202 protein-coding genes, 3 tRNA genes and 1 pseudogene (2 of these 206 only partly in view) are annotated in these 230,686 nt (G+C 62.7%); 113 read left to right on the top strand and 93 right to left on the bottom strand.

The window, feature by feature from the left end; translation table 11 throughout:
* The 4 genes from ACWTV3_RS07455 to ACWTV3_RS07440 form a co-directional block, all read right to left on the bottom strand.
* Positions 1-40: the beginning of a YcaO-like family protein gene (locus ACWTV3_RS07455; RefSeq protein ID WP_498477539.1), read on the bottom strand. The gene continues 1,952 nt to the left of window position 1, outside the view; 40 of the gene's 1,992 nt are visible here — the first part of the coding sequence; it begins with the start codon at positions 38-40; its stop codon lies beyond the left edge, outside the window.
* On the bottom strand, positions 40-2,310 hold the full coding sequence (locus ACWTV3_RS07450; protein ID WP_498477538.1) for a YcaO-like family protein: 2,271 nt from the start codon (positions 2,308-2,310) through the stop codon (positions 40-42). Before ACWTV3_RS07450 ends, ACWTV3_RS07455 begins: the two co-directional genes overlap by 1 nt.
* Before the next feature lie 300 nt (positions 2,311-2,610).
* A complete protein-coding gene (locus ACWTV3_RS07445) occupies positions 2,611-4,455 on the bottom strand; it encodes an ABC transporter ATP-binding protein (RefSeq protein ID WP_498477537.1) in 1,845 nt (614 codons plus the stop codon).
* Positions 4,452-6,257, bottom strand: a complete 1,806-nt coding sequence (locus ACWTV3_RS07440) for an ABC transporter ATP-binding protein/permease (RefSeq protein WP_498477536.1) — start codon at positions 6,255-6,257, stop codon at positions 4,452-4,454. The genes ACWTV3_RS07445 and ACWTV3_RS07440 overlap by 4 nt, the downstream gene beginning before the upstream one ends.
* A gap of 77 nt (positions 6,258-6,334) precedes the next feature.
* Here ACWTV3_RS07440 and ACWTV3_RS07435 point away from each other — a divergent pair, with 77 nt between their 5' ends.
* The 4 genes from ACWTV3_RS07435 (at position 6,335) to ACWTV3_RS07420 (ending at position 10,609) form a co-directional block, all read left to right on the top strand.
* Positions 6,335-7,489: a FecCD family ABC transporter permease gene (locus tag ACWTV3_RS07435; protein ID WP_498477535.1), complete on the top strand. Its 1,155-nt coding sequence runs from the start codon at positions 6,335-6,337 to the stop codon at positions 7,487-7,489.
* A 96-nt stretch (positions 7,490-7,585) separates the two neighbouring features.
* The gene (locus ACWTV3_RS07430) at positions 7,586-8,599 is read left to right on the top strand and encodes an ABC transporter substrate-binding protein (RefSeq protein WP_498477534.1); all 1,014 of its coding nucleotides are present in this window, start codon (positions 7,586-7,588) and stop codon (positions 8,597-8,599) included.
* A complete protein-coding gene (locus ACWTV3_RS07425; protein WP_498477533.1) occupies positions 8,596-9,351 on the top strand; it encodes an ABC transporter ATP-binding protein in 756 nt (251 codons plus the stop codon). Before ACWTV3_RS07430 ends, ACWTV3_RS07425 begins: the two co-directional genes overlap by 4 nt.
* A 10-nt stretch (positions 9,352-9,361) precedes the next feature.
* Entirely contained in the window at positions 9,362-10,609 is a 1,248-nt protein-coding gene (locus tag ACWTV3_RS07420) for an MFS transporter (protein WP_498477532.1), read from the top strand.
* Here ACWTV3_RS07420 and ACWTV3_RS07415 read toward each other — a convergent pair.
* The 4 genes from ACWTV3_RS07415 to ACWTV3_RS07400 form a co-directional block, all read right to left on the bottom strand.
* Positions 10,554-11,366, bottom strand: a complete 813-nt coding sequence (locus ACWTV3_RS07415) for an ABC transporter permease (RefSeq protein WP_498477531.1) — start codon at positions 11,364-11,366, stop codon at positions 10,554-10,556. The two genes, ACWTV3_RS07420 and ACWTV3_RS07415, sit on opposite strands and share 56 nt — an antisense overlap.
* 7 nt (positions 11,367-11,373) lie before the next feature.
* The gene (locus ACWTV3_RS07410; protein WP_498477529.1) at positions 11,374-12,201 is read right to left on the bottom strand and encodes an ABC transporter permease; all 828 of its coding nucleotides are present in this window, start codon (positions 12,199-12,201) and stop codon (positions 11,374-11,376) included.
* A gap of 103 nt (positions 12,202-12,304) precedes the next feature.
* Positions 12,305-13,483, bottom strand: a complete 1,179-nt coding sequence (locus ACWTV3_RS07405; RefSeq protein ID WP_498477528.1) for an extracellular solute-binding protein — start codon at positions 13,481-13,483, stop codon at positions 12,305-12,307.
* Positions 13,484-13,649: 166 nt separating this feature from the next.
* On the bottom strand, positions 13,650-14,708 hold the full coding sequence (locus tag ACWTV3_RS07400; protein WP_498477527.1) for an ABC transporter ATP-binding protein: 1,059 nt from the start codon (positions 14,706-14,708) through the stop codon (positions 13,650-13,652).
* Between the two features lie 132 nt (positions 14,709-14,840).
* Here ACWTV3_RS07400 and ACWTV3_RS07395 point away from each other — a divergent pair, with 132 nt between their 5' ends.
* Both ACWTV3_RS07395 and ACWTV3_RS07390 read left to right on the top strand, forming a co-directional pair.
* Positions 14,841-15,644: a FadR/GntR family transcriptional regulator gene (locus ACWTV3_RS07395; protein WP_498477526.1), complete on the top strand. Its 804-nt coding sequence runs from the start codon at positions 14,841-14,843 to the stop codon at positions 15,642-15,644.
* 97 nt (positions 15,645-15,741) lie between these two features.
* On the top strand, positions 15,742-16,446 hold the full coding sequence (locus tag ACWTV3_RS07390) for a cache domain-containing protein (RefSeq protein WP_498477525.1): 705 nt from the start codon (positions 15,742-15,744) through the stop codon (positions 16,444-16,446).
* Positions 16,447-16,600: 154 nt separating this feature from the next.
* On the opposite strand, the gene ACWTV3_RS07385 is transcribed toward ACWTV3_RS07390, so the two are convergent.
* Complete coding sequence (locus tag ACWTV3_RS07385; protein ID WP_498477524.1) at positions 16,601-17,182, bottom strand: NADPH-dependent FMN reductase; 582 nt, start codon at positions 17,180-17,182, stop codon at positions 16,601-16,603.
* 105 nt (positions 17,183-17,287) lie between these two features.
* Here ACWTV3_RS07385 and ACWTV3_RS07380 point away from each other — a divergent pair, with 105 nt between their 5' ends.
* The gene (locus ACWTV3_RS07380) at positions 17,288-17,779 is read left to right on the top strand and encodes a MarR family winged helix-turn-helix transcriptional regulator (protein WP_498477523.1); all 492 of its coding nucleotides are present in this window, start codon (positions 17,288-17,290) and stop codon (positions 17,777-17,779) included.
* A gap of 42 nt (positions 17,780-17,821) precedes the next feature.
* Here ACWTV3_RS07380 and ACWTV3_RS07375 read toward each other — a convergent pair whose 3' ends face one another.
* Complete coding sequence (locus ACWTV3_RS07375; protein WP_498477522.1) at positions 17,822-18,070, bottom strand: hypothetical protein; 249 nt, start codon at positions 18,068-18,070, stop codon at positions 17,822-17,824.
* A complete protein-coding gene (locus ACWTV3_RS07370) occupies positions 18,067-18,657 on the bottom strand; it encodes a GNAT family N-acetyltransferase (RefSeq protein WP_498477521.1) in 591 nt (196 codons plus the stop codon). Before ACWTV3_RS07370 ends, ACWTV3_RS07375 begins: the two co-directional genes overlap by 4 nt.
* 83 nt (positions 18,658-18,740) lie before the next feature.
* On the opposite strand from ACWTV3_RS07370, the gene ACWTV3_RS07365 reads away from it, so the two are divergent.
* Both ACWTV3_RS07365 and ACWTV3_RS07360 read left to right on the top strand, forming a co-directional pair.
* On the top strand, positions 18,741-19,553 hold the full coding sequence (locus tag ACWTV3_RS07365) for a shikimate 5-dehydrogenase (protein WP_498477520.1): 813 nt from the start codon (positions 18,741-18,743) through the stop codon (positions 19,551-19,553).
* A 10-nt stretch (positions 19,554-19,563) separates the two neighbouring features.
* Complete coding sequence (locus ACWTV3_RS07360; protein ID WP_498477519.1) at positions 19,564-19,836, top strand: hypothetical protein; 273 nt, start codon at positions 19,564-19,566, stop codon at positions 19,834-19,836.
* A gap of 75 nt (positions 19,837-19,911) precedes the next feature.
* On the opposite strand, the gene ACWTV3_RS07355 is transcribed toward ACWTV3_RS07360, so the two are convergent.
* The 6 genes from ACWTV3_RS07355 to ACWTV3_RS07330 form a co-directional block, all read right to left on the bottom strand.
* The gene (locus ACWTV3_RS07355; protein ID WP_498477518.1) at positions 19,912-20,841 is read right to left on the bottom strand and encodes a hypothetical protein; all 930 of its coding nucleotides are present in this window, start codon (positions 20,839-20,841) and stop codon (positions 19,912-19,914) included.
* Positions 20,838-21,191, bottom strand: coding sequence for a PadR family transcriptional regulator (locus tag ACWTV3_RS07350; RefSeq protein WP_498477517.1), 354 nt, complete (start codon positions 21,189-21,191; stop codon positions 20,838-20,840). Before ACWTV3_RS07350 ends, ACWTV3_RS07355 begins: the two co-directional genes overlap by 4 nt.
* 72 nt (positions 21,192-21,263) lie before the next feature.
* Positions 21,264-21,632, bottom strand: a complete 369-nt coding sequence (locus ACWTV3_RS07345; protein WP_498477516.1) for a CPBP family glutamic-type intramembrane protease — start codon at positions 21,630-21,632, stop codon at positions 21,264-21,266.
* Between the two features lie 52 nt (positions 21,633-21,684).
* The gene (locus ACWTV3_RS07340) at positions 21,685-22,302 is read right to left on the bottom strand and encodes a class I SAM-dependent methyltransferase (RefSeq protein WP_498477515.1); all 618 of its coding nucleotides are present in this window, start codon (positions 22,300-22,302) and stop codon (positions 21,685-21,687) included.
* 10 nt (positions 22,303-22,312) lie between these two features.
* Positions 22,313-22,759: a nuclear transport factor 2 family protein gene (locus tag ACWTV3_RS07335; protein WP_498477514.1), complete on the bottom strand. Its 447-nt coding sequence runs from the start codon at positions 22,757-22,759 to the stop codon at positions 22,313-22,315.
* A gap of 108 nt (positions 22,760-22,867) precedes the next feature.
* Positions 22,868-23,440 carry a GNAT family N-acetyltransferase gene (locus tag ACWTV3_RS07330; RefSeq protein ID WP_498477513.1) on the bottom strand — a complete coding sequence of 191 codons (573 nt, stop codon included), beginning with the start codon at positions 23,438-23,440 and terminating at the stop codon, positions 22,868-22,870.
* Positions 23,441-23,773: 333 nt separating this feature from the next.
* On the opposite strand from ACWTV3_RS07330, the gene ACWTV3_RS07325 reads away from it, so the two are divergent.
* From ACWTV3_RS07325 to ACWTV3_RS07315, 3 genes are all read left to right on the top strand, one after another.
* Positions 23,774-24,352: a PadR family transcriptional regulator gene (locus ACWTV3_RS07325; protein ID WP_498477952.1), complete on the top strand. Its 579-nt coding sequence runs from the start codon at positions 23,774-23,776 to the stop codon at positions 24,350-24,352.
* Between the two features lie 71 nt (positions 24,353-24,423).
* Positions 24,424-25,125 (top strand): ABC transporter ATP-binding protein, encoded by a 702-nt coding sequence (locus tag ACWTV3_RS07320; protein ID WP_498477951.1) that lies wholly within the window; start codon positions 24,424-24,426, stop codon positions 25,123-25,125.
* Positions 25,125-28,031, top strand: a complete 2,907-nt coding sequence (locus ACWTV3_RS07315) for an ABC transporter permease (RefSeq protein WP_498477950.1) — start codon at positions 25,125-25,127, stop codon at positions 28,029-28,031. The genes ACWTV3_RS07320 and ACWTV3_RS07315 overlap by 1 nt, the downstream gene beginning before the upstream one ends.
* A 54-nt stretch (positions 28,032-28,085) precedes the next feature.
* On the opposite strand, the gene ACWTV3_RS07310 is transcribed toward ACWTV3_RS07315, so the two are convergent.
* The 3 genes from ACWTV3_RS07310 to gabT all read right to left on the bottom strand — a co-directional run bounded on the left by ACWTV3_RS07310 (position 28,086) and on the right by gabT (position 32,434).
* On the bottom strand, positions 28,086-29,222 hold the full coding sequence (locus tag ACWTV3_RS07310; RefSeq protein WP_498477512.1) for a class I SAM-dependent methyltransferase: 1,137 nt from the start codon (positions 29,220-29,222) through the stop codon (positions 28,086-28,088).
* 265 nt (positions 29,223-29,487) lie between these two features.
* On the bottom strand, positions 29,488-30,954 hold the full coding sequence (locus tag ACWTV3_RS07305; protein ID WP_498477511.1) for an NAD-dependent succinate-semialdehyde dehydrogenase: 1,467 nt from the start codon (positions 30,952-30,954) through the stop codon (positions 29,488-29,490).
* 118 nt (positions 30,955-31,072) lie between these two features.
* Positions 31,073-32,434, bottom strand: coding sequence for a 4-aminobutyrate--2-oxoglutarate transaminase (gene gabT / locus ACWTV3_RS07300; RefSeq protein ID WP_498477510.1), 1,362 nt, complete (start codon positions 32,432-32,434; stop codon positions 31,073-31,075).
* Positions 32,435-32,596: 162 nt separating this feature from the next.
* On the opposite strand from gabT, the gene ACWTV3_RS07295 reads away from it, so the two are divergent.
* A complete protein-coding gene (locus ACWTV3_RS07295) occupies positions 32,597-34,192 on the top strand; it encodes a PucR family transcriptional regulator (RefSeq protein WP_498477509.1) in 1,596 nt (531 codons plus the stop codon).
* A 141-nt stretch (positions 34,193-34,333) separates the two neighbouring features.
* Positions 34,334-35,698, top strand: coding sequence for an NAD-dependent succinate-semialdehyde dehydrogenase (locus tag ACWTV3_RS07290; RefSeq protein WP_498477508.1), 1,365 nt, complete (start codon positions 34,334-34,336; stop codon positions 35,696-35,698).
* An 85-nt stretch (positions 35,699-35,783) separates the two neighbouring features.
* On the opposite strand, the gene ACWTV3_RS07285 is transcribed toward ACWTV3_RS07290, so the two are convergent.
* Positions 35,784-38,591 (bottom strand): tetratricopeptide repeat protein, encoded by a 2,808-nt coding sequence (locus tag ACWTV3_RS07285; protein WP_498477507.1) that lies wholly within the window; start codon positions 38,589-38,591, stop codon positions 35,784-35,786.
* Entirely contained in the window at positions 38,588-40,447 is a 1,860-nt protein-coding gene (locus ACWTV3_RS07280) for an HSP90 family protein (RefSeq protein WP_498477506.1), read from the bottom strand. Before ACWTV3_RS07280 ends, ACWTV3_RS07285 begins: the two co-directional genes overlap by 4 nt.
* Before the next feature lie 118 nt (positions 40,448-40,565).
* On the opposite strand from ACWTV3_RS07280, the gene ACWTV3_RS07275 reads away from it, so the two are divergent.
* Positions 40,566-42,731, top strand: a complete 2,166-nt coding sequence (locus ACWTV3_RS07275; RefSeq protein ID WP_498477505.1) for an ATP-dependent Clp protease ATP-binding subunit — start codon at positions 40,566-40,568, stop codon at positions 42,729-42,731.
* 3 nt (positions 42,732-42,734) lie between these two features.
* On the opposite strand, the gene ACWTV3_RS07270 is transcribed toward ACWTV3_RS07275, so the two are convergent.
* Positions 42,735-43,571, bottom strand: a complete 837-nt coding sequence (locus ACWTV3_RS07270) for an exodeoxyribonuclease III (protein WP_498477504.1) — start codon at positions 43,569-43,571, stop codon at positions 42,735-42,737.
* A gap of 71 nt (positions 43,572-43,642) precedes the next feature.
* Here ACWTV3_RS07270 and ACWTV3_RS07265 point away from each other — a divergent pair, with 71 nt between their 5' ends.
* The 3 genes from ACWTV3_RS07265 to ACWTV3_RS07255 are packed head-to-tail and all read left to right on the top strand — an operon-like array spanning position 43,643 to position 45,867.
* Positions 43,643-43,807: a hypothetical protein gene (locus tag ACWTV3_RS07265; protein ID WP_498477503.1), complete on the top strand. Its 165-nt coding sequence runs from the start codon at positions 43,643-43,645 to the stop codon at positions 43,805-43,807.
* Positions 43,808-43,837: 30 nt separating this feature from the next.
* A complete protein-coding gene (pyrE, locus tag ACWTV3_RS07260; protein WP_100387965.1) occupies positions 43,838-44,389 on the top strand; it encodes an orotate phosphoribosyltransferase in 552 nt (183 codons plus the stop codon).
* Positions 44,386-45,867 carry a septum formation family protein gene (locus ACWTV3_RS07255; protein ID WP_498477502.1) on the top strand — a complete coding sequence of 494 codons (1,482 nt, stop codon included), beginning with the start codon at positions 44,386-44,388 and terminating at the stop codon, positions 45,865-45,867. Before pyrE ends, ACWTV3_RS07255 begins: the two co-directional genes overlap by 4 nt.
* Here ACWTV3_RS07255 and ACWTV3_RS07250 read toward each other — a convergent pair.
* Positions 45,864-46,637, bottom strand: coding sequence for an HAD-IIA family hydrolase (locus ACWTV3_RS07250; protein WP_100387966.1), 774 nt, complete (start codon positions 46,635-46,637; stop codon positions 45,864-45,866). The genes ACWTV3_RS07255 and ACWTV3_RS07250 overlap by 4 nt on opposite strands.
* Entirely contained in the window at positions 46,634-47,494 is an 861-nt protein-coding gene (locus ACWTV3_RS07245) for a DNA-methyltransferase (RefSeq protein ID WP_498477501.1), read from the bottom strand. The genes ACWTV3_RS07250 and ACWTV3_RS07245 overlap by 4 nt, the downstream gene beginning before the upstream one ends.
* Before the next feature lie 303 nt (positions 47,495-47,797).
* Here ACWTV3_RS07245 and ACWTV3_RS07240 point away from each other — a divergent pair, with 303 nt between their 5' ends.
* The 7 genes from ACWTV3_RS07240 to ACWTV3_RS07210 all read left to right on the top strand — a co-directional run bounded on the left by ACWTV3_RS07240 (position 47,798) and on the right by ACWTV3_RS07210 (position 70,577).
* Complete coding sequence (locus ACWTV3_RS07240) at positions 47,798-65,956, top strand: CLIPPER-2 domain-containing protein (protein ID WP_498477500.1); 18,159 nt, start codon at positions 47,798-47,800, stop codon at positions 65,954-65,956.
* Positions 65,953-66,405 carry a hypothetical protein gene (locus tag ACWTV3_RS07235; protein ID WP_498477499.1) on the top strand — a complete coding sequence of 151 codons (453 nt, stop codon included), beginning with the start codon at positions 65,953-65,955 and terminating at the stop codon, positions 66,403-66,405. The genes ACWTV3_RS07240 and ACWTV3_RS07235 overlap by 4 nt, the downstream gene beginning before the upstream one ends.
* 93 nt (positions 66,406-66,498) lie before the next feature.
* Entirely contained in the window at positions 66,499-67,134 is a 636-nt protein-coding gene (locus ACWTV3_RS07230; protein ID WP_498477498.1) for a TrmH family RNA methyltransferase, read from the top strand.
* A 6-nt stretch (positions 67,135-67,140) separates the two neighbouring features.
* Positions 67,141-68,388 (top strand): NAD(P)/FAD-dependent oxidoreductase, encoded by a 1,248-nt coding sequence (locus ACWTV3_RS07225; protein ID WP_498477497.1) that lies wholly within the window; start codon positions 67,141-67,143, stop codon positions 68,386-68,388.
* A 172-nt stretch (positions 68,389-68,560) separates the two neighbouring features.
* On the top strand, positions 68,561-69,139 hold the full coding sequence (locus ACWTV3_RS07220) for a hypothetical protein (RefSeq protein WP_498477496.1): 579 nt from the start codon (positions 68,561-68,563) through the stop codon (positions 69,137-69,139).
* Positions 69,139-69,690 (top strand): signal peptidase I, encoded by a 552-nt coding sequence (locus ACWTV3_RS07215; RefSeq protein WP_498477495.1) that lies wholly within the window; start codon positions 69,139-69,141, stop codon positions 69,688-69,690. Before ACWTV3_RS07220 ends, ACWTV3_RS07215 begins: the two co-directional genes overlap by 1 nt.
* Complete coding sequence (locus ACWTV3_RS07210; protein ID WP_498477494.1) at positions 69,687-70,577, top strand: hypothetical protein; 891 nt, start codon at positions 69,687-69,689, stop codon at positions 70,575-70,577. The genes ACWTV3_RS07215 and ACWTV3_RS07210 overlap by 4 nt, the downstream gene beginning before the upstream one ends.
* 15 nt (positions 70,578-70,592) lie before the next feature.
* On the opposite strand, the gene ACWTV3_RS07205 is transcribed toward ACWTV3_RS07210, so the two are convergent.
* Positions 70,593-70,988, bottom strand: coding sequence for a protealysin inhibitor emfourin (locus ACWTV3_RS07205; protein WP_498477493.1), 396 nt, complete (start codon positions 70,986-70,988; stop codon positions 70,593-70,595).
* A 62-nt stretch (positions 70,989-71,050) separates the two neighbouring features.
* Positions 71,051-72,157: a M4 family metallopeptidase gene (locus ACWTV3_RS07200; protein WP_498477492.1), complete on the bottom strand. Its 1,107-nt coding sequence runs from the start codon at positions 72,155-72,157 to the stop codon at positions 71,051-71,053.
* 169 nt (positions 72,158-72,326) lie between these two features.
* Between ACWTV3_RS07200 and ACWTV3_RS07195 the strand changes: the two genes are divergently transcribed.
* The 3 genes from ACWTV3_RS07195 (at position 72,327) to ACWTV3_RS07185 (ending at position 75,443) form a co-directional block, all read left to right on the top strand.
* Entirely contained in the window at positions 72,327-73,613 is a 1,287-nt protein-coding gene (locus ACWTV3_RS07195) for an adenylosuccinate synthase (protein WP_498477491.1), read from the top strand.
* 211 nt (positions 73,614-73,824) lie between these two features.
* Positions 73,825-74,487, top strand: coding sequence for a GNAT family N-acetyltransferase (locus tag ACWTV3_RS07190; RefSeq protein ID WP_498477490.1), 663 nt, complete (start codon positions 73,825-73,827; stop codon positions 74,485-74,487).
* Positions 74,484-75,443, top strand: a complete 960-nt coding sequence (locus ACWTV3_RS07185; RefSeq protein ID WP_498477489.1) for a DMT family transporter — start codon at positions 74,484-74,486, stop codon at positions 75,441-75,443. Before ACWTV3_RS07190 ends, ACWTV3_RS07185 begins: the two co-directional genes overlap by 4 nt.
* On the opposite strand, the gene pgm is transcribed toward ACWTV3_RS07185, so the two are convergent.
* Positions 75,433-77,067 (bottom strand): phosphoglucomutase (alpha-D-glucose-1,6-bisphosphate-dependent), encoded by a 1,635-nt coding sequence (gene pgm, locus ACWTV3_RS07180; protein ID WP_498477488.1) that lies wholly within the window; start codon positions 77,065-77,067, stop codon positions 75,433-75,435. The genes ACWTV3_RS07185 and pgm overlap by 11 nt on opposite strands.
* 82 nt (positions 77,068-77,149) lie before the next feature.
* Between pgm and ACWTV3_RS07175 the strand changes: the two genes are divergently transcribed.
* A complete protein-coding gene (locus tag ACWTV3_RS07175) occupies positions 77,150-77,494 on the top strand; it encodes a chorismate mutase (protein WP_498477487.1) in 345 nt (114 codons plus the stop codon).
* A 12-nt stretch (positions 77,495-77,506) separates the two neighbouring features.
* On the opposite strand, the gene ACWTV3_RS07170 is transcribed toward ACWTV3_RS07175, so the two are convergent.
* The 13 genes from ACWTV3_RS07170 to ACWTV3_RS07110 all read right to left on the bottom strand — a co-directional run bounded on the left by ACWTV3_RS07170 (position 77,507) and on the right by ACWTV3_RS07110 (position 87,886).
* Positions 77,507-78,343: a peroxiredoxin family protein gene (locus ACWTV3_RS07170; protein ID WP_498477486.1), complete on the bottom strand. Its 837-nt coding sequence runs from the start codon at positions 78,341-78,343 to the stop codon at positions 77,507-77,509.
* 1 nt (position 78,344) lies between these two features.
* Positions 78,345-80,597, bottom strand: coding sequence for a phosphoribosylformylglycinamidine synthase subunit PurL (gene purL / locus ACWTV3_RS07165; protein WP_498477949.1), 2,253 nt, complete (start codon positions 80,595-80,597; stop codon positions 78,345-78,347).
* Between the two features lie 146 nt (positions 80,598-80,743).
* Positions 80,744-81,139, bottom strand: coding sequence for a hypothetical protein (locus ACWTV3_RS07160; RefSeq protein ID WP_498477485.1), 396 nt, complete (start codon positions 81,137-81,139; stop codon positions 80,744-80,746).
* Positions 81,140-81,202: 63 nt separating this feature from the next.
* Positions 81,203-82,093, bottom strand: a complete 891-nt coding sequence (locus tag ACWTV3_RS07155) for an NAD(+)/NADH kinase (protein WP_498477484.1) — start codon at positions 82,091-82,093, stop codon at positions 81,203-81,205.
* 2 nt (positions 82,094-82,095) lie between these two features.
* The gene (locus ACWTV3_RS07150) at positions 82,096-83,067 is read right to left on the bottom strand and encodes an SPFH domain-containing protein (protein ID WP_498477483.1); all 972 of its coding nucleotides are present in this window, start codon (positions 83,065-83,067) and stop codon (positions 82,096-82,098) included.
* Positions 83,068-83,181: 114 nt separating this feature from the next.
* Positions 83,182-83,583 (bottom strand): hypothetical protein, encoded by a 402-nt coding sequence (locus ACWTV3_RS07145; protein WP_498477482.1) that lies wholly within the window; start codon positions 83,581-83,583, stop codon positions 83,182-83,184.
* A gap of 16 nt (positions 83,584-83,599) precedes the next feature.
* A complete protein-coding gene (locus tag ACWTV3_RS07140; protein ID WP_498477481.1) occupies positions 83,600-83,773 on the bottom strand; it encodes a ClbS/DfsB family four-helix bundle protein in 174 nt (57 codons plus the stop codon).
* Between the two features lie 52 nt (positions 83,774-83,825).
* Positions 83,826-84,131 (bottom strand): transcriptional regulator, encoded by a 306-nt coding sequence (locus ACWTV3_RS07135; protein WP_498477480.1) that lies wholly within the window; start codon positions 84,129-84,131, stop codon positions 83,826-83,828.
* Entirely contained in the window at positions 84,121-84,588 is a 468-nt protein-coding gene (locus ACWTV3_RS07130; RefSeq protein ID WP_498477479.1) for a hypothetical protein, read from the bottom strand. Before ACWTV3_RS07130 ends, ACWTV3_RS07135 begins: the two co-directional genes overlap by 11 nt.
* Positions 84,589-84,632: 44 nt before the next feature.
* A complete protein-coding gene (locus ACWTV3_RS07125; RefSeq protein WP_498477478.1) occupies positions 84,633-84,872 on the bottom strand; it encodes a hypothetical protein in 240 nt (79 codons plus the stop codon).
* 66 nt (positions 84,873-84,938) lie between these two features.
* On the bottom strand, positions 84,939-85,520 hold the full coding sequence (locus ACWTV3_RS07120) for a hypothetical protein (protein WP_498477477.1): 582 nt from the start codon (positions 85,518-85,520) through the stop codon (positions 84,939-84,941).
* Between the two features lie 73 nt (positions 85,521-85,593).
* Positions 85,594-86,361, bottom strand: coding sequence for an IclR family transcriptional regulator (locus ACWTV3_RS07115; RefSeq protein WP_498477476.1), 768 nt, complete (start codon positions 86,359-86,361; stop codon positions 85,594-85,596).
* Complete coding sequence (locus ACWTV3_RS07110) at positions 86,354-87,886, bottom strand: APC family permease (RefSeq protein WP_498477475.1); 1,533 nt, start codon at positions 87,884-87,886, stop codon at positions 86,354-86,356. The genes ACWTV3_RS07115 and ACWTV3_RS07110 overlap by 8 nt, the downstream gene beginning before the upstream one ends.
* Positions 87,887-88,106: 220 nt before the next feature.
* Here ACWTV3_RS07110 and ACWTV3_RS07105 point away from each other — a divergent pair, with 220 nt between their 5' ends.
* The 3 genes from ACWTV3_RS07105 to ACWTV3_RS07095 all read left to right on the top strand — a co-directional run bounded on the left by ACWTV3_RS07105 (position 88,107) and on the right by ACWTV3_RS07095 (position 92,283).
* The gene (locus ACWTV3_RS07105) at positions 88,107-89,588 is read left to right on the top strand and encodes an APC family permease (RefSeq protein WP_498477474.1); all 1,482 of its coding nucleotides are present in this window, start codon (positions 88,107-88,109) and stop codon (positions 89,586-89,588) included.
* 105 nt (positions 89,589-89,693) lie between these two features.
* A complete protein-coding gene (locus tag ACWTV3_RS07100; RefSeq protein WP_498477473.1) occupies positions 89,694-91,691 on the top strand; it encodes a primary-amine oxidase in 1,998 nt (665 codons plus the stop codon).
* A 37-nt stretch (positions 91,692-91,728) separates the two neighbouring features.
* The gene (locus ACWTV3_RS07095; protein WP_498477472.1) at positions 91,729-92,283 is read left to right on the top strand and encodes a hypothetical protein; all 555 of its coding nucleotides are present in this window, start codon (positions 91,729-91,731) and stop codon (positions 92,281-92,283) included.
* A 156-nt stretch (positions 92,284-92,439) separates the two neighbouring features.
* On the opposite strand, the gene ACWTV3_RS07090 is transcribed toward ACWTV3_RS07095, so the two are convergent.
* Positions 92,440-92,760, bottom strand: a complete 321-nt coding sequence (locus ACWTV3_RS07090; RefSeq protein WP_498477471.1) for a type II toxin-antitoxin system RelE/ParE family toxin — start codon at positions 92,758-92,760, stop codon at positions 92,440-92,442.
* Positions 92,757-93,002, bottom strand: coding sequence for a type II toxin-antitoxin system ParD family antitoxin (locus ACWTV3_RS07085; protein WP_498477470.1), 246 nt, complete (start codon positions 93,000-93,002; stop codon positions 92,757-92,759). Before ACWTV3_RS07085 ends, ACWTV3_RS07090 begins: the two co-directional genes overlap by 4 nt.
* A 123-nt stretch (positions 93,003-93,125) precedes the next feature.
* Here ACWTV3_RS07085 and ACWTV3_RS07080 point away from each other — a divergent pair, with 123 nt between their 5' ends.
* Both ACWTV3_RS07080 and ACWTV3_RS07075 read left to right on the top strand, forming a co-directional pair.
* On the top strand, positions 93,126-93,575 hold the full coding sequence (locus ACWTV3_RS07080; protein ID WP_498477469.1) for a Fur family transcriptional regulator: 450 nt from the start codon (positions 93,126-93,128) through the stop codon (positions 93,573-93,575).
* A gap of 76 nt (positions 93,576-93,651) precedes the next feature.
* Positions 93,652-95,151, top strand: coding sequence for a catalase (locus tag ACWTV3_RS07075; RefSeq protein WP_498477468.1), 1,500 nt, complete (start codon positions 93,652-93,654; stop codon positions 95,149-95,151).
* A gap of 122 nt (positions 95,152-95,273) precedes the next feature.
* Here the strand turns inward: ACWTV3_RS07075 and ACWTV3_RS07070 are convergent, their stop codons facing one another.
* The 3 genes from ACWTV3_RS07070 to ACWTV3_RS07060 form a co-directional block, all read right to left on the bottom strand.
* Positions 95,274-96,014 carry a sulfite exporter TauE/SafE family protein gene (locus ACWTV3_RS07070; RefSeq protein ID WP_498477467.1) on the bottom strand — a complete coding sequence of 247 codons (741 nt, stop codon included), beginning with the start codon at positions 96,012-96,014 and terminating at the stop codon, positions 95,274-95,276.
* A gap of 93 nt (positions 96,015-96,107) precedes the next feature.
* A complete protein-coding gene (locus ACWTV3_RS07065; RefSeq protein ID WP_498477466.1) occupies positions 96,108-96,572 on the bottom strand; it encodes a GNAT family N-acetyltransferase in 465 nt (154 codons plus the stop codon).
* A gap of 64 nt (positions 96,573-96,636) precedes the next feature.
* Positions 96,637-97,491: a tail fiber protein gene (locus tag ACWTV3_RS07060; protein WP_498477465.1), complete on the bottom strand. Its 855-nt coding sequence runs from the start codon at positions 97,489-97,491 to the stop codon at positions 96,637-96,639.
* 230 nt (positions 97,492-97,721) lie between these two features.
* Between ACWTV3_RS07060 and ACWTV3_RS07055 the strand changes: the two genes are divergently transcribed.
* On the top strand, positions 97,722-99,950 hold the full coding sequence (locus ACWTV3_RS07055) for a beta-glucosidase family protein (protein WP_498477464.1): 2,229 nt from the start codon (positions 97,722-97,724) through the stop codon (positions 99,948-99,950).
* A gap of 22 nt (positions 99,951-99,972) precedes the next feature.
* Here ACWTV3_RS07055 and ACWTV3_RS07050 read toward each other — a convergent pair whose 3' ends face one another.
* Complete coding sequence (locus ACWTV3_RS07050; RefSeq protein ID WP_498477463.1) at positions 99,973-101,439, bottom strand: MGDG synthase family glycosyltransferase; 1,467 nt, start codon at positions 101,437-101,439, stop codon at positions 99,973-99,975.
* Between the two features lie 70 nt (positions 101,440-101,509).
* Positions 101,510-102,892, bottom strand: a complete 1,383-nt coding sequence (locus tag ACWTV3_RS07045) for a DUF2254 domain-containing protein (RefSeq protein WP_498477462.1) — start codon at positions 102,890-102,892, stop codon at positions 101,510-101,512.
* 96 nt (positions 102,893-102,988) lie between these two features.
* Between ACWTV3_RS07045 and ACWTV3_RS07040 the strand changes: the two genes are divergently transcribed.
* A complete protein-coding gene (locus tag ACWTV3_RS07040; RefSeq protein ID WP_498477461.1) occupies positions 102,989-104,194 on the top strand; it encodes a mechanosensitive ion channel family protein in 1,206 nt (401 codons plus the stop codon).
* A gap of 5 nt (positions 104,195-104,199) precedes the next feature.
* A complete protein-coding gene (locus ACWTV3_RS07035) occupies positions 104,200-105,042 on the top strand; it encodes a CPBP family glutamic-type intramembrane protease (RefSeq protein WP_498477460.1) in 843 nt (280 codons plus the stop codon).
* A 7-nt stretch (positions 105,043-105,049) separates the two neighbouring features.
* Here ACWTV3_RS07035 and ACWTV3_RS07030 read toward each other — a convergent pair whose 3' ends face one another.
* The 8 genes from ACWTV3_RS07030 to ACWTV3_RS06995 form a co-directional block, all read right to left on the bottom strand.
* Positions 105,050-105,514 (bottom strand): DUF3817 domain-containing protein, encoded by a 465-nt coding sequence (locus ACWTV3_RS07030; protein ID WP_498477459.1) that lies wholly within the window; start codon positions 105,512-105,514, stop codon positions 105,050-105,052.
* Positions 105,515-105,532: 18 nt separating this feature from the next.
* Positions 105,533-106,231, bottom strand: a complete 699-nt coding sequence (purQ, locus tag ACWTV3_RS07025; RefSeq protein ID WP_498477458.1) for a phosphoribosylformylglycinamidine synthase subunit PurQ — start codon at positions 106,229-106,231, stop codon at positions 105,533-105,535.
* On the bottom strand, positions 106,231-106,503 hold the full coding sequence (gene purS / locus ACWTV3_RS07020) for a phosphoribosylformylglycinamidine synthase subunit PurS (RefSeq protein ID WP_498477457.1): 273 nt from the start codon (positions 106,501-106,503) through the stop codon (positions 106,231-106,233). Before purS ends, purQ begins: the two co-directional genes overlap by 1 nt.
* A 129-nt stretch (positions 106,504-106,632) precedes the next feature.
* Positions 106,633-107,187 (bottom strand): VOC family protein, encoded by a 555-nt coding sequence (locus ACWTV3_RS07015; RefSeq protein ID WP_100387995.1) that lies wholly within the window; start codon positions 107,185-107,187, stop codon positions 106,633-106,635.
* Between the two features lie 26 nt (positions 107,188-107,213).
* On the bottom strand, positions 107,214-108,941 hold the full coding sequence (locus ACWTV3_RS07010) for a dihydroxyacetone kinase family protein (RefSeq protein WP_498477456.1): 1,728 nt from the start codon (positions 108,939-108,941) through the stop codon (positions 107,214-107,216).
* Positions 108,942-108,973: 32 nt separating this feature from the next.
* Entirely contained in the window at positions 108,974-109,762 is a 789-nt protein-coding gene (locus ACWTV3_RS07005; protein ID WP_498477455.1) for an HAD-IA family hydrolase, read from the bottom strand.
* 4 nt (positions 109,763-109,766) lie between these two features.
* Positions 109,767-110,627 (bottom strand): class II fructose-bisphosphate aldolase, encoded by an 861-nt coding sequence (locus ACWTV3_RS07000; RefSeq protein ID WP_498477454.1) that lies wholly within the window; start codon positions 110,625-110,627, stop codon positions 109,767-109,769.
* A gap of 118 nt (positions 110,628-110,745) precedes the next feature.
* On the bottom strand, positions 110,746-112,515 hold the full coding sequence (locus tag ACWTV3_RS06995) for a hybrid sensor histidine kinase/response regulator transcription factor (RefSeq protein ID WP_498477453.1): 1,770 nt from the start codon (positions 112,513-112,515) through the stop codon (positions 110,746-110,748).
* Positions 112,516-112,819: 304 nt separating this feature from the next.
* Here ACWTV3_RS06995 and ACWTV3_RS06990 point away from each other — a divergent pair, with 304 nt between their 5' ends.
* The 10 genes from ACWTV3_RS06990 to ACWTV3_RS06945 all read left to right on the top strand — a co-directional run bounded on the left by ACWTV3_RS06990 (position 112,820) and on the right by ACWTV3_RS06945 (position 125,068).
* Positions 112,820-115,024, top strand: coding sequence for an alpha-ketoacid dehydrogenase subunit alpha/beta (locus ACWTV3_RS06990; protein ID WP_498477451.1), 2,205 nt, complete (start codon positions 112,820-112,822; stop codon positions 115,022-115,024).
* Positions 115,024-116,385, top strand: a complete 1,362-nt coding sequence (locus ACWTV3_RS06985) for a dihydrolipoamide acetyltransferase family protein (RefSeq protein ID WP_498477450.1) — start codon at positions 115,024-115,026, stop codon at positions 116,383-116,385. Before ACWTV3_RS06990 ends, ACWTV3_RS06985 begins: the two co-directional genes overlap by 1 nt.
* A gap of 196 nt (positions 116,386-116,581) precedes the next feature.
* Positions 116,582-117,637, top strand: a complete 1,056-nt coding sequence (locus ACWTV3_RS06980) for a substrate-binding domain-containing protein (protein WP_498477449.1) — start codon at positions 116,582-116,584, stop codon at positions 117,635-117,637.
* 88 nt (positions 117,638-117,725) lie between these two features.
* Positions 117,726-119,312 (top strand): sugar ABC transporter ATP-binding protein, encoded by a 1,587-nt coding sequence (locus ACWTV3_RS06975; protein ID WP_498477448.1) that lies wholly within the window; start codon positions 117,726-117,728, stop codon positions 119,310-119,312.
* A 37-nt stretch (positions 119,313-119,349) separates the two neighbouring features.
* The gene (locus ACWTV3_RS06970; RefSeq protein ID WP_158592988.1) at positions 119,350-120,330 is read left to right on the top strand and encodes an ABC transporter permease; all 981 of its coding nucleotides are present in this window, start codon (positions 119,350-119,352) and stop codon (positions 120,328-120,330) included.
* Between the two features lie 12 nt (positions 120,331-120,342).
* On the top strand, positions 120,343-121,389 hold the full coding sequence (locus ACWTV3_RS06965; protein WP_498477447.1) for an ABC transporter permease: 1,047 nt from the start codon (positions 120,343-120,345) through the stop codon (positions 121,387-121,389).
* Between the two features lie 14 nt (positions 121,390-121,403).
* Complete coding sequence (locus ACWTV3_RS06960; RefSeq protein ID WP_498477446.1) at positions 121,404-121,883, top strand: ribose-5-phosphate isomerase; 480 nt, start codon at positions 121,404-121,406, stop codon at positions 121,881-121,883.
* Positions 121,876-122,652 carry a triose-phosphate isomerase family protein gene (locus ACWTV3_RS06955; RefSeq protein WP_498477445.1) on the top strand — a complete coding sequence of 259 codons (777 nt, stop codon included), beginning with the start codon at positions 121,876-121,878 and terminating at the stop codon, positions 122,650-122,652. Before ACWTV3_RS06960 ends, ACWTV3_RS06955 begins: the two co-directional genes overlap by 8 nt.
* 32 nt (positions 122,653-122,684) lie before the next feature.
* Entirely contained in the window at positions 122,685-123,938 is a 1,254-nt protein-coding gene (locus ACWTV3_RS06950; protein WP_498477444.1) for an MFS transporter, read from the top strand.
* Positions 123,939-124,057: 119 nt separating this feature from the next.
* Entirely contained in the window at positions 124,058-125,068 is a 1,011-nt protein-coding gene (locus tag ACWTV3_RS06945) for a serine hydrolase domain-containing protein (RefSeq protein WP_498477443.1), read from the top strand.
* Positions 125,069-125,124: 56 nt separating this feature from the next.
* Here ACWTV3_RS06945 and ACWTV3_RS06940 read toward each other — a convergent pair whose 3' ends face one another.
* The 5 genes from ACWTV3_RS06940 to ACWTV3_RS06920 form a co-directional block, all read right to left on the bottom strand.
* On the bottom strand, positions 125,125-125,985 hold the full coding sequence (locus ACWTV3_RS06940) for a VOC family protein (RefSeq protein WP_498477442.1): 861 nt from the start codon (positions 125,983-125,985) through the stop codon (positions 125,125-125,127).
* Positions 125,986-126,084: 99 nt separating this feature from the next.
* Positions 126,085-127,287 (bottom strand): pyridoxal phosphate-dependent aminotransferase, encoded by a 1,203-nt coding sequence (locus ACWTV3_RS06935; RefSeq protein ID WP_498477441.1) that lies wholly within the window; start codon positions 127,285-127,287, stop codon positions 126,085-126,087.
* A gap of 23 nt (positions 127,288-127,310) precedes the next feature.
* Entirely contained in the window at positions 127,311-127,880 is a 570-nt protein-coding gene (locus ACWTV3_RS06930) for an Lrp/AsnC family transcriptional regulator (RefSeq protein WP_498477440.1), read from the bottom strand.
* The gene (locus ACWTV3_RS06925; RefSeq protein WP_498477439.1) at positions 127,873-129,222 is read right to left on the bottom strand and encodes a M20/M25/M40 family metallo-hydrolase; all 1,350 of its coding nucleotides are present in this window, start codon (positions 129,220-129,222) and stop codon (positions 127,873-127,875) included. Before ACWTV3_RS06925 ends, ACWTV3_RS06930 begins: the two co-directional genes overlap by 8 nt.
* Before the next feature lie 2 nt (positions 129,223-129,224).
* The gene (locus tag ACWTV3_RS06920; RefSeq protein ID WP_498477438.1) at positions 129,225-130,385 is read right to left on the bottom strand and encodes a M24 family metallopeptidase; all 1,161 of its coding nucleotides are present in this window, start codon (positions 130,383-130,385) and stop codon (positions 129,225-129,227) included.
* Positions 130,386-130,638: 253 nt separating this feature from the next.
* Here ACWTV3_RS06920 and ACWTV3_RS06915 point away from each other — a divergent pair, with 253 nt between their 5' ends.
* The gene (locus ACWTV3_RS06915) at positions 130,639-132,252 is read left to right on the top strand and encodes a peptide ABC transporter substrate-binding protein (RefSeq protein WP_498477437.1); all 1,614 of its coding nucleotides are present in this window, start codon (positions 130,639-130,641) and stop codon (positions 132,250-132,252) included.
* Positions 132,253-132,327: 75 nt separating this feature from the next.
* Here ACWTV3_RS06915 and ACWTV3_RS06910 read toward each other — a convergent pair whose 3' ends face one another.
* A complete protein-coding gene (locus ACWTV3_RS06910; protein ID WP_498477436.1) occupies positions 132,328-133,404 on the bottom strand; it encodes an alkene reductase in 1,077 nt (358 codons plus the stop codon).
* Between the two features lie 78 nt (positions 133,405-133,482).
* Positions 133,483-133,971: a GNAT family N-acetyltransferase gene (locus ACWTV3_RS06905; RefSeq protein ID WP_498477435.1), complete on the bottom strand. Its 489-nt coding sequence runs from the start codon at positions 133,969-133,971 to the stop codon at positions 133,483-133,485.
* 263 nt (positions 133,972-134,234) lie between these two features.
* Between ACWTV3_RS06905 and ACWTV3_RS06900 the strand changes: the two genes are divergently transcribed.
* Both ACWTV3_RS06900 and ACWTV3_RS06895 read left to right on the top strand, forming a co-directional pair.
* Positions 134,235-135,206, top strand: a complete 972-nt coding sequence (locus ACWTV3_RS06900) for a GlxA family transcriptional regulator (RefSeq protein WP_498477434.1) — start codon at positions 134,235-134,237, stop codon at positions 135,204-135,206.
* Between the two features lie 196 nt (positions 135,207-135,402).
* The gene (locus tag ACWTV3_RS06895) at positions 135,403-137,064 is read left to right on the top strand and encodes a molybdopterin-dependent oxidoreductase (protein WP_498477433.1); all 1,662 of its coding nucleotides are present in this window, start codon (positions 135,403-135,405) and stop codon (positions 137,062-137,064) included.
* Positions 137,065-137,292: 228 nt separating this feature from the next.
* Here ACWTV3_RS06895 and ACWTV3_RS06890 read toward each other — a convergent pair whose 3' ends face one another.
* A complete protein-coding gene (locus ACWTV3_RS06890) occupies positions 137,293-137,598 on the bottom strand; it encodes a hypothetical protein (RefSeq protein WP_498477432.1) in 306 nt (101 codons plus the stop codon).
* Positions 137,599-137,729: 131 nt separating this feature from the next.
* On the opposite strand from ACWTV3_RS06890, the gene ACWTV3_RS06885 reads away from it, so the two are divergent.
* Both ACWTV3_RS06885 and ACWTV3_RS06880 read left to right on the top strand, forming a co-directional pair.
* Entirely contained in the window at positions 137,730-138,344 is a 615-nt protein-coding gene (locus ACWTV3_RS06885) for a DUF4166 domain-containing protein (protein ID WP_498477431.1), read from the top strand.
* Positions 138,345-138,410: 66 nt separating this feature from the next.
* Complete coding sequence (locus tag ACWTV3_RS06880) at positions 138,411-138,758, top strand: hypothetical protein (protein WP_498477430.1); 348 nt, start codon at positions 138,411-138,413, stop codon at positions 138,756-138,758.
* On the opposite strand, the gene ACWTV3_RS06875 is transcribed toward ACWTV3_RS06880, so the two are convergent.
* Together ACWTV3_RS06875 and ACWTV3_RS06870 are read right to left on the bottom strand one after the other, a co-directional pair.
* Positions 138,755-139,354 carry a response regulator transcription factor gene (locus tag ACWTV3_RS06875; RefSeq protein WP_498477948.1) on the bottom strand — a complete coding sequence of 200 codons (600 nt, stop codon included), beginning with the start codon at positions 139,352-139,354 and terminating at the stop codon, positions 138,755-138,757. The genes ACWTV3_RS06880 and ACWTV3_RS06875 overlap by 4 nt on opposite strands.
* 89 nt (positions 139,355-139,443) lie before the next feature.
* On the bottom strand, positions 139,444-140,676 hold the full coding sequence (locus ACWTV3_RS06870) for a sensor histidine kinase (protein ID WP_498477429.1): 1,233 nt from the start codon (positions 140,674-140,676) through the stop codon (positions 139,444-139,446).
* A 178-nt stretch (positions 140,677-140,854) separates the two neighbouring features.
* Here ACWTV3_RS06870 and ACWTV3_RS06865 point away from each other — a divergent pair, with 178 nt between their 5' ends.
* Positions 140,855-141,328 (top strand): hypothetical protein, encoded by a 474-nt coding sequence (locus tag ACWTV3_RS06865; protein WP_498477428.1) that lies wholly within the window; start codon positions 140,855-140,857, stop codon positions 141,326-141,328.
* Positions 141,329-141,399: 71 nt separating this feature from the next.
* Here ACWTV3_RS06865 and ACWTV3_RS06860 read toward each other — a convergent pair whose 3' ends face one another.
* Positions 141,400-141,783: a hypothetical protein gene (locus ACWTV3_RS06860; RefSeq protein ID WP_498477427.1), complete on the bottom strand. Its 384-nt coding sequence runs from the start codon at positions 141,781-141,783 to the stop codon at positions 141,400-141,402.
* Positions 141,784-141,890: 107 nt separating this feature from the next.
* Between ACWTV3_RS06860 and ACWTV3_RS06855 the strand changes: the two genes are divergently transcribed.
* Positions 141,891-142,376, top strand: coding sequence for a GNAT family N-acetyltransferase (locus tag ACWTV3_RS06855; protein ID WP_498477426.1), 486 nt, complete (start codon positions 141,891-141,893; stop codon positions 142,374-142,376).
* Here ACWTV3_RS06855 and ACWTV3_RS06850 read toward each other — a convergent pair.
* The gene (locus ACWTV3_RS06850; protein ID WP_498477425.1) at positions 142,366-142,665 is read right to left on the bottom strand and encodes a WYL domain-containing protein; all 300 of its coding nucleotides are present in this window, start codon (positions 142,663-142,665) and stop codon (positions 142,366-142,368) included. The two genes, ACWTV3_RS06855 and ACWTV3_RS06850, sit on opposite strands and share 11 nt — an antisense overlap.
* A gap of 101 nt (positions 142,666-142,766) precedes the next feature.
* Here ACWTV3_RS06850 and ACWTV3_RS06845 point away from each other — a divergent pair, with 101 nt between their 5' ends.
* Entirely contained in the window at positions 142,767-143,108 is a 342-nt protein-coding gene (locus ACWTV3_RS06845; protein ID WP_498477424.1) for a hypothetical protein, read from the top strand.
* A gap of 140 nt (positions 143,109-143,248) precedes the next feature.
* Here the strand turns inward: ACWTV3_RS06845 and ACWTV3_RS06840 are convergent, their stop codons facing one another.
* Positions 143,249-144,169, bottom strand: a complete 921-nt coding sequence (locus tag ACWTV3_RS06840; RefSeq protein WP_498477423.1) for a phosphoribosylaminoimidazolesuccinocarboxamide synthase — start codon at positions 144,167-144,169, stop codon at positions 143,249-143,251.
* A complete protein-coding gene (gene purD, locus ACWTV3_RS06835; RefSeq protein ID WP_498477422.1) occupies positions 144,166-145,416 on the bottom strand; it encodes a phosphoribosylamine--glycine ligase in 1,251 nt (416 codons plus the stop codon). The genes ACWTV3_RS06840 and purD overlap by 4 nt, the downstream gene beginning before the upstream one ends.
* 67 nt (positions 145,417-145,483) lie before the next feature.
* Between purD and ACWTV3_RS06830 the strand changes: the two genes are divergently transcribed.
* The 4 genes from ACWTV3_RS06830 to ACWTV3_RS06815 all read left to right on the top strand — a co-directional run bounded on the left by ACWTV3_RS06830 (position 145,484) and on the right by ACWTV3_RS06815 (position 148,114).
* A complete protein-coding gene (locus ACWTV3_RS06830; RefSeq protein WP_498477421.1) occupies positions 145,484-145,855 on the top strand; it encodes a sterol carrier family protein in 372 nt (123 codons plus the stop codon).
* On the top strand, positions 145,852-146,214 hold the full coding sequence (locus tag ACWTV3_RS06825) for a hypothetical protein (RefSeq protein WP_498477420.1): 363 nt from the start codon (positions 145,852-145,854) through the stop codon (positions 146,212-146,214). Before ACWTV3_RS06830 ends, ACWTV3_RS06825 begins: the two co-directional genes overlap by 4 nt.
* Before the next feature lie 719 nt (positions 146,215-146,933).
* A complete protein-coding gene (locus ACWTV3_RS06820) occupies positions 146,934-147,404 on the top strand; it encodes a hypothetical protein (protein WP_498477419.1) in 471 nt (156 codons plus the stop codon).
* 221 nt (positions 147,405-147,625) lie between these two features.
* Positions 147,626-148,114, top strand: a complete 489-nt coding sequence (locus ACWTV3_RS06815) for a hypothetical protein (protein ID WP_498477418.1) — start codon at positions 147,626-147,628, stop codon at positions 148,112-148,114.
* A 59-nt stretch (positions 148,115-148,173) separates the two neighbouring features.
* On the opposite strand, the gene purF is transcribed toward ACWTV3_RS06815, so the two are convergent.
* A complete protein-coding gene (gene purF, locus ACWTV3_RS06810) occupies positions 148,174-149,631 on the bottom strand; it encodes an amidophosphoribosyltransferase (RefSeq protein ID WP_498477417.1) in 1,458 nt (485 codons plus the stop codon).
* Between the two features lie 119 nt (positions 149,632-149,750).
* Here purF and purM point away from each other — a divergent pair, with 119 nt between their 5' ends.
* Positions 149,751-150,857 carry a phosphoribosylformylglycinamidine cyclo-ligase gene (purM, locus tag ACWTV3_RS06805; RefSeq protein WP_498477416.1) on the top strand — a complete coding sequence of 369 codons (1,107 nt, stop codon included), beginning with the start codon at positions 149,751-149,753 and terminating at the stop codon, positions 150,855-150,857.
* Between the two features lie 7 nt (positions 150,858-150,864).
* Here the strand turns inward: purM and ACWTV3_RS06800 are convergent, their stop codons facing one another.
* Positions 150,865-151,803 (bottom strand): LysR family transcriptional regulator, encoded by a 939-nt coding sequence (locus ACWTV3_RS06800; RefSeq protein ID WP_498477415.1) that lies wholly within the window; start codon positions 151,801-151,803, stop codon positions 150,865-150,867.
* Between the two features lie 84 nt (positions 151,804-151,887).
* Here ACWTV3_RS06800 and ACWTV3_RS06795 point away from each other — a divergent pair, with 84 nt between their 5' ends.
* Entirely contained in the window at positions 151,888-152,823 is a 936-nt protein-coding gene (locus ACWTV3_RS06795) for an EamA family transporter (RefSeq protein ID WP_498477414.1), read from the top strand.
* Positions 152,824-152,878: 55 nt separating this feature from the next.
* Positions 152,879-154,288: an aminotransferase class V-fold PLP-dependent enzyme gene (locus tag ACWTV3_RS06790; protein ID WP_498477412.1), complete on the top strand. Its 1,410-nt coding sequence runs from the start codon at positions 152,879-152,881 to the stop codon at positions 154,286-154,288.
* Between the two features lie 58 nt (positions 154,289-154,346).
* Here ACWTV3_RS06790 and ACWTV3_RS06785 read toward each other — a convergent pair whose 3' ends face one another.
* The 3 genes from ACWTV3_RS06785 to ACWTV3_RS06775 are packed head-to-tail and all read right to left on the bottom strand — an operon-like array spanning position 154,347 to position 159,022.
* A complete protein-coding gene (locus tag ACWTV3_RS06785) occupies positions 154,347-155,489 on the bottom strand; it encodes a mandelate racemase/muconate lactonizing enzyme family protein (RefSeq protein WP_498477411.1) in 1,143 nt (380 codons plus the stop codon).
* Positions 155,486-156,535 (bottom strand): Gfo/Idh/MocA family protein, encoded by a 1,050-nt coding sequence (locus tag ACWTV3_RS06780; protein WP_498477410.1) that lies wholly within the window; start codon positions 156,533-156,535, stop codon positions 155,486-155,488. Before ACWTV3_RS06780 ends, ACWTV3_RS06785 begins: the two co-directional genes overlap by 4 nt.
* 24 nt (positions 156,536-156,559) lie before the next feature.
* Positions 156,560-159,022: a glucosidase family protein gene (locus tag ACWTV3_RS06775; RefSeq protein ID WP_498477409.1), complete on the bottom strand. Its 2,463-nt coding sequence runs from the start codon at positions 159,020-159,022 to the stop codon at positions 156,560-156,562.
* A 205-nt stretch (positions 159,023-159,227) separates the two neighbouring features.
* Here ACWTV3_RS06775 and ACWTV3_RS06770 point away from each other — a divergent pair, with 205 nt between their 5' ends.
* The 7 genes from ACWTV3_RS06770 to ACWTV3_RS06740 all read left to right on the top strand — a co-directional run bounded on the left by ACWTV3_RS06770 (position 159,228) and on the right by ACWTV3_RS06740 (position 166,518).
* Complete coding sequence (locus ACWTV3_RS06770; protein ID WP_498477408.1) at positions 159,228-160,013, top strand: carbohydrate ABC transporter permease; 786 nt, start codon at positions 159,228-159,230, stop codon at positions 160,011-160,013.
* Between the two features lie 2 nt (positions 160,014-160,015).
* Positions 160,016-160,834: a carbohydrate ABC transporter permease gene (locus tag ACWTV3_RS06765; RefSeq protein ID WP_498477407.1), complete on the top strand. Its 819-nt coding sequence runs from the start codon at positions 160,016-160,018 to the stop codon at positions 160,832-160,834.
* A 105-nt stretch (positions 160,835-160,939) separates the two neighbouring features.
* Positions 160,940-162,229, top strand: coding sequence for an ABC transporter substrate-binding protein (locus tag ACWTV3_RS06760; protein ID WP_498477406.1), 1,290 nt, complete (start codon positions 160,940-160,942; stop codon positions 162,227-162,229).
* 72 nt (positions 162,230-162,301) lie between these two features.
* Positions 162,302-163,468 carry a mandelate racemase/muconate lactonizing enzyme family protein gene (locus tag ACWTV3_RS06755; RefSeq protein ID WP_498477405.1) on the top strand — a complete coding sequence of 389 codons (1,167 nt, stop codon included), beginning with the start codon at positions 162,302-162,304 and terminating at the stop codon, positions 163,466-163,468.
* Positions 163,469-163,479: 11 nt separating this feature from the next.
* Positions 163,480-164,541, top strand: coding sequence for a LacI family DNA-binding transcriptional regulator (locus ACWTV3_RS06750; protein ID WP_498477404.1), 1,062 nt, complete (start codon positions 163,480-163,482; stop codon positions 164,539-164,541).
* A 13-nt stretch (positions 164,542-164,554) separates the two neighbouring features.
* Positions 164,555-165,538 (top strand): thiamine pyrophosphate-dependent dehydrogenase E1 component subunit alpha, encoded by a 984-nt coding sequence (locus tag ACWTV3_RS06745; protein ID WP_498477403.1) that lies wholly within the window; start codon positions 164,555-164,557, stop codon positions 165,536-165,538.
* Positions 165,535-166,518, top strand: coding sequence for an alpha-ketoacid dehydrogenase subunit beta (locus tag ACWTV3_RS06740; RefSeq protein ID WP_498477402.1), 984 nt, complete (start codon positions 165,535-165,537; stop codon positions 166,516-166,518). The genes ACWTV3_RS06745 and ACWTV3_RS06740 overlap by 4 nt, the downstream gene beginning before the upstream one ends.
* A 90-nt stretch (positions 166,519-166,608) precedes the next feature.
* On the opposite strand, the gene ACWTV3_RS06735 is transcribed toward ACWTV3_RS06740, so the two are convergent.
* Positions 166,609-166,842 (bottom strand): DUF3073 domain-containing protein, encoded by a 234-nt coding sequence (locus ACWTV3_RS06735; RefSeq protein WP_498477401.1) that lies wholly within the window; start codon positions 166,840-166,842, stop codon positions 166,609-166,611.
* A 155-nt stretch (positions 166,843-166,997) separates the two neighbouring features.
* On the opposite strand from ACWTV3_RS06735, the gene ACWTV3_RS06730 reads away from it, so the two are divergent.
* A complete protein-coding gene (locus ACWTV3_RS06730) occupies positions 166,998-168,119 on the top strand; it encodes an NAD(P)-binding domain-containing protein (protein WP_498477399.1) in 1,122 nt (373 codons plus the stop codon).
* 24 nt (positions 168,120-168,143) lie between these two features.
* Here ACWTV3_RS06730 and ACWTV3_RS06725 read toward each other — a convergent pair whose 3' ends face one another.
* Positions 168,144-169,037, bottom strand: a complete 894-nt coding sequence (locus tag ACWTV3_RS06725; protein WP_498477398.1) for a LysR family transcriptional regulator — start codon at positions 169,035-169,037, stop codon at positions 168,144-168,146.
* A gap of 127 nt (positions 169,038-169,164) precedes the next feature.
* On the opposite strand from ACWTV3_RS06725, the gene ACWTV3_RS06720 reads away from it, so the two are divergent.
* The 3 genes from ACWTV3_RS06720 to ACWTV3_RS06710 are packed head-to-tail and all read left to right on the top strand — an operon-like array spanning position 169,165 to position 171,588.
* Entirely contained in the window at positions 169,165-170,076 is a 912-nt protein-coding gene (locus ACWTV3_RS06720) for a pseudouridine-5'-phosphate glycosidase (protein ID WP_498477397.1), read from the top strand.
* 13 nt (positions 170,077-170,089) lie between these two features.
* On the top strand, positions 170,090-170,974 hold the full coding sequence (locus tag ACWTV3_RS06715) for a carbohydrate kinase family protein (RefSeq protein ID WP_498477396.1): 885 nt from the start codon (positions 170,090-170,092) through the stop codon (positions 170,972-170,974).
* Positions 170,971-171,588: a phosphoribosylanthranilate isomerase gene (locus tag ACWTV3_RS06710; protein ID WP_498477395.1), complete on the top strand. Its 618-nt coding sequence runs from the start codon at positions 170,971-170,973 to the stop codon at positions 171,586-171,588. The genes ACWTV3_RS06715 and ACWTV3_RS06710 overlap by 4 nt, the downstream gene beginning before the upstream one ends.
* Here ACWTV3_RS06710 and ACWTV3_RS06705 read toward each other — a convergent pair.
* The gene (locus tag ACWTV3_RS06705) at positions 171,585-171,962 is read right to left on the bottom strand and encodes a fluoride efflux transporter FluC (RefSeq protein WP_498477394.1); all 378 of its coding nucleotides are present in this window, start codon (positions 171,960-171,962) and stop codon (positions 171,585-171,587) included. The genes ACWTV3_RS06710 and ACWTV3_RS06705 overlap by 4 nt on opposite strands.
* Complete coding sequence (locus ACWTV3_RS06700; protein WP_498477393.1) at positions 171,959-172,354, bottom strand: fluoride efflux transporter FluC; 396 nt, start codon at positions 172,352-172,354, stop codon at positions 171,959-171,961. Before ACWTV3_RS06700 ends, ACWTV3_RS06705 begins: the two co-directional genes overlap by 4 nt.
* Before the next feature lie 154 nt (positions 172,355-172,508).
* Here ACWTV3_RS06700 and ACWTV3_RS06695 point away from each other — a divergent pair, with 154 nt between their 5' ends.
* Together ACWTV3_RS06695 and ACWTV3_RS06690 are read left to right on the top strand one after the other, a co-directional pair.
* On the top strand, positions 172,509-173,150 hold the full coding sequence (locus ACWTV3_RS06695; RefSeq protein ID WP_498477392.1) for a hypothetical protein: 642 nt from the start codon (positions 172,509-172,511) through the stop codon (positions 173,148-173,150).
* 94 nt (positions 173,151-173,244) lie between these two features.
* Positions 173,245-174,030: a MerR family transcriptional regulator gene (locus tag ACWTV3_RS06690; RefSeq protein WP_498477391.1), complete on the top strand. Its 786-nt coding sequence runs from the start codon at positions 173,245-173,247 to the stop codon at positions 174,028-174,030.
* Here ACWTV3_RS06690 and yczE read toward each other — a convergent pair.
* Positions 174,027-174,656, bottom strand: coding sequence for a membrane protein YczE (gene yczE / locus ACWTV3_RS06685; protein WP_498477390.1), 630 nt, complete (start codon positions 174,654-174,656; stop codon positions 174,027-174,029). The genes ACWTV3_RS06690 and yczE overlap by 4 nt on opposite strands.
* A 61-nt stretch (positions 174,657-174,717) precedes the next feature.
* On the opposite strand from yczE, the gene yczR reads away from it, so the two are divergent.
* The 4 genes from yczR to ACWTV3_RS06665 all read left to right on the top strand — a co-directional run bounded on the left by yczR (position 174,718) and on the right by ACWTV3_RS06665 (position 183,373).
* A complete protein-coding gene (yczR, locus tag ACWTV3_RS06680) occupies positions 174,718-176,139 on the top strand; it encodes a MocR-like transcription factor YczR (RefSeq protein ID WP_498477389.1) in 1,422 nt (473 codons plus the stop codon).
* 178 nt (positions 176,140-176,317) lie between these two features.
* The gene (locus ACWTV3_RS06675; protein WP_498477388.1) at positions 176,318-179,473 is read left to right on the top strand and encodes an efflux RND transporter permease subunit; all 3,156 of its coding nucleotides are present in this window, start codon (positions 176,318-176,320) and stop codon (positions 179,471-179,473) included.
* Positions 179,474-179,701: 228 nt separating this feature from the next.
* Positions 179,702-180,718, top strand: coding sequence for a hypothetical protein (locus ACWTV3_RS06670; RefSeq protein WP_498477387.1), 1,017 nt, complete (start codon positions 179,702-179,704; stop codon positions 180,716-180,718).
* Positions 180,719-181,042: 324 nt separating this feature from the next.
* Complete coding sequence (locus ACWTV3_RS06665) at positions 181,043-183,373, top strand: DEAD/DEAH box helicase (RefSeq protein ID WP_498477386.1); 2,331 nt, start codon at positions 181,043-181,045, stop codon at positions 183,371-183,373.
* 80 nt (positions 183,374-183,453) lie between these two features.
* Here the strand turns inward: ACWTV3_RS06665 and ACWTV3_RS06660 are convergent, their stop codons facing one another.
* The gene (locus tag ACWTV3_RS06660) at positions 183,454-184,002 is read right to left on the bottom strand and encodes an NUDIX hydrolase (protein ID WP_498477385.1); all 549 of its coding nucleotides are present in this window, start codon (positions 184,000-184,002) and stop codon (positions 183,454-183,456) included.
* An 85-nt stretch (positions 184,003-184,087) separates the two neighbouring features.
* Between ACWTV3_RS06660 and ACWTV3_RS06655 the strand changes: the two genes are divergently transcribed.
* The 11 genes from ACWTV3_RS06655 (at position 184,088) to ACWTV3_RS06605 (ending at position 198,514) form a co-directional block, all read left to right on the top strand.
* Positions 184,088-184,312, top strand: a complete 225-nt coding sequence (locus ACWTV3_RS06655; RefSeq protein ID WP_498477384.1) for a hypothetical protein — start codon at positions 184,088-184,090, stop codon at positions 184,310-184,312.
* Positions 184,313-184,440: 128 nt separating this feature from the next.
* A complete protein-coding gene (gene kynA / locus ACWTV3_RS06650) occupies positions 184,441-185,298 on the top strand; it encodes a tryptophan 2,3-dioxygenase (protein ID WP_498477383.1) in 858 nt (285 codons plus the stop codon).
* Positions 185,295-186,503, top strand: a complete 1,209-nt coding sequence (locus ACWTV3_RS06645) for an amidohydrolase family protein (RefSeq protein ID WP_498477382.1) — start codon at positions 185,295-185,297, stop codon at positions 186,501-186,503. Before kynA ends, ACWTV3_RS06645 begins: the two co-directional genes overlap by 4 nt.
* Positions 186,500-187,735, top strand: coding sequence for a kynureninase (locus ACWTV3_RS06640; protein WP_498477381.1), 1,236 nt, complete (start codon positions 186,500-186,502; stop codon positions 187,733-187,735). The genes ACWTV3_RS06645 and ACWTV3_RS06640 overlap by 4 nt, the downstream gene beginning before the upstream one ends.
* A gap of 6 nt (positions 187,736-187,741) precedes the next feature.
* A complete protein-coding gene (locus ACWTV3_RS06635) occupies positions 187,742-188,596 on the top strand; it encodes a PaaX family transcriptional regulator (RefSeq protein ID WP_498477380.1) in 855 nt (284 codons plus the stop codon).
* A gap of 198 nt (positions 188,597-188,794) precedes the next feature.
* The gene (locus ACWTV3_RS06630; protein WP_498477379.1) at positions 188,795-192,985 is read left to right on the top strand and encodes an ExeM/NucH family extracellular endonuclease; all 4,191 of its coding nucleotides are present in this window, start codon (positions 188,795-188,797) and stop codon (positions 192,983-192,985) included.
* A gap of 179 nt (positions 192,986-193,164) precedes the next feature.
* The gene (cysK, locus tag ACWTV3_RS06625) at positions 193,165-194,103 is read left to right on the top strand and encodes a cysteine synthase A (RefSeq protein ID WP_100388057.1); all 939 of its coding nucleotides are present in this window, start codon (positions 193,165-193,167) and stop codon (positions 194,101-194,103) included.
* A 57-nt stretch (positions 194,104-194,160) separates the two neighbouring features.
* Entirely contained in the window at positions 194,161-194,730 is a 570-nt protein-coding gene (cysE, locus tag ACWTV3_RS06620; protein WP_498477378.1) for a serine O-acetyltransferase, read from the top strand.
* Positions 194,731-194,938: 208 nt separating this feature from the next.
* Positions 194,939-196,270: an ABC transporter substrate-binding protein gene (locus tag ACWTV3_RS06615; RefSeq protein WP_498477377.1), complete on the top strand. Its 1,332-nt coding sequence runs from the start codon at positions 194,939-194,941 to the stop codon at positions 196,268-196,270.
* Positions 196,271-196,418: 148 nt separating this feature from the next.
* Positions 196,419-197,552 (top strand): carbohydrate ABC transporter permease, encoded by a 1,134-nt coding sequence (locus tag ACWTV3_RS06610; protein WP_498477376.1) that lies wholly within the window; start codon positions 196,419-196,421, stop codon positions 197,550-197,552.
* The gene (locus ACWTV3_RS06605; protein WP_498477375.1) at positions 197,549-198,514 is read left to right on the top strand and encodes a carbohydrate ABC transporter permease; all 966 of its coding nucleotides are present in this window, start codon (positions 197,549-197,551) and stop codon (positions 198,512-198,514) included. The genes ACWTV3_RS06610 and ACWTV3_RS06605 overlap by 4 nt, the downstream gene beginning before the upstream one ends.
* An 18-nt stretch (positions 198,515-198,532) precedes the next feature.
* On the opposite strand, the gene ACWTV3_RS06600 is transcribed toward ACWTV3_RS06605, so the two are convergent.
* Positions 198,533-199,411, bottom strand: coding sequence for an EamA family transporter (locus tag ACWTV3_RS06600; RefSeq protein WP_498477374.1), 879 nt, complete (start codon positions 199,409-199,411; stop codon positions 198,533-198,535).
* Between the two features lie 62 nt (positions 199,412-199,473).
* Here ACWTV3_RS06600 and recQ point away from each other — a divergent pair, with 62 nt between their 5' ends.
* From recQ to ACWTV3_RS06555, 9 genes are all read left to right on the top strand, one after another.
* The gene (recQ, locus tag ACWTV3_RS06595; protein WP_498477373.1) at positions 199,474-201,525 is read left to right on the top strand and encodes a DNA helicase RecQ; all 2,052 of its coding nucleotides are present in this window, start codon (positions 199,474-199,476) and stop codon (positions 201,523-201,525) included.
* A gap of 295 nt (positions 201,526-201,820) precedes the next feature.
* Positions 201,821-202,714, top strand: a complete 894-nt coding sequence (locus ACWTV3_RS06590; protein WP_498477372.1) for an ABC transporter substrate-binding protein — start codon at positions 201,821-201,823, stop codon at positions 202,712-202,714.
* A 179-nt stretch (positions 202,715-202,893) separates the two neighbouring features.
* Positions 202,894-203,847 (top strand): siderophore-interacting protein, encoded by a 954-nt coding sequence (locus ACWTV3_RS06585; protein ID WP_498477371.1) that lies wholly within the window; start codon positions 202,894-202,896, stop codon positions 203,845-203,847.
* A gap of 21 nt (positions 203,848-203,868) precedes the next feature.
* Positions 203,869-204,906, top strand: a complete 1,038-nt coding sequence (locus ACWTV3_RS06580) for a FecCD family ABC transporter permease (RefSeq protein WP_498477370.1) — start codon at positions 203,869-203,871, stop codon at positions 204,904-204,906.
* Positions 204,903-205,895 carry a FecCD family ABC transporter permease gene (locus ACWTV3_RS06575; protein ID WP_498477369.1) on the top strand — a complete coding sequence of 331 codons (993 nt, stop codon included), beginning with the start codon at positions 204,903-204,905 and terminating at the stop codon, positions 205,893-205,895. Before ACWTV3_RS06580 ends, ACWTV3_RS06575 begins: the two co-directional genes overlap by 4 nt.
* Positions 205,892-206,722, top strand: a complete 831-nt coding sequence (locus tag ACWTV3_RS06570; protein WP_498477368.1) for an ABC transporter ATP-binding protein — start codon at positions 205,892-205,894, stop codon at positions 206,720-206,722. The genes ACWTV3_RS06575 and ACWTV3_RS06570 overlap by 4 nt, the downstream gene beginning before the upstream one ends.
* Before the next feature lie 87 nt (positions 206,723-206,809).
* Entirely contained in the window at positions 206,810-207,820 is a 1,011-nt protein-coding gene (locus ACWTV3_RS06565; protein ID WP_498477367.1) for an iron-siderophore ABC transporter substrate-binding protein, read from the top strand.
* Positions 207,821-208,023: 203 nt separating this feature from the next.
* Entirely contained in the window at positions 208,024-209,082 is a 1,059-nt protein-coding gene (locus ACWTV3_RS06560; protein WP_498477366.1) for an ABC transporter substrate-binding protein, read from the top strand.
* Between the two features lie 169 nt (positions 209,083-209,251).
* Positions 209,252-210,268 (top strand): ABC transporter substrate-binding protein, encoded by a 1,017-nt coding sequence (locus ACWTV3_RS06555; protein ID WP_498477365.1) that lies wholly within the window; start codon positions 209,252-209,254, stop codon positions 210,266-210,268.
* Between the two features lie 79 nt (positions 210,269-210,347).
* Here the strand turns inward: ACWTV3_RS06555 and trxA are convergent, their stop codons facing one another.
* A complete protein-coding gene (gene trxA / locus ACWTV3_RS06550; protein ID WP_100388069.1) occupies positions 210,348-210,749 on the bottom strand; it encodes a thioredoxin in 402 nt (133 codons plus the stop codon).
* Positions 210,750-210,947: 198 nt separating this feature from the next.
* On the opposite strand from trxA, the gene ACWTV3_RS06545 reads away from it, so the two are divergent.
* On the top strand, positions 210,948-213,062 hold the full coding sequence (locus ACWTV3_RS06545; protein ID WP_498477947.1) for an acyl-CoA dehydrogenase family protein: 2,115 nt from the start codon (positions 210,948-210,950) through the stop codon (positions 213,060-213,062).
* A gap of 129 nt (positions 213,063-213,191) precedes the next feature.
* Here ACWTV3_RS06545 and ACWTV3_RS06540 read toward each other — a convergent pair whose 3' ends face one another.
* The 4 genes from ACWTV3_RS06540 to ACWTV3_RS06525 all read right to left on the bottom strand — a co-directional run bounded on the left by ACWTV3_RS06540 (position 213,192) and on the right by ACWTV3_RS06525 (position 217,038).
* Entirely contained in the window at positions 213,192-214,817 is a 1,626-nt protein-coding gene (locus ACWTV3_RS06540) for a DHA2 family efflux MFS transporter permease subunit (RefSeq protein ID WP_498477364.1), read from the bottom strand.
* Positions 214,817-215,611 carry a TspO-related membrane protein gene (locus ACWTV3_RS06535; RefSeq protein ID WP_498477363.1) on the bottom strand — a complete coding sequence of 265 codons (795 nt, stop codon included), beginning with the start codon at positions 215,609-215,611 and terminating at the stop codon, positions 214,817-214,819. The genes ACWTV3_RS06540 and ACWTV3_RS06535 overlap by 1 nt, the downstream gene beginning before the upstream one ends.
* 172 nt (positions 215,612-215,783) lie before the next feature.
* Positions 215,784-215,915 carry a hypothetical protein gene (locus ACWTV3_RS06530; protein WP_498477362.1) on the bottom strand — a complete coding sequence of 44 codons (132 nt, stop codon included), beginning with the start codon at positions 215,913-215,915 and terminating at the stop codon, positions 215,784-215,786.
* Between the two features lie 109 nt (positions 215,916-216,024).
* Complete coding sequence (locus ACWTV3_RS06525) at positions 216,025-217,038, bottom strand: formylglycine-generating enzyme family protein (protein ID WP_498477361.1); 1,014 nt, start codon at positions 217,036-217,038, stop codon at positions 216,025-216,027.
* 143 nt (positions 217,039-217,181) lie between these two features.
* Between ACWTV3_RS06525 and ACWTV3_RS06520 the strand changes: the two are divergent.
* A pseudogene (locus tag ACWTV3_RS06520) lies at positions 217,182-217,491 on the top strand (neutral zinc metallopeptidase); the annotation flags it as partial.
* Positions 217,492-217,573: 82 nt separating this feature from the next.
* Here ACWTV3_RS06520 and ACWTV3_RS06515 read toward each other — a convergent pair.
* The 5 genes from ACWTV3_RS06515 to ACWTV3_RS06495 all read right to left on the bottom strand — a co-directional run bounded on the left by ACWTV3_RS06515 (position 217,574) and on the right by ACWTV3_RS06495 (position 219,183).
* On the bottom strand, positions 217,574-217,966 hold the full coding sequence (locus ACWTV3_RS06515; RefSeq protein ID WP_498477360.1) for a hypothetical protein: 393 nt from the start codon (positions 217,964-217,966) through the stop codon (positions 217,574-217,576).
* Positions 217,967-218,083: 117 nt separating this feature from the next.
* Positions 218,084-218,524 carry a hypothetical protein gene (locus tag ACWTV3_RS06510; protein ID WP_498477359.1) on the bottom strand — a complete coding sequence of 147 codons (441 nt, stop codon included), beginning with the start codon at positions 218,522-218,524 and terminating at the stop codon, positions 218,084-218,086.
* A gap of 333 nt (positions 218,525-218,857) precedes the next feature.
* Positions 218,858-218,930 (bottom strand) — tRNA-Phe (locus ACWTV3_RS06505).
* 79 nt (positions 218,931-219,009) lie between these two features.
* Positions 219,010-219,083 (bottom strand) — tRNA-Asp (locus tag ACWTV3_RS06500).
* A gap of 24 nt (positions 219,084-219,107) precedes the next feature.
* A tRNA-Glu gene (locus tag ACWTV3_RS06495) sits at positions 219,108-219,183 on the bottom strand.
* A 198-nt stretch (positions 219,184-219,381) separates the two neighbouring features.
* Between ACWTV3_RS06495 and ACWTV3_RS06490 the strand changes: the two genes are divergently transcribed.
* The 3 genes from ACWTV3_RS06490 to ACWTV3_RS06480 all read left to right on the top strand — a co-directional run bounded on the left by ACWTV3_RS06490 (position 219,382) and on the right by ACWTV3_RS06480 (position 222,380).
* Entirely contained in the window at positions 219,382-220,647 is a 1,266-nt protein-coding gene (locus tag ACWTV3_RS06490; protein WP_498477358.1) for a peptidoglycan DD-metalloendopeptidase family protein, read from the top strand.
* Positions 220,648-220,838: 191 nt separating this feature from the next.
* Positions 220,839-222,149 carry a peptidoglycan DD-metalloendopeptidase family protein gene (locus ACWTV3_RS06485; RefSeq protein ID WP_498477946.1) on the top strand — a complete coding sequence of 437 codons (1,311 nt, stop codon included), beginning with the start codon at positions 220,839-220,841 and terminating at the stop codon, positions 222,147-222,149.
* Between the two features lie 51 nt (positions 222,150-222,200).
* A complete protein-coding gene (locus ACWTV3_RS06480) occupies positions 222,201-222,380 on the top strand; it encodes a hypothetical protein (RefSeq protein ID WP_498477357.1) in 180 nt (59 codons plus the stop codon).
* An 83-nt stretch (positions 222,381-222,463) separates the two neighbouring features.
* Here the strand turns inward: ACWTV3_RS06480 and ACWTV3_RS06475 are convergent, their stop codons facing one another.
* Entirely contained in the window at positions 222,464-222,955 is a 492-nt protein-coding gene (locus ACWTV3_RS06475) for an inorganic diphosphatase (protein ID WP_498477356.1), read from the bottom strand.
* Between the two features lie 48 nt (positions 222,956-223,003).
* Here ACWTV3_RS06475 and tilS point away from each other — a divergent pair, with 48 nt between their 5' ends.
* From tilS to ACWTV3_RS06430, 9 genes are all read left to right on the top strand, one after another.
* A complete protein-coding gene (gene tilS / locus ACWTV3_RS06470) occupies positions 223,004-224,047 on the top strand; it encodes a tRNA lysidine(34) synthetase TilS (RefSeq protein WP_498477355.1) in 1,044 nt (347 codons plus the stop codon).
* Entirely contained in the window at positions 224,037-224,588 is a 552-nt protein-coding gene (gene hpt / locus ACWTV3_RS06465; protein WP_129072323.1) for a hypoxanthine phosphoribosyltransferase, read from the top strand. Before tilS ends, hpt begins: the two co-directional genes overlap by 11 nt.
* A gap of 10 nt (positions 224,589-224,598) precedes the next feature.
* On the top strand, positions 224,599-226,032 hold the full coding sequence (locus ACWTV3_RS06460) for a serine hydrolase domain-containing protein (RefSeq protein ID WP_498477354.1): 1,434 nt from the start codon (positions 224,599-224,601) through the stop codon (positions 226,030-226,032).
* 172 nt (positions 226,033-226,204) lie between these two features.
* Positions 226,205-228,208, top strand: a complete 2,004-nt coding sequence (gene ftsH, locus ACWTV3_RS06455; protein ID WP_498477353.1) for an ATP-dependent zinc metalloprotease FtsH — start codon at positions 226,205-226,207, stop codon at positions 228,206-228,208.
* Positions 228,209-228,215: 7 nt separating this feature from the next.
* The gene (gene folE, locus ACWTV3_RS06450; RefSeq protein ID WP_498477352.1) at positions 228,216-228,800 is read left to right on the top strand and encodes a GTP cyclohydrolase I FolE; all 585 of its coding nucleotides are present in this window, start codon (positions 228,216-228,218) and stop codon (positions 228,798-228,800) included.
* A 28-nt stretch (positions 228,801-228,828) separates the two neighbouring features.
* On the top strand, positions 228,829-229,620 hold the full coding sequence (gene folP, locus ACWTV3_RS06445; RefSeq protein ID WP_498477945.1) for a dihydropteroate synthase: 792 nt from the start codon (positions 228,829-228,831) through the stop codon (positions 229,618-229,620).
* A complete protein-coding gene (gene folB, locus ACWTV3_RS06440; protein ID WP_498477351.1) occupies positions 229,617-230,036 on the top strand; it encodes a dihydroneopterin aldolase in 420 nt (139 codons plus the stop codon). Before folP ends, folB begins: the two co-directional genes overlap by 4 nt.
* Positions 230,033-230,563 (top strand): 2-amino-4-hydroxy-6-hydroxymethyldihydropteridine diphosphokinase, encoded by a 531-nt coding sequence (folK, locus tag ACWTV3_RS06435; RefSeq protein WP_498477350.1) that lies wholly within the window; start codon positions 230,033-230,035, stop codon positions 230,561-230,563. The genes folB and folK overlap by 4 nt, the downstream gene beginning before the upstream one ends.
* Positions 230,557-230,686: the 5' end (the start) of a DUF3180 domain-containing protein gene (locus ACWTV3_RS06430; RefSeq protein ID WP_498477349.1), read on the top strand. 359 nt of this gene lie beyond the right edge of the window; only the first 130 of its 489 coding nucleotides appear in the window; its start codon is at positions 230,557-230,559; the stop codon falls past the right edge of the window. The genes folK and ACWTV3_RS06430 overlap by 7 nt, the downstream gene beginning before the upstream one ends.

Here is a 230,686-nt window from a genome sequence, read left to right as displayed (position 1 = left end):
TGTTCGCTAAGTCGGCCGTACCTTGCGTCGGTTCCGTCATTACGCGTGCGGCAGCGGGAAGTAGTTGAGGTCGGCCTCGGCGAGGGGAGTGTCGCGCCATCCGAGCTCCACCGCGAGATCTTGCACGCGACGCTTGCCCAAGAACGGGAAAGCGGCTGGCGCGTTACCCACGGTTCCGGGAACGATGACGCGCACCGCCGCCATGCCCGTGCTCGCGACATCCGCCGATGTAATATCTACGACGATCACTTCGTGACCCTGCGCTTCGATCGCGGCCTGGTAGCCAGCAACTGAACGATCGGGTAGCGCGGGGATGTCGCCGATGGGGCGGCGAGCGGGGCGATCGACGAGCGGCGCCACGTGTTCGACCGCGCGGGGGTCGAGCAGCACCTGCTGCTGCACCATGAGGTCGTCGCAGTCGCGCATGTCGTCGCGGTAGGAGTCGAGGTAGGCGCGGTCGGCACGCCACGGCTTGAAGGAACGGCTGTTGAGCTCGCCCCGGGCCATCGCATCCCAGTGAGCGCCATCGGTGCGGAGAAGATCGCGGCTTCCCTCCTGCAGGGTGCAGGCTTCGGTCCACGCCTTGAGCGCGGCGGCTTCGGCGGTGTTGCGGCAGGCGAAACCGACGTTCACGAGAGTGTCGACATCGTTGTGCAGGATGCCCGCCGCCACCGGTACGCCGAACTCGTTGTCGAGCATGACAATCGAGGGGCGCTGGCCGAAGGAAGCCGGAACGTCAGCCCAGAGAGCATCCATCTCCGGCGTGGGAACAATCGCATCGTGCTGGTGTTCGTTGAGCCACCACACCATCGTGACGTGACGCTCGATGATTTCTTCAAGAGCCGAAGCGACCGCGTATTCCATGTTCGGCCCGGCCGCGATGCCGGCGAACGGGCAGAAGTTAGTGACGGGAGCGGCGGAGTAGCCGGCCGTGAACCAGTTCACGTAGACCATGCTGGCGGGAACGAGGATGTCTTCGTTCGTCGTAAGCGAGCGACCCGGAACCCAGTGGATGGGCAAGTCAGCGGTCATGCGCACGAAGGGAAAGCCGGGGGTGTCGTATTGCTCGTCGGAGTACAACACGAGGGACTCGGGATCGAGCACCCGCACTGCTGACTTTGCCGAGAGTTCGCGGTAGCTGCCGAAGGTGACCGGGAGGGTGTCGAGAAGGTTTCCGCAGTAGCGCTCGACCGCTTCGCCCACGGCGCTCGCGGCAGCCTGCCCGGGGTCGTTGAAAGCCGAGCCCTGGCACGAGGTGTTGTTGGCCCAGCGTGAAACCCGGCGCATATTGCAGACATCGCTCTGCGCGGTGGCGAGGGAAGCCGGGATGCTGGGGTGGTGAGTCACGGCGCGAGTGCGCTGCACGAGCCCGGTGATCGGATCAACGAGGTCGCTCACCGAGTGGGGCAGAGAGTGCGAAATGACGCTCGCGGGGAGCGGGAGCACGGGGTGTTCGGTTGCGCCCGTGGCAGCGATTTCCCACACGACATCACCGCGCCGTTCCGTAGCGTCGGCCAAAGTGCTCGCGACTGTGTCGAACACAACTGGCAGGAGTTGAGGGGCTGCTCCGCTGTCGCCCCCAACGGCGGGCGTGCGCAACGCGCGGTGAGCTACGGGGTCAAAGGCGGCGGCGAGGCGGCGCGCGGCGAAGTCTTCATAGTTCGCTCCCGTGCCGGGGCTCACGAACGGGCCGAGCCACGCGGTCGAGCGCGTGAGTTCGAGAGCAGCCCACGGTGTGCGGGCATCCGAGCACAAGCGATCAAACGCAATGAGGGTTGCGTCATCCCCACCCCGCAGGCAGTGCACGAGCAGTTCGCCTGTACGGAACGCGCGGTGGATAACGCGCTGCCAGTCGTCTGCTGGAACAACACGCACTGCAGGCGCTGAGCCTGCTTCGGCAGCGCCGCGGAGGTTGTCCATCGCAGCGACGAGGGAGGACGCAACGGCGGGATCTCCCATGACAAGCAGGTCGCCGGGCTTCGCTGTTGCGCCGTCGCTGTCATCGAAAGGGACGAGTTCGAACGACAGCGCTGCGGCATCCGCACGTTCAGTGTCGGAGCGCTCGCCGTGGGCGCTCGCGAAGACATCTTCGGCCGTGAGCAGTTCGCGCAGGGCGGTCGCGTTCGCTTCCCAATCGGCGGGTAACTTCGGCGACACGGTGCCGCTGGAGAGCGCCTCCACGAGGGCGACGACGGTGTCGGCGGGGAGATCGAGAGCGAAGGAGTTGCCGCGCGGAGTCGTAAGGAGGGTGCGGTCGCTGGGGAGCGCACGAATCTCGAGGCGAGGCGTGGTGGTGACGGTGCTGGGCATGATGCCTTCCTGCGGGCGGGGAACGAAAACGGAAACGAGAACGAGAACGGAGACGAGAAGAGAGCGAGAACGAGAACGAGAACCGAGTGAACAGAGTCGGAACGGAAAGCTCTGGAGGAAAAGAGTGGGCGTTTCGGGTGCCCCGCCACCGAGCAGCGGGGCACCCTTTGTTAAACGCGGGGGCTTAGGCCCAGGCGAATGCGGTGGACACGTGTCCGTGGTTGTTCGCGTTCGGAGCGAGGATCTGGTCCTCGTTGCGCTCGGTGGCGATCGGCGTAATGGCGATGGTCTGCATAGTTGTCACCTCCTTTCTGCGGTGGCGGTGGAACTCGACAGAGCAGTCGAGTGGTCGGGGGAGGCTGCGCTCGGTTGGCCGAGCAGCGATCGGTAGTCCTCGCTCGTGGCCAGCAGGTCGTGGTGGCTACCGTCAGCGAGAATGCTGCCGTCGTTGAGAAGAACGACGCGTGGTGCCCGGGCGATCGTGGCGACGCGGTGAGCGATGATGATCGTCGTTTTGCCGGCGCGAAGGCGCGTGACAGTGGCACCGACTTCGGCTTCGCTCACGGCATCCAAATGCGCCGAAGTTTCATCGAGCACGAGCACGGCCGGGTCGCGCAAGAACGCCTGGGTCAGAGCGAGCCTTTGGCGTTGGCCGCCCGAGAGCGTTGCGCCCGCCTCGCCGATGATGTGGTCGAGGCCCTCAGGCCACGAGCGAATCGTGGAGCCGAGTGCCGCATCGTCGAGGGCAGTCCAGAGCTCGTGGTCGGTCGCATCCGGTTTCGCCAGCAGCAGGTTAGAGCGCACACTGCCGCGGAAGAGGTACGGATGCTGGCCCACAATGAGCACGTCGTCACGCACCCGTTCGCCCGGCAGCGATCGCAGCGGCACACCGTCGAGCAGGATGTCGCCCTGAGTGGGGTCCCAGAAACGCACGAGCAGTGAACCCAGGGTCGATTTTCCAGAACCGGATGCTCCGACAATCGCCACGGTTTCACCCGCGGCAACCTGCAGGTTGATTCCGCTGAGCACGGGTTCGGTGGGGGTGTAGCCGAAGTGCACGTTGGCGAAGGTGAGAGCGCCGGGAGCGCGGCCTGCCGCATCGCGGCTGCCAGCATCCACTTCGGCCGGATCGGCGATAACGCTCGGCGCGTGAATAACGTCGAGAACGCGTTCGGCGGCAGCAGACACATCGCCCAACTTCTGGGCGACCGCAAAGATCGCAACGGCGGGCGCGAAGGTCGCAGCCGTCAGTACGAGCACGACGGGGAACAGGCTCGCGGAGAGCTCGCCTGACGCGACGCGGTCAGCCTGCACGACCAGCGTGGTGATCGTCGTGACGGCGACGACGACATCCGCCAGCGCCGTTTCAATACCTGAACGGAGGGCAAAGGAACGTTTGCGGCGCTGCAGGCGACGGGTGGCGGTGCGCACTTCGTCGAGGTGGCGAGCGCTCAGACCGAGGGCCAGAATTTCGCGCAGGCTCTCGGCGCCCTCAAATGAGATGGCGGTGAGGCGGCCCAGTTCGGTACGAACGGCACGACCCTGACGGGCTTGAAGCGAGGCAAATAGCCAGGGAATCGAGACGAGCACGAGCGCGCCGCCGAGGGCGATGAACCCCGTGGGCCCGATGAGGACGACGAGCGTCGCTGTGACGATGAGCGGGCCGACTACGGCGTTCGCCGCGGAACCGAGCGTGTGCGCATAAAACCACTCGAGCGCTTCAACGTCGGCCATGGCCGAGCCAGCGACCTCGCCAGCACGGCGTCGCTTCATGCCTGCGGGAGTGATGCGCTCGATGGCATCGTGCACCTTGAGCCGCAACGTCTCGATCACGCGGTAGGCGAGCACGTGACTCAGCCACGACTCAATCCAGGTGAAGAGCCCGTTCGCGATGACCGCGATGACAAGACCGATCGCGAGCACGGCCACGATCCCAGAACCGAGGTCAACGTCCGTCGATTGCGTCGTCACGGCGGCGGCAAGGCCAACACTGAGTGCGCCGGTCGCGGCAGCGAACAGTTGAAATGCGGTCATGCTCAGCGTCGACCGCAGCAACAGCATCCGCTGGGTTTCTAACACTGAGAGCAGTTGGATGATCGGCCCGAGCAATCGCACGGGAGTCGAGTTCAGCAGCAGGCGTTTCATGCCAGCACCCCCGAGGTCTGAGCGGCGTGCAACCGCGTGAGCACACCGTCGCGGGCGAGCAGGTCGTTGTAGGTGCCCGACTCGGCGAGGCATCCGTTCTCAAAAACAAGCACGAGGTCGGCGTCACGGATGGGGGCAAGCCGGTGAGCAATAACAATCACGGTGCGAGCGGAACCGTCTGCCCGACGGGTCTCGCGCAGTCGCTGAAGGATCGCGTTCTCGCGGCGAACATCGAGCGCACTCGATGCTTCGTCGAGCAGCAGGATGGGGCTGTCACGCAACAGCGCTCGCGCGATAGCGAGGCGCTGGCGTTGGCCGCCCGAGAGTAGTCCGCCGTTGTCGCCGACAGGGGCATCGAGCCCGCCACGGCTGGGGTCGAGCAGCTCTTCGGCGCCCGCATCGAAGAGTGCGCGAGAGAGATCGCTGTCGCTCGCGTGCGGAGCGACAAGCTGCAGGTTGTGGCGGATGCTGCCGGTGAAGAGCACGGGATCTTGCGCAACGAGCGAGACCAGCGGCGAGCATCCTTCATGCCCGAGGGTCGCTGTGGAGCTTCCGTTGATCAGGAGTTCCCCCGCCGTGGGCTGGGCGAAACCGAGCACGGCTGAAGCGAAGGTGGATTTGCCCGATCCCGATTCTCCGACGATCGCCACAGTAGCGGCGGCGGGGATCGTAAGGCTCAGGTTGTGCAGGGCGTCGCTCTCAGCCCCGCGGTAGCGGAAGTTGAAGTTGCTGGCACGGAGGGCGACATCGCCGCGGTGATCGGCGACACCGTCGTTCTCGGCACCATGGTCGTTCTCCGGCGTCGGATGTTGCGAGCTATCAGTCTCGCGGGGCGCACCTGCGTTGGCGGCCATTTCGGCGTTCGCGAGGAGAGCCGAAATGCGGTTTCCTGCCGAAACGCCGGCATAGCCCGCATGCCAGTACATCGAGAGATCGCGGAACGGGCGGAAGACCTCGAACGAGAGCATCGTCACGAGAAAGAGTGCGGTAGGTGCTAGCTCGCCGCCACCGACGCGGGCGGCTCCGACGAGGAGGGCAACGGCAGGGCCGGCGACGAGAAAGAAGCTCGTGAGCCCGGATTCGACGAGCGACAGCTTGAGTTGGGAGAGCGTCGCCTTGAGCAGCGAGTCGCCCGCGGCGGAGAGTTGCTGCCGGCGAAGGTGCACCGCGCCCAGGGCCTTGAGCGTGGGCATCCCGCGGATCGAATCCACGACATCCGCATGAAGGGAAGAGTAGGCGGCCCAGTGTTGCTCCCCACGGCCAGCGAGGGCAACGTCCCAGAGGCGAGGGATGAACGGAACAGCGAGCGCGATCACGCCGATCACAATTCCCACGACGGGGTCGATGATGATGAGAGCGACCACGAGGGAGACCCCGGTGACAAAGGTCACGACGAGTTGAGGCAGGTAGCGACCGAAGTAGGGTTCCAGATTCTCGACGGCGTCGACGAGCAGCGACTGGCGCTCACCGCTGCGGGAGGTGCTGCTGGCGAGCGGCCCGGCGGCGATTTCAGCGTTAAGAATGCGGCTGCGCAATTGCACTTTGATGCGCCCGGCGACGGCGTGCACGGTCAGCTCGCGTGCCATGGAAAGCACGGGCCGCACGAGTAAAGCGCCCGCGAAAACAATGGTCGCGGTGGTGAGGCTCTGAAGCGCGGCGCCGGTGACGATCCCGGTGAAGAGCTCGGCGGTGGCGATGGCCTGGGCGATAGCGACGGCGCTCAGGGCGATGCCGGCAATCACAACGGCGCTCAGTAGTGCAGTGGCGTTTCCGGCGAGCCGGAGAAGGCGGAGGTGGATCACGGGGCCTCGGTCTAATTTGACTTAATAATGAGAATCGTTATCAATTAAGTATCACAGTCCCTAAACGAAACGAAACCGTGACAGCAATAGTGCGAACCCCGCGTGGAGCTCCCGCAGCTCCGGCTACCCCGGAATCGTCTGCCATTCCAGCATCGGCGGGGTCTTCGCGCCCTCCGAAAGAAAAGTCTGGGGGGACCCGCTCGCCGCAACGTTCGGGACGACGCGGCATTGTCTGGATCATCGCGCTGAGTGTCACACTTCTCGGCTCGGCCATCATCACGGTCGGCATCGGGCCCGTCGCCATTAGCCCCGACATCGTTACGCGTGTGATCGCCTTCCATGCCTTCGGCATCGGCGAACAAAACCCCGGCTCCGACGACAACATCGTCTGGCTCATTCGTGTTCCCCGCGTCATTTTGGGGATCTTGGTCGGCGCCGCGCTCGCAATGACCGGTGTCGCCGTGCAATCGCTCGTGCGTAACCCCCTCGCCGATCCTTACCTGTTGGGTATCTCTTCGGGAGCTTCCACAGGTGCGGCAGCCAGCATCCTTTTCGGGTTCGGCGCTGGCGCCGGTGCTCTCGCCCTGACCGGCAGCGCGTTCCTCGGAGCCGCGGCTGCCATCGTGCTCGTCTTCTCGATTGCCCGCCTTGGCGGTCGTCTCATCCCGGCTCGCCTTGTTTTCGCCGGCATCGCCGTGAGTTTCGCGCTCGCGGCGCTCACCAACTTTTTGGTGTTCGCGAGCAACTCCCGCGATGGCACTCGAGCGGTGCTGTTCTGGATGCTCGGCTCGCTCGGTCAGGCCCGCTGGCAGTCACTGCCTATTGCCCTGGCTGGGATCGCGATCGCCGCGTTCTTCTTGATGCTGTGGTCGCGAAAGCTTGACGCGATCGCCATCGGGGATGACACCGCGCGTGCCCTCGGCACCAACCCCACCCGCTTTCGGGCACTCGCCGCGCTCATCGTCAGCGTCGCGATTGCTGCCGCGGTGTCGGTCTCGGGGGCGATCGGTTTCGTGGGGCTCGTCGTTCCGCACCTCGCTCGACGGCTTGTCGGCTCGACGCATCGAGTCTCACTGCCCGTCGCTGGGTTGCTCGGCGGCATCCTGCTCATCTGGGCAGACGCTCTCGCTCGCACCGCTTTTGCCCCGAGCGAATTGCCGCTCGGCGTGCTCACCGCTCTCATCGGCACACCAGTGTTGATTGCTCTCGTTCGGCGGCTCAACGCCCGCTGATTCGCAGTTCGGCGCGTCCGCGCCTGACCTGCACCACCAACCGCACCACCAAACTGCACCACCCGAATAACCAATCCACACAGAAAGAAAACTCCTATGATCACGACCTCCACCCGGCGATCGGCAGCGCGACTGCCGATCATTTCGGCCGCTGTTGCCGCGCTCGTTCTCGGCGCTTCAGGCTGCGCTACCCAGGCTGAAGAAACCACTGACGACACCGCAACGACCGCGAGCTACCCGCTCACCATCGACAACTGTGGTGCTGACCTCGTCATCGATGGCGAGCCGGCGAGCATCCTCACCATCGGCACGTCGGCCCTCTCGCTGCTCGATGCTGCGGGCGCCGCTGACCGCATCGTCGCCCGCTCGGGCGAATTCGGCGCAGAGCTTCCCGAGGGATTGTCAATCGACCTCTCTGACGTCGAGATCGTCGATCCGTCTGACCCCAGCACCGAAAAGATCGTCGGCGCTAACGCCGATGTCATCGTAGGTTATGGCCTCTGGAACTCGACCGATGAAGATCTTGCGGCGTCGGGAATCAGCAACATTGTTATCGACGGCGAGTGCAGCCACGATGCTGGCCTCACCTCGGCAACCGACTTTGACGCGATCTTTGCCGACATCGAACGCCTCGGAGCGGTCTTCAACACGAGTGACATTGCGGCAGAGAACATCGCCGCGCTGCAGTCAGAACTCGACGAACTTGAAGCGGATGCCGGCGCAGCAGCAGACAAGTCTGCAGCCGTTATCTACTACTTCTCGCCCTCATCCACACTGTCGGCTCGGGGCGGTCTCGGTATTGCAAATGACATTCTTGCTCGCGCTGGAATGAGCAACGTGTACGCCGCCGAGGAATCTGTTTACCTTGAAACAGGCATCGAAACGCTGCTGGATGCTGACCCCGAGGTCATCGTGATCGCCTACGGCCTCTACGGCGAAGACTTCGAAACCGCGAAGGCACTGTTCTTTGCAGAGCCTGGCACGAATGACCTCACGGCCGTGAAGAACGATGCCGTGATCGGCGTTCTGGCGTCCGATCTGGCGCCCGACCCCGATGCAGTTCGCGGCTTGAGCACCATCATCGACAGCACCGCCACTCTCTCCGAATGATCACCGTCGGTGACCTGTCCGTGAAGTACGGGCAGGTCGCCGCCGTGGCGGGGGTCTCCCTCGCGGCACTGGACGGCGGAACACTGGGCCTCATCGGCCCCAACGGCTCCGGCAAATCTACGGTGCTGCGCGCAATTTTGGGAGCTCTTGACGCCTCGGCGGGAGCGATCATGATCGATGAGGATGACGCCCGCGCTCTAACTGCTCGCGAACGGTCGCGGCGTCTTGCAATCGTGGCGCAAGAAGAGCCATCGGGGCTTCCGCTCACGGCGTGGGATTCGGTGATCCTGGGCCGGTCGGTGCACATTTCGGGGTGGCAAAGCTACCGCGACGAAGATGAGCGTGCCGCCGAGCAGGCCATGGTCGACACGGGAACGCTGCACTTGCGTGACCGATCGATGGACGAGCTTTCCGGCGGCGAACGTCAACGCGTTCTCATCGCCCGGGCTCTCGCGCAAGCGGCCTCGCACCTACTGCTCGACGAACCCACCAACCACCTCGACGTGCGGTACCAGCACGAGTTACTCACCGTCGTCGCGGGGCTTCCCCTCTGCACGGTCGTGGTGCTGCACGACCTCAACTTGGCGGCGCGCTACTGCGATCAGGTTGTTCTCCTCGACCGTGGCCAGGTGATGGCTGCGGGAGACCCTTCCGCAGTGTTGACTTCGGAGAACCTCGAGCCTGTCTACGGCATCGATGTCACCCGCACCGACCTCGACGGGGTACCCCAGCTGCTGTTCACCCCGCGTTAGCCTGCTGGGCATGATCGACGTCTTACGAAATGCCACCTATAGGGCGTTGTTCAGTGCGCAGGTAATCGCCCTGTTGGGCACGGGGCTTCTCACTGTGGCGCTGGGCTTGTTGGCGTTCGATCTTGCGGGTGATGCTGCTGGGCAGGTGCTGGGCACGGCTCTCACGATCAAAATGGTCGCTTACGTTGGCGTAGCCCCGGTGATCGCTGCGCTCATTGATCGGATGCCGAAGAAGGTAGTACTGGTCGTTGCCGATTTCGTCCGCCTCGCGATCGCGCTCATGCTGCCTCTTGTCACGGAAACGTGGCAGATCTACGTCCTGATTTTCCTACTGCAGTCGGCTTCCGCCACTTTTACCCCTGCATTCCAGGCTCTGATTCCTGTGGTCGTGCCCGCGCCGCGCGACTACACGCGAGCGTTGTCGTTGTCGAGATTGGCGTACGACCTTGAAGCGCTGCTGAGCCCGACAATCGCAGCGCTGCTGTTGACATTCATTGGCTACAGCAACCTATTCGTTGGTACCGCGATCGGATTCGCCGGGTCTGCTGTAATCGTCATGATCACAGCGTTGCCTGCACACCGTCGAGCAAGCGATGCAGGCACGTTTTGGCAGCGGGTGCCGGCAGGCGCTCTCGTGTTTATTCGCACTCCCAGTTTGCGCTTTCTCATGCAGTTGAATGTGGTGGTCGCGGCGGGCACTGCCATCGTTCTCGTCAACTCCGTGGTGTACGCGCGCAGTATTTATGGGCTCGACGAGGCGGCTGTTGCGATAACGCTGGGTGCTTATGGGGTGGGTTCGCTTGTTGCCGCGCTCAGCGTTCCCCCGCTAGTGGACCGTTGGGGAGTAATGCCTACGATGCTTGCCGGAGCAGTGCTCGTGACTGCCGGGTTGGCCGCGGCACTGCTTGTGACCATCATCGCCCTCAGCACTGCGACGGGATGGTGGGCACTGCTAGTGACGTGGATGATGCTCGGGATCGGCACCTCTCTCATCAGTACACCGTCGTCGAGATTGCTCGCGGATGCTTCGACCCCCGACAATCGCAACTTGGTCTACTCCGCGCAGTTCGCGCTTTCCCACGCGTGCTTCCTCGTGACTTATCCCCTGGTGGGATGGCTCGGGGCGTGGGATCTTTCCTTCGCTACCGCAATTGTCGGGTTGCTCGCGCTGGCTGCCACGGTGGGAGGGTTTCGGGCATCCGCTACTCGCGCTCGTCAGCCCCGCGCGCCAGGCGCTGCGAAACCCACACGGGAATGAACGACGCGAGAATCACGACGGTCGCGACAACGTTGACCATGGATGCCTCGTTGGGGCGTGCCATCTGGTTCATGATCCAGAGCGGCAGGGTGTCGACACCGGGTGGGGCCGTGAAGATCGTGACAACAACCTCGTCGAAGCTCAGCGCGAAAGCGAGAATTGCACCGGCCACGAAGGCGCTGCGAAACTGCGGGAAGGTGACGAGCCGGAAGGTTTGCAGCGGCGTCGCTCCGAGGTCGCGCGAGGCTTCTTCGATGCTCGGGTTGATGCGGCGCAATCGAGCAAGCACGTTGTTGAAGACCATGACGATACAGAACGTTCCGTGCGCGATGATCATCCCGAAATAGCCCACGTCGATACCGATGGGTTCGAGAATCTGGTTATACGTGTTGTTGAGGGCAACACCGGTCACGATGCCGGGTAGTGCGATCGGGAGAACGACAAGCAGGTTCACGCTCTGCTTACCGAAGAAGGTGTAACGCTGCAGGGCGAAGGCGACGAGCGTGCCCAGGATGAGCGCGATTGCGGTAGCGCCGAGCCCCACCAGCGCAGAGTTCAGCAGTGCAGCCCGAATGGGCTCGTCGATGAACGCAGCTTCCCACCAGACGGTGGAGAACTCGGTGATCGGCCAGCTCGACAGGCGCGCGGCGCTGAACGAGTTAATCACCACGAGGAACAGCGGGATGTACATGAACGCGAGGGCGATCGCGACGATAATGCCGAGGGTGAACTTGGCGCCGAGGGAGAGTCTCAACATGGCGGCATCACATCCGTTCTAGTGCGCCGGTGCGCTGCACGCTGACGAGGTAGATGACAACAAAGGCGATCGGCACGAGCGAGTACGCGGCGGCGATCGGAGGGTTCAGGTTGATGTTCGAGGCGATGATGCTGCCGATCATCTGCGTCGACCCGCCCACGAACTTGGCGGCGATGTAGTCGCCCAGGCTGAGGGAGAACGTGAAGATCGAGCCGGCGATAATCGCGGGCTTGATAAGGGGGAGAACGACAGTGCGGATGGTGAACCCAGCCCCAGCGCCCAAGTCAGAGGAAGCGTCGAACAGGTTCGGGGGCAGCTGACGGATCGCGGTGTAGACCGGCACCGCCATGTATGGCAGCCACAGGTAGGTGAGCGTCAGCACGACGGTGACGATGCTGAAGCCGGGGCCGCTGATGCCGAGCGGGCCGAGCATCGAGTTGAAGAAGCCGTCTTCGGTGAAGGTAATGCGCATGGCCAGAATCTTCACGAGGTAGCCGGCCCAGAGCGGCAGAGTGATCGCGACGGCCAGAATGGCGCGCAGCTTGGGCGAGGCGACTTTCGCCATGAAGATGCCGAGTGGAACCGAGATCAGGATGCTCAACACCGTGACCGCGAGGGCGATACCGAGGGTGCGCAGCGAGGTGGTGGCATACGCGGGGTTCGCGATGATCTGCTCAAAGTTGCGGAGGGTGAAGCCCGGCTTCACCTTGGAGGTGAAGGGGTCGGTCACCCAGAACGCCGTCACCAGAAGCATGACGAGCGAGAAAATGTAGAGGCCGATCAGCCACAGCATGGGCAGCGCCAGCAGTGCCGAGAGTTGCGCGCGGCGATTCATGGGAGTCCGATCGATTGGTGCGTGTGGGAAGTGCAGCTCGTGAGCTGCTGGTCGAGCGAGGGATGAGGGGTGAGCGAGCGAGGCCGCCCACCCCTCGGGCTAGCTAGCTCTTGACGGAGAGCCAGGCATCCGTCCACTGCGAGAAGTCCGTGCAGGTGACGTCAGTGCGACCATCGATGCACTGCTCGATGGGGGTGGTCCAGAACCAGACGTTGCTGAAGTACTCTTCGTCGGTGGCGTTGAAGTACTCGCAGTGTGCTGCGGCTTCGTCGCTCGTGTCGCAGAAAGCAGCGTTGGCAGGAGCCATACCGAAGTTCGTGGCGATAGCGCCGTTCACTTCGGCGGAGCTGGTGTAGTCAACCCAGGCGTAAGCGCAGTTGGGCGATTCCGACTCAGCGGCGATCATCCAGGCATCCGACCATCCGGTTGAACCCTCTTCGGGAAGAACGCTCTTGAACTTGTCGTCGTCGGTAAGCTTGCGCAGGATCTCCCACGAGGTGCCGAGCGCGGTGGTTCCACCGGCGAACGAGGTAATCTGAGCGGCAGGGTCAGCCCAGTACTCGGAGACGATCTCGTTCTGCTGCTTGAGCAGGTCGATCGCAGCATCGAGCTGGTCCTGGTCGAGGGCGTACGGGTTGGTGATGCCGAGGTCAGGCTCGTGAGCCATCAGGTACACGGCGGCGTCAGCGATGTAGATCGGTGCGTCGTACGCAATGATCTGGCCGGCGTAGGGGCTGTCAGCTTCCCACGCAACATCCCAGCTCGTGGGTTCTTCGGTCACAACATCGCTGTTGTACTGCAGGATGTTGGCACCGCGGCCGATGGGGACACCGTACGACTGGCCGTTGATGGTGTCATAAATCTGACCCTTCATGCCCTCAACGATGTCGTCACCGAAGTTGGGAACCAGATCGAGGTTGATCGGCTGAACGTCGCCACCGGCGATGAGGCGAAGGCTCGCGTCACCCGAAGCGGAGACGAGGTCGTAGTCGCCCGTGCGCATGAGCTGAACCATTTCGTCGCTGGTGCCAGCAACGCGACGGTTGACCGTGCATCCGGTTTCTTCAGTGAAGGCGTCGGACCATGCGGGCTCAACGAAACCGCTCCACGCGATGATGTTGACTTCGCTTTCCATCTCGCCCAGCTCTTCGAGCATGGGGATGTCGGGCACGTCGATGCTGAGGCCGCCGGTGGCGGTGCTGTCGGTATCAGCCGAACAGCCGCTGAGGGCGAGAGCGGCGACAGCGAGGAACGCTGCGCCGGTCATGATCTTGGATCGCATGATGACTCCTTGTGTGATTGGTGGGGTGTAGTGCGGATGCTGTGTGCTGTGTGCTGTGTGCTGTGTGCTGTGTGACTGTGGCTGGCCCGGTTGTGCCGGATTTGCCGGTATTGCAGGGGTGATCTGTGGGGCGATGTGCCTGTTGGCCGATCGGTCGGCCAATCGTTTAGCCGATGCGCGAGGCGTGATCCGTGGTCCATTCGACTCGTACGCGGTCGCCGCGCGCGAAGGCGGATTCGGCGGAGGGGTGGTGGTCGTTGGCGCGTTCGGCGATCACGCGAACACCGGATTCGGTGTCAACGAGAAAGCGCGTGGTGGGGCCGGTGTAGACGGTTTCGGCGACCGTGCCGAGCAGGGAGACGGCTCCGGCGCTCGCCGCGGTGTCGGCGGTGAGCAGGCGCACGCGTTCGGGGCGCACGCTCGATTGCACGCCATCCGCAGAGAGCTCGGCGGGGATGAGGTTGGATAGTCCGAGGAACTTCGCGACGAATTCGGTCGCGGGGAATTCGTACACTTCGCGGGCGGTGCCGACCTGTTCGACGCGGCCGTTGTTGAAGACGGCGACGCGGTCGCTCAGAGTGAGGGCTTCTTCTTGGTCGTGAGTGACGAAGATGAAGGTGATGCCGACTTCGCGCTGAATCTGTTTGAGCTCGATCTGCATTTCTTCGCGCAGTTGCTTGTCGAGGGCGCCGAGCGGCTCGTCGAGCAGCAACACTTGCGGGCGCAGGATGAGCGCGCGAGCCAGGGCGATGCGCTGGCGTTGGCCGCCCGAGAGCTGGTGGGGCAGGCGGTCGGCCACGGCCGAGAGGCGAACCTGCTCGAGCGCGACGCCGACCTGGGAAGCCCGTTCGGCGCGGCTGACGCCGGCAACGCGCAGGCCGTAGCCCACGTTTTCGGCGATCGTGAGGTGTGGGAACAGCGCGTAGTCCTGAAACACGGTGTTGACCTGGCGGGCGTGCGGCGGAACCGCGGTCACGTCCACGCCGGAAAGGTGGATGCTGCCGCTCGTGACGTTCTCGAAGCCGGCGATCATCCGCAGCACGGTGGTCTTGCCTGATCCGGAGGGGCCGAGCATCGAGAGAAACTCGCCGGGCTTCACCTCGAGGTCGAGCGCTTCGACGGCGGTAAAGTCACCGAATGTCTTGGTGACGCCGGCGAGGCTGACAGCGCCGGGCGCCGGAGCGACATCCGTGGTGGACGGGGCTTGCTGAGCGGACGCGTGCACGGGTGACTCCTTGGAACGACGGTGATCTCTTGAGTGAGAGTAAACCTATAGAACCAGAGTTCATATTTCAAGCGTGTGTCTAAAACGTCACAAAAGGGCAACGGCTCAGGTGATCAGTGCGAGAATTGAGCAATGCACTCGACCGACTCGGCAGACGCGCCGCGAAAAAGTGCGGTGGTCGCCGATGACACCGCACGCTCTCGCGATGCCTCGAGGCCCGGCCGCTTGCAGGGTGCGCTCTTTCAATCGATCGGCGATGCCGGTCGCGCCGAGCTCGTGGAGCGCCGTCTCGCCAGTGCAATTACGGGCGGACACTTGCGCGCGGGAGAGCGTCTTCCCTCCGAAAACGACCTCGCGAGCACTTTTGGTGTAGCTCCCACCACGGTGCGCGAATCACTTCTCGCGCTGCGCGCCCAGGGTCTCGTGGTGACTCGTCGCGGTCGCAATGGCGGCAGCTTTGTGGCGGACTCAGCCGACCCCGTAGCTCACGCGCGCACCGCCTTGGCGGCAACATCCCGCGTCGCCCTTCGTGATTTGGGCGCCCACTATGCCGCCATTACGGCGGCGTGCGTTCGCTTGGCTGCGCGACGAGCGGTGCCCTCCGAGGTGCAGCAAGTGCGCTCGCGCCTGGGGCGGCTCGACGAGTCAGACCTTGAGCAGTGGCGCAGCACCCTCGACGATGCGCAGATCGAACTCGTCGCGCTCAGCCAATCGGCTCGCCTCACGCGGGAACAGATGCGATTGCAGGCCGAAATGTCACCATTGCTTCGCCTGATTGACGTGGACGAGGCATCCCGTCGGGCGCAACCAGTGCTGCTCGCCAGTGTGGTGGATGCCGTTGAAGCTGGCGATGACCACGAAGCCGTTGCGGCCACCGAACGCATGGTGGATGCCGTGATCAACGCCCTCATCGATCTGCAGTCCCAATCGCGGTGAAGTAGCGGTGCAGGGCATCTGGTGCATAGGATGCCACGAACAGGATCAGTCAGAGTAGGCGGCACCCGATGTTTCCCAGCCAGAGCGCGGCGCAGCGATGACGACAGCAACGAGCACGAGCACAGCAGCTCGCGCGGCGGCCATCGTCTCGCAGTATTTCAGCGCCCCGATTGCCAGCCTCGAAGCCACCGCAACTCAGTTGGGAACTGAGCTGGCGGCATCCGGAAAGCTCGGCCCGCTGTCGTCTCAGCAGATCGATGCGCTGGTCGAACCACACGCCCTCGCGACGGTTGCGTTGCCCGATGTGCACATCTACGGCGCCGGGTTTATTGCGGCCGTTGGACTGCTGACGGATGAGCGCAATCACCTGTCGTGGTGGCAGGGTGATGACCCCAAACGCCTGCTTTTAGCCGCGCAATCGGTAAACAAAGAGCACATCGATTACAGCGAACTCGAGTGGTTCCGAGTGCCGATGGAGACCGGCCGTGGCCACGTTGCTGGGCCTTATGTTGACTACCTCTGCAGTGACGAATACACGATCACGATCGCTGCCCCCGTGCACATTGACGGCACGTTCGTCGGCGTCGCTGGCCTCGATTTACTGATCGATTCGGTCGAACGGCAACTGCTGCCGAAGCTCGCCGAACTCGGCGACAAAGTGACGCTCGTGAACAGCGTTGGTCGTGTTGTTATCTCGACTGACCCGCGTCATGCCACCGGCGATGCTGTGCGTGCCGGAGCCCTTGCTGAACTCGCGCGCACTGCCTGCGAGGGCGTCGCGCTGGAGATCATCGCGGAGTAGTTCGACGCAGCGATAGCCGGCATCGGTCGCCGACGGCTGTGGCCCGTCGCGATGTTCGGTCACGATGGCCGATCATGACGTACGACCGGGACCCCGAACGCACAAACGGCCTCCCGGTCATGCCGGAAAGCCGTTTGAGGGGGTGTGCGCTTATTTAGGCGGCGGCGGTGGCCAGCTGCTCGGTGCGAACGGCTGCCATCCCGCGCGACCAGGCGGTGAGCTGGTCGACCATCGGCGCAAGCGTGCCAGCGTTCTGTTCGGTCGGGGCGAAGGCGCTGAAGTTCTCGAAGTCGGTGAACAACGAGAACATGACGGAGCGCTGCACGTGCGCTACCTGTAGTTCGGAGAGGATTCCGCGCAGGTGCTCAACGGCGCGAACGCCGCCCATGGAGCCGTAGGAGACGAAGCCAGCAGCCTTGTTGTTGAACTCGGCGTTGAGGTACGAGAGGGCGTTGACCAGAACCGGGCCCGCGCTGTGGTTGTATTCGTGGGCTACGAAGATGAAGCCGTCGAATTCGCTAATCTTGGCTGACCATGCTTTGGTGTGGTCGTTTTGGTAGTTCTGGTACGCGGCGGGGTAAGGCTCGTCGAGCATCGGGAGGTCGAAGTCGGCGATGTTGACGAGTTCAAACTCGGCGTCTTCACGAGTCGAAACCTGGGCAAGAACCCACTCGGCGACGGACTGGTTAACGCTGCCCGGGCGGCTGGCGCCCGTAATGATCGCAATCTTGGTCATGCTGTATCCCCTTAGGACGAAGTTTGTTGACGTGTCACTAAAGATGTTGTCATATCAACAATAAGGTGTCAAACTAATTCTTGCGAGTAACGAAAAGAGGCTGTGATGACGAACGCACGCGAAATGAACGACCGCGAAAACGCCCTCTGGCGCGGATTCGTCAGCGCAACGCAGCAACTGGCGTCGTCTCTCGACAAGCAGTTAGTTCAGGATGCTCAGCTCTCCGGTCCGGAACACGCGGTGCTCACGGCGCTCACCGACCACGCCGAGCAATCCGACACTCTCCTTCGGGCCCGTGACCTGGGATTTTCGCTCGGCTGGGACCGCAGCCGCCTCTCTCACCTGCTCAAGCGCATGGAGACCCGCGGCCTCCTGGAGCGAACGAGCTGCCCCTCAGATGCTCGCGGGCTCAACGTGCAGATCACCGCTGACGGTCTCGAAGCGGTGCGGCAGGCAGCCCCCGGTTATCTCGAGTTCGTGCGCACGCACTTCTTCGACCTGCTCACCCGCGAGGAGCAGGATGCTCTGGCTTCGGCCAGCGACAAAATCAAGTCCACGCTCGAGCCGCAGTGCGATTCGGCGGCCGCTGCTTCGTAGCGGCGGAGCCGCCGAACGCTCTGGAAGCCACGGGCAGCGCGGCTATTCGGGGATCTCGTCGGGCGGTTGCTGGCCAGAGCTGACGGCGAGCGCAATCAGCGCGACCGCTGAGATGACGAAGAGCGCGAACCCCGCAACGGTCGCACCGGCGACCCAGTCCGCAGCCCGGATCGGGTCCAGTCCTTGCTCTTCGCGAAGCCGATAGTTCACGCCTTCGATCACGGTAAGGACGACCGCGGTGATCAGTCCGAGGCCACCCACCGCCGAAAACCAGACGATGGCGCGCTTCACTGAGTGACACCCTCGGGAGCTAAAGTCGTCGCGTCGTTCGACTCCGGATGTTGCCCGGCCGACTCGAGTGTCTTCTCGAGCACCTCGAACTGCAGGTCATCCCGCTGGGGGATCCCGAACCGCTCTTCGCCGTAAGGAAAAGGCTTCGTGATGCCGGTGCGCACATACCCGCGGCGTTCATAGAAGGCGATGAGTTCCTCGCGCACATCGATCACCGTCATTTGCATCACGCTGACGCCCCACTCGCGAGCGGCGAATGCTTCGGCCTCCGCGAGCACCAGCTTGCCCACCCCGCAGCCTTGTTGATTCGGGTCGACGGAGAACATCCCGAAGTACCCTTTCCCGTCGTCATCGGCAACGTGGGCGCAGGCGACGAGTTGGTCGCCACGCTCCGCGAGCAGGATCCTCGACCGCGGTCGAGCGAGGTCGGCTTCCAGAGCTGCGGCATCCAGGCGTGCACCCTCGATCAGGTCAGCTTCGCTCGTCCAACCGGCCCGGCTCTCTTCGCCGCGATACGCCGAGGTGACGAGCGTCAGCAGCGCCGGGATGTCGTCGCGGGTAGCCGTGCGGAAGTTCAGGGTGCTCATCCCAGCATCCTAGGCGCGGTCGCGACAAGCGTGATGATGCGGCCTGTGGGCGCCGGGAGACGATGCGCCACGATAATGGGGCAATGCCGATCCTGAACAAAGACATGACGCTGTGCATTTCGCTGGCAGCCCGGCCCTCCAACCTCGGTACGCGGTTTCACAACTATCTCTACGACGAGCTCGGCCTGAACTTCATCTACAAAGCCTTCACGACGAGCAACATTGAGGATGCCATCGCGGGAGTCCGCGGCCTGGGCATCCGGGGTTGTTCCGTGTCGATGCCGTTCAAAGAGGCAGTGCTTGAGCTCGTGGATGTTGTCGAGCACTCGGCCGCAGCGATCGAGTCGGTGAACACGATTGTGAACAACGACGGCGTGCTCACGGCATCCAACACCGACTATGAGGCCGTGGCCGACCTGATCGCACGCCACCAGCTCGATCCGACGCTGTCGGTGCTGGTTCGCGGATCGGGTGGCATGGCCAAAGCGGTCGTCGCAGCCTTCCACGGTGCCGGCTTTGCTGACGTGACCGTGCTCGCGCGCAACGTCGAGGCGGGCGAAGCGATCGCGACGAAGTATGGCTTCCGCGCCGTAAGCGTCGACCCGCTGCCCGGCCACGCGGTGATCGTCAACGTGACCCCGCTCGGGATGGCGGGAGATTCCGACGACGAACTCTCGTTCTCGCCCGAGCACATCCGCGCGGCGCAGACGGTGTTCGATGTGGTGGCGTTCCCGGCCGAAACCCCGCTCATTCGGGCCGCTCGGGATGCCGGAAAGCTCGTCATCACGGGCGCCGAAGTCATCGCGCTCCAAGCTGCGGCGCAGTTCGTTCGCTACACCGGAGTCACGCCGACGCCCGACCAGATCGCGCGTGCTTCGGCGTTCTCGCGAGAGTAGGCTGCCGAGCATGGCTCAAGTCTTTCGGCGTGCCAAGAGCACGCACGTCCTAATCGCAACAGCGGGTTTTTTGCTAGCGCTCGTTGGCGTTCTCCTTGGGCCATACTTCTTGCGCCATGACGCGGCCACTACGGAGTGCGGCCAGAAGCTGGGTGGAGCGACGGGCGTCGGCGGCAGCTACTCGGTAGCGTGGGTGCCCGTTCCGATGCCGGGGTGGGAATGCAGCTTCCGCCCGGGTGGTGCTGATCATGACACTGTCGAATTTCTGCCGTGGTGGACGTGAGGTGATGGGCAGTCCGCATGCCCAAAGCTGAGTCAATAGCCTTGGGTATGGAACGTCTTCATCTTTCTAGGGCGGTTACGCTGCAGTCTGGGCTTCGAGGTGACGAGGGCTTGGCTTTCTGTGAACTTTTACGGTGAGAGCCGCGCCGATCAGGAGTACGACGGTGATCACGGTGACGAGCAGCGCCGAAGAATCTCCCGTGCGCCAGACCAGCCCTAGTTCTACGCCCACCCAAGGAATCGTGATGAGGGCGAGGATTCCGGCGGCGCGTTGCTGTCGAGTGAACAGCAGCGTGATGATTGCCGTGAGGCACATCGTGAGCAATGCGGGAAGGTTCTCCCACGCGACCGTGCCCCACAGGAACCACTCATTCGGTGTCACGAGGAGGCCCGAGTAGGCGAGCACTCCGATCAGTGCCACGGTCGTGACTCCACCGCTGCGTGCAACGAGCCGTGGCTGGACTCTGCCGGCGAATGCGACAAACGCGGTGCCGGTGAGCAGAATTGAAAGCATCGTGGCCGGAAGTTCCACGGTTGTTGTGAAAGAGCGGGACGCGAGGACTGCGACCGGGACGACCGCAGCGAACACTAGGATCCGCCGAGCAAGTGCGGGATGCCGCACGCTGCCGAGAATGCCCGCAGTGATCCAGGGGCCACACAGCGCCAGGCTCGCCCACACGAAAGATCCGCCGCCGCTGTAGGTTCTCTCGTCGAGGTACGGAAGCAGTGCGAATAACACTAAATGCACCGATGCCACGGCCCAGCCAATCCCGAGAGAGATAGAAGCAGCTAGCGAGCGAAGTTGGTGCGGCATGAAAGCCTCGGCGTGCAACGTGACGGCGTGAGCTGCGAGGGAAAGGCGTTCTCTGAGCGCTGGGGAATCGCGGCCGTCGTTTTCTGCGACATCCATGAGTGTTCCGGCGGCGACTTCGCCGTGCTCTGCCACCCACGCTCTCGGGTGGAGCCAGAATGCGTTTCGGAATGACTGGGGGCTCGGGGTCGTCATGGGGTGACTCCGATCACTGTTGTGAGGTGGGGCTGTGCGCGAAGTCGCGCCTGGGCTTCGGCAGCGGAGCGTTGCATCTGGTCAGCGGTAGCAGCCAGAACGGCCGACCCTTGGTCGGTGAGTGCGTAGTAACGACGGAGACGTCCGTTGACGACTTCCTCGCCGTCGAGAGCAACGTGTCCGTCCGCCGAGAGGCGATCAAGGGCGGCGTACAGCGTGCCAACGTGAAGCCGCACCCGCCCGTCGGAGAGCTCTTCCGCATCCCGAATGATTGCGTAGCCGTGCATGCGACCGCGCGCTAGCGCGGCAAGGATGAGGAACGTAGGTTCACGTACTTCTTTGGTTGCCATGCACTTAACTATAGTCAATTCATCGATATATACAACCAAGACGAGCCTGCGCACGCCGCGCGCTTGAGCAAGTCAGCTGAGCAGCTGGGATCTGGTCGAATCCTGAATGCGAAGGCTCGACTTTACGACGGCACGACGCCCGCCAACTGCAAGGCAGGAAAAATGACGGCGGGGGAGCCCGTCATCAGATTCACCACAAAGTGTGAAATCGCGATGGGCATGAGCCGCTTCTGTTTTTGAGCGATCAGTGATGAGCCGATGCCCCCCCACGGTGAAGGCCACGACGTAGACGATCATGGCGTCGACGGTCGGCGCGAAGAACGCGTGTTGCAATCCAATGAAAACGGAGCAGGCGGCGATCGCGAGAGTCCTGGGCCAAACCCCGCTCAGTCGAGAGAGCGCGTAGCCGCGGTGCACGGCCTCCTCGGCGGAGGCATTCATGCGTTGACTTTAGCAATGGAGGTCGCTTCGATCGGTCGGAGTCCAGCCTCGCCTATGGCAGTATCCTCATTCGGCGGTGCGAGACGATCACCGCTTGAGGCCGCTCGCCCGTTGGACGCCTAACCTGCGAAGTGTCGACGTTGAAGCCCGCCGCGTGTAGCTCGTCGCTAAGGGCGTCCACCGACCAGCGGTATGCCGGAGCAATAGCATGCGCGAACTGCTCAACAACGGGGCCTTCGAAGAACCCGATGAGCAGAGTGCCACCGGGGCGAAGTGCGCGGCGAAATTCCTGGAGCGGGAGCTGGATGTCGGCGGGCTCGTGGTGGATCAAAGAGAACCAAGCGAGCACTGCATCGAGCGACTCATCCGGAACGTCGAGTGCGTTGAGCGATCCGGTTGCGAAGTCGACTTCGGGGTAGGAACGCTGAGCGCGCTCGATGAACTCGGGCACCAAGTCGATACCGCGGGTTTCTAACCCCTGCTCGGCGAGAAAGTTCGTCCACTGACCCGGACCGCATCCGGCGTCAATGACGTTGCCGCCAGGCTGGATACTGCGAGCCCACATCTCGACAAAATCGCGATCTTCGGGATGCACGGCACCCATCGATCCGAACCTCTCGACGTATTCCGGTGCCCGCAGCGAATACGCAGCGCCGATTTCATTGCTCATGATCTTCAGCTTAGGCCGGAGGCTTCACCTGGTCCGGGGCAGAAAGAGTGACGGTTGTCAGAACGCTTGCCGCGCGTTTCGTGAAGCGCCAGACGCCGTCGCGCCGCTCGAATTCGTCGAGATAGCGGCCGCCGCTCAACACAGAGGTACCATCCGCGAGCGTGGTGAGGGCGGCGACGTCATGCTCGCCGGTCGCGTGATCGCCGTCAATGTCGTAGCGGGAGTTGGAAGTCCAGTGCTGCATGTTCTGGAACGTCGACCACTGGTGTGCAACCGCGGACATGATCTCTGGTCGTCCGTGGAAGACGTGGGTACCGACATCCCAAACTGCGTCCTCGTGCCACACCGCGCTGAACATCGCAGGATCTCTCGCATCTGCGCCGCGACAGTACGACGCTGCGAGCTCTTCCAGGGCTGCGCGATCTTCTAGCCGTTGCACCCGCTGCTCCAGAGTCATGCGGATGAAGCTACCACCGAACGGGCGCGCTGATCCGATTCGGATGTCGCCTTGATAGGTAAGGCGGGCGAAGGCGCTCGTATATGCGTGAGGCGCATCTGCTGCTTGCTAAAGCTGGCGGGAGTGGCGCAACTCGTGAAGAGTTCCAGCTCGGCCAGCGTCAACAACTTTCTCCTCCCCGTCAGCGTGCCAATTGTGCCTCTCGTAAAACTGGATAGCGCGGTTGTTGCCGCTCAGTACCCACAAGTACGCCTGTTGCCAACCTTCGGCGCGTAGTTCCTGATGCACTCGTTGGAGAAGTGCATGTCCAATTTTTCGCGACCATAAGTCACGGTGCACGTACACCCCTGCGAGCTCCCCAAGATGCGTCGCTCCATCGTCTCTTCCGCCGCCGAAGGATGCCCACCCTGCGGCACGACCGTCGACCTCAGCCAGCAGCAGCCGATGAGAGGGGCCAGACTCGCCGTCGGTGGGTCGCCCCGATAATGACGATTCGATCCATCGCGACCATCTGGCCGTACGATCGTCAGCCTGCATGGCATCGAGAATGTGCTGGGGGAGTAGTCCGCGGTAGGTGGCTTGCCACGTCTCCACATGAATGACGGCGATATCGCGCGCGTCTTCGATGCGCGCCGGACGGATCTGAACATCGACCATGCCGCAATCGTAGATGCGCTTCACTGGGGACTCTAGCCTCTCTTCTCAGCGGGCTCGAACGACGGCATAATGCTGCCATGACCAACTCCGCTCAGAGCGTTGACCACTGACCCGCTTGCCTTTAGTGTTGTATTCAACACCCCGGATCCGTCCCTGTAGTCCTCGTAAGAGGACCGGTCACACGGCCGGGGTTCTGCTGTTAACGATCCTGCCACTCCAGTGCTCTTCGCCGCCGGGTTTGAGCACGCGGCGGGCGTCAACCAGCATCCGCAAAGCAACGCCCGCACAAACATTTGCGCGAAGGGTTACCCAGTAACTATGGTTACTGGGTAACCCTATTGTTGTGATCGGAGAATGATGTCAGTGAAGCACGCGCTATTGGCGCTACTTGAACGCGGGCAATCGACGACCTATCAATTGAAGAAAGACTTTGACCGCACGACGAGTCAGACGTGGCCGCTAAACATCGGGCAGGTCTCTTCGACACTGCAGCGGCTTTCGCGCGATGCGCTTGTCGAGCGAGACGAGTCCGACGATTCGGTTGCAGAACCGTGGAAGCTCACTACCGCAGGTCGCGCCGAGCTAGAGCGCTGGTGGGCGCGGCCGGTCGACCGCGAACAGCGTGGCCGAGACGAACTCATAGTGAAAATTGCGCTCGCCGTCGATGCGCCCGGAGTCGATGTAACTCTGCTGATTCAGCGTCAGCGTTCTGCCATGCAGCGACTTTTGCACGATGTGACACGAGCTCGACGAGCAGTGCTTTCAGGCGAACTTGCGGCTCGGTTGGTGCTCGACAATCACATCTTCGCGACAGAAGCGGAGCTGCGTTGGCTCGACGCTGTTGAAGAGGAGGTCGCCCGCGCCAGAGCCACTCCTTCCACGCTAAGCGAGGCTCCGGCCGTCGCCCAGCCGAGAGCGGCAGGGCAGGTTCGATGATCGGCCGTAGGCGGAAGCGTGCTGACGCAGTGACCTCAAGTGTTGCTGATGAAACGCAGCCCGTGCTCCAGATGCGGAACGCGACGCGAACGCACGGCATTGACGCGCGTGAAGTGATCGCGTTGGACCGCGCCGACCTCACGGTAGAGGCCGGTGAGTTCGTCGCGATTATGGGGCCATCAGGTTCCGGCAAATCCACTTTGCTCAATCTTGCGGGTGGCCTAGACGTTGCGACATCCGGAGACGTCGTGGTGGAAGGCGCGAGTCTAGGTGCGTTGAGCGTCGCCGAACGTGCCGTGTTGCGCCGACGTTCGATCGGCTATGTTTTTCAAGACTTCAATCTCTTGCCCGCCCTCACGGCAGCCGAGAACGTTGCCTTCCCTCTGGAACTCGACGGATGGTCTGTGGGTCGTGCGCGCGCCGCCGCGAACGTCGTGCTCAACGAGGTCGGCGTCGTCGAGTTGGCTGATCGCCGCCCGGAGGACATGTCTGGCGGCCAGGCTCAGCGTGTTGCCATCGCGCGAGCGCTCATCGGAGATCGACGGCTCGTTCTCGCCGACGAGCCCACCGGCGCATTGGACTCGGCGACGGGCACCGCAATCCTGCATCTTTTGCGGGAGCGAGCGGATACGGGAGCGGCAGTCCTCATGGTCACTCACGAGGCGCGATTTGCGGCGTGGGCAGACCGAACAGTGTTTCTACGCGATGGACGGATCGCTGATACCACTGGACCCTCGAATGCTGATGACCTTCTCACAGAGTCGGCCCGGTGATGATCGGACGATCCTGGGCGTTGGCGTGGAATCCATGGCGTGCCGCTCTTCGACTAGCGCGCCGTGATGCCTCCCGGCATCGTATTCGCACCGTGCTGTCGACGCTTCTCGTTGCGCTGCCGATCACGGCCCTTGTCGCCGGTATCGCATTGCTCAGTGCCGCCCCTCCCGCAAGGGATGTGGCTCTCGCCGGGATCCCGGATGGTGCGCAGGCAGTTATCACTGCGACGGCGATCACTCGTACTAATGCGCCGTTTGCCCAGGTGCCTGAAGGGGCGCCGGGCCCCTGGGTGGATGACTTGGAGCAGGTGCCGGCGAGCGAAGCAGAGCTCGCAGCTTCGCTAGCATCCGGTTCACAACTTTTGCCGTACTGGAATGTGCCGCAGGTTCTCATGACGACCGCCACGGTTCTTGCCCCCGGAGAGGAAACGACAGCAGGCGTTGGCATTGACGAGGAGACGGACCTCGCCGGGATCGCCGCGACACAACTGCAGGAAGCCGGCAGCGAAGCGCTCTCGTTGCTGTTGCCGACCCTTGAATCAGGAACGGCCCCAACGAACAACACCGAGATCGTTGTGACGGCAGCACTCGCGCAGCGGCTGAACCTCGTGGTCTCTGACGAGGTGGCCGTCATTGCCCCGCCCTTTAACGGCTGGTACAGCACCGATGGGCGGATTAGTGACGCAGTTCAGGACGCCCAGCGTGGGTACCGAGTAGCGGGCATTGTTGAGGGCGAAACCTCACAGGTGTGGGCGCAGGAAGGGTGGATATCCCGTCTCGTGACTGCCGATACGGCCGGGATTGACGGCCACTGGCTAGTTGTCGGTGACGAGCCGGTGATCTGGGAACAAGCGATCTCGATCAACAAACTTCAAGCGTTCGCCGTCTCTCGATATGTGCTCACCAACTATCCATCGTCGGATGAGCTGTACCCGGTGCCGGTCAATGTAAGCGCCATGCTCGCCCAGCTCGCCGGCATCCTACTCACCGGTGCACTCGGCAGCGCCCTTGTGCTTCTCCTCATCACCCCCGCCTTCACCGTCGCCACTGATCAATCCCGGCGCACGCTCGGTCTAGCCGCAGCCACCGGAGCCACCCCGCGGGACCTGCGACGAATTGTCAACGCGCAAGGACTCGTGATCGGTGCCGCTGGCGGAACACTCGGGGCAGCGCTGGGAATTGTGGCTGCTTTCCTGGCAAACCTGTGGATGCCGCAGCAACGCGACCTTGTGAGCACATTTCCCTGGTGGATCATCCCGGTCGGAATCGGGATCGCGATGATTCTCGGTCTCGTCGCCACACTCATCCCCGCCGCAAAGGCAGCACGGTTGAATCCGGTCGACGCGCTCAAAGACCGAGCAACGACCTCGCATCCTTCCGGTGCGCGCAATGCGCGTCTCCGCGCCATCGCCGCGCCGGTCGCTCTGGCCGGCTCGGTCGCTGCCGGGATGTTCGGGCTGGCCACCGTCAGCGATGTCTCCGACGAATACACTCCACCCGGCACAATTTCCGCGTCAGCGATGCCAGCGGTAATTCTACTTCTGCTGACTCTCGTGCTCGCAGTTGCCGGTATCCTGCTGCTGGTACGCCTCTTTCCGCAGGTCGGCGCACGCTTGGCCGTGCGTCTGCCGATTGCTCCGCGGCTCGCGCTTCGCGACGCAGTGGAGCACAGATCCCGATTCGTATCCGCAGCGACGGCAGTGCTCGTTGCCGCCTGTGCCGCGTCGTACCTCATTGTCGCCATTGGTTCCACGGCGGCAAATGACCGCGATAACACCGGAGAGATGGTGCAAAATGGTCGCTTCATTCTCGGCGCACAAGTTCCCGTGAGCGATGCCGTAGATCGACTAGTGATCACCGACGCGATCACCATGCTCGAAGACTCGCTAGCGATCACCGGGCACGAGCCGATTTATTCTCCATCGCTGAACGGTGCCGACTCTGCGCTGCATTTCGCCGCCGTGCAGCCACCAGGCCGAGAGTGCCCAGCAGGTCTCATCCCTGACGCCGCCTCGGCCGTCACGGTGGATGCTCCTCTTGTGTGCACGACATGGGAGCGTGGTTACACTCCATCGCACTCGATCCCATGGTGGGGTGGGTCTGATGCAGGGGTTATGGGTGGGGATGCCCTCCGCGCGTCCGGGCTGAGCGGAGCGGCAGCTGCCGCAGTGGTGCTGGAGAACGGCGGAGTCGTTGTCAACAATGCAGCACGGATTTCTCCCGACGGGACTGTCCGCATTGCGATCTCGACAGACGTGCTCCCCAACGAGGAGAACGCTGAACGATTCGTCGAGCTGCCGGGCGTGTTCCTCCGAGGCTACGCATTCACCACCACCATCACTCCGGCAACCGCGAACGAAATCGGAGTCACAGAATGGGAGTATGTCGGGGAGGCCATCACGATCAGCCACGAACTCACCCCAGCGCAACTGGACGAAATCCGTGCACTCATTGACCAACACACGTCACTCGTGCGGATGGGAGAGCCGGAAAGCTACCGCCCCTGGGGGCGCGACGTCGCTCTTGTGCCAGTCGCCCTGCTCGCAGCGCTCGCTGTTGCAGCAGCCACTATCTCGCTACTACTCGCAAAGTCTCAAACAGCACACGACGTCAGCACTATGCGCGCTGTCGGTGCTTCAGCGCGCTTCCTGCGTCGATTCGCACTGAGTCAAGGCCTCCTGATTCTTGCAACTGGGTTGCCCCTCGGAATAATCGCGGGAATCTCGCTCGGCGGCTACCAGATTGCGTGGAATCGAGCGACAGGAATCGGTGGCGCCTGGCTGGAGACGGTGCCGCTGTGGGGCCTTCAAAGCGCCCTTGCCATAGTGATCATCGCCGCAAGTTTGGGTGCTGTCCTCATCGTCGCCCGGCCGGCGCTGCCCGTCACGCGGAGAGTCATCGACTAACAGCTCGCCGGAAGACAGTGCTCGCGCAAGCACACAACTATCAGTCGCTCAGGCTCACTCGCGCACCGACACCGCCACCGTGAACTTGCTGTTGCGTCCGGCCTGGCGGGTGGGGCCGACGGTGCGATTCAGGTAGTCGCGGTATCCAAGGTGCGTGTTGAAGACGACCCACAGTTCGCCGCCGGGTTTGAGCACGCGGCGGGCGTCAGCCAGCATCCGCAGCGCAACGCCCGCATGCACGGTGGCGCCGGTGTGGAACGGCGGATTGCACACAATCAGATCAGCGCTGGCCGTCGGCCGTTCGGTGAGGGCGTCTTCGCGCGCGGCCTCGACGCGGGCGCCGACTCCGTTCGCGTCGGCCGTTTCGCGGGTCGATGCGACGGCGGCAATGGACTGGTCAACGGCAACCACGTGCAGGTCGGGGCGGGCGAGGGCGAGCGAAACGGCGAGCACTCCGGTGCCGCTGCCGAGGTCGACGGCGGTGGCAGCATCCGGTTTCATCTCGGGTAGGAACGTCATGAGAAAGCGGGTGCCGATGTCGAGGGTGGCCCCGGCGAAAGCGCCACCGTGGGCGCTCACCGTGAGCTCATCGACGGGAAGCTCGGGTTCGCGCAGCACCGATGTCACCGGGTAGCGAGCTTCGGTACCGTCGCGCCGCGGGCCCAGCGACGTGAGCGTGCGTGACTTTTGGCGGGCACGACCAGCGTTTACGTCATCGAAGGAACGGGCGAGCACCTCATTCATCGCCAAGGTCATGTGCTTGATGCGACCGCCCGAAATCACGACCACGTCAGGCGACGCGAAGCGGGCAATGGCCTGAGCCCACTCATCCAACTCGGCCAGGCTGCGGGGCAACTGCATCAGCACCAGGCGGGCGCCCGACAGCAGCTCGGCGCCCAAGGTGTGCGACGTGTACTGGGGGGCAAGGTCGCCCGCGTTCTCGGCCAGGGCCAACTCCGAAACCAGCGAATCCTGAAACACGCGGATGCCTCGGCAGTCGTGCAACGAAACAGCACCCAGTGTGAGTGCCCCATAGTTGTCGCCCATCACGACGAGCTCGCCGGGTTGGATGTCGGCCAACTGCGGAGCAGCCTCATCAAGAATGAGGCGGTCACTGGCATCCACCGCAAAAAGGTTAGGGGCTTCCACGTCGGGCCAACGTCGCAGAGTGGCGAACAAGTGCTCAGACATGGGGGCTCTTTCGGTGGCGCGGCACCGCAAACAACGTGTGCGGCGGAGCCTCAAGCGTAGCCGAGCGCCTTGTGCCAGCCCGGCTCGCCGAAGTGAGCGACCCCAGCGCACCGCAGGCAGAGCCCCTTAACCCAGAAAGCGAGCAGCCCCGGCACTAGGTGGGGCCACTCGCTCACGGGAATCTAGTTGTAGCCGCGCGTGATGTGGGGCTCGTCAACGCACAGAGGGCATTCCTCTATATGCGCCGACGGGATGCAGTTGCACATTAGCTGTTGGGAACGAGCGTGTACTTAGTAGAGAGGTACTCGTGGATGCCTTCCGAGCCGCCTTCGCGACCGATGCCGGACTGCTTGACGCCACCAAAGGGTGCTGCCGCGTTGGAGAGCACGCCCACGTTGAGGCCCATCATGCCGGTGTCGAGGGCGTCGATCATCCGGTTTCCGCGCGCAAGGCTTTCGGTGAACACATACGAGACGAGACCATATTCGGTGTCGTTCGCAAGGCGCACGCCTTCGGCTTCGTCGGTGAACTCGACGATCGAGACAACCGGTCCGAAGATTTCTTCGCGCAGGATGTCGCTGTCGGCGGGAACGTGGGAAACGATCGTGGGCTCATAGAAGCTTCCATCGCCTTCGACGCGCTTGCCGCCGGAGACGAGAGTTGCGCCGCGCTTCACTGCATCCTGAACCAGCTCGTCGGCCTTGTCCACGGCCTTGTCGTTGATGAGCGGGCCGATGTTGACGCCGTCTTCGGTGCCGCGACCGATCTTCATGTCGGCAACGCGAGCAGCAATCTTCTCGGCGAACTCGGCGGCAACCGAGCTGTGCACGATGAAACGGTTGGCGGCGGTGCAGGCCTGGCCGATATTGCGGAACTTGGCCGCGATTGCGCCGTCTACTGCCTTGTCGAGGTCAGCGTCATCGAAGACGACGAACGGGGCGTTGCCGCCGAGTTCCATCGAGGTGCGCAGAACGTTTTCGGAGGCCTGCTTGATGAGCGCCTTGCCCACGGGGGTGGAGCCGGTGAATGAGAGCTTGCGCAGGCGCGAGTCCGCGATGATCGGCTCGGAGACTTCAGAGGAGCTCGAGGTCGTGACGATGTTGAGCACGCCAGCCGGCAGGCCAGCTTCTTCGAACAGCTTCGCCAAGAACAGAGTGCTGAGCGGAGTGAGCGCGGCGGGCTTCACGACGACCGTGCAACCGGCGGCCAGCGCGGGCGCGATTTTGCGTGTCGCCATCGCGAGCGGAAAGTTCCACGGCGTAATAAGGAAGCACGGGCCAACCGGGCGCTGCGACACGATCATGCGACCGGTGCCCTCGGGGGTGTTGCCGAAGCGACCCGAGATGCGCACGGCCTCTTCGCTGAACCAGCGCAAGAACTCGCCGCCGTAGGTGACTTCACCGTTGGCCTCGGCGAGCGGCTTGCCCATCTCGAGCGTCATCAGCAGAGCGATGTCTTCTCGGTGCTTCTGCACGAGGTCGAAAGTTCGGCGCAGAATCTCGCCACGCTCGCGAGCGGGAGTCGCGGCCCAGGAATCCTGAGCGGCAACGGCCGCGTCGAGCGCGCGCATGCCGTCGTCTGCCGAGGCATCCGAAATGGTGCTGATGACCTTGCCGGTAGCGGGGTCGGTCACGTCGAGAGTTTTGCTGCCCGTTGCGGCAACCCACTCACCGCCGATGAAGAGCTGGTTCGGCACGGCTTCGAGAAGCTGGGATTCGGTGGAGTTCGTCATGCGGTGAGCACCTTTCGTGGTGGAAAATCTGCGAGTCAGTCAAACAGCGCTAGCTGAGCTTCGGCTTGGCGCCGGATGGGCGGGCACTGAGCGCGCGCTCAGTGCCCGCTGCGGTGAACTAGGCCTTGGCGAGAGCGTCGCGAACGACGTCGAGGCCGTCAGCGATGAGCTCGTCAGAGATCGAGAGCGGCGGGAGGAAGCGGATGACGTTGCCATAGGTTCCGCAGGTCAGCACGACAACACCGGCGGCGTGCGCTGCAGCCGCAACCTTCGACGTGAGGGCCGCGTCGGGCTCTTTCGTGGTGGGGTCAACGAGTTCCATGGCGATCATCGCGCCACGGCCACGAACGTCTCCGATGCGGGGGTCGCCGGCGCGGAGGCCGTTGAGGCGACCACGGAACGCGGTTCCGATTTCGCGGGCACGCTCGATGGCGCCCGACTCTTCGAAGGTGCGGATGGTGGCGAGCGCTGCGGCACAGGCGATGGGGTTTCCACCGTACGTTCCGCCGAGTCCGCCGACGTGGGCGGCATCCATGACATCGGCCCGGCCGGTGACAGCCGAAAGCGGGAGGCCGCCGGCGATGCCCTTGGCGGTCACCATGATGTCGGGAACGAGGTTCTCGTGGTTCGAAGCGAAGAGGTCTCCCGTGCGAGCGAAGCCGGTCTGTACTTCGTCAGCGATGAAGATCACGTTGTTGGCGGTGGCCCACTCGGCGAGTGCCGGGAGGAATCCGGGGGCGGGCTCAATGAAGCCACCCTCGCCCTGGATGGGTTCGATGATGATCGCGGCGAGGTTGCTGGCGCCGATCTGCTTCTCGATCTGAAGGATGGCGCGCGCTGCGGCATCCTCACCACTGATTCCGCCATCGCGGAACGGGTACGACATCGGGGCACGGTAGAGCTCGGGGGCGAAGGGGCCAAAGCCGCTCTTGTAGGGCATCGACTTGGCGGTGAGGCCCATCGTGAGGTTGGTGCGACCGTGGTACGCGTGGTCAAAGGCAACGACGGCCTGCTTGCCGGTGAAGTAGCGGGCGATCTTGATGGCATTCTCGACAGCTTCGGAGCCCGAGTTGAACAGCGCGGTGCGCTTCTCGTGAGTGCCGGGGGTGATCTCGTTGAGCTTCTCAGCGACCTCGATGTAGCCCTCGTAGCCGTTGATCATGAAGCACGTGTGGGTGAACTGGGCGACCTGCGCGGTCACGGCTTCGACGACGGCAGGGGCCGAGTTGCCGACACCGGTCACGGCGATGCCGGAACCGAAGTCGATGAGGGTGTTGCCGTCGATGTCGCGAAGCACTCCACCACCGGCAGCTTCGACGAACACGGGGAGGGTGATGCCGATCGCGGAGGGAACAGCCTGCTTCTTGCGCTCCAGCATTTTCTGCGAGCGGGGGCCGGGAATGGTGGTGACGAGTTCGCGCTTCTGCGGAAGCGAGGGGCCGCCGAGCGGGGCAGTGGGGGCGGAAGAAGAAGTAGCCATGGCCACCGGGATCCAATCTGTGAAGATGACTCGTGCGCGTCGAGGGCGGGCGGGTCGTGCGAAAACGTTGGGTTCAACCTAGTGCGCGGATGGCCAGCGCAACACTCCCAGAATGGCAATATATGCGGCGGTAAGTGACAGAATGGCAGCAGGAGGATTGCCATGCCCACACCCCTCAACGAGATCATCGCGACCGAGCGCCTTGCGCTGCGCCCGCTCACCGATTCGACCGCTTTCGATCGCTCGGTTACGTGGGTGCACAACTCCGACCTCAACGACCCCACGCCGTTCGTTTCCGAGGGCCAGTTGCTGCTCACGACCGGCCGCCAATTCGTCGACAGCGCTAGCTCGACCTCCGGGGAAGCCGGTCGACCTGCTGGCGACCCGTCAGCCACCCCGCCCGCCGATCCGACCGCCGGGGCCGACTTCGATTCCTACGTCGCCCGGCTCGTGGCCGCCGGCGTCGCCGCGATCGGTTTCGGCACCGAAGTGATCACCCACGGAGTGCCCGCGGGGCTTGTCGCCGCCTGCGCCTCGGCCGGCCTGCCGCTCTTCGAAGTGCCGTACCGCATCCCGTTCATCGCCATCAGTCGCCTCGTCGCCGACAACGAAGCCGAACAAACTCGCGCCGGATTCGACCGCGCGCTCGCCGCCCAAAACGACATCGCGCGCGCTGCCGTGGGCAAGGGGCGCTTGAGCTCCGCCGCCATCAGCGCCGCCGAACACCTCGACTGCCGAGTGTGGATCTTCGACGCCGACGGTGAGCTCGTGAATGAACCCCACCGCGACAGCCACACGCGACGGTCGCTGGATGCCGCCCCCGACATCCGCCGGTCAGTCGCCGACCTGCTGGGTCGGGCCCGTCGCGCGCGCGTCGCTGATGACGCAGTGGACGAGCATCGCGTCGTGCAGACTCTCGGCTCCACCGGGAGGCTGTGTGGCGCTATCGCGTGGGCCCGCGACACCGAATTCGGGGCGCTCGATCGTTCGGTCATGACGGTGTTAGCGGCGCTCGCCGAGGTGTCGCTCGAGCAGACCGAGAACCTGCGGGTGGGGCATCGGGCGATTCTGGAGCAGTTGTTCCAGCTGCTCAAGGATGGCCGGGTCGACAGCGTGCGGCGTGCGGTGCGGGTGGCGGGCATCGAGCTGCCGGCTGACCGGTTTGCGGTGGCGGCGCTCGATCTCAGTGAGACGAGCGCGAGCGTGCGTGACGTGCTCGAGCGGCAGGCGGCGCGTGCGGACAGTCGCATTTTCGCCGTGGCAGATGGGCGGCACTTGCTCGTGCTGATCGACGCCAAGCAGCTCGCCGCCGAACGTCGGTTCTTTGCCGCGAGCGACCTCACTGTCGGTCTTTCGGCCGAGGTTGGCTGGCCCGAACTCACCGTCGCGATCACTCAGGCCGTGCGCTCGCTCGAAGCATCGCCGCCCGCGACGGTCACCGAATTCGCGAGTCTCGTGGGCGAGAGTTTCTTCGGCCTGCTGGCATCGAGTTCGGTCGCCGATATTGCTCACGCTCGGCTCGCGAGCGTCATCGAATCCGACGAGGGAATCGGGCTGCTGCGGTTCGCGCAAGTGTGGCTGCGGCACAACGGCCAGTGGGATCCCGCGGCGCGGGAGCTGGGCATCCACCGGCACGGTTTGAAGTCGCGGATGCAGCGGCTCTCGGAGCTCACCAATCTGAGCCTCGACACCTTCCAGGGCCGGGCCGAATTGTGGGCGATGTTGGCCGCGATTGACCTCGGCGAAAACGGCGCCTAGCCGCGCCACTTGTGCGAGCCGCGACCGCCCCTCACCGCGCCCCGCAATAACTCTGACTTCCAATTTTCAGGATTTCGCATGTAGCCTACGAACAATTCTCGGCGGCGTCGCCGGTCCTTTTCGAGCAGCGAGGAACCTCTCATGAAGACTTTTCAAGTGATCAATCCCTACACCGGCGAAGAGGGCACCGCACACCCCGCCGCGAGTGATGAAGTCATCGAGCAGACCGTCGCGGCTGCGCACTCCGAGTACAACGGCGGAATGAACCGTGATCAGGTAAAAGAGCGGGCCGCAATCGTCACGCGCATTGCCGATTTGCTCGCCGAGCGCTCCGCTGAATTCGGCGAAATTATCGTTCGCGAAATGGGCAAGCCGCTCGCTCAAGCAGTCGGTGAAGTCGAGTTCTCGGCCGACATTTTCCGCTACTTCGCCGACAACGCCGAAGAGTTTCTCGCCGACGAGCAAATTCCGTCCGGAGCCGGTACCGCGTGGATTCGTAAGAGCCCCATCGGCCCCGTTTTGGGCATCATGCCGTGGAACTTTCCGATCTACCAGATCGCTCGCTTTGCGGGTCCCAGCATCATTCTCGGCAACCCCGTTTTGGTCAAGCCAGCGCAGCAGTGCCCCGAGTCCTCGGCGGCGCTCGAAGCTCTCATTCACGAAGCCGGTTTGCCGGTCGGCGGCTACCAAAATGTTCTCGCCGACAACGACCAGATTGCCGCGATGATCGACGACCCGCGCATCCAGGGAGTGTCCCTCACGGGCTCCGAGCGTGCCGGTGCCATCGTGGGTGCCGCCGCCGGCGCGAACCTCAAGAAGAGCGTGCTCGAACTGGGTGGCTCTGACCCGTTCATCCTCATGTCGACGGACGACATGGATGCCACGGTCGAGGCCGCTGTCGCCGCTCGCGTCGACAACAACGGTCAGGCCTGCAACGGAGCCAAGCGCTTCGTCATCATCGACTCGCTCTACGAAGAGTTCGCTGAGAAGTTCAGTGCCGCCATGGGAGCGATCACCGTGGGAGACCCCATGGACGAGAGCACCGAGCTCGGCCCGATGTGTTCAGTCGCCGCGGCCAAGGGACTCGAAGAGCAGGTCGCCGAGGCTGTCGCCGCTGGTGCCACTCTGCGCGTCGGAACCGGCAAGCGCGACGGCACCAAGTTCGCTCCCGCCGTGCTCGAAAACATCAGCCCCGAAAACCCCGCCTACATCACGGAGTTCTTCGGACCGGTCGCTCAGCTGCACCGCGTGAGCAGCGAAGAAGAAGCCATCACGCTTGCCAACGCAACGCCGTTCGGGCTCGGTTCGTACGTCTTCACGACGGATGCCGACCAGGCCGACCGCCTCGCTGACGGCATCGACGCTGGCATGGTCTACATCAACGAGGTCGGGGCGGATGCTCCCGAGCTGCCCTTCGGCGGAGTCAAGAACTCCGGCACCGGTCGCGAACTTGGCGCTCACGGCATCGACGAGTTCATGAACCGCAAGCTGGTTAAGCGCCCGTAATCACTGCGTAAAAAGGCCCCGGCCGCGCTGCACTGAGCAGTCGCGACCGGGGCCTTTTTGCGTGCGACCGGAAGTCGCCTTGGTTCTAGGCGTTGGCGCCCTCCGCAATCGCGCGCGCGGCAGCAGCATCCGACGTTCGCCCCAGCTTCTCGAGGCTCTCGGCGAGATCAAACGCGGTGATCTGACGCAATTGAGCGTGCTCGCCGGTCTGCTCCATTACCGAGTTCAGCACGGCAACGGCTTCATCGTGACGGCCTTCGGCGGCGAGAACACTCGCAACAAAGCGTTCGCAGTTGGCTCCAGCGATGGGGTCTCCAGCAGCACGGTATTCGTCGGCAGCGGTGAGGGCCAGGCTGACGGCTTTCTTGGGCTTGCCGAGGCTAGCGAGAGCTCGCGCCTTTGAGTCGGTGACATCGGCGTGCAACCAGTCGGCGCCGTGTTCCGTCGCGAGAGCAAGCACCTCATCGAGTTGCTTGAGGCCGACTTTCTTACCCGCCTCAGCGTGCGCGCGGCCCGACTGGTGAAGCACCCGCACGAGAAGATTGAGGTTCTCGGGGGTGGCTCGGGCGTGGGTCACTGCCTGTTCAAGCAACGCCGCAGCACTGTCGTGATCGCCGTGTTGCGCGTGTAGCCCAGCGTTGTCGGCGAGTGTGCGTGCCGCGCTCTGGGTGTCTTCGGCTTCGAGGTAGAGCTCGGTCGCGGTCTCCCACGTGCCTACAGCGGAGCCGGGTTCACCGGCATCCGCGAAGCCGTGGCCGAGCCAGTAGAGGGTCTCGCCACGGCTTCCCGCCGGGGCCTCAGCGGCAGTTTCCTCTTCATAGAGCGACAGCAGCAGGTCGATGCCTTCGGATGACTCGCCGGCGCGAACCAGGGAACGGCCGAGTGCGTAGCGTGCCCCCACGGTGTCGATCTCAAGGCGTTCGGCGTAGCGGATTCCGAGACGGAACCGGCTGGCGGCATCCGAGAACGCTTCTGCCTCGTCATAGAGCCGGCCGGCAAGAATGGTCATGTCGTGCAGGGGACCGACCGCGTCGATTGCGTGAGCGCATGCTGCGGCGGCATCAGCGCTTGCGGCTCCCTCGGCGAATTGACCGCTGCCGCCCAAGATGCGAGCCCGCAACGCGTGCGCTTGTGCCAGGACTCCACGGTCAGCTGTCGAACTCTCGAGCTCGTCGAGGTACGCGAGAGCCCCATCGGTGTCGCCAACGCTCGCGGCGAGATCGGAGAGATACCGCAGCGCGTGCTCGCGAAGGTGTGGCTTCTCCGCTTCTTTGGCGTGGCCGAGCCCGATGGCAGCGAGCTCCGCTGCCGCTTCGAGGTTCGGCTCCTCGCCCCGCAGCAATACGCTCACGAGCGACAATTCGAGATCCGCTTGCTGGGCGGGAGCGAGGGCGCTTGACGCGTCGACAGCGATACGGAGGGCATCGAGGTCGTCCTGTTCGGCGCGGCCAAACAGAGAGAGGCCGAGAAGCTCTTCGAGCGACGCTTGCGCGTCGTCGCCGTGCTCGCGCAGGGCGGGAATGCGGGTGGCAAGCACGGTTTCCGCTTCGGCCAGATCGCCCGAGGCCACGAGTCGTGCAATCAGGGCACTGAGCGCAGCCGTGTGCTCTTCGCCCGTCGTCATCGTTACCGCGGTGCGCGCTGCATGCAGCGCGGGAGCCATCCAGCCAATGGCGATGAGCTCTTCGGCGCGCAGCAACCAGCCCGCGCCATCCGTCGGTTCGTCGTCAGCCGGGGTCTCTAGGGCGAGAGTCTCGCTTGTGAGGGGCAGGTCGAAGTGTTCGTTCGCGAGTTCGCGAGATTTCTGGATGCGGCCGGCGCGATAGTGGTTGCCGGCGCGTTCGTCGAACTGGTCGCCGAGCTGTGCCGCGGTGGCCCACACCACCGTCGCGAGTTCTTCCGCCGTCCACGGGCCGTCGTGTTCGCCGAAGAGCCCGACGAGCTCGCTGTTCTCGGCGCCGCGAACAGTTTGAGAGCCGAAGCCGGCGCGGGTGACTGCATCGAGCAGTACTCCGGCAGCGACGAGTCCGGAGAATTGCCCGCTGGCGTTGAGCTGGTCGTGCACGAACCACGAGAGGTGGCGTTCGAGCATCGCGAGTCCGCGCGCTTCGTTGCCGGTGATGGCGCAGAAGATGAGGTGGTTGGCGATGATGGAGAGGTTGTCGGGGTTGTCTCGAGCGAGCGTGTAGCTGCGAAAGTGAGCGGCCTTGGCATCGTCAAGACGACCGACGCGCAGGAGGGGGAGAAGGGCGCGCGAGAGCGCTTGTTCGGGCTCGTCGCCGCAGCTGTAGCCGCCTTCCATGAGCTCGTCGAGGAGAGCGACGGCTTCGTCGTTGCGGCCCAACTCTGCGAGAAAGGCGCTGTCTTCGCTGCGTACGCATGCCTCACAGTGACTGAACTCGTCGCGGGGGGTGGCCACGACCTGGGCGCGAAGTTCTTCAGCGCGCTCGAGCTCCCCGAGGGACCACGCAGTTTTGAACTGCGACGTGAGCACGCCGCTCTGGCCGAGGCCAGCCTGGCGGTAGTGCGACTCCATGTCGACGAGAGCGGCGTTCATGTCGTCGATGCTGAAGATTGGTGAGCTGGCGAGGGTGGCCGCGATCCACTTGAATTGCCACATCAACCCCGCACCGTTCTGCGAATCACCGCCGGGAAAGCGCACCGGATCAGAGTCGTGTTTGGCAAGGCACCACGCGAACGAAGCGAGAAGTGCTTCGGTGTCGCCCATCATGTTTGCCGATGTCGTCAAACGGATGCGCGCGCTGTATTCGAGCTCTTCATCGCCAATTTCAATGGCCAAGGCGATCGCTTCTTCGACTCGGGCGCGCTCTTCAGGGCCGAAAGGCAGGGAATCGATTTCGCTAAACAGTTCGTTGATGCGGTCGGCGCTCATAGGGGAGAACTTTCTGGGAGGGAATCACCGAGTGCGACACTCATGGCAATCAGGTCTGACATGGAATTGGTCATCATGGCGCGGTCGCGCACGCTGAGGGGGCGTTGGCTCGTGAGCAGTGCTTGAACGTAGAGCAGCTCGATAGTGCGGGAGAAGACGGCGTCGTCGCGCAGGGTCGAGAGGGTGACGACAACGGGATTGTTCCAGTTGAGGCACAGCCGCGCGAGGCTCTTGCTGGTGCCGTCGCTCGCGAGGCGGTCTTCGGCGAAGGCATCCATCTTGCCGAGCACGTTCTGCCACAGCCCCGGGCGGCTAATCTCGCGGGCGGTGCGGCGGTCGATGGAGCGCAGCACTTCGGGGTCGGCCAAGTACAGGCCCGTGACATCGGCGGCGGGCACCCCGCGCACGATCACGGCGCAGTTGGCATCAGCGAGCACGGCGCTGGCACGGTCTTCGAGTTTCGCGACGACGCTGCGCACCTCCAGCGGCGGCACCGCGAGAAAGTCGAGCTCGTCAAGCACGCTCACGCGGTCGACGGTGAGGCCGTCAACAATCTTCGGCAGCATCCGCGCTATATCGGTGTCGTAGATGTAGCCGCCGTTGATCACGGGACGGTCGGGGCTTGCGATGCTGGCGATCTGGCGAAACTCGTCGACCGTTTCGGCGTAGCGCAACTGGGTGTGATCGCGAGTGAGGCTTTCGATGGTCATGCGTCCCAGAGTGGTTTCGACGCTGAGCCAGGGCGTGATGAACTTCGCGAGCTCTTCGTCGTGAATCACCAGCGACTTGAGGGCGAGCGCATGAATCTGAACAAAGTCGTTCAACTGCGCCGGGTGTCGGGTCGCCATCTCGAGCACCCACTGCCGCAGCACGGAGCCGATGGCGGTGCGCGTGTGCTCCAGGATGTCGTCGTCGACGAGTGATTCGCGGCTCGCTGTGGGGGTGAGAGCGGTGCTGTTCAGCACGACGCGCACGAAGAACGCCCAGTCGGGAACGAGCGCATCCACGTTTTCGCTCAGCAACATGCGGCCGAGATAAACGCGGTTAGCCTGGCGCGCTCCCGGTGGTGGCGAAATCGGCAGCACGTAGGCGACGCCGGTGGTGTTCGTTCCGGGCACGCTCAGTGGGATCGCTGCGAAGGGCTCAACGCCCAGCAGCTCGCTGCCGTACCGGAGCAGGTCGGAAGCCGATGCCGTGTGAGCCTCAAGGAACGGAGCCTCGTGCGTGACCGTCTCGCTGCCGCCGCCGGGCAAGTCAACGCGCACGCCCACGGGCAAGAACTCGGCGAAAGTGCGGGCGAGCGACAACACGGTGGGGGTGCTGAGCAGGTCGTGCTGATCGAAGCGCGGCTTGAGCGACACGGTGGTGCCGATGGGTAGGTCGCCCTCCAGCTCACGCACGCTGAACGTTCCGTCGCTATTGCCGACCCATTCGACCGGGGCTGAGCCGCGAGCGGAGCGCGACTGAATCACAATCTGGTCGGCCACCATGAAGCAGCTGAGCAATCCGATGCCGAACTGGCCGAGGTAGTCGCTGCGCGGCAGGTCAAAGATGTCGCGCTTGGATGATCGGCCCACGGTCGACAACAGCTCGGTCATCTCGTCAGCAGTGAGCCCGACACCGTCATCCTGAAACTGGAACGTGTCGTTGTGTTCACTGAGGGGCGTGATGCGGATGCCGCGGCTCGCGTCAGCGCCTTCGAGCTCGGCACGCGCGGCCAGGGCGTCGCGTCCGTTCTGCAGTAGCTCACGCAAATACACGCGCGGACTGGAGTAGATGTGCTTGCTCAGGAGGTCGACGACCCCCGTGAGATTCACTTGAAAGGACTGGAGATCGTTCGGGGACTCAGCGTGCACTAATAAATTCTCTCACTTCTTTCCTGATCGCCCGAAGCGCATAGCCTTTCTCTAGCCATAAGCGTTCGAGCGGGTGTAAACTTGAGTCGTCTTAACTCAAGTTTGTGGAGGGTTTTTAATGGCGAACATGCAGGGTGCCCCAAGTACCGACGAAGAGCAGAAGAGTGCTCTCGAGAAGTACGGGGTCAATCTCACCGAGATTGCCCGCAGCGGCAAGCTCGACCCTGTAATCGGGCGAGACTCCGAGATTCGTCGAGTGAGCCAAGTGCTCACCCGGCGTACCAAGAACAACCCGGTACTGATAGGTGAGCCCGGCGTCGGCAAGACGGCCGTCGTGGAAGGTCTCGCTCAGCGCATCATCGCGGGCGACGTTGCCGACTCGCTCAAAGACAAGCAGCTCATCTCTCTCGACCTCGCCGCGCTCGTCGCTGGCGCCAAGTACCGCGGAGAGTTCGAAGAGCGCCTCAAGGCCGTTCTCAAAGAGATCAAAGACTCCGACGGTGAGATCATCACCTTCATCGACGAACTGCACACCCTCATGGGCGCGGGCGGCGGCGACGGCTCGGTAGCGGCATCCAACATGCTCAAGCCCATGCTCGCCCGCGGTGAACTGCGCCTCATCGGGGCAACGACCCTCGACGAGTACCGTCAATACATCGAGAAGGATGCCGCACTCGAGCGTCGCTTTCAGCAGGTGTTCGTTGGCGAACCGTCGGTCGAAGACACCGTCGCGATTCTTCGTGGGCTCAAGGAGCGCTACGAAGCGCACCACAAGGTTGCGATTGCGGACTCTGCACTCGTCTCAGCAGCGACACTCAGCAACCGTTACATCTCCGGGCGCAAACTTCCCGACAAGGCAATCGACCTGATTGATGAAGCCGCGAGCCGTCTCAAAATGGAGATCGATTCTTCGCCCGTCGAGATCGACCAGCTCAAGCGTGCCGTTGATCGACTGCGTATTGAAGAGCTCGCTCTCAAGAAAGAAAAAGACGACGCCTCGAAGGCTCGTTTGACCAAACTGCGCGAAGACCTCGCCGTGCAGAGCAAGCACTTGAGTGAACTCGAAGCACGCTGGAAGCTCGAAAAGTCGAGCCTCACGGGTGTCGGCGACCTCAAGACTCGCCTCAACGACGCTCGCATCGAACTTGACCGTGCGATGCGCGATGGTGAATACCAGAAGGCCTCCAAGCTCAACTACGAGACGATCCCCGCGATCGAAGAAGCAATTGCTACGGCCGAAAGCAACGAGCCCACCGGCCCGCGCATGGTCAATGACCAGGTGACCGAGGAAGACATCGCTGCCGTCGTCGCGGCGTGGACGGGCATCCCGGTCGACCGACTCACCGAGGGCGAGACCGAGAAGCTGCTTCACCTCGAAGCAGAACTCGGCAAGCGCCTCATCGGCCAGAAGGATGCCGTGCAGGCCGTTTCTGAAGCTGTGCGCCGTACCCGCGCCGGCATTTCCGATCCCGACCGCCCCACCGGATCCTTCCTGTTCCTCGGCCCCACCGGCGTTGGAAAGACCGAGCTTGCCAAGGCCCTGGCCCAGTACCTCTTCAACGACGAGAAAGCTCTCGTACGCATCGACATGAGCGAGTACGGCGAGAAGTTCTCCGTCTCGCGACTCGTCGGTGCCCCTCCCGGCTACATCGGGTACGAACAGGGCGGTCAGTTGACCGAGGCCGTTCGTCGGCGCCCCTATTCGGTGATCCTGCTCGACGAGGTCGAGAAGGCGCATCCGGAGGTCTTCGACGTTCTTCTCCAGGTGCTCGACGACGGGCGCTTGACCGATGGTCAGGGCCGCACAGTCGACTTCCGCAACGTGATTCTTATTCTGACCAGCAACTTGGGCAGCCAGTTCATCACCGACCAAGAGTTGCCGTGGGATGCTCGCAAGGCCGCCGTCGACGACCTCGTGCGTAAGTCGTTCAAGCCCGAGTTCATCAACCGTCTCGATGACATCGTGGTGTTCCAGCCGCTGTCGACCGACGATCTCAGCCAGATCGTTGAGCTCGACATCGACCGTCTCAGCAAGCGCCTCACCGATCGCCGTCTGCAACTGGCGGTGACTCCGGATGCTCGCAGCTGGCTCGCCGAGCGCGGCTACGACCCGATCTACGGTGCGCGTCCGCTACGCCGCCTCATGCAGCGCGAAATCGACGACAAGCTCGCCAAGGCGTTGCTCGCCGGTCACATTCGCGATGGAGACACCGTGCTCGTGGGGCTCGCCAGCGGTGGCGATGGCCTGCAGGTTACGCGCGGCCCCGGCGCTGCTCCGGCCTAGCGGCTACAGAAACATCGGCCGATCGTCGTCGTTCTCGGTATCGATCGCGAGATCGACGACGACGGGAACGTGGTCGCTCGGGCCATCACCCTTGCGCTCTTCACGGTCGATGGATGCTTCGGTGACGAGTTCATCGAACGCGGGTGAGCCCATCACAAAGTCGATGCGCATGCCCTCGTTGCGGGGAAAGCGCAGGCGCTGGTAATCCCAGTAGGTGTAGCCCTCGATGTTGCGGCTGCGGAGAGCGTCGATCATCCCGGCCTCTTCGAAGGCGCGGAAGGCGGCGCGCTCGGCGTCGCTCACGTGAGTCTTGCCCTCGAACGCCGTGATGTCCCAGACGTCGTGGTCGAAGGGGGCGATGTTGAAGTCGCCCATGAGCGCTAACGGCTGCTCGGGGTTCTCGCTCATCCACTGGGCGGCCTGGGTCTTGAGATTGGCGAGCCATTCGAGCTTGTAGGGGTAGTGCGGGTTATCGAGCTCGCGGCCGTTGGGCACGTACAGGCTCCAGAGGCGCGCGCCTTCGACCGTGACGCCAATGGCGCGGGCTTCGATGGGCACGGTGCCGTCATCGAGGGGCTTGCCGAAACCGGGCTGGGTGTCGAAACCGACGGTCACGTCATCCATCGGGAGACGGCTCGCGAACGCGACGCCGTTCCACTGGTTGAGCCCGTGGAGTTCGACCTCGTAGCCAGCCTCAGTGAAGGCGTCCATCGGAAACTGCTCCGGCTTGCACTTGATTTCTTGCATCGCGAGAACGTCAATATCTTCGCGAAGAAGCCAGTCGACGACGCGACCAACTCGGGTTCTGATGGAGTTCACGTTCCAGGTGGCAATGCGCATGGTTCAACGGTAATAGGTCTACCCCTGTATTGGGCGACGACAGTGTCAGGGCCGCACCGTAGAGTCGAAACATGCAGCCGCTCACCCTCGTAGACGACGAAGCGGAGCAGTGCCTTAAAGACGCAGAACGGGCCGATCGGCTCGACCGTCGCAACGCCACCATCGTGGCTATCTTGGGCTTTATCGGCGTCGTTCTGTCGGGCGCTTTGCTGATTCTGGGCCAGAGCAGCCTCTAAGGCTTTGCCCACAATGGGTATTCTGTACTCGTGACCGACGCCAAGCAGCAGCTCATTGAGCACATTTCCGCCGATGCCGTGTTCCACGGCGACTTCACTTTGACGAGCGGAAAGAAGGCCACGTACTACGTCGACATGCGTCGAGTTAGCCTCGACCACCGTGTCGCGCCCCTTATCGGCCAGGTCATGATTGACCTCATCGCGGACATCCCCGACATCTTTGCTGTCGGCGGGATGACGATGGGCGCCGACCCGATCGCCTCGGCCATGCTTCACCAGGGTGCCGCTCGCGGCCTCAGCTATCACGCCTTCGTTGTTCGCAAGGAGCCCAAGGATCACGGCCGCGGCCGCCAAGTTGAGGGCCCCGAGCTCGAAGGCAAGCGCGTGATTGTTCTCGAAGACACGTCGACCACGGGTGGTTCGCCGCTCGCTGCGATCGAAGCTCTTGAAAAGGTTGGCGCGATCATCGCCGGCGTTGCCGTTGTGGTCGACCGCGACACGGGTGCCAAGGAACGCATCGAAGCTGCTGGCTACCCCTACTACTCCGCGATTGGGTTGGGTGAACTGGGGCTGACTCCGTGACATCCGGAGAAAACTCCTCGGGAGCCGGCAACGGCAACGAGCCTCGGCAGTCCTCTTTCAACTGGGGACTGACTCCGAGCGATCCCGAGACTCCTCCGGCGACTCCGCCTGCGAATCCCCCCGAGCCGACCGAGCCTGAGGAACCCACCCGCGTACTGCCGCGCCAGATCGACGAGGCGGCAGCACCCGCAGCACCCGCCGCTCCGCCGTCTCCCGCTACGCCGCCCGTGATGCCTCCGGCCGCGTCAGTTCCTCCGGTTCCGCCAGCCGCGGCAGCGCCGCCGGTTCCTCCCGTCGCACCGCCCGCACCCGTCGTTCCGGGAGCGACCGCGCTCGAGGTGCCGCTACCTCCCCTCACTCCCGCTCCCGCGACTCCGGCCGCCGCGGCGCCCCCGGCGACCCCAGAGATTCCCGGGCTGCTTAAGCTCCCGCCAGTTGCGGGGGAGACCCCGCCCGCGTCGCAGCAGGCTTCGCCCCCGGCACCGCTCGTCGAACCGCCCGCGACCGAAGCGATGAACATCGCCGAGCTACCCACGAGCGCCATGAATCTGAGCGACCTCCCGACCGGCGCAATGGATGTGGCCGACCTCCCCACCGGTGCGATGGACATCAGCGATCTCCCCACGGGAGCGATGGATGTGGCTGACCTTCCCACTGCGGCAATGGCCGCGCCCACTCGCCGTCAGAGCCACGTGCCTCCCGCCGTGGATCCTGCGCTCGATGGTGCAACCGAAGTCATGAATGCGCAGTCGCTCGCGGGAATTTCAGCGGAAGCGGAATCCGTCGAGCACGACGCGGTGGGTGACCTCTTTGGTGAGGACAAATTCGTTGAGTACGACGACCAGGTTCTCGCTGCGCCCTCGTCGGCTGTTGTGGTGCGGCAGCGCGTTCCTCCGCCCCCGCGCCCCCCGATTCCACGCGGCCAGATGATCGCCTTAGCGGTCGGCGGCGGGCTCGTTGCAGCGCTCGCGCTGGTCGCCCTGTTCTTGCTGGGCACTCGCATCGGCGACACCATAGAACCCGCCGTTGCCGCCTCGGCAACCCCCACGGCTGTTCCCACCGAGACTGTTCCTGTGGTCGGGCCCGTCGCGCCCGGCACGTACCAGTGGGATGAACTCGCGGGCGGCGAATGTCTTGAGCCTTTCGCTTCTGCGTGGGAGCAGGAATACACCGTCATCGACTGCGCTCAACCGCACGCAGCCCAGCTGCTCACGGTCGGTCAGTTCGACGACGCGGCATCCGATCCGTATCCGGATGCCGAAGCGCTGGCCTCACGCACGGCGCAGGCCTGCTCGACCGACTCCGTTATCGACTTCGCGGCCGCTCAATCATTTGCCGATCTCGAGATTGTCACCAGCTTCGCCGCGACCGCCGACGACTGGGATGCCGGCAACCGCGATTACTACTGCTTCGCCACGCGAGCGGGAGACGATGCCCTCACGGCATCCGTATCCCAACCGCAAACGCCTGAAAGTTAGTTCAGCAGGTCGGCGACGCTGTCGAGAACTTCGTTCGGGCGGAACGGGTAGCGGTCGATTTCTTTTTGGTCGCTAATGCCCGTGAGCACCAAGACGGTGTGAAGGCCTGCCTCGATGCCGGCGACGATGTCGGTGTCCATGCGGTCACCGATCATGCCGGTCGTCTCGCTGTGCGCACCAATCTTGTTGAGTGCCGAGCGGAACATCATGGGGTTGGGCTTGCCGACGATGTAGGGCTCGCGTCCCGTGGCCTTGGTGATGAGAGCGGCGACCGCTCCCGTGGCGGGCAGGGGGCCGTCGGCGCTCGGACCAGTGGCATCCGGATTAGTGACAATGAAGCGGCTGCCGTTGCCAATGAGGCGAATGGCCTTGGTGATGGCTTCGAATGAGTAGTTGCGGGTCTCGCCGATCACGACGTAGTCGGGGTTGGTCTCAGTCATGATGAAACCGGCCTCGTGAAGGGCGGTCGTGATTCCGGCCTCACCGATGACGAAGGCGCTGCCTCCGGGGATCTGTTCCTTCAGGAAATCTGCTGTGGCAAGAGCCGAGGTCCAAATCGCGGACTCGGGCACGTCGAGGCCAGAAGCCTTAAGGCGGGCGCTGAGGTCGCGCGGGGTGAAGATCGAGTTGTTGGTGAGAACCAAGTAGGGCTTCTCTTCGTCACGCCACTTCTGTAGAAGTTCGGCGGCGCCGGGCACGGGGTGGTTCTCGTGTACGAGCACACCGTCCATGTCGGTGAGCCAGCACTCGATTTCGTCGCGATTTCTCATGCGCTCACTTTAGCGAATGCAGTCTCAGGTGAGAGGCGACTCGTGATGATTTCAATCGCGGCGGGGTTTTGTTCTACGAGCACAACGCGCCGCTTGAGCGCTTGAGCAACGGCGCCGGTGGTTCCGCTGCCGGCAAAGAAGTCGAGTACCCAATCGCCCGGCTGGCTGGATGCCTGAACAATGCGCCGCAGAATGCCCTCGGGCTTCTGGGTGGCATAACCCGTCTTCTCCTTGCCGGTGGGGGAGACGATGGTGTGCCACCACACATCTGTGGGTAGTTTTCCGCGGGCGGCCTTCTCGGCGGTCACGAGGCCAGGAGCCATGTAGGGCTCGCGATCAACTTCTTCGTTGTTGAAATAGTAGTTTTTGGGGTTCTTGACGTAGACGAGAATCGTGTCATGCTTCGACGGCCACTTTTTGGTGGCACGAGCACCGTAGTCGTAGGCCCAAATGATTTCGTTGAGAAAGCTGTCGCGGCCGAAGAGGGCATCGAGGGCGACCTTGGCGTAGTGAACTTCGCGGTAGTCGAGGTGCAGGTAGAGGGTGCCGCGATCGTCGAGAAGGCGCCAGGCCTCCTGAAGCCGGGGTTCGAGAAACTCCCAGTAGTCAGCGAAAGTGTCGTCGTACGAGTAGAGCACTCCCTTGATGGTGTCGTAGCTATTGCCGCCGAAGCCGGTGCGACTGCCTTCGGCTGATCGCTGGGTGCTGATCGCTTGGCGGCGCTGAGTGCGCCCGGTGTTGAAGGGGGGATCGATGTAGATCAGCCGAAAGCTCTCGTCGGGCAAGGCGCTGATCGCAGGAAGATTATCACCGTGCACCACAAGGTCGGGGCCGTCGGGAGTCCAAGGTGGCTGCATCCTCTGAGATTAACAGTCGCTGCACTGGATTAATAGCGTGCAAACGGCGAGAGCAAAGAAATGAGCAGGCGTAAGTGCATCACATTTGCACTACAAATACACGAGAAAAACCTGTCTTTCTCGTGTTAATCCTCAATCACTGGTTTATGGTTAAGGGAGATGCGCTCACCCGAAGGGCAAATCATTGACGATGCGATGACCCGCAAAGTCAGGGATTTAAACCCGGGGGAGAGAGAATTGCGGCACAACAGCATTGGCGTAGAGCGCACTCGGCGTAGCGCTCGAAGCACGTTAATGCGGGGTGTGGCGTCAATCGTCGCCTTCGGTCTTCTCGTTACCGGTCTCACCGTCATGCCGACGACTTCTGCCGAAGCTGCTGTTGTGCAATGGGGTACCAACGCCGGTACGTCTCCCAGCTACCAGACCACCGTCAACGGCGATTTCCTCATGGCCGGTAACGGCGTGCTCGCCTGTAATCGCCCGCTCTATACGGCCGCCCAAATCGGTACGTGTACCGACTTGCACTCGGCCTCCGGCGGCAACATCAATACCGCCAATGACAACTTCTACCTCGAAAACTCGAACACGGTAGCCGGCTTCACCACCAACTCCAGCTCGGCGAACATCACGATTCCCGCCGGTGCGTCGGTCGAGAAAGCGATTCTCAGCTGGAGCGCAAACACCGGCTCGTACACCGGCGTGAGCGACTATGCCTGTGCAACGCCGAATGCCACGCGCGGAATCGCCACGATGCCTGCCGGTTCCCCGACGGGGTACCGCACGTCGCCGGCGAAACTCCAGGTCGGCCTCGGCCCGGTCACGACGATCGCGCCCACGACAATGCTGGAAGACCCTGTCGGCACGCCCACGTCGATTTACTACAGCGCCAGTGCTGACGTTACGACGTCCTTCACCGGAGCCGTCACCGGAACACCACTCACCATTTCCGCTGGAGACCTGTGGGCACCACAGGGAGCTGGTTGCTACGCCGGCTGGACGCTCACCGTCGTCTATGACTACGGCATCTACATCCCGACCCAGCCGCTCTCGCAGCCGCACCGCATCATCTTCTACGAAGGTCACGTTCGAATGACCGCCGCTGAGGCACCGTTGACAGTTGCCTTCAACGGGTTCAGCGCTATTGAAACCGGAACCCGCGCTGGCTTCTCGCTGTACGAAGGTGACCGCATCATCCAGGGTGATATTGCCGAATACTCGCGCGGCAACGGTGGCTATACGCAGATAGCGAATAGTGCGGGCAATAATGGCAACATCGGTATTGGCCGAGGGGAGGGCTCTGTTCGATACACCGCTCCGCTCGACGTTGGTCCCTTCACTAACCAGAGTGTGGATGTCGCAACCGTCGATTTGCCCAACGTGCAGGCTGGCGACACCTCGGTGAACCTCCGCATGAGCACGAGCGGTGACTCCTACTTGCTACAGAACGCCATCCTTTCTGTGCCCAGTGCCGGAATCAATATCTCCAAGACCTACGACGGAACGCTCGATCAGCAATCGCGCACGGCAACCGAAGCGGCAACGTTCACCATTACCGTGACCAACTCCGGCGTCGGAATTCTGCAGAACATTGTCGTCGCGGATGACCAAACAGACTGTGCACGTACGCTCACGGGGGTGACACTGGCCCCGCTTGAGTCATACACCTACACCTGCGTAGCGAACGGGCCAACAACAGCCAGTTATGACTCCACTGCCTCGGCTACAGCGAGCACAGTCGTGGGAGATAGCCCCGCATCCGGGGAGGACTCTACCCGCGTACTGCTCTCCTCGATTGCGCTCTCCAAGACGAGCGCGCTCGCCGGTGGAGCTACGGGCCGCGCAGGCGACACCCTCAACTACACCTTCACCATCAAGAACAACGGCGACTCGCCCCTCACTGGCGTCGCGGTCACCGACCCGCTTCCCGGTCTCTCGGCGATTACCTACACCTGGCCGACGGGAACCGCTGGTGCGCTTGCGGCTGGCGCTTCCGCCACCGGTACGGCGACCTACACCCTGACTCAGGCCGACGTGGATGCTGGCTCGATCGCGAACACGGCGACCGCCACCGGAACAGATGCCGACGGCGGCGTGAAGCCCGTCGCGACGGCCAACCGCACCACTCCCATCCCGGTGAATGCTGTTCTCGAAACCAAGAAGACTGCCGCGTACGCCGGCGCTGGAGTCGGTAACGTCGGCGACACCGTCAACTACTCGTTCTCGGTCAAGAACACCGGTAACGTCACCCTTACCTCGGTGACCTTGACTGACCCCCTCACCGGGTTGTCTGCCATTGCAGTCACGTGGCCAGGAACCGCCGGTCGTCTTGCCCCAGGCCAAACCGCCACGGGAACCGCGACCTACACGGTGAAGCAGGCCGACGTTAACGCCGGCAAGATCGTGAACCAGGCCACGTCGACTGGCCGCACCCCCAAGAACGTTGCCGTCACGGGCCTCAGCAATGAAGTGACCTTGGCAACAGCGCCAGCAGCTCCGGGGCTCACCACCACGAAGTCGGGCACCGTAGCCAACCCCAAGGGCGTCGGCAGCGTTGTCACCTACAACTTCAGCGCCAAGAACACCGGAAACGTCACCCTCACCGGCGTGACGATCGCTGACCCGCTCGTCGGGCTCTCCGCTCTGACCTACTCGTGGCCGGGAACCGCCGGAACTCTCGCTCCGGGCCAGACCGTGACCGCCACCGCGACCTACACCGTGAAACAGTCCGACGTGGATGCCGGACTGGTGCGCAACACCGCCACCGGCTCGGGAACGTCGCCCAGCGGCACTGCTGTTACTGCGGCATCCCCTCGCGTGGATGTTCCGCTGCAAACGCGCACTCCCGCCGTCTCGCTGACTAAGTCGGGAGCGCTCGCGGGCGGCTCGACCGCGGGCGGCACCGTGAACTACTCGTTCGTTCTCACCAACTCGGGCAACGTGACCCTCACGAACGCGGGAATCACTGACCCGCTCTCCGGCCTCTCTGCCATCACGTACGGCACGTGGCCCGGAACCGTCGGCACCCTTGCGCCCGGTCAGTCCGTTACCGCAACGGCCACCTACACGGTGAAGCAGTCGGATGTTGATGCCGGCGCCATCGTGAACAGCGCGACCGCGAAGGGCACCCCTCCGACCGGAGCTGACGTGACGCGCACGACGCCCGCTACCGTTCCGATCACGGCCGACGCCAAGATGATCGTCACCAAGTCGGGTGCCTACACAACGGGATCCGGCGCTGTCGGCTCCGTCGTCACGTACACCTTCAGCGTGAAGAATGACGGAAACGTCACCCTGAGCCAGGTCGTTCTGGCTGACCCGCTCTCGGGTCTGAGCCCCATCTCGGTAACGTGGCCCGGTGCCTCGGGAGTGCTCGCTCCGGGCCAGACCGCCACCGGTACCGCCACCTACACGGTCAAGCAGTCTGACGTGGATGCCGGTTCGGTCAAGAACACGGCAACCGCCACGGCTAAGACTCCGACCGGCGCCACAGTGACCCAGCCTTCCGCCGAGTCTGTTGTGCCCACGGTCGCACCGACCCGCGTCATCACGACCACAAAGTCGGCAGCACTCGCCGGTTCGGGAACCGGCAAGGTCGGCGACGTCATCAACTACTCGTTCACCGCGAAGAACGATGGAAACGTCACGCTCTCTGGCGTCACGATTACTGACCCGCTTTCCGGCCTCTCGGCACTGACCTACACGTGGCCCGGTGCTACGGGCGTTCTTGCTCCCGGCCAGACCGTTACCGCGGTCGCGACCTACACAATTAAGCAGTCCGATGTGAATGCCGGCTCGGTCAGGAACACGGCAACCGGTAGCGGAACCCACGGTGGAACCACCGTGACTGACCCCTCGGACGAGGTCACCGTTCCGACAGCGGCCGCGAACCCCGTCATCACCACGCTCAAGTCGGGCGCGCTCGCCGCCGGCTCTACCGGCCGCGCTGGCGACACTGTGAACTTCTCGATCAAACTCACCAACGCGGGCAACGTGACCCTGACCTCCGTGTCGGCAGCCGACTCGCTGCCCGATCTTTCTGCGCTGACTTACGGCACGTGGCCGTCCGGCACCGCCGGTACGCTCGCCCCGGGGCAGTCGGTTACGGCAACAGCGACCTACACGCTGAAGCAGAGTGACGTGGATGCCGGCTCGGTTTCGAACACAGCAACCGGTTCAGGAACCCCGCCCACCGGTGCCGCCGTCACCAGCGTCAGCCCCGCCACGGTTCCGATCACGGCTGGCCCCGCACTCACCGTCTCCAAGTCGGGTGCGATCACGACCGGTAACGGCTCTGTCGGAGACACCATCACGTTCTCCTTCGTCGTGCGCAACACCGGTAACGTCACCGCCACTGGCGTCGGCATCACCGATACCCTGCCGGACCTCTCCGCCGTCGCATTCGGCACGTGGCCGAGTGGCACGGCAGGCACGCTGGCCCCCAACACTCAGGTCACCGCTACCGCGACGTACACCATCAAGCAAGCTGACGTTAACGCGGGCTCGGTCAAGAACACGGCGACGGCATCCGGCACCATCCCCGGCGGCGGAACTGTTTCAGCGACGTCGCCGCAGGCAGTCGTTCCGACAGTGGCTTCGGCTCCCGCGATTGATACGCAGAAGTCCGCAAGCGTTGCAGGGACTGGCGCGGTGGGCGATGTCATCACGTACACGTTTGTTGCGAAGAACACCGGTAACGTCACGCTGACGGGCGTCTCCATTGCCGACCCACTCACAGGACTTTCGGCGCTGACTTACGGCACGTGGCCCGGCGGGGTTGCCGGAACACTTGCGCCTAACGCGCAGGTCACCGCCACGGCGACCTACACAATCGTGCAGTCCGATGTCGATGCTGGTTCGGTCAAGAACACCGCAACGTCTACCGGCAACTTCGGCGGAACCACTGTCACTGACCCCTCGGCGCAGGTCACGACGCCCACGATCGCTTCCGTGCGTACGATCTCGCTCGCCAAGGATGGCGTGCTGGCGCCCGGGGCGACCGGCGTTGCTGGCGACACCGTCAACTACAGCTTCGTGGTGCGCAATACGGGTAACGTCACGCTCACGAGCGTGGGAATCACCGACCCACTGCCCGGACTTTCCGCCGTCACGTTCGGTACGTGGCCCAGCGGAACCGCAGGCCGCTTGCTACCGAACACGCAGGTTACTGCCACGGCAACCTACATTTTGAAGCAGTCGGATGTCGACGCTGGCTCGGTCGCCAACACGGCAACCACGCGCGGTACACCTCCCACCGGTGCTGCTGTCTCGGCCACTGACCCGGCCACCGTTGCTGTCGCCGCGAACGGTGCTCTCGCCGTGGCGAAGACGGGTGCTGTCACGTCGGGCACCGGCGGAGTCGGCAGCACGATGACCTTCTCGTTCACGATCACTAACCCCGGAAACGTCACGATGACGGGGGTCGCCATTGCGGACTCGCTCGTGGGGCTTTCGGCACCCGTCTACACCTGGCCCACCGCGACTGCCGGGCGCATTGCTCCGGGCGAGACGGCGACAGCAACAGCCACCTATACGGTGAAGCAGGCTGACGTCAACGCTGGTTCGGTAGCGAACACGGCGACTGTCTCGGGCAAGACTCCGACAAACGCAACCGCGACCTCTGCGCCGTCGACCGCCAACGTGCCCACGATCACGGGTGCGCCTCAGCTCACCACCACGAAGTCGGCCAACGTGACTTCGGGTGCCAAAGTTGGCGACTCGATCACGTACTCGATCTCGATCGCGAACACGGGAAACCAGACCATCACGGGTGTCACTCTGACCGACTCGCTCGTGGGCCTGGCGACACCGGTCATCACGTGGCCTGGCGTTGCGGGCACCCTCGCTCCGGGCCAGACGGCAACCGCTCTTGCGAGTTACACCGTGAGGCAGTCGGATGTTGACGCTGGCTCCATCACCAACATTGCGTCGGCTGATGGCACCGCTCCGGGCGCGGTTCCCGTTGACGATGACTCCAACCCCGTGGTCACGACCACGGTCACCCCGGCCCCCACTCTGTCGCTGGTGAAGTCGGGCACGCTGCCGGCTGGCTCCACGTCAGTTGCTGGCGAGGTCGTCACGTACAGCTTCGTCATCCGTAACACCGGAAACGTCACGATCACGGATGCTGCGGTAACCGACCCCCTCTCGGGCCTCTCGGCGATCACTTACGGAACGTGGCCGTCGGGCACCACAGGAACGCTCGCGCCAAACACTCAAGTCACTGCTACCGCGACGTACACGGTGAAGCAATCGGATGTCGATGCGGGTTCGATCGCGAACACCGCGACGGCAACGGGCACGGGAGTCATCGGCGGCGCCGCTGCTCCGAAGACGAGCAGCGCCACAGTGCCTCTCGCTACGACCGCCAAGCTCACTGTCTCCAAGACCGGCGCTACCGCGGCGGGCGCGAACAAGGTCGGCGACACCGTCACCTTCTCCTTCGTCGTCAAGAACACCGGTAACGTCACGCTCTCGAGCGTCGGCATCACTGACTCTCTCGCGGATCTCTCGGCTGTGACCTTCGGCACGTGGCCGAGCGGCACCACCGGAGTTCTCGCTCCCAACGCGCAGGTAACCGCGACGGCGACGTACACAATCAAGCAGTCCGACGTGAACGCGGGCTCTGTGAAGAACACGGCTACGGCATCCGGAACACCGCCGTCGGGCCCGGTTGCTACAGCAACCTCGACGCAGGCGGTCGTGCCCACGGTTGCGGCGTCTCCCGCACTCGTCACCACCAAGAGCGCTGTGGTGGGTGGCACCGGAACCGGCGTGATCGGCGACACGATTACGTACACGTTCACCGCGAAGAACACCGGTAACGTGACGCTCACGGGCGTCACCCTGACCGACCCCCTCTCGGGTCTCAGCACCCCAACCTACGTATGGTCGGGTGGCGTCAGCGGCCAGCTCAACCCCAACGGCACCGTCACCGGTACCGCCACCTACACAATCACGCAGGCGGATGTCGACGCCGGTTCGGTCAAGAACACTGCGACGGCCACGGGAACGCCTCCGACCGGCGCTGTCGTCACTGCTCCGTCGCCGCAGCTCGTCACGCCGACGATCGCGTCTGCACCGAAGATCGGTGTGACCAAGTCGGGCGCTCTCGCACCGGGTGCGCAGGGTGTTGCTGGTGACGTTGTCACGTGGAGCCTCGCGCTCACGAACTCGGGCAATGTGACGCTTACCTCGGTATCGGTTACTGACTCTCTCCCCGGCATCTCCGCCGTCACCTACGGCACCTGGCCATCGACGGCAGGAACCTTGGCTCCGGGCCAGAGCGTTTCGGCGACCGCGACGTACGTTCTCACTCAGGCTGACATCGACGCCGGCGCTGTCTCGAACACCGCTAATGGATCGGGTACTCCGCCGCGTGGTTCACCCGCAACGGCCACTGCTCCGGCAACCCTTCCCCTCGCATCGAACTCCACGATCACGCTCGACAAGACGGCGGCCATCGTTGCTCCCGGCACGGGCGTCGTGGGCGACACCATCCGCTACACCTTCACCGCGGAGAACACCGGTAACGTCACGCTGACCAACGTGATCATCGCCGACCCGCTCCCCGGTCTCAGCGCACTCACCTACGGCACCTGGACCAGCGGCACGGTAGGCCGCCTCGCTCCCGGTCAGACCATCACGGCAACCGCTGACTACGTCATCCGCCAGGCCGACCAGAACGCTGGCGTTGTAAACAACACGGCGTCGGTTTCGGGCAAGCCGCCCGCTGGCCCGAACACCACAGCGTCGTCTGCCGCCGTTGCGACCCCGACCGCCACGCGCGTTCCCGGCATCCTGACCACCAAGACCTCGAGCGTTGCCGGAACCGGTGCCGTCGGCGACGTCATCACGTACACGATCACCGTGCGCAACACGGGAAACACGACCCTCACGTCGGTGTCGGCGAGTGACCCGCTCTCGGGCCTCAGCACGCTCACCTACGGCGCGTGGCCAGGCGGAGTGACGGGAACACTGCAACCCAACACGCAGGTTGTCGCCACCGCGAAGTACACGATCAAGCAGTCCGATGTGAACGCGGGCTCCGTCACGAATACGGCAACGGGTCAGGGCACGTCGCCCTCCGCCGGCGTCATCACCGACCCCTCGGACCAGGTCATCACTCCGACGGTCGCCGCTAACCCCGTCGCGACGTTCTCCAAAACTGGAGCCCTCGCGGCCGGTTCTGTCGGCGTTGCCGGCGATGTGATCACGTACACCTTCACGACAAAGAACACCGGAAACGTCACGCTCACGGGCGTTGCCGTCAGCGATCCACTGACTGATCTCGGCACGATTTCGTACACCTGGCCGGGCACTGCTGGTGTGCTCACCCCGGGTCAAACCGTCACGGCAACCGCCAACTACACGGTGAAGCAGTCCGATGTAGATGCTGGCTCGGTCAGTAACACCGCAACGCTCACCGCGACCCCGCCGTCGGGAACGCCGTTCACCGAGACCGACTCCGAAACGGTGTCGATTACTCCTAACCCCGGCATCACGGTGGAAAAGACCTCCGAAGTGATCGGCGATGGAGTCCTCGGCGACACTGTTGTCTTCACCATGACGATGCGCAATACGGGAAACCAGACTCTCACCGTCGTCACTTTGGTCGACAGCCTTCCCGGCCTCGGTACCCCGACGTTTGTCTGGCCGGGAGCCGACAACGAACTCGCGCCCGGCGAGACCGCCGTTGCGACCGCCTCGTACGTTATCGATCAAGATGACATTAACCTCGGCACAGTCACGAACACCGCGACCGTCAGCGCCCAGCCTCCCGGAGGCGCTCCCGAGGTCAATGCATCGTCTGGCCCGGTAACGGTGGCGACTGGTTTGCAGCGTCCCGAGTTGACCACGATCAAAACGGCAAGCACGGTTCCGAGCCCCGCGGCTGCGGGAACTCAGATCACCTACTCGTTCTCCGTGGAGAACACCGGTAACGTCACGGTCGACAACCTTGTTCTTAACGATCCGCTCCTCGGCGCTGCGACTCCGACGCTTTCCTCGACGACCCTCTTGCCCGGCGAGATCGCGACGGCAACGGCGAATTACACGATCACTCAAGCGGATCTCGACGCCGGTTCGGTAACGAACACGGTGAAGTCAGAGGGAACGCTCCTCGGCGCTGTGCCGATCGAAAGCCCGGTCTCTTCGGTGACGACTCCGACAGCGGCCGCCGCTCCCGGCATCTCGGTCACGAAGTCCGGCACCGCCGCCCAAGATGCGGGCGACCTGATCGACTGGAGCTTCACCGTTACCAACACCGGTAACGTCACGCTCAGTGGTGTGACCCTCAACGATGCTTTGGCGGGGGTCACTCCCGTCTTCGGCACGTTCCCCAGCGGCGTCTCTGGCCAGCTCGATCCCGGCGACAGCGTGTTGGCAACGGCCGATGACTACGTTGTGACGCAGGCGGATGTCGACTCGGGTTCCGTCGTGAACACCGTGACCGCATCCGGTACTCCGTCGCGCGGTGCCGTCGCTAACGCGACCACCGCGGCAACCGTGCCACTCGCTCCCGACGCCGGAATCACGATCGTCAAGTCGGAGGACGCAGCTCCTGCCGACCGTGGTCTCGGAGACACGGTTTCCTTCACGTTCACGGTCACCAACACCGGCAACGTCACGCTGAGCTCCATCAGCATCATTGATCAGCTCGATGGCGTTTCGGCGATTAGTTATGACGATTGGGACGGCAACCCTGCCGGTTCGCTCGGCCCGAATGACGTTCTCACCGCCACGGCGACGTACGAACTCACTCAGGACGACATCGATAACGGTTCTGTCGACAACGACTCAAGCGTGCTCGCGTCGACGCCCGCTGGCGACATCCTCGATGAGGACTCCAACACCGTCACCGTCACGACCGATGCTGCCGCTCCCGTTCTTGTCACCACCAAGGCCGCCGTGCTCAACGGCACCGGTGTCGTCGGCGACACCATCAGCTACACGATCACGCTGCTCAACGACGGAAACGTCACGCTGACGGATGCCGCGATCACCGACTCGCTCGCAGGCCTCAGTGCTCTCGTCTACGGCGAATGGGTCTCTGGCGTCGATGGCGAACTTGCTCCCGGCGAGTCCGTATCGGCCACGGCGAACTACACAATCACTCAGGCGGATGTCGATGCTGGTTCGGTGAGCAACACCGCGACCGGTGACGCCGAGTCTGCTCGCGACGGCGCTGCCGTCACGGACGACTCACCCGCCGCCGTCACGCCTCTCGTCACTCAGACCGCTGCTATTTCGGCGACCAAGACCGGCGCGCTGGAATCCGGTTCTGAGGGTGAAGCCGGCGACACCGTCGAATTCTCGTTCACCATCACAAACGATGGCAACGTCACGCTCACCGGAGTGACGCTGGCGGATCCGCTCGTAGATCTCTCGGCGATCACGTACACCTGGCCCACCGCGACCGACGGCGTCTTGGCTCCGGGCGCGACCGCAACAGCGGTAGCGACGTACGAGCTCAAGCAGAGCGACGTGGACTCTGGTTCTGTCGTGAACCTCGCCACGCCATCCGGCGTTGATCCCAACACCGATGACGTCGACGGCACTCAAGTGGCCGCGACGGTCGTTGTTGAACCCGACGCGAGTCTGAGCGCCGTCAAGACGGGCGAGCTTCGCGCTGGTGGAATCGGTGAAGTCGGCGACATCATCGACTACTCCGTTACCGCCACGAACACCGGTAACGTCACGCTGCACGCTGGACAGCTGGTTGACCCGCTCCCCGGCATCAGTGACCCCAACATCGTCTGGCCAGACCCTGCCCAGCCCGGCGTTTTGGGCGTCGGTGAGTCGGTCACCGGAACCGCGGAGTACGCGCTGACTCAAGCTGATGTCGATCTCGGTTACATCGAGAACACGGCAGATGTTCAAGCATTGACGCCTAACAACGTCGTTGTTCCTCAGGCTAGTAACACCGTCGTCATCCCGACGGTGCGGCCCGCTCCCATCCTGACCGTCGACAAGAGTGCCGTTGTTGCAGACGACGGCGAGCTCGGTGACGAGATCGCCTACTCGTTCACGATCACTAACGACGGAAACGTCACGATCGACGGCATCACCCTTACTGACCCGTTGCCCGGACTCACCGGTCTCTCGGTCGACTGGCCTGCCGCGAACACCACGCAGACGCTCGCGCCCGGCGAAAGCGTTGACGCTACAGCGACCTACATAATCACTCAGGACGACGTGAACGCGGGAGAGGTCGTGAACACGGCAACCGCCAGCGGAACCGGTGCGCAAAGCACTCCGGTTACTGGCTCCTCACCCGAGGTCGTCACCGAGATCGTCGAGGCTGACCCCTCGCTCAGTGCGACAAAGAGCGCGGCCCTCGCGGCCGGCGCTACGGGCGTCGCGGGCGACACCGTGGAGTACAGCTTCACGGTCACCAACGATGGAAACGTTTCGCTGACATCCGTCGATCTGATCGACCAGCTGCCGGGTCTCACCGGCGTGACGTTTGGCGCGTGGCCGACGGCGACAGACGGGCTGCTCAACCCGGGCGATGACGTTACGGCCACAGCGACGTACACGCTGCTGCAGAGCGATATCGATGCTGGTTCTGTGGCCAACAGTGTCAACGCGATGGGCGTTCCGCCCACGGGTTCCGCTGTAACGCAGCCGGCTTCCGCAACCCTTCCTCTCACGGCAGCCCCGAACTTCACCATCACGAAGTCGGGCGATTTGGGAACCCAGCTGGGCGAAGTAGGCGACGTCGTCGACTACAGCTTCAGCATCACTAACTCCGGAAACGTCACCCTCACCGGTGTTGTTCTCATTGACTCGATGCCCGGTGTTAGCTCGCCGGTCATCACGTGGCCCGGCGTCGACCGTGTGCTTGCTCCGGGCGAGACGGCAACGGCGACGGCGAATTACACGATCACGCAGGAAGACGTTGACGCGGGTGAAGTGACGAACACCGCGGAAGCCGTGGGATCACTGCCCGATGGCTCCGAGTACCTCGAGTTCTCTGACCCGGCGGTAAACCCCACGATCGCACGCACGGCTTCGGTCACGATCGACAAGGTCGGGACTACGCCGGATGGCGCGGCTCTGGGCGATCTCGTGCAGTACGAGTTCACGCTAGAAAACACCGGCAACACGACCCTCACGGGTGTCGCAATCGACGACCCACTGGTGGGACTGTCGACCATCGTTTACTCGTGGCCCGGTGCCGACGGCGAGCTCGCTCCCGCTGAGGTGGCCACAGCTACCGCGTGGTACGCCATCACGCAGAACGACATTGACCTCGGTTACGTGAGCAACTCGGCGGATGTCGACGCCACGTCACCACTCGGTGCCGTTGACGATTCGGTTGGCCCCATTGACGTGCCAACTGTCACTGCTGCTGCCGCGATCGAGACCACAAAGGATGGTGAACTCGAGGCGGGTGCTACCGGCTTTGCCGGCGACATCGTCGAGTACTCGTTCACCGTGCGCAACACCGGTAACGTCACGCTCACCGATGTCGAGCTCTCCGACCCGCTCACGGGACTCAGCGCTCTGACCTACACGTGGCCGACCGCTACTGATGGAACGCTGGCCCCGGGCGAAAGCGCGACCGCGGTTGCGACCTACGAGCTCACGCAGGCTGACGTGGATGCCGGCAAGGTCGACAACGAAGTGACGGCCGAGGGAACCACTCCCACGGCGACCACGGTGGATGACACCGCTGCTGAAACGGTGACCATCACTCCCGCTCCGGTACTTACTCCGCTCAAGGAAGGCGTCATCCTCAACGGCGGCGTCGGCGCTGTTGGAGACACGATTCAGTACACCCTCACCGTGACCAACGACGGAAACGTCACGCTTTACGACGGCCAGCTGCTCGACCCGCTGCCTGGATTGTCTGTTCCGGTCATCACCTGGCCAGACCCCGCCAACCCTGGCGAGATCCCGGTCGGCCAGTCGGTCATCGGCGTCGCCACCTACGAGCTGACGCAGGAAGACGTTGACCGCGGCTTCATCTCGAACATTGCAGATATGTCTGCCGAAACTCCGGCGGGAGTTCTCGTAGTCGAGACCTCCAACGAGGTCATCGTTCCGACCGTTCTGCCCGCTCCGAACATCACCGTGAGCAAGTCAGGCGCGCCTCAGGGCACGGCGGACCTCGGTGACACGATCGACTACTCGTTCGAGATCCTCAACTCGGGTAACGTCACGCTGGATTCAGTCACGCTGACGGATCCGCTTCCGAACCTCTCAGCGATCACGATCACGTGGCCCACCCCGGCTAGCCCCGGTGTGCTCGCTCCCGGTGAAATCGCTACGGCGACTGCTGACTACGAAATCACGCAGGACGACGTGGATGCTGGCGCCGTTGTGAATATCGCGACCGCTGATGGTGTTGACCCCAACGGCACCGACGTCACGGATGACTCTGAAGCGAACACCGTTCCGACAGAAACCATTCGCGCTCTCGTGGAGCTCACCAAGAGTGGTGTTCTCGCTGACCCAGCGCGCGCCGACGCTGGCGACATCGTCAACTGGTCGTTCGAGCTCAGCAACACCGGCAACGTGACGCTCACGGGCGTGGAAATCGTCGATTCCCTCGTGGGCATCTCGGCGCTGACCTACACATGGCCCGGCGCCGACGGCACGCTCGAGGTGGGCGAATCGGTAACGGCAACGGCGACATCCGCGCTCACTCAGGAGCAGATCGATGCCGGCACCGTAGAGAACGACGCCGCTGGTTCGGGAACGCCTCCGCGCGGTGATGACGCGACCGACGCTGCAACGGCATCCGTCGAGCTCGCCTCTCAGGCCAGCATGGCTGTGACCAAGGACGGGACCGTTGACGGCGCCGGCAATGACGGAGACGTAATCGACTACGACTTCAGTATTACCAACACCGGTAACGTGACGCTCACGCTCGTCAACCTGGTTGACGCGCTTGTCGGTGTCAGTAGCCCAGTATTTACGTGGCCCGGAACCCCGGGAGAGCTGCAACCAGGTGAGACGGTTACGGCGATCGCTGAGTACACGATCACGCAGGATGACGTCGATCGCGGCAGCGTTTCGAACGTGGCTACGGCCAGTGGAAAGCCGCCCATTGGCGACACGATCACGGTGAGCACTTCGGTTACAGAAACCACTGTCGCACCAGCGGCGGCGGCTCTGGCTCTGACTAAGTCGTCAAGTACCGGTGCCAGCGCGGGTGTCGGCGACATCATCACCTACACCTTCGAGGTCGAGAACACCGGAAATGTCACGGTCGATGAGATCGTCATCACCGACCCGCTTCCGGGTCTCAGCACCCCTGTCGTTGATTGGCCGGGAGAGAACGGTATTCTCGCGCCCACCGAGACGGCAACGGCCACCGCCACCTACGCGATTACTCAGGCTGATGTGGATGCCGGCACGGTAGATAACACTGCTGTCGCAAATGGCACCTCTCCGACCGACGTTGCGGTTCCGAGCAACACGGCTCTCGAGTCGACGCCGACGGATGCCGCTGCCGCCGACATCTTGGTCACGAAGAGCGCCGCTCTTGCGCCCGGTTCAACCGGCTTTGCCGGTGATCTCGTGGAGTTTGAGTTCTCGCTGACGAACACCGGAAACCAGACCCTCACGACGGCGTCGCTGGCTGATCCGCTTCCTAACCTTTCGGCGATCGTGTACTCGTGGCCGACCGCAACGGCGGGCACACTGGCACCGGGAGCTGTCGTTACTGCCACTGCGGAGTACACGCTGACTCAGGCCGACATCGACTCTGGTTCGGTCGCAAATATCGTGACGGGTAGTGCGACTCCGCCGTCGGGCACCGCCATCACCGAGGACGCTCCGGCGTCAGTCGCGATTGTCGCTGCGGGCGAGATTGAAGCCGAAAAATGGGGCGAACTGCGCGCCGGTGGAATCGGGCAGGTTGGCGACTGGGTCGACTACCGTCTCGAAGCAACCAACACGGGTAACGTCACGCTCATCGACGGCGAACTGCGCGATCCGCTTCCTGGACTGAGCGTTCCCGTCATCACCTGGCCGAACCCCGCGCAGCCCGGCGTTCTGTTGCCCGGCGAGACGGTCATCGGTGAAGCATCGGTCCAGCTCACGCAGGCCGACGTTGACCGCGGCTACATCTCGAACATTGCGGATGTCGGTGCTACTGACCCGAACAATGATGACGTTCCGGCGACCACCAACGAGGTCATCGTGTACACAGTTCAGCCTCAGCCGAGCATGACAGTGGTGAAGTCGGGCGAGATCGCTCTGACGGGCGAGAACGGCGTCGGTGACACCGTGGACTTCGAGTTCGAAGTTCGCAACACCGGCAACGTGACGATCGGTTCGATCGTTGTCACCGATCCGCTGCCCGGAATGAGCACGCCTGACGTGCAGTGGCCGACCGCAGTAGAAACTCTTGCTCCGAACGAGACGGTAACCGCAACGGCTACCTACGACATCCGTCAGGCGGATGTTGACCGCGGTTTCGTTGAGAACACGGCGAGCGCTACGGCGGTCCCGGTGCGCGGTGACCCCATCTCCGCCAACTCGAACACGGTTGAGGTTCCCACGGAAGCTCCGAGCGTTGTCGTTTCTGTCACCAACACCGGTGCGCTGACGAACCCGGGCCCGGCTGTTCCAGGCGACACTGTCACCTGGAACTACAGCTTCACGAGCGCCAGCAACGTCACGCTGACCGGCGTCGAGTTGAGCGACTTCATTGGTTCGTTGCCCGCGGGCGATTACACCTGGCCCGGTGTCGCGGGCGTTCTTGCTCCCGGTGAGACGGTCACGGCAGTTCGCGTGCAGACGCTGACGCAGGCCGATATCGACTCGGGTGCTGTCTCAAGTGTCGTCACCGGTGAGGGAACTCCTCCGGTAGGCGCGGCGGCTACCGCCACTGCTCCGGCTACCGTCACTCTTGCGGCTGATGGCCTGCTGCAGGTGACGAAGTCGAGCGAGCTTGCTGTTGCGGGCGAGAACGGTCCCGGTGACACGATCGATTACACGATCGTGGTTACCAACATCGGAAACGTCACGCTGCGCACGGTGACCATCACCGACAGCATCGACAACGTCTCGATCAACTCGATCGCGTGGCCCGCCAACAGTGGCGTGCTGGCTCCGGGGGAGTCAGCGACGGCCAGCGCGACGTACGTTCTCGAACAGGATGACGTTGACCTCGGCTATGTCGACAACACGGCATCCGCTCGCGGAGTGACGCCGGGCGGTGACGCTGTCACGGCGACCTCGAATGTTGACCGTGAACTGACCGCGGCATCCGACCCCAGCATCACCGCGGTGAAATCGGGCGCGCTGACGTCGGGCGCAGGCGAGGTTGGCTCGGAGATTACCTACAGCTTCACCGTGACCAACACCGGAAACGTGACGCTCAACCTTGTGGGAGTAATCGACCCGCTCGTTGACGTCGTGCCCTCTGACCTGAGGTTCCCTTCTGCTACCGGTATTCTCGGCCCAGGCCAGCAGGCTATTGGCTCGGTCGTCTACACGATCACTCAAGAGGATGTTGATAGCGGCTCCGTGGAGAACACGGCGACCGCGGTCGGTACTGCGCCTGATGGCAGTGAAGTTCAGGGCGTCTCGAACACGGTCCTTAACCCGACCGAAGACGCTGAGCCCTCGATCGTGACTTCGCACACGGCGGCGCTTGCTGCGGGCGCTACGGGTGTACTGGGCGATGGTATGGACTACACGTTCACGATCACGAATGACGGAAACGTCAGCCTCGACGGCGTGACGCTCTCGAACACGATCCCGGGACTCACCGGCTTCGTTTACACCTGGCCAGACCCGGCCGCTCCGGGCGTTCTCGCACCGGGCGAAAGCGTCACGGTTACGGCGACCCGTCTTGTTGATCAGGCGGATGTCGACGCGGGTGAAGTACGTAACGTCGCGACCGGTGAGGGCAACTCTCCTGCTGCAACCGCCGTTGATGCTGACTCTGCGGTGACCATCGTTCCGCTCATCGAGGCGCTGTCGAGCATTGACATTGCCAAGGCTGGCGAACCTCGCGACGCGGTGAACCCTGTCGTCGTTGGTTCGTGGATCGACTACACCTTCACTGTCGAGAACACGGGCGAAACCACCTTGAGTGGTGTCACCGTTGCTGACCCGAAGGTCGGAACGACTGCGGTCGTCTACGGCGCTTGGCCCGCAGCGACCGGAGTACTCGCTCCGGGAGAGTCGGTTACGGCAACCGCGAGCTACCAGGTTACGCAGGCTGAGTTCGATGCCGGTTCGGCGTCGAACACCGCAAACGTGACATCGACGAACCCGGCGGGCGACGACATCATCGACACGTCGAACACCGTCGTTGTTCCGACTGCGGCAGGCTCGCCCGACATTGAGATCACGAAGACACAGGTGCTCGCCGCTGGCGCGACCGGCAACGCGGGAGACACCGTGGAGTACAGCTTCGAGGTCACCAACACCGGTGATGTCACGCTGAACGGTGTCACGATCGCCGACGACCAGATCGATCTCAGCACGCTGACGATCACCTGGCCAGGCACTCCGGGCGTTCTCGCTCCGGGCCAGTCGGCCACGGCAACCGCAACGTACGTGCTCACTCAGGATGACGTGGATGCTGGTTCGATCAGCTCCGACGCCTCCACGGCGGGAACGCCGGCAGTGGGTGCTGTGGTGACGGACACGGCCACCGGCTCAACTCCAATCGTCGAAAACCCGTCGATGACCATCACGAAGACGAGTTCGTTCGCGACCTTCGCCCAGCAGGGTGCCACCGTGAACTACGTCATCGAGGTCGTCAACACCGGTAACGTCACGCTCACCGCCGTCGTAATCACCGATCCCAAGCCGGGCGTCTCCGCGCTCACCTACAACTGGCCGGGTACTCCCGGCGAGTTGGCTCCGGGGGAGTCGGTCACGGCAACGGCGACCTATGTGATCACTCAGGGTGACGTGGATGTCGAACAGACCACCAACGTCGCAACAGTGAACGCTGATGCACCCTCGGGCGCGATTGCGCCGGAAGAGGCAACCGACGTTCTCCCGATTCCGAATGTGCCGAACATTGCGCTGACGATCTCGGGTGTACTCGGTGCGGGCCAGCAGGGCTTCCCCGGCGATGTTGTGACGTTCACCTACGTGGCGACGAATACGGGAACGCTGCCGCTGACGAATGTCTCGATTGCCGACCCGCGCTCCGGGCTCTCGGCCATGCGCTATGGCACCTGGCCGGGAGCGATTGGTTCGCTCGCGCCGGGCGAATCGATCACCGCTACGGCGACCTACGTCATCCGTGAAAGCGATGCCGGAACAACGCTGTACGAGACGGCAACGGTCACCAGCACCGAAATCAACTCGGGAGACCCCGTGGTGGCAACTGCACAGACAACTTTGCAGCTACCTACCAAGGCTCTCTCTTACACTGGGTCGGATCCCCGAGGAACACTCGCAACCGGGCTGGGCACACTGCTCGCCGGCCTCGCTCTGATCCTGCTCGCACGCAGAAGACAACGACAGGAAGAATCATGAAGCTCCGCACACGACTGACCGCCACCGCAGTACCTTTTGCGATCCTCGCGCTGACGCTTGCGGGTTGCACGAATGATGGCACCGACGGTCAGCCTGACCCCGAAGAGACGTCGAGCTCGGCTGAGCAGACTCCGGGCGTGACCGACATCACGGATGCTCCCGGCACCGGTGAGAACCTGCAGGGTGCTCTCGCTGACTCCACCGTCAATGAGTGCGAGCGCGCGGGCGACGAATGGACCGTGTCGGGTGTCGTGACGAACTCGACCGATGCCAGCGCCACCTACCGCATCTACGTCTCGCTGCTCAACGGAGCCAACGATACCCGTGCCCTCACTCAGGTGGATGTCGCTGCGACCGAGCCCGGAGCAACCACTGACTGGGAAACCGTTATTCCTGTCGCTGAAGACGAGCTCACCTGCGTGCTGCGCGTCGAACGCTACGAAGGCTAGTCGCGCGGGGTCGCCCAGAGTGGCAGCGCCGCAACCTGCGGTGCCACTCCGAAGCGGTACTCAGGCGGGGCCGCCGACGACTATCGTGGAATCGTGACTGAACCGAACCCCAGCGTCGAGCTGTCGACCAACGGGGTGGGGCCGTGGCAGGGCGAGTTGCCCACCGAACCCCACTACGATCCCGTGCTGCTCGAACGCGGCGATACCCGCAACGTTATTGACCGGTATCGCTACTGGAACATGGAAGCGATCGTTGCCGATCTCGACGTGACGCGGCATCCGTTCCATGTGGCCATCGAAAACTGGCAGCACGACATGAACATCGGCTCCATCGTGCGCAGCGCCAACGCGTTCGGTGCCGACACCGTGCACATCATTGGGCGTCGGCGCTGGAACAAACGCGGCGCCATGGTTACTGACCGCTACCAGCACGTGCTGCATCATCCGGATGTCGCGGCCTTCGTCGAGTGGACTGAAGCCAACGACCTGCCGATCATCGCGATCGACAACGTGCCCGGCAGCGTCATCATCGAAACGTACGAGATGCCGAAGCGCTGCGTATTGCTGTTCGGCCAGGAGGGCCCCGGGCTCTCTCCCGAAGCGATCGATGCCGCCACGGATATCGTGGAGATCAGCCAGTTCGGTTCGACCCGCTCCATCAATGCTTCTGCCGCGGCCGCCGTAGCGATGCATAACTGGATTACTCAGCACGTGAGCTTCACGAAGTAGGGAACTATGACACAGCCTGCGAAAGTCACCATTATTGGCGCCGGAATCGTAGGGCTGTGCACAGCCTGGTTTCTGCAGGAGCGTGGCGTTGAGGTCACGGTTCTCGACCGCACGGGCGTTGCCGCCGGTGCGTCGCTCGGTAACGCCGGCTGGGTTGCTCCCGCCTTGACGCTTCCGCTGCCCGAGCCCTCGATCTTCAAGGTCGGCATCAAGGCCGTCATCGACCCCACCTCGCCGGTCTACGTGCCGGTCGCCGCCAACTCCACCCTGCTGCGCTTCCTCGCGGGCTTTGCGCGCCACTCGACGCCCAAGATGTGGCGCCGCAACATGGTCACGTTCGCCGAGATCAACAAGTGGAGCCTCGAATCGTTCGACCGCATGGAAGACGGGGGAGTCTCTGCCGCCCTCAGACATGCCGAGCCCTTCCTCGCCGCGTTCACCAATGAGGCCGACCGCCACATCATCACCCACGAATTCGATGAGGTCGCGGCCGGTGGCGGTCGCGTGAGCTTTGAGAAAATCACCGGCGACGAGTTGCGCGAGTTCGAGCCGAGCGTCTCGAAGATCGTGACCCACGGGCTGCGTGTGGACGGCCAGCGCTTCATTAACCCGCCCTCGTTCATGCAAGTGCTCGCGGCATCCGTGCGCGCTCGCGGAGCCACGATCGTGGAGGGCGCGAAAGCGACGGGCATCCGTGACCTCGGCGCTGCCGGCGTCGCCGTCGACGTTGAGGGCCAGAATGCCGTGCTCAGCAACGAAGTTGTTATTGCTACCGGAACCTGGCTCGGCGACCTCGCCCGCCAGTTCGGCGTGCGCCAAGTCGTGCAGTCAGGTCGCGGCTACAGCTTCAGCGTGAAGCCGCCCGTGATTCCGACGCACCCGATCTACCTGCCCGCCCAGCGCGTGGCGTGCACGCCGCTCGGCGATCGGCTGCGCGTGGGAGGCATGATGGAATTTCGGTCAGCCGAAGCGCCCGCCGACTCTCGCCGCATCCAGACGATCGTCAACGCGGCCAGCCCGATGTTCGACGGAGTCGACTGGGAAGCCCGCGAAGAAGAGTGGGTCGGCTCACGGCCCTGCACTCCCGACGGTCTGCCGCTCGTCGGTGGCACGCGCTCGCCACGCGTTCACGTTGCTGGCGGTCACGGCATGTGGGGAGTCACCCTCGGTCCGCTGACGGGGCGGATCCTCGCCGACTCGATCACCGGTGGCGAGAAGCACCCGCTGCTCACCGCCTTCGACCCGCTGCGCTAGCGCTCCTCCTCTAGCGTTCGGGTAGCTCGCTCCCGCTACAGCCGGGCGAGCATGTCACCCCCAGTTCGCGGCAAAAGCGTTGAATTATTGCGGATTCTCAGGGGCGCTCGATAGCGTCATAAGGCGAGCGCAAACCATATCTGTGGATGCTCGCAGTCTCTGGGGGGAGATTATGTCTGTGCGGCTCCGGGGCAAGTCCCGAAAGACTTCCACGATCATCCGACTGGCGCTTGCCAGCGTGGCCCTGGTTGGTATTGGTGCTGCCGCCACGAGCGCAGCGTGGACGGCGCAGACCACGCTTTCGGCAAGCGCGGAGGCGGCATCCATCGAACTGTATGGCGCATTGGCGGTCAACGGTACCTGCCCGACCGCTCAGGGATCCCCCTATGTCGAGGCAGATACCGCCGCGGGCGCCGTCGCCATCACTCTCGCCTCGGGAGAATTTGCTGCTCTCAAGCCCGACCAGAAGCGCACGGTTGCTATTTGCTTGCGCAACGGCGGCGATCTGCCCTTGAACGTATCGCTTCAGCCCCTCGCGGTGAGCGGCAACAGCGTCTTCGGTGGAACCGCCCCGGCCGTGCTTGAGGTGCGCACGAGTAGCGCCGCGTTTACCTCAACGGTTCTCGCGCAGAACGAGACCCTGCCGTTGAACGTTGTCGTTACGACTCCGGCGAACTGGCCAACGTCGTACCAGGGGCTCTCTTCTGGCGCAGTCCAGATTGTCTTCAGCGGCACGACGGATGTGCCCTAGTGCGCGCGGCACGAATGCTCCGCTCCGCCGGCGACGGGTTGTTGTGGGTATTGGCAGTGATCGGCGCCGTCACCGGAATTTTCTGGATCGCGAACGCTTTCGGTGCGATTCAGCCACTGATTGTCGTCTCCGAATCGATGCAGCCCAGCATCCGGACGGGCGACCTGCTGCTTGCGTTCCCGGTTGCGGTCGACGACGTGAAGGTCGGCGACGTGGCGAGTTTGCCCTCGACCTTCACCGGCAACCTGATTACTCACCGCGTCATCGCCCTGACGGCTGAGGGCGACACTGTGGCCTTCGAAATGCAGGGCGACGATAATGATGCTCCGGATGCGGAGAGCTACACGTATGCAGCGGGCGATACCGTGCTGCATCCCATGCTCACAATTCCGCAGGCGGGCGCAGTGCTCACCGCGCTCGGTTCGCCGCTGATTGGTATCCCGTTGGCCGTCGCGATCATCGCATCTCTCGTGTTGACACTGTTGCCCGAGCGTTCGCTCTCAGCAGGCAGGGGCGCAGACGCTGCCACTCCGGAAGGATCGCGCTCATGAAAAGAGTTCTTCTAGCCGTCATCGCTCTCGCGGCGATAGCCTTCCTGTTTGCCGGAGCGACGACCGCCGCTCCCCAAAAAACCGTCGCAGCCTGGACTGACCCCGCCGTGTTCGTCGCAGAAGCAACAACGGGCACCTGGGGCGCTACCGCTCCGACGCCAAGTTCGATCGTGATCGTGCCGGGCAACACGGCGACCGTTCTCGATTCAACAGTGTGGGACATTCCGGCTTCGCCGACGAGTGCCGGCTTTTGTGTCGATGTGACGGTGCGCGGAACGGATGCCACGCCTCGCGCTTGGCAGCTGAAGGCCGACATGACGTTGCCTCCGTTCAACGGTCAGAGCGGAACCGGCGGCATTTATTACAGCGGTTCGACGCAAGCCTCCTTCTCCACGTCGGCACCGAGCGCTCTTGTCATCACCGGGTCTGGTTCGGGCGGTTCGAATTGGAACGCGTCGTACAACAATCGGCTCCTCACCGAGACTCAGCAGATCACCATTACTATCTGCGTAAGTAATCCGCCGATTGCTGCCCCCGGCTCCACGAGTTACTACACGGTGTCTCAAACTCGTACTACCTGGACGGACACTCAGGCCTGCATCGTGACCACCGCGACAGGCACGGTCATCGATCTGCAGGCCAATCCATTCTTCTTCGGATGGCAGGCAACGGTGGACCTCACTGCCGCAAAGAACCGCATCCTCAGCGCGGGCAAGACGGTTAACTATGTTGGCTGGTCGCCCTCGCCGGGGTCTGGCTACCAGTTCACGACGGTGCCGACCGCGTATAACCCGCCCGCCGATAGCTACGCCATAACAACCGGTCGGGCGACGGCGATCAAAGGAACTCAGTCGAGCACGATCACGGCCTGCGTTTACGGTTACTAGCTGCCGTTCGCAGCGCTAGTCGCACTCGATTTCGGGTTCAGTGTCCGGTTCGGCGGCGGGCTCGTGCGGCGTTCCGGGTGCCGGGGCCGGTTCGAGCTCTAACCCAGGTCGCGGCTGCGACTGTGACTCGGGGTGGGGGCGTTGCGGGCTTGTGTCGGCCTCGCGCACTCGATCAACGAGCTCGCGCCACGGTCCAACGAGTTGCTGCTCGGGGATGACCGCTTCGTGCGGTTCGCAGTGGATTTCGTAGGTGTAGCGGTCGGGCATCGGGTTGTCGGTCGGATGCTCGTTCCACGGGATCTCGGAGATCAGCACGTACCACTGGTCGGGGTCCGGCTGCTCGTCGACGACGACGGCCCACTCCACGCGTCGACCGAGGAGGCCACCACTGCGCCACACCTGTACCTTCACACGAGCATGCTATCCCGTCGCCGTGCTGGCGAACAGGGTGGAGCCCCAGAGGGCGCAGCGGTTCAGCTTGCCGTCGGAACCACTCCCACCAGCGCCCAGCCCGCCTCAACCGCGTGCTGCTCGTCGGAGCCGTCGCCGAAGCGGGCAACCGCCGCCGCGATGGTAGCCGCGGCGAACTCCGAGAACTCGCTGCGGGGCGTGAGTGAATCGTTGGTGAGGGTGTCGAACCAGATTTGACCGGCACGCTCCCACGCGAAACCGCCGAGTGTATCGGCAGCGCTCCAGAAGGCGCGGTTGGGAATGCCCGAGTTCAGGTGCACACCACCGTTGTCTTCTTGAGTCACGATGAAGTCATCCCAGTGCGCCGGCTGCGGATCTTTGCCGAGCACGTCGTCGTCATACGCGGTACCCGGCGCGCGAAGGGATCGCAGCGCATTGCCCTCGACCTCATCGGTGAAGATGCCCTCGCCCACGAGCCACGATGCCTCGCCTGCGGTCTGACCCCAGGCGTACTGCTCAACGAGAGCACCGAAGACGTCGGAGACGTGCTCATTGAGCGCACCACTCTGCCCGCGGTACACAAGCCCGGCGGTGAACTCGGTGACTCCGTGCGCAAGCTCGTGCCCAATGACGCTGAGCGAGCGAGTGAAGCCGGTGAAGATCTCACCGTCACCGTCGCCGAAAACCATACGGCTGCCATCCCAGAAGGCGTTGTCGTATTCTCGGCCAAAGTGCACAGTCGCCTCGAGCGGTGAAGAACGGTCGTCGATCGAATCGCGCTCGAACACCTCCCAGAACAGAGCGAAGGTATGGCCAAGGCCGTCGTATGCCTCGGAGACTGAAGCGTCACCCGTCTCGGGCTCGCCCTCTGACCGCACGAGCACGCCCGGTAGCGTCTCGCCCGTTTGCGCATCCGAGATTGCACGGCTGACAGTGCCGCGCGCAACCGCAGTCTGGTCGGGGCGGAGTGATCGGGGCGGGAGGGTGTGTTCGTGACGCCCGTGATCCAGATGTTCGTGGGCGATATCGGTGAGCGATCGTCGCGCGGCATGAGCGGCGCGCTCAAAGCGGGGGTCGTCGAGCGTCGCGATTCGCGACAGCAAAAACGGGGGCACAATCGCGCACCGGGCGCGAGGTGATTCAGCGGGGGAAACGGGGGAGTGCGACATCCGGAACATGCTTCATGCTGACACGGACCACCGACGGTGGCGACGATCGCTCACGATTCCCACGCAGTCTTCAGCAACGCGCGCCACGCAAGAAATCGCTACGACAAGCAAAACTCCGCTCTCGGGTAGACTGAGGTGTAATCCCCCCACTTCTTCGAAGGGATCCACCATGCCAGCAATCGTCATCATCGGCGCCCAATGGGGCGACGAGGGCAAGGGAAAAGCAACCGACCTCCTCGGTAGCCGCATCGACTATGTCGTGAAGTTCAACGGTGGCAACAACGCCGGTCACACGGTCGTGATCGGTGATGAAAAGTACGCTCTTCACCTTCTGCCGTCGGGCATCCTCACTGAAGGCGTCACCCCGATCATCTCCAACGGTGTCGTTATCGACGTCGAAGTTCTCTTTGAAGAACTGGATGCTCTCATCGCCCGTGGCGTCGACGTTTCCAAGCTGCTGATCAGCGCCAACGCGCACATCATCACCAACTACCACCGCACCCTCGACAAGGTGACGGAACGCTTCCTCGGCAAGCGCCAGATCGGTACGACCGGTCGTGGAATTGGTCCGGCGTACGCCGACAAGATCAACCGCGTCGGCATCCGAGTTCAAGACCTCTTTGACGAGAACATTCTTCGCCAAAAGGTCGAGGGCGCTCTCGACCAGAAGAACCACCTGCTCGTGAAGGTCTACAACCGTCGCGCGATCGAGGTTGAGGAGATCGTCACCGAGCTGCTCAGCTACGCCGACCGTCTGCGCCCCATGGTCGCCGACACCGGGTTGCTGCTGAACCAGGCGCTCGACAAGGGCGAAGTTGTGCTCTTCGAGGGTGGCCAGGCCACGATGCTGGATGTCGACCACGGTACGTACCCGTTCGTCACGTCGTCCAACTCGACCTCCGGTGGCGCGGCTACCGGTTCGGGCGTTGCCCCCAACCGCCTCGAGCGCATCATCGGAATCGTCAAGGCCTACACAACGCGTGTGGGTGCTGGCCCGTTCCCGACCGAACTGCACGATGAGTCGGGCGAGTTCTTGCGCTCCAACGGTTTCGAGTTCGGAACCACCACCGGGCGCCCGCGTCGCTGTGGTTGGTACGACGCTCCCATTGCTCGCTACACGGCGCGCGTGAACGGTGTCACCGACTTCGTGCTCACCAAGCTCGACGTGCTCACCGGCCTCAAGACCATCCCCGTCTGCGTCGCTTACGACGTTGACGGTGTGCGCTTCGATGAGATGCCGGTCTCGCAGTCCGACTTCCACCACGCGGTGCCGATCTACGAAGAGTTCCCCGGCTGGGATGAAGACATCACCGGCGCTCGTGACTTCGACGACCTGCCCACGAACGCCAAGGGCTACGTGCTCGCCATCGAAAAGATGAGCGGCGCCCGCATGTCAGCCATCGGCGTTGGCCCTGGCCGCGACGAAATCATCGTTCGTCACGACCTCGTCGACTAAGCCTCGACACCCAGTTCGCACTCAAGCGGCACGCATCGGAGAGATTCGGGGCGTGCCGCTTCTGCGTTCGCGGGCTTTGGGCGCCGTGCCGTGCCGTGGAGCGCTGGGCGAGGTAGCCAATCGAGGGTTGCTGGACCGAACGGCTGCAATTGGTGGGTGAAAGTCCGAAAACCGCGGGTATGCAGGCTCCGCGGGGTGGGAGTATTTGTGGGTGACCGTAACGCGCCCGCAGCCCCGCATCCTTCAGGGAACCTTCGTCTCCGTTGAGCCCCTGACCGAAGCGCACCTTGCCGACCTCTGGCCCGCGCTCGGAGTGCCTGCGGTATTCGCCGGAGGCTACGGCGGAGGACCCGCAGGATTGCCCGCCGATGAAGCATCCTTCATCGAATGGATGCGCGCCGGCTACCTCGGTTACGCCGACCGGATGCCGTTCGTAATCCGCTTGAACTCCGGCCCCGGCGCGGGGCGTCTCGTGGGCGTGAGCACCCTCGGGGACCTCGACGAGGCAAACGCCAACGCGCACATCGGCTGGACCGCCTACGCACCGAACGTCTGGGGCACCGCGGTGAACCCCGAAACGAAACTCCTGCTGCTGGGCTTCGCCTTCGATAACGGCTATAACCGGGTGCGGCTCCAAGCGGATGCCATCAATGCCCGTTCGCGCGCCGCCATCCTCAAACTTGGCGCGACCTTCGAGGGCATCGAGCGCCAACACCTGCTGCGGGCCGACGGCTCGTGGCGCGATACTGCCGTGTACTCCGTGATCGACAGCGACTGGCCGGGCGTGAAGGCCGGGTTGCTCGCGCGCCTTGACGGGGCTGCCGCGCCCGACGCGACCTCCCGTGACGCTGCCGAGCAGGAGCCGCGCGCGTGACCGCCCCCGTTGCTCCCGCTGGCCGGGTCGAAAAGCATGACACGGCATCCACTCTGGGCACGACGCTGCGCTTTGCCGCAGCCGGTCTCGTCTGGGGTTCGAGTTTTCTCTTCATCAAGGTGGCGCTGGATGGCGTGAGCTTCGGCCAGGTCGCGTGGAGTCGGGCAGTGCTCGGCGCTCTCGCGCTTGTCGTGGTGTTTGCAGTCAGCCGCCGTAAGCTCCCGCGCCAACCGATCGTGTGGGCTCACTTCACCGTGCTGGCGTTTCTCTTCGCGGTGTTCCCGTACCTGCTGTTCGCGTGGGCAGAACAGTACGTGAGCTCGGGCCTCGCGAGCATCTACAACGCGACGACGCCCATCATGACCGCTATTTTCGCGACGCTCGTGTTCCGGGTCGAAAAGCTGACGCGCTCGCAGATTGCGGGTGTCACGCTCGGCATCTTTGGCGTACTGGTGATCATCGCGCCCTGGCAGGCCGGCGACATCAGCGGCAGCCTGCTGGGCCAACTCGCGTGCCTCGGTGCTGCGCTCTGTTACGGCGCCGCCATGAGTTACCAGCGCAAGTTCGTGGCGCCCTACAAGGTGCCCGGCGTTACGTCGGCCACCATGAACATCGGCATCGCGGCCGTCATCTACCTTCTGCTCACCCCGGTGATCGCGACCGGACCGGTGAACCTCACCCTTCCCGTCGTGGCCAGTCTGCTCGCCCTCGGCATCCTTGGCACGGGAATGGCCTACGTCTGGAACTATCGAGTGCTCGCCGAATGGGGCCCTACCCGCACCTCAACCGTCACGTACATCACGCCCGTGATTGGCGTGATCCTCGGCTTCGTCATCCTGAAAGAAACAATGTCGTGGCATGAACCCGTCGGCGCCGTGATCGTGCTGGTGGGAGTGCTGCTCGCGCAGGGGCGGCTCAAGCTGCCCGGGCAGGGTTTTCGGAACGCTACCCGTTGAGCGCGGCGTCGACGATCGCCTTTGCTTCGGCCTGCACGAGTCGCAAGTGCGCGGCGCCCTTGAACGACTCGGCGTAGATCTTGTACACGTCTTCGGTGCCGCTGGGGCGAGCAGCGAACCACGCAAACTCCGTGGTCACCTTCAGGCCGCCAATCGCGGCGCCATTTCCCGGTGCTTCCGAGAGCTTTGCCGTAATCGGGTCACCCGCGAGTTCGGTAGCCGTGATTGCAGCCCCACTCAACTTGCCCAGCTTGGCCTTCTGCTCTTTGCTGGCCACGGCATCCACTCGTTCGTAGGCCGGGTCGCCGAACTCGTCGACGAGTTCTGCGTACAGCACGGATGGCGTCTTGCCAGTGACCGCCAGAATCTCGGCGGCCAGCGTGGCGAGCAAGATCCCGTCTTTGTCGGTGGTCCAGACGGAGCCGTCTTTGCGCAAGAAGCTCGCGCCAGCGCTCTCCTCGCCGCCGAACGCAACCGAGCCATCAACGAGTCCGGGCACAAACCACTTGAAGCCGACCGGCACCTCGATAAGGTCGCGGCCCATCGCGGCAGCAACCCGGTCGATCATGGAACTCGAGACGAGGGTCTTGCCGATGGCGGCATCCGGATTCCAGCCCTCGCGGTGCGTGTAGAGGTACTGGATGGCGACGGCCAAGTAGTGGTTGGGGTTCATGAGGCCGGCGTCGGGGGTGACGATGCCGTGGCGGTCGGCGTCAGCGTCGTTGCCGGTGAGGATGTCGAACTCGTCGCGGCGGGCGACCACGGAGGCCATTGCCGACTTCGACGACGGATCCATGCGAATCTTGCCGTCCCAGTCGAGCGTCATAAACGCCCACGTAGGGTCAACGTCGGGGTTCACGACAGTGAGGTTGAGGTCGTACTTCTCCGCGATGAGCTTCCAATAGTTTACGCTCGCGCCGCCCAGCGGGTCTGCTCCGATGCGGATGCCGGCCGTGCGGATCGCATCGATGTCAATGATGTTCTCGAGGTCGTCAACGTAGCGCCCGCGGAAGTCGTAGCTGCCCGCTGCCGTGTTCTCAGCCCCCGCGTCGCCCACGTGCTTCACGGCCGTATTGCCCTCGGCAATGATCGCGTTCGCGCGGTTGGCGATCCACCCGGTCGCGTCGCTATCGGCGGGGCCACCGTGCGGCGGGTTGTACTTGAAGCCACCATCGCGGGGCGGGTTGTGGCTGGGCGTGATGATGATGCCATCGGCCTGGTCAGCGTTGCCAGCCGCGTTGTAGGCAATGATCGCGTGGCTCAGCGCGGGGGTGGGCACGAAGTCGTCGAACTCATCCTTCAGCGCGAGCACGCCGTTAGCGGCGAGAACGTCAAGTGCCGTGGTCTCGGCAGGCTGCGAGAGCGCGTGGGTATCACGACCGATGAACAGCGGGCCCGTGATGCCCTGCGCGGCACGATATTCCACGATCGCCTGTGTGATGGCGGCGATGTGCATTTCGTTGAAAGCAGTGTCGAGCGCGGAGCCACGGTGGCCGCTCGTGCCGAACACCACCCGCTGCTCGGGCACTGAAACATCCGGAACCAGCGCGTAATACGCCGCCACTAACTCGGTCACATCAATGAGGTCGGATGCCTGGGCTGTCGTGCCTGCGCGATCGTTCATGCAAACCAGTCTTCCACCTTCACTCGGCGGTGCGCGCGTCATGTGGCAAACACGCAGCCTTCAGAACCCCTAAAGTCGTTGTATGGCAGCAGGAGATCAGGCCCACAACGACAACGTCGACCCCGAAGTGCGCGAGCAGCTTCTGGGCGCCCGCCGCAGCATCGACAACATCGATGCGGCCCTCATTCATTTGCTTGCCGAGCGCTTCAAGTACACGCAGCAGGTGGGTCGACTCAAGGCCACCAAGGGCCTGCCCGCGTCAGACCCGAACCGTGAGCGCGACCAGATCGCGCGCCTCAAGTCGCTGGCCGAAGAGTCTCACCTCGACCCGGCCTTCGCCGAGAAGTGGTTCAACTTCGTCGTCGCCGAGGTCATTCACCACCACGAGCAGCTCGCGTCGGGCAGCGAGCCCGACTCCGCCAACTAGGCACGCAGCAGGTTAGACCGCGCGGATGCCGTGTTGGTCGAGCACGTCGAGGAACGTCGTCGGCTCTGGCCGCACCCGGTGATTGTCGGTGTGCTCGGCCCAGAGAACGGTTCCGGTGGCGTCGGTGATGATGACGGTCGGTACGACGGTGTCGCCATTGGCCGGGGCTCCCGCGCTGAAGATGACGGGGGTGCCGCCGGACTGCACGATGTCGAGCGCGGCGGCGGCCGAGGCATCCGCATCGATGTAATAGGTCACGGGGATGTCGAAGCGCTGCGAGAGCTCAACGGTGTCTTCGGGCTTTTGCGGGCTGATGATCGCGACGGCGACTCCGCGGCGGTCGAGCTCGCGGTACTGGTCGGCGATCTGGCTGATCTGGGCCATGCAGAACGGGCACCAGTTGCCGCGAATGAACATAATCACGTGCGGTTGGTGGGTGAGCACACTGCTGTCGACGACAACGCCATCCACGGTGGTCAGAGGGAACGACGGGAGCGGGTTCCCTACAGTGACGGGCCCCGCGGAGACGTGCTGAACGGAGTACCAGTAGTTGTAACCGATGATCACGGCCAGGCCGAGAACGGCCACGAGCACGGCGAGCGGCCCGGCAACGATCGACGCGACAATGCCGACCGCGGCGACAGCAAGCTGAACCCACGGATGCCGGCGCTGAGCAACCACCAGGCCCGGCATCAGCAACGCCAAATAGAGCGCATACGCAGCCCACGGCAGGGCAGCAGCGAGCCACCACGGTTGTGATTCCGTGATGGCGCGCACGACGACGAGTGCGATCACACCGAGGGCGAGCGCGGCTGTGGCCTCGCCATAAACCCTCTTGATGAACTGCACGTTAGGCGCCGAAAGCCTCCGCGAGCGTTCCGCGGTGAGCCGTGAGCAGCTCTTCGAGGGTCAGCGTGAACTGGTCCTGGATTTCGAGGGCGGGAGCGGCGGCATCCGTAACTCCGATGCGCACGGCGGGGTAGCCGCGGCCTTCGCAGAGTCCGCGGAACTTCACGTCGTCTTCGCGGGGGATCGACACGATCATGCGACCGGTCGATTCGCTGAAGAGGGCGGTGGCGGCGTCGATTTCGTCGCGCTCGAGAAGGTCGCCCAACCAGACGCGGGCACCGACGCCGAAGCGCATGACGGACTCGGCGAGAGTCTGAGCGAGCCCACCGTCGGCGAGGTCGTGAGCGCTGGCGATGATGTTGAGCTCGTTGCCGGCCTTGATCAGGTCAGCAAGCTGGCGCTCGGCGGCGAGATCAACCTTGGGCGGCAGGCCACCGAGGTGGTCGTGAATGGTGCCAGCCCAGGCTGAGCCGTCGAGTTCAAGTGACGTGGTGCCGAGCAGGTAGATGTTGTTGCCTTCGTCTTGCCATCCACTCGGGATGCGCTCAGCAACGTCACGGATCAGGCCGAGCACCGCGACCACAGGGGTCGGGTGGATGGGCACATCGCCGGTCTGGTTGTAGAAAGAGACGTTTCCGCCGGTGACGGGGATTTCCATCTCGAGGCAAGCATCCGCGAGGCCTTCAACGGCCTTGCTGAACTGCCACATCACTTCGGGGTTCTCGGGGCTGCCGAAGTTGAGACAGTCACTGACGGCGACCGGGTTGGCGCCGGTCGCGGCAACGTTGCGGAATGCTTCAGCAAGAGCAAGCTGGGCTCCGGCGTAGGGGTCGAGCTGGCAGAAGCGACCATTGGCGTCGGTGGCAACAGAGAAACCGAGGCCACTCTCTTCGTCGATGCGCACCATGCCGGCGTCATCCGGGAAGCTTAAAGCGGTGTTGCCGAGAACGTAGCGGTCGTACTGGTCGGTGATCCAGCTCTTGTCGGCGAGGTTGGGGCTCGCGAGCAGCTTCAGCATCTGGTCGCGCAGCTCGATGCCGTCCTTGGGGCGAGCGAGGCCCGAGGCGCTGTCGGCCTGAAGCTTGTCGATCCACTTGGGGTACGCGACGGGGCGGTCGTAGACGGGGCCATCGATGGCGACGGTGCGCGGCTCGACATTCACGATTTCTTCATCGTGCCAGTTGATGATGAGGCGGCCGGTGTCGGTGACTTCACCGAGCACGCTGGTTTCGACATCCCACTTCTCAACAACCTTGAGGAAGCCTTCGAGTTTCTCGGGCTTCACGATCGCCATCATGCGTTCTTGGCTCTCGGACATCAGAATTTCTTCCGCCGTGAGGGTGGGATCGCGCAGCAGTACCTTCTCAAGTTCGATGAACATGCCACCGTCACCGTTGGAGGCGAGCTCGCTGGTTGCACAGCTAATGCCGGCAGCACCGAGGTCTTGGATGCCCTCAACGAGGTCACCCTGGAAGAGTTCGAGGCAGCACTCGATGAGTACCTTCTCGGCGAAGGGGTCGCCGACCTGAACGGCGGGGCGCTTGGTGGGGCCGCCTTCGGAGAAGGAATCGGAGGCGAGGATGGATGCTCCGCCGATGCCATCGCCACCGGTGCGAGCACCGAACAGCACAACCTTGTTGCCCACGCCGCGAGCGTTAGCCAGGTGCAGGTCTTCGTGGCGCAGCACTCCCACGGCTAGTGCGTTGACGAGCGGGTTCGCTTGGTAGACGGAGTCGAAGTACGTTTCGCCGCCGATGTTGGGCAGGCCGAGGCAGTTGCCGTAAAAGCTGATGCCCGAGACGACACCCTTGGCAACGCGAGCGGTGTCTGGATTGTCGATGGCGCCGAAGCGGAGCGCATCCATGACAGCAACGGGGCGAGCACCCATGGAGATGATGTCGCGAACGATGCCGCCGACACCGGTTGCAGCGCCTTGGAAGGGCTCGATGTAGCTGGGGTGGTTGTGGCTTTCGATCTTGAAGGTGACAGCCCAACCTTCACCAACGTCAATGACGCCGGCGTTCTCGCCCATGCCGACCATGAGGTTCTTGGTCATGTTCTCGCTGACCTTCTTGCCAAACTGGCGAAGGTAGTTCTTGGAGGACTTGTAGGAGCAGTGCTCACTCCACATGACGGAGTACATGGCGAGCTCGCCGCTCGTGGGGCGGCGGCCCAGAATCTCGCGAATCTTCGCGTACTCGTCTGGCTTGAGGCCGAGGGCGCCGTAGGGCTGCTCTTTCTCGGGCGTAGCCATCGCGTTCGATACCGTGTCGGCAACATGCTGGCGGGAATTGGTTGAGACGTCAGTCACGAGGGGCTTCTCCCAGAAGATTATGGATGCCGGGGTGCTCACGCCGGCCGCCTCCAGTCTACCTAGGTGCGAGGGCGCGCTTCAGCGCGTCAGAAGGCCATCAGCATGAAGCCCGCAACGATGCTCAGGAGGCCGATTCCGGTGAGGATTGAACCGATGAGGATCGCGCCGTTCGTGCGGCGGGGCCGCGCGAGACTCCACCGAGAGGGATGGCACTGGTCGTAGTGCAGAACGACTTGGACGCCGACATCCATGATGGGAACTTCTGACGGCTCGTGAAGGATGGAGTACTGCCTGCCGTCGCCATCGGACCAGCGGAAGCCTTGAAAACCGCCGGCTTCGAATACCTCGGCAGTGGTCGCGATCCACTTGCACGCCCGCAGAGCGAGAATCCACCCGAAGACGAGCAGCGGGATGCCGGGGACGAGTCCGACCCAGGACATCGTTTCGAGTACAGCTCTCCACGCACCTTCAGGTCCGATCATCGTGCAATATTAGCTGCTGCTCACTGCGGAAAACACGGAGATCACGGAGATCGAAGACACCGGCTACGCGAGGGTGAGAGTGCGGCTGCTCCTGCCGATGGTGAGCTTCTGGCCCCACCCGATGGAGAGGTGGTCTGCTTCGATGCCGTCTCCGAAGAGAACGAGGGTGTCTGACTGGACGACGACTTCGAGGTGCTCGTTGCTGGTGAGGGTCCCCTCGGTGAGGTAACGGCCGGTGGAGGGCGATGGCCACGCTTCGCGTATGTACCAACGCAGGTGGTCAGAGGCCGCCGACGGAAGCTCTGTAGTCAAGTCGCGGTCCGAGGCGATGGATGTTGACCATCCGGTACTTCCTGTGCCGGTCGCAACGATAATGCCGGAGGAAGACTGCTCTTCTCGCGTGCCGCTCGGAACAGTGATGGCATACCGCGACGATTGGTGGCCACTGTTGCCAAAGTACAACTCGTTGAGCGCCACGAGCCGCTGCCCGTCGTCGAGCACGCCTTCGACCATGGTGCGCTGACTGAATTGCAGGCGGTGATGGATGGTCGCTTGGATGAGTTCCACGGCATCCGAGGGGGCGAACCGCACAAGCGCGCCCGAGTTGCGTGCCGGTTCGGGGTCGATGCCGATCACGGGTTGCCCGGTGAGGTATTTGGCGACGTTCGCGACGAGCCCATCTTGCCCGATGATCACCACGATGTCTTCGGGCGAAAACGGGTAGCGGTCGAGATCAGCGCGTTCGACTCTCGCTTGCCGCAGCTCGGCCGGCAGCGCGTTCGAGACCGAGGCCAGTGCGGAAGCGAGCACTTCGTGCCGTTCTCGGACCTCCTCGATGCTGCGACCGCGGGAGGTAAGAAAGAATTCGGCTTGCCCGACCGTGGAGTGCCGCTGAAGCAGTTCGGTGTATTCCGTGCGTCGATGAACGAGCACGACCCGAGGCGCGAGCGCCATCGCTAGCTCTTCTGCGTGCCTGCGATGCGACTCAACGCTTGGCTCAGAACGTCAGGGGACAGGTTCAGGGTGCCGATCTCGGGGAGGTTTTCTGCCAGCGAATTCGCGGCGTGTGCAAGCAGTACCTCGGACTCGATCCCCTCAAATGCTGCAAGCCGCGCTTTCTCTGCGTCAGCTGTGGCGGCGCCCATGACTCGGACGTTTTCCGCAGCGCTCTCCGATCTCACTTTCTCGGAGGCAGCCGCCTCTTTTGCACGCTTGAGCGCGTTGGCGCCCTCTTGGCCGACGAGCAGTTCCTCACGTTTGGCGAGTTCAATCTTGCTCTGCAGCTCGTTCTCAGCGATCGCTCGTTCGCGTTCAACGGCGACGGCGCGACGCTCGAAAGTGGCTTTGTCGGCATTCTGCTGCACTTGTTCGCGTACCGGAGTTTCCAGGGCCGAAGCGAGTTCAGCTTGCGGTTTGATGCTCACGACGCGCACGCCGATCACGAGAATGGATGTCTCGGCGAGACGCTGATCTGAGGCGAGGCCGTCGGTCATCGCCTGGCGCACCGTCGGCAATCCGGCCGCCAACAGGTCGAGGAGTTTCATCGTGGCGATGCTCTCCAACGCGTACTGCTGAGCAAGCTCAGTGATGCGGGACGACACCTGCGCGAGCGGATCGGAGATCCACTGTCCGGTCTCGGTGTCGATGGCGAAGTCGATGCTGCGCGCAGCAAGGCTGGGGTCGGCATACCGATACGTGATCGTGGCACCGACGGCGACATCCTGAAAGTCAACGGTGCGCGCATGGAACACGAGCGGCAGCTCACTCTCAGCGGTGGGCACCTCGCTAATGGCCGCGGTCAACGCGCGAAAGTAGAAGGCAATGCCGACGCCTTCGTGGGCCACTGCGCCCTTCTTGAGGTGAACGATATGTGCTGTTGGCGTGCTTCGGAGGTGTCGGAAGAAGCCGTACTGACGGATGTAGGCCATATGGGTTCCCCTGCCATAAGTTGAGTGATCGTCCGTCTCATACCTTAGGGGAATCTCCGCTTTCGGGCTCAAGGGTGGTGGCCCACTTCTCTTCAATCGGCTCAGGCCCAGCGCTCACCATCTGACGTCCGCTACGCACAGACCGTCTTCGATCTCGCGGTAGAAGACGAAACTTGGGCTGACGTCGCTAGTCTCGCTCGATCCTTCGAGGTTGATGCTCCACGAGGCGTCGAGCGACGGTCGGTCGAGAGACGTGGCCGCATCGAACTTTTCGGGCTCACCAGCACGCAAGCCGTTCCAGACCTGCGGGTCACCGAAGTCCGCTGCAAAGTCTTCGCACGCGAGCGCGTCTTGATCACCCGCCGACGCAGCGCGGATGAGTTGCCTCGTCGTGTCAATGACGCGAGCACCGGCGGCGCCCCAGATGGCGGTGTCGATCCAACGCCCTGAAAGGATCGCCACGGCGATGACCGCAATGATCACGCCAGCGAGCGGCAGTAGCGTTCGCGTCTTCATGGGGTGATCATAATTGTCACGCGTTGCGGTCGGCTGTCGGTGTGGTCGGGGCGCGCAGTCGCGCGCGATCCGACCTGAAGTAGCTGGGGCCTGCTGCTTCGGCCCACTCGAGGTCGGCTTGCTGTGCGTGGATAACGGCGTTGTATTGCTTGAGGTCGTTCCACTTGTAGCCCCTCGCGGGGAAGAACACTTCCTTGCCGGCGCGGCCATCCTCATGGAAGCCGAGGAACAGGGAGATCCAATTAGCCCGAGTTGGCCAGCGCCGAAATTGCGGCGAGATGCCCGTCGAACGCTGTCTTGCCGACAGGCGTGAGCTGCACTGTTGTCGTGAGTCGACTGTCGTCGCGCTGCGGCGAGGGTTGTTTCGAGGTTGTGGCGTAGCCGAGCTCCACGAGGTTGCGGATTGTCTTGGAGAGACTCGCTTCGCTCATCCCCAAGATGTTGATGAGGACGCGAAACTCGGCGGAGTCCACGGGGCGAAGAACCGCGCACAAGCGAAGTCGGGTGGACGCGTGAATTGACTCGTCGAACCGGGGTTCAGCGGGCATGGAGGAGTTCTTTCGCCATTGTGCGGCTGAGCATCCGTAGTCCGACGATCATGACGACGGCGGCCAACGTTGAGTTCACGGCGATCGATCCGGAGAGCTCTGAATACATGATGCCGACGGATGCGCCGAATAGCGCTAATTCGACTGTCGCGAGCACAATCACGACCGTGAGGCTCTTGGCCCCCACGGGCTTCATGATCGAAACGCCCATCCTCTTGTCACACTCCTTGTCGAGCGCGGTAGAGGCGCTGATCAGCAGGACGCTAATGAGGGTCACGATCCACATGCTGCCCGACAACGGCGCGGCAACGATCACCGCAGTGATCGCGGCAGAGGCGAGGGTATGCCACCACGGATGCTGGGCCACGCGCTGGGCGAGCGCCTGTCGGTCTGCGGTGATGAGATCCAGCTGTGCTCGTGCGTCATCACGCTCGGTGCTGCCAGCTTCGCTTTCCATGTGGTCGAGTGTATTACTTTCCACACTGGCAAGTGAAAGGAGTTCTACTCGCGATTCCCCTGCGACTCGTTGTTGAGCCCGGACAAGCTGACGACGAAGCCCCCGATCGTGATGACCCCGGCAATGCCCCCAACGATGAAGGGGAGCAGGAATGAGGGAGGCGCCGCGTTGAGTGGCCCCGCTTCATCAACCCACGTGCCGTACTGGATGCCGTAGAAAAACAGCACCACAAGAATGGCCGCGCCCAGCAGGCCGCTTGTCACGGCCCAGATTCGGTTTCGCATAGTTGGATCCTTCGCGAGTGGGTGAAAGCAGATGATGGTCGAGGGCTACCTGCGAAGCCGGAGCAGTTAACCCTGGCCTGGCCCTCCCCAGCGTCCACCGTCGGGAGGTTCTGGGCAGACGGTGTCTTCCGTGAAGACTCCGATTTCCGCGCGCACGGACACTCCGTCAGTGGTGCGGTTCACGGTGTAGGCGATGCCTTCGAGGGACTCTTGTTCCGGAACATTGCCGAGGGTCGCGCTGTCTATTTCCGGCCCGCCGGATAGCGGTAGCGCCCCGGGGTCGATTAGCCCAGCGGTCGGATGCTCTTTGAGCCAGTTCGCGGTATCGACAACGTCGGCCCCCGTGATTATCCAGTATCCCGTCCGCGTCTCCATGGGCGAGCACGGCCACGCATAGTACGAGTGGGCGAACGGAGGTGTGGCTCCGGGAGCGCTTTCGGCGGGGACGGCATCGGGCGGCAGGACCGCGCCATCGAGCCACGAGTCTGCCTTCGCGACGGCGGCAGCATCCACCTTCACGGCCGCAGGAGAAGAGGAAGTAGATAGCGATGTTTCCGGAGCGACAGTGCCGTCATCCGCTACCGCCGCGCACCCCGCCAGCAACGCGATGCTGACCGACAAGGCGAAGACACTGCGTAGACGTGGCATTTGCTCACCTTACGCTTCGAAGGTGATTCTAACTAGATGATGGCCGAATAAGACAGCGGCGAGTTCTCGCTCCCTACGACAGCAACGGCGCCAACCCGTGCGCAGCTTTCTGCAATGACGCGACCACGGCGGTGGGACTGTCGACGCGCACACCGGGCATCGAGACGGCGAGGCCCGCCACGAGCGCATCGTGATCGTCGCGGATGGCTACGGCGATGCAGCCGTGCCCTTGTTGCAGCTCCCCGTTCTGCATCGCGTAGCCGCTGCGGGTGACGTGTTCGGTGATGGCGTGGATGCTTGATGCGGGGCGCACGACAGCCCACGATGGATGGCCGTCGTGGCCGAGTTCGGCGAGCAAGAGGCGGCCCATCGCTGAGCAGTCGAGCTCTCTGCTGATGCGTTCGGGGTGACTGAGGGGAAAGTCTGGATCGATGTCGCTGAGCACGATGTGCGTGTCGTCGTAGCGCACAAGATGAACGCCGGCGCGGATGCTGCTGCGAAGCTCAGAGACGATTTCGCGAGCGGCGCGCGGCGGAGCTGGGGGCATCACTGCGCGGCCGAACTGGGCCAGTTTGCTGCCGAGGGCAAATCCGCGGAGATCGGGAGTGCGCACAAGATATTCGTCTTGCACGAGCAGGTTGAGCAGTCGATAGGTGGTGGCGCGGGGTAAGTCGAGAGCTTCGGAGATCTCACGGGCGCTGACTCCCGCACCGTGTTGGGCTACCGCCTCAAGAACCCCCAGCGCGCTGTGCACAGCAGCGGGCTGGCGTGCGCGCAGGCCATCGACGGCTCCACGCCTGCGCGTCGCCTCGGGTGCCGCGGGCGGGGTCGATTCAGTCACTCGCCTGCTTCGCCTGTGTGGTGCCGCCGAGTACGTCGATCACGGTGGGTTCGTCGTAGTTGCCGATGGTGAGGGCGAGGCGTGGGTTCCTGCGAACTCGCAGCAGTAAAACGGCAGTCCCCACGCTCATGACCGCCACAAAGAGCGCGACGGCGAGTGCACGTTCGCCCGCTACTTCAACGGCCAGGTAGGCGAGGAAGGCGACAGTCAGCGAGAGCCCCGCTACCAGCGCAGTAAGCAGCGGTCGGATGCTGAGCTCGCCGATTCGATTCAAGAATGCGGGGGCGGCGAAACACACCAGGATGTAGGCCGTAATGTAGCCCGCCGCAGCGACGACCAGCAGCAGTTGCATGGTGTTCCAGATGCCGGCACCTACGAGCACGAACGCCAGCGGCACGACGGTCACGGCGAGCAACGAAACTCCGATCGCAAAGAGCGGTGTGTGGAGTTTTGGATGAGTGGAGCCGAGCCGGCGCGGCAGAATTCCGTCGCGGCTAAGCGAGAACAGCACTCGCGCAAGCGCGGTAGTTGACGCGATCGTGCAGGCCAGAAACGATGCCGCGATTCCGATATCGAGAACAAGGGCAAAGGAACCGAGCCCGAATCCTTCTGCTAATTCATTGACCGGCGACGCACTCTGGCTGAAGTCGGCTCCGAGCACCTCGAAGCCCATCACTTGAGCGGTCGCGGCGAGTAAGTAAAAGAGGAGGGAGCCCAGAACGGTCCAGACCAACGCGCGAGGGATGTTTCTAAACGGGCGTCGCACCTCGACGCCCAGAGCTGCTGAACTTTCGAAGCCCACATAAGCGGTGAGCGCCAACACCGCGCCGACTGCGATTCCAGAAAACGACCCGGTCGAACCTGCGAAGGACTGACGAGTGACCGCCGACCAGTCCGTGTAAGGCCCGATCTGAATCAAGAGCGCAATAATAAGGATGAGCAGCACCGCGACCGAGAGCGTCTCCACCATGAGCGTCACTCTCGAGGAGAGTCGGATGCCGCGGGCGAGAACCAGCAGCACAATGCTGGCCAAGACCACCATGATCCCGGCCGTCGCAAGTGGTGAGCCGATGAGGCCGGGAATCACTCTCGCGAGAACGATCGACACGTAGTAGGTGCCTCCGACCAAAGCGAACATCGCGATGAAGCTGTAGCCGATGAGCATGCCAACACTCGTTGCTAGCGTCGCCGTGGTGCCCGCGCGGTCAGTGCCGAATCCTTTTGCTACGAAGGTGTAGAGCGAACCCGTGGCGGCCATCCGGCGCGTGAATTGGTTGACGGTGAAGGCAACCAGCAGTGCGAGAAGGCCGGCGGTAGCGATCGAGAAGACCGTGGCTGATCCGGCGATGCTCGCGACCAACAGCGGCATGGTGGTGGCGGCTGCCGCCGGGGCAATGGCCGATACCGATTGAGCAAGTACCTCCACGAAACCGATGCTGCGGCGATCGAGGCCGCGAAGTGGCGACTCACGGCTAAAGCCATGAACTGGGTGGCGCTGCGCGATCGCGCGTTCAAGTGCTGACATCGCGTGCTCCTAGAGTGCCGAGATTCGACGACTCTAGCGGTGATCGATTACAGCAGCGAGACCGAGATGTTTCAGGCAGGTAAGCCCAAATGAGACAACAGTAGAACCTCGTCTCATTCACGCGAGGGATGTTTTTACCGCACGGTGACAGCGCCGCAATCCAGCCTCGGCAGAGTGTCTCTACGACCATTCCCCTCTCCCGATTGATTGGACGACAGCAATGACCGCCACTGGAACACCCCCTACCGCCACCGCCACGGTAGCTAAACCGAAACTGTCTGGAAAGCTTGGAATCGCAGCGATCGTCTTCATGGTTGTTGCTGCTGCATCACCGCTGACTGTGGTCGGAGGAGCGGTGCCACTCGGCATCCTCATCGGTAACGGTGTCGGCTTTCCGAGCATGTATGTCATCTCCGGTGCAGTGTTGTTGCTCTTTGCTGTCGGCCTCTCTGCCATGGCCCGTCACGTTCCGAAGCCGGGAGCATTCTTTACCTACGTCGGCTACGGCCTTGGTCGCCCGGCTGGCTTGGCGAGTGCGTGGCTCGCGATGCTCACCTACACCGCCATTCAGGTGTCGGTGCACGGTTATGTGGGTTACATCCTCAGCGTGACGGCGATGTCGCTGGGCGGCCCGGAGATTCCGTGGTGGGTCTTCTCTCTGCTAGTAGTTGCGGTGGTCGGAGTGCTCGGGTACCGCCACATCGACCTCTCGTCCAAAGTGCTGGCCGTCTTCCTCATCTCCGAGGTCGGCATTGTTATCGCGCTCGTCATTGCCGTTGTCGCTTCGGGCGGTGCGGCGGGGCTCACCCTCGAACCGTTTTACCCAACCAACATCGTCAGTGGTTCGCCTGGCGTCGGCCTCATGTTCGCCATTGCCGCCTTCATCGGCTTCGAAGCGACTGCGGTATTCCGTGACGAAGCAAAAGACCCTGACCGCACGATCCCCATCGCGACCTACAGTGCAGTCATCGGTGTCGGCGTGTTTTACACGGTCGCCAGCTGGGCGATCATCATGGCCTGGGGGCCGGAGAATGTGGTGGATGTCGCTGCCCAAGACCCTGGTGCCATGATCCTGGTCACCGTGGCTCAGTACCTCGGTGTCGCGGGCGAGATCATCGTCAACATCTTGCTGATCACGGCGATGTTCGCGTGTGTACTCTCGTTCCATAACGTCATCACGCGTTACCAGCACTCGATGTCGAACACGGGTGTGCTGCCGGAACGCCTCGCCTCAGTGCACTCCAAGCACCTGTCGCCGCATCTGTCTTCTCTCGTGCAGACGGCGACAGCAGGCACCCTGATTACGATTTTCGCGCTCTTCGGGCTTGACCCCGTGGTGCAGGTCTTCACCTGGTTCGCTGGCGTCGCGACATTAGCCATCGCTATTTTGATGGCACTCACGAGTGTCGCGGTCATTGTGTACTTCGCCCGCACGAAGCGCGACTCGCGAGTGTGGAACACCAAGCTTGCGCCGGTGCTGGGCCTAGTAGGTCTGATCGCCAGCGCCGCCATCATCATTGCTTACTTCCCGATCATGGTCGGAGACGTCAATTCAGAAGGGGCTCCCATCTTCGGCGGAGTGAGTGTGCTGCTCCTTCTGCTGATCGTGATCGCTCCCGCCGTCGGCCTAGTCCAAGCGATCATCCTCAAGCGCAGCAAGCCTGCGACCTACGAATCGATTATCGACTCAATCGACGCCTGATCCGTTCGGGCTGGAGCGCCGCACTGGACAACCCTGTGCACTGGTCCGGCGCTCCACCCCGGCACGCACGCATCATCCCCATCCCCCGCAAGTGAAGGAAATCGAATGACGATCACGAACGACAAATCAGTCTTGGCCCACCACAATTCGACTGCGCCGCAGCATCCTCTCAGTAGCTTGAGCACCGAAGAGATCACCGCGATTCGCGACATCGCCTCGACGGTGGATTTCTTCACCACGACCACTCGTTTCGTTTATGTCGGTCTCGAGGAGCCCGCGAAGAATGACGTGAAAGCGTGGGAGGCAGAGGGCGGGGAGATGCCTGACCGCCAAGCGCGCGTCATGCTGCTTGATCTTGCAACCGGCCATTCCAGCGACAACATTATTTCGTTGGGACTGGGAGCCGTCATCTCAACGACGGTGCTCGACGGCTCAGCGGGGCAATTGCCCATTCTCGATACGGAATTCGAGCTCGTTGGCGACATCGTCGCGCAAGACGAAGGCTGGATCGCGGCTCTTGCGAAGCGTGGTGTCACCGTAAATGATGTCGAAGTTGTGCCGCTCTCCTCCGGCTACTACAACTTTCCTGAAGAGGAGGGCCGCCGTATTTTGCGTATCTTCGCGTTCCGCTCGGACTACGTGGGCGACCACGTCTGGGCGCACCCGATTGACGGCCTCGCCGCCTACGTCGACATTGCCGCGATGAAAGTGACGCGCATTGTCGACAACGAGGTTTATCCAATCCCCGCCGAGGGTGGCAATTACGACGACCCGGCAGTGCAGGGACCGCCGCTCGATTCGCTCAAGCCGATTGTCATCACTCAACCGGAAGGTCCCAGCTATCTCGTCGACGGTGAACAGGTCGAGTGGGGCAACTGGAAATTCCAGATCGGGTTCGACATGCGCGAGGGCCTCATCATGCGCAACCTCAGCTTTGCCGACCAAGGTGTCGACCGCCCAATCATGTATCGCGGGTCGATTAGCGAAATGGTGGTTCCCTACGCCGACCCCCAGCCCAACCGTTTCTGGCAGAACTACTTCGACACCGGCGAGTACCTGTTCGGTCGTTACACGAACTCGCTCGCCCTCGGCTGCGACTGTGTTGGCGAGATCAAGTACTTTGACGCGGTCTTCGCTGACGAGCTGGGTTCCCCCAAGGTCGTTCAGAACGGCATCTGCATGCACGAGGAAGACTTCGGCACCCTATGGAAGCACACCGATCTCTTCACAGGCGCCTCTGAAGTTCGGCGCTCTCGTCGACTCGTCATCTCTTTCTTCACCACAGTCGGAAACTACGACTACGGCTTCTACTGGTACCTGTACCTCGACGGCACCATCGAATGCGAGTCCAAGCTCACGGGCATCCTCTTCACGTCGGCGTATCCCGGACTGCAAGCGGATGGCTCGGACTACCCTTACGCCTCGGAAGTTGCCCCGGGCCTCGGTGGCCCCAATCACCAGCACCTCTTTTCGGTACGACTCGACATGACCGTCGACGGTGTAGCCAACAGCGTGGATGAGATTGACGCCGTGCGCGTGCCGATGGGGCCGGGCAATGAATACGGCAACGCCTTCACGAAGCAAGTCACCCGCATCCGCTCGGAAGGCGAGTCAGGCCGAGTTGCTAACGGTGCGGCATCCCGTGTTTGGCAGATTTCAAGCGCAGACAAGGTCAACCGCACTGGACGCCCCACGTCGTACGTTCTTTACCCCCAGGAGAGCCCGACCTTGATGGCAGACGAGTCGTCATCTATTGCGAAGCGGGCTTTGTTCACGACCAAGCATCTCTACGTGACGAAGTACGACCCAAGCGAAAGGTATGCGGCCGGCGACTTCGTGCACCAGAACCCGGGAGGCGACGGCATTGCCAAATACATTGCGGATGACGCCTCGGTTGAAGCCGAAGATGTTGTCGTGTGGCACACCTTCGGTCTCACCCACTTCCCCCGGATGGAAGACTGGCCCGTCATGCCCATGGACTACGCCAAGTTCACCCTCAAGCCCAACGGCTTCTTCGGCATGAACCCGGCACTCAACATCCCTGCCCCGGCCCAAGAAAACGGTGACCACTGCGCCCACCACGATAGCGAGCACGGCCACTAGGGAGCGGCGAGGAGAGCGAGAGCGGAAGCGGAAAACAGTGGAAACCTTGCACGTGGCGGCCCTGCTGCCGGCGGCGCTCGGCACGTGTTGCACCGTAGGTGCGCGGCGTACCGGAATGCAGCTGCAGTCTTTTGCGGCGATTGTGATGCTCGCGGCGATGCTGGATGTATCGCTCTCGTGGGGGCTGCTTCATCCGCTGGTCTGGGTGATGGCGCTTCTCGTCTCGGGGATGCTCGTCGGGTTCGGCGCGCGACCCAACTCCCGCTCGGCTCGCTCGGCGGCAACGGCTGCAGGGGCAGATGCGGCGCATCCCTCCGGGCTAATGGCGCTGCACTCGGCCCTCGGTCTCGTCTTGATGGCAGGAATGATCATGGCGATGAGTTCGGGCGGCGTCGATACCAGCGAAAGCCACAACCACGGGGTGGCATTCATGCCGCCACTGTTGGGCGGCATGGCCGGGTACGTCATTTTCACCGTGTGGTTCGAGCGGTCGCTGCGGCTAACGCAGCGATCGCCCGGGCTGCTCGCGCGCGTCGAAGTGCTGAGCATGGGCGGGGCTGCCGGGCTTATGGCGCTGGCGCTGCTGGCGTAAGGAGCCGCAGTTGCACACACTCGGAGTCACCAAGGACGGTCACCCGCGGCATCCGCTCTACGGGCGCAGAGATGCGCCGCTGACCGAGGGGGCGTCGTCAGAGTGAAAACTTCGACCGTTCCGTGCCTGTTCTCCCGCCGCTGCATACGCGTCGCATCATAGTTCGGAGAGTTCCGTGGGGATATCCCGCCGAGTATGAAGGATGCGGTGGATGCGCACTGCATCGGAGTCAGCTGTGTAGAGCGCGACGTAGGGGAACTTTTGCAACGCAAGCCCTCGAAGCTCCGGCATGCCTAGCTCGACGGCGAACCGCGGCGACCCGATCGACGGTTGCGACCCGAGTAGGTCGCGTGCCTTCTCTAGCGCATCAACAAACGCCAGTGCGGCGTCAGCGACGCCCTCTGCTAGGTAGTGCTCCACGGCAGAGTCGATATCTTTGTCGGCGCGTCTGGTCGTGACGACGCGGCGGGACGTCACGGGGTGTCGACGCTGTGGTTGTTGATTCGCTCACGAAGTTGGTGGAAGTACGCATCATCGAGTTCGGATCCTGGCCCCGACGTCATCCCCTCCACGACGAGTGCACGCAGTTGCGTGCGAGCGTGCTCATGCCGGATCAAGTTGCGCACGAACTCGCTACTCGTGCCGTACCCGTGCTCGCTCACCTGTTCTTCAACGAACTGCTTCAAGGCATCAGGGAGGGACACATTCATCGTTGCCATTCCTTCACTGTACGCGCGATGGCAAAGTTTGTCATCGGTTCTTAGAGTCTCCGGTCGCGACGAGAGCTACGAATTCACCGCAAGTTGTCTTGAGTTATTCAAAACAACTGCTAGCCTCGAAGCATGCAAACAGTGACGGATGCGGCGCTCGCCGACACCTTACGAGAGGCCGGTCTCAAAGTGACCGAGCCGCGCGTCGCTGTGCTGACCGCCCTCACCCAGATCCCGCACTCCGATGCCGACACGATCTTCGGGGCTGTGCTGCCGAGCGTGCCCGGTACCTCCCTCCAAGCGGTGTACGGAGTGCTGGCGGCGCTCACGACGGCGGGCTTGCTGCGCAAGATCGAACCGGCAGGGTCATCCGCTCTCTACGAACGCCGCACTGGCGACAACCACCACCACATCGTGTGCACCAAATGCAGCGCTGTGCGTGACGTGGACTGCGTCGTCGGTCATGCGCCGTGCCTCACACCCTCCGACGCCGGCGGCTTCACCGTGCACACCGCCGAAGTGAACTTCTGGGGCGTTTGCCCCGATTGCCAGAACGCTCTCAAGCAAAAGAGCGCAGACTGAACAACAGAGACAAAGCTGTCTACGCTGTCGCCCACTCTTCAATTCGCCACTAATCACCCCACACAAAGGAGACATCGTGACTGAACCCACGACAACCCAGGCCGGCGCACCCATTGCGAGCGACGAATTTTCGCTCACCACGGGTCCCGATGGCGTCACCGCACTTCACGACCGTTTTCTGGTCGAGAAGCTTGCCTCGTTCAACCGTGAGCGTGTGCCGGAGCGCAACCCTCACGCCAAGGGTGGTGGAGCATTCGGAGAGTTCGTCGTCACCGAAGACGTCTCGCAGTTCACGAAGGCCGCCGTCTTCCAAAAGGGTGCCAAGAGCGAAACGATTCTGCGGTTCTCGTCCGTAGCCGGTGAACAGGGTTCGCCCGACACCTGGCGCGACGTTCGTGGCTTCGCGCTGCGTTTCTACAGCACCGAGGGCAACTACGACATCGTCGGAAACAACACCCCCGTGTTCTTCCTCCGCGACGCCATGAAATTCCCCGACTTCATCCACTCGCAGAAGCGCATGGGCGACTCCGGCCTGCGCAACGGCGACATGCAGTGGGACTTCTGGACCCTCTCGCCCGAAAGCGCCCACCAGGTCACGTACCTCATGGGTGACCGCGGCCTCAGCAAGTCGTGGCGCCACATCAACGGCTACGGATCGCACACCTACCAGTGGATCAACGCTGCCGGAGAGCGCTTCTGGGTGCAGTACCACTTCCACTCCCGCCAGGGCGTAGAGCTGATGGAAGCCGCGGATGCCGAGCGCATCGCCGGCGAAGACGCCGACTACTACCGTCGCGACCTCTTCGACTCCATCGCCAAGGGCGACTTCCCCACGTGGGACGTCTCGGTTCAGGTCATGCCCTACGAAGAAGCCAAGACCTACCGCTTCAACCCCTTCGACATGACCAAGACCTGGTCGCACAAGGACTACCCGCTGATTCCGGTGGGCCACTTCACGCTCAACCGCAACCCGGAGAGCTTCTTCGCGCAGATCGAGCAGTCAGCGTTCTCGCCGTCGAACATGGTTCCCGGCACCGACATCAGCCCCGACAAGATGCTGATGGCGCGTGTGTTCTCCTACCCGGATGCCCAGCGCAACCGCATCGGAGCCAACTACAACCAGCTCCCCGTCAACCAGCCTCACGCCTCCGAAGCGCGCAACTACCAGCACGAAGGAGCCATGAACTACAAGATCGGTGACGCTGCTGACCGCGTCTACACGCCGAACTCGTTCGGTGGCCCCGCAGCTCAGCCCGAGCTTGCTGGCGAAGGCGGCTGGGCAAGCGACGGCGAACTCATGCGCAGCGCTCAGACCCTGCACTCCGAAGACGACGACTTCGGCCAGGCCGGAACGCTCTACCGCGACGTCTTCTCGGCAGAGTCGAAGGCTCGTTTCATCGAAACCCTCACCGGACAGGGCCGTGGCATCACGATCCCCGAGATCCTCGAGCGTTTCTACTGGTACTGGGGCAGCGTGGATGCCGAACTCGGCGCCACCCTGCGCAAGACCGTTCCCGGCAACGGCGACACCGCCAACGAAGAAGCCGATCCCGTAGGAGTCGGCCCCGCCGAGTAACACTGAGTGAGATCGGCAGCGCTAACGCGAAGCCGGACACCGGATGCCTGGTCCCTGAACGTTAGGGGCTGGGCATCCGTGCGTTAGGCAGCGAAAAGGCATGCTCTGCAAGCGCCCGGACGCTAACGAGCGAGGGCGAGAGCGCCATCGATGATCGCGACGGTTCCTCCGAGGTAGGCCACGATGATGACCGCGATGCGAGCTGCTCGATGACTGATGTGGCGAGCGAGCACTTCACCCAGCGCGAGCCCGACGAGCAGTGAGCCGATGATGAGAATCCAGCTGGCGGCATCCAAATCGGGTAATGTTCCGCCGGAGAAAATGGTTTTCGTGATGAGCGCAGACGAGCCCACAATCACAAAATACGGCTGCAGGGTGGCCGCAAAGTTCACTTGCGGCCAGCGCATCAGCACCGCGTAGATGCTGAGGGCCGGGCCACCGACGCCCGCCGCCGTATTCATGAAACCGGATGCCGCGCCCGCAAAAATTGCTGCCGGGCGGGCCGGAACGATATGTTCCGCGCGCGTGATGAGCAACGTCGCGGTGAGAGCCACGATCACGAGCACGCCAACGCTGAGCTGCAGCACGGAGCCGGGAAGGCGGGTAACGAGCAGCGAGCCCGGGATGATGGCCGCGACTGCCGGGATCGCCAGCCACGCTAAAGTGCGCCACTCGATATGGCGCCAGACGCGCGGGATGATGAGCAGCGACGAGACCACGCCGCACAGGTTCACGACGAGCACGCCATCGAAGGGGCCGAGCAGAATCACGATGAGCGGCGACGCTACGAGCGCGAACCCCATGCCGGTGATGCGTTGAGAGAGTGCTCCTATAACGACGGCGAGAGCGACAAGAGCGAGCACCGCCCTAGCCTAAGCGGATGCCGGGGCTGCGCCAGACCGGAGCAGGCTCAGAGTGCGGCTCGCCGCCGCGAGACAGTGGCGATGCTGGCCCGGCTACAGATTTTTGGCGTAGCAGACGCTTAGTTCTTCGCCCACGTAGTCACCGAAGTTCTCGATGCGTGTGTAGCCCTCGCGCTCGTAAAAGCGCATTGCGTCGGGTTGGGCGGTTCCGGTTTCGAGGGCGAGGGTCGTCGCCGACTGGGCGCGAGCCCACTCCTCGAGTCCTGTGAGAACCGCAACCGCAATGCCAGTGCCGCGCTGAGCAGGCGTGACGTACATCCGCTTCACTTCGAAAATCTCTTCGCTGAGTTGACGGAGCCCGCCGCACCCGGCCGGAACACCGTCGACGTAGGCGATGAGGAACACCACGACGGAATCCGCGTTCGGCTTGACGCCGGGTTCGCTGTCTTCGGTTCCGTACCGTGCGGTGAGCTCAGCGCGCTGCGCTGAACGCAGCATGACCGAGTCGGCGTGTTCGAAGGGAACGCTGCGGAGTTCGAGTTCGTAAGTGTCTTCCACGTCAGAATTCTAGTCTGCGTGCCACACGGAGCTCGCCAAGTGTCGACGACGCTGCTAGTGGTGATTAGAGGCGACTCGGGAAAATCCCTACGTCGCAGAGTGTCCACGTCATATTGTTAGGCGTGACCGCGCTCATGTCAGGAATGTTGAAGTGACTTGTACCATTCCCGCCGTAGGTAGTCCCCAAGAGGGCGAATAGCGCGGAGTTGTTTGCAATTGATAGTTGACGCCCATCGGCCACGATGCCTTCACCGGCGTAGCTTGATGCTGTCAATGAGAGGGTGCCCAGATAGCAGTCGTAGGTTCCGGCGTCACCCGCGACACCAACGTCGTTTCCGAAGCGGTAGGAGAGCGCAGAATCGCCGGCTGCGCCGGTCGCGCCGGTCGCGCCGGCAGCTCCTGTTGCCCCGGTTGGGCCTGTCAGTCCTGTGTCACCCTGAGGTCCCTGCGGGCCGACCGGGCCGTCAGCGCCGGTGGGGCCTGTGGCGCCGATGGGGCCTGCGGCTCCGGTGAGGCCGATGGGGCCGGTCGCTCCGGTGAGTCCTGCAACGCCGTCGATACCGTCGATACCGTCAGTGCCGTCTGCACCCGCGGCGCCGGTGGCTCCCGTCGGTCCTCTGAGCGCGGTACCTCCGTCGGCTCCGGTGAGTCCGGTTGCGCCCGTCGCGCCGTTGAGCCCGTCAGCGCCGTCAGCGCCGTCAGTGCCATCGATGCCGTCTGCGCCGTTCTTCCCGTCAGCGCCGTCGACGCCGTTCGCGGCAGCGTCGGTCATGAAGACTGCTTCGACGAAACCGGCACCGCACGAGTCGCCGGCGTCAATGAGCTTGATTGCCGAGGCGGTGGTGTCAACGCAGGCCTTCTGCAGTGCATCCGCAGAACTGCCCTGGCTTGTGCAGCCGGCAAGCATGACGGCGGCCACGGCCGCTCCTGCAAACAATCGAAGTGAACGGGACGGGGTGCGGGGTGCTAAAGGCAAAGAGGAGATCCAGACATAGGAGAAGCGCAGTAATGCGTCACGGGTTGATACAAACATAACGAAGTTCTCTCAGTTAAACTAAGTGGTCTCGCCCCCCAGTGTGGGGGTGCGGCAGGCGATCTACCTGCCTGCCATGCTGGGTGAACACAGCTACAGGGTGCAGAATTCGAAGCATGATGAATGCGAACGGCGGTGGGCAGCGCGGGGGCGAAGAACCAAACAGTGTCGCAGTCGAACCCGTCGTAGTGAGGGCTTCGGCCCACGCTTTCGAGGAAGCAGCGGCTGCTGTGCGCGCCGCCACGATCGATGCGAATGCTGCTGCTGCCCAGCTCGTCAGCCTGCTGTCCGATAAGGAACTGCTCGGCCTGCTCGACGGTGACTCTCCCCGGCGACTCCTGCCCTTCATCCCGGCCCTGCTCGGGCGGCGCCCCTTCGTGGCTGGTGCAGTCTCGCGGCTCGGCATTCCCGGCATCCGCTTCAGCGACGGTGCTCGCGGCGTCGTGATTGGCGCGGCTACGGCGTTCCCCGTGACAATGGCGCGGGCGGCAACGTGGGACCCAGAGCTTGAGGAGCGCGTCGGGGTGGCAATCGGCACCGAGACCCGCGCTCGGGGCGCCAACTATTCGGCATCGGTGTGCGTGAACCTGCTGCGGCATCCGGCCTGGGGGCGCGCGCAGGAATGCTACGGCGAAGATCCGGTACTCGTCGGCCGGATGGGGTCGGCCCTCACCCGCGGTGTTCGAGTACACACGATGGCGTGCGTCAAGCATTTCGCGCTCAACTCCATGGAGAACGAACGTTTCGAGGTGGATGTCGCCGTCGACGACCACGCCCTGCACGAAGTGTATTTGCCCCATTTCAAGGCGACGGTGGATGCCGGAGCCGACTCGATCATGAGCGCCTACAACCGGGTGCGCGGCGAGTATATGGATGTCAACCGCGCCCTGCTGACAGACGTACTGCGCGACGAGTGGGGATTCACCGGCTTCGTGACGAGCGACTGGGTGTTCGGTACGCACGATGCCGTCGCGAGCCTCGAAGCCGGAATGGACATCGAGATGCCGCTGCGGATGCTGCGGGCTCGTGCTCTGCCGGCGGCGTTGCGAAGCGGGCAGCTCGACCGCGCGACCGTGCTGCAGTCGGCCCACCGCATCCTGCGCACCAGCATTCTGCATGCGGCCACGCGGGACGAGCAGGAGCCGAGCCGGACTGCCATCGCGTCTCCCGCGCACCGGGCTCTCGCCTTCCACGCCGCCGCCGAGTCGATCGTGCTGCTCAAGAACGACGCTGTTGATGAGACTCCGCTGCTTCCGTTGCCGCGCACCACGCGCCGGCTCGCCGTTATTGGCCGCCTCGCTGACGAGGCGAACCTAGGCGACCACGGCTCCTCGCGCGTTCGTCCGCCATCCACTGTTTCCCCGCTGCAGGGAGTGCGCGAAGCGTTCCCCGCGGCCCACATCACGTCCGCCACCGGGAAGGATGAGAGCGCCGCCGCGACACTCGCCGCGCAGGCAGAGATCGCTATCGTCGTCGTCGGGCTCGACCAGCACGACGAGGGGGAGTCGGTTGTCACCGGCGGAGTTGATGTGGGAATTCTCGGTCGCGCTTTCAACTCCGGCCTGTCTCGCCGCATTTTCACCGGACTGGCACACCTCGCGGCACGCTTCGTTCGCGGCGGCGATCGCAGCTCGCTCGAACTTCGTCCTTCGGACGCGAGTCTCATCAGAGCCGTGGCCGCAGCCAACCCGCGCACGGTGGTGGTGCTGGTCGGCGGCAGTGCAATCGTGACCGACGAGTGGCGGGATCGCATCCCGGCGCTGGTTCTTGCTTGGTACGGCGGTATGGAGGGTGGGCATGCCCTCGCGAGCATGCTCACGGGAGACACCGAACCCGGAGGCCGGTTGCCGTTCGTCATACCGCGTGACGCCGCGCAGTTACCCTCGTTCGACAGCGCAGCGAAGGCGGTGGTCTATGACGACGCCTGGGGTCAACGTCACCTCGATGCCACCGGCAGCACTCCCGCCTTCCCCTTCGGATTTGGCTTGGGCTACACGACCATCACGCACGAGCTGCTCGACCACACCTTCGCCGCCGACGGCGGTACCGCTCGCGTTCTCGTCACCAATACGGGCAACCGCGATGGCTCCACGGTCGTTCAGCTGTATGCCGCTGACGTGGCGGCCGAACACCCGGTAGCCCAACTAGTGGGCTTTCAGAAAGTCACGGTGCCGAGCGGGGCGAGCTCGACCGTGCAGATTGCGCTCGATGCGGGGCCAACGTTGCGGCGGGATCCGATAACTCGACAGTGGAGCGCGCGGTCAGGTGAGTGGGCGCTACTAGCCGCTCAGCACAGCCCGTCGAGCTGGACTGGCGCGGTGCCGTTGCGCCCTATCTCTGACTAGCGGATGACAGCTGCGACGAGCACTAGGGCTGCAACTGCGCTCGCGGCGTCGGCTGCGGAAGCGCGTCAATGCGAACACGCAGGGAGTCGTCGTTGCGCAGAACGGCCCGGATCAAGCGGCGGCCCTCCCAGCGAAGCGACGCGAGTGTCTGATCGGGGCGGAGCACGAGTTCCCCCTCGGTCGACGCGTAGCGCTTCTGCAGGTCTTTCAGTTCGTCTGCTTTCAGTAGTGCAACCGTGCTGTTGTCCGTGGGGTCGGTCAGTCGAACCAGAGCGGAATCTCCGCGCAGATCGCTGGCCACCAGTCGTTTTTCGCTGGCGGCAAGAATAGCTTTTTGAGCGTCTCGGGTCACGACAATCGGGCGGCGCGGGCCATCGAGCAGGCCGGTAAGAACGTCTGCTGCGGCATCTGGCCGGCCAGTTTTCTTCGCGGCCGCTTGCATCCGTTGGAGGCGGCCGGGCTCGCGCAGGATCTGGTCGATCTTCCAGCCGAGCGTGGTGACGTCATTGCAGCGAACAGCAGCACCCTGCTCCATCAGGTAGTCGCCGTTGCGAACCTCTTGCCCCGGGATGGGGTTCACGAGCACCATCGGCAACCCTGCCGCCATGCATTCGGAAGCCGATAGCCCGCCCGGTTTGCCGATGAAAAGGTCGGCGCTTCTCAGAAGTGCGGGCATCTCAGTCGTGAACCCGAGAACGTGGAAGCGATCGTCGGTGCCCACGAGCTTCTCAATGTCGTCACGAGTCTCCTCGTTGTGCCCGCACACGACGGTGGCTGTGAAGGCTGAGCGCATATGCAGCGTCTGCCGCACCGCAGCGACGGCGTAGTCCCCGCCCGCAGCGCCCGCAGAGATCAAGATATGGGGCACGTCATGGTCGACGCGGTCGGGTTCGGCATCCGAATATGAGCTGATCGGGATGCCGGTGGCTGCCACGCGATCAGCGGGCAGGCCAAGCGCCAACAGCTCGATCTTGCCCTCCTCGCGCGCCACGTTGAACGAGTGGAAGGCGCTGGTGAGCCAGAGGCCTTGAGGATCGTAGTCGGTGGTCACGACCGCTGTTTTGGCATCGATGACTCCGCGCATGAGCAGCGTGGCCATGAGCTGGGCGGGGAGAAAGTGGGTGCTGACGATCGCGGTCGGCTGAAAGCGTTTGATCTCCCGAATCACGGGAAGAGAGTTGGCCTGAGTCCAGGGGTCGATCGGTCCGCGACGCCAAAACGGCGCGTCGCTCACGTCGTAGGCCCATTCGAGTAGCCAGGGCAATCCTTTGGCGAGCACAAAGTAGCCCTTGCCCAGCACGTCGCGGTACAGAGTGCTGCTGACCTGAAGTACGTCGAGCACCTTCACCTCGGCGACATCAGGGCGCGCATCGCACGCTTGGCGCACCGCCGCGGCGGCGCTGTTATGACCCGACCCGACACCAGCAGACAAGATCAATACCCGCTCTCCTCCGGCGGTGGGGGAATCAGCGGGGAGGGTCTCTGGCATGGAGAAAATGATAGTCGAGCCCGGTGCGGCTCGGGCCAGAGTGTGTGCCGTATCGTTCCCGGCAAATTAACTAGAGCCAGCGATGCTCTAAGGTCGCGACGCGGGCAGCCTCGGCGAAGCGTGCGAACCGCTCGCGCTCCACAGCGTCGTACGTTTCTGCCGCCACGGATGCGTCGAGCCGGTCGATCTGCGCCGCCACCGCTTCGGACTGCACGGTGCGTTGCGCACGGTATCCGACCTCCTGCAGCAGTTGGTACAAACGCTCCACCACTCCGGGGTCACTCGCGCCATAACGTCGTGGCTGAGTCAGTGCGATATCAAGCAGGTTCACGAAATCGTGGGGCTTGATGATCACGCGCACGACGTTGTCGTCATCGGTGAGGCCGCGCGATTGAATCTCAAGATCCGCGAGGGAGCACAGCGTCGCCGAAATATGGCCGAGCGTGTGCACGGCCGTCGTCGGGTCGTTGACTCCGGGGGAGAGGGCGCGCGCCGTGATGTCGACGAGCTGCCGGATGCCGAAACCAATATCTTGGCTGGCCGTGCGCTCGTAAGCGAGGCTAACGGCGCCGACCAACGCACTGTTGATGGTGGCGCGTTCTTCGTCATCCAGATGGCGCAGGGGGTCGCGCGGCCACCAGCGCAGCACCGGGGTGCCGCTGACCACGTGATGACCGACGGTGTGTTCTTCGCGCGCCACGATGTCGTACTTGATCGCGATCGTAAGCAGCCGGGAACGGTCGCTTGACCGAATGAACCCGGAGCGCTTCGCGAGGCTCAGCTCAATGCGTTCAGCGGGCGGCCACTCGGGCAGTTCCGTTTCGCCGGTGGCCATGGTGGATGCCACGAGCTCGATTGTCTTGCTGGTCTCGAGGTAAACCTGCCGCATCGTCGTCTCAATGCGCAGCTGCCGCGCGAGGTGCGCGAGAAACAGCGTGAGCATGACAACGCTTGCCAAGGTCAGGAGCGAAGCCAACGTCACCGCAAAGCGCGGCACGATGGGGTCGATGCTGTCATCGCCGTCCTGAACCGTGCGCAACACCGTCAACGCGTATGCGAAAGTGCCGACGAACACCGCGAGAGTCCAGTGCACGGTTTGGTCTTTGAGGAAGGTGCGCAGCACGCGCGGTGACGCCTGGCTGCTTGCCAATTGCAGAGCAACGACGGTGAGGGAAAAGGTGAGTGAGGTCGCGGTGATCAGTGAACCCGAGATAGCGGAGAGTACAGCGCGGGCACTCTCGGGCCCACCGGCGAACAGGATGCGTTCGAACAGCGCAGGCAGGGAGTCATCGACGGCGCGGTCGACGAGGGGCAAGACGATCCCCAAAATCACCGCGAGAAGAATGGAGATCGTGGGCAGCGGCCAGAGCTCGGCGGCGATGCCCTCGCGCAGGGTGGCGACCCAACGGCGCAGGGAATTACGACGCGCACTCTGTGTTGCCAGCTCGCTCATCACATCCCCCTCGAATCGCCCTAGTTAATCACGTCAGGCTTCGTTGTGGTGCCTGCCCCTAGGGTGGAACAACGCGAATGAAAGGAAATCACTCGATTGTTTGAATGGGTATCGTGGCTGGGCCTTGCTGTAGCCGTACTAATTGCGCTCGTTGCCGTGGTCATTGGCATCGGAGTGATCTCCCTCATTGTGCGGGGAATCGCGCGCCTGCACCCCGGGGTCTACCAAACCCTCGCTCAAACTCGACAGCGTTTGCGGGTGCTCATGGCATTGCTTGCTACCTGGGCCGCGATCTCGATCACCCTGCCGGTCGAAGATTTGCGACCTATCGTCAATCAGGGCTTCCTCATCGCCGTCATCGCGACGAGCGGTTGGTTGCTGATTGCCATCATTAACCTCCTCCTCAATCGCACCATTGCCCGCTATCCCACCGATGTCCCCGACAACCGGGCGGCGCGTCGAGTGCGCACCCAGGTGCAATTGATTCGTCGCGTACTTGCCGCCGTTATCGTCATCCTCACTATCGGAGCTGTGTTACTGACCCTCCCGGGCGCGCAAGCCCTCGGCGCGAGTGTTCTCGCCTCTGCTGGCCTCGTCTCCGTCGTAGCCGGTATCGCCGCGCAGTCGGCGCTCGCCAACGTGTTCGCGGGAATGCAGCTCGCCTTCAGCGACGCCATCCGCGTGGATGACGTCGTGATCGCTGATGGCGAGTGGGGCCGCATCGAAGAAATCACCCTCACCTACATCGTCGTGAGCATTTGGGATCAGCGCCGCCTCGTGCTGCCCTCCACCTACTTCACGACCACGCCATTCCAGAACTGGACGCGTAACGCCACCGAGCTCCTCGGCGAAGTCAATTTCGACCTCGACTGGCGCGTCAACATCGACCAGATGCGCGAGCGCCTTAGCAAGGTCGTCGAGCGCACTGAGCTGTGGGACGGCCGCACCGCCAACATCCAAGTCGTGGATGCCAAGGGCGGTTTTGTGCGGGTACGCGTACTGATCAGCGCTGCCGACTCCGGCGCACTGTGGGATCTGCGCACTCACGTTCGCGAAGAAATGGTCACCTGGTTGCAGGCCAAGAACCCCGCCGCGCTGCCGCGCACGCGCGTGCTCATGGTCGAGAACGAAGCTGCGGGGCGCACCAAGTCGTCGACGGCGCCTCAGAACCGGGGCCTCTTCAGCGGTAGCGCTGAAGCGGATGCTCGCCGTCAAGAATTCACCGGCGCCATCCCCGTGCAAGATAATGTTCCTGATAACGCGACCCGCACGGGGCCGCAGGACACTCACCCCAAGGACTAACTCCGATGCCTTCGCTCGACAGCGCCGCGCCCGCCGTTCCCCTCAGCTCCCGCAGTTGGGGCCTCGTGCCCGCGGTGCTGTTGAGCGGTTCAGCGGTGTTAATGTTCTCGCTGCGACTGCCGCTCCTCGGCTACATCGTGGTGGCGGTGGCGCTCGCCGCCGCGTGGTTTACCGACAACCGCAAGCTCACCGAGGGGCTCGCGAAAGACTTGCTGCTAATCGCAGTCGGCATGATCATCGTCTCCACGGTGTCGGTGGTGGCCGACATCAGTTGGGGCAACTTCTTCTTGCTGGGGTTCGTGCTGGCCGCTGCCGTAGCGGTGCCCTATGCCATCTCACGTTTTGTGTTCAAAGATCGCCTTATCCGCTTTCCGTGGCGGGGCGGATGGCCGTGGACTCGCGTTCAGTGGGGCTACCTGTTTCTCGTGCTCTTTCTCGGCTGGCTCATCTTGCCGTTCTACTTCATCACGAGCGGGGTGTACCTCAACTGGCCGATCGTCACGACTCCCGATGAGATCGGCCGTCTCTTCGTTGGCGTGAATGCCGTTGGCACGTGGGACGAGCTGTTCTTTATCCTCACCGTGTTCGTGCTCTTCCGTCGGCACTTTCCGGTGTGGCAGGCGAACCTGCTGCAGATGGTGATCTTCGTGGCGTTCCTGTGGGAACTTGGCTACCAATCGTGGGGCCCACTGCTGACGATCCCGTTCGCCCTGTTGCAGGGCTGGATCTACTCGACCACCAAGTCGCTCGTCTACGTGCTGAGCGTGCACCTACTGTTTGACGCGGTCGTGTTCCTCGTCATCGTGCACGCCAGAAACCCGGGAGTCATCCCGTTCTTCCTGCTGTAGCGAGAAGCTACTCTTTGCCGCCGGGAGGGCCCGCGATGAGAAGCACGACGTAGAGCAGAATGACGGCGCCCGCGACAAGGGCCACCAGAATGTACGGGTGGTTCAAGAACCAGCGCATTGTGCGGTCGATCCAGCCGGCATCCCGTGGATGATCGGAAGCTTCCTTGCGCCAGTCACCCTTGAGGCGACCCGAACGTGCAAGCCACAACTCCACCGGAATCGTGGCATACGGCACGACCGCGCTACCGATGGTGAGAACGGCAGTGCCGACGCTCCACCGCTGGTTCACCGTCAACAACACGGCCGTGGCTCCGTAGGCCAGGAAGACGAAACCGTGAATGGCCCCACCGATCGACACCGCGACATCCAGCCCCGCCGCAGCGCGCAAGATGAGGCCGGTGATGAGCAGTGTCCACGTGACCGCCTCTGCGAACGCGAGAACGCGGAACAGTGACTTGGGGGTCGCAAACATGGGGCTGAACTTTCGGTATTAGGCGTTGGCCATCAACGAGCTGATCGCGCTCGTGAAGAACGTGAGCCCGTCGGTGCCCGAACGCATCGCTGCGCGAGTGTCTGGACCAAAGCCAGCCTCGGTGGCGTGCTCGGGATGAGGCATCAAGCCCACAACATTGCCGCGAGCATTCGAGATGCCGGCAATGTCGTTCGCCGACCCGTTGGGGTTGACCTCGAGGTAGCGGAACACAACCTGGTTTTCACCCTCGAGACGATCGAGCGTCTCTTGGTCGGCGATGTAGCCGCCCTCACCGTTCTTCAACGGGATGATGATCTCTTCGTCTTCTTTGAAGCCGTTGCTCCAGGCAGTGTCGACATTCTCGACGCGAAGCTTCTGGTCGCGGCAGACGAAGTCGCCGTGGTCGTTGCGCACGAGGCCGCCGGGGAGAAGGTGGGATTCCACCAAGATCTGGAAACCATTGCAGATGCCCAGAACGGGCATTCCGCCGTTCGCGGCTGCAATGACCTCGCTCATGATGGGCGAGTGCGCTGCGATAGCGCCGGCACGGAGGTAGTCGCCGTAGCTGAAACCACCGGGCAGAACAATGGCATCCACGTTCTTGAGGTCGTGGTCGCCGTGCCACAGGGCTACCGGCTCACCGCCACCCAGTTTGACCGCACGCTGAGCGTCGCGGTCGTCGAGCGAACCCGGGAAGGTGATGACTCCGACGCGCACTATGCTCCCTGAGCGTCGTCGGCGGGGCGAGCCTCGCCAACGTAAATGACGTCTTCGATCACCGTGTTGGCGAGAAGATCGTTCGCGATCTCGCGAGCCTCAGCCAACACCGCTTCGGTGATGGGGCCTTCAACGGTGAGCTCAAAACGCTTACCGATTCGCACCGAAGTGAACTCGCTCTTGTCGAGGCGGACGAGGGCGCCGGCTACGGCCTTGCCCTGAGGATCGAGGATTTCAGCCTTGGGCATTACCTCGACGACGATTGTTGGCACCGAATCACTCCATGATTTCGCGCGGGAAGATGGCTTCAGTCTAGCGGAGGGGGCAGGCCGCTCGAGCCGGGCATGAGAACTCGCCGTCAGTCTCGCACTGAAGCGAAACTGACGGCGAGTGATTGCCGGTTAGACCTTGGTTTCGTCTACCAGCGCAGGGTGGAAGAGACGCGGGCCACCACTAGCCTTTGCCGAGTCGTCGTACACCGTTCCATTCGGTGAGGAGACGATCTCCAACTGCATTCCCCACGGCGCCATGAAGTAGCACCACGTGAGTCCCAAGTTCGGGCCGTCGGTGTAGCTGGTGGGCTCACCGAGCACCTCAACATTGTTCGACTTGAGGTAGGCGATTGCCGCATCCATGTCGTCAACGTAGAAGGCCAAGTGGTGCCCGCCGATGTCGCTGTTCTTCGGTGGAACGGTCGCCTGGTCGGGCGACTCGTACTCGAAGACCTCGAGGTTGCTTCCGTTGCCCAAGCGAAGGTAGCGGAACTCCTTAATGACGGAGCGTGGGTGCACGCGTAGGTGCTCATCCATCCAGTCAGTGTCGTCATTGCGAAAGTCGGTGGCGGCCACGAACAGCGTGGTCGCCCCCAAGATCTCCTCAAAGAAAGTGCACGCTTCGTTGATGTCGGGCACGGTGAAGCCGATGTGCTCCATACCGCGCATTCCGGGAATTGGCATTGTTATCTCCTAGTACGTCGTTGTCGCTAGTTGTGGGATGCGGGGGCAAAGAGGGCCGCCATGGTGCTGACGATCATTCCGAATGACACAGCGCCAGGGTCGGGGTAGCCGAGCGAGCGCTGAGCAAGCACACGAGCGCGACCGATCTTCGGTTCGAGCTGCGCGGTCTCGGCTGCTGCGGCCGTCGCAACTGCGGCTGCGATCGCCCACGCTTCAGCGGCAGGCTTGCCGTCGGCGGCAGCCGCTTCGAAGGCATCGGCAAAGGGCACCTGCGCGCACACCATCGTCTTGTCGCCAACCTGCGCTCCACCCAAACGTTGGATCGAGTCGATGAAGGCTCGGATGGCACGGGCTTGAGCCGCCGCATCGATGGCATCACTGTCGCCAAGGGCGTTACCTGCGGCAGCCAAAGCTCCACCCCAAAGTGCTCCGGATGCTCCACCCGCGTTTTCGGACCAGCGCGAGCCAGCCCCGACGAGGGTTGACTGCGCGCCGGCACCCTCGGCGACTAGCCATTCGGCGGCGTCGGCTGCAGCGCGGGAGCCGCGTTCCATGCCGACTCCGTGGTCGCCGTCGCCCGCAATTGCGTCGAGATCGCCGAGCTCTTCCATCTTCTCAAGCAGCAGGGACGTGACCTCGGCTAGACCACGAGCGATCTGCCGAGCGGCTGCTTGGGACTCCGCGCTGCCGGGAGCTCGAACAACGAGGCCCTCGGGCTCCGTGTTGAAGACGGTGCCTTCGGGCAGCAGCGGGTCGAGAAGCGGCCCGCGCTTATAGGCAGGAGTGTCGCAGGGGGCGAAATAGTAGGGCTCAATCATGTCGTCGAGCCAGACCACAGTGAGCGAAACCCCACCCATGTCGAGCGACGTCATGAACTCACCGACTTCGCCATCCACGATCTCGATTCCGGCAGCGGTGAGGTGCTTCGTTACCGAGGTGTAGGTGACGAACAGCTCTTCGTACTTTGCGGAGCCGAGCCCATTGAGCAGAACAGCGACTCGCTTGCCTGGGTTATCGGGCACATCCTCCAGGAGACGGTCCACGAGCAACTTGGCGACCTCGTCGGCGGTGCCCAGGTCGGTTTCGTAGATGCCGGGTTCACCGTGAACACCGAGCCCGACGCCGATCGTGCCGTTGGCAACCTCGAAGAGCGGGTGGCTTGCGCCAGGAAGCGTGCATCCCGAGAAGGCGACACCAAAGGTGCGCACGCGCTCGTTGGCACGGTTGAACACGTCGAGAACTTCATCGATGGAGAGGCCAGCCTCGGCGGCGGCGGATGCCATCTTGAAGACCGGAAGGCCGCCAGTGATGCCGCGGCGCTTGTGGCGTTCGGTGATCGGAGCCGACGCCACGTCATCCGTTACCACCGCTTCGCGAGCGTCGATTCCGTCGGCGCGGAGCATTTCTGCCGCTTGCCCGAAGTGCAGAACGTCGCCCGCATAGTTGAGGAACGCGATGATGACACCGGAGCCCTGATCTACCGCTTTGGCCACGCTGTACGCCTGTGACCCCGAGGGGGAGGAGAAGATGTTGCCGGTCACGGCGCCATCCACGAGTCCGGATCCCACCCACCCCATGAAGCCGGGGTAGTGGCCAGTGCCGCCGCCGGTGACGATAGCCACCTTGCCCGGTTTCGACTGGGTTGAACGCACGACGCCGCCGAATACTTCACGGACATAGCGCGAGTTGGCCTGGATGAATCCCTGCACTAACTCCTTGGGAAAGTCGGCCGGGTCATTTACGAGACTGGTCATGGAAAAACCTCCTGCTGGTGTGACGTCGTTGTCTAAGCTCCGCGATGAAGGAGCGGTTGTTCGAGTACTTTCTGGATATCGGTGAGACGGACTTCTGCGTGTGGTGCGATTTCAAGTGGGTCTGAGGCGACCTGGAGCGAAACTCCGGTGGCGGTGGAGCCGAGGCAATCAACGACGAGCGAAGCGCCCTCGAAGTTCTCGTCGTGCGTGAGAGTGCTCGTCGTGACGATCGTGCGCAGGCCCGCCGCGTGTGCCGCCCGCATCCCGTTTTCGCTGTCCTCCACGACAACCGCAGCGTCGGCGTCGATGCCGAGCTGGTCGAGTGCGAGGAGGTAGATGTCGGGGGCGGGCTTCTTGTTCTTGACGGCGTCGCCGGCAAAGATGCGGAACGCCGCTGCCTGCTGCGGTCCGACGGCGTGCTCAAGGACGGCGCGCACCGAGGCTTCGGCTGAGGTGGATGCCATGGCTAGCGCCCAGCCCGCAGCGTGCGCTTCGGCGATGATTCGTGCGATTCCTGGGCGGGCCGGCATGAGGCCATCGGCTACCAAGCGCGTGTAAATCTCTGTCTTGGTGCGGTGCCAGAGAGCGACCGTCTCTGCGCGATCTTCTTCAGCAACACCGAGCTGATCGGCGACGGGGTCGGAGAAAAGGCTCGCGAGGCGTTCTTTGCCGCCGCCAATCCTGACCTTCTGCGCGTAGTCCTCAAGACTCCACTGAACGGGGACTCCAAGCTGCGTGAACATCTCGTTGAAAGCGCGCAGGTGGCCATCGACTTCGGTATCGGCCAGCACTCCGTCGCAGTCAAAAATGAGGGCAGGCATGGGGTTACCAGGCCTTTCCGGCAGAGCCGAACTGGGTCGTCAGGTCGAGCACCATGTCAACGACATCAGCTGACGTGCTGGTGAAGAGCGACGGCGGGTCCCACTTGTTCGCGGCGGCTGCCGTCTCGAGAAACGCGAGACTCGACTTCATGTAGGTCTCTTTGAGCGCGGTCGAGATGTTGACCTTGGCGCAGCCGCGCGCGATCAGTTCTGTGAACTGCTCGGGGGAGAGGCCGCTACCGCCGTGGAGGGCGATCGGGATCGGGTGGCGGGTGACGATCTCGGTCACTCGGTTGAAGTCGATCACGGGCTCGGAAAGATACGTGCCGTGGGCGTTGCCGATGGAGGGGGCAAACACGTCGACCCCGGTGGCTTCGATGAAGTCCAGCGAAGCTTGCAACGGATGTTGCGCCGAGATCTCGTCGGAACCGTGGCCGTCTTCGACGCCGGTGATGGCTTCAATCTCGCCTTCGACGCTGGCGCCGTAGGTGCGAGCTTCGCGAACAACCTCGATGGTTTGGCGCTGGTTTTCAGCAACCGGCATAGCCGAAGCATCGAAGTGAACGGAGTTCCATCCGAGCTTCAAGCACGTGGTGAGGAGTTCGCGGTCGGGGCAGTGGTCAAGGTGAAGAGAAACCGGAACGCTGATTCCCGCTGTCATCGACTTCCACATGCTGGCGAGAATCTCGGGGCCGATGCTGCGCACCGTCTTGACCGACGTTTGCACGATGAGCGGTGAGGATCCTTGAACGGCACCCGCGAGAACGCTTTCCATCGTCAGGTCGTTGAAGACGTTGATCGCGGGAACCCCGAAGCGCTCCTCAAAGGCTCGATCCACAATTTCTGAAACTGGTACAACGCTCACTGCAACTCCCTTGTTTTAGCTGGCTTCACGCTATTCCCGCCGGAGGTGCTGAGGATATGAGGATTCTCCCTCCCTCCCGGTAGGGGAATCTCCTATGCGTCAGCGAGCGAGGGCGTGATCAGCGCGAGGGATCGATGCTGACGAGCATCGTGCGGTTGCGAGAACCTGTCTTTCTGAGCAGGGAGCCAACATGCTTTTCGACTGTCTTAGCCGAGATGCCGAGCGACGTTGCGATCTGTTTATCGGCCATACCGAGGGCCACCATCTCGCGCACCTCGAGCTCGCGCGCGGTGAGGTGTTCGGCATTGACGTCGCTCTCGAACGTCTCCGTGAGGTGATCGAACATGTCGCTCTCCATGAGCGTTTGCCCCTGGCTGGCAGCAACCAGAATGCGGATGATCGTGTCGGCGCTCGACTTGCTGTTGATGTAGCCGCGCGCGCCGGCAGCCTTCGCTGCCCGAATCTGTTCGACGGTGGGGTTGTCGGTGAGAACCACAATCGCAATCTCTGGGGCGAGCGCGCGAATGGCCGCTAGCGAACCAGTTTTGTCGCTGTGAACTAACTCGAGATCGACCAGTAGAACATCGGGGCGGAACAGTTCGTACGCATCCAGAAGCTGCGGCGTTGAGTTCACTACGGCAGCCACCTGGATTGCGGGCTCGTTCGTGTTGATCACCCTCACCAGCCCGGCATTGATAAGTGTTTGATCGTTGGCGATCACGATCTTCCATTGCGGCCGATCCAGGCGATCGGGCAGGGTGCTGCGATCGGGGATGACCGCGTGCACCTTGGTTCCCCAGCCCACGATCGGCTCGAGCGTGAGTTCGCCCGACAGGTGAAGGGCGCGGGAGGTCATGCCGTGCAGACCCAGGCAACCGGAAGGCAGAGATGAGTGATCACCGTGTGCTTCGGCGAGATCGAAACCACGCCCGTTGTCTTCGATGAGAACTTCAGTGCGGCCCTCGCTGTAGACCAATCCGACGCGCACGCTCGAGGCGCGAGCGTGGGAGACAACGTTGCTCAGCGCTTCTTGCGCGATCTTGAACAACTGATGCGCCACTTCGGGGCCGGTATCGCGTTCGGTGCCGATTACGGTCAGTTGGGTTTGAGCCGCGGTCATCGATTCGACCCAGCCCAACTCGGCCTGCAGGGCAGACTGCAGACTGCGGCCTTCGAGGGACGCCGGGCCGAGCCCCTGCGCGGTGCGGCGCGTCTCGGCCAGGGTGTCGTGCGCGAGCGTGCGCACGGCGTGGATGTGGGGAGTCGCGGGGCTGTCGACTTCGAGGCACGAGCTCACATCGTCGAGTCGCTGCAAGAGTTCGCCGAGCGAGCGCCCGATTGTTTCGTGCACTTCGCGTACCGCGCGTTCGCGTTCGGAGGCGATCGCACTTTCGCGCTCCCGCTCCGAGGCTTTGGCGTGAAGCTCGGCGTTGGCCAGCGCGATCGCGGCGTGGTTGGCAAAGACCTCGGCGAGCTTGGCATCGTCGTCGGTGAAGACGCGGGCGCGGTCGGCGGCGAAAATGACGCAGGTGCCTACGATTTTCTGTTCCCAGAAGATCGGGACGCCGATAACGGCGCAATCCCAGCGAGGGTCATCAGTCGAGATGTGGCTTGATCCGACAGTGGAATAGGTGGCAAACATGACAGTTTGACGTGCGCGAACGACGCGGCCAGTTACGCCTTCGGTGAGAGAGAAGGTTTCCCCCTCCTGGCAGCCAACACCGAAGTCCACCTTCTTCGTGTACGTGCCTCTGGCCTCGTCGACGAGAGAAATCGATCCGGATTCGCAGCCAAGAAGCGAGGTCGCGTGGCCCAGAATTCGCTCGAGAAGCGGGCCCAATTCGAACCGGCCGGCGAGGTCGCGCGCCAGCGTTGAAACCGTAGACATGGGGGTGTCTGGGGGTGTCGCGCTCTGGTGTTCGAGAACAGTAGAGGGAATTCCGGGTTCACTTCGCATAACGAGCAGTCCTCCTTGACTGCACCAAATACTAGGTCATTTGCATATATGTGCGCATACGTGATGGATCCTTAGCTGCATCACGTAGGGTCATCCCTACCCGTGGCCTAGGGGAAGTCCTTATTTTGAGCCGCGATAGTGGTGGGTAGCGTTGCAGCACAGACACTCTGACTCAGCGTCAAGAACTCACTGTTGAGTTCTCGATTGCCACAGGACGAAACCGAACGAGGGATCGATGCCTAGCTCCAAAAACCTATTGCCAGCCTCACCGTGGGTCGAATTCAAAGCCACCCGCAAGGACTGGGATGAAGCCGACCCGGCGCTACTGGGAAACATGATCGCGCAAGCGCATCTGATCCGCGCCTTCGAAGAAACCGTGCTCGACCTGGCCGGGCAAAAGCTCGTTAACGGCCCGGCTCACTCCAGCATCGGCCAAGAGGGTGGCGCCGTCGGCTCGATCATCCCGCTGCAGCAAGCAGACCAGATCAACGGTTCGCACCGTGGGCATCACCAGTTTCTCGCGAAGGCGTTCGGCTACGTAGCCCCCGACGGGCTCGACCCGCAGGCTGAGATCTCCGGCGACGTGCAAACCGTCCTAGAGCGCGCGCTCGCTGAAATCTGTGGTCTCGCTTCGGGCTACTGCGGTGGCCGCGGTGGTTCGATGCACCTGCAGTGGAAGGAAGCCGGCGCACTCGGCACCAACGCCATCGTGGGTGGCGCTGTTCCCTTTGCCGCCGGATTCGCCTGGGCCGGTAAGCACTCCGGTACGGATGCTGTTTCCGTCACCTACTTCGGCGACGGTGCCATGAACATCGGCTCCGTTCTCGAAACCCTCAACCTCGCCTCGGCGTGGGATCTCCCGGTCTGCTTCTTCGTGGAGAACAACCAGTACGCGGTGTCGACCACGGTAGAAGAATCAACCGGCGAACCCCGTCTTTCGGCTCGCGCCTTGGGCTTCAACATCCCCAGCTGGCAGGTCGACGGCATGGATCCTTTGGCCGTTCACCTCGCTATGGAGCAGGCCGTGGCTCACATGCGAGCTGGCGGTGGCCCGACGATGATCGAAGCCAATGTGTACCGGTACTTCCACCAGAACGGTCCCATCGCGGGCAGCGCCTTTGGGTACCGCGAGAAGAGCGAAGAGCAGGAATGGCGGGAACGCGACCCGCTCAAGATGCTCGAAGCCAACCTCATCCGTCGCAAGATCATGACCGAGGATGAGATCGGCCAGTTGCGCGCTCGCGCCAAGAAAGCGATGAACATTGCTTCTTCTGCGCTGCTTGAGCCCAGCCCGGCCGGTGGCGGAACCCAGCGCATCCGCCCCGAACTGTGGCCCGACGAAAGCACGATTGACGACGGCATTCGTAGCGACCTTTCTGAACTCGCCTCGAGCGACTACAAAGAAGCCGCCGACTTCGAAGGCAAGACCGAATCGCGCAAATTCGTCGATGTCATTGCCGACGTGATGGCGCGACGCATGGACCAGAACCCCGCGATCGTGGTGTTGGGCGAAGACGTTCACAAGCTCAACGGTGGCCCCCGCGGTGCCACTCGCGGGCTCAAAGAACTTCACCCCGATCGGGTGCTCGGCACGCCGATTAGCGAGGCAGCGTTTACCGGATTCGCCGGAGGCTTGGCTCTCGACGGTCGCTACGTTCCGGTCGTTGAACTCATGTACGCCGACTTCCTCTGGGTGGCGGCCGACCAGCTGTTCAACCAGATCGGAAAAGCGCGTCACATGTTCGGCGGCAAGCACGACATGAACCTCGTCATGCGCATCAAGGTGGGCACGCGAACCGGCTACGGATCACAGCACTCCATGGATCCGGCGGGTGCGATGGCGTCGTCGGTGGGCTGGCGAATTGCCGCACCATCCACCCCCATCGATTACATCGGGATGATGAACACGGCCCTGGCCTGCAACGACCCGGTAGCGATGCTCGAACACGACGCCGACCTCTACAAGACCTTTGGCGATACCCCTGTCGATGACATGGACTTCCGTATTCCGATCGGCTCGGCAGCGATCCGCCGCGCGGGCGCCGAAGTCACCGTGTTGACCTATCTCTCGATGGTTCAAGAGTCTTTGGATGCCGCCGAAAAGTCCGGCGTTGATGCTGAAGTTGTCGACCTGCGTTGGCTCGACCCCGCGAGCATCGATTGGGCGACGATCGGCGAGAGCATCAAGAAAACCAACCGCGTCATGATCGTGGAACAGGGTTCGCGCGGCACCTCGTACGGGGCGTGGCTCAGCGACGAGATTCAGCGTCGCTTCTTTGACTGGTTAGATGCTCCGATCGAGCGCGTGACTGGCTCAGAATCGTCACCCAGCATCAGTCGCATTCTCGAAGCCGCAGCGCTCGCCAACGTTGATGATGTTGCCGCGAGCATGCGGGAGATCGTCGGTCTTCCGAATGGTGATGCAGAGGGGTCGCTCTAATGGCAAGCATCTTTAGAATGCCGGGCATCTCGGCTGACGCAGAGGAGGCGACTCTTCTCGAATGGGGCATCGCCGCCGGCGCCACCGTCAAGCAAGGCGATGTACTGGCAACGGTCGAAACTGAGAAAGCGAACGTCGACATCGAGGCAGACTCCGATGGCGTCGTGATGCAGCTCATGGCCGCAGCGGGCGACTCTGTCGCGATCGGTGCGCCCATCGCGATTCTCCTCGACCAGGGCGAAGACGGCAGCGATCCGGCCGCGATCTTGAGCGGGCTGGGGCTCGCCCCTGCAGCGGCTGCTCCTGCCGTTGCTGCAGCTGCGGAACCGGCTGCTCCCGCTGCGGCTGTCGACGCTGCGCCCGCGGCAGCACCAGCATCCACGCCTGCACCAACATCTGACGGCGCTACCGAGGATGCGGCTGCTCACGGCACCCGCCTGTTCGCCTCGCCACTAGCTCGGCGCCTCGCGCTCGAGAACAGCGTTGAGCTCTCGGCTCTCTCGGGCAGTGGGCCCGGGGGCCGAATCGTGCGTGCCGACGTTGAACGACTCATCGCGGACGGCCCGGCTACGGCATCCGCTGCTCCGGTGCCGGCCGCAGTTCAGGCTGCGCCACCGGCTGCGGCAGCACCGGCAGCACCGGCAGCACCGGCAGCGACCAAGCCGCCCCAACCGGCAGCGGCTGGCGATGTCGAGGTGCCGCACACGGCAATGAGGCGGGCAATCGCCTCGGCGCTCAGCGCAAGCAAGCAAACCGTGCCGCATTTTTACCTCACCTCCACCTTGCGCGTAGATGCCCTGCTCGACCTGCGCGAGCGCATCAACACGAGCTCACCGGTGCGGGTTTCGATCAACGACTTCTTCGTGAAGGCCACCGCGTTGACGCTACGTGCCGTGCCCGAGATGAACGTCAACTGGACCCCCACCGCAGTGCGCCATCTGGGCTCAGTGGATGTCGCAGTAGCGATCCAGGGTGAGCGGGGGCTGTTCACACCCCTCATTCGTGACGCAGATGCCAAGTCGCTCACCGAGATCTCCACGAGTGTTCGAGATTTGGCCCAACGTGCCAACGACGGAACCCTCAAGCAACACGAACTCGTGGGTGGATCCTTCGCTGTATCGAACCTCGGCAAGTACGGCGTCGAGAGCTTCTCGGCGATTCTCAACCCGCCGCAAGTGGGCATCGTTGCGGTCGCCGGAGTCGTGAGAGCCCCCATCGTCGAGGGTGATGAGATCGTCATCGGCAACACCGTCACCGTGACCGTTTCGGTCGATCATCGGCCCGTGGATGGCGTGCTGGCGGCCCAATGGTTGGCTCGCTTCAAGGAGTACATCGAGAACCCTCTTTCGATGCTGGTCTAAGCACTCACACACTCAGCACCCCGAGCTCGGCGAGACATCGTCGAGCTCGGGGTGCTTCTGTGCGCCTACCCGCAGCGCTACGTAGGGGGTTCCCTACCGGCCAATAGGGAAAGCCCCAATATTCCCCGTTCGCCCACTCTCATAGCTTGGAAACAACCAGCAGTCGGTTCAGCAATTCGTTCAAAGGAGAACACGCATGAAGCTCGCACGCAGCAGGTTTATCGGAGCCAGCGTTACCGCGCTCGCCGTTTCAGCACTAGTCGCCGGATGTGGCACCGTCGACGCAGGCGGCGGAAGCGCCGGCGGTGAAGACGGAGACAAGTTCCGCATCGTCACCGTGTCGAAGGTGGAAGGAATCACCTGGTTCCAACGCATGAGTGAAGGCGTTGACATGTTCAACGACGCTTACGGCGATGAAGTCGAGGCCTACCAGACGGGCCCCGCCGAGGGAGACCCTGCGCTTCAGGTTCAGATCGTTGAAGACCTCATCGCACAAAATGTGGACGCCATCATTGTGGTGCCCAACGACCCCATCGGTATCGGTCCCGTACTCGAGCGGGCCCGCGAAGCTGGAATCGTCGTCGGTGTCACAGAAGCAACTCAGCTCGTTGGTACGGAATCCATCGACTTCGACATCGAGTCGTTCGACAACGCCGACTTCGGCATCGGTTTCGCTAAGGGTCTCGCCGAGGCCATGGGCGGCGAGGGAGAGTACGTCACGAGCGTCGGAAACCTCACGAGTGAGTCGCACTTGCTCTGGCTCGAAGCAGCAAACAACTACATCGCTGAGAACCACCCCGACATGGTGTTGGTTGAAGAGACACCCTACGAGAACAACAACGATGACCAGCAGGGTCGCGAACTTGCCGACGAACTGCTGAGCACGTACCCGAACCTCAAGGGTTACCTCACCACCACACCGTCAGGTGGATCGGGAATGGCTTCGGCTCTTCGCGATAAGGGGCGTACAGACGTTGCCAACGTCTCCCTCACCTTGCCTTCGGTTGCCGGTCCTGACCTCGAAGACGGCTACATGGACTTCGGCCAGGGCTGGGACCCGGCCGGCTGGGGTTGGGCACTCAATTCGGTAGCACTCTCGATCCTCAAGGGCGAGACCGTTGCCACTGGCGATGACCTCGCATGGGAACTCGGTGGCTACGAGTCGATCGTCGTTGACGGTCAGCTCATCTTGGGCAATGACATCCAGCCCTACATCCCGGGTCAGTTCTCCGACGGAAACTACCCCTTCTAGGTCTACGGACTAGCGGTTGGGGGAAGCGATCACGCTTCCCCCAACCTCACCGAACCGTGGCACGACCGTAAGTAAACGGAGACCTTCAATGACTGAATCACCCATTCTCTCCGCGCGAGGCTTAGCGAAGTCTTTTGGGGGAGTTAAAGCCCTCCATGGCATTGACTTTGAAGTCGGTGTGGGGGAGATCCGCTGCTTGGCAGGCGAGAACGGCTCCGGCAAGTCCACGTTCGTCAAGATCATCTCGGGCGTCAACACCGCCGACCACGGCACGATTACTGTCGCCGGCGAAGAGATGACCAGCATGAATCCGCGCGAAGCTAGCGCCGCTGGCATTCAGGTTATCTACCAAGATCTTTCACTCTTCGGCCACCTCTCGGTCGCCGAAAACATTGCGATCAACCGCATGATGCACGACGGTTCACGCTTCGTGAACCGCACCACCATGCGCGAGATCGCCCAACAGCAGCTCACTCGAGTCGGTGTCGATCTCCCGCTCGATGCGCCGGTCTCCTCGCTCTCTGTAGCGAATAAACAGATTGTGGCAATTTGCCGGGCTTTGTCGATGGATGCCCGCATTCTGTTCATGGATGAGCCAACCACCGCGCTCACCGGCCGCGAAGTGCAGCGACTGCTCTCGATCATCATTGACCTGAAAGATCGCGGTCTCTCAACCGTCTTCATCAGCCACAAACTCGACGAGGTGTTTGAGGTCGCCGACAGCATCACGATCTTCCGCGATGGCGCCAAGGTCGGTGACTTTGCGGCCAGCGACCTGGACGAGCTGAGCTTGAGCCGCCACATGACCGGCCGCGATGTGACCTATAACCGCTACGTTCGCGAACAGACCGATGACGCCCCCATCCTTGAGGTCGCGGGTCTCAGCCGCACAGGTAATTACGAGAACGTCGACCTCAGCATTCGCCCCGGCGACATCGTGGGGCTTACCGGTCTTCTCGGCTCGGGTCGCACCGAGCTCGCTCTTTCACTGTTCGGGCTGAACAAGCCCGACTCCGGCACCATTGCGATGCGCGGCAAGCAGGTCGACGTTTCGGCTCCCTGGGTGGCTATGAAGCACGGCATCGCGCTGCTGCCCGAAGACCGCTTGAGTCAGGGGCTGTTTCCGGCCCAGTCGGTGGCGGTCAATGCGTCAGCAACCATGCTCGATCGCATCGTCAACAAGATCGGAATGCTCAGCAGGCCACTCGAAAAGACCCTTGCTGACACGATCGTGCGCGAGCTGCAGGTGAACAATCGCGATACCTCAACCCCGGTCATCCATCTCTCCGGTGGAAACCAGCAAAAGGTTGCCATTGGTAAGTGGATCAAACGCAACCCCTCGATTTTCATTCTGGATAGCCCGACCGTCGGTATCGACATCGGGTCTAAATCGGAGATCTACGAACAGATTCACCGACTGGCCGAAAGTGGCATGGGCGTGCTGTTCATCTCTGATGAGCCAGAAGAGATTGTGGCGAACTGCAATCGTGTCGTCGTGATGCACGCCGGTGTAGTCGACGCGCGATTTACCGAAGACGATGTTGCGGCTGCCGGTTTCAAGGAGCAGCTGATTCATGCGATTAGTGCACCGCGCCATGGCGGTGATGTCGTCATCGCTGACGCCACCGCCATCGACGCCGAATCCCAGAGCAAGGGGCTCAACAATGATGCGTAATGTGACCACCCGGGTTCTCAACCGGAAGATGACCCCGATGGAGAAGTTCCTCCTCGCGATCATGGCGATCTACATTGTGATTGTCGCCTCGCAGAGCCCCAAGTTCTTCTCGCTCGAGACCGCCTTCGACCTGGCGCGTAACGGTTCCGGTGCCATGATTTTGGCGTTGGGGTGCCTTATCGTTCTGATTTCAGGCGGGCTGGATGTCTCGTTCACCGCCATCGCGATCGTGGGCGGTTATTCCTCCGTACTGCTGTCGCGGGCACTCGGCGTCGATAACCTCTTGTTCATCGTCGCCGGCGCCGTAATCATCGGAGCCCTTTTGGGGTCGATCAACGCGGTGATCATCCACTTCTTCCAGCTATCGACGCTGATAGCGACGCTCGGTACCGCCAGCGTCTTTCACGGCGCGATGGTCATCCTGCTCGGCTCGAAGACCTTCACGCGTGCGGATGTGCCCCAGTCGATGCTCGACTTCGGAGCGTTCTCGATCTTCACCATCAAGGAGGAGAACTCGCAGTACGGCCTCACGATCTTCTTCCCGATCGTGATCGCGGTGGGAGTGCTCACCTGGTTCTTGCTCTACCGCACGATGATCGGTCGCTCGGTCTTCGCCGTGGGTAGCGACCCGGAGTCGGCATCCCGCATCGGCATCAACATTCTGCGCACGCGACTTTTCGTCTACATGTACGTGGGTGCGCTATCCGGGCTCATGGGCATCATTTATTTCAGCGGGCTGGCGTACATCAACCCGGCGGCGTTGGTCGGTACCGAACTCGGCGTTATTGCCGCCGTCGTTATCGGCGGGGCCAAACTCACCGGTGGTGAGGGCACCATCCTCGGCACCGTTCTGGGAGTCGTGCTGTGGCAGCTCTTCCAAAACACGCTCGTGCACCTCGGGCTGAGCTCGTCGTTCAACGACCTGTTCTTCGGTGCCGTGCTCGTCTTCATGCTCGGTTTCATCTACCTCAGACAGCGCCAAGCCAACAAGCGCGCGCTCGTCTTTACGTCGAACTAGGGAGCGGCTCTCATGAACAAGGTATTCAAGTTCCTCGGTCGAGACCGAGACCTGTCGATTCTGGGGTTCGTCACCACCGCGGTCATCGTGGTGCTCTATCTGATGCTCGGATCACGGCTGTTCTCGATCGGCGGCCTGCAGTCGATGTCGATCCAGGTGAGCGAATTCGGCTTTCTCGCCTTGGCAATGGGGCTGGCCATGCTGGTGGCGGGAATCGACCTCTCGGTTGTTGCCGCAGCAGGCCTCTCCGGTGTGATGGCAGCGCTGACGATGAGCGGAGAGTTTATTCCGATCACGCCAGAAAACGAGGCCCAAATAATCATTCTGGGTGTGGTCGTTGCTCTCACCACGGGTTTGCTCACCGGGCTGCTCAACGGCTTCATCATCGCCAAGCTGTCGGTTCCCCCGATTCTGGCGACGCTCGGAACCATGATTCTCTACACCGGGATCGGAACCGCTATCACTTCGGGCTCCAGCATTTCGCTCAAGGTCCCGAGCTTCGCAAAACTCGCGACCTCCACTGTGGGCCCGCTGCCGATGGTGTTCGTGATGCTCCTGGCAACCTTCATCATCGTGAGCCTGATCCTCACGAGAACCCGCTTCGGGCGCAAGGTGTACCTCTTCGGCGAGAACGAAGTGGCCGTGCGCTTCTCGGGCATCAAATCGGAACGCGTGATCTTGATGACGTATGCGATCATCGGCATCCTCGTCGGGCTCGCCGCCATCGTGATCATCGCCCGCGCCAATTCGATGCGCGTCGGCTTCGGAGAGTCCTATCTCTTGCAGGCCATTCTCGTGGTCGTGCTTGCAGGCTTCAACCCGCTGGGCGGCAAGGGTCGAGTGCTCAACCTCGGCATCGCTCTCGTGCTCTTGCAAGTCATCTCCACATCGATGACGGCCTTTGCCTTCTCGCCCTACGCCAAGAACATCGTGTGGGGCGGCATCCTGATCGCCGTCATGGGAATGAACCACTACCTGCGCGCGGGAGCTCCTCGTGCACGACGTCAAGAGCCGCCAAGTGAAACCGTCGCGATCGCGCTAGAACAATCGCGGCGCTAGACCGGGAGAAGAAGATGCAAGGTTTGAGAATTGTGATTGGCTGCGACGAAGCAGGCTATGACTACAAAGAACAGTTGCGGGCTGACCTTCTGGCCAACCCCGCAGTGGCCACCGTTACCGATGTGGGCGTGAACGAGGGGCAGGTCGCGGCCTATCCCAGCATCGCGGTCGCTGCCGGAGAACTTGTGGCCTCGGGAGAAGCCGATCGCGCCCTGCTCGTGTGCGGCACGGGCCTAGGGATGGCGATTGCAGCCAATAAGGTTGCCGGTATTCGGGCCGTGACAGCGCACGACAGCTACTCCGTAGAGCGCGCCGTGCTCAGCAACAACGCCCAAGTGCTCACGATGGGCCAGCGGGTGGTTGGCCTTGAGCTTGCCCGCCGTCTGGCGCGCGAGTGGCTCGGGTACACCTTCGACGTGTCCAGCGCCTCGGCAGAGAAGGTCAAAGTGATCAACGATTACGAATCTCGAGAGCGGGCGCAGAGTCATGAATGACCAGCACTCAGTGATCGTGGGAGTCGGGCTCAAGATGTATATGAGTCACAAAGACACCATGGAGTGGATCAACCTCGTTCGCGGAATCGCTAAGAGCCATCCGGCGGTCACCGCCGGGGTCGTTGAGCTTTTTGTCCTCCCGTCGTTTACCGCCGTGATCCCGTCGGTCTTTGCTCTGAGGGATGCCCGAGTGGCCGTCGGCGCCCAGGACCTCTTCTGGGAAGACCGCGGAGCTTTCACCGGCGAAGTAAGCGGACGTGATCTAGTCGAGATCGGCTGCACCTTCGTTGAGGTCGGGCATGCCGAGCGGCGTCGAGTGCTGGGGGAGAACGAAAGCATCGTGAGTCAGAAGATGCTCGCCGCCTTTCGCAACTCGCTCACGCCCGTGCTCTGCATCGGCGAGCCCGAACGGGTATCGGCGGTCGAGGCCGCCGCTGAGTGCTCTCGGCAACTGTGGTCAGCGCTCGAGGCGAGCAAGGCGCAGGGCAAAGCCACCAAGCTCATCGTTGCCTATGAGCCTCAGTGGGCGATCGGTGCTCCCGAGCCCGCCTCTGCGGAATTCATCCGCGAAGTTGTCGGCATTCTCCGCATCGAAATCGACAGCGATCCCGTATTACGCGGCACTCGCGTCATCTACGGCGGCAGCGCCGGCCCGAAGCAGCTTGAAGCGCTGAGCGGCGCAGTCGACGGTCTCTTTCTCGGCCGCAGTGCCCACGACGCTGGTGCGCTGAAACACGTGCTCGATGAGGCGTGGCACCTGATCGGCTAATACTCGGGGCGACGCTGCGCCAGACTGTACTCATGGACATCGACCGCGCAGTGCAATCCCGCATCGTCCGCACCCTCGTTGCGGGCCAAGTGCTCGCCGGAATAGGGCTCGGTGCGACCGTGGCGGTGGGGGCGATTCTGGCTGCCGACATCGGCGGCGAGACGCTCTCGGGCGCGGCTGCGACATCCAGCACCCTCGGTGCAGCTCTCTTGTCGATTCCGCTTGCTCGCCTTGCTCAGCGTTGGGGCCGCAGGCCAGCCCTCGCGCTCGGCGCGGGCATCGCGGCGGGCGGCTCGCTCATCACGGTGCTCGCTGTGGGCGTCGCATTCTTTCCGCTGCTCATTCTTGGATTCGCAATGCTCGGTGTCGGCACCGCCGTGGGCCTTCAGGCGCGCTTTGCGGCGACGGATGTTGCGGCTCCCGAACATCGAGGTCGTGACCTCTCTCTCGTGGTCTGGTCAACCACAATCGGCGCCGTGGCTGGCCCGAACCTGGTGGGCCCTGGCGAAATAGTGGGGCAGTGGCTGTCGCTGCCCACCAACACGGGATCCTTCGCATTCGCGATCGTGGCCCAGCTCGCCGCGATGATGCTGTACCTCGTGGCGTTGCGCCCCGATCCGCTCACTCTCGCTCGCAACCGCCCTGCTGATGAAGCGGTGGCAGCGGATGCCGGAATCGTGCGCGGTCGTGGCCCGCTGGTCTTCGCCATTGCTGCCATCGCGATCAGCCATGCGGTGATGGTCTCGATCATGGCAATGACGCCCGTGCACTTGAGCCACCACGGAGCGAGTCTCACGATCATCGGCTTCACGATCAGCCTGCACATCGCCGGCATGTACGCGCTCTCGCCCGTGTTTGGTTGGGCGAGTGACCGGTTCGGTCGCATTCCCACGATTCTTATGGGGCAGGGATTCTTTGCGGCATCCGTGGTGGTCGTTGCTCTGGGCGAGCTCAGCAATACGGCCGTCACCGTGGGCCTCGTCTTGCTTGGTCTCGGCTGGAGCGCATCGACCGTTGCAGGGTCGGCGCTCGTTGCTGACCTGGCCACTGGTAAAACGAAGCTGCGCATTCAGGGTCGAAGCGACACCATCATGAGCCTCGCGGGTGCGCTGGGTGGCGGTTTCGCTGGGCCGATCTTGGCGATGGTCGGGTACGCCGGGCTCGCGTGGGGTGCTGGGGTTCTCGTGCTCATCATCGTCGTGGCTGCGCTCGTCGTGTGGCGAAGCGCCTCTGTGGCCGCCGCCGAAGACCTACTGCTGGCGGAGAGTGCCGACGCGGCGCCGTAAGCGGAAGACTAACGCTCGCTACTGCACGGTGTGAGCGCGGGGAACGTACTCAGCAATCGTCAAGGTCACCCACAGCATCCGGCGAACAATTGGCGAGTCAGACTGGGTAGGCTCGCACTATGGACACCACGGGACTCGACGAATTTCTTGAGCACAACGACTTCTCTGGCACGGTCCTCATTAAGCGGGGCAACGCCACCATTTACGAAGCTGTCGCCGGCAAAGCTAGCCAGCGTTGGGACGTGCCGAACACGGCAGATACCCGCTTCGATTCCAGCTCCATCACCAAGCTCTTCACGAGCGTGGCGGCACTGCAGCAAGTGTCGAAGAATGACCTCGACCTTGAGACATCCATCCATCACTATGTCGACCTCGCCGATACCGAAATCGACCCCGCCGTGACGCTACTGCACGTGCTCACTCACACGAGTGGCATTGCGGATGACGTGGATGAAGAAGAGGGCGAAAGCTACGCCGACCTGTGGGCAGAGTTCCCCACCTACACAATTCTTGAGCCCGCCGACCAGCTCCCCACCTTTGTGAATAAGGAGCCACTGGCCGAGCCCGGCGTCGAGTGTGTCTACACAAACGCGGGTTATGTGCTCGCCGGTCTGGCGCTCGAGAAGGTCACCAAGACCGACTACCGCCAGTACATCTTCGACGAGGTGTTCACGCCAGCAGGCATGATCGATTCGGGTTTCTACGACCGTCGGGATGCCGCCCCACGCGTTGCCGAAGGCTGGGACTACATCGACGGTCGCTGGGTTTCCAACATCTACAGCGCCCCGCCCATTGGCCTGCCCGATGGTGGAGCTCACGTGACGGCCGCCGACCTCGTGCGCTTCATTCAGGCGGTGCGCAACGGCGAGCTTCTCGACACCGAGTTCACCGAAGAGTTTCTCACTCCGCAAGTTCAGTACGACGACGAGACCTGGTACGGCTTCGGGCTCGAGTTCGACATGAACGAAGACGGCAGCGTACGCAGCTACTTCGCCGACGGTGTGAGCCCCGGCGCCTCCGGAATCGTGCGCCACTACCTCGAGGCAGGTCTCGACGTTGTGGTGCTGTCGAACTCCGAAGAGGGCGCGTGGCCGGTCATCCGCGAGATCGACGAACGCCTCGGCGGGTAGCGTGTCGCTTCGCTAGCTCGCTAGTTTTCTCGGCGGCTAGTGTGCGCTAGCGCACGCTACGGCGCGTTGCTGACTCGAATCTGGTTGGCCCACGGGTCATCGAAGCTGAGGGTCTGGCCATCGTGACGCAGCGGGATTCCGTGGTGCGTCATCCGTTCGCCGAGCGCTCCGAGGTCGTCGGCGCTCGGCACCGTGATGTCGACTTGGGCAAGGCCGAGCGCGGGCAGGCGCGGACCAGCGCCGCTCGAGTTCCACGTGTTCATGGCCATGTGGTGGTGGTAACCGCCGGCGCTCACGAACACGGCGCTGCCGGGAATCTCGGTGGTGGCGGCGAAGCCGAGCTGGTTCACATAGAACTCGCGCGCGGTGGCGACGTCTCCCACTTGCAGGTGAACGTGGCCGACGCGGGCGCCGCCGATTACGGGCTGCTCGACAGCGGCCTCAGTGAGGTTCTCTTGCAGGAATGCGTTCGGGTCGAGAAAGAGAGTGGCCATTTCGACGGCGCCGTGGGTCCAGCTCCACTGGGTGCGGTCGCGATCCCAGTACAGTTCGACGCCGTTGCCTTCGGGGTCGGTGAAGTAGAAGGCTTTGCTCACGAGGTGGTCGGCGCTGCCAGTGAACGTTTTCGGGTAGCGAGTGGCGACCGAATAGACGGATGCCGCCAGCGCTTCTTCGGTCTCGAACAGGATGGCCGTGTGGAACAGCCCGGCATCGCGCGGGCTCGCATGCTTGAGCGCGGGTGAATGCTTGAGGATCACCACGGGCGTGGTGCCGCGACCGAGAACGACCGTGTCAGAAGACTCGCTGAGCACCGTGAGGGCCACGGCGTCCCGGTAGTACGCGGTGAGCGCGTCGAGGTTCGCAACGCTGAGCGTTACAGCGCCCATGGCGGTGTCGGCGGCAAGGAGGTCGTTCATGATGCCTACAACCTTGCCGCCAACGGCGCTATTCCGAAAGCCCTTTCGAGCGGGACCTTCGAGCGGGACTGTCGAGACGAGCGCGGAGAGTGCGCGAACCTAGGCGGCGGCGCTGACGCCTTTGAGCTCCGCGAATTCGCGCAGGCCGGCGGCCAGGCGCGAGACGCCCTCTTGGAAGACTTGGTCGCGGCCGTTCGAGCCGTACATCACACGGATGTAGCCTTCGCCCGCCGACCCGAACCAGTTACCCGGCGAGACGCCGAGTTGCTGGGTTTCGACGAGGTGCTTGACGACCTCGAGCGAGGTGCCGAGCTCGGAGATGTTCACCCAGTGGTAGAAACCACCGGCCGGCATGGTCGCGCCAACACCGGGGATGCCCTGGAGTGCATCGTAGATGTCGTGGCGACGCTTGTTATAGATCGTGAACCACTCGTCGGTGTAGGCGGGGTTTTCGTAGGCCGCAGCAACACCGTACTGAGCGAAGGTGTTCGTGGGGCCCACGTAGTTGAAGGTCGCGATCTTGAGCATCGGCATGATCTCGGCCGGAGCAACGAGGTAGCCCACACGGAAGCCAGTGAGACCGAGGTCTTTCGAGGTTCCGAACACGGTGAGGGTGCGCTCACGCATTCCCGGCAGAGTGGCGAAGTTGACGTATTCTGCTCCGTCATAAATCTGGCGCTCGAAGTCTTGGTCAACGATCACGCCGAGGTCGAACTCTTCAGCGAGAGCGGCTAGCTCCAACAGGTTTTCGCGCGTGTAGACGGTGCCGGTGGGGTTGTTGGGGTTGGTGATCACGATGGCGCGGGTGCGTTCCGTGATGCGCGAGCGGAACTCATCCATCCGCAGAGCGAAACCGTCTTCTTCGTAGGTCGGAACCTCCACGCAGACTGCGCCCATCTGGTGAACATCGTTGATGTTCTCGGCGAACCCGGGGTTCGTCACGAGAACTTCATCGCCCTGGCCGGGGCGGATGCAGATGCGAATCGAGAGAAAGAGAGTGAAGGCCGAGCTGGGGCCCACCATCAGTTCGGTTTCGGGGTCGATCTCCATGCCGTTGAAGTCGCGCAGCTTGTTCACGAGCGTGGTCTTGAGGCGAGGCTCGGCGTAGCCGTTGTCGAGCGAGTAGTGAGTTTTGCCCTCGTCGAGCGCCTGCTTGGTGGCGTCGATGACGTGGTCGGGGAGGCACTTGTCTGGCGCGAACGGGTCGGCGCCCATCATCATGATCCGACGCTCAGGATCGAGCCCTGCGTAGAGGGAAAAGTCGGGGGCGGCGAGGTCTCGCCACGAATCATCGATGCGCAAGGGGCTACTTTCTGTTGGGGCGGTTAGGCGTCTATGTCGAGGATGTGGGTGAGCGGCGACGTATCTTGAATTCGACCGAGGCTGATCATGGCTTCCACGCGCTGAAGGCCGGGAACAGCCCCGAGCTTCTCGAGCAGCAACGATTGCAATTCGGCATGATCTTTCAGCCGGAAGCGCGCCATCATGTCGTACGTTCCGCTGAGGATCAGTACCTCAGTAAGGGAGGGGATTGCGCGTAGCGCTTCGATGACACTGGGCATTTTGGCGTCGGCGGTGATCTTGATGGGGATCACCACGAGCATGGGGCGACCCATGGCCGACCAGTCCATCTCGATGCTGCGGCGACGGATGACACCCGTGCGTTCGAGTCGCGCGACGCGTTCTCCCACGCTGGGGGCCGACATTCCGACGAGCGCGCCGAGACTGCGCAGCGAAACGCTGGAGTCCTCGTGCAGGTGACGGATGAGTTGGAGGTCTACCGTGTCGAGGTCGACGGGCGGAGTTGTGGGCTGCAGCAAGTCCATGATCGTCGGCGACGAGGCGATGGCGTCTTTCGTCGACTGTGCTGCGGCCTGAGCGGTGGCGTCAGTCATTGTTCGCGAACCCGTTGGCCTCAAGGTTGTTGAGCAGGTCGAGCGTGAACTGAATGTGAGTGAGGTAGTCCTCGAGGTAGCCGTGTTCGTTGTAGCCGTGCATGTTTCCCTCCGGTCGCAATGTTCCGGTGGGCGAAATCAGGGGAGCCCCAAGATGCTCAAGGAAGAATGCTCCGGGACCGGAACCAGTCATCACATCGTAGATGACGGGTTCTGCCTCGAAAGCTTTCGTTGCAGCCTCAAGAACGGAGACCGCGAACGGAGTGTCTACCGGCGAAAATGCGGGCTGCATGGTGCGAACAAGATCGACCTGAATGTCGGGAGCGGTGTCACCCAGGAACGACTTCACGGTCTCGAAGCAGGCGTGCGGGTCCATGCCGGGAACGAGCCCGAAGCGAACCTTCGCGGTGCCCTTCGCCGGAACGCTGTGGCTGACGCTGGGGTCGATGTCGAAGCCCGAGAGGCTCATCGACGGGGTGAAGATGAAACGTTCCTTCAGCTCCTCCTCGGGCAGATCTTTGAGGGGGCTGATGCCGGGGACGCTGATGGCGTCGCCGGGAAGTGAAAGCTCCTGCGTGCGAGCCTTGGCCGCAGCATCCGGGCGCAGCGCAGAATCCGTGAAGCCGGGAACGGCGATGAGGCCGTCCTCGGTGACGAGAGACGTGATCGCTCGCATCAACTCCAGCGGTGCGGAACGCAGAATCTGCGAGTACGAGGGGTGCTGATTGGAAGCCAGGATGTTCAGGCTCAGGCTGATCTCCATGCCGCCACGGCATCCGAAGCCGACTGCGGGGCGACCATCGTCTTCACGAAGGTAGCTCTCCCACAGCACGGCATCGGAGCTGAGGCGTTCGGAGTTCTCGGCCAACACTGTTTCGAGGCCGGGGCTACCGATCTCTTCGCAGGGGTCGGCGAGGTAGATCATGCTGTACGGCAAGCCGTTCGGGTGATCCTCGATGAACAGTTCGAGCGCGCGCAGGCGGCTCGTGACATCGGCCTTGTCGTCACAGGCACCGCGGGCCCACATGGCGCCGTCGCGGATTTCTGATTCGAAGGGGCCCGAGATCCACTGGTCGAGGTCGCCGACAGGCTGCACGTCGTAGTGGTTGTAGAGCATGAGCGTTTTGTCGCTCGCTCCGGGGAAGTAGGCGACGACGACCGGCCCGTATTCAGGAATCTCGATGCGCTCGACGCGCTCGCTGAGCCGGCGAAGCTTTTGCTCCAGCCAGTCAGCGGCAGCTTCGATGGCAACACGATCGCTCGCCACAGAAGGAAAGCGACAGAATTCCTGCCATTCGCGGATGCTCTGCTCACGCTCGGCATCAATACGGGGGTCGCGCACGATTAGACTCCTCGGGAAATGGCGACGGGGGTGAGCTCGTACGGGTAGTCCGTAATGCGCTCGGCGCCGGTTTCGGTGACGAGAACGATGTCTTCGAGGCGAACTCCGCCAAAGCCCTGGCGGTAGCAGCCGGGCTCGATGGCGATCACGTCACCGGCAACCAGCACGGCGTCGTTCTGGCCAAGGCCGGGAGCTTCGTGAACTTCAAGGCCGATTCCGTGGCCGAGGCTGTGGAAGTAGCCCTCGTTGAGAACCTCGCCCGGCTTCTTGGTGAGCTGCGTGGGGTACCCGGCGTTGCTGATCGGCTCGCACGAGATGCGGTGCAGCTCGGCAACGGGAAGGCCGGGGCGGATGGCGGCGAGCGTGTTGTCGAATGCTTCCTTCACGATGCGCCAGTACGTCTCGAGCTCTTCGTTGATCTCGCCCTTGACGAAGGTGCGCGTCATGTCTGAGTTTCCACCGGACTCGGTGTCGCGGGGGCAGATATCAACCGTGACGGGCTCTCCCTCGAAGATCTGGCCCGAGCCAGCGTGGTGGCCGATGCAGGTCTGCTCGCCGTGAGCCACGATGAGGCCCGCGTCTTCGCAGCCGTTGCGCAGGAAGGCGGCGCGGATGCCCGTCTTCAAGTCTTCACACGTGAGGGGCTTGCCGTCGATGAGTAGTCCACCGTCGGTGTCGATCGTTGCGGCTTCCATCTGGGTGGCGACGTGAGCGACGCCTGCTTCGGCAGCGATCTGAGCGCGGCGCATGCCGGCGAGTTCGGCGGGCGACTTCACGCGGCGACGCATTTCAAAGAGGTCGTTGTCGACGTTGAGCTCGATGCCGGCTTCGCGGAGGTGGTCGGCAACGCCGAGCGGGAAGGTCGAGGGAACGCTCGCGCTCTTCACTCCGGTGCGGACGCATGCCTCAACCAAGCAGTTGAGTTCGGCGAGGTCGGGGCCCTGTCCGGAGGCGCGGAAGTCGTCGAAGCCGAGCTCTTCAAGGGGGAAGACGGTCATGTTGTCGACATCGCGCATGCGAGCGGCCTCGAGCGACTTGATGGCGGTATAACGCTTGCCATCAACTTCGATGTAGAGGAACGGATCGTGTACCTCGTGGGTGATTACGTGTCGCATATCTGCGGACAGCGTGCTCGAAAACATGAGGACTGGTGCGCTCGTCATCGTCTCTACTTCTTTCTTTGCTCAGTGCGGCTGAATGCCGTTATGGCGAAACCTTACGGCATCCGCTTCACAGCAATGATAGGCCATGTGTCGGTTTTGTAAACTTTTGTAAGGCAGCTAGTAGGAAAAGCCTAACAACGAGGTAACGTTATTGCAGTTTGCGGTAGGCGTCGAAATTTGACGCCTAAAGTAATTCCAACGCCCGGGGCAGCTCACCGTTTGCACCGTAGGCGCTCATTGCACAGGAGGAAGCATGAAGACATCACGTTTCGGGGTAGGCGCAGTAGCGCTCGTCTCTGTTGTCTCGCTCACTCTCGCTGGCTGCGCAAGCAGTGACAACGGCGGAGAATCGGGCGACATCAACAAGATCATCACGACAAACGGAAGCGAGCCCCTGGGCCCGCTCATCACCACGGGAACCACCGAAGTTGGTGGCGGCAAGATTCTGACCTCCATCTACGCCGGTCTCGTTACCTACGCCGCTGATGGCAGCATCCAGAACGACGTCGCTGACTCAATCGAGTCAGAAGATGGCCAAAACTGGACCATCACGCTCAAGGATGGGTGGACCTTCACCAACGGTGAAGCTGTTACGTCACAGTCGTTCATCGACGCATGGACCTACGGTGCCACGTACAGCAACGCTCAGGCATCCTCTTACTTCTTCGACAACATCGAAGGATTCAACTACGACGAAGACGCAGAACTCACCGGCCTCACGGCTGTCGACGACCTGACCTTCGAGGTTGCTCTCACCTCTCCCGAAGCTGACTGGCCGCTGCGCCTCGGCTACACGGCATTCATGCCGCTACCGACCGTCGCTTTCGAGGACATTGAAGCGTACGGCGAGAACCCCATCGGTAACGGGCCGTACATGATGGATGGCGACGACGCGTGGCAGCACGATGTTCAGATCGACCTCGTGACGAACCCCGACTACGACGGCGTTCGCACTCCCGTCAACGGTGGAGTGACCTTCAGCTTCTACACCTCGCAGGATTCTGCATACGCTGACGTTCTTGGTGGAAACCTCGACATCCTCGATGCTGTCCCCGACAGTGCGTTCGGCATTTTCGAGGACGAGTTCGGCGACCGCGCCATCAACCAGCCTGCAGCCATCTTCCAGGGCTTCAACATCCCCTTCTACCTTGAGCACTTCAGCGGGGAAGAGGGAGAGCTGCGTCGCGCCGCTATCTCGATGTCGATCGACCGTGACGAGATTACTGAAGTAATCTTCCAGGGAACCAACACGCCGGCCACCGACTTTACGTCGCCCGTCGTTGACGGCTACTCAAGCTCGCTTGAGGGTGCCGAGGTTCTCGAGTACAACCCCGAAGAAGCTCAGAAGCTCTGGGCCGAGGCTGACGCCATCGCACCGTACGGTGACACTGTATTCGACATCGCGTACAACGCTGATGGTGGGCACCAGGCATGGGCGGATGCAGTCGCTAACAGCATCAAGAACACGCTCGGCATCGAAGCAATCGGCAAGTCGTACCCCGACTTCAAGTCGTCGCTTGAGGACCGTGTCGCTGGCACGCTGACCGGTGGAACGCGCGCCGGATGGCAGGCAGACTACCCGTCGCTGTACAACTTCCTTGCACCCCTGTACCAGACCGGTGCCGGCTCGAACTTCGAGGGATACACCAGCCCCGAGTTCGACTCGCTCCTGAAGGAGGGTGCAGCCGCTGAGTCCGTCGACGAGGCAACCGCGCTCTACCAGCAGGCTCAGGAAGTTCTGCTCAAGGACCTGCCTAGCATTCCGCTCTGGTATGCCAACGCCACTGGCGTCTCGGCTGACACTGTCGAGAACGTTGAGTTCGGTTGGGATTCAGTTCCGCTGTACTTCCAGGTCACCAAGGGCTAATAGCTCTGACGTGAACTAGCACCAGGGATCAAGCCCGGGTCGACTTCGGTCGGCCCGGGCTTTCTTGTGCGCGCGCTAGCTTGGCTCGAAGGGCGGGTAGTCGGTGTATCCCTCGGGGCCGGCGCCGTAGAAGGTGGCGGCGTCGGGGGTGTTAAGTGGCAAGTTTTCTTGCCAGCGGTACACCAAGTCGGGGTTCGCGATGGCCGGGCGGCCCACGACGACACCCTCGGCGTGACCGTCGCGCACGAGTTCGAGCGCCTCGTCGCGAGTTGTTATCTGATGGAAGCCACTGTTAAGCAGAACCGGCCCGCCGAAGCGTGTGCGCAGCTCTTGCACGAACGCGCCGGTGGGCTCGGCGTGCAGAATGCTGAGGTACGCAAGGCCGAGCGGGGCGAGACCGTCGACGAGAGCGCCGTAGGTTGCGAGTACGTCGGCGCTGTCTGTCTCGAACGCGCCTTGGATGTTGTGTGCTGGCGAGATGCGGAGGCCCACGCGGCCGGCGCCAATCGCCTTGGCGACTGCGGTCGCAACCTCGATCACGAAACGAGCGCGGTTTTCGGGGGAGCCGCCGTACTGGCCCTCGCGCTGGTTGGAGGCGGGGGAGAGAAATTCGTGCAGCAGGTAGCCGTTGGCCGAATGCAGTTCAACGCCGTCGAATCCCGCTGCAACAGCGTTGCGCGAGGCTGTGACGAACTCGTCGATCACGCCGGCGAGCTCGCCGTCGGTGAGGGCATGGGGAACGGGGAAGGGCTGCTTGCCCTCGTAGGTGCGAGTTTCGCCCTCGATTGCGATCGCGCTGGGGGCGACCACGGTGTGTCCGCCGTTCGTGGCTTCGTGGCTCACTCGCCCGGCGTGCATGACCTGCGCGACGATCTGGCCGCCCGCCGCGTGCACTGCGTCGGTAACGTGCTGCCAGCCCGCGAGCTGCTCGGGCTCGACGAGACCGGGCTGCCCGGGGAAGCCCTGCCCGGCATGGCTCGGGTAGGTGCCCTCGGACACGATCAGCCCGAGCGAGGCGCGCTGGGCATAGTGCTCGACGACCATCGGGCCGGGAACGCCGGTTTTCCCTGAGCGGGTGCGAGTGAGCGGTGCCATCACCAAGCGGTTGGTGAGGTTTAGCTCGCCGAGGGTCGTGGGGGAAAACAAGTTCACAGCGGTTCTCTTTCTGTCGGTCGTATCGACCTCAACACCGACCGGCCCGCACTATTCCTCCCTGAGAAGATGCTCCGACTAGGGGTTCGGGCTGAGGGTTTTGCGCATCTGCTGCGTGGTGACGGTGTAGCCCGACGAGTCGTACAGCGAGACTGCGGGCGTATTGTGCCCGAACACGTTTAGTTCGAGAGCGGGCACCCCAGCATCCAATACAGCGGCTTCGACCGCAGCGAGAAGTGCGCGGCCGAAGCCCATGCCCCGGCGCTCTTCGGCCACTTGGATGTCGAACAAAAACGCCAAGTCGGGTGACCCCTGCGGGTGGTCGAGACTGACCCACGCGTGCCCGACCGTTGCGCCGTCGACATCCGTTCCCTGCAGGAACAGCATGCGCGGAGTGTTGATGCCCTGCGGCAGGCGTGAGGCATTGTCGGCGACAGCCCGCTCGACCGATCCTTCGAGCGGCCAGCGCCCGATCGCGACTTGCTCGGCAGCGAACTCTGCCGTTGTTGCGTGTTGCCACGCGTCAAACTCGCTGGTGGTCATGGCGCGGACGTTCACTGTGCTCATGGAGCAATGATCGCAGAGCGACGACGGCTGTGGTCTACGGTAGGCGGCTCCAATCGGTGGGAGTTCGGCGGCTACCTCCCTGCGGGAGTTCGCGGATGGTGCCCACAATGGCGAGGGCTGAGACGGTGGCGATAATGATTGCAATGAACATGGCACCAACGCTACGATCGTATAAATAGTGCCAACAGTGGCAGCTATGCCATCTATCGAACGAATGCTGCCAACTTTGTACATGGCGTATTAAGCGAAAAGTTGAGGTTCCCATGGAGCACGTCGCAGTCATCGTGCAGGACGGATTCACGCCATTCGAGTTCGGGCTCGCCTGCGAAGCCTTCGGGCTCGATCGCACGGATGACGGCATCCAGTCATTCGACTTTCGAGTGCTCACCGCAGACCCGGGCGCTATCCGCAGCAGCATCGGCTACACAATGAACGTCGAGAACGACCTGTCGTTCGCCGATGGGGCAGACGTGATTGTGCTCACCCCGATTCCTCGTGCCATGTGGGAAACCGTGGATGCACGAGTCTCCGCAGTGCTAGAGCGGGCAGTCGCGCGCGGAGCCTGGGTGCTGGCCATCTGTAGCGGCTCGTTCACCTTGGCGGCATCCGGATTGCTGAATGGACGCCGCGCAACAACGCACTGGATGTACGCGCAGACCTTCGCCGAGATGTATCCCCAGATCGACGTCGACCCCGACGTTCTCTACGTCCAGGATGACCGCATCATCACGAGCGCGGGAACGGCGGCGGGTATCGACGCGTGCCTGCACCTCTTTCGCCAAGAACTCGGGGCAGAAATCACGAACCGCATCGCACGCCGCATGGTGATCGCGCCGCAGCGTGATGGCGGCCAAGCGCAGTTCATCAACAAGCCCTTGCCAGTCGTAAAATCCGAATCGTTCGCCGCGGTCACCGATTGGATGCTGCAGAACCTTCGCGAGGAGTTGCCGGTCGAAGAGCTTGCTCACCGCGCGCAAATGTCGTCGCGCACGTTCGCCCGACGTTTCAAAACGGATCTCGGCACCACCCCCGCCGCCTGGCTCGGGCGGCAACGACTGCTGCACGCGCAACGGCTTCTCGAAGAGACCGAACTGGGGCTCGAGCAAGTGGCGTGGGAGAGCGGATTCGGGTCCGCTGCCGTTCTTCGCCAAAACTTCGCGCGCAAACTCGGCCTCACGCCCAGCGCATACCGCAGCCGTTTCAGCTGCAGCACGCACGAGCCCGTCTCGGCCTAGCGCAGCTGCTCGCCCGGATTCGCTGCCAATTCTTACGGTTTTGACTCATCTATGGCCTAGCCGCCGTCTACACAGGAGCCGCATCTAAGGTTGGTTATGCCCGCCGTTTCGGCGGTTCTGGAAGAGGATGTTCAAACTCCAGCCCGGCGTCCAGACCCACGGTCTCTCGTCTTACTAAGGAAGAAGCGATTCGCCTGTGACCTCCGCGACGAAGACTGCACCGCCCGCCGCCCTCAGCGTCAAACGCATCCGCAATTGGTCGGCACTTCTGGGTGTGCTCAGCGCCGCCGTCGTGCTCGCCGTTGCCGAGTTCTTCGCCGTATTCATCTCGCCCGCCAGCAGCCCAGTGCTTGCCGTCGGCTCGCTCGTGATCGACCTCGCACCGGCGTGGCTGAAAGACCTCACGATCGCGCTCTTCGGCACCAACGACAAGATCGTGCTGTTGCTTTGCGTGGGGCTCTTGGTGCTGATTCTCGCTCTGGCAATCGGACTCGTGGAGTACGCGCGGCCCAGCTGGGGCGTCATCCTGCTCGTCTTTGTCGGAGTCGTTGCCACGATCGCCGTCACGACCCGCGCCCAAGCGACCGCAAGCTGGCCAATGCCCACCGTTCTCGGAGTGGTTGCGGGCGTACTCGTGTTGCGCATCACGATGATTCGGTTGCGCCGCTGGGTAAGTTCTGCCCCGGTCGCGCCAGCCGCACCAGCCACGACGCCCGCCGGTACCGCAGCGGCCGCGCGCGCCGCTAGCGCTCAACGGTCATCCGCTACTCCTACTCGTGTGCCAGCCGCCTCTCGACGTGACTTTCTGCGCATCGTCGGCGTCGCCTCCGTTGGTGCAGTGCTCGTGGGAGTCGGCGCTCGCGTCGTCAATGCCAGCGCCACGGTTGTGGATGCCGTGCGCACTGCTCTCAAGCTGCCTGCCCCCGCGGTTGCGGCCCCGCCCATCCCGGCCGGTGCGAGTCTCGACGTGCCCGGTATCTCGTCGCTCATCACCCCGAACTCCAACTTCTATCGCATCGATACCGCCCTCGTCGTTCCCAACGTCGATGCGGATGAGTGGCGCCTGCGCATTACGGGAATGGTTGAAAACGAGATCGAGATTTCGTTCGCCGAACTGCTCGAACTTCCTCTGGTCGAGACGGCCGCGACGCTCTCGTGCGTCTCAAACGTCGTCGGCGGAGATCTCGTAGGCAACGCGATGTGGCTCGGCTACCCCATCCGGGATTTGCTCGCGAAGGCGAAGCCGCTGGCCGGCGCCGACATGGTGCTCTCGCGCAGCATCGATGGCTTCACCGCGAGCACGCCACTCGAAGCACTGCAAGACGAGAACCGCGAAAGCATTCTGGCGGTCGGGATGAACGGCGAACCGCTTCCGCAACAGCACGGCTTCCCTGTGCGGATGGTCGTCCCTGGCCTCTATGGTTACGTGTCGGCGACCAAGTGGGTCGTCGAAATGCAGGTCACGCGCTTCGCCGACGCCACCGCGTACTGGACCGATCGCGGGTGGTCTGCCGAGGGCCCCGTCAAGACGCAGTCACGCATCGATGTGCCGAGCGCGAGCGCCACGGTCGAACCGGGCACCGTCGCCGTGGCGGGTGTCGCCTGGGCTCCGCACACGGGAATCACCGGAGTCGAAGTTCGCATCGACGGCGGCGCGTGGCAGGCGGCCGAACTGGCGACCGCGATCTCCGCCGACACGTGGGTGCAGTGGGTCTACTCGTGGGAAGCCACCAGCGGCAATCACATCATCGAAGTGCGGGCCACGGATGCCGGTGGCACGACCCAGTCGGAAACTCCCGTTCCCGTCGTGCCCGACGGTGCCGAGGGTTGGCACCGTGTGGGGGTTCAAGTCTCGTAGAGCTGAGGCTAGCGGCAGTCACTAGGCGATGGCGAGTCTGCCCCGTACGACTCTAGGAACCAGTGCATGGCATGCATCAGGCGCGTGGGAACAGCGGGACGCTCGGCTTCGGGTAAGGAGTCAAGGATTGACTTGAGGTCGCTCTGCACGGCTGCGAGGTCCCAGCGGGCGACTAGTTCGCGAAACTCTTCATACGGCCCAAGACTTGGCTGGTCCGCCCCGGGGATATCACCGCGCATGGAGTCGGCCCTTATCGACTCGGTGGTTGTGCATCGAGATCATCACCCCAACGGGAAGCGCGGCCGATGCAGGCAACGCGACAACCCAATAGCTGTCCGGCGAGGCGAGAGCGATCGCGCTCAGCATGAGGCAAGCCATGCCGATACTACGGAGCGCTAGCGAGCCGCGCGGAATGGCGTTGGGCTTGCTCCAGTACGGAATTCGGCTAGTTTGGTTCGCTCGAATAAGCATCACCATCGATCCCACGAACATCCCGCTACCGAGAATAGCTAGTGTCCAGCCCACGATGCTCATGGGACCAAGACCAACACAGCCGAAGCCAAAAAACAAGGCGCACTCAGTTTTGCGCGGTGTGAGCGGTGGAAGACGCGTGCTTTACGCGCCGCCGGGGGCGTAGTGCCATAACGCCGTGTCATGATGAGCGGGTGACCGAACCTCACCCGATCGAAGCAGCGATCCCGTCTCGGTCGGTCTACCGCCGCGTGCTCGGTGCCGAATTCGACAAGCTCGCGCCTGAGCTTCGCCCCTACTTCGACGGCGGCCAGCGCGTCGGCGTCGGCAGCGGAGTGTTCGGCGTAGCGGGGTCGCCGCTGCGCATCCTGAAACCGGTGCTCGTGTTCATGGCCTGGCAGCGCATCCTTTTTCCGGAATATGCCCGTGATGTGCCCTTCGACGTCGTCAATACTCCAACTGCGGATGGCGGTTTGGGTGCGGTGCGCACCTTCCATTTCCCGGGTCGCGATCGCGCACTGCAGGACGAGATGCGCGTCGTCGACGGTCGCCTGCACGACTTCCTTGGTCGGCGAGGCGGCCTCGAAGTGCGCCTGGCACTTACCGTCACTGATGGTCGCATGCAGCTGCGGTCCGATCGCCAGTGGCTACATCTGGCGGGCCTGCGGGTCCGAATCCCCGCTCTCGCCAAGGTCACGGTCGACGAATCGTGGGCCAACGGACGCCAGCACGTGGATGTTCGGCTCCACACTCCGCTGCTGGGCGACTGGTTTCGCTACGCCGGGCACTTCACCTACGACTACAACTAGCTCTGCCGTGTGGTTCCCTCGCCGGGGCCGTTTGCAACGACGCATTTCAGGCGCACTATGGGACGCATGAACGCACAACGCGAGTTGCTCCGTATCGACGTCGAAGACGTCGAGATCTCGAAACTGGCGAGATTGCTTACCTCGTACACAACAGGAGTGTTCAACCGAACGCTGCGCTTTGTCGGCAAGGTAGATGGCGACACTCGCTACGAAAGCGGAACCTTCTCGTCGAATCACATGTTCGCCCCGATGAACCCGGAGGAAGCGTACGCGCCGCGCATGGCGGAGAATCTGGCAAAGCTCCGCGAAGAGATCGAAGCGGATGGCTGGGTCCTGACCGAACAAGGGGCCCAATCGTGGGCGCTCACTTTCGCTCGGCCCGAAAACACTTCTGTAAGCGAAGCTGCGCGCTAAATCCACCCCTGCTGCCACGCCTTGTCGGCGGCGTCGTGCCGCGAGCGAGCGTCGAGCTTCGTCATCGCGGAGGACAGGTAGTTGCGCACGGTTCCCGGCGCGAGGTGCAGAGCGTCAGCGATTTCCTGCACGCTCATCGTGGAGCGGCTGAACCGCAGCGCGTCGAGCTCGCGGTCGGTGAGAGGGCAGCGGTCGGCGGTGAGAGCCGTCGCCGCAATTTCGGGATCAATGTAGCGTTTGCCGGCCACGACATCCCGAATCACGGTGGCCAAATCTTCGGCGGGAGTCGACTTGGGGACGAAGCCCGAAACGCGGGCGGCGAGAGCGCGGCGCAGCACCCCGGGGCGGGCATGGCGGGTCACAATGACGACCTTCGTTGCGACGGTCGAGAGGATGCGCGTGGCCGCCTCGATGCCATCGGCCTGGGGCATTTCGAGGTCAAGCAGGCAGACATCCGGTTGCAGCTCGAGCGCTTGTTCGGCCGCGGTGACACCGTTGTCGACGCTCGCGACGACCTCGATGTCGGCTTCCAGGTTGAGCAGCGCACTCAAGGCCCCGCGAATGAGGTGTTCGTCGTCAGCGATGAGAAGGCGGATGACGCGGGGTGCTTCGCTGGCGGCACTCGCGTCCGCTACGCCAACCCCACTCGCACTCGCCGCACTGGCCCCGCTCACGCCAGTCCCGCTCACGCTGTCACCCGCGACCGCGCCGGAATCCGCACGCTCAACTCGAAGCGATCTCCGCTGTCATCAACCTCAGTGGCGAGCTCACCCCCGAGGGCAGCGACTCGGCTGTGGAGCCCGACAAGCCCGCTACCGGGAGTCTCTCCCGCCGAGGCCGAGCTTCGCAGCTCGTTATTGCTGATCACGAGAGTGCTTTCGGTGTCGCTGCTAGTGAGTCGAATCGACACGTGGCTGGCCTCGCTGTGGCGCAAGATGTTCGTGGTCGCTTCGCGCACGGCGAGCCCCAAGGCGCGCCGCACGTCGGCATCGTCCGGCATCCGGCCAATCACCAGATCGCACTGGGCGCCTGCGGCCGCGAGCACTTCGCGCGCATTCTCGAGCTCGTTGTCCAGCTCGACTTCGCGATAGCCGGCCACGAGGGAGCGGGTCTCTTCGAGGGCTTGTTTGGCGATCATCCGAGTTTCGTGAATATGTTCGCGGGCTGCTGCGGGGTCGATGGCCAGCATCCGCTCGGCCAGCTCAGATTTGAGGGCGATCACTTGCAGGTGGTGCCCCTGAATATCGTGCAGGTCAGAGGCGAAACGCAGTCGTTCCTCGGTGACAGCGAGTTCGGCGGCGCTCGAACGAAGGCGGTCGAGGGTGACGACGATGTCCCACCACCACAAACCCGTGAGCACCATCACCGGCAAGAGCAGGCCGTAGAAGAGCACGAGCCAGAAATCGCCAGTCACCCCGGCACTGACGGGGTTGCCGAAAACGGTGGTCGAGAGCACGGGATGGGCAATCGAGAGGGCAAGCCCACCGCCCAACACACTCCAGAGGTGGCGTCGCGGCAGGAGCGGTGCGATAACGCAGACGGCCATCCACAGGGGAAGCGCCGCCAAGAATCCGATCTCGGGCCTAAGCAGCCCGAGTACCCACACGGCGACGGCGGGCGCAAGAAGAGCTATGAGCCACACGCTGTTCGGGATGCCGCGCCCGCGCTCCGTGCGAAGAAACCAGCATCCGCGAACCTGGGCTGCAGCCGCTGCCACCGCCAGCGCAATGAGGGCCGCGTCAATCGGGGAGCGTGAGGCGGCGAACGCCACGAGCATGTTGAGAATCACGATCGCGTTCAGCACGATGTAGAAGAACACGATCGAGCCGAGCGTGTAATTCCAGGTGACGCGTACTCCGCGAACACCGCGAGCATGTTCGCCGTCGCGGGGTGTCACGGGCGTGGTGGATTCGAGCATGGCCTCCAGCGTAGAGCAGTGACATTTGTCACGGTCGCGGAGGCGAAAATGCACCGGATGCTGTGACGCCGCGGCACTGCCCAGCGCGGTCGGCCGCGGCGAGGATTGATTCATCGCCGGCACTCCCGGCCACCGTCAAGTCCGACGATTCACGTCATCCCTTCACGAAAGGCACACCATGTACGACACCCTCAGCTCCTTCACCGCTGGACTCCCCGAACTGCTGCAGTGGGTAGGCGTGATTCTGATCGCCGCGATTCCGTATGTGGAATCGTATGGCGGCTCGGTGATCGGAATCGTCACCGGCATTAACCCGGTGGTCGCGATCATCGCCGCGATCATCGGCAACGTGATCTCGATGCTGATCTTCGTGTTCGTAGCCCACCGGGTTCGTGCCAAGGTTGCAGCGGGCCGCGAGCCCAAGCCTGAGACGCCCCGTCGCCAGAAACTGCACCAACGTTTTGATCGCTACGGAGTTGCCGGAGTCAGCCTGCTCGGCCAAACCCTCCTGCCCAGCCAGATCACTTCGGCCGCGATGGTGTCATTCGGCGCTTCGCGCAACGCCGTCATCGTCTGGCAGATCATCTCGATCACCATCTGGGGCGTGCTGTTCGGTGTGCTCGCCACCTTCGGGGTCACTGCCCTGCGCTAAGTCGGATGCTCGGTAGGGCAGGGCGTCTTCCCGCCGAAGTTGCGTACTACGTCAGTGCGTAGCTTCGGCGGCTAGGCCTGTTCGCGGCCTTGATGCGGCTTCTTAGCTCGGTTACTGAGAATCGCACCGCCCGCAATCACTCCGCCGCCGACCCACGTGAGCGCGATGCCGAAGATCGCGGGAATCGTCCCTTGATCGAGAAAGACGATAACGGGCTCTTCGGAAGCGCTGTAGGGCGAGTACTCGCAGTTGAAGCCCAGGGGGAACAACGAGAACGATGCAACGATGCGGTATTCGCCGGCTCCGCTCAAATCGTCAGGTCGAGAAGTGTGGTCGGCGCAATTCCTCCATTGCCCCTCGTAATTGTTCGCGCCAAGGTTCAGCAGCACGCCGCCCAACACCATCATGCCGAGGGCGATGAGCACAAAGCCTTCGACCCACGTAGCCCGCTTCATGATCCCCCAACCTTTGAGCGGCAAGCGGCCGGCTCGTAGCTGAAGACTACTTCACAAACTGCGGATAGCTCACGAGTTGGGAACTCAACCAGCCTTAGGATTGGCGCATGGCGACTCGCTTGCTCACCGCATCTGATCGACCCCTTCTCCGGCAGGCAACGTTGGCCAACATGAATTGGTGCGGGCCTCGTTTCACCTTCGACGATCTCGATCAGTCCAAGGAACTCGCACACTACTATTCCGGTTTCCCTCGTGGCGACGACGTCGGGATGCTGGACGAAGCCGCCGGAGACGTCCGCGCAGTAGCGTGGCTGGTCTTCTTTCCGGCAGAGCACCCCGGCTACGGATTCGTTGAAGACGCGATCCCTGAACTGAGCATCACAACGTTCGACGGCTTCCGCGGTCAAGGAATCGGTGAACGCTTACTGCGGGGAGTAATCGCGGCGGCGGCCGAGCGAGGAATGCCCGGCATCAGTCTGAGCGTCGAGGACGGAAACCGCGCCCGTTCGCTGTACTCGCGGCTCGGCTTTCAGCCGGTGGCTCGCTCCGGAGACTCCGACACCATGCTGTTGAGGCTCTCGTCTACGCCGTAAGCTGCTCAATCCCTCCAAGATGCTGTGTGAGCTCGGCCGCTGGAGCGCGGATTGCGAGCGTCCCTTCGTGAAGAGGGGGTGTTGAGCCAAGTGAGCGTGCGACGAAGTTCGTTGCATGTCTACCGGGGATCTTGCGTGGCATGAAGCGCCTGCCGGTGAGGCCCGGCGCCCGGAGTCCGTCAAGCCGGAAGGTTCGCCAATCGTCGCGACTCTGGTCCCACGCAAGAAAGTACCAGCGGTGCCCCGAGGTGACGAGTTGGTGAGGTTGGACAATCCGTTCGCTGCTCACACCGTCTCCTCGGTGCGTCGCGCAACGCCGTGATCCTCTGGCGAATCATCTCGATACGGCCGACCTGAGAGCCTGTCGTGTTGCAACGATAGGCTCGACAGGTGCCTTCCGAGATCGAGACATGGACCGAATTGCTTCGTGAGATCTTCACCGATGAGATGCGCCATCGGTGGGGGTGGGGAAAGAAGCTTCGACCCGCACCGGGCACGACCATCGCCGCGCTAACGGGTCGTGAGAGCGCCTCTATCAACACTGACGGTCTCGATATCCCTTACTTTTGCGGTCGGATTACCGTGAACTTTGACGATCAAGAAGTTAGCTGCCACGCCTTCGACCAGAAGACACCCGCAGATGAGTACTGGACTCTATCGCCCGACCGTCATTGGTGGATGCGGGCTCAGCAGTGCGAATGGCCGTTGCGTCCAACCCCAGCTGAGCAGTGATGAAGTTGTCGCTGATCGGCGCGCAACTTTAGCTTGGTAGACGGTGCGAGGGGATCCGAAACTGTCGTGAAGCGCCTAGAAGTGCGGGGGCGCCTCTCGCATGCGGACGCCGCAGAGGCAGTTTGCTGAGTCGGCGTGAGCTAAGCCGTAAGCCGCTCAATCAGCTCGCGATACCGCGCCGCAGTCTGCTCCACGATGTCGGCGGGAAGCTCGGGCGGAACGCCCTGCTTGTCCCAGTTCCCCGAGAGCCAGTTGCGCACGATCTGCTTGTCGAAGCTTGCGAGGCGACCGGGGCCACCGGCGGCGTAGAGTTCGGCATCCCAGTAGCGGCTTGAGTCGCTCGTCAGAACTTCGTCGGCCAGCACAAGAGCGCCGGTCTCCGGGTCGGCGCCGAATTCGAACTTGGTATCAGCGAGAATCACTCCACGAGTTTCTGCAATGGCGGAGGCCCGAGCGAAGATGTCGAGCGAAGAATCCCGAAGCGCAGTCGCAACCTCAGCACCGACGAGCTCGACGGTGCGCTCAAAGCTGATGTTCTCATCGTGCTCACCCATCGGCGCTTTCCACGCCGGGGTGTAGATCGGTTCGGGCAGGCGGTCGCCATCGGTCAAACCAGCAGGCAGCGCAATGCCGCACACGCTCTGCGACTCCTGATACTCCAGCCAACCGCTGCCCGACAGGTAGCCGCGAACGACACACTCCACGGGGTACATCTCCAAGCGCTTCACGATCATCGATCGGTCAGCGAGCTCTGCGGGCGCTTCGACACCAGAGGCATCCACCAAATGATTGGGCACGTCAGGCAGCTGCTCAAACCACCACTTGCTCAGTTGCGTGAGCAGCGCGCCTTTGCTCGGGATGCCCGGCTCCAGCACATGGTCAAACGCACTCACCCGATCACTGGCGACCATGAGCACAAGCTGTGGCTCGTCGGCGCGCACATACAGGTCGCGGACTTTGCCGGAATACGTCAGCGTCCAGGCGCTCGCCGCAGCATCAGCCGAAGCAGCGCCAACGTCGCCAGCACCAGCATCCGCAGCACCGTTCACAGCGTCACTCACTGGGCGACGCGCAACGCGATGTCGGTGCGGAAGTGTGCACCTTCGAGGTGAATGTGGCCGAGCGCTTCGTAGGCACGCTCGCGGGCGACCGCAAACGTGGCTCCGGTCGCGACGACGCTCAGCACGCGTCCGCCGGTGGCCACATACTCGTCACCCTTTTTGGCGGTGGCGGCGTGGGCGATGGTGACTCCGGGAACGGCAAGTGCCGCATCCAACCCAGAAATCGGGCGACCGATCTTGGGGTTCTCGGGGTAGCCCTCGCTGGCGAGAACCACCGTGACGGTCACGTCATCGGTGAAGACAGGAGTCGCGTGGTCGGGCAGGCCGCCAGTCGCTGCCGCGTAGAGCAGCGAGCTCAACGGAGTGACGAGGCGGGGGAGTACAACCTGCGTCTCGGGGTCACCGAAGCGAGCGTTGAACTCAATAACGCGGATGCCGTCCTTCGTGACGATGAGGCCACAGTAGAGGAGGCCGATAAACGGTGTCTGCTCGTCGGCGAGCTGGCGGATCGTGGGGATTGCGATGGTGTCGATGACTTCTTGAACGAAGTTCTCGGGCAGCCAGTTGAGCGGGGAGTAGGCGCCCATTCCGCCGGTGTTGGGGCCGTTGTCGCCGTCGTAAGCGAGCTTGTAGTCCTGGGCGGGCGAGAGTGGAACAACATTGTGCCCGTCGCTGAGCAAGAAGAGGGAGACTTCTTCCCCGGCGAGGTACTCCTCGATGAGAACGCTGCCCTGACCGAGCCAGAACGTTGCGTGGTCAACGGCGGCGTTGCGGTCACCCGTCACGAGAACGCCCTTGCCAGCAGCGAGACCATCGGCCTTCACTACGTAGGGGGCGCCGAACTCGTCGAGAGCCTCGATAGCTTCGTCTAGGGAACCAGCCCGGTGGGCGCGACCGGTGGGAACGTTGGCGGCATCCATGATGCGCTTGGCAAAAGTCTTGCTGCCTTCAAGAGCGGCGGCAGCCTTGCCCGGGCCGAACACGGCAATGCCGCGGCGGCGTAGATCGTCGGCGACACCGGCCACGAGAGGAGCCTCGGGCCCGATAACAACCAACTCAATGTTGTTGTCGAGCGCATACTCGGTGACAACGTCACCACGCGTGGGATCGAGCGCCACCGTCTCAACCACCGAAGCGATGCCGGCATTGCCGGGCGCAGCGGTGATTTCGTGCGCCTCTTCCTCGCTGAGGAGAGACGTAACGATGGCGTGCTCGCGGGCACCGGAACCTAGAACAAGAATTCGCACAACGACAGCCTAACCAAGCCCACAGCCTCAGTTGTTAGCGCACAGCCCAACTTGCTAGCGTTCAGGCATGGCAAAGCTGAAAATAGCCCCCATTGCAGGCGAGGCAAGCATCCGATTGGTGCGCGACGGTCGGGCAGACCGCGACGCTATCGCCACTGCTGTGCGCTACCTCCTGCAGGTGCTCGCCAACACCGCGGAGGGCAACTCAGTTGAAGTTCGAGTGCCACCGCACGGCGCCGTTCAAGCTATCGAAGGCCCTAACCACACGCGCGGCACCCCGCCCAATGTTGTTGAGATGGATGCCGAGACCTGGATTGCGCTCGCCACGGGAACACGTCAGTGGGCCGAGGCCCTCGACTCCGGCGACATCAGCGCCTCGGGGTCGCGTGCCGACCTCAGCGAATACCTCCCAGTTGTGTGGGAGAGAATAGCTCCGTGAGTATTTCGCCAGAACACGAGCCCACGGCATCCGCCCCGCAGCAGCCTGCGCTGAAGACCACGGTCGAATCGACGGGCGTGAGCATTCGCCGTGCGCCCAAGTACGGCGCGTTCATGATTGTCGGTGGCGGGCTCGGTGCGATCGCGACGTTCATTCTCACGATGTCGTTCCCCGTTGATCCGTCAGTCGGATTCGGTGCCCTCTTCGGCTACTTCAGCCTCTTTGGTATTCCTGCCGGTGTCGCAGTCGGTGCTCTCGTTGCGCTCATCGCTGACCGCTCATCGCGCCGTCGCGCCAAGTCGGGCACAGCCGAGCACGAGATCTCGGAACCCGAAGCGTACGAGGGCACGCTCGAATAGCGAGCGCTTTGCTGGTTGTCACTAAATCGAGGGACTTTTAACAAAGAGACTCGATCTGCTGCTTTGAATGGCATACTCCACTCTATGAAGCGCACGAGGACGGCTGCGGCGGGGAAGCGCGCGGTGGCCGCAGGAACGATACTCCTCGTCGCGGTCTCACTCAGCGGCTGTTATTTTTTCAACCCGAATTGGAAGCAGGATCGTCAAGATTACCTAGACGCGACAGTAGCCGATTTTGACGCTGCGACCGTTGCTGAAGTTATCTGCGAGGGCGCGGGTGGTGAGCCAACTCCAAAGAATGGGTACACGCACTACTTCGTCTTTGTGGGAGAAGAGATCCCCGCAACGGTCGGCGCCCGACTCGAAATGCTGGAGTACACCGGGTTCACTCGGCCAAATTCTCTTAGTTACAGAAACGCTGGCGGTATCGGAGTTACTGGGTACGCATTGGACGATAGCGATGTCGCCGGTCGAATAGGAGTACGGCTTGCAGAAGACGAGTGCGAATTCCCGAGCACGGGTGCGATGTGGGTCCAGTTTCGAGAGACAGGTACGACAGAATATTCAGACTAGGCCGCCCCGCTCGCGGGCAGGGCTAAACGCTCTTGCTCAGGGGCTACGAAACTCCCCGCTGGCGTTGTGTCAATCCGCTGAAAGCAATGCGAGGATTATTTGGCAAATGGCTTCGATTGAACCCGTGAAATGGCATACTCCACTTTATGAAGCGCACGAGAATCTCAGCCGCAGGCAAGCACGCAGTTGCCGTAGGAATGGTTCTGCTCGTCGCTGGTTCGCTCAGCGGCTGCTTCTTGTTGGACCCAAATTGGAAGCAAGAGCGCCAAGATAACCTCGACGGAGCGGTAGCCGAATTTGAGGCAATTACCGTTGCTGAAGTTATTTGCGAAGGGGCCGGTGGCGAGCCCACTCCGAAGAACGGGTACACCCACTACTTCGTCTTTGTGGGAGCCGATATTCCCGCAGCGGTCGGCGCCCGACTCGAAATGCTGGAGTACACCGGGTTCACTCGGCCAGATTCTCTGAGCTACACACGGCCCGATGGAATTGAGGCCGTTGGGTATGTGATGGACGACAGTGATGAAGCCGGCCGAATTGAAGTGTGGCTGGCGGAAGACGGTTGCGAGTTCCCGAGTACCGATGCGATGTGGGTGCAATTTCAAGAGTCGCCCTAGGTGGAAGGCGCTCACCGACAGGTGTTTCGCAAGAACATGCCAATACTTTCGAGTGTTCCTAGTGCGGCTAGCCCGACTGCCTACGCTCGAGCCATTCGAGCCATTCGAGCCATTCGAGGTAGTTGGTCGTGTTGTTGCCTGAGAAACACCAGTCGTCGCTAAGCCGAGGATTTTTTAAAGAACGGACTCAATTCGTTCTTTCGACTGCGATACTTTTCTGCATGACACAGGCGAGTATGAACACGATGGGCAAGCGCGCGCTTGCTGCGGGCACGATACTGCTGCTCGCCAGTTCGCTCAGCGGCTGCTTTTTGTTGGACCCGGACTGGAAGCAAGATCGTCTGGACAACCTCAACGGTGCTGTGGCTGATTTTGAGGCAGCGACCGTTGGTGAAGCGATTTGCGAAGGGGCTGGTGGTGAGCCCACACCAAAGAACGGTTACACCCACTATTTCGTCTTCGTCGGAGATGATGCTCTGGCTGCGGTAGGCACACAACTCGAACTGCTGGGGTACACCGGCTCCACTCGGCCCGATTCTCTCAACTACAGGCGCGCGGGCGGAATCGGAGTCACTGGACATGTCATGGACGACAGCGATGAAGCTGGCCGAATTGAAGTGTGGTTGGCAGAAGACGGCTGCGACTTCCCGAGCACCGGTGCGACGTGGGTGCAGTTTCAAGAGGCGCCCACGGAGACCGACACCGACTAACGTGCCGTTCGATTTGTCACGGCCAACGCTCTCCTACAGCGGTTAGCGCCGCAGCCGCGCTAGCTCAGCTGCGTCTGCTCGAGCCAGTCGAGGTAATCGGGCGTGATGTTGCCCGAGACGTAGTCGCCCGTGAAGCAGCTCATTTCGAGCGCAGGCACGTTCGAGCCATCGGTGATGGCAGCCTGCATGTCTTCGACCTCTTGGTAGATGAGGGCGTCGGCGCCGAGTTCCATGGCAATTTCGGGGATCTTGCGACCGTGACCGATGAGCTCGGCACGGCTCGGCATGTTGATGCCATACACGTGCGGGTAGCGTACGGGCGGCGCCGCTGAAGTGAAGGTGACCTTGTTGGCGCCAGCTTCGCGCGCCATCTGAACGATCTCTTTCGAGGTCGTTCCGCGCACGATCGAGTCATCCACGATCAGAATGTTCTTGCCCTTGAATTCGGTACCCATCGCGTTCAGCTTCTGCTTCACGCTCTTCTTACGCTCGGCTTGGCCGGGCATGATGAAGGTGCGGCCCACGTAGCGGTTCTTGTAGAAACCTTCGCGGTATTCGACGCCGAGTTTCTGCGCGACCTGCATCGCGGCGGGGCGTGAGGAGTCAGGGATCGGCATGACCACGTCGATGTCACCCATGGGCGTGTACTTCGAAATGGTGTCGGCGAGCTTGTCACCCAAACGCAGGCGAGCTTCGTAAACCGAGATGCCGTTCATGATCGAGTCCGGGCGAGCCAGGTACACGTATTCAAACGAGCACGGAATCAGCACCGGTGCCTTGGCGCACTGCTTGGAGAACATTTCACCATCGGGCGTAATGAAGATCGCCTCGCCGGGCTCAACATCCCGCACCAATTCGTAACCGGCGCTTTCAAGCACGAGAGATTCGGATGCCACGATCCACTCGTTGCCGACCAGGCCAGTCTGGCGGCGGCCCAGCACGAGCGGGCGGATGCCGTAGGGATCGCGGAAGGCGAGCAAGCCGTGACCGGCAATCAGCGCGATCGCGGCGTAGGAGCCCTCAACGCGGTCGTGCACGCGGGAGATAGCGGTGAAGACCTGCTCGGGGTCGAGGTCGAGACCCGAGACCTGCTCTTGAAGTTCGTTGGCCAAGACGTTGACGAGAAGTTCGGTGTCGCTCGTGGTGTTGAGGTGACGGCGGTCGATGCGGAACAGTTCGTCGGTGAGCTGCTGCGTGTTCGTGAGGTTGCCGTTGTGAACAAGGATGATGCCGTAGGGCGCGTTCACATAGAACGGCTGCGCTTCGTTCTCATTGAAGGCATTGCCCTTGGTGGCGTAACGCACGTGGCCGAGGCCCGAGGTGCCGACGAGGTTGCGCATGTCGCGAGTGCGGTACGCCTCGCGAACCTGGCCGTTGGCCTTCTGCAGGTGCAGAGTGCTGCCGTCAGACGTGGCGATACCCGTGGAGTCCTGACCGCGGTGCTGCAGAAGCAGCAGGGCGTCATAAACCTGCTGGTTGACGGGCTGAGAAGAGACGATACCGACAATGCCGCACATGCTTTCGCGTGGCTCCCTGAGGTCGTAGAGCGCGTACCCGGTGTGAGTACGGTCTAGCTTCTCACATCCGGCCGTTCTGCTGCTGCGTGCGGCAACGCGCAGACCGGTACGCTGGAGCCGTGACCGAGAACTCTTCCTCCAGCTATGCCGCAGCCGGTGTTGACACCGCCGCTGGTGACCGTGCCGTCGAACTCATGAAGGCGGCCGTCAGCGCCACTCATGGGCCCAACGTGGTCGGAGGGTTCGGCGGCTTCGCTGGCCTCTATGACGCCTCGTTCCTCAAGGACTACACGCACCCGCTCATGGCGACATCGACGGATGGCGTGGGCACGAAGGTTGCGATCGCTCAGGCGCTCGACAAGCACGACACCATCGGCCAAGATCTCGTCGGCATGGTTGTCGACGACATCATCGTCGTGGGCGCCAAGCCCCTCTTCATGACCGACTACATCGCGTGCGGCAAGGTCGTTCCCTCACGTATCGCCGACATTGTTGCCGGTATTGCTCGTGGATGCTCGGCTACCGGCACTGCGCTGGTCGGCGGCGAAACGGCAGAACACCCCGGTCTTCTCGGTCCCGACGATTACGACGTTGCTGGTGCAGCAACCGGCGTGGTTGAAGCCGGATCTCAGCTCGGCCCGCACCTCGTGGCCGATGGTGATGTTGTCATCGCGATGGAGTCCTCGGGCATCCACTCGAACGGTTTCTCGCTCGTTCGCCACATTCTGGCTAACAACAAGGTCGGCTACAGCGACCACCTCAACGAACTCGGCGGAGTCGTCGGCGAAGTGCTCCTCGAGCCGACCCGCCTCTACACGATGCCGCTGCTGAACCTGCTCGACGCTCAGCCCGGCGCAGTGCACTCGCTCAGTCACGTCACCGGTGGTGGCATCGCCGCCAACCTTGCGCGCGTGCTGCCGGTCGGCTCGTGGGTCGAAGTTGAGCGCTCCACTTGGTCACCGCCCACCGTATTCCGTGTGCTCTCGGATCTGGCTGGTTCCAGCCTCGAAAGTGCCGAAGGAACCTGGAACCTCGGGATCGGCATGATCGCGATTGTGGCCGCGGATGCTGCCGACGCGACCATCGCCGCGCTCACGGCCGACGGCATCCCCTCGTGGGAAGTCGGTCGTGTTTCGATGGCCGCTCGTGATCTCTCTGGCTTCGAACAGGGTGCCAAGGGTGTGAACGGTGGCGCCGTTCGTCTGAGCGGTTCGTTCGCCAGCTAATTGCTGGCTACAGCACCGCGGCTGATGACTCGGCTGCGGCCGGCTGCGACCCTGCCGCGGATGCCGTGAATAGCGCCCGGATGGCACGCACTGCTGGCGCTTCTGTCATGGTCGCGCGCCAAATAAGGGTGATGGGGCGCGTGGGCACGGGCTCTCTCAGGGCGACAGCCACGACGCTGGCCGGAAGCTGCCCGCGACCGAGGCGCGGCACGAGAGCAACCGCGGCGCCCGCTTCAACGAGCGCCACTTGAGAGGCGAACTCGAGGCACCGAAAGTCGATGCGCGGCGGGTTCGGGTCCCCGCGAAACATATGGCAGAACCACTCGTAGCAAATGGTTCCGTCTGGGGTGCATGCCCAGATGCGGTCGCGCACGTCGTCGGGCGTGACGAAGGCGCTTTGCGCGAGCGGATCATCCTCGTGAACCAACACGTCGGCGACATCGCGAAAGAGTTCTTCGCTGCACAGGCTGGGTGGCAGCGACATTCCCACGCCCTCCCAGTGGTGCACGAGGGCGAGGTCGAGGGTGCCGGCGGCAACGTAGGCGGCAGCATCCCACGGCTCAAGTTCGGTGATCGTCACGCGCAATTCGGGGTAGTCGGTCGTGACTTGCCGGAGCAAGTCGGGGATCACTCCGCGCACGGCCGTAGAGAAGGCGCCCAGTTTCAAGGTGCCGGCCGGGCGGGCGCCCGCGTCATGCAGTCGTGAACGAAGCTCTTCCACGCGTTCGCGCAGCATCCCGCCTTCGTCGACAACGCGGCGGCCCGCAGCGGTCAGCACCACGCCGCGGCCTTCTCGATCGAGCAGTCGAGTGCCCAGATCGCGTTCAAGCCGCTTGATCTGTTGCGAGACCGCGGAGGGCGTAAAGCCGAGATCGTTGGCGGCGGCGTGAACCGTGCCTGTTCGTGAAATCGCGATGAGAGCGTCGATGGCAGCCAGATCGATCATGCAGCCATTATGTATCCAATGCACTGAATAACATACAAAACTGTGCGCTGGTGCTTCCGGATGGAAGCGGTGAGACTACAGAACATGCCACTTCGTTCCGCTCTCGCCGCTGTTCTCGTCGCCGTTATCTGGGGACTTAACTTCGTCATCATTGACCTCGGGCTTGAAGGAATGCCTCCGGCGCTCTTCGTTGCCCTTCGCTTCGCCGCCGTCGTGGTGCCCGCGATCTTCTTTGTGCCGCGGCCGACCGCACGGTTTCGCGACGTGCTCCTCATCGGGCTCTTCATGAGCGTGGGCCAGTTCGGGCTGCTTTACACGGCGCTCGCGATCGGGATGCCGGCAGGGCTCGCCTCGCTCGTGCTGCAAGCGCAGGTTGTCTTCACCGTGATCTTCGCGGCGCTCGCCCTCCGCGAGATGCCCACGCGGCACCAGCTCTTCGGAGTGGTGATCGGTGCCGTCGGTCTCGTGGTGGTGGGCATCGGGCGTGGGGTCGACACCCCAGCACTCGCCTTCATCGTCACGCTTGCCGCCGCGGGATCCTGGGCGCTGGGTAACGTTGTCGCTCGCCGCATCGGACGCGCCAGCACGTCATCCGCACCGCTCGCAGGGCTTTCCCTCACCGTGTGGTCGGGCCTCGTAGTACCGATTCCGATGGTGTTGCTCGCCCTCGTTCTCGACGGACCGGATACTGTCGGCTTCGCTCTGACGCACCTCACCATTCCGCAACTGCTGTCGACGGCATACACCGCGTGGTTTGCGAGCCTGGTGGGCTATGGCATCTGGAACACGCTGCTGGCCCGCCACGCGGCATCCGCAGTGGTGCCCTTCACAATGCTCGTGCCGGTCGTGGGGATGCTGACGGCCTGGTTAATCTTGGCCGAGATTCCGACCCTGGCCGAAGCGGGCGGAGGAGCGCTGCTGCTTCTGGGCGTGGCGGTCACTACGGGAATCCTTCGGCGCAGTCGCCGGCGCACCCTCGTCTCATCGCAGGAAACGACCCCTACTCCGACAGTCTTTTGACTGAGACCGGGTGCCACGAACGCGAATGGTGGTGCCGTGCGCTTGAATGGGCGCTATGGCAACTAAGCAGCCCGATAACTCGGTTGACGTCGACAGCGACGTGCAATCAGCAGAACCCGAAGATGTGTCCGCTGTGGGGGACGAGCAGCAGGTCGACGGCACGAGCGATGATGCCGCGCCGGATCTCGACAACCGCGGCGACAGTGACGGCGACGCGATCACTGTGAATGACGCGGACACCACCGAACCCGACGTCGAAGGAGCGCAGCGCCCCGAACCCCTTCTGGCGCGAGACGGGTCACCCGCCGCCGCGCTCTGGAGCCTCAACTCGCGCTGGCGTCACATCAACCACGGCTCCTACGGCGCCGTTCCGGTCTTCGCCCAGCTGCGTCGCCTCGCCTACTTGCAAGAAACTGAAGCCGCACCGCAGCGCTGGTTCGGCGCTGCAGCAGAACGTGTGGCGCAGGCCCGCGCCGACCTTGCCGATTTCATCGGAGTGGATGCCGACCGCTTCGCCTTCGTGCCGAATGCCAGCGCTGGCATGACGGCAACCATTCGCGCGCTGCAGCTCACGCCCGGCGACGAAGTTGTCATCACCGACCACGCGTACGGCGCCGTCGCCTTCTCGGCCAAGCGTGAAGCCCGCCAACGCGGAGCCAAAGTGCGCACCGTGCCGATCGACCTCGACGCAACCCCCGAGAAGATCGTCACCGTACTCGGCAAGGCGCTCGCCAAAAAGCCGGCCGGGCTCATCATCGACGCGTCGAGCTCGTCAACGGCGCGCGAGTTTCCCATCGCCGAACTCGCCACGCTCGCTGCCAAGCATGGTGTGCCTCTTCTTGTGGATGCGGCGCACGCGCCCGGCGTGCAGCACCGGCCCGCTGAGGGCGTCGCAGCATCCGCCTGGGTCGGAAACCTGCACAAGTTCGCCTGCGGTTTTCGCGGAACAGCCGTGCTCGTCGCCGAGAAGAAGTTCGCGAAAGAGCTGTACCCGGTGATCGACTCGTGGGGAATAGACGAGCCCTTCCCCGCGCGCTTCGACCAGCAGGGCACGGTGGACTACACGCCCTACCTCGCCACCGTGGATGCCATCACCGGCCTTGAAGATCGCATCGGTTGGGATGCCATCCGCAGCTATATCGAGTCACTACTCGACTACTCCACCGATGTTGTCGCGGATGCTCTCGACGCTGCATCAGGCGAGGAATCCCGGGTGGATGTCGCAGCCCCCGCCCCCGGAATGCGCCTCCTGCGCTTGCCCGGCACTCTCGCGGCAACGGGCCCGGAGGCTCAAGCTCTGCGTCAGCGCATCACCGACGAACTCGGTTTCGAAACCCAGATCACCAACTGGCGCGACACCGGCTACCTGCGTCTTGCCGCTCACGCCTACAACACAGCCGAGGATTACGAGCGGTTTGCCGAAGACGTCGTGCCCACGTTGGTGGGGTGGAGTCGCGAGAGCTAGCGAGTATCGTCGGCCCCGCAGTAATTTCACGCGCCCCACGCCCGGTCACGAGCAGCAGTCAGAGCCCTGAAGCTTCGCTTGCCGCGCGCACGCGCTCGCCGTCCACGGCAATTCCTAGCCCGGGTTCGGTGAGCGCGACGAGTCGACCAACGCTCGAATGGAGTTCGGGCGCTCCCACAAGGTCGTACAGCTCGTTGCGTGCGGGAGCGAGTTCGAACTCAGCACAGGCGTCACTTGCCAGTGAAAGAGCGAGCGACGAGGCGTACACCAGAGGGCCGGCGAAGGCGTGCGCGTTCGCTTTGACTCCGGCGGCGCTGCAGAGTTCCGCTGCGGCGCGGAAACCGCTCACGCCTTCGACTCGTCCAGGATCCATGCCTACGACATCCACGGTGCCCGTGTTCAGAATCTCTGCGACGCCGGTTACGTTCCACTCGCGCTCGCCGTAAGCAATGAGAACTCCGCGTGCGTTGTCGTGAAGCTCGCGGTACCCGTGCGGGTTACGGGCGCCCAACGGTTCTTCGAGCCAGGCAAGCCCGAGAGGCGCGAGCGCATCGATGCGGGCTTGAGCCTGCTCAATGCTCCAACCCAACCGCGGCGCGACGTCGATCATGATCTGAATGTCATCGCCTACTGCAGCGCGTAAAGCGGCCATAAAAGCGGTATCGCGATCCACGTCGACCCCTAAGCGTGAAGCGCCTGCTTTGCCAAAGGCGATCTTGATGCCGGAGGCTCCGCGACGTTCCACCCACTCCGCCATTTCTTGAGTCATCTCGCCGAGGTCTTCTACCGAAGCGTGGCACGTGATGATCGGCTCGAGGCTTGAACGAGGCGCGGCGCCCAGCAGCTCCGCAAGGTTTCGCCCTTCGCGATGGCCGATGAGATCCCAGAGCGCCATATCGATTGCAGAAACCGCAAAGTTGGCGATTCCAGCACCGCCATGCCACCAAGCGTGAGCGGCCATCGTTGTGCTCGCCGCTTCCGGGGTTGCCGTGGTGCCCGCGAGTGCCTGAGCAAAACCACGCACCAGAACAGCGGTTGCGCTTGAGGCATCAGGCATGATGGTCGCCGCCTCGCCCCAACCGACGGTTCCTGCAGCATCCTCAACGCGAACGAAGCAGCTGTAGCGCGTGCTGCCGTGATCATTCGCTTCGCGGTACGGCACAGGGTAGGCGTCAACTCGGACGATGCTCGGAATAGTCATCGGGCTACATTCCCTTCGTGTGATGCGCTGCGGTAAACAAGCTCCAACGCCTCCGCAGTGAGCGCACCGAGGGAGCCCGGTGCCGGGTTATCGCCCCGACCCAGCGCAATTTCGATCAGCGCGTGGGCGGGTCCTTCCGCTTGGTAAGCGCCATCACCGGGCGCCAAATTGAGGCGGTGTTCGCCACTGTCCGGGCGATACACCCACACTTCTTCCCGCAGCACATCGACCATTGCTTGGCCTTCGCTTCCGACTGCGCGCACGTGTAGATCGTGCTTATTGTTCCACGCACCCTCGTGAGCTGAAGCGCCCGAGAGTACCCCAATCGCGCCGCTTTCAAAGTTCAGTACCGCAGCATCGTGCAGTTCGACGGGAGTGGTCTTGGCCCCAAACATCTGAGCGGATGCTGCGACAACGCGATCAGGGAAAAGCGCGAGCGTTAGCCCCAAGGCATGGCTGAGCTGCGCCTGTCCATAGCCGCCGCCGGAGATCAGCGGGTCGGTCCACGTCGCTGCCTGCGGAGCGGAACCCTCTGCCGAATCAGGGTAGGCGCCCGTGCCGCTCAAAAGATCACGAGTCGTCGACGACATGTGCACAGTGACGTGCTCAAGCGTGCCGATACCGACTCGATTGATGAGGTCGTGAGCGTCACGGATCATCTTCATGTAGTTCCAGCCGAAGGCGATCAAAAGCTCTCGATCGTTTTCCCGAGCAATCTCTACAAGATCCCATGCTTCAGCAGAAGCAATTGTCATAGGTTTCTCGCACAGCACGTGCGCCCCCGACCGCAATGCGGCGGAGGTGTGCTCGTGGTGCCATGACGATGGGGATGCCACGATCACCGCGTCCACCCCCGGGGCCAGTACGTCGCGATAGTCGGCTGAGGCGAACTCGAAACCGAAGGTGTCGCGGATGCGCTCTGCGGCGTCCAGGTTCGACCGGCAAACGCCAACCAATTCCACATCGTCGCGTGAAGCAAGCGCGGGTAAATGGGCGGCAACTGCCCATGAACCAGCGCCAATAACGGAAACTCGGATTTTCTTCATTGAATGCCTCTGGATATCCGCTGGTTAGTTGGTTACGCGATAGCGGCTCAACGCCGATGCGAGCACGCTAAACCCTTCGACCAATTGGCCTTCATAGCCACTGGGCGTGCCATCTTTCATTCTCCAGTCAAGTCCAGACCCGAGCCCACCAAACGAGGTGTCATCCGCAATTGTGGTCGCGAGTTCTTCGAGCACTTGCGCTGACTTTTCTGTGAGGCCGACGCGGTCTAAGGCATCCACGATCACTCGCGTTCCGTGATGAGAGTATCCACCTTGCTGATAGCTACCCATCGGGAGTCCGAATACGACGCCACCGATGTCGTATTCGGGGATGCGCCAGATATTGAGAGGGATGCCGTTACGGAAGTCTGTGAGCTCGATCGAGTCCCACGCTCTCACGAGCGATTCCATCACGCCTCGGGCGGCGTCGAGCGGCAGCAGTTCCGTCATGCACGCCATTCCATTGGGCTGTGAGAAGCCGTAATCGTGAAGAGTGCCATCCTTCGACCGCCACCCCGCGATGATGCCGGTCTCGGGATTGTAGAAGGTGTCGAAGTAGTTCTTCTGGAGCGCGCTGCGGCTCTCGGAAATGCGCGTGGCGAGCTCTGACTCACCATGGGCTTCGAGCACGGGAATCCAGAGGCTCCAGGTTTCAAATGCCACGGCGTTGGCCCAGGCGTCCTTCCAACCGAACGAGAGAACATCGGCCCAGCAGGTACTCCACTGGTGGTCGCCGCTGTTTCCGATGCGCAGCGTGGACTCAATGAGACCGTCGCCGTCGACATCCCGCGCCAGCATTTCTTCAAGCTCGCGGATGAGAACAGTGCGGTTGTGAACGAACCATGTGCCAGATTCGTCCCAAGCGGCGTAGCGCGCTGCAGCGCCTAAGGTGTTTCCGCTCATGTGCACGTATTCGTCATCGAGCCGGTGAGGGCCGTGAGATGTCGTGCCGCTGCCGTAGCTGGGGGCACCGTCGAGCCAGCGTTGCAGGGAACGGCCGACCCACTCCATGGCGGGCAGATCTGGGGTCTCATCGAGCTGCTCGGCGATCACGGAGACGTCCGCGAGGGAAGTCGTGCAGTGCATCGAGGCGCCGTTGTTCGAGTACGTCGCGGTATCGCCGCGGAACGGGAGGGCAGTGAGGGTGTGGCGGTCGAGCATCCGGCGAATCGCCCCTGGGGTATCGTCGCGCAGCGTGGCGAGCGATGGGGTTTCGACCACGAGTTCGATGTCAGCAGTGTGGTGGCCGGCGGGCAAGATGTAGTCGCCGAATTCGGTGGCGATCTCGCCCACCTTGAGTTCCAGAGTGTTGGTGTCGAGGGGGCGCACGGAGTCACTGCGCCACTGAGCGCTTTCGCTCGCGGTGATGTTGAGGGTTCCATGCCGTGGGAAGTGCCAGGCAACGGGCCCGTCGAGGATGCCCGTTTCGCCGCGGAAGGTCAGGGGTCCGAGGGCGCACGACGGTGTGACACGGTTATTCGTGGCGACGTGCCATGCCGAGCTGGTCCACGCGCGACGTTCGATGTCACTGTGACGTTCGACATGCATCCGGAGGCGATCGGCTTCGACCGTAAATTCGAGAACGTAGCGTTGCGAGGCCGCTTCACTGACGAACTCGTAGCGAACCGTAGAGCCCCGGACAGTCGTGGTTCCGACGTAGTCAGTGTGGAGGAACCCGAGCGGCATCAAGCCGGTCATCGAGGTGAAGCGAGGGCCTTGCGCAAGGTACTCGGCGTTTTGATCGCGAAGAACCGGGTAGACCCCCGAGGGGTAGACGCCGCTGCGCACGATATCCATGGAGCGTGGCATTTGCAGCAAATTGAAGTGCGTGTTTCCGTCGCCATCAGCGTCGAGGGCGAGGTAAGACCAGGCAGGGGAGGTGAGTCGGAATCCCACTTGCAAGTGATCGCTTGTGAATCGAACTTCGGTCTGGGTTGCCCGTGCGGTCACCCCAGTCGACTGGCCCTCAAGATCGAGATCCTCGACGGTGAGGCTGCCTTCGTTATCTGGCTCCCACTCGTTGTCGGTTCGCCCCTCGAGCACCATGCCGGTGGAGGCGAGATTCCAGCCTGGCCACCATTCGTCGGTGGCAGCGCGTCGCACTTGCGCAACGAGGGAACTCGCTTCGAGGCCTCCGAGGTCGAGGCTGGCGCCGCGGGATAGCACCTCCTCGGCGGTGGAACGCAAGTGGCCTACTTCGCGCCACTCGTTTTCGCCCTCGGCGGTGAAGACCACTACGTCAAGCGCGGCGTCGATTTCTTGCCCGCTGGCGCACTTGTGGTAACCCGGAGCTTGAGCCACCGAGAGCCGACTGAAGGTGGCAGGTTTGTTCGTAAAAATGGCCCGTTGGTGAATGATTCGCTGGTCAGGAGCGCCCTCTTCATGCTCGGCCGGGGCGCTCCATAATGAGCGCGTGTGGAGCCGCATCGGGGCAGCTTGTTCCATCTCCCACGACGGTGTGGCGAGAGGATGCGAGAAGAGGTTCATAAAAACCGGTAACCTTTCCAGAAACGTTGACAGGACGAATGTAACCAACTTACGCTCTCAACGAAAGCCCCATCGAGACCTCCCGAGGAAATGAAGAATGGCAGCAACGAAGCGCCCACGTTCGAAAGTGGCCAGTCCTGGCCAAGCTTTCGTCTTGCCCCAGCTCCTGCTGATTCTGGCATTCATTTTTTGGCCACTCTGCGCCGTGTTTTATTATTCGACCACTCAGTACGACGGGCTCTCCGAGCCGATCAATGTTGGCCTCGACAACTTCATCTTTCTCGCTACGTGGCCAGATTTTTACCGCATTCTGTTCAATAACCTTCTCCTCATCGGTGGAGTATTCGTCTGGGTGTTGGTGCCCTTCGTGATGGCTATCGCGGTTTTTCCTATGAAAGCGGCCTCCACCATCCGTGCGATTCTCTACATTCCGGCCATGCTGCCGCCCATCATCGTCGGTGGTGTCTTTCGCATCGTGCTCGCTGATGAGGGTCCGGTCAACGCCGGACTCCGCGCGGCGGGGCTTGGGTTTCTGGCTCCGGGCTGGTTTACCGATCCCAACTTCGTGCTCATTACGGTCGTCGTAGTCATCGGCTGGGCGACCCTCGGCAGTGGCGTTCTCTTTTACTCAACCGGGCTCGCCGCTATCTCGCCGAGCTTCATCGAGGCAGCTCAACTCGACGGCGTGAATCGCTGGCAGATGATCTGGCATATTTACCGACCAGCGCTTCGCCCCATTACGAGGTTTTGGATCCTGCTGCTCACGATCTCGACCGTCACTGGTTTCTTCCCGTGGATCTATGGGCTCACTCAAGGTGGCCCCGGCGTCGCCTCGACCACGCTCGACTACGCCGTGTACGCCACCCTCAACCAGGGCTCGACGCTTGGGCGCGGTGCCGCTATCGCAGTAGTGAGCCTCGTCTTCATTGCTCTCATCGTGCTAATTCAGGCGGGAATGCGAAGAATTCGCAAAGCGGAGGAATGGAACTAGTCATGAAAAAGAAGAACTGGTTTGAGACCGTTATTGTGGCCCTTGCCCTCGTCATCGTGCTCGGCCCGATTCTGTGGGTGGTTCGAGTAGCGCTCAAACCCACAGAAGAATACGTGGGCGAGCCAGCTAACTTTGGCGGCACGTGGACGTTGGAGAACATCAGCACGGTGTGGGTCACGGGCGGTATGGCTCAAGCGATCCTCCACTCCAGCATCACCGTCGGAGTGGGGGCAACGCTCGCGGTCGCACTAGCGGCATGCACGGGCTTTGCGCTTGCTCGCTATCAATTCATGGGGCGTCGCCTCACCATCGCGCTGACGACCTCGGCCATGTTCTTGCCGGCGGCGGCCCTCGTCATTCCCATGTTTGAGTTGCTTCAAGTGTGGGGGATGCTCGACTCGCTTGTCTGGCTTGGTGTCGTCTATGGCGTCATGTTCTCGGCCTGGGCAACGGTATTCATGCGCTCGTTCTTCTCCCAATTGCCTTCAGAGGTGTTTGAAGCCGGGGACGTGGACGGAGCTGGCCCGATTCGACAGTTCGTCTCCATTGCTCTGCCCATGGCAAAGCCCGCGCTCGCCACCGCGTTCATCCTGACGTGCTTCTTGCAGTGGAGCGAGCTGTTGCTCGCGCTGTTGCTGCTCCCCTCGGGAGACACTCCCACTGTCGCCGTCGCTATCGCGCAGTTCTCGTCACAATTCCGCACCGGGGGACCGCTCACGGCGGCCGCCATGCTCGTCGGCACAGCTCCGGTGTTATTGCTCTTTGTTTTCGGACAGAGATGGCTGCAAGCAGGAGCCATATCGGGGGCGGTCAAGGACTGAATCTCAGACCACCCCCTACCCCCAGGGCTGATCGCAAGACCATCCCCGCACGACCCCAAGGTGGGCAAGGAAGCACATCACAATCACACTATGGAGGTAACACCAGTGTCACAGATATTCACGAAACGACGTGGACTCTCGATTGCTGCCGCAATCGGAGTTGGCGCACTGTTGGCAGGCTGCGCCGGTGGCGACAGCTCAGGTTCCGCCGATGCCCCGATTACCCTGTTGACCAGCGGCGACGCTGACACCACGCAGGGCCAGGGCAAAGCGATGAACGATGTCATTGCCCTCTTCACAGAAGAGACCGGAGTCGAAGCAGAACAAGATCGCGTTCCGTTCGATCAGTTCTTGGCATCCGCAACAACGAAGGCTCGGGCGGGAGCGCTCGGCGACGTTGTCGAGATGCTGCCGGGAGCCAATTTTGAATCTCTCTTCAGTTCAGTAGCTGACCTGACCAAAGACCAGTTTGCTGACGCTGATCTCCTCAGCGGTTGGTCCGCCACCGTGAAGGATGTCGCTGATGACTCCGTCTTCGCCGGCGTTCCCGTCGGCGCGCAAGGTGTGGTCTGGTACTACAACAAGGCGCTCTTTGAGCGAGTGGGTCTCGACCCCGAAACCCCGCCTGCTACCTGGGATGAGATGCTCGCAACGTGTGACGCCTTCAACGCAGAAGGTATCTCACCGATTGGTATGTCGGGAAGCGACTCGTTCATTCTCTGGTGGGCTTGGTCATCCTTGTCGCCTCAGTTCTTCTCCACCGATGACGTCAACGCCGTTCGCTCGGGAGACATTGCACTCAACGATGAGCGCTTCATGGACTCATTGCAGCCGTTGCTTGACTCCTATAACGCTGACTGCTGGAACTCAGACTTCGCCGGTAAGAAGTTCACGGATGTCGAAGCAGACTTCGCCGCGGGTGAGGTAGCTATGGTGCCGGGTCTCGTATCGAACGCAATCAACTGGAAGGTCTGGGACGACAAGCTCGGCACCGATGCATATGGAGTATTCAACGCTCCGAAGGTTTCGGGAACAACCCTTCAGGGCCAGTTCTTCAACCCCGTACTCATGTACGGCGTCAGCGCTGAGTCGGAGAACCCAGACGCTGCCATGAAGCTGATTGAGACGATGGCGTCGGCAGAGGGCCAGACCATCCTCCTCAAAGAAGCGAGCCAGTTCCCGAACCGCACCGACGTCGACGTAGTGGGCGTTACCGGAAGCACGGGTGCCGGCCAGATTCTCGAGATCGTTGACGCTGTCGGCGGAGTTGATGTAGCGCAGAACCAGTTCAACGGTGCTGCCCAGTCGGCTTCATGGACGAACCTCACGCAGACGATGATCTCGGGAAATATCACCGCATTCCTCGACGACCTCGAGAAGCAACAGCGCGGCTAACGCCGATCGCGACGAGTCCGAGCCACCACCCTCGCCACACGCTTGGTGAAAGAAAAATGGAGTTCAAAGAACATGCATGATCAACGAGTTCACGCTGAACGCGATCCGCTGGATCCACAAGCGCACGGTCTGACGATTACCCGCATTGAGACGATCCCTATGGTCGCACCGCTTGCGCGAGAGTTTCGTGGTAGCCACTACCACATGACTCATCGCGCGACGATTGTGACCAGGGTCCACACTGATGCCGGAATCATTGGGGAGGCATATACCGGAGATGAGCACGAGACGATGTTTGACATCGATCGGATCATTCACGAAGAGCTCGCTCCCACACTGATTGGCCAGGATGCGATGGCCATCGAGCGCCTGTGGGATTCTGGGTACAAAGTGACGTTCGACATTCTCCGTGACCGCAGGCTCGGTCTCGTCGCCCTCGCGGCAGTGAACACTGCTATTTGGGATGCAGTGGGCAAGGCCCTCAAAACACCGCTCTGGAAATTGTGGGGCGGCTACCGCAATGAGCTACCGATGATCGCTATCGGTGGCTACTACGGTGAACCTCTCGGCAGCATTGCTGACGAGATGCATCACTACCAAGAGCTTGGCCTGGCTGGGGTTAAGTTCAAAGTCGGTGGGCTCAGCGCCGCGGAAGATGCCGCGCGCATCACCGCGGCCCGCGAAGCCGCTGGCGACGACTTCATCATCTGCATTGACGCGAATCAGGGCTACAAGCCCGCCGTGGCTGTCGACCTGAGTCGGCGTATCGCCGATCTCAACATCCGCTGGTTCGAAGAGCCTGTCGAGTGGCACAACGATAAGCGGTCGATGCGCGACGTTCGCTATCAGGGCTCCGTTCCCGTCTGCGCAGGGCAAACCGAATTCAGTGCGAGCGGATGTCGTGACCTCATGGAGACTGGGGCGATCGACGTCTGTAATTTCGATTCCTCGTGGTCGGGCGGGCCGACCGCCTGGTTGCGAACCGCCGCCATCGCAACCTCCTACGACGTTCAAATGGGGCACCATGAGGAACCGCAGGTGTCGACGCACTTGCTTGCGAGCCAGCCGCACGGCACACTCGCTGAGTGTTTCCATCCCGATCGTGACCCGTTCTGGTGGAACATGATCACTAACAGACCAGAACTCAACAACGGCACCCTGACCCTGAGCGACCGCCCGGGGCTGGGGTGGGATCTGAACTGGGACTACATCGACCAGTATCGGGTTTCGAAAGATTAGGTGACAAGAACATGAGCGATCTCTCTGGAAGCCGGCGGGGCATGAACGAGCGTCGATCGGCGCCGCCCCTTCGCCGGGCAGGAATGCGGGAAGTGGCCGAGCGTGCTGGCGTCGCTATCTCGTCGGTTTCTCGAGTGATCTCCGATCATCCGGATGTCAGCGACAAGATGCGCGAGCGCGTTCTGGCCGCGATTGACGAGTTGGGGTTTCAGCCGGATGCGCTGGCTCAGAGCTTGCGCACCGGCGAAAGCTTCACCATCGGGTTTGTCGCGGCTGACATCGGGAACCCTTTGCTCGCTCAAATTGCGATGGGCGCGGAACGAGTGCTGCGTCAGCGCGGCTACTCCATGCTTGTGGCCAACTCCTTCAATGAGCCAGGCCTGGCGCTCGAGCAAGTGCGCTCAATGGAGCAGCGTCGCATCGACGGTCTTCTGATTTCGGTCAGCGACGAAACAGACGAGGCGTTGAACAAGGCGCTCGGCTCGGCGCATTATCCGATCACGCTCATCGACCGCGAGATCAACGCCACAGCGGCATCGGCCGTGCTGAGCGATCATGCAACAGGAATCCGCGCTGCCGTTGAACATCTCATCTCGCTCGGACATCAGTCCATTGCTCTCGTAAACGGCAGCTCGCAAGTGCGGCCATCTCGTGAGCGAGCGGAGACGTTAACTGAGGTTGCCAGCGAGCACCCGAACGTGACCTCTGTTATCCGCATGGGCGATTTCAGTGCCGAGCATGGCTATACGGCCACGATCGAACTCATGTCGGGAGCGGGCGCTCCAACCGCACTCATCGCAGGTAGCAATCAGATTCTCGTAGGCGTCATGCGTGCGCTGCGCGAGCTCGCGCTCACGATCCCCGACGATGTGAGTCTCGTCACGTGCGACGACGTGGCGCTGTCGGAGTTCCTCACTCCCGCGATCAGCACAATCTCTCGTGACCCCGCGCTTCTCGGCCGTACCGCTGCTGAGCTCGTGCTCACTCAACTTGCTGGAAAGGACGCCCCTGAGGCGCATCTCCCCACCGGCTTCAGAACCACCGACAGTTGCGGCGCCCCGCGACAAAAGTAGGAAGTGTAACTCAATGACCTATCACTCCGTGAGCCGTACGCTCGCTGATCCGCTCCCCGCGGATGCTCTCGACCTGCTGCGGTCGATGTATGAAATCCGTTTCTTTGAAGACGAAATCATGGGCCTCTTTAGCCAGAACCTTGTGCGGGGAAGTACGCACCTGTGCCAGGGCCAGGAAGCGGTGACCGTCGGAGTCTGTAGTGCCCTGAGCAAAGGCGACACCATGACGTGCACCTATCGCGGGCACGGCGCAGTGCTGGCGATGGGGGCGCCTCTTGACCGCGCCTTCGGAGAGATCCTGGGTCGTGCGGGCGGGTTGTGTGGAGGCAAAGGCGGCTCAATGCACCTTGCCGATGTGTCCGTCGGAGCGCTGGGCTCAAACGCGATCGTAGGCGGACACCTTCCCACCACGGTCGGCGCAGCGTTGGCCTCGAACTATCGGGGCACCTCCGAAGTGAGCGTTGCATTCTTCGGAGACGGGTCAACGAATATCGGAACGTTCCATGAATCGCTCAATATGGCATCCATCTGGAAGCTGCCGGCGATCTTCGTCATCGAGAACAACCAGTACGGCGAGTATTCGACACTGGCTTCGACGACCCCCATCGAAAGACTGAGCGACCGGGCGGCGTCGTACGGAATGCCCGGTGTTTTTGTTGACGGCAACGATGTGATCGGGATGCGCGCGGTCACCGAAGAAGCCGTAGCCCGAGCGCGCGCTGGTGAAGGGCCCACTTTGATCGAGGCTGACACCTACCGTCACAGCGGGCACTCACGCAGCGATCCCGCGAAGTACCGCCCTGAAGAAGAAGTGAAGTCGTGGTTTGCCCGCGACCCCATCGTGAAACTTCGCGAAGCCATCGAGGCTGTCGGTGGTGCGGATGCCGCCGCAGAGGTCGAGCGCAACGCCCACGCTGACGTCGTTGCTGCTCGCGATCTGGCGCTCACGTGGCCCGAACCTGAACTCACTGCCGGAATGGATCACATCTACTCATGACTGACACCCTCAACTATCGCCAAGTAATTGCGCGCGCCATTGCGGATGAGATGCGCGAAGACCCCGATGTCTTCATGATCGGTGAAGACATCGGAGCAGCCGGTGGAGCGTTCAAGACGGCAGCGGGACTCTTCGAGGAGTTCGGCCCGCGTCGCGTTCGCGATACACCGATCTCGGAGCAAGCCATTGTTGGCGCCGCCTTGGGCGCTGCCATCATGGGGCTGCGCCCGATCGCCGAGATCATGTTCGCTGACTTCGCCGGCGTCTGTTACGACCAAATCGTGAACCAGGTGGCGAAGCATCGCTACATGACCGGTGGCCAAGTGACAGTGCCGCTGACGATTCGCATGGCAAACGGTGCCGGAACCGGCTTCGCGGCTCAGCACTCTCAGGCCGGCGAAAACTGGTTCCTGAATGTGCCCGGTCTCAAGATTGTGGTTCCCGCGACAGTCGAAGACCTCTATGGGCTCATGCGAGGCGCGATTCGCGATAACGACCCCGTTCTGTTCTTTGAACACAAAGGACTCTTCTCGCTCAAGGGCGAAGTGCCCACGGGAGATGCCGCAGTGCTGCCTCTCGGCGTCGCGTCCATCGTGAGAGAAGGCAGCGACATCACGATCGTTGCCACTCAGCAGATGCGTCACCGCGCGGTTGAAGCCGCCGAGACGCTCGCTGCAGGTGGAGTGCAGGCCGAGGTGATCGACCCTCGCACACTAGTGCCGTTCGACGACGATGCCGTTGCCCGCTCCCTGGCCAAGACTTCGCGGCTTTTGGTCGTGCAGGAGTCGCCGCAAGACGGCAGCTGGGGCTCATCACTCGTCTCGCGAATGACCACTCACCATTTCACGCTGCTGGATGCTCCGCCGTCGTTGCTCTCAAGTCCAGACTCGCCTGTTCCTTACGCTGGGGTTCTCGAAGAAGCTTGGTTGCCGTCAATCGACGCAATCGTTGCGAAAGCCCGCGAGCTGGTGGCTTTCTAGGGCACAGTACTTAATGAGAAAGGCGAGCATCCGGCCCCGAGGGGCTAGATGCTCGCCTTTTTCATAAAACGTTGCGGTGAAGATGGCTTATTAGGCGCTACGAGTTTCTTCCTCGTCGTCTTCATCGTCTTCGGTGTCGTACTTATCGCTGTACGAATCACCAGCGGAGTACTCCGGCCATTTCTCACTGTCTTCGGAAACCGGGACAGTGTTCTCTGAACCGCCCAACTCTCGAGCGAGCGCACCGTAGTTAGTATCTGGGCTGAAGTACTTCAAATCCCGAGCAACCTTGGTGTGCTTTGCCTTTTGACGGCCGCGTCCCATGCGAGACCCCCTCATACGTCTGTCCCGGTGCGCTGACGGTGGCCAGCGAACGAGCGAACAGGGATGGATGAAAACTAACCTGAAGTTTAGCACGCGAGACAGAATGGTCTTGGCTGGCGGTGCACAGGTGGGGTTAGGGCGGGTAACGTTAGCGCGTGACATCCACTACCGAAACCGACACCTCCGTTGTCGTTATTGGTGCTGGCCAAGCAGGCCTCTCTGTTGCCTACTATCTGCGGCGACTCGGTCTCGACCCCGGCAATGACTTTGTGCTGCTTGATCGCGGCCCGGGAACAGGCGGTGCCTGGCAGCATCGGTGGGAAGCCTTGCGCATCGGTTCGGCGCACCGCATCAACGATCTGCCGGGTCTTGACGAGCTCGGGCTGAGTTTCGAAACCGCCGACCGTCATATGCCGGCCAAGAAAGTCGTGGCCGACTACTACCGTGCCTACGAAGATCACTACGACTTTCAAGTTGTTCGCAATGCGGATGTCGTGGCCGTTGATAACTTCGGCGAGCATTTGAATGTGACCTTCTCGCTCGATGGCGAAGAGATGAAAACCGTCAGCACAATGCTGGTGATCAATGCCACAGGCACCTGGGGCGCACCGTTCATTCCCTGGTACCCGGGTCTCAAATCGTTCGAGGGCCGCCACCTGCACACGAGTGAGTACCGCAGTGCCCGCGAATTCACCGACCAGAGCGTTGTCGTTGTGGGCGGCGGAACCTCCGCCATCGGCTTCCTTCTCGAACTCGAAAACCTTGCCTCGAACCTCACGTGGGTCAGTCGCCGGCCGATCGACTTTCTCGAAGACGGCCCCCTCAACCTTGAAGCGCGCAAAGAAGCGGTGCTCATCCAGGACGAAGCGGCGCGTGCCGGGCGCGTGCTGCCCAGCATTGTTAGCGGCACGGGCGTACCGCGTACCCGCCGCATCCAAGCCGGAATCGAACGGGGCGTTCTAACGCCACGCCCCATGTTCTCGAGCATCGAACCGAACGGGGTGCGCTGGCAAGACGGTGCCTTCCAGCAGGCGGATGCCATCATCTGGTCCACAGGATTCAGGCCAGAACTGCGCCACCTCGCTCCGTTGAAGCTGCGCGAAAAAGAGGGCGGCGTTGCTGTGGGGCAGGGTGTTGCGTGGCGAGACACTCGCATCTTCTTTGCCGGGTACGGCCCGCAGGCATCCACGATCGGTGCCAATCGGGCGGGACGGATGATCGCCCGTCAGGCCATCGCCACCCTCAGCAAGATTCAAGCCATGAAGAACGGGCGCTAGAGAGCGCTGTTGTGGCCGCCCACGCTAGCCAGCGGACGCCACCTCACGAATGAGCTCGCGCAGGGCAGTTAGCTGGGGGCGGTTGTCGCTCGCGCGCCACTGCATCTCGAGCGCAAGCGTCGCGGGTTGCGCGAGCGGAATCGCGATGAGGTCTTCGGGCAGATGGCCGACGAGCGCTGCCGATACGAGCGAGAAAGCGCGGGCTTCTGACAGTAAGTACAGCCGCGACCCCACGATACGGGGCGGGCTCACGAGCAGCAGCGGGGTAAGCCCGCGCGAGGTGCAGATCTCGAGCAGGTAATCGAAGTAGGCGGGGTTTTGTTCGCGAGGCCACAGCAACAGTGGCAGGTCACCGAGTTCGGGGAGTTCGAGGTGGGCGGCCTCCGCTAGCGGGTGCTTGCGGCTGAGCGCGACAAAGACTTGTTCGCGCACGATCACTTCGCTTTCGTAGCCCTCCCTGGCATCCAGGAAGCGGCCAAGGCCGATATCGGCGTGCTCGCTCACGAGGCGCGCAGTGACGCCGCCCGTGTCGACGAGCACGTCTTCGATGCGCACTGACGAAAGGCTTTGCTCGGCCCGACTGATCACAGCGGGGAGGAGGCGGTTGACCACGCTGGGGGAGGCCACGATGCGGGCGGTGCGGATGCGGCTCGGCTCGTAGAGCTGCACTTCCCGGACCACCTGATTGGCGTGGGTGAGCAATTGGCGACCCTCGGTCGCCATCGCTTCGCCCGCTTGCGTGAGCTTTGCCGAACGGCCGGAGCGGTCGAGCAGGGCGACCCCGAGCGCGCGTTCGAGGCGACTCACTTCTTGGCTCACGGTTGGTTGCGAGATCTCCAGCGCCTCGGCGGCTCGTCCGAAGTGACCGGCATCGGCCACGGCGACGAAAATCTCCACCTGACGAAGCGTAATTTTCATAGGCTAAGGCTATCTAAACCGCAGCCACTCTTTCTGGTTTCTTTGTAATTGACTGGCTACGGTTGAAGTAACGGCACGCCTCCGGCGAAGCCTCAGCGACGAGCACCAGCGAAGAAAGAGATTGACCATGTCTACACCCGTCATTCACGTCTCCCCAGAAGTCCAAGATGCAGTTCGCGAGAACCGCCCCGTGGTCGCCCTCGAATCGACCATCTTCACTCACGGTCTTCCTCGCCCGCGCAACCTCGATGTTGCCCTCGAAGCGGAAGCTGGGCTGCGCGCGCAGGGCGTCACGCCCGCCACGATCGGTGTGTTCAACGGTGTGCCGACAGTCGGCCTCAGCACCGAGCAGATCACTGAGCTTTCCAACACCGACAACATCGCCAAGGCCAGCCTGCGCGACCTTCCCGTCGTGCGTGCCCTTGGCATCCACGGTGGCACCACGGTTGCCGCCACTGCATTCCTCGCGCACCACGCTGGCGTGAAGGTCTTCTCGACCGGTGGCCTCGGCGGCGTTCACCACGGAGCCTCCGAAACCTTCGACGAGTCGGCCGACATGACCACGCTCGCTCAGATCCCGATTCTCGTGATCAGCGCCGGAGTGAAGTCGATTCTCGACATCCCCGCCACCCTCGAGCGCTTCGAGACCCTCAACATCCCGGTCATCGGTTACGGCACCACCAAGTACCCGGGCTTCTACGTCACCGACTCCGGCTTCAGCATCGGCTACTCAGTAGATACCCCCGAAGAAGCAGCCGCGGTCGTGAACGCGCGCGACGAGCTCGGTCTGCCGCAGTCCGTATTGCTGGCTAACCCCGTTGCCGCCGACAAGCAGCTTCCTCCGGAGCAGCTCGACGACATCCTCACTCGCGCCTGGGCCGAAGCCGACAAGCAGGGCATCAGCGGAAACGCCTCGACCCCGTTCTTGCTCGACTTCATCCAGAAGGACACCAAGGGGCTGAGCCTCGACGTCAACGTTGAGGTTTACCGCGGCAACGTTGCGCTCGGTGGACTCGTCGCCACGGCGCTCACCCGCTAGCGGCCAGCCGCTTATGCTCGGAATCATTGGCGACCTCGTTGAAGACGTCGTCGTCTGGCTGGCTGAACCGCTCAGGCATGGCACCGATACCGCTGCGGAAATCTTTCACACCCGCGGCGGTAGCGGTGCGAACGTCGCGAGCTTTGCCGGCCGACTCGGCCCCACGCGTTTCATCGGCTGTGTGGGCAACGACCACCTCGGCACCCTGCTCGTTCAGGGTCTCGAGGTGGAAGGTGTTGACGTGCGCGTGCAGCGCAAACACGTCACCGGCACCGTCATCATCCTGATCGACCAAGACGGCGAACGCAGCATGGTGCCCAACCGGGCGGCTGCAACGATGCTCGACGAGGTTCCGGATGAGTGGCTTGACGGTCTCGAGCTGCTACACGTTTCGGCCTACTCGTTCAACGGAGCGCCGGTCGGGGAAACCGTGATCGACGTCATCCGTCGCGCTAAGAAGCGAGGCATTCTGGTGTCGATCGACGTCTCGTCCACGGGCATGCTCGCGCAGTACGGCGTCGAACGCTTCCTTGATCTCATGGCTGACCTCAGCCCCGACTTCTTGATCGGCAACGCCAGTGAGATGGACTGTCTCGGAGTCGTCGTCGACGGGCAGCCGGGTGCTGTCGCTGCGAGACTCGCCCAGACCATCATCGTGACGAAGGCGGGAGCGGATCCCACCCTCGTTCACGAACCCGGTCAGGCGCCGCTAACGGTGGCGGTGCCCCCGGTTCCCGAAGTGCGCGACCTCACCGGCGCGGGCGATGCTTTCGCTGCGGGATTCCTGACGTCGTACTTGGCCAGCCGCGATCTGCAGAAGGCGTGCGTGGGCGGTCACGCCTCCGCGGCCCTCGTGCTGGCATCGCCGGGCGCGTCATCCGGAGCAGCGTCGAAGTGACTCGCCTCTTTGTGAAAATTTGTGGCATCAGTACGCCGGATGCCGCCCTGGCGGTAGCGGAGGCGGGCGCCGATGCAATCGGGTTTGTCTTCGCTCCCGGCAGCCCGCGTCTCGTCACTGACGATCAGGCACTCTCGCTCACGCAGGGGCTGCCTTCGGAGATTGAGACCGTCGGAGTTTTTCGCAACCAGCCGATTGACGAGGTGCTCGCGATCGCTCGCCGTGCCGGCGTCGCGACCGTGCAGTTGCACGGCGATGAAAGCGACGCCGACTTCGACCGGTTGCGCACCGAAGGTTTCGGCACCATTCGGGCTATCTCGGTGGAGGACTATCGCCGCCGCAGTCTCGCCGGGCAGTTGCGAGCGGATGATCGGCTCCTGATCGATGCCGTCGAGCCCGGTGCTGGCGCTACCTTCGATCCCGCGCTTCTGGGGGGCACTGCGCTGCCGGAGTCATGGATTCTTGCTGGTGGGCTCACACCCGACAACGTCGCCGAACTCGTGCGCACGCTGCAGCCCGGCGGGGTGGATGTCTCGAGCGGCGTCGAAGCGAGTCGCGGCGTGAAAGACGTGACGCGCATCCGCGACTTTATTGCCGCTGCTCGCGCGGTCTAAGACGCGAGTGCGATCAACCCGAAGTAGGTGGCGGCTGCGACGCCAATGCCGACGACGAGGTTGGCGAGCACGCTGATGACGGCGACTCGCATCCGCTTCATAGTGACGTTCTGCATCGTCTCCACGCTCAAGGTGCTGAATGTGGTGAGACCGCCGCACAGCCCGGTAAGCAGAATGATTTCGAGGTTCGCGTCGATGGTGCCCACGTGGGCTAGCCCGGCGAGCGTGCCACCGAGCGCCGATCCGACAACGTTCACCACGAGCACTGCCCAGGGGAAGCCGGTGTACGACGAGAACGCGCGTGCCGTCAGGTAACGCAGTACTGCCCCGGCGGCTCCGGCCCCGAGGATCGCAAAGACAACGCCGGCGGTCATTCGTTCACCAGATCGGGTTGGCTCCGACGGGCAAGCCCGGCGCGCAGTCCGAGCGCGGCGGCAGCGAGCCCGAGAACCACCGTGGCGGCGACGTAGATAAGGGCGGGGAGCCACTGATCAACGCCAATGAGATGCACGGCGGCAACCGCGAGAGCGGAGAACGTAGTGAACGATCCGAGGAGTCCGGCCCCCAAACCGGCGCGTGCCCACGCGGGGGATGGCGCCCACAGTTCGGCGACGACAAGAGCGAGAACGAAGCTGCCCACAATGTTGGCGATCAGGGTGGAGATGGGAAAGAGCCCGTCATCCGTAGTGAAGGCAAGATCGAGAGCAAAACGCATTCCGGTGCCGAGTGCGCCGCCGACCGCGACAGCAGCTATTTCACGAATCATGTGCTGCCTTTCGTGTGCCAATGCTCAAGCGGGTGCTGTCTACACGATCACCCTAGGGTAAGCGGCAGCCGTGCTGTGTCATCCACCCCGCACGAGGCTTTCTCGGCGTTGCCGGCCGGTTCGGCGGCACCCCGCGCAGTCCTAGACTGAAGCCATGACCCGAACTGCTGCGCGCCGCCGTCGTTGGCCGTGGATTGTGCTCATTGTTGTTGTGGTGTTGCTCGTGCCGATCGCCATTATCGTCGTGCCGATCCTCACCCATGAGAGTTCGGGGCAGTCGAGCCAGCAGCTCGTCGACGGAGAATGGCCGCTCTCGGTCACTGCCGAAGGAGATGATGGTCGCACTCGCACGTTGACTCTCGCCGGAGAAAATGGTGAACCGATCGACACCGAGGCACTCGTTCGTGGCGAACGGGTAGTCGTGACGGGAACTGGCTACGACGGAACTCAAGGTGTGTACGTTGCCGTGTGCGTCATCCCGGAGACGTCGGCTGACAAGCCGGGGCCGTGCATCGGTGGCGTGCCGAGCCAGCAGCAAGAGAACGTGGCCGAGGGCACTGTGCAGTGGGCTCCAAGCAACTGGATCAACGCCGACTGGGCTTGGCGACTCTTTGGCGCTCGCAGCTATGATGACACCGCCACGGGCACCTTTACCGCGTATCTCGAGCTGGGCGACCCGCTCGGCGAAGACGCCGATTGCATCACCAACGAGTGCGGCATCTTCACGCGCAACGACCACACGGCGCTCAATGACCGGGTTCAGGATGTCTACGTTCCGGTGCAGTTCACCGAATAGAGCATCGCCGGATCGCCCGCGCCCCGCAGTCGCACTAGTGCTGAGACAAGCACTCGCTTGACATTGACGTAACGTCAACCTCTACCGTCGAGGTATGGCACACGACAGCACCGCACCCACCGAGCGCTCCATCAACGACGTCGCCCGCATCACGGGCACCACGTCGCGCACGCTGCGGCACTACGACGAGATCGGGCTCCTCAGCCCGAGCCGCGTCGGGGCCAATGGCTACCGCTATTACAACGCGGATGCTCTCGCCCGCCTTCAGCGCATTCTGCTGTTGCGCGAACTCGGGCTCGGCCTTGAGGCCATTGCTGAGATTCTCGCCGGACACCGCGATGATCTGAAAGCGCTGAGTGACCACGTGCGCCTGCTGAAAAGCGAGAAGCTGCGCATCGATCGCCTCATTGCGTCGGTGACCAGCACCATCCACAAGATTGAAGAAGGAGAGCCCCTCATGGCTGAAGAAATGTTTGACGGATTCGACCACACCGCCCATAAGGACGAAGTGAAGCAGCGCTGGGGGTCCGACTCCTCCGCGGCGAGCGACAGCTGGTGGAAGGCGATGAGCGCCGCCGACCGAACAACGTTCGTCGCGGCACAGAAACAGCTCGCGGCCGACTGGGCCACCGCTGCCGAGCGCGGTGACGACCCCGAAAGCGACGACGCTCAGGCGCTCGCGCAGCGACAGTTCGACGGCCTCGTCGGAATCCCCGGTACCCCGAGCGAAGGCAAGGCGGGGCCGCCGCGCGAGTACTACCTCGGCCTGGCCGACCTGTACGTCGCCGACCCGCGCTTCGCTCGCAACTACGGCGGGCAGGCCGGCGCCGAGTTCGTGCGCGCGGCCATGGTCGCGTTCTCGGCCACGCACTGGGGCTAATTCACCGGCGTCGGCACATTCTCGGTCGAGACGGCGGCGGGCACCATCAAGCGCGGAATCGTGAAGTGCACGATGGGCCCGATGAGCAGCGCGAACGCAAGCGTGCCCCAGCCGAGGTTTCCGCCCAGAATCGCACCGATCGTCAGCACCACGAGTTCGATGCTGCTGCGCACGATCCAGATCTTGCCGCCGTAGCGGTGGTGGATGCCCGTCATCAGGCCATCGCGCGGTCCGGGCCCGAAGCGCGCCCCGAGGTAGAGCCCTGTAGCGATGCCGAGCAAGAGCAGCCCTGCGACGAAAACAAGGATGCGCAGACCGAGCCCCTCGATTTCGGGCAGCATCCAGAGCCCTACTTGAGCACTGGGCCCCACAAGGGCCACGTTGAACACGGTGCCAATTCCCGGTTTCTGGCGGATCGGGATCCACAGCAACAGCACGATGAGGCCAATGATGTTGGTGACAAAGCCAAAGGGGATGCCGGTACTGAGCGAAACGCCCTGCCCGAGCACGTCCCAGGGGGCCACACCAATTTCCGCGCGAATCATAAGCGCAATGGCGAAGCCGTAGAAGAACAGGCCGATGCCGAGCTGCGCGATGCGCCGGGTCATGGTGAGGCGGGGAGTCATAAAAGCATCCAATTACGAAATTGGACTCCTAACAAGAGGCCAATCGGGCTATGGTGGCCTCATGAATAGCCTTTCGGCCCGCGCATTGGTCGTCATGATGGGCGAATGGCGTGCCGCAGGGTCCAATGCGGCGTATCTCGCCGTCTCCGACCGCATCCGCCTTCTCATCATGGATGGCCGCATCCTGACGTCAACCCGGCTGCCGGCTGAACGCGAGCTGGCGCTGGCCCTCGGCATCAGTCGCACCACGGTGTCGGCGGCCTATGCGGCGCTGCGCGAGGGCGGTTATGTGGAGAGCACGCGAGGCTCGGGCAGTGTTGCCCAGCTGCCGCATCGGGCGAGCCTGATTCCTGATCCTGCTGCCCCGCAAATGCTCGACTTCAGCAAGTCAACAATCGCGGCCGCTCCCGAAGTCATCGAGGCCTCTCGCCGAGCAGCCGAACAGCTGCCGGCCTATCTGGGGGAGTCGGGCTTCGACCCGGTGGGTATCCCCGCGCTGCGCGAGGCCATTGCCCAGCGCTACGCCGACCGCGGTCTGCCCACGAGCCCCGACCAGATCATGGTGACGCTCGGCGCCCAGCACGCCATCGCGCTCATCTCGCGCACGCTCATGTCGCGTGGTGACCGTGCCCTCATGGAGAACCCCAGCTACCCGCACGCGCTCGATGCGCTTCGGGCGGCCGGCGCTCGCCTTGTGCCGGTCGGGGTCTCGACCGAGACCGGCTGGGATGCCATCGCCGTCGAGCAGGCCATCCAGCGCACGAGCCCGTCGCTTGCCTATCTCATGCCCGACTTTCACAACCCGACCGGTCAGTCGATGCCCGACGAGTTGCGCGAGAAGGTGCTGTCGCTCGCAGCGCGACACGGTACCGCCGTGATTGCCGACGAGACGATGGCCGAACTCGATCTCGATGGTGCGGGCAGCAGATTGCCTTTCGCCGCGCACGGCAACGCCATCTCAGTCGGCTCGGTCGGCAAAACAGTCTGGGGCGGTTTGCGCACCGGCTGGATTCGCGCCGACCACGCCACTATTCGCCAACTCGTGCGCGCTCGCTCCGCTGGTGACCTCGGCACCCCGCTGCTCGAACAGCTCGTCGTCACCAACATTCTTGAGAGCTATCCGGCGATTCTGGATGCTCGGCGCACGTCTCTGCGGGCCGGCCGCGAGCACCTCTCCTCCCTCCTCGCCGAGCAACTGCCGTCCTGGCAGGTGCCGCACACCCCGGGAGGAATGACGGCATGGATCGGTCTCGGCCAACCCGTGAGTTCGCAACTCGTGCTCGCCGCCCGCAACGAAGGCCTCGTCATTGCGGCCGGACCGCGCTTCGGCATGGATGGCGCGTTCGAGCGCTTTTTGCGCATTCCGTTCAGCGTGGGCTCTGCCGAATTGGAACAGGGCGTCTCGGCGCTCGCCGCAGCCTGGTCGACCGTGATGCGGCATCCGTTCTCGCCGGCCAGCAGTGAGTTCGCGAACGTCGTCTAACGCGAAGCGCGCCAGAGGGCGGGCATTCGCCTGTCTGCGAGGCCGCCAATCCCCGGCAGGTTTAACGCAGATGTAATCTCGCGAGAGTACGCGGAATACTGAGGGTGCTGAGAGAATTGATCTAACCAAGAAGTGGTTTTGAGACCGCGCCCGCGTTTAACAGCAACGAAAGTTCCCCGTGCATCTGCTCTCCGTTTTCTCTTTGCGTAACCGCGCTCTGATCGCGCTCGTCACCATCGTCATCGGAATTTTCGGTGGCGTCGCGCTCACGTCGCTCAAGCAAGAACTCATTCCGTCACTGTCGTTGCCGCAGATTTTCATCGTTTCGACCTACCCGGGCGCATCGCCCGAGGTCGTCGATAAGGACCTCGCGGGGCCGCTCGAAGCAGCCATCCAGGGCGTAGAAGGGCTTGAGTCTACGACCGCAACGTCGAACTCGAACTTCGCCAACATCTCGGCATCATTTGAGTACGGCACCAACATCGCTACCGCCGAACAGAAGATTCAGCTCGCTATCAACCGCATCTCGGGCCAGCTCCCTGACTCGGCCGATACCCAAGTTTTCACCTTCAACTTCACCGACCTCCCGGTTGTGCAGATCGCCGTCTCGAGCGACCTCGACCCTCTCGAGCTTTCGAACAAGCTCGAAGCCTCCACCCTTGTTGAGCTCAATAAGTTGGAGGGCGTCAGCGATGCGAGTCTGCTCGGAACCGCCACGCAGCGACTGGTCATCACTCCCGACCAAGACGAACTCTTCATCAATGGTCTGAGCAACCAAGACATTCTGTCTGCGCTCGATGACAATGGCGTGCTGCTGCCCGCCGGTGAAATCACCGAAGACGGCCAGACGCTCACGGTGCAGGCTGGCCAGCGCATCACTACGGCCGATGGAATCGCAGAACTGCCGCTGCTGGGCGGCTCGAACACCGATGTCGTCACCATCTCTGACGTGGCCACCGTGGATGTCATCGACGATCCCGCGACGGGCATCTCGCGCGTCAACGGCGAGCCCGCACTGACGATCGCGATCACCAAGAGCCCTGCGGGCAACACGGTTTCCGTCTCCGAAGCCGTTCTCGAAGCAATCCCCGAGCTCGAAAGCGCGCTCGGTAGCAACACCCAGTTCACCGTTGTCTTCGACCAGGCTCCCTTCATCCAGGAGTCCATCGATAGCCTCACGACCGAAGGTCTGCTCGGCCTCGTCTTCGCCGTGATTGTGATTCTGGTGTTCCTGCTGTCGATTCGTTCGACGCTGGTGACAGCGATCTCCATTCCGGCATCCGTTCTCATCACCTTCATCGGTATGCAGGTCTCGGGTTACACGCTCAACATCATCACTCTCGGAGCGCTCACGATCTCGATTGGTCGAGTGGTGGATGACTCGATTGTCGTTATCGAGAACATCAAGCGTCATGTCTCCATGGGAGAGCCGAAGCTTCAGGCCATTCAGAACGCGGTGAAGGAAGTTGCGGGAGCCATCACCGCATCCACAGTGACGACTATCGCGGTGTTCTTGCCGCTCGCTCTCGTCGGCGACATCACGGGAGAACTGTTCCGTCCGTTTGCGCTGACGACCGCGATCGCGCTTGCGGCGTCGCTCTTCGTATCCCTCACAATCGTGCCGGTATTGGCGTACTGGTTCCTCGGTAACAAGGCCGCACCTCGTCACACGGAGGCTGCCGTCGAGCACGCCCACGCTGCTGGCCTGCCGCAGGAAGAGAAGACCAACGCCCTGCAGCGCGGCTACCTGCCCGTGATTAAGTGGACGCTTAAGCGCCCCCTGGCTACGCTGCTCGCCGCTGTTCTGCTGCTGGGCGGCACCGTCGCTCTCATCCCGTTCATGAAGACGAACTTCATTGGCGACAGTGGCCAGAACACGTTGACGGTCAACCAGACCCTTCCTCTGGGGGCGAGCCTCGAAGCGCGAGACGAAGCCGCCATGAAGGTGGAAGAGGTTCTCCTCGATCTCGACGGCATCGACACAGTGCAGCTCTCGATCGGTTCCAGTGGTGGCTCACTCGCTGCCGCATTCTCTGGTGGCGGTTCGAACGCGTTCTCGCTCACGACCGACCCCGATCTCGACCAAACTCAGCTGCAAGAAGATGTGCGCGAGGCTGTCGCTGATATCGAGGATGCCGGCGAGATTACCCTTGCCGCCGCATCGAGTGGCTTCGCTTCGAGCGACATCGAGATCAACATCACGGCCACGAGCGACTCCGAACTGCGCGAAGCGTCGGATGCTCTGCTTGAGCAAGTGCGCGACCTCGACGTCGTCGCCGAGGCCACCAGCAACCTCTCGGAACAGCAGCCCTTCATCTCGATCGTGGTTGACCGCGACAAGGCCGCCAAGCTCGGACTCAGTGAAATCGCGGTGGGCGGAATCGTCACGGGCGCGATGAACCCGAACGCGGTCGGTAGCGCCGTGATCGACGAATCGACGCTCTCGATCTACATTCTCAACGACCTCGCCCCCACCACGATCGAAGAGTTGCAAGACTTCGAGATCCCCAGTGCGACCGGGCTCGTTCCGCTGACGGACGTGGCAACTGTCTCGGTCGAAGACGGCCCCGCGAGCATCACCTCGGTGAAGGGTGTGCGTAGCGCCACTCTGAGCGTGACTCCAGGTAGCGACGACGTAGGTACGGCATCCGCTCTGGTCGCTGCTGCTGTGGATGAAGCAGAGTTGCCTGCTGGAGCCTCAGCCGAACTCGGTGGTGTTGCCACCGAACAGACCGATGCATTCCAGCAACTCGGCCTTGCCCTGCTCGTCGCAATTTTGATCGTCTACGTCGTCATGGTCGCGACCTTCAAGAGCCTGCGCCAGCCGCTGCTCTTGCTCGTCTCGGTGCCGTTTGCAGCCACGGGAGCGATTGCGCTCCAGGTGATCTCCGGCATCCCGCTCGGGGTTGCTTCGCTCATCGGTGTACTCATGCTCATCGGTATCGTCGTGACAAACGCGATCGTGCTTGTTGACCTCATCAACCAGTACCGGGTCAAGGGCATGCGTGCGCACGACGCCATCATCGAGGGCGCGTCACGTCGACTCCGCCCGATTCTGATGACGGCCGCTGCGACGATCTTCGCGCTTCTCCCGCTCGGCATCGGTGTCACCGGTCAGGGTGGCTTCATTTCGCAGCCGCTCGCCATCATCGTGATCGGCGGACTGCTCTCCTCGACCGTTCTGACGCTCGTGGTTCTTCCGGTTCTCTACTACGTCGTTGAAGGCGCCAAGGAGCGACGCGAAGACAAGAAGGCTGCGGGCACGGATCGCAAGAGCCGGCGCGCCGCCAAAAAGGCCGGTCGCCAGACTCCGGAAGTTTCTCCGGCCGAATAACGCGATACTGCCCTCGCTCACGACGGCGAACCTCATTGTTCGACTCCATTTCCCTCAGATGCCTTAAGCTGGTCTGGGGGAAATGGAGATTATTTCATGAACAATGCTGGGGGAAACAGCGCACTGGGGCAACGAATTCCAGTGCCAACGGTGCGCGCGGAGACGTTCGGCTGGGCGCAGAAATTGTGGGCATCGAGTCCCGCAGTCTGGCCGAAGGCGCCCCCGAAGGTGGCGCCGTTGACTCTCGCAACCCACCTACTTTTCGCTCTGTTTCTCATTGCGGCGCTGGTCGGTGCCACCGTTTACTTTCTCGAGTACGTGGCGACGAGTGCATCCGAGATGAATCGTCAGCTCATCGTTGGAGTGATTGCCGCCGAACTCGTGATCGCTGTCGTCGCGGTGACGCTCGCCCGGTTCAACCTCGCAGTGGGAGCCGCGCGTTTCTTCTTCCTCTTCTTCGTTGTCTCTGCGGCATTGGCAGTACTCGGCACAGTGCTCGCCATTCTGTTTGATCAAGAACTGGCATTTGCCTATTCGACGATTCCGCAGCTCGCCAACTTGCCGTCCCTTGCCGTCGCCGCGGTGTTCGTTGCCCTCTCGATCGTGGTCTGGGTCAAAATAACCACTCAGGTCAGCAGCTTCGCGCACTGGCGCTCGAACGTGCTTACCGCGATGCGAACAGTCTTTCCGAACGGTCAGCGTGAGCGTCACTTTGCCGGTGAGCCCGTCATGATTGACGAGAACTCGGGGGAGCTCGAGCGCCGGCTAGCTGTCGCCGAGCGGTTGACGGCACCACTGCTCGAGCAGCTCATCCGTATGCCCGGCGTCACGATCGTTCAGGGCGTCGAAGTTCCGGGGTCGCGAACGGCCCACGTCGGGCACGCAGTTATCGCGGGCAACCAGATCGCGTTCATTGATTCCTTGCTCTGGGCACCGGGTGGCTATGTTCTGGATGCCTGGGGTCGAGTGGTGCGCGATGGCAAGATCGACGAACACATCAACGTCACCACCGCGATCGCCGCGCAACGTTTGGCTGCCGATCGACCTCAATTGGTGACCAAGTCGTGGGCTGTCGTGCATCGACTGGCGGATGCTCCGCTCACGATCGCGAGCGACCCGAATAATGCGGTGCGGCTCGTTAGCCCAGAGGAACTCATCCGCGAGGTCGGTGACTGGCTCGCCCCCGTCGGAGAGCAGCTCGACGTCTTCGCGCTGCAGTTCGCGGTCAACTCCCGCCTCAAATAGAGGATGCGCATCCGACTCGCTCTCGCTATCGAGTGCTTGATGCAGTAAAGTAGCTAAGTCGGCTCAAGACAGCGCGAAATCTCGCGTATGGGTTTGTAAGTCTTGCGGGCCGGTTTGCCAGTCCATCCAACTGGTGACAATCACACGAATGTATGTGACGGCCTCGGTCAAAGACTGCCCGGGTTCAGTAGTGCAGCGTACGAACACTCAAATCAATTGATGGCTAGCTAGTCAATCTTTAGCTAATTACATCGGCGAGTGTTGGCGTGCGCGCGTGCTCCACGCACTAGATGTGTTCCATCTAAGAACAACCCGGAAAGAACAATGCCTAAATTCAATAAGCCTGCCACCGGACGTGGCAACAAAGACTTCAACTCTGGCGCTCCTAAGCGCGGCGGTTCACGCAGCGAAGGTCACCGCGGCTACCGCGCCGACGAAGGCGATGCTCCTAAGCGTCGCTGGAGCGCGGATGACCGTGCCGCTCGCACCGGCGACCGTCGACCTGGGTCGGCGCGCCCCAACCGCGGCGACAGCCGTCCCGACTGGACTCCTCGTGAGAAGCCTGCCCGTGGCGGACGCCCCGAGTACGGCGACCGCAACGAGCGCCCCTCGTACGGCGACCGTCCCCAGCGCAACGAACGTGGCGCCTACGGTGACCGTAGCCAGCGCGACTCGCGCCCCGAGCGTGGCGGACGCCCTTCATACGGTGACCGTCCCGACCGCAACGATCGCGGTGCTTCTGCTGGTCGCGGTGAGCGTCCCTCGTATGGCGATCGTCCTGACCGTGGTGGTCGTCCTGAGCGTGGCGGTTACGCCGGTCGCAACGAGCGTCCCTCGTACAACGACCGTAATGACCGTGGTGCTTCTGCTGGTCGTAGCGAGCGTCCCTCGTATGGCGATCGTCCTGACCGTGGTGGTCGTCCTGAGCGTGGCGGTTACGCCGGTCGCAACGAGCGTCCGTCGTACAGCGACCGCAACGATCGTGGAGCTTCTGCTGGTCGTAGCGAGCGTCCTTCGTACGGTGACCGCCCCGAGCGTGGTGGCCGTCCCTCGTACGGCGACCGCAACGAGCGCCCGCAGCGCACCGAGCGTCCCTCGTACAGCGACCGCAATGACCGTGGCGCACGCCCCGAACGCTCAGAGCGCCCGTCGTACAACGATCGCGCCCAGCGCACCGAGCGTCCTTCGTATGGTGACCGCGGTGCATCCGCTGGTCGCACCGAACGCCCCTCGTACAACGACCGTGCCCAGCGTACGGAACGCCCTTCCTACAACGACCGCGCTCAGCGTTCAGAGCGTCCCGCTTACGGTGACCGTCCCGAGCGTGGTGGCCGTCCCTCGTACGCGGACCGCAACGAGCGCCCGCAGCGCACCGAACGTCGCGAAAGCTCCTACTACCCCAACCGTGATGAGAACTCGTCACACGAGCTGCAAGAAGATGTTGTTCTTGAGCGTCTCGAAGCCAAGGTAGTCACCGCCAGCGAGGTTGAAGGCAAGTCCTTCATCGACCTCGGTATCGGTTCGAACATCTCGCGTCAGCTCGCATCCATGGGTGCAGAATCGCCGTTCCCCATTCAGGCAGCCACCATCCCCGACGTTCTCGCCGGCAAGGATGTTCTTGGCCGTGGAAAGACCGGATCGGGAAAGACCATCGCTTTTGGCGCACCTCTCGTTGAGCGCCTGATGGAAAACAATGGCGGCAAGGACCGTCAGATGGGCCGCAAGCCGCGCGCCCTCATCCTTGCTCCGACCCGCGAGCTCGCTCAGCAAATCGACCGCACCGTGCAGCCCATCGCTCGCAGCGTTGGTCTGTTCACGACGACCATCGTCGGTGGCGTTCCCCAGTACAAGCAGGTTGCTGCGCTTCAGCGCGGTGTCGATGTCATCATCGCGACCCCCGGTCGTGTTGAAGACCTCGTACAGCAGGGTCGTCTCGACCTCAGCCAGGTGAAGGTCACTGTTCTCGACGAGGCAGACCACATGTGCGACCTCGGCTTCCTCGAGCCCGTGCAGCGCATCCTGCGCGAGACCAGCGATGGCGGCCAGAAGCTGCTGTTCTCTGCGACCCTCGACAAGGGTGTTGCCACGCTCGTCAACGAGTTCCTCGTTGACCCGGCCGTGCACGAGGTTGCGGGCGAAGACCAGGCTTCCTCCACGATCGACCACAAGGTTCTGCTCATCGAGCAGCGCGAAAAGCGTGCCATCATCCGCCAGCTTGCTGGTGGCGACGGCAAGACTCTCGTCTTCACTCGTACGCGTGCGTTCGCTGAAGAAATGGCTGACTACTTGGAGGACGCCGGAATTCCGGCCACGAGCCTTCACGGTGACCTCAACCAGTCGCGTCGTACCCGCAACCTGCAGCAGCTCACGAGCGGCCGAGTCAACGTGCTCGTCGCCACTGACGTTGCAGCCCGCGGCATCCACGTGGATGACATCAGCCTCGTTATTCAGGCTGACGCTCCCGAGGAGTACAAGACGTACCTGCACCGCGCCGGCCGTACCGGTCGCGCCGGCAAGGTCGGAACCGTTGTCACGCTCATCCCGCGCAACCGTCGTCGCAAGATGGAAGAACTCCTCGGCCGCGCTGAGATCGACGCAGAGTCGGTCGACGTAGCGCCCGGTGACAAGTTCATCGACACGCTGGCTGCGCTGTAACAAGCGCCCCGCTCGCTTGAGCATAAGAAGCCCCGGATGCCCCACTTACGTGGTCGGCAGCCGGGGCTTTTTGCGTGTCACTATGGCGAAGATCGTTGGCGCGGAGCGACGGCTGTCAATACAGCGGCCAGTCGGGCGGCGAAGTTGTCTGGCACCGCGGCGGGCAGCGCGGTGGTGGGGAACCAGCGAACGTCTTCGCTTTCGTCGCTTACCGCGATCTCGACATCCGGGGTGGCGAGGGCGACGAAACCGACATCCCAGTGAGCAGCGCACGAGAAGCCGCCGTGCAACTCGTGACGATCGAGATCGACGATTGCCTCGGAGCGCAGCGTGAGGTTCGCGATGCCGGACTCTTCCCGCGCTTCGCGCAGGGCGGCATCCGCGACGGAGGCATCCTGGGGCTCGAGGTGGCCGCCGAACTGCACCCAGAATTGTCCCTTGCGGTGAAAGCACAGCAGCACGCGCTCGAAGTCGGGCGAGAAAACGAAGCAGGATGCCGTTACATGCTCGGGGCCTCCCTCACGCTTGAACGCATTCACCCCGCCAGCAGTGGCGAAAGTTAGGTAGGAGTCGCGGCTGAGCGACGCAGGGAGGGAGTTAAGGTCGGCCAAGAACTCATCGACGATCACTCAGCCATTATCGGTTGTTGCCGGTGCTGTCTTGTGTCGTTGCGAGTTGCGGAGTTTTGTCAGGGTCCGGCCGTACTGTTCGAACATGACTTCTCATGACAAAACTCAAGACGAGCCGATGATGGATGGCGCTACCGAAGCTTCGGCGAGCGAAAAGCAGCAGGGAAAGACCGAGCAAATGGAGGCTGACGCAGTCCGAAACGGCGCTCTCGACGATGGTGCGCTCGAAGACGCCGCGCTCGAGGACAGCGTTCGCAGTGTGCGTGCGGTCGGCGAAGACCGAACAGCAGAGAGCGCAGAGAACGAGTAACACCGCGAATAGCGGGCGGTGGGCATTCCCTGTGCACTCGCGCTTACCCGGGCGCCCAATCAGGGCCAGTGAACACCGACAAGAACATAAGTGTGGCGGTCGTCGCAAAAGTGCAATAGGGTATCGGCATGTCGGATACCCACAGCGAGCGTGCCTTAGAAGACGAGATTGTCACCGACTTTAGTAAGCGGATGTCGTACGGCTCGTATCTGGAGCTCGACACGCTGCTGAGCGCGCAGACTCCGCAAAGCAAACCCGAGCATCACGATGAGATGTTGTTCATCATCCAGCATCAGACCACTGAGCTGTGGCTCAAGCTCGTGATTCACGAACTCATCTCCGCCCGTGCGCTCATCGCGAGCGACAACCTCTCGATGGCCCTCAAACACATAGCGCGCGTCAAGCACATTCAGCGCACCCTCACTGAACAGTGGTCGGTGCTCGCGACGCTGACCCCGAGCGAGTACTCGCAGTTTCGCGACTACCTGGGCAGCTCATCCGGATTCCAGTCGTACCAGTACCGCGCGGTCGAGTTTCTGCTGGGCAACAAGAACGCGGGCATGCTGAAAGTCTTCGAAGCGCATCCCGAAGCGCATGCTCTGTTGAGCAAGTTGCTGGCCGACCCGAGCGTCTACGACGAGTTCTTGCGCTACCTCAGCCGCCACGGCTACGAGGTTCCCGAGGCTGTACTCAACCGCGATGTCACGCGCGGCTACGAGCAAAACGACGAACTCATCGAGACCTTCCGTCACATTTACGACAATGAGAGCGAACACTGGCTCGCCTACGAAGCGTGCGAAGAATTCGTCGACCTCGAAGACAACTTCCAACTCTGGCGCTTCCGTCACATGAAGACAGTCATGCGCATCATCGGCATGAAGCGTGGCACCGGCGGCTCCAGCGGCGTCGGGTTCTTGCAGAAAGCACTCGACCTCACCTTCTTCCCCGAGTTGTTCTCCGTGCGCACCGAGATCGGCCGTTCGTGACCGCAGAACCAGAGTCAACACCAGAACCCGCACCTGCACCCGCGGCGCAGCCACACGCGGCGACCGGCCCGACCTCCGATCCTGCCCTCAGCGTCGACTACGCCGTCGACGCCTACTGGCTGCGGGGGTGGCATGGCCCCGCCACTGTGCGGGTGAGCCCCCACGGCATCCGCCCAATTTCGGATGCCGCGACCCCCACCGCAGTGCGTCTTCCGGGAGTGCTGCTTCCGGGCTTTCGCGACGCGCACGTGCACCTCGGATTGACCGAGCCGCGCGCTCTCGTGGCCGGCGGTCTCGCTGCCGTCGACGACTTGGGTGGGCATCCCGATCGCCTACGTGAGTGGGCTCACGACGATGCGGTGTCGGCACTGCGCTATGCGGGCGCATTCATTACGGCTCCCGGTGGGTATCCGAGCAAGCGAGCGTGGGCGGTATCGCTCGCGGTCGCCGAAGTCTCCACGGGCGAGGAGGCGATGGCGGCGGTCTCCCGGCAGCTCGCTGATGGCGCCACGTTCATCAAGGTCGCCCTCAACTCTGAAGATGGCCCGGTTCTCGATGACGACACCGTGAGCGCACTTGTGGAATACGCGCACAGCCGAGGTGTTGAAGTGGTGGCACACGTGCAGGGCGTCGGCCAGGCGAAACGTGCCTTCGCTGTCGGAGCCGATCGCCTCGCGCACACCCCGTGGACCGAGAAACTGAGCGACGCCCTGATTGAGGAGATGGCGCAACCGAACTCCCGCTTTCTTGCCGGTCGCCACTCGTGGATCAGCACTCTCGACATCCACGGTTATGGTCAGCGTGGCCGCGATTTCGCGACCGCAAGCGACAACCTGCGCCGCTTCCACGCCGCCGGTGGCACCGTTCGCTACGGCACCGATATGGGCAACGGCGACCTCCCGCCCGGGCTGAACGAGCGCGAATTGACAGCGCTGCAGGATGCCGGCGTGCGCTACGACGCTCTCTTGCGAGCGCTGTGCTTGCCCGGTTTTGGCAGCACCGTCAGTTACTTGCCGACTGTGCCGAGCGCGGATGCGAACCTTGCGGCGTGGCTCATGACCGCCACCGTGGTGACCGCCCGCGAACTGCTTCACCCCGAATTTGCTGCCAGCGCAGTGCGCATGGCCGCCGACAACCGCGGCGGCGACGATGCCGTTTCCGCCGTTACAACCCCCATCCCGACTACATGGAGGATCGACCTATGACCGACACGCACGCACCCCTCGACACGAGCGCCGCGGCTGCAGCAGAGCTAGATGCCTCCGATCCGCTCCAGCAGTATCCCGCCAAGTTCGTGCGCTCGGCTGAAGTGCGTGCGTACCTCGATGGCAACTCGCTCGGGCGACCCACGACCGCGAGTGCGGCCCGCTTGGCCGAGTTCGTTGACGAGCAGTGGGGCGGCCGCCTCATCCGTGGTTGGGATGAAGCGTGGTACGAACTGCCTCTCACCCTGGGTGACCGCCTCGGTGCCGCCACTCTCGGTGCTGCCCCCGGCCAGACCTTCATCGGCGACTCGACCACGGTGGTGCTCTACAAGCTGATCCGCGCTGGCCTCAGTGCCCGCCCCGAGCGCAGCGAAATCGTCATCGACACCGGCAACTTTCCGACCGACCGCTACCTGGTCGAGGGCATCGCGGCCGAACTCGGCAAGACGCTGCGCTGGATCGATCCCGCGAGCGATGGGGGAGTCACTGCCGACGAAGTGAAGGCCGTGCTCAACGAGAACACGGCTCTCGTCGTGATCAGTCACGTCGCCTACCGCTCGGGTCACCTCGCCGATATGCCCGGCATCACTGCCCTCGCCCACGAGGCCGGAGCACTCGTGCTCTGGGATCTCTGCCACTCTGCCGGCGTTGTCGAAACCGAACTCGATGCGTGGGGCGTCGACCTCGCCGCCGGCTGCACCTACAAGTACCTCAACGGCGGCCCCGGTTCCCCCGCCTTCGGCTACGTGCGCGCCGAGCACATCGAAGCGATGACGCAGCCGATCCAGGGCTGGATGGGCAGCAACAACCCCTTCGAAATGGGCCCCGGCTATGCACCGCATCAGGGCATCCGACGCTTCATCAGCGGTACGCCCTCAGTCGTCGGTTCGCTCGCGATGCAAGACATGCTCGGGCTCATCGAAGCGGCGGGCATCCCTGCGATCCGCGCCAAGTCGATCGCGCTCACCGAGTACGCTCTCGCGCTCGTTGACGAACTGCTCGTGCCGCTCGGCGTCACCGTCAGTTCGCCGCGGGATGCCGCCGAACGAGGTAGCCACATCACGATCGACCACGAGAGCTTCGCCGTCGTGAATGCGGAACTGTGGAAGCAGGGGATCATTCCTGACTTCCGTCGGCCCCACGGCATCCGCCTCGGTTTATCACCGCTCAGCACGACCTTCGCCGAGGTGCAGCTGGGCATCGAGGCCATTCACGAGCAGCTCACCAAGTAGCCGCGCGTGATTCTGGATGACTTCGACTCCCGCCCTGGGAGTGCGACCTCACTGCTGCGCACCTTTGTAGGCTCGCAGCTACGTCAGCTGGGTGGCTGGATCGCGTCGGCGCATCTCGTGCGCATCTTGGAGGCGTTAGGGGTGCCCGCGAACGGCGCTCGCAGTGCGATTGCGCGCGTGAAATCCAAGGGCCTTCTTCTGCCCGAAATGGTGAATGGCCAACAGGGTTACCGCGTCAACCTCGAAGCCGTGCCGATGCTCGAGAGCGGGGATCGCCGCATCTTCAGCTTCCGCCAGCAGCGCGAAGATGACCCGTGGTGTCTGATCTCGTTTTCGATTCCGGAGGCGCGCCGTGATGCCCGCCACCAGTTGCGGCGTCGCCTCGGCTGGATCGGCTGCGGCACCGTTGCAACGGGGCTTTGGATTTGCCCGGCTCATCTCAAAGCAGAGGTGTTGGGTATCCTCGACGATCTCGATCTCAGCGACTGCGCGACCCTCTTCATTGCGGGGCGCCCCGAAGCGAATCGATCGTTCGCGGATGCCGCGGCCGAATGGTGGGACTTAGACCGCTTGCGCGAATTACACGAACGCTTTCTCGCGCAGCACTCCGCTCTCGTCGGCCCGGCGTCGAGCGACGCCGAAGCCTTCGCGAGCTACATCCACGCTCTCGACCAGTGGAGGGTCATTCCGTACCTCGACCCTGGGCTGCCCAATTCGGCTCTGCCGGCGGACTGGCCGGGGCAAGCGAGCCTCGATCTCTTCGGTCGCATCTCGCGCTCCTTAGCGGCGCGGGCTCACGCTTTCGCGCGCGCCAGCAGCAAGTCACAGCCGGGAGCAGGGGTTCTCACGCGCGCACAATAACAACGGGTTACGCGCACATGAGCAATCCGTTTAAAACCTTGGAATGAGCTGTGGGCAGGGCTATCGTCTCAGATACCCCTGTTATGGGGTAGACCGTAGATTTCACAATTCATAAGGGGACTGCCCGCTATGTATCCACGAAGCAGCAGGCCAACGCGGCTGACGATCGGGGCTCTTGCCACGTCGTGCGCTATTGCGTTGACTACGATTACCGCTCCGGCCGCCCTAGCCGCCGAAGCCACCGCAACAATCGCCGACGTTCAAGGCACTTCAGCCGCGAGCACTATGGTCGGCGACACCGTCACCGTTGAGGGTGTTGTCACCGCTGACTACCGGGGGGCCTCTGGCTACCGCGGCATTGTCATCCAGACTCCCGGATCGGGTGGGGCAGACGACGCTACGCCCGGCGCCTCCGACGGAATCTTTGTCTACCTCGGCAGCGCGAACCCCGCCGTTTCCCTGGGGGACAAGGTCACCGCGACCGGCGCGGTCGATGAATACTTCGGATTGACCCAGCTCGGTTCGGGGGTGAGCGTTGAACTGGTGACCGCCGCCGCCGACCTCGATCCGGCTGACGCTGTAGAGCCATCCGCCCTTGACGCGAGTGTTGTCGGCACCGACCGTGAATCCCTCGAGTCGATGCTCGTCACCCCCACCGGCGACTACCTCGTCAGCTCGAGCCACCAGCTCTACAACTTCGGTACCCTCTGGCTCAGCCCAGAAGAGCTCGCCGTCAAGAGCACCGAGACGACGGATGCTGGAGCCGACGCCGCCGCGATCGCCGCCGCTAACCGTGCCAGCCGCATCCTTCTCGATGACGGCTACAGCATCCAAATATCTAACGGAGCTCACCCCGGTGAGCAGCCCTACTTCTCGGCCGACTCCGTTGTGCGCAACGGCGACACCGTCGAGTTTCCGGCCAACCCCTACGTTCTGAGCTACGGCTTCGACGACTGGCGTTTGCAGCCGACCGTCGCGATCAACGACGCGAGCCCGGCGGAATACCTGCCCACGTTCGAGTCCACGAACCCGCGTGAAGAGTCGGCTCCTGTTGTGGGTGGAGACCTCAAGGTTTCGGCGTTCAACGTCTACAACTACTTCACGACGCTCACGAGCGAAGATGCGGATGCGCGTGGCGCAGACACCGCTGAAGAGTTCGCCATTCAGCAGTCGAAGATCGTTGCGGCGATCAACTCGCTCGATGCGGATGTTGTTGGTCTCATGGAGATCGAGAACTCCATCAAGCTGGGTGGAGACCTCGACGAAGCGCTCATCGATCTCGTTGGTGCGCTCAATGCCGCCGCCGGCGCCGGAACGTGGGACTACGTTCGCACGCCCGCAGCGCTCGATGATGCAGCCATCACCGACTTCATTACGAACGCGATCATCTTCAAGCCGGCCGCTGTTACTCCCGTGGGCGACAGCTTCACGCAGGTTGATGAGACCGTGTGGGACATCGCGCGCGAGCCGATCGCTCAAACGTTCGAGTCCAACGGTGAACTGGTCACCGTGGTTGCGAACCACTTCAAGTCAAAGAGTGGATCGGGAACCGAGCCGAGCGACGGTCAGGGCTTCTTCAACACGGAGCGTGTTGAGCAGGCCAACGCCGTCAAGGAGCTCGTTGACTCGATTTCCGCTGACGACGCCAAGAGCGACAAGGTAGTTCTTGTTGGAGACTTCAACGCCTACTCCGAAGAAGACCCCATTCAGGTCTTCACCGAGGCGGGCTACGTCGACACTCTCGCCGCCGAAGGCGACAACGAGTACACCTACACCTTCGATGGTGAACTGGGATCGCTCGACCACATCATCGTCTCGCCCTCGCTTGCTGAGCACGTGACCGATGCTGCCGTCTGGAACATCAACTCGCCTGAGTGGTCCGACCGTGGCTATGCCTTTGGTGCGGCCGAAGCGGGAACAGTTTTCCGTTCGAGCGACCACGACCCGATCAGCATTGGCCTCAGCACTGAGGCTGCGCCGGTCGAGATCGAGATTCTCACCACGAACGACTTCCACGGTCGTATTGAAGCGGGCAGCGGCATCCCCGGCGCAGCAATGCTCGCGGGCATGGTTCGCTCGTGGGAGTCGCAGAACCCCAACACCACCTTCGTGGGTGCGGGTGACTTCGTTGGCGCAACGACGTTCACGTCGTTCATCCAGAACGACCAGCCCACGATCGACGTGTTGAACGAGATCGGGCTCGACACGAGCGCTTTCGGCAACCACGAGTTCGATCAGGGTCGTGCCGATGTTGACGACCGCATCCTGGATGCCGCCGACTGGCCCTACCTCGCAGCAAACCTCTACGACCGGGACACCAACATGCCCGCGTATGACGAGTACTTCCTGCAGGACTTCGAGGGCGTCAAGGTTGGATTCATCGGCGCTATCACCGAAGACCTCAACGAGTTGGTCAGCCCCGAAGGAATCGCCTCTCTCGAGATTCGCGGAGTGGTCGAAGAAGTGAACCGCGTTGCGGATTACCTCACTGACGGAAGCGACGCCAACGGTGAAGCTGACGTTCTCGTTCTGCTCATCCACGAAGGCGCGGCATCCACCGATATCGCTGCCTCCATGGATGACTCGGCGTTCGGTCAGATCGTCATGAACGTGAGCCCGGAGATCCAGGCCATCGTTTCGGGTCACACCCATCTCGCCTACGACCACGAGATTGCGGTTGATGGCATGGACGACCCACGTCTGGTGATTTCTGCCGGTCAGTACGGCTCGTACTACGGTCACTTCGACCTCAACGTCGACCCGGCAACGAAGGAGATTATTGACTTCGAGGCTGAGGTTCTGCCGATTGAGGGCTTCGAGCCGGATGCTGCAGTGCAGGCAATTGTCGACGACGCTACGGCCGCTGCCGCTGAGCTCGGCAACGCTACCGTCGGAGAGATCTCCGAGAGCATGTACCGCGCGGTGCAGTCTCCGACCGACGCAGCAGAGTTCCCCGAGAACCGCGGTGGAGAATCGACCCTCGGCAACTTCGTGGCGGATGTTCAGCTCTGGGCAGTATCCGATTCAGGTGCCGAGATCGCCTTCATGAACCCCGGTGGTTTGCGCACCGACTTGGTTTACGAAGCATCGGGTGCTGGCGACGCCGACGGCGAAGTCACATACCGCGAGGCTGCGAACGTGCAGCCATTCGGTAACACCCTCACGACGATGTCGTTGACCGGTGCTCAGGTCAAGTCAGTGCTCGAAGAGCAGTGGCAGCCCGAGGGTGCCCAGCGACCGTTCCTCAAGCTTGGCGTTTCGGAAGGGTTGACGTACTCGTACGACCCCACCGCTGCCCAAGGCGAGCGAGTGACCGCGATGTACCTCAATGGCAGTCCGGTTGACCTCACGGCCAGCTACACGGTGGTTGCTAACTCCTTCCTCGCGGCCGGTGGCGACAACTTCGCTACTCTCGCCGAGGGAACCGACCGTGCCGATAGTGGCCGCGTCGACCTGCAGTCCATGGTCGAGTGGTTCGAAGAGAACACGATCGCTGACCCGCCGCTAGAACAGCGCGCCATTGGCGCTGTTGTTTCGGCTCCGGATGCTGACGGCTACAACCCCGGGGACGACGTCACGCTCGACCTCTCGTCGCTCACCTTCAGCCGCGGCGGCTCAGACGCCACCACCGTTGAGGTTTCGGTTGATGGAGACGTGCTCGGTTCGGCAACGATCGACCGCACCATCGTCGACACCACGGATGAACAGGGTCGCGCAAGCGTGACCGTCACGATCCCCGCTGGCGTACCTTCGGGCACGCTCGCGCTGACCGTCACGGTTCCGGGAACGGATACCGCTGTTGTGGTTCCGATCGACGTCGCGACCACTGCTGAGGTCATCGAGAACACGAAGGCGCCGGGCATCCAGGGCAACGTGCAGGTCGGCAAGACGGTCAAGGCCACGAACGGAAACTGGAGCGTGAAGTCACCTGACTACAGCTACCAGTGGCTGCGCGATGGTCAGCCGATCGCTGATGCGACCGACAGCCGCTATCGCATCACGACCGACGACATCGGAACCGAACTGAGCGTGCAGGTCACGGCCAGCAAGGACGGTTACTCGGATGGCGTGGCTGTGTCCGACGCACAATCGGTGGAGAAGATCTCGTCGAGTGTTAGCTCGAGCCTCTCCTCGTGGTTCGTGTGGGGCAGCCGCTCCGTCACGGCGGATGCCACAGTCACAGTTGGTAAGGATGGCACGACCGCGGGCGAGGTGACCTTCTATGACGGTCGCGACGCCGTCGGCACGAGCACGGTAGACGAGCGCGGCGCTGCGTCGCTGACGCTTCCGAAGCTCAGCCGCGGTATCCACTTCATTTGGGCCGAATACTCCGGTAACGACACGGTGGAGTCGAGCTCAAGCTGGCCGCGACTGGTGTTTGTCTTCTAGATAACACCGGGCCACTAGCCCACTAATGCGAAGAGGGTCCCGCGCTGCGGGGCCCTCTTTCGCGTGTTGACCGTTACAGATTTATCCAGCTTGATGAAATAAATTTGGCGCGCTGATTGCTACTAACTATGGTGAGCAAGCTCCCATCGATCTCCGACCCACGAAGGAACCTCTGAATCATGGCTAGTCGTATCTACAAAAACATCACCGAACTTGTCGGTAACACTCCTCTCGTTCAGCTGAACGCAGTAACAGAGGGTGCTGGCGCTACGGTGCTCGCGAAGCTTGAATTCCAGAACCCTTCGGCCAGTGTGAAGGACCGCATCGGTGTTGCGATCATCGACGCCGCTGAGAAGGCCGGGGCGTTGAAGCCCGGCGGAACCATCGTGGAGGGAACCAGCGGAAACACCGGTATTGCGCTCGCCATGGTCGGTGCTGCTCGCGGTTACCGCGTTGTTCTTACGATGCCCGAGAGCATGAGCAAGGAACGCCGCATGTTGCTGCGCGCGTTCGGCGCCGAGCTTGTATTGACCCCTGCCGGCGAAGGTATGCGCGGCGCAGTCGAGAAGGCTGCCGAGATCGTTGCTAACACTGAGGGCGCTGTCGCCGCTCAGCAGTTCGCTAACGCTGCCAACCCCGCCATTCACCGTGCCACCACGGGCCCCGAGATCTGGAACGACACCGACGGAACGGTCGACATTTTCGTCGCTGGCATCGGAACCGGCGGAACCATCACTGGTGCTGGTGGGTTCCTCAAAGAGCAGAACCCCGAGATTAAGGTTGTTGCGGTTGAGCCCGAAGAGTCGGCCATCCTTAACGGTGGAGCTCCTGGCCCCCACAAGATTCAGGGAATCGGCGCCAACTTCGTGCCCGAGATTCTTGATCGCGATGTGTACGACGAGGTTCTCGACGTCAACATCACGCAGTCCGTCACCATGGCTCGCCGCCTTGCTGCCGAAGAGGGCATCCTCGCCGGTATCTCCTCGGGAGCCACCGTTCACGCGGCCCTCGAGCTGGCCAAGCGCCCCGAGAACGCCGGCAAGACCATCGTCGTTATTGTTGCGAGCTTCGGCGAGCGCTACCTGTCGACTCTTCTCTACGAAGACCTCGTCGACTAGTCGCTACTAAACCACCAGCACAACGCCGCTAACCACCACTAACGACGGATCTCCCTATTGTTTGCTCGAACTCGTGAAGATATTGCTGCTGTGCGCCGGCGCGACCCGGCTGCCCGCGGCTCTTTCGAGATTTGGCTCACCTATTCGGGAATGCACGCCGTGTGGGGTTACCGGTTCGCGCACTGGTTGTGGACCGCGCGGGCACACTTTCTTGCCCGCGTGGTCTCCCAGTACGTACGTTTCTTGACGGGCGTAGAGATTCACCCCGCCGCCCAACTCGGTCGTCGCGTCATCATCGATCACGGTTCGGGTGTCGTCATCGGCGAGACCGCCATCGTCGGCGACGACGTTCTCATCTATCACGGCGTCACTCTCGGCGGCACGAGTTCTGAGGGCGGCAAGCGCCACCCCACGCTCGGTAGCGACATTGTTGTGGGTGCCGGCGCCGCCATCCTGGGCGATATCACCATCGGTTCTGGCTCCGTTGTGGGCGCCGGTGCGGTTGTCGTTGCGGATGCTCCCGCCGATTCTCTTCTCGTCGGAGCCCCCGCTGTAGCGCGACCCAAGCGTGGCACCAAGGCCCCTCTCGATGACTTCGGCTATACCGATCCCGCGATTTACATCTAGCTCTCTCCTCGCAACGGGACCGCAATGTCTCATTCGTGTTGCGGTAGACAACTCTGTAGCGCAAGCGCTTGCATAACCTTGCGGTCGTCGTTTAGCGTAAGTCGTGAACACGCTCTCTCGCGCCGCGCGCGGTGAGCACGTTCAGAGCTGCAGTTGTTCCCCCGCACGCTGCTCGGCCTGCGGGCAAACCTCGACGAGGAGGATTTGTATGATTTCTCACAACTTTCGACGGGCCCTGCTGCCCATCGCCACGCTCGGCGTCGCCAGCATGGTTCTCACGGGCTGCGCATCGGGCTCTGGCGGCACAGGTGGCCCCGGCGACGCCGGTGACGCGGACGGCGTAGTCACTATCTACGGCACCATTGCTGACACTGAAGCGGAACTTCTCGAAGAATCCTGGGCGGACTGGGAAGAAGCGAATGACATCGACATTCAGTACGAATCGAGCAAAGAGTTCGAAGCGCAGATCAGCATCCGTGCTCAGGGCGGAAACGCTCCGGACATTGCAATCTTCCCGCAGCCTGGACTTCTCGCTGACCTAGCGTCGCGAGACTACATCCAGCCGGCGCCTGAAGGCGTCGCCTCCAACGTCGCAGAGTACTGGTCAGAAGACTGGGCTGCGTACGGCACAACCGGTGACACTCTCTACGGCGCACCGCTCATGGCCAGCGTCAAGGGCTTCGTCTGGTATTCGCCTTCGCAGTTCGCCGAGTGGGGTGTCGAAGTCCCCGAGACTTGGGACGAACTGCTCGCACTCACCCAAACGATCGCTGACGAGACCGGATCCGCACCGTGGTGTGCTGGCTTCGGTTCGGATGCCGCAACGGGCTGGCCCGGAACCGACTGGGTAGAAGACCTCGTGCTTCGCGAAGCTGGTCCCGACGTCTACGACCAGTGGGTTTCTCACGAGATTCCGTTCTCCGACCCCGCGATTGTCTCTGCGTTTGATTCCGTGGGCGAGATTCTCTTGAACCCCGACTATGTGAACGCCGGATTCGGTGACGTGAAGTCGATCAACTCCACGCCATTCGGCGACCCGGCTCGTGCCCTCGGCGACGGTTCGTGCGCGCTGCACCACCAAGCATCCTTCTTCGACGGGTTCATTCAGGACCCCAAGAACGGAAACGCCACGGTCGGACCGGATGCTGACATCTGGGCCTTCGTAACGCCGTCCGTTGAAGCCGGTGGCAACGCTGTTACCGGTGGTGGCGAGATCGTCGGAGCCTTCTCTAACGACGAAGACACCATCGCAGTACAGGAATACCTGTCGAGCGCCGAGTGGGCGAACTCTCGTGTAGCACTCGGCGGAGTCATCAGCGCCAACAACGGCCTCGACCCCGCCAACGCGAGCAGCCCCATCCTGCAGGAAGCCATCACGATTCTGCAGAACCCCGACACCACGTTCCGCTTTGACGCCTCCGACCTGATGCCGGGTGTTGTGGGTGCTGGATCGTTCTGGACCGGAATGGTCGACTGGATCAACGGCAAGTCAACAGAAGAAGTGCTCTCGACCATCGACGCGTCATGGCCGTCTGAGTAACATCGTCCAACGGTGAGCGTGGGCGGGATGGTATTGCCTCCCGCCCACGCTTTCTTTTCTCCCCCCTCGTGACGATTCCTCGGTAGAGTCGACACAGCAGAACTGCCAGTGAAGTGAAGAGTCCAGAGATGCACTCGAAAGGTCGCTAATGTCAGCTTTTCTCGCGTGGATAGCCACGCTTCCCGCGCTCGCTCAGATTCCACTGGTGCTGCTGGCGTTTTTCGCAGTCATCGCGCTGTTGATCTTCTTCATTGAGATTGCGCCCCGCAGCGGCCGCAAGTACACGATCATCCGGGCCGTGGCCTGCGTGCTTTTCCCAACCCTCATCTTCTTAGCGCTCGGCTCGGTCTACTGGGCCGCTGGCGCAGCAGCCGTGTTTGGCGGGCTGTTCTTCCTCCTGGACTACCGCTCGAAGCAAGGCGCCGGCTACCTCTTCCAGCTTGTGGGCTTCATGAGCCCGGCGATCTTCTTGCTCGCCATCGGACTCATCTACCCGACGATCCAAACCACGATCCAGGCGTTCATGAATAGCCGCGGAACACGATTCGTGGGCCTCGAAAACTTCATCTGGATCTTCACGCAAGACACCGGCATCCGCACCGTTCTCAACACTGTTGTGTGGGTGCTGATCGTGCCAACGGTCTCCACCATTTTCGGCCTCGCCTATGCCGTCTTCATCGATAAGTCGCGCGGCGAAAAGATCTTCAAGATTCTCGTATTCATGCCGATGGCAATCTCGTTCGTGGGAGCGAGCATCATCTGGCGCTTCGTCTACGCGGTGCGCCCGGCCGATCAAGAGCAGATCGGTCTCCTCAACCAGATTGTGGTTTGGATGGGCGGGCAACCGGTGGACTGGATCTCCAATTCACCGTGGAACACCTTCTTTCTCATCGTCGTGCTCATCTGGATTCAGACCGGTTTCGCCATGGTGATCCTTTCGGCTGCCATCAAGGGCGTTCCCGCCGAACAGCTTGAGGCTGCGGAGCTCGACGGAACCAACGCCTGGCAGCGCTTCATCAACGTCACCGTGCCGGGCATCCGAAGCTCGCTCGTCGTGGTGCTGACGACCATCTCCATTGCCTCGTTGAAAGTCTTCGACATTGTGCGCACCATGACGGCCGGTGCCAACGAGACGAGCGTTATTGCCAACGAAATGTATTCGCAGTGGCAAGGCTTTGAAGTGGGTAGGTCTGCGGCCTTCGCGGTCGTGCTGTTCATCATGGTGCTGCCGATTGTTGTGTACAACGCGAGACAGATTGCTAAGCAGAGGGAGATCCGATGACCGCGACAGTGCCCGCGAAGCTTCCACTGAACAAGAAGACGAAGAAGCAACTGGCCCGTGGTGAAAACGGTGCAGCCAAGCGCACCAAGAAGCGCCTCACGAGCCGCGGTGCGACGATTGCCGCGCTAGTGATCGCGGTGCTGTGGACGACGCCGACGTTCGGGTTGTTCGTCTCCTCGCTTCGCCCGCCCGAGGAGATTCTGCGCAACGGCTGGTGGACGATCTTCCAAAACCCCGGCTTCACTCTCAACAACTACACCGAGGTGTTGGCGGCCGGAAACAGTCAGCTCAATCTGGCTGGCGCCTTTATTAACTCGATCGCCATCACGTTGCCGGCCACGATCTTCCCGCTCGTGATCGCGAGTCTCGCGGCCTACGCCTTTGCGTGGATCAAGTTCCCCGGCCGCAACTGGATCTTTATTGGGGTCTTTGCGCTGCAAATCGTGCCGCTGCAAATGGCGCTCGTTCCGCTGCTCAGCCTGTTCTCTCGTGGGCTGTCGATCGGCGACATCGAAATTTTCTCGAGCCTCAACGCCTCGAACTCTTATTCGCAGGTCTGGATCGCTCACACGATCTTCGCGCTGCCGCTAGCGATCTTCTTGCTCCACAACTTCGTGTCGGAGATCCCTTCCGAGCTCATTGAGGCAGCGAGAGTGGATGGCGCTGGCCACGGCCAGGTCTTCTTCCGCATCGTTCTTCCGCTCACGATGCCGGCCATCGCCTCGTTCGCGATCTTCCAGTTCCTGTGGGTGTGGAACGACCTCCTGGTGGCGTTGGTCTTCGCCGACGGCCGAGTCGCGCCGATGACGAAACTGTTGGCGGAGATCACCGGTAGCCGTGGTCAGGATTGGAACCTGCTCACCGCCGGTGCCTTCATCTCGATCCTCGTGCCGCTCATCGTGTTCTTCGCGCTGCAGCGTTACTTCGTGCGCGGACTGCTCGCGGGCTCAACGAAGGGGTAGGCAGCAGAAAGTTGCGCGCTAGCCGCCCACCACGAGCAGCACGCTCGCGGTAATGCCGAGAGCGATGCCGACATACTGCAGCGGTGCAACACGTTCGCGCAACACAATCGCAGCCAGCAGCACTGTGCCGGCGGGATAGAGCGCAGTGAGCACCGCAATGACCGAAAGGTCGCCGATGCGCACGCCCGTGATGATCGCCATATTGGCGATCACGTCGAGAGTGCCGCCGATCATGGCGAAGTAGAGCCCGCGACGCCAGAGGGACGATCGGGCGGGAGCGGGCGCTCCGGCGCGTTTGCGCTTAGCCAGCCCTGCCAGTGCAAAGAACAACGAGAACATGAGCAGCGCATTGACGACGCGGTTTCCGACAACGGGGATGATGCCGGAGTCGTCGGGAGCGGCATCCAGAATCACAAAGAACAGACCGATCGACGCACCCGCGCCCACTGCCATGATCAGTGCTTTGGCGCTCGGTCGCACGGCGTCTTTCTCGGGAACGAAGCCGACGAGAACCACCGCGATGAGTGCAATCGGGATCGCAACGAGACCGAAGGCGCCGAGCGACTCTCCACGCAGTAAGCCGACGGTCACCGGCACGATCGCCGACATCACCGCGGTCACGGGGGAGAGGATGCTCATGGGGCCGATCGCGAGGCAGGCGTAGAGCAAACCGATCGCGACCGCGCTATTGACGCCTGCAATCGCTCCGTAAAGAACAGCTTCGGTCGACCACACGGCGGGAACGAACGGGAAGATCAGTACGAGGGCGGCGAGGCCAGCAAGGGCTCCGACAGCGGTGGCCAAAATGGGGCTAATTCGCTTGGCAGCAATACCGCCGAAGAAGTCAGCGGCGCCGAAGGTGAGCGCGCTCGAGAGCCCAAGAAATACGGTGAACATGGCGCCTGTCGCTATGGGGACGAATCAAGCCAATGGTAGTGGCTGCGCCTAGACTTCTCGGCATGGTGTCTGCCCAGTCTGTTCTTGAGTCCACGTTCGGTTACGACTCGTTCCGGGGGCAGCAGGGCGAGATTATCGACACGATTGTGCGCGGTGGCGATGCGCTGGTTCTCATGCCCACCGGTGGCGGTAAGTCGCTGTGTTATCAAATCCCCGCACTTGTTCGTGAGGGCACCGGCGTTGTTATATCCCCGCTGATTGCTTTGATGCAAGATCAAGTGGATGCTCTCGCCGCCGTGGGCGCGCGTGCCGAGTTTCTCAACTCCACCCAGTCCGCCGAAGAGCGCACTCGCGTCGAAAACGCGTACCGGGCTGGCGAGCTGGATTTGCTTTACCTCGCGCCTGAGCGCCTCCGCGTCTCGTCCACGGTGGCACTTCTCAAGCAGGGGCAGATCGGGCTCTTCGCCATTGACGAAGCGCACTGTGTATCGCAGTGGGGGCACGACTTTCGTCCCGATTATCTGCAGCTCGATGTGTTGCATGACCTGTGGCCGAGCGTCCCACGCATCGCGCTCACCGCGACCGCGACCGAAGCCACGCGCAAAGAGATCGCCCAGCGCCTGAAGCTCACTGACGCTACGCAGTTCGTCTCTAGTTTCGACCGGCCCAACATCCAGTACCGCATTGAAGCGAAGGCCCAGCCGCTGCAGCAATTGCTCACGCTGCTGAACACGGAACACTCGGGCGACGCCGGCATTGTGTACTGCCTCTCGCGGGCCTCGGTCGAGAAGACGGCGCAGTTCTTGGTCGAGAATGGCATCCCCGCGCTGCCGTATCACGCGGGGCTCGATGCGCGCGTGCGGGCCAGCAACCAGAGCCGCTTCTTGCGCGAAGAAGGCATGGTGATGGTCGCGACGATTGCCTTCGGCATGGGCATCGACAAGCCCGACGTGCGTTTCGTGGCGCACCTCGACTTGCCCAAGAGCGTTGAGGGCTACTACCAAGAAACAGGTCGTGCCGGTCGTGATGGCCTGCCTGCGACAGCGTGGTTGGCTTACGGCCTGCAGGATGTCATGCAGCAGCGCCGCATGATCGATCAGTCGGGTGGCGACCTGGCTCACCGTCGCAACCTGAGCGCGCACCTCGATGCGATGCTCGCGCTCTGCGAAACCGTGGAGTGCCGCCGCGTGCAGCTGCTCGGCTACTTCGGTCAAGAGTCCACGGCGTGCGGCAACTGTGACACCTGCCTGTCTCCGCCCGAGTCGTGGGATGGCACTGTCGCGGCCCAGAAGCTGATGTCCACGATCGTGCGACTGGAGCGCGAGCGCAACCAGAAGTTTGGTGCTGGCCACTTGGTCGACATCCTCATCGGCAAGACGACACCGCGGGTGACGCAGCAGCGTCACGACGATCTGGCGACATTCGGTATCGGTTCGGATGTCTCGGAGCAGGACTGGCGCTCGGTTGTGCGGCAGCTGCTCGCGCAGTCATTGTTGACGGTGCAGGGGGAGTACGGCACCCTCGCGATCACGCCCGAAAGCGCGTCGGTTTTGAGCGGCGGGCGCACGGTGAAGCTGCGCAAGGAAGCGCCGCGCAAGGCTCGCGGTTCGGGTTCAGGCGGAGGTGCCGCCAAGCGCAAGGTCATGACCGATCTGCCCGCCTCGGCGACCGACCTCTTCGAGAGTCTGCGCTCGTGGCGGGCCGGTGTCGCTCGCGACAACGGCGTTCCCGCCTACGTCGTGTTTGCGGATGCCACCCTGCGCGGCATTGCCGTAACCAAACCAGAGTCGCTGGCCGAACTCTCGGAAATCAGCGGTGTTGGCCAGAAGAAGCTCGACACCTATGGCGCTGCGGTGCTTGCGGTTGTCGCGGGCGGATCGGGTGAGACTGAAGCGGGAAGCGGTGCGGCTGCCGGTGCAGTGCCTGCGTTCGCGGCAGCGGCTCCCGCAGCTCCGGCGCGTCAATCGCGACCGGCGACTGCACGTCCGGCGGCTTCGCGCCCGGCCGCGTCACGCCCGGCTCCGGCCACAGCAACCCCGGTGCCCGGTGACGAAGACGACATCCCGTTCTACTCGGATGACGACGCTCCCTACGATGGTCCGCCTGAGTTCTAGAGGGGGGCTCGGCTTGCCCTCGCGCCCTCGACAGGCTCCGCTAGGTCACGACTTGGCAAATTGTTTCCTCTCGTTGTATCCGAATGCGGCTCGTTCACTTACTCTTAGCTGAGAAATAATCCACATCAATTAAGGGGCATCCTTGTCACACTCGGCGGCGCAAAGAACACGGTTAGTCGGCATCGGTCTGATCGCAATGATCGCTCTTAGCGCGTGCACAAGCGCCAGCGAGCCGCAGGTGACTTCGGCGCCTAGTGAAACACCCACCCCTGCTCCGGCCTTTCCTGTCACCCTCGTGCATTCCCAGGGTGAAACCACCATTGAGGCGCTGCCGGAACGCATAGCTTCGCTTGGCGCGCAGCACACCGATGCACTCCTCGCCCTCGGTGCCGTTCCAGTTGTGACCACTTACCCGCTGACGGCCCCGATTTATGAAGAGACCCTGACCCAGCTTGGTGCTGCGGCGCCAGAAGTCTTGACCCAAAACGAAGAAGTTGACGGCACTCTCAGTGCTCTCGCTGAGTTCGCCCCTGATGTGATTCTTGCCCCACGCCAAATTTCCCCTCTCAACGGCAACATAGTGCTCAGCGAGGGATATCTGCGGTTGACGGAGGTCGCCCCGACTGTCTATCCGACTGCTGAGGCGTTGGACTCAGAAGGCTATGAATCTGCGACAAGTTGGCGTGAAGCTCTCGTGCAAGTGGGCGCGGTGCTCGGCAAAAGTGCGGATGCCGCAGCCCAGCTCGAGTCGTTCGATGCCACCGTGGCCGCCTTGGCGGCGGAGCATCCTGAGTTCTCGGGCAAAACAATAGCTGTGACACGACCTGGCTCAGGCGGCCCCGTACTCGTGACGGCGACGTCTCCGGTGGCGCTCATCCTTGAGGCGCTCGGCTTCGCAGTCTTCGATCCCACGACGATCGAGAGTGACGCAAGTGGTGATGTGGTGTTTTTCGAGCCTGATCAAGCAGCGCTCCTCGACGTCGATGTTCTGATCGTGAGCGACGATGAGGGTGGGCAAACAGACACTATTCGCGGGTACGGCGACAGCCCCACCTACGCCAATGGAACAGTGGTCCATTTTGGGCAGATGGATCAAGCCACGCAGAGCGCGCTCGCCGCGCCCACGGCGCTCACCGCTCCCGCAAGTATCGAGGCCTTCGTGAGCCAGCTAGCTGCGGCGCTCAAGTAGCAACCTCTCGCGTTCACGCGCGACAAAGGCCCCGCCGACGTATGCGTCGGCGGGGCCTTTGTGTCTGCGCCCCGGACTCGCTGGCGCCTCGCTTTCGCGGAGCAAACGCGATCGAAAACTGCAGAAGAGCCGCGAAATCTAAACTGTTCGTCTCAGGTTAGGTATGCCATACTTAGGCAATGCTTACCTTAGAGCGCGAGATTGCGAAGGATGCCCGACCGGGCTATCGACCATTCGCCGCCCGCGTTGAGCGCATCCGCGAGCTTTCGCCCCACTTTAGGCGCGTCACTTTCACGGGCGCTGAGTTCGAGACCTTCGGCACGGACGGCTTCGACCAGCGCATCAAGATCGTGTTCCCGTTGCCGGGCATCGGCCTGAGCGACGTTGGCGCTCACGATCCACAGACCATCGCGGAGGGCACCTGGTACGCCCGCTGGCGTGCGCTGCCCGACGAGGCGCGCAACCCGTTCCGCACCTACACAATCCGTGCCGTGCGACCAGAGCTCCGCGAGCTCGATGTTGACATGGTCTTCCACGGCGCCAATGGTCCCGCTGGCCGATGGCTCGAAAGTGCAGCGGTCGGCGACGAGGTCATCATCGTCGGGCCCGACGCCGCGAGCATCCACTCGGGCATCGGCATCGACTGGCACCCCGGCCCCGCCCGCACCGTTCTTCTCGCCGGCGACGAGACCTCTGCGCCCGCCATCTGCAGCATCCTCGAGCACCTCGACGCCAGCGTGCAAGCTCACGCATTCATCGAGATTCCGGATGCCGCAGACCAGCCGCCGCTGAACCTCCCCAGCAATTGCCACGTCACGTGGCTACCGCGGGGAACGCAGCCCGCAGGCTCCGCGCTCGACCCCGCCGTTCGGGCGTGGACGAAGGCCAACGCCTCGCTGGTGTTGCCCGCACTCTCGCCGGCCGCGCAACCGCTCGGTGACATCGATGTGGACACCGAGCTTCTCTGGGATTCGCCGGGCGAAGCATCCGGAACACACTTCTACGCGTGGCTCGCTGCCGAGGCCTGCGTCATCAAGATGCTGCGTCGTTTTTTGGTGAGCGAGACGGGCGTTGACCGCAAGCAGGTGGCGTTCATGGGGTACTGGCGTCTTGGCAAGTCCGAAGCACAGTAGCTCGCACCGCCACCCCCGACTATGACCCAGACTGCCCCGGCTTCGCGCGTACGGCTGAGCCTGCGCACCCAACGCTGGATCACTCTCGGCTCGGCCCTCGGTTTGCTCGCGATTGTGCTCGTGCTGAGTCTTGCGCTCGGCGCGCGTGGCGTCGAGTTTTCGCAAATCTGGCAAGCGCTCTTCGATCCCGAGGCAGGCAACAATGACCAGCTAGTGATTCGCGAACTGCGGTTGCCGCGCACGATAGTCGGCTTGCTCGCGGGGCTCTCTCTCGGAGTCGCCGGGGCTGTCATGCAGGGCGTCACTCGCAACCCGCTCGCCGACCCGGGACTGCTCGGCGTCAACGCCGGGGCCTCGCTCGCCGTGGTCTTCGCGATCAGCGTGCTCTCGATCACCAACCCCACCGGCTACATCTGGTTCGCCTTCGCCGGAGCCGCGGGCGCTGCCGCCATCGTCTATGCGATCGGCTCCCTCGGCAGGGAAGGAGCAACGCCGGTCAAGCTCGTGCTTGCCGGAACAGCGGTCACCGCCGGCATCACCTCCGTGATCTCTCTCGTGCTCATCTCCGACACTGACACCCTGAACACCTTCCGCTTCTGGTCAGTCGGATCGCTCGCCAGCCGTGACCTAGAGGCCGTGCGCCTCACGATCGGGTTCGTCATCGTTGGTGCACTCCTCGCGATTATGTCGGGGCGGATGCTCAACCTCGTCGCCCTCGGAGATGACCTCGCTCGCGGCCTCGGCCAGCGGGTCTACGTTGCACGTGCGGTCGCCGCCGGAGCCGTCGTTCTACTCTGCGGATCCGCCACCGCGCTCGCCGGTCCCATCGTGTTTGTAGGCCTCGTGGTTCCGCACATCGTGCGCCCGTTCATGGGCCCCGACTATCGCTGGATCATCGCCGTCTCCGCCATCGTCGGCCCGAGTCTGCTGCTCATCGCGGACATCGTGGGCCGTCTCATCGTCGCGCCGTCTGAACTCGAGGCCGGCCTCGTGGTAGCCATCATCGGTGCTCCGGTCATGATCGCGCTCGTTCGCCGAGTGAAGTTGGCCGGGCTGTGACCCGTACGCGGCGCATCTCTGGCGTCCTCATCCTTGTTGCCTTAGCGCTTGCTCTCGCCAGTATTGCGGTCGGGGCATACACGCTCACGCTGCCCGACCTGCTCGTGACTCTTTTCGGCGGCGGCACCTCCTCTGACCAGTTCATCGTGTTCAAGCTGCGCCTGCCGCGGGTGCTTCTCGCAATTCTCGTGGCGGTCGCATTCGGTCTCGCTGGTGCTCTCTTCCAAAGCCTGTTGCGCAATGCCCTCGCTAGCCCTGACATCATCGGAATCAGTGGGGGAGCCAGCGTCGCGGCCGTCCTCAGCCTGCTCGTATTCGGCGCGACCGGCCTGATCGTCTCGCTCTCCGCCCTCGTCGGCGCTCTGCTCGTGGCATTCACGATCTACCTGCTGTCGTGGCGTTCGGGAATGAACGGCATGCGTTTCGTGCTCATCGGCGTCGGCATCGCGTTCATGGCGCAGTCAGTGATCGGTTATCTCATCACCCGCGGCGACGTGCGCGATGCTCAACAAGCCCTCGTGTGGATGGTCGGCGGGCTCGGCGGTGCGAGCTGGGACGACATCCTCATCATGGCCGTCAGTCTCGCGATCTTGCTTCCCGCGGTTTTCATGCTCTCCCCGAAGCTCCGGATGCTGCAGCTCGGCGACGATCTTGCTGCAGGACTCGGGGTCTCCGTGCAACGATCGCGGCTCGCCCTCATCGTCGTGGCCGTCGCCCTCGTCGCCATAGCTACAGCACTCGTGGGGCCGCTCGCCTTTGTGGCGTTCGTTTCTGCCCCGATCGCGCGACGTCTGGTGCGCGGGGGAGGCCTCGCCCTGGTGCCGAGTGCGCTCGTCGCGATCGTGCTCGTGCTCGGCGCCGACTTCGTTGCTCAACACCTGCTCACGGCGGGAACCCAGGTGCCGACGGGAATAGTCACCGGCATCGTGGGCGCTCCGTACTTGCTGTGGCTCATCTCCACCACTAACCGCGAAGGACGTGCATCGTGATCCAGACTGACGCAGGCCAGGCTGACGCACCCCGGAACCGCCCGACCCACGCGCTGTGTGCCGAGAATGTCACCCTCAACTACGGTGGCCGCGACATCGTGTCGAACTTGAGTGTCGAGATTCCCGACGGCAAGGTCACCGTGATTGTGGGCGCCAATGCCTGTGGCAAGTCGACACTGCTGCGCGGACTGTCGCGGTTGCTGCGACCGGCATCGGGCCACGTGACGCTCGACGGCCGCGACATTCATTCGGTGCCGTCGAAAGAAATCGCGCAAGTGGTCGGCATCTTGCCGCAGTCGCCGATCGCACCGGAGGGCATCACGGTCCGCGACCTTGTGGCTCGCGGACGCTACCCGCATCAGGGCTGGTTTCAGCAGTGGTCGGCAGCGGATGAGGCAGCCGTCGAGCACGCGCTCGAAGCGACCGACACCGCCCAGTTGGCATCGCGGCGCATCGAGGAGCTCTCAGGTGGGCAGCGTCAGCGGGTCTGGATAGCGATGGCGCTCAGCCAGGATCCCGACATTCTGCTGCTCGACGAGCCCACGACGTTCTTGGATGTGCGCCACCAGCTTGATGCCCTCGATGTGCTTGCTGACCTCAATCGCGAACGCGGCACGACGATTGTCATGGTGTTGCATGAGCTCAGCTTGGCTGCCCGCTACGCCGACCACATGATCCTCCTGTGCGAGGGCCGCATCATCGCGCAGGGCACGCCAGCTGAGGTGGTTACTGCCGAACGGATGCTCGAAGCCTTCGGGCTCGAAGCCCGCATCATCGACGACCCGGTGTCGGGATCGCCCATGGTAATTCCGCTGGGCCGGCGCTAGCACGCGCTCGAGTCCCAACCCCGCTTGCGTAATTTCCTTAGGCAAGCCTATCCTTACTCTGCACCTACTGTTCGATCGAGGAGATCAATGTCACGCCGACCCCGCCTTGCCGCATTCGCTGCAGCAACCGCCGCTCTTATCGCGCTGAGCGGTTGCGCCGCCTCAACGCCCGAAGGCGAAACGGACGCGCCCGCAGCATCCGACGCGTTCCCCGTCACGATCGAGCACGCTTTCGGCGAGACCGTAATCGAGAGCGAACCGCAGCGCGTACTCACCCTGGGTTGGGGTAGCGGCGACGCCGTTCTGGCCCTCGGCGTCGTGCCCGTCGGCATGGAAGCGCAGAACTACGGTGGTGACGAGAACGGCGTTCTTCCGTGGGCGGCGGATGCTCTCACCGAGATGGGCGCAGAGACCCCGCTCATCTTCCCCGCCACCACGGATGCTCCCGCCTACGAGCAGATCGCGGAAGCCGCTCCCGACCTGATCCTCGCAACCTACTCGGGAATCACCGAAGAGCAGTACGACCTGCTCAGCGAGATCGCGCCCGTTGTCGCTTACCCCGAGCTGCCGTGGTCGACTCCGTGGCGCGATGTCATCAGCATCACAGGTACCGCCCTCGGCCAGTCGGCTGCGGCGGATGAAGTGCTCGCAGACATCGACGCTCTCGTCGCTGAGAAGGCGGCCGAGCATCCTGAATTCGAAGGCAAGACCGTTGCGGCCACCTTCGACGTGGGCGGAACCTTCTACGTCTACAAGCCCGCCGACCCCCGCGTGGAGTTCTTGCTCGACCTTGGTCTCGAGAACGCGCCCGCCGTTGACGCCCTCTCCAACGGTGACTCCACCTTCTTCTACACGCTCAGCTACGAGAAGCTCGATGAACTCGACAGCGATCTGCTGATTGCCTACGCCGAGACTGAAGAAGTCGGCGACATTTTCGCCGCGCAGCCTTACGCCCAGAGCATCCCGGCCGTCGCCAACGGTGGCCTCGTCGCCGTCAATGGCGCATCGCTCGTCGCCTCGGTATCGCCTCCCACGGCGCTCTCGCTGCCCTGGGGAATCGACAGCTTCGTGGATGCGATTGCTGGCGCTCTGAACTAACGCATCACCACGCACAATCTCTTGCATAGAGGCCACTGACAGAAACGTCAGTGGCCTCTTGTGCGTTGCTCGCGGTGCTGGTGGCGGATGCTTGGCGAACAGTTGATAACGATCAGGCCGCAGCGCAAATATGGTCACCAAAAACGATATCGGTGACATAACCTCAGATCACAACTCATCCATTTCTATCGGGGGAACCACTCATGGCTGTGCGCCGCGCAAAAAGCATCACTCTCGTCTCGGTAGGTCTCGCGTGCTCGTTGCTGCTCGCCGGCTGCACACCGGCCTCGGATCCAGAGGCCCAACCATCAAGTGTGCCGAGCGCTACCGAGGTTCCGGCCTTCCCGACAACTCTTGTCTTCGAGGGCGGCGAGGTAACTCTCGATTTACTGCCTGAGCGCGTGGTCACGATCGGCGCCGAGCAAACAGATGCTGTGCTTGCGCTCGGAAGTTCGCCGGTCGGGATCGAGAAAGCCTTCGTTGCTCCCTGGCGCGAAGAAGCGGTCGCCGGTGTGGGTGGGGAAGCCCCGGTCATTCTGACTCCGAATAGTTACTCCGGTGATATCGCGGGCAGTGCTCCTGCGGATGTCGAAGCGTTGGCTCCCGATCTCATTCTCGCCGGGTTGATGTATTGCGTCTATGACTGCGATCCGGAGCCCACGGCGGAGTTCTACTCTTCCCTTGACGACGTTGCGCCCACTGTTCGTCCGACCACCGCCGCAATCGCTCCCGAAGGCTACAGCTCGGCAACGGCCTGGCGCGAAGCATTGATGCAGGCTGGTCAGGCTCTGGGGCAGACCAACGAGGCACAAGCGCTACTCGATTCGATCGACGCGTCGCTCGCCGCGGCAGCAGCGGCCCACCCTGAATTCTCGGGGAAGACGATTGCAACAGTCGGTGCGGCGGAAGGCGGATACTACGTGCGCACCGCTTCCTCTCCGTTCTCTGCGCTCTTGGCAGACTTGGGATTTAGCCCCCTCGATGTGTCGACGATCGAATTCGACGCTGTCGATGAGTCAGGGGCAGCCGTTTTGCTGACCTACGACCAGGTAGCGCTGCTCGACGTTGACATCATTGTGATCGGGGCAAATGAGGCGGCGGATTCCGCCGTGTCGAAGAGTCCTACCGCCGCAAATGGCGTTGTTTTTTACGCGGGTAACGCTGAACCCTCCTACTGGGGTGTGGCGCAACCAACTGCGCTTTCGGTGCCGTGGGCCTTGGATACTTTCGTCCAGAACCTCGCTGGCGCTCTCGCAAGCTAGGCAATTCGACCACCCCTGGATAACGATCAGGCCAAACTTTGTAACCAGAAAGGGAGGTAGATAAGCCAGTCGCTACGGTGAAGTGAGAAATCGCTCACTTATTGGATTGGGGACTCTGGTGTCTACTGCTTTCAGAAGAACAACGTCCGTCGCTGCGCTGGGGGTCGCTATGGCTGTCTTGCTCGGCGCTTGCGGCCCGCCCGCAGAGCCCGAACCCACCGCGGCACCAGCGGGAGGGCCTGCTCCCACCGAGACTGCTGCACCCCCATTTCCCAAAACAGTCGTGCACTCCGGGGGCGAAACCACGCTCGAGACAGCTCCAGGTCACATTTTCACCTTCGGTGCTGAGCAGACGGACTCTCTCTTAGCCTTGGGGATCGCGCCAGCAGCCTCAGAGCGTTCGTATGAGGGTGATTGGCGCGACGAGGCGATTGCCTCGCTCGGTATCGCGGCAATTCCGACGATCGAGCCACTGGAGGGAGACGATCTTGCGGACGTGAGTGCTGTGTCGCCTGATCTCATCGTTACGGGGTTGCCTTTCCACCCGATTGACATGGATCCCACATCGTGGATCGCGTTTTACGATTCTCTCCCTGACGTGGCGCCCACGATCCGTCCGTCACTTTCGGCCCTGGACTCTCCAGAGTTCAGCTCGTCGAACTCGTGGCGCGAAACCCTGCTCCAGATGGGGCAGATTGTTGGGCAGACGCCTGCGGCTGAGGCTCACTTAGCGTCAATCGACGAGTCGCTGGCCGCGCAGGCTGCGGCGCATCCGGAGTTCGCAGGAAAGACCATTGCGGTTGTCTCGCCGCAAGGGGGCTCTGTCGCCTACAGCAAATCGAACACGGCGATTGCTGCTCTGCTTGAGCAACTTGGGTTTACCTATGCCGATGACTCCGGTGTCGCGTACAACTCAGAATCAGCAAACGGCAAGGTGTATTACTTGTGGGCTGAGGACATCGTGCAGCTTGACCCTGATGTGCTGATTTATTTAGGGGACACGGTAGCCGCGCCCTATTGGGTGACGTTCGTCGAGGATAGTGTCACGGGAGCGGAAGGGACGATTCACTATCCCGGCTCCCTCGACGGGGCAACCCTGGGCATGATCGCACCCACTGTGCTCTCCGTGCCGTGGTCTATCGATGCCTTCGTGGCAGATCTCGCTGCGTCGTTCGGCGCTCCATAGACAGGCGCAATTCGCGCAAACAAAGGCCCCGCCGACATGACGTCGGCGGGGCCTTTGTGGTCTGCGGTGGTGCTACCGGTTAGTGCGAGTGCTCCGTGGGAGCTTCGCCAGCTTCGGCGGCAGCCTGCTGGGCAGCAACCTGCTTGTGAACCTCGACCATGTCGAGGTTCTTGGCTCCTTCAATGACCTGCTCGAGAGCAGGTGCGGGAAGGGCGCCAGGTTGCGAGAAGACGAGTACGCCTTCGCGGAAAACCATGAGCGTCGGAATCGAGGTGATTCCTGCAGCGCCCGCGAGTTCCTGCTGGTCTTCGGTGTCTACCTTGCCGAACGTGATGTCCGGGTGGGCTTCGCTTGCGGCTTCAAAGATGGGCCCGAACTGCTTACAGGGACCGCACCATTCAGCCCAGAAATCTACAAGCGTGATTCCGTCTTTAGTGACCGCCTGGCCAAAGTCTTCTGAGGTGAGAGTGATTGTCGACATAGTTACATCCTTTCACGGAGCCCAACAACGGCAACTGAATAATGATTCCCACAACGCTATGGCGGCTGTTTTGCGTTTATGCACAAAAGGATGTGGTGGGTCTGGCATCCACTTGGTTGACCGTGAACGAGACACTTTGCGGCCACGGGCAACGCTCGTAACGTGACGATTACCGAACTTTCACGAATCGAGATAGCCATGACCCAGGTTCACGACCACACGGCGACCGACGAGGCGCCGCAGTCATCCACCGCAGCCCCTGACGCCGCACCTTCCCCCGCCGCGACGACAGACGCAGCCCCCGCCATCAATGTTGAGTGGTTGGGCGAATACCTGTTGGGTAAGTGGGCGAAGGAGCGCAAAGAGTCGCGCACCCTGATGTCGAACCCCGAGTTCCACCGCGTCGACGGTCTCTCTATGGAAGACCACCGCGAGCGTGTGCTGCACCAGCTCTCGCTTCTCGTCGAGAACAAAGCCGTTCACCGCGCGTTCCCGATTGAGCTCGGCGGCGACGACAACCACGGCGGAAACATCGCCGCGTTCGAGGAAACCGTTCTGGCCGACCCGTCACTGCAGATCAAGTCGGGCGTGCAGTGGGGCCTCTTTGGTTCTGCTGTCGTGCACCTCGGCACGAAAGAGCATCACGACAAGTGGCTGCCCGACATCATGAGCCTCAAGACCCCCGGCGCCTTCGCGATGACCGAGATTGGTCACGGCTCGGATGTCGCGAGTATCGCTACTACCGCGACCTACGATGCCGACACCGATGAGTTCGTCATCAACACCCCGTTCCGCGCCGCGTGGAAGGAATACCTCGGCAACGCGGCGCTCCACGGCAAGGCAGCGACGGTCTTCGCCCAGCTCATCACCAAGGACGTCAACCACGGCGTTCACGCGTTCTACGTTCCGCTACGCGACGACAACGGCCCGCTCCCCGGAGTCTCGACCGAAGACGACGGCCTCAAGGGTGGTCTGAACGGCATCGACAACGGTCGTCTTCACTTCGACCACGTTAGCGTTCCTCGCACCAACCTCCTCAACCGCTACGGCAACGTCGACGAGAACGGTGACTACACCTCCGACATCGACAGCCCCGGTCGTCGCTTCTTCACGATGCTCGGCACACTTGTTCAGGGCCGGGTTTCGCTCGATGGCGCCGCGGTGCTCGCGAGCAAGCTGGCCTTGAACATCGCCATCAAGTACGGCTCGGAACGCCGACAGTTCACGGCATCCAGCAACACCAACGAAGAAGTGATTCTGGACTATCAGCGTCACCAACGCCGACTGCTGCCGCGCTTGGCTCAGACCTACGCGATGTCCTTCGCGCACGAGGAGTTCCTCGACAAGTTCGACGGAGTTTTCTCGGGCCGCACCGACACCGATGCTGACCGCCAAGACCTCGAAACGATCGCCGCTGCGCTCAAGCCGCTCAGCACGTGGGCCGCGCTCGACACCCTGCAAGAGGCCCGCGAGGCCTGCGGTGGCTCCGGCTTCATGGCCGAAAACCGCCTCACGCAGATGCGCGCCGACCTCGACATCTACGCCACCTTCGAGGGCGACAACAACGTGCTGCTCCAGCTCGTCGCTAAGCGACTGCTCACCGACTACTCGCGCAAGTTTGCGGGGGCGGATGCGGGTGCGATGGCTCACTACGTTGCCGACCAGGTCAATGAGGCTGCCGTCAACCGCACGGGTCTTCGCCGCTTCGCTCAGAACGTGGTCGACTTCGGTTCTACCGCCCGCTCGATCGGCTACGTTCGCGACACTGACTCCCAGCGTCAGCTGCTCACCGATCGGGTCGAAACAATGGTGGCGGATGTCGCGGGCAAGTTGCGACCGGCCAGCAAGCTTCCGCAGGCCGAGGCTGCCGCTCTCTTCAACAGTCACCAGAACCAGCTCATCCTGACCGCGTACGCGCACGGTGAGCTGCTGCAGTGGGAGGCGTTCACTCGCGCCATCGAGAAGATCGAAGACAAGGAAACCGCTCAGGTCATGACCTGGCTGCGCGACCTCTTCGGCTTCACTCTGATCGAGAAGAACCTCGCGTGGTACCTCATGCACGGTCGCATCTCCACGAACCGCGCGCAGGCCATCACCGACTACATCGACGACCGCCTGCTGCCGCGCTTGCGTCCGCAGGCTCTGGATCTCGTGGCCGCTTTCGGTCTGACCGACGAGTTGGTGCGCGCACCGATTGCCTCGGGTATCGAAGCGAAGCGCCAGAACGAGGCTCGCGACTATTACGCCACGCGCCGTGCCTCGGGCGAAGAGCCCGTGCACGAAAAGGATCTCAAGCAGAAGAAGCGCCGCTAAGCGTCGGCACTAAAAGAGGCTGGTCCCCCGCATTGTGCGGGGAACCAGCCTCTTTTGTGTCGGAGTGGCTCGAGCTGACTGCTAGCTAGCCTTCTGTCGAGGGGGCGACTTGCGGGGGCGGGCCCGTTGCTACGGTTCGCTCGTAGTCGTAGTGGAGCCCGCTTCTGTGGCGGAGCCCTCGGCGTCGTCATCGCCGCGACGTCCGCTGTCGAGGCGCAGGCTCGCGAGGAACCCGAACGCCAAGAATCCAGCAGCCGCGAGCGCGGAATACCGTGTCGAGTCGGTGAAGGCTTGACGGGCGTCGGCTGCGGCATCCGGCGACTGAGCATCAAGCGCGCTGATTCCGGTGCCCGCAGAGTCGACCACGAGGTCGACGATCTGACTGCGGGCTTCGGCGGGAATGTCGGCGCGCTCGGCGAGCTTGGCGTCGAGCCCGGTGCCGAGGCTCGCGAAGAGCACGGTGCCGAGAATGGCGATTCCGAGCGCGGAGCCGACCTGACGGGCCGTGCTTTGCGTTCCGGAACCTTGGCCCGACTGGCTGAGGGGCACATCCTTGAGCACCACGCTCGTGAGCTGGGCGGTAGCGAGGCCGACTCCGAAGCCGTAGATGAAGAGGCCGGGCGCGATGTGCCACCACTGCGCATCCGGGCTCAGGGCGAATGCCACGATCAGGATGCCGACAATCTCGGCTGCGATGCCGACCCGCACGATCGTGACGGGCGTGACCTTGTTGCCGAATGCACCCGCGAAACCGCTCGCGACGAACGAACCAATCGCGAGAGCGAGGATGACGAACCCGGTCTGCAGTGCGTCATAACCGAGCACGTTCTGCAGCCACAACGGCAGCGACAGGATGATGCCGAACTCACCGAGCGAGACGATCATCGCGGCGATGTTGCCGTTGCGGAACGACGGAATTTTCAGCAGTCCGAACGCGAGCATCGTTGACTTGCCGGCGCGCTCGCGGGCGAAGCCCCAGCGCACAAACACTATGCCGCTCACCAGAGCCAGGGCGAACGCGAATGGGATCGGGGAGATGTTCCACGTCCAGAACGCGGGAGGGGTGTCGCTGAAGAACCAGCCGTAGCTGCGGCCCTCAATGAGAGCGAAGACCAGCGACGCGAACAGCACTACGGAGAGAACTGCGCCCACGATATCCACTCGTCGTTGGGCGGAGGGTTCCTTCGATTCAATCGTGAAGACCAGGATGCCGATCACGATGATGACACCCAGTGGCACGTTGATGCCGAAGGCCCAGCGCCACGAGTAGTACGTCGTGAGCCAGCCGCCGAGGAGCGGGCCTACCGCAGCCATTCCGCCGATGGTGGAACCCCAGACAGCGAACGCGATGGCGCGCTCGCGGCCGCGGAAGGTGGCGTTGATTGTGGAGAGCGAGGAGGGGAGAATCATCGCGCCGCCGATGCCCTGCACGAGGCGGGAGGCGATGAGCAGGTCTCCGCTTGCCGCGGTCGCGGCGAGAATCGACGAAAGCGCGAAGACGACGACACCGATGAGGAGAACGCGGCGTCGGCCATAGCGATCAGCCAGCGTGCCGAACACGAGCAGCAGCGCGGCGAAAACAAGCGTGTAGCTCTCTTGAACCCACTGCACCTGCGTGGAGTTGAGATCGAGATCTTCGACGACAGAGGGGATCGCCACGTTGACGATTGTCGAATCGACGATGATCAGCGCCACGGCGATGCTGATGAAGAGAAGCCCCCACCACCGTCGCCGTGACGGTGCGGCGTCGTTCATTAGGCCTTCTGTTCAGCACGCAGTTGAGCGACGGCGAAGACAGCCGCGCTCGTCAGGACCGCAGCGACAGCGATGATGGCAGCGATCGCAGTGGGCTGTGAAATGAGGTCCCCCGTAAGGCGGGCGACCGCAAGCCACGCGAGTCCCCAGCTGAGCGAAAGAGCCGGGGCGAAGTGGGCGCGACCGCGAGCGGCGAGCGCGATTCCCGCAGCGCCGGCTACAGCAACAACAACAATGCCCCAGACATCTTGCGAGATTCCCCAGCCGTCAAAGCCGATGGCGTTCAACCACGCTGCGATGTTCGCGGCGGTGGCAACGCATACCCAACCGAGGTAGAGGCCGATGGTGCCGTCGGTGATGATGGCATCCACCGCACCCGCCGCCGGTAGCTTTACGGTGATCAGGTAGGCCCGAATGAGCACGAGCAGCAGAAGAATGATGACGGGCACGCTCAGCGCGAGCATGTCGAACTGGATCGAGAGGATCCACGCGGCATTGAGCACGAGCGAGGCGGCCACCCAGTAGCCGACGCGGCGGTGCAGTTCGGTGTTGGTCTGTTTGGGAAGCATCTGCCAGACGGCATAGGCCACGAGCCCAAAGTAGATGACGCTCCAGATAGTGAAAGCGGAACCGGCGGGTGCGATCACGGTGGCATCAGCACTGAGTGCTCCGCCGGCAACTTCTTGAACGGGAGTTCCCCCATACGCTCCGGAACCGACGAAGGCTCCGATGAGGGCGAAGGTCGCGCTCGCCGCAACCGTGATCTGCCGGACTACATCTCTGGATTCGCGCATTACGTTCTCCTTAGGTTGAGTGCCAGCCTAGAACTCCCTGAGTGGACTTAACCTAAGAATTGCTGAGATGCGGGTGTCGCTCAGGTACAGAAGTGAGCACGGTGGAGCTGCGCGTAGTGAAATCGGCACGCTCGGGCGAGGAGATCGACCGTGCGGCGTAGTAGTGCGCTTGTTAGGCGAACCCACCGAGAATGCTCGGCACTGCAAGGTTCACAAGCAAAATGACACCCGTGAGGATGACGATCGCGCCAATAACAACGAGAACAGCCTTGCCCAGAACGGTGACGACGGAGATGAAGTTCATGGCTCAAGAGTACCGGAGCGGATAGCGGAGCGGGCGCGGGATCTGGCGTAGCAGCGTTGGGCCGCTGGCGTTGCGCGAGTTGTTGTCGATTGCGCGGGTCTACGGCTAGCTAGAGCGCCACCGTGCGAAACCCCGCGTTGCCCATCGACGAGTCTGGCGTGTTCTGTGAGCGGGCCGAGTTGCGGTACCGATTGCAGTACGAGATGTGGCACAGGTAGCTGCCGCCGCGCAGCACGCGAACCGTTCCGTCACGCGGGCCGCCGGGGTTCGCAGTGGGGGAGTCAGTAGGGAGCGTCGCGTAGTAGTTGGCGTCGTACCAGTCGGCGCACCACTCCCACACATTGCCCACGGTTTGGAAGAGTCCGAAGCCGTTGGGCTCGAAGCTTCGCACGGGCGCGGTGGTGAGATAGCCGTCGTCGAGAGTGTTGGTGCGGGGAAACTCACCCTGGAAGATGTTGGTGCGCCAGCCGCCGGCATCCATCTCCTCGTTGCCCCACGGATACTTGGTCTGGTCGAGGCCGCCGCGCGAGGCGTACTCCCACTCGGCTTCGGTGGGCAGGCGCCGGCCCGCCCACGCGCAATAGGCTTGCGCGTCGTTGAAGCTGATGTGCACCACCGGATGATCGCCCAAGCCTTCGAGGGATGAGTTGCGTCCACCGGGGTGCTTCCAGTCGGCACCGTTCACTCCGAGCCACCATGGAGCTCCCGCTGCACGCCCCATGATGTCTTCTTCGGGGGCATCGACAGCGAGATGGAACACCGCTGAATTGCCAAAGGTCTCGGCCTCGGTGAGGTAGCCCGTGGCCTCTACGAATTGTGCAAAGTCGTCGTTAGTGACACTCGTGACATCGATTGAGAAAGCGCTCAGGGCGACCGGATGCTGCGGCAGTTCGCCATCGGCGGCGTTGTGATCGCCCGAGGAGTCGCCCATCACGAAGGTGCCGGCGGGTATTCCGGACTGCTCGATGAGGTGGTTTCCGGAACCGGGCGCAAAGGTCGCTGATTCGGCGCGTGCAGAAGACCTGGGAGGTGTGGAGAGTGGCAGGCCGAGGGGCGCCGCCGCGCTGCGCTGCGGTGAGCAGGTGCAGGAGTCTCCGCAGCTCGAGTTCGTAGCGTCATCCATCGTTCCAGCATATTCCTGCCCGGGATGGCCCAAAACCGGGCTGCTCACTGCGAGAACAAAGCGGCTAAACAGCGGATGCCGGGCATAAATTCAGTCTGTGACTTTCAACGACAATACTCGAATCAATCCCGACCGGGTCTCGCGCCGCGGGCGGCCCCTTCTATTGCCCGCCCGACGAGACGATCTACGTTGACACTGCGTTCTATGACGACCTGCGCACGCGCTTCGGTTCCACCGGCGGTCCCCTGGCCGAAATGTACGTGATTGCTCACGAGTGGTGCCCTCAGCGCAGCTTCTGCGGTCGGCAACGATCGCATCCAGGAGTCAACACGGGGTCAAGTAATTCCCGAGACGTGGACGCACGGCTCAAGCGATAAGCGTCAGCAGTGGTTCACGACCGGGCTCGAGGGCGGGCCCAACGCCTGCAACCTGTTCGAGGTCGCGACTCTGTAAGCGACGCGGCGAGTCTTACTCTCGTGACGGCACCGTCGCGAACTTCGTGCCGCGTCGGTCACGATCTATCTCCGCGGGGTCTCTAGGGGCGCGCTTCGGGAGCGCGCGAAGGCGGCGTGAGCTGAAACACGGCGTACGCCGCGATCGCGGTGAGAAGGATGTTGGCCCAGTCAGCGTTGAACGAATCGTTGGGCAGATACTGCTCTAGGAACGCGGACAAGCTGCGGATGGCGATGCTCCAGATGCTGAGGGTGAGAAACGCTCTGCGCGCCCATCCTTGGCCACGCTTCAGCAGGATCAGCAGGCCGAAGTTGAAGATGCCAGCCATGACGAGCGAGACACTTGCGTCGGACGCGGGGAACAAGCTCCACACCACCGCAATAGATTGTGCGACGATCGCAATGGTGAGCCAGGGAAAGTCTGGCTGGTCGTCAATAACCGGTTCAGTGCTCGCTTCGGCGTTCTGTTCAGTCACTCTCAAATCTTTCCACGAGAACTCGCGATCGCTAGCTCGCGAAGATGCCCCAAGTTGAGGGTCGCGGCAGCAGTGGCAGCGGCATTGGCATTCGCGAGCTGGGGAAATTTCGCTGGCTCAGCGAGGTGATGGGGTGTTGTCGGGAGTGCGCTGCGGCTCAGGGAAAAGCAACGCAAAGACTTCGCTGGTGAGGTACTTAGGAAAAGCCAACGCTAAATCGCCAGCACCCGTCGAAACTGTGAAGTGCGCCGAGTCTGCCCACCCTGGGGTGGTGCCGAAGCGGGGATCCCCGTCAATCGGCTTTAAAGCGAGCACGGCAACCGTGCGATTGCCAACAATTCCCGTAGTTGGCGAGAACTTCAGCTGACGGTCGGCGATCTCACTCACGCCAAAGCTCCACTCGGTTCCGATGTTGAGAACGCGGCCATCCAGCGCTCGAATCGCGCACATCACTTTCTGGGCCTCAAGAAGTCGACGATCACGCGTTCGGTGGTTCATCGGGTTCACCGGTAGCCACGCGGCGAAGAGTAGAACCAGAAACTCGAGGAGTGCGCTCACTGCGTAGGGGCTCCTCACGCTGGTCTGTGCGGCGAGCGTTTTCGCTTCCGTGGGAACAGAGCGTACTCAGATTTCGCCTGTAAAGGTACGTTGCTCAATCCTGCCTTCGAAAACTCAGGAGATTGGCGAACGCCTGCATGCAGATCTCAGAAGAAACCTGGGCTTGTTGGGCGCTCGTTCCGGGATCTCCTGAATTTCCGTAGCGGTCACATCGAAAGGCAGAAGGCCGGCCAGCGTTCGATGGAAATGCAGGGCCGAGCCCGAGTCGGGCGCGGAAGCCCACGTGGGCAAAAAAATGACCCTCGCCCGGTAGAAGCCCGGGAAAGGGTCAAGTGGCTCCGACGGGCGTCGATCCCGTGACCTCACGATTTTCAGTCGTGCGCTCTACCAACTGAGCTACAGAGCCGTAAGAGTTTCCTCCTACGCGCAAGAGTTGCCCCTTGCTACAGAAAAAGCCCCTCCTTGCGAAGAGGCTTTCTGTTTTGCGACCCTGACCGGACTTGAACCGGCGACCTCCGCCGTGACAGGGCGGCGCGCTAACCAACTGCGCTACAGGGCCAAGCTATTAAATTCTGTGTGTGTCTGGTGACCCCAACGGGATTCGAACCCGTGCTGCCGCCGTGAAAGGGCGGTGTCCTAGGCCACTAAACGATGGGGCCTCGAAGTCACAGAACTTCTTAGCTACCGAGGGAAAAGCATACGGTGCGTTTCGTGATTTACCAAACTGAGAAGCAAACTGCCTGATATTTCTCGAAGCGCTTTTTCCAACAGGCTTAAATGTACCCGACTTTTGAGGCGCCTGATACTACGTTCAGTAAGTGGTTGAGACTTTTGCGCCGAGGGGAATAATGAAGGTCATGCATTCGAGTAGCGGAACCACGGCAACCAGAGCCCGCCGCCCCCTGACTTTTCGCGTGATTGGCTTCGCCGCAGCCCTCAGCCTCGTGGTCGGAGTGAGCGTTGTGGCCGGCACAAGCCAGGCCGCCTTCGCCGACGACTACCCCACGTGGAGCGACGTCACCGAAGCCCGCAACGATGAAGCCGCGACCAAGAAGGTCGTCGAGCGCATCGAGGCTGCTCTTGTTCAGCTTGAGGCTGACGCCGCGGCCGCTCAGAAGAATGCCGAAGAAAAGGGCAACATCTGGCAAGAGGCTGATACCAAGTACCAGGCCAAGGCCACCCAGACTGAAACTTTGCAAGAACAAGCGGATGCCGCGAGCGTCGAAGCGGACGAAGCCGAGACACGCATCGGTGAGCTTGCATCGCGGCTCGTGCGTGCCGGCGGTGGCGACGTAACTACCAGCCTTCTGGCCAACTCGCAGGACGCCGACGCGTTGCTCTACAACCTCGGTATGTCGGCGAAGATTTCGCAGCAGACATCCGCCCTCTTTGAGAGCGCCGTTCAGGCTCGCAATACGGCGCAGTCACTGACCGATGCTGCTGAGGTCGCTCGCGCTGAGCTGGAGATCCTCAAGATCGCCGCTGAAGAAGCGTTCGCCGAGGCTCAGGCTGCGGCTCAAGCCGCCGAAGAAGCTCTCGCCGAGCAGCAAGAGCGCAAGATCGAGTTTGACGCTCAGCTCGCAGCCTTGACGTCTGCTCGTGAAGCAACTGAAGCGAGCTACCTTGAGGGCGTGCGGGAACGTGAGGCCGCTCGTGCGGCCGAAGAGGCGGCGGCACAGGTGCCGAACTTGGATGCTGGTGAGATCAGCCTGAGCGGTTGGGCGCGGCCGGCTGGCGGCTACATCACTTCCGTTTACGGGTACAGCTCGAATTATGGTTCCAGCTTCCACAAGGGCACCGATATCGGTGCGAGTTGTGGCGCCGGCATTTACGCGGCGTCGAGTGGAACCGTGGTCTACGCCGGTTATGGCTGGAACGGTGGCTACGGAAACTACATCATCCTCGAGCACGCTGGCGGATTGCGCACCGCGTACGGTCACATCGTCGACGGTGGTATCGAGGTTTCTTATGGCCAGAGCGTGGCCGTGGGCACAAGGATCGCCAGCGTGGGTACAACCGGAAACTCCACCGGATGCCACCTTCACTTTGAGGTGCGCCCCAACGGGTGGGATACGACCGACCCCGTTCCGTTCATGGCGGGCCAAGGCATTCAACTCGGCTAACGCCTCAGCGAGTGCGGGCCGAGAAGCTGTACTTCGGCATCTACGGCGACAAGTGCCCCGTCATGTCGCAATTGCATTCAATAAAAGGTTGAGACTTTTGGGTCGCATGTTGTTAGTGTGGTCAATGTTATTCGTGTGACTAATGGCCATTAGTCGGCGCTCAACAATGTTTAGGGGAACAATTGAAGGTCATGCATGCGCGTCGGGGGACCGCAGCAAAGCCCAGGCTTCGCTCACAATCTTTTCGAGTTATCGGTTTCGTCGCGGCGCTCAGCCTTGTCGTCGGGGTCAGTGTTGTCGCGGGAAACAGCCAGGCTGCTTTCGCCGATGACTACCCGACATGGAGTGAAGTCACCGAAGCCCGCAACAACGAAGCGGCGACTCAGCAGGTAGTCGACCGCATCAAGGCCGCGCTGGTCGAGCTCGAGAATCAAGCCGTTGCCGCTCAAAAGGATTCCGAAGAAAAGGGAAACGTGTGGCAAGAGGCCGACACGAAGTACCAGGCCAAATCCGCGCAGACGGAAGCTTTGCAAGAGCAGGCGGATGACGCCAGCGCCGAAGCCGATGACGCTGAACAGCGCATCGGCGAGCTGGCCGCGCGCCTCGTGCGCGCCGGCGGCGGAGACGTCACCACCAGCCTTCTTGCCAACTCTCAGGATGCCGACGCACTGCTGTACAACTTGGGAATGTCTTCGAAGATTTCCCAGCAGACTTCAGCTCTCTTCGATAACGCAGTCCAAGCGCGCAACACCGCCCAGTCGCTTTCGGATGCTGCAGAAGTGGCCCGCGCTGAGCTGGAAGTGTTGAAGATCGCCGCTGAGGAAGCGTTTGAGGAAGCTCAAGCAGCAGCAGCAGCGGCAGAGTCCGCCGTCGCGGAACAGCAAGAGCGCAAGGACGAGTTCGAAGCGCAGCTTGCCGCTCTCACCGCAGAGCGCGTAATCACCGAAGCTGACTATCAGGCTGGGGTGCAGAAACGCGAAGAAGAACGCATCGCCGCTGAGAAGGCGGCTGCTGCTGCGGCAGCCGCGGCTGCCGCTGCCGCCGCCGCTCAAAACGGTGGCTCTAGTGGTGGTTCAGGCTCCTCGAGCGCCAACGGTTGGACTAAGCCCGCCTATGGCTACATCACGTCGGTGTACGGCTATAGCTCGAACTACGGTTCCAGCTTCCACAAGGGAACTGACATTGGCGCCAGCTGTGGCTCACCGATCTACGCCGCATCAAGCGGAACCGTCGTTTACGCCGGTTATGGCTGGAACGGCGGCTACGGCAACTACATCATCATCGAACACGCTGGTGGAGTGCGCACTGCCTACGGTCACATTATTGATGGCGGCATCAAGGTGTCGTACGGCCAGAGTGTGTCCGTCGGACAAAAAATCGCCGAGGTCGGAACCACCGGAAACTCCACCGGCTGCCACCTCCACTTTGAAGTTCGTCCCAACGGCTGGGACACTACGAACCCCGTCACATTCATGTCCGGTAAGGGCGTTAGCCTCGGCTAACGTCTGAGCACACGCGTGAGGCAACGAGGTCTCTCGTAGAGGGAGCACGGCATGCACTCAGTCGCCGAGCGCATCCGCACCGAAGTCGGAACATTACACGTGCTCATCAACAACGCGGGCATCGTGCGCAGCGGCTACTTCTGGGAGCACGACGCGGCGCGCGGCATCCAAGTGGGCCATGATTGGCTGGAGCGGTTCGCTGCGGCTCGAGCTGACCAAGGCGAGCGCTGAGCCGCTCTCGCCGCTTAAACGCCAATGGCGAATGCCGAAGCATCCGCCATTGATCGTGCAGCGCGGTGTGCGCTGAGAGCTGCCTAGTGGCCTTCGGCCTTGAGCTTCTCGAAGCCAGCCTGAACGATTGCTTCCGCTTCAGCAGCGTCGCCCCAACCGTCGATCTTGACCCACTTGCCGGGCTCGAGGTCTTTGTAGTGCTCGAAGAAGTGCTCGATTTCCTTGCGCGTGAACTCAGGAACGTCGTTCAGGTCCTGAATGTGCGACCAGCGCGGGTCCTTGGCCTGAACACAGATGACCTTGGAGTCGATGCCGCCATCGTCGCTCATGTTGAGCACGGCGACCGGGCGAACCGAGACGCCCACACCGGGGAAGGTGGGGGCGTCGAGCAGAATCAGCGCGTCAACCGGGTCACCGTCGAGGCCGAGAGTGTTCTCGAAGAAGCCGTAGTCGGTGGGGTAGGCGAAGGTGGTGAAGAGAAAACGGTCGAGAAATACGCGACCGGTTTCGTGGTCGACTTCGTACTTGTTCCGGCTTCCGCGCGGAATCTCAACGACAACGTCGTATGCGGCCATGTAGCTGCTCCTAAGAAAAATGTGGGGTTGCTGCAATAACGTTACTGGATGCACTCCGAACGGCGCCCCCGTCTGACCCCCGCAATTGCTGATGTTCGGCGTGCAGTGCGCACTGCACTCAGTTCCTTGCCGGTGCCCGAAGGTTTATCGGCAGGCGCTGTCAAAGAGCAGCCGCTCGTTCTCGTCGCCCTCAGCGGCGGCCCCGACTCCCTCGCGCTGGCAGCCGCGACAGCCTTCGAAGCGTCCAAGGCTGGCCTGCGCGCCGGTGCCGTCATCGTGAACCACAACCTTCAAGACGGGTCAGCGGATGTCGCCGCCGCCGCCGCGCAGCAGGCGCACGACCTCGGGCTCGACCCCGTCGACATCCGCTCGGTACTCGTCGGTGACGCCGGAGGCCCCGAGTCTGCCGCCCGGGACGCGCGCTACGCGGCGCTCGCCGCTGCCGCCGCCGAGCATGGCGCGATCCGTGTGCTGCTCGGCCACACCCTCGACGACCAGGCTGAAACCGTGTTGCTCGGCCTTGCCCGCGGCAGCGGGGCCGGCAGCCTCAAGGGGATGGCAACGGACACCGGCCAGTACCTGCGGCCGCTGCTGGCTGTGCCGCGAACCACGACCGTTCAGTGCTGCGAAGACTCCGGCATCGTGGCGTGGAATGACCCGCACAACCTCGATACCGCGTACACGCGAGTGCGGGTGCGGCAGACTATTTTGCCGCTGCTGGAAAGCGAACTGGGGCCCGGCATCCGCGACGCTTTGGTGCGTACGGCCGACCAAGCGCGCGAAGATGCCGACGCTCTCGATCATTTTGCCGAAGAAATGGCCGAAGATTTGGCCGAGATTTCGGAGGCCGGAATCTCGTTGCCGGTGCGTGCGCTCGCTGCGAATCCTGCCGCGCTACGCCAGCGTTTGATTAGGTTGGCGGTGGCCAGCGAGTTCCATGTGTCGCTCAGTCGAACGCACACTCTGGAGATCGCGAGGCTCGTCACCGACTGGAGGGGGCAGGGGCCGATCGACGTTCCCGGCGTTAGGGTTGAACGACGAGAGAACCTACTCCACTTTTCGGCCCACAGTGAGGAACGCGATGCAGTTTAGCGATGTCGAAGGAGACCTCAGCGAGGTCCTTCTGACCCAAGAAGAGATCCACGAGAAGATCGCCGTGATGGCGCGTCAGATCGAGATCGACTACGCCGGCGAGAAGGTGCTGCTGGTTGGCGTGCTTCGCGGTGCCGTCATGGTGATGGCCGACCTGGCTCGCGAATTGGCTCTGCCCATCGAGATGGACTGGATGGCCGTCTCCTCGTACGGCGCCGGCACGCAGTCCTCGGGTGTCGTTCGCATCCTCAAAGACCTCGACAGCGACCTCGAGGGCCGCAAGGTTCTCATCGTGGAAGACATCATCGACTCGGGCCTCACGCTCTCGTGGCTGCTCGGCAACCTGCGCAGCCGTGGCGCTGCCTCGGTAGAAATTTGCACCCTGCTGCGTAAGCCGGATGCCGCCAAGGTCGAGGTTGACGTCAAGTACGTCGGTTTCGACATCCCGAACGCGTTCGTGGTCGGTTATGGCCTCGACTTCGCCGAGAAGTACCGCAACCTTCGCGGTATTGCAGTACTCGCGCCCCACGTATACGCGTAGGGCCGGCTGAATGCGGGCGAAGGCAGTAATTGATCAGGCGTCCAGCGAGATCGTTGGGTTGTTCGAGAATCGGGTAGCCGAGCAGAAGGCCCCAGCATCGTTCTTCGCGGTCTTCGGACCCGACGGCATCGTGCTGGAGGGTGGCTACGGCGAGAAAGTTCTCGGCGAGGGCAACGTTCCCGATCGTGACACGGTGTTCCGTATCGCGTCGTGCACGAAGAGTTTCACGTGCACGATGCTGCTGATGCTGCGCGATCGTGGCCAGCTCAACCTCGATGCGCCGATCACTGACTTCGTTCCCGCCTTCACCGCTCTCGAGCCCGCGGCGGCTCCCGTGACTCCGAGTGTGCGTCAGCTCATGACGATGTCGGCGGGGTTCCCGACCGATAACCCGTGGGGCGACCGCGTAGAGGAGATGACGCGGGCCGAGCTCGACGAGTTCATGGCGGCGGGCATCCGCTATTCCAGCTTGCCCGGCACTCGCTTTGAGTACTCGAACCTCGGCTACGCCCTGCTCGGTGAAGTCATTGCCGAGATCACGGGTCGCCCGTACATCGAAGCAATCGCCGCCGAAATTCTCGAGCCGCTTGGTCTCACCTCGACGACCTTTGCCGAAGATCCGGATGCCGATACCGCCCTCGGTTACCGACTCGCGAATGGGCAGTGGCAGGTTCAGCCGTTCACCGGGCCCGGAGTCTTCTCGGCCATGGGTGGTTTGTTTTCCAGCGCGACCGACCTTGTTCGTTGGTCGCTGTGGCTCGCGGGTGCCCTCGATCCGGAGGACACTTCAGACGGACCCCTGTCTGCCGCTAGCCGCCGTGAACTTCAGCAGATTCAGCGTGCGGTGCCCACGGGCATGTCGAAGGTCGCCGAGTTCTCCGAGCCGACCGCGCACGGTTATGGCTACGGCCTGTTCATCGATGAGGGTACGACGAAAATCGTGTCGCACTCGGGCGGTTACCCCGGCGTGAGTGCCCACATGCGCTGGCACGCGCCGACGGGGCTCGGCATCGTGGCGTTCGAGAATGGCACCTTTGCAGCATCCTCGATTCCGGCGACGCAGGCTCTGCAGGCCGCCCTCACCGCCTATGGCGAGTTGACGACGCCTGCTCCGGCGTGGCCCGAAACTTGTGCAGCGCGCGAGGTGTTCGACGGGCTTGTTCGTCAGTGGGATACCCCTACCGCCGACGAGCTCGCCGCCGTGAACCTGGCGCTCGATGTTCCGTGGACAGAACGCATCGCAGGGATCGCACAAGCCATCGCCGAAGTGGGGCCGCTCACGAGCGCTCCGCTCACGGAATTGCCGCGCACCCTCAGCGATACTCCGGCTGCGACGAACTGGACGATCGCGGGAGAGCGCGGACGACTCAAGTGCCACATCTTGATGAGTCCAGAGCTTCCGCCGCGCGTTCAGACCTTCACCGTTACAGCCGAAAACGAGTAGCACAGCAGACATCAGCGCTCGCCGCGACCGTGGCTGCGTCCTGAGTAACCACAACGGGGCCCAGCACGCATTACGCCGAGGGCAAACACGCAGTGGTCTTGCAGCGCGATACCGGTAACCTTGCAGCACGTTTCTTCAGAGAGAGGCACTGGGTCACCCGACTCGGAACATCATGGATTTTAAGCGCATTTTTCGCGGCCCGGTCCCGTACATCATCATCGGTATCGCCGCCGTCTCGATCGCCGCGAGCTTGCTCCTAGGCGAGGGCTACAAAGAGATCTCCACTCAAGAGGGCCTCGACCTTCTTCAGGGATCGACGGTGTCCTCAGCCACCATCATTGACGGTGAGCAGCGCGTTGACCTCGAGCTCTCCAAAGCTGACGGCGACAACGGCACGAAGGTGCAGTTCTACTACGTAGCGCCGCGTGGCACCGAGATCGTTTCTGCGGTCAACGGCGCCGACGTGAAGGAATTCAACGACCAGGTTCCTCAGGAGAACTTCTTCGTTTCGTTCCTCTCGATCATGCTGCCGTTCCTGATCATCGGCATCATCTTCTTCTTCATCTTCAGCCGCATGCAGGGTGGCGGCGGCAAGGTCATGCAGTTCGGCAAGTCGAAGGCCAAGCTCGTGGGTAAAGACACCCCGCAGGCAACGTTCGCGGATGTCGCTGGTGCTGACGAGGCCATCGAAGAGCTGGAAGAAATCAAAGACTTCCTGAAGGAGCCGGCCAAGTTCTTGGCTGTTGGTGCTCGCATTCCGAAGGGCGTACTGCTGTACGGCCCTCCCGGAACCGGTAAGACCCTGTTGGCCAAGGCCACCGCGGGTGAAGCTGGCGTGCCCTTCTACACAATCTCCGGTTCTGACTTCGTCGAAATGTTCGTGGGTGTCGGTGCAAGCCGTGTTCGTGACCTCTTCGAGCAGGCCAAGCAGAACGCTCCCGCGATCATCTTCATCGACGAGATCGATGCTGTCGGTCGCCACCGTGGTGCCGGAATCGGTGGCGGTAACGATGAGCGCGAGCAGACCCTCAACCAGCTGCTGGTTGAAATGGACGGCTTTGACGCCACCGCCAACGTGATCTTGATCGCTGCTACCAACCGCCCCGACGTTCTCGACCCCGCGCTGCTGCGCCCGGGTCGCTTCGATCGCCAGATCGGTGTGGATGCTCCCGACAAGGGCGGCCGCAAGCAGATTCTCGAAGTGCACGCCAAGGGCAAGCCCATGGCCGAAGGTGTCGATCTGGAAGTTCTTGCTCGCAAGACACCCGGATTCACCGGTGCAGACCTTGCCAACGTGCTCAACGAAGCAGCCCTGTTGACCGCTCGCTCCAACGCGCAGCTCATCGACAACCGTGCTCTCGACGAGGCCGTCGACCGCGTTATGGCCGGGCCGCAGCGTCGTTCGCGCCTCATGAACGAGAAAGAAAAGCTCGTGACGGCCTACCACGAAGGTGGTCACGCCGTGGCTGCCGCTTCGATGCGCAATAGCGACCCTGTCACTAAGATCACGATCCTTCCTCGCGGTCGTGCGCTCGGCTACACGATGGTTATGCCGCTCGAGGATAAGTACTCCGTATCGCGTAACGAACTGCTCGATCAGCTCGCCTACGCGATGGGTGGCCGCGTCGCGGAAGAAATCGTGTTCCACGACCCGACTACCGGCGCCTCCAACGACATTGAAAAGGCAACCTCGATTGCTCGTCGCATGGTCACCGAGTACGGCATGAGTGCTCGTGTCGGTTCGGTCAAGCTCGGCTCCGGCTCTAGCGAACCGTTCATGGGGCGCGACATGGGTTCGAGCCGCGAATACTCCGACGACATGGCCAAGCTCATCGACGACGAGGTGCGGTTGCTCATCGAGCAGGCCCACGACGAGGCCTGGCAGATGCTCAACGAGAACCGCAAGGTGCTCGACAAGCTTGCCCGCGAACTCATGGAGAAAGAGACGCTCGACCACGTTGAGCTCGACAAGATCTTCAAGGGAATGGCCAAGTTGCCCGAGCGCCCCCAGTGGCTTTCGAGTGACGCCCGCCCCGTTTCGCAACTGCCTCCCATCAAGATTCCTAAGAAAAAGGTTGTTGACGCAGACTCTGAAGCAACGGATGACGACACCACGCCATCGAAGCCGGCACGCACTCCACGGCCACGCAAGTCGCCGGGTGTAGCACCGGCCTAGGGGCAGCATGTCGATCGACCTCGCACGCATCGAAGCTGCGGTAGCCGAGATTTTGGATGCCGTAGGAGAGGACCCGAAACGGGCTGGCCTGACTGCCACCCCGCGTCGGGTTGCCGAGGCGTACGCCGAGTTCTTTGCGGGCAACGAGATCGACCCGCTCACGCACCTGTCAGACAGTATCGAGTTCACCGCGAAGGCAGACCAAACCGGTGAACTCGTGCTGCTGCGCGACATCGAGTTCCGCTCGATGTGCGAGCACCACTTGCTGCCATTTTTGGGCGTCGCCCACGTCGCGTACATTCCGGATGAGCGCATCATCGGGCTCGGCAACATCGCCCGGGTGGTCGAGACGATCGCCGCTCGTGCACAACTGCAGGAGCGACTGACTGAAGAGATTGCCGACGCTTTCGATGAAGGGCTTTCCCCTCGCGGAGTGCTCGTGGTCGTGGATGCCGTGCACGGTTGTGTGTCAGCCCGCGGCCCGCGCCAAACGGCAAGCTCGACCGTGACCCTCGCCTCGCGCGGCGCATTGAGCGATCCCGTGGAGCGTGCCGAAGTGATGGCGCTCATCGGTCGAGGGCGCGATGCGTAGAGCACCCCGCGTGACCGTTCCCCAGATCATGGGCATTCTCAACGTCACGCCCGATTCCTTTAGCGACGGCGGACAGTTCGAGCACGTTGACGCCGCCATCGCGCGCGGAATCGAGCTGCGCAACAACGGCGCGGATGTCGTCGATGTCGGCGGAGAATCGACCCGCCCTGGCGCCGAACGGGTGTCGCCCGCGCTTGAGCAGCAGCGGGTAATCCCGGTGATTGAGGCGCTCACGGCAGAGGGCGTAACCGTGAGCATCGACACGATGAATGCCGAAACTGCACTCGCTGCGGCGAAGGCGGGAGCATCCATCATCAACGATGTCTCAGGCGGGTTAGCCGACCCCGAGATGTATCGGATCGTGGCCGAAACAGACTTGATTTACATTGCCATGCACTGGCGAGGGCACAGCACCGAGATGGACCAACTGACGCAGTATGACGACGTGGTCGCCGACGTGCGCAGCGAGCTGAAGGCGCGGTTGGCCGAGATGATGGTGTGGGGAGTGAAGCCCAATCGGGTGGTGCTCGACCCGGGTCTCGGCTTCGCGAAGAAGTCGCGTCACAACTGGGCGCTGTTGGGGCGGATCGACGAGCTGACGTCTTTGGGGCATCCGGTGCTCATTGGGGCTTCACGCAAAAGATTTCTCGCGTCGATGTTGCCGACCGATGCGCCGCCCGCCGATCGAGATTTGGCCACCGCTGTCATCAGCAATGTTGCGGCCGAAGCAGGAGTGTGGGCCGTTCGTGTGCATGACGTTCCCTCGACCCAGATCGCACTCTCCGTGTATCGCGCCATGCAGAAGGGCAAGAAACGATGAATCCCGCACTGGACGAAATCACCCTCACCGGCCTGCGCGCCACCGCCTTCCACGGCGTCTTCGACCACGAACGTCGCGACGGTCAAACCTTCGTGATTGACGCGACCGTGTACCTCGACTTTGCCGCCGCCGCCAGCACCGATGACCTGGCCCGCACCATCCACTACGGCGAACTGGCCGAAGAGATCGTTGCCGCGGTCGAAAGCAACCCCGTTGACCTCATCGAAACGGTGGCCGAGCGCATCGCCGCCGTCGTGCTCGCCCACGACGCCGCCGTGAGTACCAAGATCACCCTGCACAAGCCCGAAGCGCCCATCACCGTACCCTTCGCCGATGTGGCCGTCACGATCACGCGCCACCGTGCAGCTCGCGCGCAGACCGCGGGCTTTAGCGCAGCGCCGCAGCCGCTCTCATGATTCGCCAACAACGACTGCGCGTCGAACTTCCCGTGATGCTCGCGCTCGGCAGCAATCTCGGCGACCGCGAAACTACCCTGCGCGACGCCGTTCATGCGATCAACGCCACCGAGGGCGTGACCGTGGATGCCGCCTCGAGCATCGTGCAGACGCCGGCGTTGAAACTGTCCGGCATCGACCACTCGGCCCCGGCATATCTCAACGCGGTCGTGTCTGCCCGCAGCGCGCTGGAGCCCCACGCCCTGCTCACTGAACTGCAGCGCATCGAAGCCGACAACGGTCGCGTGCGCGACGAGCGCTGGGGCGACCGCACCCTCGACATCGACATCATCTCGTTCGCTCATCTCCAGGTGGATGACGAACTGCTGACGATCCCGCATCCGCGTGCCGCTGAGCGCGCCTTCGTTCTTGTGCCCCTGCTGCAACTCGACCCGCAGGCGAATCTCGCCGGAGTCGGAGCTGCTGCCGAATGCTTGAGCGCGATCGAGAACGATGCCACTGAGTTTGAGGCGGCACCTCTGTGGTAGCCCGCACCTCTGCGTTGCATCTGGTGACGATTGCGGCCGCGGGCGCCGCCGTCGGCTGGCTGCTTGAAGTTCTGCTCACGGCATCCGGAAACCCGATCGTGTTGCCGTCGATTGCGCTGGCCG

Source organism: Salinibacterium sp. AL4.1 (assembly GCF_059767305.1).
The sequence above is the reverse complement of the archived record's forward strand: the minus strand, read 5'-3'. Positions and strand labels throughout refer to the sequence as shown.

What these genes read in the sequence shown, in the direction of transcription:
- ACWTV3_RS07175 (WP_498477487.1), top strand. Translation starts at nt 77,150, where the DNA reads ATGGCAGCAGGAGATCAGGCCCACAACGACAACGTCGACCCCGAAGTG.
- ACWTV3_RS07350 (WP_498477517.1), bottom strand. Translation starts at nt 21,191, where the DNA reads ATGGCAACCAAAGAAGTACGTGAACCTACGTTCCTCATCCTTGCCGCG.
- ACWTV3_RS06765 (WP_498477407.1), top strand. Translation starts at nt 160,016, where the DNA reads ATGAAAAAGAAGAACTGGTTTGAGACCGTTATTGTGGCCCTTGCCCTC.
- ACWTV3_RS06785 (WP_498477411.1), bottom strand. Translation starts at nt 155,489, where the DNA reads ATGACTATTCCGAGCATCGTCCGAGTTGACGCCTACCCTGTGCCGTAC.
- ACWTV3_RS06965 (WP_498477447.1), top strand. Translation starts at nt 120,343, where the DNA reads ATGAACAAGGTATTCAAGTTCCTCGGTCGAGACCGAGACCTGTCGATT.
- ACWTV3_RS06795 (WP_498477414.1), top strand. Translation starts at nt 151,888, where the DNA reads ATGCCACTTCGTTCCGCTCTCGCCGCTGTTCTCGTCGCCGTTATCTGG.
- ACWTV3_RS06585 (WP_498477371.1), top strand. Translation starts at nt 202,894, where the DNA reads ATGCTTACCTTAGAGCGCGAGATTGCGAAGGATGCCCGACCGGGCTAT.
- ACWTV3_RS07035 (WP_498477460.1), top strand. Translation starts at nt 104,200, where the DNA reads ATGCCTTCGCTCGACAGCGCCGCGCCCGCCGTTCCCCTCAGCTCCCGC.
- ACWTV3_RS06460 (WP_498477354.1), top strand. Translation starts at nt 224,599, where the DNA reads ATGCGGGCGAAGGCAGTAATTGATCAGGCGTCCAGCGAGATCGTTGGG.
- ACWTV3_RS06990 (WP_498477451.1), top strand. Translation starts at nt 112,820, where the DNA reads ATGCCTAGCTCCAAAAACCTATTGCCAGCCTCACCGTGGGTCGAATTC.
- ACWTV3_RS07445 (WP_498477537.1), bottom strand. Translation starts at nt 4,455, where the DNA reads ATGAAACGCCTGCTGCTGAACTCGACTCCCGTGCGATTGCTCGGGCCG.
- ACWTV3_RS06970 (WP_158592988.1), top strand. Translation starts at nt 119,350, where the DNA reads ATGGAGAAGTTCCTCCTCGCGATCATGGCGATCTACATTGTGATTGTC.
- ACWTV3_RS07015 (WP_100387995.1), bottom strand. Translation starts at nt 107,187, where the DNA reads ATGCCAATTCCCGGAATGCGCGGTATGGAGCACATCGGCTTCACCGTG.
- ACWTV3_RS06705 (WP_498477394.1), bottom strand. Translation starts at nt 171,962, where the DNA reads ATGACCGCCGGCGTTGTCTTTGCGATCCTCGGGGCCGGAGCCGCCGGG.
- ACWTV3_RS06530 (WP_498477362.1), bottom strand. Translation starts at nt 215,915, where the DNA reads ATGAACTTCATCTCCGTCGTCACCGTTCTGGGCAAGGCTGTTCTCGTT.
- ACWTV3_RS07420 (WP_498477532.1), top strand. Translation starts at nt 9,362, where the DNA reads ATGATCGACGTCTTACGAAATGCCACCTATAGGGCGTTGTTCAGTGCG.
- ACWTV3_RS07130 (WP_498477479.1), bottom strand. Translation starts at nt 84,588, where the DNA reads ATGGAAAGCGAAGCTGGCAGCACCGAGCGTGATGACGCACGAGCACAG.
- ACWTV3_RS06980 (WP_498477449.1), top strand. Translation starts at nt 116,582, where the DNA reads ATGAAGCTCGCACGCAGCAGGTTTATCGGAGCCAGCGTTACCGCGCTC.
- ACWTV3_RS06715 (WP_498477396.1), top strand. Translation starts at nt 170,090, where the DNA reads ATGCTCGGAATCATTGGCGACCTCGTTGAAGACGTCGTCGTCTGGCTG.
- ACWTV3_RS06600 (WP_498477374.1), bottom strand. Translation starts at nt 199,411, where the DNA reads ATGTTCACCGTATTTCTTGGGCTCTCGAGCGCGCTCACCTTCGGCGCC.
- ACWTV3_RS07270 (WP_498477504.1), bottom strand. Translation starts at nt 43,571, where the DNA reads ATGCGCATTGCCACCTGGAACGTGAACTCCATCAGAACCCGAGTTGGT.
- ACWTV3_RS06690 (WP_498477391.1), top strand. Translation starts at nt 173,245, where the DNA reads ATGGCACACGACAGCACCGCACCCACCGAGCGCTCCATCAACGACGTC.
- ACWTV3_RS06725 (WP_498477398.1), bottom strand. Translation starts at nt 169,037, where the DNA reads ATGAAAATTACGCTTCGTCAGGTGGAGATTTTCGTCGCCGTGGCCGAT.
- ACWTV3_RS07235 (WP_498477499.1), top strand. Translation starts at nt 65,953, where the DNA reads ATGAAGCTCCGCACACGACTGACCGCCACCGCAGTACCTTTTGCGATC.
- ACWTV3_RS06815 (WP_498477418.1), top strand. Translation starts at nt 147,626, where the DNA reads ATGACACAGGCGAGTATGAACACGATGGGCAAGCGCGCGCTTGCTGCG.
- trxA (WP_100388069.1), bottom strand. Translation starts at nt 210,749, where the DNA reads ATGTCGACAATCACTCTCACCTCAGAAGACTTTGGCCAGGCGGTCACT.
- ACWTV3_RS07160 (WP_498477485.1), bottom strand. Translation starts at nt 81,139, where the DNA reads ATGATCGGACCTGAAGGTGCGTGGAGAGCTGTACTCGAAACGATGTCC.
- ACWTV3_RS06930 (WP_498477440.1), bottom strand. Translation starts at nt 127,880, where the DNA reads ATGACTGACGCCACCGCTCAGGCCGCAGCACAGTCGACGAAAGACGCC.
- recQ (WP_498477373.1), top strand. Translation starts at nt 199,474, where the DNA reads ATGGTGTCTGCCCAGTCTGTTCTTGAGTCCACGTTCGGTTACGACTCG.
- ACWTV3_RS06905 (WP_498477435.1), bottom strand. Translation starts at nt 133,971, where the DNA reads ATGAGCACAGTGAACGTCCGCGCCATGACCACCAGCGAGTTTGACGCG.
- ACWTV3_RS06605 (WP_498477375.1), top strand. Translation starts at nt 197,549, where the DNA reads ATGACCGCGACAGTGCCCGCGAAGCTTCCACTGAACAAGAAGACGAAG.
- ACWTV3_RS06475 (WP_498477356.1), bottom strand. Translation starts at nt 222,955, where the DNA reads ATGGCCGCATACGACGTTGTCGTTGAGATTCCGCGCGGAAGCCGGAAC.
- yczR (WP_498477389.1), top strand. Translation starts at nt 174,718, where the DNA reads ATGAATAGCCTTTCGGCCCGCGCATTGGTCGTCATGATGGGCGAATGG.
- purF (WP_498477417.1), bottom strand. Translation starts at nt 149,631, where the DNA reads ATGTGCGGCATTGTCGGTATCGTCTCTTCTCAGCCCGTCAACCAGCAG.
- ACWTV3_RS07120 (WP_498477477.1), bottom strand. Translation starts at nt 85,520, where the DNA reads ATGCCACGTCTACGCAGTGTCTTCGCCTTGTCGGTCAGCATCGCGTTG.
- ACWTV3_RS07395 (WP_498477526.1), top strand. Translation starts at nt 14,841, where the DNA reads ATGCACTCGACCGACTCGGCAGACGCGCCGCGAAAAAGTGCGGTGGTC.
- ACWTV3_RS06555 (WP_498477365.1), top strand. Translation starts at nt 209,252, where the DNA reads ATGGCTGTCTTGCTCGGCGCTTGCGGCCCGCCCGCAGAGCCCGAACCC.
- ACWTV3_RS06490 (WP_498477358.1), top strand. Translation starts at nt 219,382, where the DNA reads ATGCATTCGAGTAGCGGAACCACGGCAACCAGAGCCCGCCGCCCCCTG.
- folE (WP_498477352.1), top strand. Translation starts at nt 228,216, where the DNA reads ATGTCGATCGACCTCGCACGCATCGAAGCTGCGGTAGCCGAGATTTTG.
- ACWTV3_RS06665 (WP_498477386.1), top strand. Translation starts at nt 181,043, where the DNA reads ATGCCTAAATTCAATAAGCCTGCCACCGGACGTGGCAACAAAGACTTC.
- ACWTV3_RS06775 (WP_498477409.1), bottom strand. Translation starts at nt 159,022, where the DNA reads ATGAACCTCTTCTCGCATCCTCTCGCCACACCGTCGTGGGAGATGGAA.
- ACWTV3_RS06480 (WP_498477357.1), top strand. Translation starts at nt 222,201, where the DNA reads ATGCACTCAGTCGCCGAGCGCATCCGCACCGAAGTCGGAACATTACAC.
- ACWTV3_RS06540 (WP_498477364.1), bottom strand. Translation starts at nt 214,817, where the DNA reads ATGAACGACGCCGCACCGTCACGGCGACGGTGGTGGGGGCTTCTCTTC.
- ACWTV3_RS07370 (WP_498477521.1), bottom strand. Translation starts at nt 18,657, where the DNA reads ATGAGCACCCTGAACTTCCGCACGGCTACCCGCGACGACATCCCGGCG.
- ACWTV3_RS06955 (WP_498477445.1), top strand. Translation starts at nt 121,876, where the DNA reads ATGAATGACCAGCACTCAGTGATCGTGGGAGTCGGGCTCAAGATGTAT.
- ACWTV3_RS06545 (WP_498477947.1), top strand. Translation starts at nt 210,948, where the DNA reads ATGACCCAGGTTCACGACCACACGGCGACCGACGAGGCGCCGCAGTCA.
- ACWTV3_RS07210 (WP_498477494.1), top strand. Translation starts at nt 69,687, where the DNA reads ATGAAAAGAGTTCTTCTAGCCGTCATCGCTCTCGCGGCGATAGCCTTC.
- ACWTV3_RS06745 (WP_498477403.1), top strand. Translation starts at nt 164,555, where the DNA reads ATGACCTATCACTCCGTGAGCCGTACGCTCGCTGATCCGCTCCCCGCG.
- ACWTV3_RS07220 (WP_498477496.1), top strand. Translation starts at nt 68,561, where the DNA reads ATGTCTGTGCGGCTCCGGGGCAAGTCCCGAAAGACTTCCACGATCATC.
- ACWTV3_RS06865 (WP_498477428.1), top strand. Translation starts at nt 140,855, where the DNA reads ATGTACGACACCCTCAGCTCCTTCACCGCTGGACTCCCCGAACTGCTG.
- ACWTV3_RS07085 (WP_498477470.1), bottom strand. Translation starts at nt 93,002, where the DNA reads ATGGCAACGATGAATGTGTCCCTCCCTGATGCCTTGAAGCAGTTCGTT.
- ACWTV3_RS06525 (WP_498477361.1), bottom strand. Translation starts at nt 217,038, where the DNA reads ATGGATGACGCTACGAACTCGAGCTGCGGAGACTCCTGCACCTGCTCA.
- ACWTV3_RS07310 (WP_498477512.1), bottom strand. Translation starts at nt 29,222, where the DNA reads ATGTCTGAGCACTTGTTCGCCACTCTGCGACGTTGGCCCGACGTGGAA.
- ACWTV3_RS07195 (WP_498477491.1), top strand. Translation starts at nt 72,327, where the DNA reads ATGCCAGCAATCGTCATCATCGGCGCCCAATGGGGCGACGAGGGCAAG.
- ACWTV3_RS07410 (WP_498477529.1), bottom strand. Translation starts at nt 12,201, where the DNA reads ATGAATCGCCGCGCGCAACTCTCGGCACTGCTGGCGCTGCCCATGCTG.
- ACWTV3_RS06560 (WP_498477366.1), top strand. Translation starts at nt 208,024, where the DNA reads ATGGCTGTGCGCCGCGCAAAAAGCATCACTCTCGTCTCGGTAGGTCTC.
- ACWTV3_RS06655 (WP_498477384.1), top strand. Translation starts at nt 184,088, where the DNA reads ATGACTTCTCATGACAAAACTCAAGACGAGCCGATGATGGATGGCGCT.
- ACWTV3_RS06485 (WP_498477946.1), top strand. Translation starts at nt 220,839, where the DNA reads ATGCATGCGCGTCGGGGGACCGCAGCAAAGCCCAGGCTTCGCTCACAA.
- ACWTV3_RS07315 (WP_498477950.1), top strand. Translation starts at nt 25,125, where the DNA reads ATGATCGGACGATCCTGGGCGTTGGCGTGGAATCCATGGCGTGCCGCT.
- ACWTV3_RS07055 (WP_498477464.1), top strand. Translation starts at nt 97,722, where the DNA reads ATGATGAATGCGAACGGCGGTGGGCAGCGCGGGGGCGAAGAACCAAAC.
- ACWTV3_RS07200 (WP_498477492.1), bottom strand. Translation starts at nt 72,157, where the DNA reads ATGTCGCACTCCCCCGTTTCCCCCGCTGAATCACCTCGCGCCCGGTGC.
- ACWTV3_RS07050 (WP_498477463.1), bottom strand. Translation starts at nt 101,439, where the DNA reads ATGCCAGAGACCCTCCCCGCTGATTCCCCCACCGCCGGAGGAGAGCGG.
- ACWTV3_RS06580 (WP_498477370.1), top strand. Translation starts at nt 203,869, where the DNA reads ATGACCCAGACTGCCCCGGCTTCGCGCGTACGGCTGAGCCTGCGCACC.
- ACWTV3_RS06880 (WP_498477430.1), top strand. Translation starts at nt 138,411, where the DNA reads ATGAACGCACAACGCGAGTTGCTCCGTATCGACGTCGAAGACGTCGAG.
- hpt (WP_129072323.1), top strand. Translation starts at nt 224,037, where the DNA reads ATGCAGTTTAGCGATGTCGAAGGAGACCTCAGCGAGGTCCTTCTGACC.
- ACWTV3_RS07385 (WP_498477524.1), bottom strand. Translation starts at nt 17,182, where the DNA reads ATGACCAAGATTGCGATCATTACGGGCGCCAGCCGCCCGGGCAGCGTT.
- ACWTV3_RS07145 (WP_498477482.1), bottom strand. Translation starts at nt 83,583, where the DNA reads ATGAAGACGCGAACGCTACTGCCGCTCGCTGGCGTGATCATTGCGGTC.
- ACWTV3_RS07415 (WP_498477531.1), bottom strand. Translation starts at nt 11,366, where the DNA reads ATGTTGAGACTCTCCCTCGGCGCCAAGTTCACCCTCGGCATTATCGTC.
- ACWTV3_RS07365 (WP_498477520.1), top strand. Translation starts at nt 18,741, where the DNA reads ATGCCGATCCTGAACAAAGACATGACGCTGTGCATTTCGCTGGCAGCC.
- ACWTV3_RS06755 (WP_498477405.1), top strand. Translation starts at nt 162,302, where the DNA reads ATGCATGATCAACGAGTTCACGCTGAACGCGATCCGCTGGATCCACAA.
- ACWTV3_RS07305 (WP_498477511.1), bottom strand. Translation starts at nt 30,954, where the DNA reads ATGACGAACTCCACCGAATCCCAGCTTCTCGAAGCCGTGCCGAACCAG.
- ACWTV3_RS06735 (WP_498477401.1), bottom strand. Translation starts at nt 166,842, where the DNA reads ATGGGACGCGGCCGTCAAAAGGCAAAGCACACCAAGGTTGCTCGGGAT.
- ACWTV3_RS07430 (WP_498477534.1), top strand. Translation starts at nt 7,586, where the DNA reads ATGATCACGACCTCCACCCGGCGATCGGCAGCGCGACTGCCGATCATT.
- ACWTV3_RS07155 (WP_498477484.1), bottom strand. Translation starts at nt 82,093, where the DNA reads ATGGCGCTCGCGCCTCGGGTCGTGCTCGTTCATCGACGCACGGAATAC.
- ACWTV3_RS07390 (WP_498477525.1), top strand. Translation starts at nt 15,742, where the DNA reads ATGACGACAGCAACGAGCACGAGCACAGCAGCTCGCGCGGCGGCCATC.
- ACWTV3_RS07080 (WP_498477469.1), top strand. Translation starts at nt 93,126, where the DNA reads ATGCAAACAGTGACGGATGCGGCGCTCGCCGACACCTTACGAGAGGCC.
- ACWTV3_RS06640 (WP_498477381.1), top strand. Translation starts at nt 186,500, where the DNA reads ATGACCGACACGCACGCACCCCTCGACACGAGCGCCGCGGCTGCAGCA.
- ACWTV3_RS07325 (WP_498477952.1), top strand. Translation starts at nt 23,774, where the DNA reads ATGTCAGTGAAGCACGCGCTATTGGCGCTACTTGAACGCGGGCAATCG.
- ACWTV3_RS06780 (WP_498477410.1), bottom strand. Translation starts at nt 156,535, where the DNA reads ATGAAGAAAATCCGAGTTTCCGTTATTGGCGCTGGTTCATGGGCAGTT.
- cysK (WP_100388057.1), top strand. Translation starts at nt 193,165, where the DNA reads ATGGCTAGTCGTATCTACAAAAACATCACCGAACTTGTCGGTAACACT.
- ACWTV3_RS07010 (WP_498477456.1), bottom strand. Translation starts at nt 108,941, where the DNA reads ATGACCAGTCTCGTAAATGACCCGGCCGACTTTCCCAAGGAGTTAGTG.
- folP (WP_498477945.1), top strand. Translation starts at nt 228,829, where the DNA reads ATGGGCATTCTCAACGTCACGCCCGATTCCTTTAGCGACGGCGGACAG.
- ACWTV3_RS07290 (WP_498477508.1), top strand. Translation starts at nt 34,334, where the DNA reads ATGAAGACTTTTCAAGTGATCAATCCCTACACCGGCGAAGAGGGCACC.
- tilS (WP_498477355.1), top strand. Translation starts at nt 223,004, where the DNA reads ATGCACTCCGAACGGCGCCCCCGTCTGACCCCCGCAATTGCTGATGTT.
- ACWTV3_RS07100 (WP_498477473.1), top strand. Translation starts at nt 89,694, where the DNA reads ATGACGATCACGAACGACAAATCAGTCTTGGCCCACCACAATTCGACT.
- ACWTV3_RS07005 (WP_498477455.1), bottom strand. Translation starts at nt 109,762, where the DNA reads ATGCCTGCCCTCATTTTTGACTGCGACGGAGTGCTGGCCGATACCGAA.
- ACWTV3_RS06820 (WP_498477419.1), top strand. Translation starts at nt 146,934, where the DNA reads ATGAAGCGCACGAGAATCTCAGCCGCAGGCAAGCACGCAGTTGCCGTA.
- ACWTV3_RS06790 (WP_498477412.1), top strand. Translation starts at nt 152,879, where the DNA reads ATGGCAACTAAGCAGCCCGATAACTCGGTTGACGTCGACAGCGACGTG.
- ACWTV3_RS07105 (WP_498477474.1), top strand. Translation starts at nt 88,107, where the DNA reads ATGACCGCCACTGGAACACCCCCTACCGCCACCGCCACGGTAGCTAAA.
- ACWTV3_RS07340 (WP_498477515.1), bottom strand. Translation starts at nt 22,302, where the DNA reads ATGAGCAATGAAATCGGCGCTGCGTATTCGCTGCGGGCACCGGAATAC.
- folK (WP_498477350.1), top strand. Translation starts at nt 230,033, where the DNA reads ATGATTCGCCAACAACGACTGCGCGTCGAACTTCCCGTGATGCTCGCG.
- ACWTV3_RS06615 (WP_498477377.1), top strand. Translation starts at nt 194,939, where the DNA reads ATGATTTCTCACAACTTTCGACGGGCCCTGCTGCCCATCGCCACGCTC.
- ACWTV3_RS07150 (WP_498477483.1), bottom strand. Translation starts at nt 83,067, where the DNA reads ATGGCCTACATCCGTCAGTACGGCTTCTTCCGACACCTCCGAAGCACG.
- ACWTV3_RS06920 (WP_498477438.1), bottom strand. Translation starts at nt 130,385, where the DNA reads ATGACGAGCGCACCAGTCCTCATGTTTTCGAGCACGCTGTCCGCAGAT.
- ACWTV3_RS07250 (WP_100387966.1), bottom strand. Translation starts at nt 46,637, where the DNA reads ATGAGAAATCGCGACGAAATCGAGTGCTGGCTCACCGACATGGACGGT.
- ACWTV3_RS07295 (WP_498477509.1), top strand. Translation starts at nt 32,597, where the DNA reads ATGCCCACACCCCTCAACGAGATCATCGCGACCGAGCGCCTTGCGCTG.
- ACWTV3_RS06945 (WP_498477443.1), top strand. Translation starts at nt 124,058, where the DNA reads ATGGACACCACGGGACTCGACGAATTTCTTGAGCACAACGACTTCTCT.
- ACWTV3_RS07275 (WP_498477505.1), top strand. Translation starts at nt 40,566, where the DNA reads ATGGCGAACATGCAGGGTGCCCCAAGTACCGACGAAGAGCAGAAGAGT.
- ACWTV3_RS07125 (WP_498477478.1), bottom strand. Translation starts at nt 84,872, where the DNA reads ATGCGAAACCGAATCTGGGCCGTGACAAGCGGCCTGCTGGGCGCGGCC.
- ACWTV3_RS06740 (WP_498477402.1), top strand. Translation starts at nt 165,535, where the DNA reads ATGACTGACACCCTCAACTATCGCCAAGTAATTGCGCGCGCCATTGCG.
- ACWTV3_RS07425 (WP_498477533.1), top strand. Translation starts at nt 8,596, where the DNA reads ATGATCACCGTCGGTGACCTGTCCGTGAAGTACGGGCAGGTCGCCGCC.
- ACWTV3_RS06870 (WP_498477429.1), bottom strand. Translation starts at nt 140,676, where the DNA reads ATGCTCGAATCCACCACGCCCGTGACACCCCGCGACGGCGAACATGCT.
- ACWTV3_RS07360 (WP_498477519.1), top strand. Translation starts at nt 19,564, where the DNA reads ATGGCTCAAGTCTTTCGGCGTGCCAAGAGCACGCACGTCCTAATCGCA.
- ACWTV3_RS07450 (WP_498477538.1), bottom strand. Translation starts at nt 2,310, where the DNA reads ATGCCCAGCACCGTCACCACCACGCCTCGCCTCGAGATTCGTGCGCTC.
- ACWTV3_RS06985 (WP_498477450.1), top strand. Translation starts at nt 115,024, where the DNA reads ATGGCAAGCATCTTTAGAATGCCGGGCATCTCGGCTGACGCAGAGGAG.
- ACWTV3_RS06940 (WP_498477442.1), bottom strand. Translation starts at nt 125,985, where the DNA reads ATGAACGACCTCCTTGCCGCCGACACCGCCATGGGCGCTGTAACGCTC.
- purL (WP_498477949.1), bottom strand. Translation starts at nt 80,597, where the DNA reads ATGGCTACGCCCGAGAAAGAGCAGCCCTACGGCGCCCTCGGCCTCAAG.
- ACWTV3_RS06610 (WP_498477376.1), top strand. Translation starts at nt 196,419, where the DNA reads ATGTCAGCTTTTCTCGCGTGGATAGCCACGCTTCCCGCGCTCGCTCAG.
- ACWTV3_RS06975 (WP_498477448.1), top strand. Translation starts at nt 117,726, where the DNA reads ATGACTGAATCACCCATTCTCTCCGCGCGAGGCTTAGCGAAGTCTTTT.
- ACWTV3_RS06890 (WP_498477432.1), bottom strand. Translation starts at nt 137,598, where the DNA reads ATGAGCATCGTGGGCTGGACACTAGCTATTCTCGGTAGCGGGATGTTC.
- ACWTV3_RS06700 (WP_498477393.1), bottom strand. Translation starts at nt 172,354, where the DNA reads ATGATTCGTGAAATAGCTGCTGTCGCGGTCGGCGGCGCACTCGGCACC.
- gabT (WP_498477510.1), bottom strand. Translation starts at nt 32,434, where the DNA reads ATGGCTACTTCTTCTTCCGCCCCCACTGCCCCGCTCGGCGGCCCCTCG.
- ACWTV3_RS06720 (WP_498477397.1), top strand. Translation starts at nt 169,165, where the DNA reads ATGTCTACACCCGTCATTCACGTCTCCCCAGAAGTCCAAGATGCAGTT.
- ftsH (WP_498477353.1), top strand. Translation starts at nt 226,205, where the DNA reads ATGGATTTTAAGCGCATTTTTCGCGGCCCGGTCCCGTACATCATCATC.
- ACWTV3_RS06860 (WP_498477427.1), bottom strand. Translation starts at nt 141,783, where the DNA reads ATGAAGCGGGCTACGTGGGTCGAAGGCTTTGTGCTCATCGCCCTCGGC.
- ACWTV3_RS07405 (WP_498477528.1), bottom strand. Translation starts at nt 13,483, where the DNA reads ATGCGATCCAAGATCATGACCGGCGCAGCGTTCCTCGCTGTCGCCGCT.
- ACWTV3_RS06915 (WP_498477437.1), top strand. Translation starts at nt 130,639, where the DNA reads ATGAAGACATCACGTTTCGGGGTAGGCGCAGTAGCGCTCGTCTCTGTT.
- ACWTV3_RS06900 (WP_498477434.1), top strand. Translation starts at nt 134,235, where the DNA reads ATGGAGCACGTCGCAGTCATCGTGCAGGACGGATTCACGCCATTCGAG.
- ACWTV3_RS06800 (WP_498477415.1), bottom strand. Translation starts at nt 151,803, where the DNA reads ATGATCGATCTGGCTGCCATCGACGCTCTCATCGCGATTTCACGAACA.
- ACWTV3_RS07245 (WP_498477501.1), bottom strand. Translation starts at nt 47,494, where the DNA reads ATGCAGCCACCTTGGACTCCCGACGGCCCCGACCTTGTGGTGCACGGT.
- ACWTV3_RS07345 (WP_498477516.1), bottom strand. Translation starts at nt 21,632, where the DNA reads ATGAATGCCTCCGCCGAGGAGGCCGTGCACCGCGGCTACGCGCTCTCT.
- ACWTV3_RS06950 (WP_498477444.1), top strand. Translation starts at nt 122,685, where the DNA reads ATGGACATCGACCGCGCAGTGCAATCCCGCATCGTCCGCACCCTCGTT.
- ACWTV3_RS07045 (WP_498477462.1), bottom strand. Translation starts at nt 102,892, where the DNA reads ATGAGCGAGCTGGCAACACAGAGTGCGCGTCGTAATTCCCTGCGCCGT.
- ACWTV3_RS07285 (WP_498477507.1), bottom strand. Translation starts at nt 38,591, where the DNA reads ATGAGCGCCGACCGCATCAACGAACTGTTTAGCGAAATCGATTCCCTG.
- ACWTV3_RS06855 (WP_498477426.1), top strand. Translation starts at nt 141,891, where the DNA reads ATGGCGACTCGCTTGCTCACCGCATCTGATCGACCCCTTCTCCGGCAG.
- ACWTV3_RS07335 (WP_498477514.1), bottom strand. Translation starts at nt 22,759, where the DNA reads ATGACTCTGGAGCAGCGGGTGCAACGGCTAGAAGATCGCGCAGCCCTG.
- yczE (WP_498477390.1), bottom strand. Translation starts at nt 174,656, where the DNA reads ATGACTCCCCGCCTCACCATGACCCGGCGCATCGCGCAGCTCGGCATC.
- pgm (WP_498477488.1), bottom strand. Translation starts at nt 77,067, where the DNA reads ATGAACGATCGCGCAGGCACGACAGCCCAGGCATCCGACCTCATTGAT.
- folB (WP_498477351.1), top strand. Translation starts at nt 229,617, where the DNA reads ATGAATCCCGCACTGGACGAAATCACCCTCACCGGCCTGCGCGCCACC.
- ACWTV3_RS06695 (WP_498477392.1), top strand. Translation starts at nt 172,509, where the DNA reads ATGACCCGAACTGCTGCGCGCCGCCGTCGTTGGCCGTGGATTGTGCTC.
- kynA (WP_498477383.1), top strand. Translation starts at nt 184,441, where the DNA reads ATGTCGGATACCCACAGCGAGCGTGCCTTAGAAGACGAGATTGTCACC.
- ACWTV3_RS07265 (WP_498477503.1), top strand. Translation starts at nt 43,643, where the DNA reads ATGCAGCCGCTCACCCTCGTAGACGACGAAGCGGAGCAGTGCCTTAAA.
- ACWTV3_RS07135 (WP_498477480.1), bottom strand. Translation starts at nt 84,131, where the DNA reads ATGCCCGCTGAACCCCGGTTCGACGAGTCAATTCACGCGTCCACCCGA.
- ACWTV3_RS07225 (WP_498477497.1), top strand. Translation starts at nt 67,141, where the DNA reads ATGACACAGCCTGCGAAAGTCACCATTATTGGCGCCGGAATCGTAGGG.
- ACWTV3_RS06750 (WP_498477404.1), top strand. Translation starts at nt 163,480, where the DNA reads ATGAGCGATCTCTCTGGAAGCCGGCGGGGCATGAACGAGCGTCGATCG.
- ACWTV3_RS07030 (WP_498477459.1), bottom strand. Translation starts at nt 105,514, where the DNA reads ATGTTTGCGACCCCCAAGTCACTGTTCCGCGTTCTCGCGTTCGCAGAG.
- ACWTV3_RS07355 (WP_498477518.1), bottom strand. Translation starts at nt 20,841, where the DNA reads ATGACGACCCCGAGCCCCCAGTCATTCCGAAACGCATTCTGGCTCCAC.
- ACWTV3_RS07110 (WP_498477475.1), bottom strand. Translation starts at nt 87,886, where the DNA reads ATGTCAGCACTTGAACGCGCGATCGCGCAGCGCCACCCAGTTCATGGC.
- ACWTV3_RS07380 (WP_498477523.1), top strand. Translation starts at nt 17,288, where the DNA reads ATGACGAACGCACGCGAAATGAACGACCGCGAAAACGCCCTCTGGCGC.
- ACWTV3_RS06565 (WP_498477367.1), top strand. Translation starts at nt 206,810, where the DNA reads ATGTCACGCCGACCCCGCCTTGCCGCATTCGCTGCAGCAACCGCCGCT.
- ACWTV3_RS07320 (WP_498477951.1), top strand. Translation starts at nt 24,424, where the DNA reads ATGCGGAACGCGACGCGAACGCACGGCATTGACGCGCGTGAAGTGATC.
- ACWTV3_RS06535 (WP_498477363.1), bottom strand. Translation starts at nt 215,611, where the DNA reads ATGCGCGAATCCAGAGATGTAGTCCGGCAGATCACGGTTGCGGCGAGC.
- ACWTV3_RS06995 (WP_498477453.1), bottom strand. Translation starts at nt 112,515, where the DNA reads ATGTCTACGGTTTCAACGCTGGCGCGCGACCTCGCCGGCCGGTTCGAA.
- ACWTV3_RS06960 (WP_498477446.1), top strand. Translation starts at nt 121,404, where the DNA reads ATGCAAGGTTTGAGAATTGTGATTGGCTGCGACGAAGCAGGCTATGAC.
- ACWTV3_RS06830 (WP_498477421.1), top strand. Translation starts at nt 145,484, where the DNA reads ATGGCAAAGCTGAAAATAGCCCCCATTGCAGGCGAGGCAAGCATCCGA.